Annotated in this window: 208 protein-coding genes, 1 tRNA gene, 2 pseudogenes and 4 riboswitches (1 of these 215 only partly in view); of the genes and pseudogenes, 84 read left to right on the top strand and 127 right to left on the bottom strand. The window is 62.1% G+C overall.

The features are described 5' to 3' along the window. The 5 genes from P0D71_RS07035 to P0D71_RS07015 all read left to right on the top strand — a co-directional run. Positions 1-572, top strand: partial view of a TolC family protein gene (locus P0D71_RS07035; RefSeq protein WP_408181462.1) — the end only. It extends 865 nt beyond the left edge of the window; the window shows 572 of its 1437 coding nt (coding positions 866-1437); its start codon lies beyond the left edge, outside the window; its stop codon occupies positions 570-572. A gap of 1 nt (position 573) precedes the next feature. Further along, positions 574-1869, top strand: a complete 1296-nt coding sequence (locus P0D71_RS07030; protein ID WP_408181464.1) for a multicopper oxidase family protein — start codon at positions 574-576, stop codon at positions 1867-1869. A 63-nt stretch (positions 1870-1932) separates the two neighbouring features. Further along, positions 1933-2283 carry a copper-binding protein gene (locus P0D71_RS07025; protein ID WP_408181466.1) on the top strand — a complete coding sequence of 117 codons (351 nt, stop codon included), beginning with the start codon at positions 1933-1935 and terminating at the stop codon, positions 2281-2283. A 67-nt stretch (positions 2284-2350) separates the two neighbouring features. After that, positions 2351-2725: a copper homeostasis periplasmic binding protein CopC gene (gene copC, locus P0D71_RS07020; protein WP_408181468.1), complete on the top strand. Its 375-nt coding sequence runs from the start codon at positions 2351-2353 to the stop codon at positions 2723-2725. Beyond that, positions 2725-3666 carry a CopD family protein gene (locus P0D71_RS07015; RefSeq protein ID WP_408181470.1) on the top strand — a complete coding sequence of 314 codons (942 nt, stop codon included), beginning with the start codon at positions 2725-2727 and terminating at the stop codon, positions 3664-3666. The genes copC and P0D71_RS07015 overlap by 1 nt, the downstream gene beginning before the upstream one ends. A 257-nt stretch (positions 3667-3923) precedes the next feature. Here the strand turns inward: P0D71_RS07015 and P0D71_RS07010 are convergent, their stop codons facing one another. From P0D71_RS07010 to P0D71_RS06995, 4 genes are read right to left on the bottom strand one after another with little or no spacing between them, the layout of a single operon-like run. Then, the gene (locus tag P0D71_RS07010; RefSeq protein WP_408181472.1) at positions 3924-6161 is read right to left on the bottom strand and encodes a copper-transporting P-type ATPase; all 2238 of its coding nucleotides are present in this window, start codon (positions 6159-6161) and stop codon (positions 3924-3926) included. A gap of 20 nt (positions 6162-6181) precedes the next feature. Beyond that, positions 6182-6838, bottom strand: coding sequence for a methyltransferase family protein (locus P0D71_RS07005; RefSeq protein ID WP_095417087.1), 657 nt, complete (start codon positions 6836-6838; stop codon positions 6182-6184). Next, positions 6822-7070 (bottom strand): DUF2933 domain-containing protein, encoded by a 249-nt coding sequence (locus P0D71_RS07000; protein ID WP_408181825.1) that lies wholly within the window; start codon positions 7068-7070, stop codon positions 6822-6824. The genes P0D71_RS07005 and P0D71_RS07000 overlap by 17 nt, the downstream gene beginning before the upstream one ends. Positions 7071-7101: 31 nt before the next feature. Further along, complete coding sequence (locus P0D71_RS06995) at positions 7102-7554, bottom strand: hypothetical protein (protein WP_408181474.1); 453 nt, start codon at positions 7552-7554, stop codon at positions 7102-7104. A 390-nt stretch (positions 7555-7944) separates the two neighbouring features. Between P0D71_RS06995 and P0D71_RS06990 the strand changes: the two genes are divergently transcribed. From P0D71_RS06990 to P0D71_RS06980, 3 genes are read left to right on the top strand one after another with little or no spacing between them, the layout of a single operon-like run. After that, on the top strand, positions 7945-8565 hold the full coding sequence (locus tag P0D71_RS06990; protein ID WP_408181476.1) for a LemA family protein: 621 nt from the start codon (positions 7945-7947) through the stop codon (positions 8563-8565). Next, positions 8562-9410 carry a TPM domain-containing protein gene (locus tag P0D71_RS06985; protein ID WP_408181479.1) on the top strand — a complete coding sequence of 283 codons (849 nt, stop codon included), beginning with the start codon at positions 8562-8564 and terminating at the stop codon, positions 9408-9410. The genes P0D71_RS06990 and P0D71_RS06985 overlap by 4 nt, the downstream gene beginning before the upstream one ends. 2 nt (positions 9411-9412) lie before the next feature. Beyond that, on the top strand, positions 9413-9910 hold the full coding sequence (locus P0D71_RS06980; protein ID WP_408181481.1) for a TPM domain-containing protein: 498 nt from the start codon (positions 9413-9415) through the stop codon (positions 9908-9910). A 172-nt stretch (positions 9911-10082) separates the two neighbouring features. Here P0D71_RS06980 and P0D71_RS06975 read toward each other — a convergent pair whose 3' ends face one another. Beyond that, the gene (locus P0D71_RS06975) at positions 10083-10253 is read right to left on the bottom strand and encodes a hypothetical protein (protein ID WP_408479555.1); all 171 of its coding nucleotides are present in this window, start codon (positions 10251-10253) and stop codon (positions 10083-10085) included. A 335-nt stretch (positions 10254-10588) separates the two neighbouring features. Between P0D71_RS06975 and P0D71_RS06970 the strand changes: the two genes are divergently transcribed. Further along, positions 10589-11422 carry an H-NS family nucleoid-associated regulatory protein gene (locus tag P0D71_RS06970; protein ID WP_408181483.1) on the top strand — a complete coding sequence of 278 codons (834 nt, stop codon included), beginning with the start codon at positions 10589-10591 and terminating at the stop codon, positions 11420-11422. A 64-nt stretch (positions 11423-11486) separates the two neighbouring features. Here P0D71_RS06970 and P0D71_RS06965 read toward each other — a convergent pair whose 3' ends face one another. The 3 genes from P0D71_RS06965 to P0D71_RS06955 all read right to left on the bottom strand — a co-directional run bounded on the left by P0D71_RS06965 (position 11487) and on the right by P0D71_RS06955 (position 13502). After that, positions 11487-11747: a hypothetical protein gene (locus P0D71_RS06965; RefSeq protein WP_408181485.1), complete on the bottom strand. Its 261-nt coding sequence runs from the start codon at positions 11745-11747 to the stop codon at positions 11487-11489. A gap of 53 nt (positions 11748-11800) precedes the next feature. Further along, complete coding sequence (locus tag P0D71_RS06960; RefSeq protein WP_408479554.1) at positions 11801-12109, bottom strand: hypothetical protein; 309 nt, start codon at positions 12107-12109, stop codon at positions 11801-11803. 460 nt (positions 12110-12569) lie between these two features. After that, entirely contained in the window at positions 12570-13502 is a 933-nt protein-coding gene (locus P0D71_RS06955; protein ID WP_408479553.1) for a lysozyme inhibitor LprI family protein, read from the bottom strand. Between the two features lie 261 nt (positions 13503-13763). Between P0D71_RS06955 and P0D71_RS06950 the strand changes: the two genes are divergently transcribed. Then, entirely contained in the window at positions 13764-14150 is a 387-nt protein-coding gene (locus P0D71_RS06950; protein ID WP_408479552.1) for a hypothetical protein, read from the top strand. Continuing rightward, complete coding sequence (locus P0D71_RS06945; protein ID WP_408479551.1) at positions 14143-14619, top strand: DUF2846 domain-containing protein; 477 nt, start codon at positions 14143-14145, stop codon at positions 14617-14619. The genes P0D71_RS06950 and P0D71_RS06945 overlap by 8 nt, the downstream gene beginning before the upstream one ends. 90 nt (positions 14620-14709) lie before the next feature. Here P0D71_RS06945 and P0D71_RS06940 read toward each other — a convergent pair whose 3' ends face one another. Both P0D71_RS06940 and P0D71_RS06935 read right to left on the bottom strand, forming a co-directional pair. Next, on the bottom strand, positions 14710-15330 hold the full coding sequence (locus P0D71_RS06940) for a hypothetical protein (RefSeq protein WP_408479550.1): 621 nt from the start codon (positions 15328-15330) through the stop codon (positions 14710-14712). A 17-nt stretch (positions 15331-15347) separates the two neighbouring features. Further along, entirely contained in the window at positions 15348-15890 is a 543-nt protein-coding gene (locus tag P0D71_RS06935; RefSeq protein WP_408479549.1) for a hypothetical protein, read from the bottom strand. Positions 15891-16106: 216 nt separating this feature from the next. Between P0D71_RS06935 and P0D71_RS06930 the strand changes: the two genes are divergently transcribed. From P0D71_RS06930 to P0D71_RS06915, 4 genes are all read left to right on the top strand, one after another. Beyond that, on the top strand, positions 16107-16742 hold the full coding sequence (locus P0D71_RS06930) for an SEN1982 family lipoprotein (protein ID WP_408479548.1): 636 nt from the start codon (positions 16107-16109) through the stop codon (positions 16740-16742). 75 nt (positions 16743-16817) lie between these two features. Further along, positions 16818-16952, top strand: coding sequence for a GIY-YIG nuclease family protein (locus P0D71_RS06925; RefSeq protein ID WP_408479547.1), 135 nt, complete (start codon positions 16818-16820; stop codon positions 16950-16952). Between the two features lie 261 nt (positions 16953-17213). Then, positions 17214-18179 carry a DUF2971 domain-containing protein gene (locus P0D71_RS06920; protein WP_408479546.1) on the top strand — a complete coding sequence of 322 codons (966 nt, stop codon included), beginning with the start codon at positions 17214-17216 and terminating at the stop codon, positions 18177-18179. A 106-nt stretch (positions 18180-18285) separates the two neighbouring features. Further along, positions 18286-19734 carry a PIN-like domain-containing protein gene (locus P0D71_RS06915; protein WP_408479545.1) on the top strand — a complete coding sequence of 483 codons (1449 nt, stop codon included), beginning with the start codon at positions 18286-18288 and terminating at the stop codon, positions 19732-19734. Positions 19735-19804: 70 nt separating this feature from the next. Here the strand turns inward: P0D71_RS06915 and P0D71_RS06910 are convergent, their stop codons facing one another. The 10 genes from P0D71_RS06910 to P0D71_RS06865 all read right to left on the bottom strand — a co-directional run bounded on the left by P0D71_RS06910 (position 19805) and on the right by P0D71_RS06865 (position 35090). Then, positions 19805-21418: a hypothetical protein gene (locus tag P0D71_RS06910; RefSeq protein WP_408479544.1), complete on the bottom strand. Its 1614-nt coding sequence runs from the start codon at positions 21416-21418 to the stop codon at positions 19805-19807. 266 nt (positions 21419-21684) lie between these two features. Further along, positions 21685-22542, bottom strand: a complete 858-nt coding sequence (locus tag P0D71_RS06905) for an HNH endonuclease (RefSeq protein ID WP_408479543.1) — start codon at positions 22540-22542, stop codon at positions 21685-21687. Between the two features lie 6 nt (positions 22543-22548). Continuing rightward, positions 22549-24195 (bottom strand): AAA family ATPase, encoded by a 1647-nt coding sequence (locus tag P0D71_RS06900; protein ID WP_408479542.1) that lies wholly within the window; start codon positions 24193-24195, stop codon positions 22549-22551. Positions 24196-24269: 74 nt separating this feature from the next. After that, complete coding sequence (locus P0D71_RS06895; RefSeq protein ID WP_494478304.1) at positions 24270-26804, bottom strand: S8 family serine peptidase; 2535 nt, start codon at positions 26802-26804, stop codon at positions 24270-24272. Between the two features lie 79 nt (positions 26805-26883). Beyond that, entirely contained in the window at positions 26884-27894 is a 1011-nt protein-coding gene (locus P0D71_RS06890) for an AAA family ATPase (protein WP_408479540.1), read from the bottom strand. Between the two features lie 1506 nt (positions 27895-29400). Continuing rightward, the gene (gene glmS / locus P0D71_RS06885; RefSeq protein ID WP_408479539.1) at positions 29401-31218 is read right to left on the bottom strand and encodes a glutamine--fructose-6-phosphate transaminase (isomerizing); all 1818 of its coding nucleotides are present in this window, start codon (positions 31216-31218) and stop codon (positions 29401-29403) included. 66 nt (positions 31219-31284) lie between these two features. Beyond that, positions 31285-32646, bottom strand: coding sequence for a bifunctional UDP-N-acetylglucosamine diphosphorylase/glucosamine-1-phosphate N-acetyltransferase GlmU (glmU, locus tag P0D71_RS06880; protein WP_408344236.1), 1362 nt, complete (start codon positions 32644-32646; stop codon positions 31285-31287). Positions 32647-32771: 125 nt separating this feature from the next. Further along, positions 32772-33782, bottom strand: a complete 1011-nt coding sequence (gene ttcA, locus P0D71_RS06875) for a tRNA 2-thiocytidine(32) synthetase TtcA (protein ID WP_408479538.1) — start codon at positions 33780-33782, stop codon at positions 32772-32774. Positions 33783-33785: 3 nt separating this feature from the next. Then, positions 33786-34181 (bottom strand): dihydroneopterin aldolase, encoded by a 396-nt coding sequence (locus tag P0D71_RS06870; protein WP_091798215.1) that lies wholly within the window; start codon positions 34179-34181, stop codon positions 33786-33788. Between the two features lie 90 nt (positions 34182-34271). Next, positions 34272-35090, bottom strand: a complete 819-nt coding sequence (locus tag P0D71_RS06865; protein ID WP_408479537.1) for an SDR family oxidoreductase — start codon at positions 35088-35090, stop codon at positions 34272-34274. 13 nt (positions 35091-35103) lie between these two features. On the opposite strand from P0D71_RS06865, the gene P0D71_RS06860 reads away from it, so the two are divergent. The 3 genes from P0D71_RS06860 (at position 35104) to P0D71_RS06850 (ending at position 37637) form a co-directional block, all read left to right on the top strand. Then, positions 35104-36294 carry a class I SAM-dependent methyltransferase gene (locus tag P0D71_RS06860; RefSeq protein WP_408479536.1) on the top strand — a complete coding sequence of 397 codons (1191 nt, stop codon included), beginning with the start codon at positions 35104-35106 and terminating at the stop codon, positions 36292-36294. A gap of 22 nt (positions 36295-36316) precedes the next feature. Next, positions 36317-36511 carry a DUF2905 domain-containing protein gene (locus tag P0D71_RS06855; protein ID WP_091798205.1) on the top strand — a complete coding sequence of 65 codons (195 nt, stop codon included), beginning with the start codon at positions 36317-36319 and terminating at the stop codon, positions 36509-36511. Between the two features lie 673 nt (positions 36512-37184). Continuing rightward, positions 37185-37637, top strand: a complete 453-nt coding sequence (locus P0D71_RS06850; RefSeq protein WP_408479535.1) for a hypothetical protein — start codon at positions 37185-37187, stop codon at positions 37635-37637. A gap of 523 nt (positions 37638-38160) precedes the next feature. Here P0D71_RS06850 and P0D71_RS06845 read toward each other — a convergent pair. The 4 genes from P0D71_RS06845 to P0D71_RS06830 all read right to left on the bottom strand — a co-directional run bounded on the left by P0D71_RS06845 (position 38161) and on the right by P0D71_RS06830 (position 43074). Then, the gene (locus P0D71_RS06845; protein WP_408344224.1) at positions 38161-39393 is read right to left on the bottom strand and encodes a multifunctional CCA addition/repair protein; all 1233 of its coding nucleotides are present in this window, start codon (positions 39391-39393) and stop codon (positions 38161-38163) included. Further along, positions 39390-40043 (bottom strand): glutathione S-transferase family protein, encoded by a 654-nt coding sequence (locus P0D71_RS06840; RefSeq protein ID WP_408479534.1) that lies wholly within the window; start codon positions 40041-40043, stop codon positions 39390-39392. Before P0D71_RS06840 ends, P0D71_RS06845 begins: the two co-directional genes overlap by 4 nt. A gap of 29 nt (positions 40044-40072) precedes the next feature. After that, positions 40073-41026, bottom strand: coding sequence for a complex I NDUFA9 subunit family protein (locus tag P0D71_RS06835; protein WP_408344218.1), 954 nt, complete (start codon positions 41024-41026; stop codon positions 40073-40075). Positions 41027-41106: 80 nt separating this feature from the next. Beyond that, a complete protein-coding gene (locus P0D71_RS06830) occupies positions 41107-43074 on the bottom strand; it encodes a lytic transglycosylase domain-containing protein (RefSeq protein WP_408479533.1) in 1968 nt (655 codons plus the stop codon). 77 nt (positions 43075-43151) lie between these two features. Here P0D71_RS06830 and P0D71_RS06825 point away from each other — a divergent pair, with 77 nt between their 5' ends. Then, on the top strand, positions 43152-43694 hold the full coding sequence (locus tag P0D71_RS06825; RefSeq protein ID WP_286162012.1) for a 5-formyltetrahydrofolate cyclo-ligase: 543 nt from the start codon (positions 43152-43154) through the stop codon (positions 43692-43694). Between the two features lie 57 nt (positions 43695-43751). On the opposite strand, the gene P0D71_RS06820 is transcribed toward P0D71_RS06825, so the two are convergent. Continuing rightward, entirely contained in the window at positions 43752-44264 is a 513-nt protein-coding gene (locus tag P0D71_RS06820; RefSeq protein WP_007179899.1) for a winged helix DNA-binding protein, read from the bottom strand. Between the two features lie 207 nt (positions 44265-44471). Here P0D71_RS06820 and pxpB point away from each other — a divergent pair, with 207 nt between their 5' ends. The 8 genes from pxpB (at position 44472) to mazF (ending at position 51664) form a co-directional block, all read left to right on the top strand. Continuing rightward, positions 44472-45125: a 5-oxoprolinase subunit PxpB gene (pxpB, locus tag P0D71_RS06815; protein WP_408181516.1), complete on the top strand. Its 654-nt coding sequence runs from the start codon at positions 44472-44474 to the stop codon at positions 45123-45125. Continuing rightward, positions 45122-46174, top strand: a complete 1053-nt coding sequence (locus P0D71_RS06810) for a 5-oxoprolinase subunit C family protein (RefSeq protein ID WP_408181518.1) — start codon at positions 45122-45124, stop codon at positions 46172-46174. Before pxpB ends, P0D71_RS06810 begins: the two co-directional genes overlap by 4 nt. Positions 46175-46193: 19 nt before the next feature. Then, entirely contained in the window at positions 46194-46946 is a 753-nt protein-coding gene (gene pxpA / locus P0D71_RS06805; protein WP_408479532.1) for a 5-oxoprolinase subunit PxpA, read from the top strand. Positions 46947-47198: 252 nt separating this feature from the next. Then, entirely contained in the window at positions 47199-47948 is a 750-nt protein-coding gene (locus P0D71_RS06800) for a DUF969 domain-containing protein (RefSeq protein WP_408181522.1), read from the top strand. Beyond that, a complete protein-coding gene (locus P0D71_RS06795) occupies positions 47945-48901 on the top strand; it encodes a DUF979 domain-containing protein (RefSeq protein WP_408479531.1) in 957 nt (318 codons plus the stop codon). The genes P0D71_RS06800 and P0D71_RS06795 overlap by 4 nt, the downstream gene beginning before the upstream one ends. 215 nt (positions 48902-49116) lie before the next feature. Beyond that, entirely contained in the window at positions 49117-50922 is a 1806-nt protein-coding gene (locus P0D71_RS06790) for a tetratricopeptide repeat protein (RefSeq protein ID WP_408479530.1), read from the top strand. Next, positions 50919-51302 carry an AbrB/MazE/SpoVT family DNA-binding domain-containing protein gene (locus P0D71_RS06785; RefSeq protein WP_408479529.1) on the top strand — a complete coding sequence of 128 codons (384 nt, stop codon included), beginning with the start codon at positions 50919-50921 and terminating at the stop codon, positions 51300-51302. The genes P0D71_RS06790 and P0D71_RS06785 overlap by 4 nt, the downstream gene beginning before the upstream one ends. After that, a complete protein-coding gene (gene mazF / locus P0D71_RS06780; protein WP_408479528.1) occupies positions 51302-51664 on the top strand; it encodes a type II toxin-antitoxin system toxin MazF in 363 nt (120 codons plus the stop codon). The genes P0D71_RS06785 and mazF overlap by 1 nt, the downstream gene beginning before the upstream one ends. A 17-nt stretch (positions 51665-51681) precedes the next feature. Here the strand turns inward: mazF and P0D71_RS06775 are convergent, their stop codons facing one another. From P0D71_RS06775 to P0D71_RS06725, 11 genes are all read right to left on the bottom strand, one after another. Continuing rightward, positions 51682-52833 carry a TraB/GumN family protein gene (locus P0D71_RS06775; protein WP_408299882.1) on the bottom strand — a complete coding sequence of 384 codons (1152 nt, stop codon included), beginning with the start codon at positions 52831-52833 and terminating at the stop codon, positions 51682-51684. Next, entirely contained in the window at positions 52826-53845 is a 1020-nt protein-coding gene (locus P0D71_RS06770) for a peptide ABC transporter ATP-binding protein (protein ID WP_091798162.1), read from the bottom strand. The genes P0D71_RS06775 and P0D71_RS06770 overlap by 8 nt, the downstream gene beginning before the upstream one ends. Further along, complete coding sequence (locus P0D71_RS06765) at positions 53842-54846, bottom strand: ABC transporter ATP-binding protein (RefSeq protein WP_091798159.1); 1005 nt, start codon at positions 54844-54846, stop codon at positions 53842-53844. Before P0D71_RS06765 ends, P0D71_RS06770 begins: the two co-directional genes overlap by 4 nt. 83 nt (positions 54847-54929) lie before the next feature. Next, positions 54930-55847, bottom strand: a complete 918-nt coding sequence (locus P0D71_RS06760) for an ABC transporter permease subunit (RefSeq protein WP_408479527.1) — start codon at positions 55845-55847, stop codon at positions 54930-54932. A gap of 8 nt (positions 55848-55855) precedes the next feature. Next, on the bottom strand, positions 55856-56866 hold the full coding sequence (locus P0D71_RS06755) for an ABC transporter permease subunit (RefSeq protein WP_408479526.1): 1011 nt from the start codon (positions 56864-56866) through the stop codon (positions 55856-55858). Positions 56867-57005: 139 nt separating this feature from the next. After that, positions 57006-58634 carry an ABC transporter substrate-binding protein gene (locus P0D71_RS06750; RefSeq protein ID WP_408181541.1) on the bottom strand — a complete coding sequence of 543 codons (1629 nt, stop codon included), beginning with the start codon at positions 58632-58634 and terminating at the stop codon, positions 57006-57008. Between the two features lie 195 nt (positions 58635-58829). Then, complete coding sequence (locus P0D71_RS06745) at positions 58830-60473, bottom strand: ABC transporter substrate-binding protein (RefSeq protein ID WP_408479525.1); 1644 nt, start codon at positions 60471-60473, stop codon at positions 58830-58832. A gap of 289 nt (positions 60474-60762) precedes the next feature. Then, positions 60763-61593: a methylenetetrahydrofolate reductase [NAD(P)H] gene (gene metF, locus P0D71_RS06740; RefSeq protein ID WP_408181544.1), complete on the bottom strand. Its 831-nt coding sequence runs from the start codon at positions 61591-61593 to the stop codon at positions 60763-60765. An 11-nt stretch (positions 61594-61604) separates the two neighbouring features. Continuing rightward, on the bottom strand, positions 61605-61958 hold the full coding sequence (locus P0D71_RS06735; protein WP_091798141.1) for a phage holin family protein: 354 nt from the start codon (positions 61956-61958) through the stop codon (positions 61605-61607). Positions 61959-62089: 131 nt separating this feature from the next. Beyond that, entirely contained in the window at positions 62090-63511 is a 1422-nt protein-coding gene (ahcY, locus tag P0D71_RS06730) for an adenosylhomocysteinase (protein WP_091798138.1), read from the bottom strand. Between the two features lie 77 nt (positions 63512-63588). Next, a riboswitch (S-adenosyl-L-homocysteine riboswitch) is annotated at positions 63589-63679 on the bottom strand. 116 nt (positions 63680-63795) lie between these two features. Beyond that, positions 63796-64611, bottom strand: a complete 816-nt coding sequence (locus P0D71_RS06725) for a glycosyltransferase family 2 protein (protein WP_408479524.1) — start codon at positions 64609-64611, stop codon at positions 63796-63798. A gap of 248 nt (positions 64612-64859) precedes the next feature. On the opposite strand from P0D71_RS06725, the gene P0D71_RS06720 reads away from it, so the two are divergent. Both P0D71_RS06720 and P0D71_RS06715 read left to right on the top strand, forming a co-directional pair. After that, a complete protein-coding gene (locus P0D71_RS06720; protein WP_408181551.1) occupies positions 64860-65822 on the top strand; it encodes a LysR family transcriptional regulator in 963 nt (320 codons plus the stop codon). A 31-nt stretch (positions 65823-65853) separates the two neighbouring features. Then, positions 65854-66069 (top strand): hypothetical protein, encoded by a 216-nt coding sequence (locus P0D71_RS06715; RefSeq protein ID WP_408479523.1) that lies wholly within the window; start codon positions 65854-65856, stop codon positions 66067-66069. A 2-nt stretch (positions 66070-66071) separates the two neighbouring features. Here P0D71_RS06715 and P0D71_RS06710 read toward each other — a convergent pair whose 3' ends face one another. Beyond that, entirely contained in the window at positions 66072-67730 is a 1659-nt protein-coding gene (locus P0D71_RS06710; protein ID WP_408479522.1) for a GMC family oxidoreductase, read from the bottom strand. A gap of 410 nt (positions 67731-68140) precedes the next feature. Between P0D71_RS06710 and P0D71_RS06705 the strand changes: the two genes are divergently transcribed. Together P0D71_RS06705 and P0D71_RS06700 are read left to right on the top strand one after the other, a co-directional pair. Beyond that, the gene (locus P0D71_RS06705) at positions 68141-69826 is read left to right on the top strand and encodes an isovaleryl-CoA dehydrogenase (protein WP_408479521.1); all 1686 of its coding nucleotides are present in this window, start codon (positions 68141-68143) and stop codon (positions 69824-69826) included. 97 nt (positions 69827-69923) lie between these two features. Continuing rightward, entirely contained in the window at positions 69924-71342 is a 1419-nt protein-coding gene (locus tag P0D71_RS06700) for a coniferyl aldehyde dehydrogenase (protein ID WP_408479520.1), read from the top strand. An 11-nt stretch (positions 71343-71353) separates the two neighbouring features. Here the strand turns inward: P0D71_RS06700 and P0D71_RS06695 are convergent, their stop codons facing one another. From P0D71_RS06695 to fliE, 5 genes are all read right to left on the bottom strand, one after another. After that, positions 71354-71713, bottom strand: a complete 360-nt coding sequence (locus tag P0D71_RS06695; protein ID WP_091798117.1) for an EscU/YscU/HrcU family type III secretion system export apparatus switch protein — start codon at positions 71711-71713, stop codon at positions 71354-71356. After that, positions 71710-73188, bottom strand: coding sequence for a flagellar hook-length control protein FliK (gene fliK, locus P0D71_RS06690; RefSeq protein ID WP_408479519.1), 1479 nt, complete (start codon positions 73186-73188; stop codon positions 71710-71712). Before fliK ends, P0D71_RS06695 begins: the two co-directional genes overlap by 4 nt. Positions 73189-73278: 90 nt before the next feature. Beyond that, on the bottom strand, positions 73279-73605 hold the full coding sequence (locus P0D71_RS06685) for a flagellar protein FliT (protein WP_408181562.1): 327 nt from the start codon (positions 73603-73605) through the stop codon (positions 73279-73281). Then, a complete protein-coding gene (gene fliS / locus P0D71_RS06680) occupies positions 73602-74036 on the bottom strand; it encodes a flagellar export chaperone FliS (RefSeq protein ID WP_091798108.1) in 435 nt (144 codons plus the stop codon). Before fliS ends, P0D71_RS06685 begins: the two co-directional genes overlap by 4 nt. Before the next feature lie 218 nt (positions 74037-74254). Next, positions 74255-74590, bottom strand: a complete 336-nt coding sequence (gene fliE / locus P0D71_RS06675; protein ID WP_091798105.1) for a flagellar hook-basal body complex protein FliE — start codon at positions 74588-74590, stop codon at positions 74255-74257. A gap of 236 nt (positions 74591-74826) precedes the next feature. Here fliE and fliF point away from each other — a divergent pair, with 236 nt between their 5' ends. The 15 genes from fliF (at position 74827) to P0D71_RS06600 (ending at position 88746) form a co-directional block, all read left to right on the top strand. Further along, positions 74827-76632 (top strand): flagellar basal-body MS-ring/collar protein FliF, encoded by a 1806-nt coding sequence (gene fliF, locus P0D71_RS06670; RefSeq protein WP_408181566.1) that lies wholly within the window; start codon positions 74827-74829, stop codon positions 76630-76632. Next, positions 76622-77617 carry a flagellar motor switch protein FliG gene (gene fliG / locus P0D71_RS06665; protein WP_007179928.1) on the top strand — a complete coding sequence of 332 codons (996 nt, stop codon included), beginning with the start codon at positions 76622-76624 and terminating at the stop codon, positions 77615-77617. The genes fliF and fliG overlap by 11 nt, the downstream gene beginning before the upstream one ends. Continuing rightward, positions 77604-78287: a flagellar assembly protein FliH gene (gene fliH / locus P0D71_RS06660; protein WP_177205053.1), complete on the top strand. Its 684-nt coding sequence runs from the start codon at positions 77604-77606 to the stop codon at positions 78285-78287. Before fliG ends, fliH begins: the two co-directional genes overlap by 14 nt. Then, the gene (fliI, locus tag P0D71_RS06655; protein ID WP_408479518.1) at positions 78281-79930 is read left to right on the top strand and encodes a flagellar protein export ATPase FliI; all 1650 of its coding nucleotides are present in this window, start codon (positions 78281-78283) and stop codon (positions 79928-79930) included. The genes fliH and fliI overlap by 7 nt, the downstream gene beginning before the upstream one ends. A gap of 2 nt (positions 79931-79932) precedes the next feature. Beyond that, positions 79933-80382, top strand: a complete 450-nt coding sequence (gene fliJ, locus P0D71_RS06650) for a flagellar export protein FliJ (RefSeq protein ID WP_091798096.1) — start codon at positions 79933-79935, stop codon at positions 80380-80382. 52 nt (positions 80383-80434) lie between these two features. Next, positions 80435-81952 carry a flagellar hook-length control protein FliK gene (locus P0D71_RS06645; protein WP_408479517.1) on the top strand — a complete coding sequence of 506 codons (1518 nt, stop codon included), beginning with the start codon at positions 80435-80437 and terminating at the stop codon, positions 81950-81952. 484 nt (positions 81953-82436) lie between these two features. Then, entirely contained in the window at positions 82437-82937 is a 501-nt protein-coding gene (gene fliL, locus P0D71_RS06640) for a flagellar basal body-associated protein FliL (protein ID WP_091798091.1), read from the top strand. Positions 82938-83002: 65 nt separating this feature from the next. Beyond that, positions 83003-84001 carry a flagellar motor switch protein FliM gene (fliM, locus tag P0D71_RS06635; RefSeq protein WP_091798088.1) on the top strand — a complete coding sequence of 333 codons (999 nt, stop codon included), beginning with the start codon at positions 83003-83005 and terminating at the stop codon, positions 83999-84001. After that, entirely contained in the window at positions 83994-84458 is a 465-nt protein-coding gene (fliN, locus tag P0D71_RS06630) for a flagellar motor switch protein FliN (RefSeq protein ID WP_091798085.1), read from the top strand. Before fliM ends, fliN begins: the two co-directional genes overlap by 8 nt. Further along, positions 84455-85066, top strand: coding sequence for a flagellar biosynthetic protein FliO (gene fliO / locus P0D71_RS06625; protein ID WP_408181579.1), 612 nt, complete (start codon positions 84455-84457; stop codon positions 85064-85066). Before fliN ends, fliO begins: the two co-directional genes overlap by 4 nt. After that, positions 85066-85911, top strand: a complete 846-nt coding sequence (gene fliP / locus P0D71_RS06620; RefSeq protein WP_408181582.1) for a flagellar type III secretion system pore protein FliP — start codon at positions 85066-85068, stop codon at positions 85909-85911. The genes fliO and fliP overlap by 1 nt, the downstream gene beginning before the upstream one ends. Before the next feature lie 77 nt (positions 85912-85988). After that, positions 85989-86258, top strand: a complete 270-nt coding sequence (fliQ, locus tag P0D71_RS06615) for a flagellar biosynthesis protein FliQ (protein ID WP_011490196.1) — start codon at positions 85989-85991, stop codon at positions 86256-86258. 37 nt (positions 86259-86295) lie between these two features. After that, positions 86296-87078 (top strand): flagellar biosynthetic protein FliR, encoded by a 783-nt coding sequence (fliR, locus tag P0D71_RS06610; RefSeq protein ID WP_091798075.1) that lies wholly within the window; start codon positions 86296-86298, stop codon positions 87076-87078. A gap of 489 nt (positions 87079-87567) precedes the next feature. After that, positions 87568-88113, top strand: a complete 546-nt coding sequence (locus tag P0D71_RS06605) for a PAAR domain-containing protein (protein ID WP_408479516.1) — start codon at positions 87568-87570, stop codon at positions 88111-88113. 3 nt (positions 88114-88116) lie between these two features. Further along, positions 88117-88746 carry a type VI secretion system amidase effector protein Tae4 gene (locus P0D71_RS06600; RefSeq protein WP_408479515.1) on the top strand — a complete coding sequence of 210 codons (630 nt, stop codon included), beginning with the start codon at positions 88117-88119 and terminating at the stop codon, positions 88744-88746. A gap of 445 nt (positions 88747-89191) precedes the next feature. On the opposite strand, the gene flgL is transcribed toward P0D71_RS06600, so the two are convergent. The 12 genes from flgL to flgB all read right to left on the bottom strand — a co-directional run bounded on the left by flgL (position 89192) and on the right by flgB (position 101608). After that, positions 89192-90415: a flagellar hook-associated protein FlgL gene (flgL, locus tag P0D71_RS06595; protein ID WP_091798066.1), complete on the bottom strand. Its 1224-nt coding sequence runs from the start codon at positions 90413-90415 to the stop codon at positions 89192-89194. Between the two features lie 10 nt (positions 90416-90425). Then, on the bottom strand, positions 90426-92399 hold the full coding sequence (gene flgK, locus P0D71_RS06590) for a flagellar hook-associated protein FlgK (RefSeq protein ID WP_091798063.1): 1974 nt from the start codon (positions 92397-92399) through the stop codon (positions 90426-90428). Between the two features lie 268 nt (positions 92400-92667). After that, a complete protein-coding gene (locus tag P0D71_RS06585) occupies positions 92668-93441 on the bottom strand; it encodes a flagellar brake protein (protein WP_091800956.1) in 774 nt (257 codons plus the stop codon). Positions 93442-93776: 335 nt separating this feature from the next. Continuing rightward, positions 93777-94775, bottom strand: a complete 999-nt coding sequence (gene flgJ / locus P0D71_RS06580; protein ID WP_408299847.1) for a flagellar assembly peptidoglycan hydrolase FlgJ — start codon at positions 94773-94775, stop codon at positions 93777-93779. 12 nt (positions 94776-94787) lie between these two features. Next, on the bottom strand, positions 94788-95972 hold the full coding sequence (locus tag P0D71_RS06575) for a flagellar basal body P-ring protein FlgI (RefSeq protein ID WP_408479514.1): 1185 nt from the start codon (positions 95970-95972) through the stop codon (positions 94788-94790). Between the two features lie 2 nt (positions 95973-95974). Beyond that, positions 95975-96673: a flagellar basal body L-ring protein FlgH gene (gene flgH, locus P0D71_RS06570; RefSeq protein ID WP_091800954.1), complete on the bottom strand. Its 699-nt coding sequence runs from the start codon at positions 96671-96673 to the stop codon at positions 95975-95977. Between the two features lie 36 nt (positions 96674-96709). Next, positions 96710-97498 (bottom strand): flagellar basal-body rod protein FlgG, encoded by a 789-nt coding sequence (gene flgG, locus P0D71_RS06565; RefSeq protein ID WP_011490205.1) that lies wholly within the window; start codon positions 97496-97498, stop codon positions 96710-96712. A 29-nt stretch (positions 97499-97527) separates the two neighbouring features. Beyond that, positions 97528-98286, bottom strand: coding sequence for a flagellar basal-body rod protein FlgF (gene flgF / locus P0D71_RS06560; protein WP_408344146.1), 759 nt, complete (start codon positions 98284-98286; stop codon positions 97528-97530). Between the two features lie 20 nt (positions 98287-98306). Then, a complete protein-coding gene (locus P0D71_RS06555; protein WP_091798054.1) occupies positions 98307-99818 on the bottom strand; it encodes a flagellar hook protein FlgE in 1512 nt (503 codons plus the stop codon). 43 nt (positions 99819-99861) lie between these two features. Beyond that, the gene (locus P0D71_RS06550) at positions 99862-100581 is read right to left on the bottom strand and encodes a flagellar hook assembly protein FlgD (RefSeq protein WP_091798051.1); all 720 of its coding nucleotides are present in this window, start codon (positions 100579-100581) and stop codon (positions 99862-99864) included. Positions 100582-100591: 10 nt separating this feature from the next. Beyond that, positions 100592-101017, bottom strand: a complete 426-nt coding sequence (flgC, locus tag P0D71_RS06545; RefSeq protein ID WP_012434707.1) for a flagellar basal body rod protein FlgC — start codon at positions 101015-101017, stop codon at positions 100592-100594. Positions 101018-101113: 96 nt separating this feature from the next. Continuing rightward, complete coding sequence (gene flgB, locus P0D71_RS06540; RefSeq protein WP_091798048.1) at positions 101114-101608, bottom strand: flagellar basal body rod protein FlgB; 495 nt, start codon at positions 101606-101608, stop codon at positions 101114-101116. 217 nt (positions 101609-101825) lie between these two features. Between flgB and flgA the strand changes: the two genes are divergently transcribed. From flgA to P0D71_RS06515, 5 genes and pseudogenes are all read left to right on the top strand, one after another. After that, complete coding sequence (gene flgA / locus P0D71_RS06535; RefSeq protein ID WP_408479513.1) at positions 101826-103340, top strand: flagellar basal body P-ring formation chaperone FlgA; 1515 nt, start codon at positions 101826-101828, stop codon at positions 103338-103340. A gap of 201 nt (positions 103341-103541) precedes the next feature. Then, positions 103542-103895: a flagellar biosynthesis anti-sigma factor FlgM gene (flgM, locus tag P0D71_RS06530; protein WP_091798042.1), complete on the top strand. Its 354-nt coding sequence runs from the start codon at positions 103542-103544 to the stop codon at positions 103893-103895. A 94-nt stretch (positions 103896-103989) separates the two neighbouring features. Beyond that, positions 103990-104436, top strand: a complete 447-nt coding sequence (locus P0D71_RS06525) for a flagella synthesis protein FlgN (RefSeq protein WP_091798039.1) — start codon at positions 103990-103992, stop codon at positions 104434-104436. A 325-nt stretch (positions 104437-104761) separates the two neighbouring features. Next, positions 104762-104938: pseudogene (locus tag P0D71_RS06520) on the top strand (type II toxin-antitoxin system HicA family toxin); the annotation flags it as partial. Continuing rightward, positions 104935-105339, top strand: a complete 405-nt coding sequence (locus P0D71_RS06515; RefSeq protein WP_091798033.1) for a type II toxin-antitoxin system HicB family antitoxin — start codon at positions 104935-104937, stop codon at positions 105337-105339. The pseudogene P0D71_RS06520 and the gene P0D71_RS06515, both read left to right, overlap by 4 nt. Positions 105340-105414: 75 nt before the next feature. On the opposite strand, the gene P0D71_RS06510 is transcribed toward P0D71_RS06515, so the two are convergent. The 20 genes from P0D71_RS06510 to flhD all read right to left on the bottom strand — a co-directional run bounded on the left by P0D71_RS06510 (position 105415) and on the right by flhD (position 127699). Beyond that, complete coding sequence (locus tag P0D71_RS06510; protein ID WP_091798030.1) at positions 105415-106149, bottom strand: RNA polymerase sigma factor FliA; 735 nt, start codon at positions 106147-106149, stop codon at positions 105415-105417. Between the two features lie 28 nt (positions 106150-106177). Further along, positions 106178-107047: a nucleotide-binding protein gene (locus tag P0D71_RS06505; protein ID WP_091798026.1), complete on the bottom strand. Its 870-nt coding sequence runs from the start codon at positions 107045-107047 to the stop codon at positions 106178-106180. Further along, the gene (gene flhF, locus P0D71_RS06500) at positions 107040-108995 is read right to left on the bottom strand and encodes a flagellar biosynthesis GTPase FlhF (protein ID WP_408479512.1); all 1956 of its coding nucleotides are present in this window, start codon (positions 108993-108995) and stop codon (positions 107040-107042) included. Before flhF ends, P0D71_RS06505 begins: the two co-directional genes overlap by 8 nt. A 328-nt stretch (positions 108996-109323) precedes the next feature. Continuing rightward, entirely contained in the window at positions 109324-111426 is a 2103-nt protein-coding gene (gene flhA, locus P0D71_RS06495; RefSeq protein ID WP_091798019.1) for a flagellar biosynthesis protein FlhA, read from the bottom strand. Continuing rightward, positions 111423-112643: a flagellar biosynthesis protein FlhB gene (gene flhB / locus P0D71_RS06490; RefSeq protein WP_408479511.1), complete on the bottom strand. Its 1221-nt coding sequence runs from the start codon at positions 112641-112643 to the stop codon at positions 111423-111425. Before flhB ends, flhA begins: the two co-directional genes overlap by 4 nt. Positions 112644-112952: 309 nt before the next feature. After that, complete coding sequence (locus P0D71_RS06485) at positions 112953-114248, bottom strand: DUF3443 domain-containing protein (protein WP_408479510.1); 1296 nt, start codon at positions 114246-114248, stop codon at positions 112953-112955. A gap of 15 nt (positions 114249-114263) precedes the next feature. Beyond that, a complete protein-coding gene (locus P0D71_RS06480) occupies positions 114264-114818 on the bottom strand; it encodes a DUF2844 domain-containing protein (protein ID WP_408479509.1) in 555 nt (184 codons plus the stop codon). A gap of 296 nt (positions 114819-115114) precedes the next feature. Then, positions 115115-115825, bottom strand: coding sequence for a protein phosphatase CheZ (gene cheZ, locus P0D71_RS06475; protein WP_408181612.1), 711 nt, complete (start codon positions 115823-115825; stop codon positions 115115-115117). Between the two features lies 1 nt (position 115826). Continuing rightward, entirely contained in the window at positions 115827-116222 is a 396-nt protein-coding gene (gene cheY, locus P0D71_RS06470; RefSeq protein WP_007179968.1) for a chemotaxis response regulator CheY, read from the bottom strand. Between the two features lie 74 nt (positions 116223-116296). Further along, on the bottom strand, positions 116297-117385 hold the full coding sequence (locus P0D71_RS06465) for a protein-glutamate methylesterase/protein-glutamine glutaminase (protein WP_408181615.1): 1089 nt from the start codon (positions 117383-117385) through the stop codon (positions 116297-116299). A 5-nt stretch (positions 117386-117390) separates the two neighbouring features. Beyond that, positions 117391-118143, bottom strand: coding sequence for a chemoreceptor glutamine deamidase CheD (cheD, locus tag P0D71_RS06460; RefSeq protein WP_091798001.1), 753 nt, complete (start codon positions 118141-118143; stop codon positions 117391-117393). Further along, the gene (locus P0D71_RS06455) at positions 118140-119090 is read right to left on the bottom strand and encodes a CheR family methyltransferase (protein WP_091797998.1); all 951 of its coding nucleotides are present in this window, start codon (positions 119088-119090) and stop codon (positions 118140-118142) included. Before P0D71_RS06455 ends, cheD begins: the two co-directional genes overlap by 4 nt. 204 nt (positions 119091-119294) lie before the next feature. Further along, complete coding sequence (locus P0D71_RS06450; protein WP_408479508.1) at positions 119295-121154, bottom strand: methyl-accepting chemotaxis protein; 1860 nt, start codon at positions 121152-121154, stop codon at positions 119295-119297. A gap of 42 nt (positions 121155-121196) precedes the next feature. Further along, entirely contained in the window at positions 121197-121733 is a 537-nt protein-coding gene (locus P0D71_RS06445; RefSeq protein ID WP_091797992.1) for a chemotaxis protein CheW, read from the bottom strand. A 63-nt stretch (positions 121734-121796) separates the two neighbouring features. Continuing rightward, the gene (gene cheA, locus P0D71_RS06440) at positions 121797-124112 is read right to left on the bottom strand and encodes a chemotaxis protein CheA (protein WP_408479507.1); all 2316 of its coding nucleotides are present in this window, start codon (positions 124110-124112) and stop codon (positions 121797-121799) included. 88 nt (positions 124113-124200) lie between these two features. Continuing rightward, positions 124201-124578: a response regulator gene (locus P0D71_RS06435; RefSeq protein WP_408181625.1), complete on the bottom strand. Its 378-nt coding sequence runs from the start codon at positions 124576-124578 to the stop codon at positions 124201-124203. 84 nt (positions 124579-124662) lie between these two features. Then, positions 124663-125670: a flagellar motor protein MotB gene (motB, locus tag P0D71_RS06430; protein WP_091797984.1), complete on the bottom strand. Its 1008-nt coding sequence runs from the start codon at positions 125668-125670 to the stop codon at positions 124663-124665. 21 nt (positions 125671-125691) lie between these two features. Then, a complete protein-coding gene (motA, locus tag P0D71_RS06425; protein WP_006050895.1) occupies positions 125692-126552 on the bottom strand; it encodes a flagellar motor stator protein MotA in 861 nt (286 codons plus the stop codon). 214 nt (positions 126553-126766) lie between these two features. Then, the gene (gene flhC / locus P0D71_RS06420) at positions 126767-127327 is read right to left on the bottom strand and encodes a flagellar transcriptional regulator FlhC (RefSeq protein WP_091797981.1); all 561 of its coding nucleotides are present in this window, start codon (positions 127325-127327) and stop codon (positions 126767-126769) included. Between the two features lie 51 nt (positions 127328-127378). Next, positions 127379-127699 (bottom strand): flagellar transcriptional regulator FlhD, encoded by a 321-nt coding sequence (gene flhD / locus P0D71_RS06415; protein WP_006050893.1) that lies wholly within the window; start codon positions 127697-127699, stop codon positions 127379-127381. Between the two features lie 712 nt (positions 127700-128411). Between flhD and P0D71_RS06410 the strand changes: the two genes are divergently transcribed. After that, positions 128412-129476 carry a glycosyltransferase family 4 protein gene (locus tag P0D71_RS06410; protein ID WP_091797975.1) on the top strand — a complete coding sequence of 355 codons (1065 nt, stop codon included), beginning with the start codon at positions 128412-128414 and terminating at the stop codon, positions 129474-129476. Positions 129477-129766: 290 nt separating this feature from the next. Here the strand turns inward: P0D71_RS06410 and P0D71_RS06405 are convergent, their stop codons facing one another. Next, entirely contained in the window at positions 129767-130069 is a 303-nt protein-coding gene (locus tag P0D71_RS06405) for an H-NS histone family protein (protein WP_007179981.1), read from the bottom strand. A gap of 288 nt (positions 130070-130357) precedes the next feature. Here P0D71_RS06405 and aqpZ point away from each other — a divergent pair, with 288 nt between their 5' ends. The 3 genes from aqpZ (at position 130358) to P0D71_RS06390 (ending at position 132539) form a co-directional block, all read left to right on the top strand. Continuing rightward, positions 130358-131098 carry an aquaporin Z gene (aqpZ, locus tag P0D71_RS06400; RefSeq protein WP_091797972.1) on the top strand — a complete coding sequence of 247 codons (741 nt, stop codon included), beginning with the start codon at positions 130358-130360 and terminating at the stop codon, positions 131096-131098. Between the two features lie 147 nt (positions 131099-131245). After that, entirely contained in the window at positions 131246-131941 is a 696-nt protein-coding gene (locus P0D71_RS06395; protein WP_408479506.1) for a histidine phosphatase family protein, read from the top strand. Positions 131942-132227: 286 nt separating this feature from the next. Then, positions 132228-132539: a PXPV repeat protein gene (locus P0D71_RS06390; protein WP_408299817.1), complete on the top strand. Its 312-nt coding sequence runs from the start codon at positions 132228-132230 to the stop codon at positions 132537-132539. 178 nt (positions 132540-132717) lie between these two features. On the opposite strand, the gene P0D71_RS06385 is transcribed toward P0D71_RS06390, so the two are convergent. Both P0D71_RS06385 and P0D71_RS06380 read right to left on the bottom strand, forming a co-directional pair. Continuing rightward, the gene (locus P0D71_RS06385) at positions 132718-133539 is read right to left on the bottom strand and encodes a Cof-type HAD-IIB family hydrolase (RefSeq protein ID WP_408479505.1); all 822 of its coding nucleotides are present in this window, start codon (positions 133537-133539) and stop codon (positions 132718-132720) included. A gap of 133 nt (positions 133540-133672) precedes the next feature. Continuing rightward, entirely contained in the window at positions 133673-134554 is an 882-nt protein-coding gene (locus tag P0D71_RS06380; RefSeq protein WP_408344113.1) for a glucosamine kinase nucleotide-binding domain-containing protein, read from the bottom strand. Positions 134555-134694: 140 nt separating this feature from the next. On the opposite strand from P0D71_RS06380, the gene P0D71_RS06375 reads away from it, so the two are divergent. Beyond that, positions 134695-135291, top strand: a complete 597-nt coding sequence (locus P0D71_RS06375; protein ID WP_408299813.1) for a DNA-3-methyladenine glycosylase I — start codon at positions 134695-134697, stop codon at positions 135289-135291. Positions 135292-135530: 239 nt separating this feature from the next. Here P0D71_RS06375 and rpsU read toward each other — a convergent pair whose 3' ends face one another. Together rpsU and P0D71_RS06365 are read right to left on the bottom strand one after the other, a co-directional pair. Further along, entirely contained in the window at positions 135531-135743 is a 213-nt protein-coding gene (gene rpsU, locus P0D71_RS06370; RefSeq protein ID WP_006050883.1) for a 30S ribosomal protein S21, read from the bottom strand. Between the two features lie 358 nt (positions 135744-136101). Next, complete coding sequence (locus P0D71_RS06365; RefSeq protein ID WP_408479504.1) at positions 136102-137043, bottom strand: aldo/keto reductase; 942 nt, start codon at positions 137041-137043, stop codon at positions 136102-136104. 268 nt (positions 137044-137311) lie between these two features. Between P0D71_RS06365 and P0D71_RS06360 the strand changes: the two genes are divergently transcribed. The 10 genes from P0D71_RS06360 to P0D71_RS06315 all read left to right on the top strand — a co-directional run bounded on the left by P0D71_RS06360 (position 137312) and on the right by P0D71_RS06315 (position 148005). Next, on the top strand, positions 137312-138460 hold the full coding sequence (locus P0D71_RS06360) for a flagellin (RefSeq protein ID WP_091797949.1): 1149 nt from the start codon (positions 137312-137314) through the stop codon (positions 138458-138460). Positions 138461-138616: 156 nt separating this feature from the next. Further along, positions 138617-140122 carry a flagellar filament capping protein FliD gene (fliD, locus tag P0D71_RS06355; protein ID WP_408299808.1) on the top strand — a complete coding sequence of 502 codons (1506 nt, stop codon included), beginning with the start codon at positions 138617-138619 and terminating at the stop codon, positions 140120-140122. Positions 140123-140125: 3 nt separating this feature from the next. Then, positions 140126-140440 carry a flagellar protein FliT gene (gene fliT / locus P0D71_RS06350; RefSeq protein WP_091797944.1) on the top strand — a complete coding sequence of 105 codons (315 nt, stop codon included), beginning with the start codon at positions 140126-140128 and terminating at the stop codon, positions 140438-140440. A 275-nt stretch (positions 140441-140715) separates the two neighbouring features. Then, positions 140716-143103, top strand: coding sequence for an O-linked N-acetylglucosamine transferase family protein (locus tag P0D71_RS06345; RefSeq protein ID WP_408299806.1), 2388 nt, complete (start codon positions 140716-140718; stop codon positions 143101-143103). Beyond that, the gene (gene vioA / locus P0D71_RS06340) at positions 143100-144245 is read left to right on the top strand and encodes a dTDP-4-amino-4,6-dideoxy-D-glucose aminotransferase VioA (protein WP_408299804.1); all 1146 of its coding nucleotides are present in this window, start codon (positions 143100-143102) and stop codon (positions 144243-144245) included. The genes P0D71_RS06345 and vioA overlap by 4 nt, the downstream gene beginning before the upstream one ends. A 5-nt stretch (positions 144246-144250) precedes the next feature. Further along, complete coding sequence (locus P0D71_RS06335; RefSeq protein WP_408479503.1) at positions 144251-144949, top strand: WbqC family protein; 699 nt, start codon at positions 144251-144253, stop codon at positions 144947-144949. Further along, the gene (locus P0D71_RS06330; protein WP_408479502.1) at positions 144946-145923 is read left to right on the top strand and encodes a hypothetical protein; all 978 of its coding nucleotides are present in this window, start codon (positions 144946-144948) and stop codon (positions 145921-145923) included. The genes P0D71_RS06335 and P0D71_RS06330 overlap by 4 nt, the downstream gene beginning before the upstream one ends. Then, complete coding sequence (locus P0D71_RS06325) at positions 145920-146444, top strand: GNAT family N-acetyltransferase (protein WP_408479501.1); 525 nt, start codon at positions 145920-145922, stop codon at positions 146442-146444. The genes P0D71_RS06330 and P0D71_RS06325 overlap by 4 nt, the downstream gene beginning before the upstream one ends. A 33-nt stretch (positions 146445-146477) precedes the next feature. Continuing rightward, a complete protein-coding gene (locus tag P0D71_RS06320; RefSeq protein WP_408344083.1) occupies positions 146478-147263 on the top strand; it encodes a phytanoyl-CoA dioxygenase family protein in 786 nt (261 codons plus the stop codon). 4 nt (positions 147264-147267) lie between these two features. Further along, positions 147268-148005, top strand: coding sequence for a class I SAM-dependent methyltransferase (locus tag P0D71_RS06315; protein WP_408479500.1), 738 nt, complete (start codon positions 147268-147270; stop codon positions 148003-148005). A gap of 231 nt (positions 148006-148236) precedes the next feature. On the opposite strand, the gene P0D71_RS06310 is transcribed toward P0D71_RS06315, so the two are convergent. Then, positions 148237-149211, bottom strand: a complete 975-nt coding sequence (locus P0D71_RS06310; RefSeq protein WP_408479499.1) for a SphA family protein — start codon at positions 149209-149211, stop codon at positions 148237-148239. After that, positions 149198-149893 (bottom strand): DUF1254 domain-containing protein, encoded by a 696-nt coding sequence (locus tag P0D71_RS06305; RefSeq protein WP_408479498.1) that lies wholly within the window; start codon positions 149891-149893, stop codon positions 149198-149200. Before P0D71_RS06305 ends, P0D71_RS06310 begins: the two co-directional genes overlap by 14 nt. A 585-nt stretch (positions 149894-150478) precedes the next feature. On the opposite strand from P0D71_RS06305, the gene P0D71_RS06300 reads away from it, so the two are divergent. Next, positions 150479-151546, top strand: a complete 1068-nt coding sequence (locus P0D71_RS06300; protein WP_408479497.1) for an HAD family hydrolase — start codon at positions 150479-150481, stop codon at positions 151544-151546. 81 nt (positions 151547-151627) lie between these two features. Here the strand turns inward: P0D71_RS06300 and P0D71_RS06295 are convergent, their stop codons facing one another. The 3 genes from P0D71_RS06295 to P0D71_RS06285 form a co-directional block, all read right to left on the bottom strand. Continuing rightward, positions 151628-152638 (bottom strand): sodium:calcium antiporter, encoded by a 1011-nt coding sequence (locus P0D71_RS06295; RefSeq protein ID WP_091797913.1) that lies wholly within the window; start codon positions 152636-152638, stop codon positions 151628-151630. A 96-nt stretch (positions 152639-152734) separates the two neighbouring features. Continuing rightward, positions 152735-152910: riboswitch (yybP-ykoY riboswitch) on the bottom strand. 161 nt (positions 152911-153071) lie between these two features. Continuing rightward, positions 153072-153593, bottom strand: coding sequence for an outer membrane protein (locus tag P0D71_RS06290; RefSeq protein ID WP_091797910.1), 522 nt, complete (start codon positions 153591-153593; stop codon positions 153072-153074). Between the two features lie 397 nt (positions 153594-153990). Then, positions 153991-154066, bottom strand: a tRNA-Arg gene (locus P0D71_RS06285). Positions 154067-154341: 275 nt separating this feature from the next. Here P0D71_RS06285 and P0D71_RS06280 point away from each other — a divergent pair. Further along, on the top strand, positions 154342-155241 hold the full coding sequence (locus P0D71_RS06280) for a c-type cytochrome (RefSeq protein ID WP_091797907.1): 900 nt from the start codon (positions 154342-154344) through the stop codon (positions 155239-155241). Between the two features lie 168 nt (positions 155242-155409). On the opposite strand, the gene P0D71_RS06275 is transcribed toward P0D71_RS06280, so the two are convergent. Continuing rightward, entirely contained in the window at positions 155410-157500 is a 2091-nt protein-coding gene (locus tag P0D71_RS06275) for a UvrD-helicase domain-containing protein (protein WP_091800949.1), read from the bottom strand. A 320-nt stretch (positions 157501-157820) separates the two neighbouring features. Between P0D71_RS06275 and P0D71_RS06270 the strand changes: the two genes are divergently transcribed. The 8 genes from P0D71_RS06270 to P0D71_RS06235 all read left to right on the top strand — a co-directional run bounded on the left by P0D71_RS06270 (position 157821) and on the right by P0D71_RS06235 (position 169206). Beyond that, positions 157821-158870: an oxidoreductase gene (locus P0D71_RS06270; protein WP_408181674.1), complete on the top strand. Its 1050-nt coding sequence runs from the start codon at positions 157821-157823 to the stop codon at positions 158868-158870. A gap of 195 nt (positions 158871-159065) precedes the next feature. Then, positions 159066-159416: a YdgH/BhsA/McbA family protein gene (locus tag P0D71_RS06265; RefSeq protein WP_091797901.1), complete on the top strand. Its 351-nt coding sequence runs from the start codon at positions 159066-159068 to the stop codon at positions 159414-159416. 147 nt (positions 159417-159563) lie between these two features. Next, positions 159564-159646: riboswitch (glycine riboswitch) on the top strand. A gap of 43 nt (positions 159647-159689) precedes the next feature. Beyond that, a riboswitch (glycine riboswitch) is annotated at positions 159690-159844 on the top strand. 80 nt (positions 159845-159924) lie between these two features. Next, positions 159925-161043: a glycine cleavage system aminomethyltransferase GcvT gene (gene gcvT, locus P0D71_RS06260; RefSeq protein WP_091797898.1), complete on the top strand. Its 1119-nt coding sequence runs from the start codon at positions 159925-159927 to the stop codon at positions 161041-161043. A 145-nt stretch (positions 161044-161188) separates the two neighbouring features. Then, complete coding sequence (gene gcvH / locus P0D71_RS06255; protein ID WP_408299788.1) at positions 161189-161569, top strand: glycine cleavage system protein GcvH; 381 nt, start codon at positions 161189-161191, stop codon at positions 161567-161569. 73 nt (positions 161570-161642) lie between these two features. Then, on the top strand, positions 161643-164579 hold the full coding sequence (gene gcvP / locus P0D71_RS06250) for an aminomethyl-transferring glycine dehydrogenase (RefSeq protein WP_408479496.1): 2937 nt from the start codon (positions 161643-161645) through the stop codon (positions 164577-164579). Positions 164580-164738: 159 nt separating this feature from the next. Continuing rightward, positions 164739-165848 carry an alginate lyase family protein gene (locus P0D71_RS06245; protein WP_408479495.1) on the top strand — a complete coding sequence of 370 codons (1110 nt, stop codon included), beginning with the start codon at positions 164739-164741 and terminating at the stop codon, positions 165846-165848. Positions 165849-165877: 29 nt separating this feature from the next. Beyond that, positions 165878-167266: an L-serine ammonia-lyase gene (locus P0D71_RS06240; protein ID WP_408479494.1), complete on the top strand. Its 1389-nt coding sequence runs from the start codon at positions 165878-165880 to the stop codon at positions 167264-167266. Between the two features lie 215 nt (positions 167267-167481). Continuing rightward, positions 167482-169206 carry a thiamine pyrophosphate-binding protein gene (locus tag P0D71_RS06235; protein WP_091797883.1) on the top strand — a complete coding sequence of 575 codons (1725 nt, stop codon included), beginning with the start codon at positions 167482-167484 and terminating at the stop codon, positions 169204-169206. Positions 169207-169345: 139 nt separating this feature from the next. Here P0D71_RS06235 and P0D71_RS06230 read toward each other — a convergent pair whose 3' ends face one another. From P0D71_RS06230 to hemE, 5 genes are all read right to left on the bottom strand, one after another. Beyond that, positions 169346-170494, bottom strand: coding sequence for a branched-chain amino acid ABC transporter substrate-binding protein (locus P0D71_RS06230; RefSeq protein ID WP_091797879.1), 1149 nt, complete (start codon positions 170492-170494; stop codon positions 169346-169348). Between the two features lie 86 nt (positions 170495-170580). Further along, positions 170581-174510, bottom strand: a complete 3930-nt coding sequence (putA, locus tag P0D71_RS06225) for a trifunctional transcriptional regulator/proline dehydrogenase/L-glutamate gamma-semialdehyde dehydrogenase (protein ID WP_408479493.1) — start codon at positions 174508-174510, stop codon at positions 170581-170583. An 846-nt stretch (positions 174511-175356) separates the two neighbouring features. Beyond that, complete coding sequence (locus tag P0D71_RS06220; protein WP_408299777.1) at positions 175357-176778, bottom strand: YeiH family protein; 1422 nt, start codon at positions 176776-176778, stop codon at positions 175357-175359. A gap of 170 nt (positions 176779-176948) precedes the next feature. After that, entirely contained in the window at positions 176949-179195 is a 2247-nt protein-coding gene (locus P0D71_RS06215; protein ID WP_408479569.1) for a primosomal protein N', read from the bottom strand. A gap of 464 nt (positions 179196-179659) precedes the next feature. After that, on the bottom strand, positions 179660-180760 hold the full coding sequence (gene hemE / locus P0D71_RS06210; protein WP_091797873.1) for a uroporphyrinogen decarboxylase: 1101 nt from the start codon (positions 180758-180760) through the stop codon (positions 179660-179662). Between the two features lie 217 nt (positions 180761-180977). Here hemE and P0D71_RS06205 point away from each other — a divergent pair, with 217 nt between their 5' ends. Next, positions 180978-181775 carry a transporter substrate-binding domain-containing protein gene (locus P0D71_RS06205; protein WP_091797871.1) on the top strand — a complete coding sequence of 266 codons (798 nt, stop codon included), beginning with the start codon at positions 180978-180980 and terminating at the stop codon, positions 181773-181775. 167 nt (positions 181776-181942) lie between these two features. On the opposite strand, the gene P0D71_RS06200 is transcribed toward P0D71_RS06205, so the two are convergent. The 27 genes from P0D71_RS06200 to P0D71_RS06070 form a co-directional block, all read right to left on the bottom strand. Further along, positions 181943-182083 carry a hypothetical protein gene (locus P0D71_RS06200; RefSeq protein WP_408479492.1) on the bottom strand — a complete coding sequence of 47 codons (141 nt, stop codon included), beginning with the start codon at positions 182081-182083 and terminating at the stop codon, positions 181943-181945. Positions 182084-182653: 570 nt separating this feature from the next. Further along, positions 182654-184384, bottom strand: coding sequence for an AMP-binding protein (locus P0D71_RS06195; protein WP_408299771.1), 1731 nt, complete (start codon positions 184382-184384; stop codon positions 182654-182656). A 233-nt stretch (positions 184385-184617) separates the two neighbouring features. Next, entirely contained in the window at positions 184618-185043 is a 426-nt protein-coding gene (locus tag P0D71_RS06190; RefSeq protein WP_007180027.1) for a F0F1 ATP synthase subunit epsilon, read from the bottom strand. 211 nt (positions 185044-185254) lie between these two features. After that, positions 185255-186649, bottom strand: coding sequence for a F0F1 ATP synthase subunit beta (gene atpD / locus P0D71_RS06185; protein WP_091797865.1), 1395 nt, complete (start codon positions 186647-186649; stop codon positions 185255-185257). Between the two features lie 115 nt (positions 186650-186764). Beyond that, on the bottom strand, positions 186765-187649 hold the full coding sequence (gene atpG / locus P0D71_RS06180; protein WP_011490290.1) for a F0F1 ATP synthase subunit gamma: 885 nt from the start codon (positions 187647-187649) through the stop codon (positions 186765-186767). Between the two features lie 139 nt (positions 187650-187788). Next, complete coding sequence (gene atpA / locus P0D71_RS06175) at positions 187789-189330, bottom strand: F0F1 ATP synthase subunit alpha (protein ID WP_091797860.1); 1542 nt, start codon at positions 189328-189330, stop codon at positions 187789-187791. Positions 189331-189388: 58 nt separating this feature from the next. Next, positions 189389-189928, bottom strand: coding sequence for a F0F1 ATP synthase subunit delta (locus P0D71_RS06170; RefSeq protein WP_091797857.1), 540 nt, complete (start codon positions 189926-189928; stop codon positions 189389-189391). 2 nt (positions 189929-189930) lie between these two features. Next, entirely contained in the window at positions 189931-190401 is a 471-nt protein-coding gene (locus tag P0D71_RS06165; protein ID WP_006050845.1) for a F0F1 ATP synthase subunit B, read from the bottom strand. A gap of 138 nt (positions 190402-190539) precedes the next feature. Beyond that, positions 190540-190809, bottom strand: a complete 270-nt coding sequence (gene atpE / locus P0D71_RS06160; protein ID WP_007180033.1) for a F0F1 ATP synthase subunit C — start codon at positions 190807-190809, stop codon at positions 190540-190542. 81 nt (positions 190810-190890) lie between these two features. After that, a complete protein-coding gene (gene atpB / locus P0D71_RS06155) occupies positions 190891-191742 on the bottom strand; it encodes a F0F1 ATP synthase subunit A (RefSeq protein WP_091797855.1) in 852 nt (283 codons plus the stop codon). 177 nt (positions 191743-191919) lie between these two features. Continuing rightward, positions 191920-192465: an ATP synthase subunit I gene (locus P0D71_RS06150; protein ID WP_091797852.1), complete on the bottom strand. Its 546-nt coding sequence runs from the start codon at positions 192463-192465 to the stop codon at positions 191920-191922. Between the two features lie 818 nt (positions 192466-193283). Further along, positions 193284-194174 (bottom strand): ParB/RepB/Spo0J family partition protein, encoded by an 891-nt coding sequence (locus P0D71_RS06145; RefSeq protein WP_408479491.1) that lies wholly within the window; start codon positions 194172-194174, stop codon positions 193284-193286. Between the two features lie 18 nt (positions 194175-194192). Beyond that, positions 194193-194984: a ParA family protein gene (locus tag P0D71_RS06140; RefSeq protein ID WP_091797847.1), complete on the bottom strand. Its 792-nt coding sequence runs from the start codon at positions 194982-194984 to the stop codon at positions 194193-194195. Between the two features lie 86 nt (positions 194985-195070). Continuing rightward, positions 195071-195754, bottom strand: a complete 684-nt coding sequence (gene rsmG / locus P0D71_RS06135) for a 16S rRNA (guanine(527)-N(7))-methyltransferase RsmG (protein WP_408479490.1) — start codon at positions 195752-195754, stop codon at positions 195071-195073. After that, entirely contained in the window at positions 195751-197709 is a 1959-nt protein-coding gene (gene mnmG / locus P0D71_RS06130) for a tRNA uridine-5-carboxymethylaminomethyl(34) synthesis enzyme MnmG (protein WP_408479489.1), read from the bottom strand. The genes rsmG and mnmG overlap by 4 nt, the downstream gene beginning before the upstream one ends. Positions 197710-197884: 175 nt before the next feature. Further along, positions 197885-198637: an ABC transporter ATP-binding protein gene (locus P0D71_RS06125; protein WP_177205050.1), complete on the bottom strand. Its 753-nt coding sequence runs from the start codon at positions 198635-198637 to the stop codon at positions 197885-197887. Between the two features lie 11 nt (positions 198638-198648). After that, positions 198649-200433 (bottom strand): branched-chain amino acid ABC transporter ATP-binding protein/permease, encoded by a 1785-nt coding sequence (locus P0D71_RS06120; protein WP_408479488.1) that lies wholly within the window; start codon positions 200431-200433, stop codon positions 198649-198651. Positions 200434-200437: 4 nt separating this feature from the next. Next, the gene (locus P0D71_RS06115) at positions 200438-201493 is read right to left on the bottom strand and encodes a branched-chain amino acid ABC transporter permease (RefSeq protein WP_091797831.1); all 1056 of its coding nucleotides are present in this window, start codon (positions 201491-201493) and stop codon (positions 200438-200440) included. Positions 201494-201698: 205 nt separating this feature from the next. Next, positions 201699-202859, bottom strand: a complete 1161-nt coding sequence (locus P0D71_RS06110; protein WP_408479487.1) for an ABC transporter substrate-binding protein — start codon at positions 202857-202859, stop codon at positions 201699-201701. Positions 202860-203227: 368 nt separating this feature from the next. After that, entirely contained in the window at positions 203228-204394 is a 1167-nt protein-coding gene (locus P0D71_RS06105; RefSeq protein ID WP_091797826.1) for an ABC transporter substrate-binding protein, read from the bottom strand. A gap of 515 nt (positions 204395-204909) precedes the next feature. Then, positions 204910-205881, bottom strand: coding sequence for a branched-chain amino acid ABC transporter permease (locus P0D71_RS06100; RefSeq protein ID WP_177205092.1), 972 nt, complete (start codon positions 205879-205881; stop codon positions 204910-204912). Then, the gene (locus P0D71_RS06095) at positions 205881-206765 is read right to left on the bottom strand and encodes a branched-chain amino acid ABC transporter permease (protein WP_091797820.1); all 885 of its coding nucleotides are present in this window, start codon (positions 206763-206765) and stop codon (positions 205881-205883) included. Before P0D71_RS06095 ends, P0D71_RS06100 begins: the two co-directional genes overlap by 1 nt. Positions 206766-206960: 195 nt before the next feature. Further along, positions 206961-208175: an ABC transporter substrate-binding protein gene (locus P0D71_RS06090; protein ID WP_091797817.1), complete on the bottom strand. Its 1215-nt coding sequence runs from the start codon at positions 208173-208175 to the stop codon at positions 206961-206963. A 54-nt stretch (positions 208176-208229) separates the two neighbouring features. Next, the gene (locus P0D71_RS06085) at positions 208230-208988 is read right to left on the bottom strand and encodes an ABC transporter ATP-binding protein (RefSeq protein ID WP_408479486.1); all 759 of its coding nucleotides are present in this window, start codon (positions 208986-208988) and stop codon (positions 208230-208232) included. After that, positions 208985-209764: an ABC transporter ATP-binding protein gene (locus P0D71_RS06080; protein WP_408479485.1), complete on the bottom strand. Its 780-nt coding sequence runs from the start codon at positions 209762-209764 to the stop codon at positions 208985-208987. Before P0D71_RS06080 ends, P0D71_RS06085 begins: the two co-directional genes overlap by 4 nt. A gap of 286 nt (positions 209765-210050) precedes the next feature. Continuing rightward, positions 210051-211766: a GMC family oxidoreductase gene (locus tag P0D71_RS06075; RefSeq protein ID WP_408479484.1), complete on the bottom strand. Its 1716-nt coding sequence runs from the start codon at positions 211764-211766 to the stop codon at positions 210051-210053. A gap of 164 nt (positions 211767-211930) precedes the next feature. Further along, positions 211931-213469: a CoA-acylating methylmalonate-semialdehyde dehydrogenase gene (locus tag P0D71_RS06070; protein ID WP_408479483.1), complete on the bottom strand. Its 1539-nt coding sequence runs from the start codon at positions 213467-213469 to the stop codon at positions 211931-211933. A 143-nt stretch (positions 213470-213612) separates the two neighbouring features. Here P0D71_RS06070 and P0D71_RS06065 point away from each other — a divergent pair, with 143 nt between their 5' ends. Together P0D71_RS06065 and P0D71_RS06060 are read left to right on the top strand one after the other, a co-directional pair. Next, positions 213613-214512: a LysR family transcriptional regulator gene (locus tag P0D71_RS06065; protein ID WP_408479482.1), complete on the top strand. Its 900-nt coding sequence runs from the start codon at positions 213613-213615 to the stop codon at positions 214510-214512. Between the two features lie 370 nt (positions 214513-214882). Further along, on the top strand, positions 214883-215419 hold the full coding sequence (locus tag P0D71_RS06060; RefSeq protein WP_091797800.1) for a class IV adenylate cyclase: 537 nt from the start codon (positions 214883-214885) through the stop codon (positions 215417-215419). A 66-nt stretch (positions 215420-215485) separates the two neighbouring features. On the opposite strand, the gene P0D71_RS06055 is transcribed toward P0D71_RS06060, so the two are convergent. Beyond that, positions 215486-215977 carry an Lrp/AsnC family transcriptional regulator gene (locus tag P0D71_RS06055; protein ID WP_408181741.1) on the bottom strand — a complete coding sequence of 164 codons (492 nt, stop codon included), beginning with the start codon at positions 215975-215977 and terminating at the stop codon, positions 215486-215488. Between the two features lie 146 nt (positions 215978-216123). Here P0D71_RS06055 and phhA point away from each other — a divergent pair, with 146 nt between their 5' ends. After that, on the top strand, positions 216124-217014 hold the full coding sequence (gene phhA / locus P0D71_RS06050; RefSeq protein WP_408479481.1) for a phenylalanine 4-monooxygenase: 891 nt from the start codon (positions 216124-216126) through the stop codon (positions 217012-217014). 104 nt (positions 217015-217118) lie between these two features. Beyond that, positions 217119-217409 (top strand): 4a-hydroxytetrahydrobiopterin dehydratase, encoded by a 291-nt coding sequence (locus P0D71_RS06045; RefSeq protein WP_408181748.1) that lies wholly within the window; start codon positions 217119-217121, stop codon positions 217407-217409. 105 nt (positions 217410-217514) lie between these two features. Here P0D71_RS06045 and P0D71_RS06040 read toward each other — a convergent pair whose 3' ends face one another. Further along, complete coding sequence (locus P0D71_RS06040) at positions 217515-217739, bottom strand: DUF3717 domain-containing protein (protein ID WP_091797788.1); 225 nt, start codon at positions 217737-217739, stop codon at positions 217515-217517. A gap of 240 nt (positions 217740-217979) precedes the next feature. On the opposite strand from P0D71_RS06040, the gene P0D71_RS06035 reads away from it, so the two are divergent. Together P0D71_RS06035 and P0D71_RS06030 are read left to right on the top strand one after the other, a co-directional pair. Next, the gene (locus P0D71_RS06035) at positions 217980-218666 is read left to right on the top strand and encodes a response regulator transcription factor (protein WP_091797785.1); all 687 of its coding nucleotides are present in this window, start codon (positions 217980-217982) and stop codon (positions 218664-218666) included. A gap of 134 nt (positions 218667-218800) precedes the next feature. Beyond that, entirely contained in the window at positions 218801-220303 is a 1503-nt protein-coding gene (locus tag P0D71_RS06030; RefSeq protein WP_091800936.1) for a sensor histidine kinase, read from the top strand. Between the two features lie 66 nt (positions 220304-220369). On the opposite strand, the gene P0D71_RS06025 is transcribed toward P0D71_RS06030, so the two are convergent. The 7 genes from P0D71_RS06025 to mnmC form a co-directional block, all read right to left on the bottom strand. Next, complete coding sequence (locus P0D71_RS06025) at positions 220370-220894, bottom strand: SET domain-containing protein (protein ID WP_408181754.1); 525 nt, start codon at positions 220892-220894, stop codon at positions 220370-220372. Between the two features lie 219 nt (positions 220895-221113). Then, entirely contained in the window at positions 221114-222226 is a 1113-nt protein-coding gene (locus tag P0D71_RS06020; RefSeq protein ID WP_091797780.1) for an NADH:flavin oxidoreductase/NADH oxidase, read from the bottom strand. Positions 222227-222299: 73 nt separating this feature from the next. Further along, positions 222300-223013, bottom strand: a complete 714-nt coding sequence (locus P0D71_RS06015) for a glutamine amidotransferase (RefSeq protein ID WP_408299739.1) — start codon at positions 223011-223013, stop codon at positions 222300-222302. A 126-nt stretch (positions 223014-223139) separates the two neighbouring features. Further along, positions 223140-223778 (bottom strand): MarR family winged helix-turn-helix transcriptional regulator, encoded by a 639-nt coding sequence (locus P0D71_RS06010; protein WP_408479480.1) that lies wholly within the window; start codon positions 223776-223778, stop codon positions 223140-223142. 537 nt (positions 223779-224315) lie between these two features. Continuing rightward, positions 224316-225431 (bottom strand): YbdK family carboxylate-amine ligase, encoded by a 1116-nt coding sequence (locus P0D71_RS06005; RefSeq protein WP_091797771.1) that lies wholly within the window; start codon positions 225429-225431, stop codon positions 224316-224318. Between the two features lie 125 nt (positions 225432-225556). Beyond that, positions 225557-226762 (bottom strand): cation:proton antiporter, encoded by a 1206-nt coding sequence (locus tag P0D71_RS06000; protein ID WP_091797768.1) that lies wholly within the window; start codon positions 226760-226762, stop codon positions 225557-225559. 851 nt (positions 226763-227613) lie between these two features. Continuing rightward, entirely contained in the window at positions 227614-229584 is a 1971-nt protein-coding gene (gene mnmC, locus P0D71_RS05995; RefSeq protein WP_408479479.1) for a bifunctional tRNA (5-methylaminomethyl-2-thiouridine)(34)-methyltransferase MnmC2/FAD-dependent 5-carboxymethylaminomethyl-2-thiouridine(34) oxidoreductase MnmC1, read from the bottom strand. A gap of 493 nt (positions 229585-230077) precedes the next feature. On the opposite strand from mnmC, the gene P0D71_RS05990 reads away from it, so the two are divergent. Continuing rightward, entirely contained in the window at positions 230078-230356 is a 279-nt protein-coding gene (locus P0D71_RS05990) for an HU family DNA-binding protein (RefSeq protein WP_006050811.1), read from the top strand. 199 nt (positions 230357-230555) lie between these two features. On the opposite strand, the pseudogene P0D71_RS05985 reads toward P0D71_RS05990, so the two are convergent. Then, positions 230556-230621 (bottom strand): annotated as a pseudogene (locus P0D71_RS05985) (hypothetical protein); the annotation flags it as partial. Positions 230622-230686: the final 65 nt, after the last annotated feature.

Here is a 230686-nt window from a genome sequence, read left to right as displayed (position 1 = left end):
AGGTGCAGACGCAAAGCGTCGCTTCGTCGCTAGGTCTGAGCAAAGCGACACGGTTCATCAACGCGCTCGACGTTGGCTACCAGAATAATTTCACCACCGCAGATGGCCACGAACAGGGCTACGAAATCAGCGTGGAGATTCCAATTTTTAATTGGGGAGGCTCGAAGGTTGCGCGCGCCGAAGCGATTTACATGCAATCGGCCAACCGAGTCGCCGAGACCGCGATTAACGCACGGTCTGAAGTACGGGAGTCGTATTCGGCCTATGTGACCAATTACGACGTCGCGAAGCACTACCGCGATGAAGTCGTGCCAATCCGGAAGACCATCTCGGACGAACTGCTGCTTCGCTACAACGGAATGCTCGCGAGCGTATTCGAACTCCTGTCCGATTCGCGTGACCAGGTCGGCGCGGTGAACAGCTATATCGACGCGCTGAAGGACTACTGGCTCGCGGAGACCGACCTGCAGCAGGCAGTGGGTGGTCGTCTCCCACCGCTCGCGATGGCGACCTCCGCGCCGTCAGCACCCGCGATGCCACCGGCATCCTCTACAGATTCAGAAGGTAAATGACATGGTGTCACGTCGAAAATTTCTCGGCAGCTCGGGGGCTGCGCTGCTCGGAGCAGCATTGGTGAGCAAGGCAGGTGCTGCGTCGCTGCCGGAGGCGCCCACGATGGCCAAGGCCACCATGCAACCGCCGCTCACACCTCCTAACGGCCGTCCGTATACGCCTGTTGCCACGCTGAACGGCTGGTCGCTGCCGTGGCGCATGAAAAACGGCTGGAAGGAATTTCACCTGACTGCTGAGCCGGTTGTGCGCGAGATGGCACCGGGCATGAACGCAAATCTTTGGGGTTACAACGGACAGGCCCCAGGTCCAACCATCGAAGCAGTAGAGGGCGACAAGGTCCGTATCTTTGTGACCAACAAGCTGCCGGAGCACACCACCGTCCACTGGCACGGGATGCTGTTGCCTTCGGGCATGGATGGTGTTGGAGGGCTCACGCAACCTCATATTCCCCCAGGCAAGACTTTCGTCTACGAGTTTCAGCTCGAGAAGCACGGAACCTTCATGTATCACCCGCACGCCGACGAAATGGTGCAAATGGCGATGGGCATGATGGGGACCTTCATCGTTCATCCGAAGGACCCCGGCGTCATGGCGGTTGACCGCGACTTCGTGTTCATTATGTCCGCGTACGACATCGACCCGGGCAGCTTCACGCCACGTGTGAACGAAATGACGAACTTCAACATGTGGACGTGGAATTCGCGGGTCTTTCCCGGTATTGACCCATTGCCGGTGCGCGCCGGCGACCGAGTGCGTATCCGGTTCGGCAATCTGACGATGACCAACCACCCCATCCACCTGCATGGCTATCACTTCGAGGTTGCGGGCACGGATGGCGGATGGATTCCGCCGGCCGCACGCTGGCCTGAGGTGACCGCCGATGTCGCGGTCGGCCAGATGCGTGCCATCGAATTCACGGCGAACCGGCCCGGAGACTGGGCGTTTCACTGCCACAAGTCTCACCACACGATGAACGCGATGGGCCACTCCGTACCGAACCTGATTGGCGTGCCGCAGAAAGACCTCGCGAAGCGCATCAACAAGCTCGTGCCGGACTACATGGCGATGGGCAGCACAGGCGGTGCCATGGGCGAGATGGAGATGCCACTGCCCGACAACACACTGCCGATGATGACCGGTACTGGCCCGTTCGGCCCGCTCGAAATGGGCGGAATGTTCACCGTCGTGAAGGTACGTGACGGATTGGGGCGCAAAGACTATCGCGACCCGGGCTGGTTCAAGCATCCCAAGGGGACGGTTGCCTACGAATACACCGGCGAGTTGCCGGATAGCTGATTTTCTGTCTCGCCGGACTTTGCGGTCCAGCTCAACTTTTTATTTCAACGCAGGAGAAGAGTCATGAAGAACGTATTTGCATCGATTGCAGTTAGCTGCGCCCTGGCGATTTCGGGCTCGGCCTATGCGGCTGGCGAAATGGGCAACATGGACATGGGCAGTAGCGGAGCAAAGCAGGCTGGCGAAGCAAAGGCTGGCATGTCACATGGGGAAATCAAGAAAGTCGACGCCGCAGCCGGAAAGCTGACTATCAAGCATGGCCCGCTGGAAAATCTCGGCATGGACGCCATGACGATGGTGTTCAAGGTCAAAGACCCCGCCATGATTTCGCAGGTCAAGGTCGGCGACAAGATTGATTTTGTGGCCGAGGAAGTGGACGGAGCACTGACGGTAACGAAGCTGCAGAAGCAGTAACGAATCGCGGGGTGTTGCCATGAAATACCGGCAACACCCGCCTGGACCATCGAGGATGCGCAAGCACATGAAGACTTTTACTCGCAAGCAACTCTCAGGACTTGCTACGGCTACCGCCATCGCCTTAGCACCGGCTGCAGCGTTCGCACACGGGAGGCTCGAGGCTGCCGTCCCGGCCGCCGGCAGCACACTCGAAACCACGCCGGACTCGCTACGATTGACCTTTAACGAAGACCTTGAGTCGACCTTTAGCATGGTTAAAGTGTCCGACTCAACCGGCCAGGCCGTAACAAAGGAAAAGGCAAAGGTCGACGCCGCCAACCCTCGCGTGCTGACCATTGCTCTTCCGAAGTTAGCGTCCGGGACCTACTCAGTCCAGTGGGCCGTGATGACGCATGACGCCCACAAGACCAAGGGTACGTACGGCTTTCAGGTGAAGTGATGAACGATGGTCTCCTTGGCGTCTCGAGGCTTGCCTTCGTCGCCCTGCAAAACCTCGGCTTTGCAATTGTCGTCGGCGTGTTGATTAGCGACCGATGGCTCGCGCGCCAAACATCCTCGTGGCAGGTGAGCGTTAGACTGCGGCTTGTCAGCGTCCTGCGTGTCGCATCTGTCGGCGCGCTGCTGTCTAGCACGTTCGCCTTCTGGATTCATTGTGCGTTGATGAGCGAGTCTGCACTTCCTGAGGCGGGACCCGCTGTCCGCTCGATGCTAGTTGAGACCGGGTTCGGTCACGCATGGCTGGTCGGCGCTGGACTGATGCTGTGCGTGGTTATTCTTTCGTTTATCGAGACAGGGAAATCAATCTGGTTGTCTCCGGTCATCTGGTTGGCCCTGGCCGGCGTCGCGCTGGCGCGCAGCAATGGAGGACACCCAGTCGATGCTGGCCTGTTCAGCCTGCCGGTGTGGGTGGACTGGCTGCATTTGCTCGCAATCAGTGTCTGGGTAGGGCTCGTGCTGGTAACCACTTACGTTGTTACGCCGCGCGTTTTCAATGCATTGAGTACCGAGCGTCTAAACAGCGCAGCATATATCCAGTCATTGTCGGACGCGGCGACGCTGGCGCTCGTTATTCTCTTCGTTACGGGCGCCTACAACGGCTGGCGTGGAGTCAGGTCGCCTGGAGACCTGCTGCAATCGGTCTATGGCCAGGTGCTGTTGATGAAACTCGCTCTGGTGTTCGTCGCTGCAGCGCTCGGTGGGCATAACCGCTTTTTCGAGATGCCTAGACTGCTTGAATCGCTGCGGAGCGCTTCGCCAGCGTCAGCGGTAGGACCTCTCAAACGGTTTGCCGTCGTCTTGCACATTGAATCGGTAGTACTGACCGGGGCACTCGTCACTGCTGCGGTTCTTGTTTCCAGCCCACTGCCGGGTACGACGTAGCTGGTGGCAGTGCACTGTTCCCTGCGTCCACGCAGATGGCCATCGCCTTAGCTCAAAAAAGGCTGCCTAACGCCCCGATTGACTTCGGCTAACGGCCATCTTTTACGGGACCCGGCAACACGTCCGGGTCTTCCTTTTATGTTCTCGCGCAATCCGTTCCTCGTCCGATAAGTCTTGCGCAGCGCATGCGGCGCTTGGTCGAACGAAGCTGTTCAGACGAGAGCCCCGTCCCTACGCTTCGCGGCTGCATGCCTATGCTACGTACGGGCGCCCCGCAAACGGAGCGCATTTCCAATCACGGATACCGAGCTCAATGCCATCGCCGCGCTCGCGATAATGGGGCTTAGGAGGATGCCCAGCCACGGATACAGGACACCCGCTGCGACGGGAATTCCAATCACGTTATACGCGAACGCAAAGAAGAGGTTCTGCCGGATATTCTTCATTGTGGCGATGCTCAAGGTCCTGGCCCGCGCGATGCCCCGCAGGTCGCCCTTGACGAGTACCACGCGTGCGCTGTTCATTGCCACATCTGTACCAGTGCCCATTGCAATTCCGACATTAGCCTGAGCGAGAGCGGGCGCATCGTTGACACCGTCGCCCGCCATGGCGACAACATGACCTTGCTGCTGCAACTCCTGGACGTGCTTGTATTTGTCCTGAGGCAGTACGCCGGCCTTGACGCCGTCGAGCGCCAGGGATTTTGCCACCGCGTTGGCTGTGATGGGATTATCGCCGGTCAGCATGATGATTTTGATGCCGGACGCCCGCAGCAACTGAACTGCCTCCCGTGTTGTGGCCTTGACCGGGTCAGCCACGCCGATATAACCCGCGAGCCTTCCGTCGATGGCGAGATACATGATTGTCTGACCGGCTTGACGCAGCCGGTCCACGTCTGCTCCTACCGCAGTGCAATCGACTTGCGCATCGTCCATGAGCACTGTATTGCCCAACAATGCGACCCGGCCGTCAATCCGGCCGCTCACGCCTTTGCCCACGACTGCTTCGAATGCATCAACGGGCTTTGTCGGCACCTTGTTCTCCTGCGCCTGCGTGACAATAGCCTGTGCCAATGGATGTTCACTCGGCCCTTCAAGACTGGCCGCATAACTCAGTACGGACAACTCTGACTGGTCCGCCAGCGCCACAACGGTTTGCACGCGCGGCTTTCCTTCAGTGAGGGTACCGGTCTTGTCGACCACCAACGTATCCACTTTCTCCATCAATTCGAGAGCCTCTGCGTCCTTGATGAGAACGCCCTCTTTAGCACCGCGCCCAACCCCTACGATGATGGAGACAGGCGTTGCCAGGCCGAGTGCACACGGGCACGCGATGATTAGAACGCTGATAGCGACGACCAACGCATTCGCGAGCGCCGGCGCTGGCCCTATGACAGCCCAGACGACGAACGAGACCGCCGCGCAAGCCATAACGCCTAGCACGAACCATCCTGACACCTGGTCGGCCAGTTTCTGGATGGGAGCACGGGAGCGGCCAGCGTCGGCAACCATCTGCACGATTCTCGCGAGCAACGTATCCGAGCCGACTTTTTCTGCTCGCATCAGAAAAGTTCCGGTCTGATTGACCGTCGCGCCGGTCACCGTGCTTCCAGCCGCCTTTTCTGATGGGATGGACTCCCCCGTAATCATGGATTCGTCGACGCTGGAACCGCCGGTTGTGACGACGCCATCTACCGGTACCTTCGAGCCAGGTTTTACGCGGAGTATGTCGCCGACAGCGACCGCCTCGAGAGGGACGGCTTCTTCGGTTCCGTCAGGCCTCACCCGAATCGCGGTATGTGGCGCGAGGTTAAGCAAATCCTTGATGGCACTCGAGGTGCGTGACCGCGCGCGGAGTTCAAGCACTTGCCCGAGAAGAATGAGCGTGACGATAACGGAGGCGGCTTCGAAATACAGCGGCAACTCGTGCCCGCGTCGGAATGCATGCGGCAGCGTGTCGGGAAAGAACAGCGCGAACAGGCTGAAGCCGTACGCGGTGGCCACGCCGAGTCCAATCAGGCTGAACATATTCAGCTGCCACGTCCTGAATGAATTCCAGCCGCGCTCGAGGAAAGGCCACCCGGCCCACAGGACGACCGGCGTGGCGAGTACCGCCTGGACGCACTGTGCCCACGATGCGGGCATCCAGTGTGGCAGAGCCAGGCTGTCTCCAATATGGTTCACGAGCGCGCCAAGGTCGTAAGACGAAACCATCGGACCCATGGTCATTACCAGTAGCGGTATTGACAGCGCAAGCGCGACCCAGAAGCGGTGCGTCATCGACTCGAGTTCGACGTTCCGCTCCTCTCCCGCGAGCGGAGTCACAGGCTCGAGTGTCATACCGCAAATCGGGCAATTGCCCGGTGCCGACGCTCGTATCTGAGGGTGCATCGGGCACGTGTAGACGACGCCCGTCTCGCCTTTGCGTTGGACTTCAGACACTTGATTGGAGCCGATGGGGACTGGGCCAGCGGCGTGGGCGTGCGATTCAGACATTAAAAGGCCTCCGCGACGCGCTATTGGGCGTGTGCAGTATCGCTGCTGGATAGCTTTGGGACGTACCGAGGTGTATGTGCTGCGTAATCCCGCCACGCCTCACCGAAACGTAACTCCGAATCACGCTCTTCTTGCCGCGCAAGGTGCATGTACATCGCAACCAGAATCGGGAACATGACAAGCGTCACGAGTGTCGGCCACTGGAGCAAGAATCCGGTCATGACGATGACGAAAGCGACATACTGAGGGTGTCGGACTTTGGCGTACGGACCCGTTGTCGCCAATTGGCCTTTGCGCTGCGCTTCGTAGAGAACATGCCAGGACGTTGAGAGCAGGTAGAAGCCGCCGAAGATGAGGGCGAAACTGGCGAGATGCGGAAACGCAAGGTGTGGGTTGCCATGCTGACCGGTCATCGTCCACCAGAGATGTCCTGAGTCGTGGTTCAACAGGTTCACTTTCGGAAAGCGGTTCTGCAACCACCCGGACAAAAGGTAGATGGTGAGCGGAAAGCCGTACATCTCTGCGAACAGCGCAACCACGAAGGCCGAGAATCCGCCGAACGTCCGCCAGTCGCGTGCGGTATTGGGCTTGAAGAAGCTGAACGCGAAAATGATGAAGATGAGGGAGTTGATGGCAACCAGTCCCCACAATCCATATCCACTAGCTGGGTCGTTCATCATGACCTCCCTGCGGGTCTGAATGTTGCGCCTCGACCTGCGTTCCATGGTGATGTCCGTGATGCATAAAGAGGTGCATCAGTGGGCACGCGAGGAAGATGAGATATGGCAATACGCCAAGAAAATGCGCGCGGTGTTCGGAGAACATGAAAAAGGTGGCCACGGCCGCAAATCCCATCAATGCGATGGCGCCACGCGACTTCCAGAACGGCGGTGTTTCCTGAGCAGACATTTTCACATTGAATTCGTCGGCACCTGCACCGTCATTTGGCGGCTGGCGCGTTTTCGATGGACTGCCTGTCCATCATCATGGTCATCATCATCTGCATCATGTCCATGCGCTTCTCCATCATGTCGTGACGCATGCCGTTCGGGCCCATGCTGCCGTGAGGATTCTTCATGCCGTTCATCATGGCCATGCCCTGCTGCATGGCCTGCATTTGTTCATCCATCAGCTTTGCCCTTTCTTCAGGGGTCTTTGCCGCCATCATTCGCTCGTGTATTTCCTGCATCTTCTTCATTTGAGCGTCGGCGTCGCTAAGCGATTTTGGCTGCGCCTTCGACGCCTTTGCGCCTTGTGAAGCGCCCGCGCCGTGGCCGTGAGCGTCAACATCCGGTGATGCGCCTTGTGAGAGAGGCGAGCCGAATGCGAGTAACAGGGCAACGACTGCCCCAGCAATGGATGCGAGAGTCGATGTTTTTTGTTGGCTGTTCATGATTTTTCCCCGAACTATTGGTTGCATACCATTTACTCTATCGACGCGCATGCGGACCCGATTGACCTAGCTCAAGGAACATACGTCGCGGCTGGGAGGCATGTTTGTCTGAAGGTTGATACAGGGTCGTTGCACCGCGCGACGGTGCTTGGCCTCTCTGCGGAGGTCAGGATGCATGCGGCTTTCGTCCTGGCCCGGCCCATCACCTCGGCAACGCAGATTCTGGTAACCGGGGAGGATTCCGGAACGAACTTGACCTGCGTCAATCGCGGTCGAACGGTCAGGCGTAGGTTGAAAGTGCCGTCGCTGACAGGTTGGAGGCCGTACGTCTGTGGGGACGGGCCGCTAGAAGAATTAAAGCGAACGCAGACTGACGACAGGAACACTCCAATGCGCGCAATGTTGACGTGGTTGATGACGGTAGTCGTGCTGGGAATCTCCGGCTGCGGCTACAACGCTATCCAAACTCAGGACGAACAGGTGAAGGCCAGCTGGTCTGAGGTATTGAATCAGTATCAGCGTCGCGCCGACCTAATTCCCAACCTCGTGAATACAGTCAAAGGCTATGCGAGCCAGGAAAAAGAAGTGCTTATGCGTGTGACGGAAGCCCGCGCGAGAGTGGGTTCGGTGCAGGCAAGCCCGGAGCTTATCAACGACCCGCAAGCATTTGCGAAGTTTGAAGCGGCGCAAGCCCAGTTGACAAGTTCGCTATCAAGGCTGCTGGTCGTGTCAGAGAACTATCCGCAATTAAAGTCCGACGCAAATTTCCGCGACCTGCAGGCGCAACTCGAAGGTACCGAGAATCGCATTACAGTTGCCAGAAACCGGTACATCAAGGCTGTTCAGGACTACAACACTACGGTGCGGTCGTTTCCGTCCAACCTGACGGCGAGTGTCTTCGGCTATAAGGAAAAGCCCAACTTCTCTGTGTCAAATGAAGCCGAGATTGCCCGGCCTCCGCAGGTCAATTTCGATACAGCGCCGAAGCCGGCGAGTGGAGTGACCAATTGAACATCCTGAAAGCAGCGAGGGTTCTGCTGCTCGCGCTCATCCCATTCTGCTCGTCTGTCGCCAGCGCGGACGTCGCGATTCCGGCGCTGACCGCGCGCGTCACCGACGAGACGGGCACGCTCACCAGCGAGCAACGGTCCGGGCTGGAGCAAACCTTGCAGGCGTTCGAGAACAAAAAGGGGAGCCAAATCTCGGTGCTCATCGTCCCCACCACTCAGCCGGAAACCATCGAGCAATATTCGATACGCGTCGTTGAACAATGGAAGCTTGGGCGCAAGCGTATCGACGACGGCGTGCTGCTTATCGTCGCAAAGAACGACCGGACGCTGCGTATCGAAGTGGGCTATGGCCTCGAGGGCGTGCTTACCGACGCCACCAGCAATCGCATCATCAACGAAGTGATTGTCCCAAGATTCAGACAGGGCGATTTTTACGGCGGCATTGAGGCGGGTGTTGACAGCATCATGAATGTCATCAACGGCGAGCCTTTGCCGCCGCCAGATAAAAATGCGAACGGTACCGCCGGGAAATTCGGAGGTTACTTGCCTATCCTCTTCGTGCTTACCATGGTAGTTGGTGGTGTACTTCGCTCTCTGCTGGGACGCCTGCCTGGCTCAGTCGTGACCGGCGGCGCCGTTGCGGGCATCGCATGGCTGTTGTCCGGAACGCTCTTTGTCGCTGTCGTCGCCGGCGCGATTGCACTCGCGTTTACCTTACTCGGTAGCGGGCTCGGTGCCTACGTCGGAGGGCGTGCTATCGGTGGACTCGGGGGCGGGTCGGGCCGGACCACCTTCCGGGGTGGTGGCGGCGGGTTTGGTGGTGGCGGCGCTTCGGGAAGATGGTAGCCATGGACATCAAACGCGTCGTGAGACACCTGTTCATGAGCCGCTGGCACGTGAACCTTGCCTTTCCTCCCAAGACTCTGCGCGCAATCGAAAAAGCGGTTCGGGAAAGCCACAGAGCACATATAGGCCAGGTCCGATTTGCGGTCGAGGGTGCGCTTCACATCGGTGTGCTGCTGAAGGGGATGTCGGCAAGAGAGCGCGCGATTGATGTCTTCTCGGAGCTTCGGGTCTGGGACACTGAGCACAATAACGGCGTACTCATCTACCTGCTGCTCGCGGACCGCGATGTGGAGATAGTCGCGGACCGTGGTGTGCACAGCAAGGTGCACGCTGCAGAGTGGGAAGCCATCTGCCAGAACATGGAGGCAGAGTTTCGGAGCGGGAGGTATGAGACAGGCGTGCTGCGCGGTGTGGAGCAGGTAACAGAGTTGCTGAGGAGGCACTTTCCGGCTCAACGGGATACGCACAGTGAATTGCCGAGTAAGCCAACTGTGTTGTGAGCGTCCACCAGCATCCGCACGGCCGCATCTATGGCAATTTGAATTGCCTGGAGAATCATCGAAGACGACTTCGACCGCAAAGATGCTTACCTTCCGAAATACTTGACCGGCTGTCGCGATGCACGGTGCCGCGGCGGTGAGTGCGCGGGCATCGGGTCGAAACCGCCAAAGGTTAAAGAGAAGCTTGCAACGCAACGACACTTCCATCAGAACCGTAAATCTCACCATCGTCGCCCTGCACCCGAGCGCCTAGTTTCTGAGCGATTTTCCACATCTTACTAAGAATGGCGACATCGGGATTCTTGACGACAACATTACCGGACCGGAAATCGAACCACGCCATGTTTCCGTTAGCCGTGCTGCCGCTATATAAGGTCCAGACGGCTAGCCGCTCGCTGTCCACACGCCGCGCATTTCCATCGGGCAGCTTTGCCTCAGCATAGCCATCGAGCCGTATTTCGTCATCCGTATCTATAAAAGACTTCCACTCGTCAAGACCGATTTCAGGCTCGTCGACGAACCAGTTCTCTTTGCGCGTGATGTGAAGGTCGTATCCCGTTTCGGAGGTGGCTCCGGCTTTGATTTATTTAGTAACCTGACGGCACCGATGCACTCATAGCTTCGAGCGCGCGACCGTGGCATAGTGCGGTCAATTTATCAACGACAAAGGGAGCTTATATGGCGACACTCGAACAAATCCAGGCTCGGTTAAAGAAGCTGCACGCTCAAGCCGAGGCATTGCTTGCAAAGAAAGCGCAGGACGCCATCGACCAAATCCGCGACATCATGCTGAAGCATGGTTTAACGACGGCAGACATTGAAGCCAAGGCGTCGGCAAAGCGAGTGGCGAAAGGGCTGAAGGTCAGCACCGCTGCTGGCAAGACGAAAATTGCCGATGTCACCAAGACTAAAGCTGCGCCGAAGTATCAGCACCCCAAAACCGGAGCGACATGGACTGGTCACGGCCGCGCGCCGGCCTGGCTTGCTAACGTTAAGGACCGCAGCAAATTTCTGATTGCAGCCGACGCTGACGCGACCGTTACGACGACCGCAGGTGTTGTGAGCAAAGCGAAGGTGGTCGGCAAGAAGACGGAGGCGAAGACAGTCGGTGCGACTTCTACCCAGGGTCAGCCGAAAGGTCCGCAGCCGGCTAAGTATCGCGACCCGAAGTCCGGCGCGACCTGGAGCGGACGTGGTCCGGCTCCGACATGGCTTGCCGGTGCGAAAGACCGGACGAAGTTTTTGATTGCTGGCGCTAATGCAGCGGCCGATGTGAGTGCTTCGACGGAGACGAAACTTTCGGCCAAAAAGGCAGTTGCCAAAAAAGACATCGTCAAGAAGGTCGCAGCGACAAAGACCGCACCGACGAAGAAGGTTGCGGCCAGGAAAGTGGTTGCCAAGAAGGCCGTGAGCGCGAGGGTACCTGCGAAAAATGGGCCGCGCCAGAGCGTGGCCCTGCCAGCTCCGGTGACCTCAGTCGAGTCTGGCGCCGAGATTACGTCCTCAACGTAATTGGCGGGTGCCCGGTGGAACCAGAGAGTTGCCGGTCCACCGGGCACCCCGCGGCGTCGAAGTCCTATTGTGGCTGTGTTGCCTGACGTTGAGCGGTTTGCCGTTGTGCCTGCTGCTCGGCTTGCTGTTGAGCGTGCTGCTTCGCCAGATGCCTGCCGACCACGCAGCCACCGACCGCGCCAACTACAGCGTGGTGCCCCGCGTAATGTCCCGCGACTCCGCCCACCACGGCTCCCTTGAGACAGCCTGCAGCGTTTGCCGTGCCTGCAGTCGCGAAGGCGAGCGTCGTTGCAATCAAGGCGCCTCTTATCAAGCTGGCTTTCATTCAAAGATACTCTGAGGTCGGATTTTTCGGATGTGGCGCCTTCAGGCGTCGTTTCAATATCCCCGCCATTCACGTTCGCGCCACTCATGTTCACGCCATTCCTGGCGGCGCCATTCACGCTCGCGCCATTCTCTTGCCCTCCAGTCGTCGTCACCGCCGTACACCACCGCGACTGGCGGCTGGCCGTATATGACCGGTGGTGGTGGCGGAGCATAGACCACCGGTGGTGGCGGTGCGTACACTGGCTCTGCCGGCGCATAGATTCCGACCGGGATGCCGACGCCTACGCCTATGTCCACGTGCGCCGACGCCGCGGCGGACGCAGCAAGACCGAGTGCAGCCCCAACGAGTTTGCTATTCATTTTTCCTACTCCCCGCACGCATAGCGTGTCGCATCAGTGAACATGGCTCGAAGTCTAGGAGGGGTTGTTGCGCATAGGTGAAACGGCGCTGCGAAATTGGTAACACCGAGTTACCAATGTTTGAGCCAGTTCGGGGTGGGCCGTCAAGGGCTCAGTGGCGTCGCGTGTTGTCTGAGCCTATACCGCAGCAACGCTCACTTTGCATATGCTTAGCGCTTCGCCCTCTTCTGCTTTTCCGCTAGACCATCGTTGCCGTCGTCCAACTCATCATTGAGTTCACTAACACAAGTCTGGAGCGCCTCCGTCTCCATGGCCAGATTTCCAAAAGTGGCAGCCACACTCGCTTTATTCCGCGATAGGCACCCATCCATCAGCGCGTCGGGCCGGCCGACTGCGCTGATGCGGGACAAAAAAAGACCAGCACAGCGCGGGTCTCGTTGTCGACGCTAAACGCTGCTCTTCATTGGAACTGTGAAGGTTTCGACAGGTGGCTGCTGACAGCCTCGAGGTCGTCGATACGGCTGCGGTATGCCTGTGCCAGGCAATCGGCCGTGGAGCAGGCATCACGTTCCTTTTTGCGCCAGTCAATCTGGTCGGCCTTCAACTGCTTCTTGTCCCCAGTCAGGTCCATTTGCCGCTTGTACGCCTGACTCAGTTCAACATCGAGCGCAGAGAGCTGCGGCGAGCCGCAAATCAAACGTTCCGGACCGGTGGAGACCTTCGAGCAGTCGAAGCTGGGTGCAAATGCTGTCGGCTGCACAGCGGATGAGTTGTCGGTCGCGGCTACAGGGACCGTCGGCGCAGGTGGTGCTTCCAGAGTGGCGACCGGCGCGGAGACTTTCGTCGGCTGAGCCGCTTGCTCGTCACGTTGAGCCGCCTGATTTTCGGCTTGGGTTGCTTGCCGTGCGGCAGGCGCTTGCTGCGTAGCGGCGGCCGTCGCCGTTTGAGCCGTGTTTTCGGCCTGCGGGGGCGTCTCCAGACTTGCAATGTGATTCAGGTCGTCGGTCGAAACCTTTCGAACGAAGCTGAAGTCGTCCTGCGTGCCGTCGTGCAGGGTCAACATCAGGTGGAACGCCGACTTATCGGTATTCCAGATTTGGCGAATAGTCCACACGGCCGGCTTGCCCGTGGTCGCAACAACGATGTTGAAATTGACCGTGTTGTTTTCATTGTCGATTGCACCGACGGTGACGGGGACGAACGTGTCGTCCATCAACATTCTGACCTTCTTGTCTGCATACTGCAGCGTCATCAACCCGTTTCCGGTTTTCTCTTTCCATACGCCCGAGATATCTTCGAGCAGAGAAGGTTCTGCCTGCCTTTTCTGTTCTCCGCATCCGAGAATGCACAGCATCGCAATAGCAAATACAGCGGCCACTATCCGTTTAAACATAATCGTTTTCCTTTTTCTCTATGGTCTCTTCGCAGCGGTCTCTCAAGCCCGCCAGCGCACGGGACGATAGCATGAATGCGAGCAAAGTCTTGCTCCGGCAGCTCGCCCTCAAGGCGCAGCGGCACCCTTGAACGGCAAAGCAACCACGAGATGGCTTGAGAACCGCAGCTCTGCTCTTGTCCCTCACAGAGTCGATGTGCCTTAAGTTTTTCCCAGTGGTGCCGATATCAAGTCGCCGGACACTATAGGGAAACGTCAACTGTGGTCACCAAAGCCGTTTTCGTCAGCATTGCTGCGCTGATGCTTTGCGCATGCGCTCCCTCGATACCGGTACAGGGCACCGAGCTCGTACCGGCAATCGCAACCCAGCAACGCGTTCGGGTGACCAGCTCCGTCAACGTCAGGCTCACGTCGGGCTATTCGCGCACGGTGCGTAGCGGCTCGTTATGGCAGCCAGTGGGGACGATTGCTCAGGGAGTCGTTCTTAGGCCGGTAGGCGATGTGTTCACCATCGAAGGTCGTCAGGTTCACGAGGCGTATCTGGTGATGAAGACAGACGTCATAGTCGGCTTTTTCCTGCCCGGTGAGTCGCACTTTTCACCCCTTGAACCACCACAACCCATAACAATCGAGAGAACCGATGAATAAGTTGCTAAAAGCGTTAGTAACCAGCGCCTTCGCGACGCTTGTCGCATCCGGGTGCGCAAGCGGTCCTCAGTACAAGGAAGTCGCTTCGTCTATTCCGACGTTGAAAGAGGCCCAAGGCCGAATCTACTTCTATCGTTCGAACTCTATGTTTGGCGCCGCCTTGCAGCCGAGCATCAACCTGAACGGCACACAGGTCGGCAAATCGCAACCGGGCGGATTCTTCTATGTCGATGAGCCCGCCGGCCAATACGTCGTTTCGACCGCCACTGAGACCGAGAAGACTGTGTCGTTCAAGCTTGATGCGGGCGAAACGAAATACGTTAAGACCAGCGTTGGATTTGGATTGCTTGTCGGTAGGATAATTCCGTCGCTCGAGTCACCTGACGAAGCCGTGAAGAATCTTGAGGACTTGCATTACGTCGCGGCTCAAACCACGGCAGCGGTGCAGCAAGCCGGCGCGAGCAAATAAAAGGAGGGAGTCCGCGGTCACGTTCTAACATTGGCTGCGTGCCCCCCGCGGCATTGCAGCTAAGCAGAGGACGGGCGCGGACCTAAGAGCTTAGAACGGCCCTCCCATTCGCGGCGTTCCGCTCTGGGCGGGGGCTTGAGACAACTCCATCGTGTACTCGTATTTGAGTACACGTTGTAGATACTCACTCATGGACACAGTCTTCACGCCTCGGGATTTGGATACTCCGATTACTGAGGCGTAAGCTGACGGGCTAATAGTGCCACTACTTCTACCGTCGGACCGTTTGAATTCCAATAGTTCACGCAGATAGTTGTCGAAGTTTTCCTTCGACGAGCCTGCATCAAAGACCGCGCTGAGAGGCTCCAACTCCTTCCCTGAGAAGTATGTTCGTGCGACGAGACGCAGCGATGGTTTTCCAGTGTTTTCTTCGCTGACCTCGTCCCCATAGACGATGAAGTGATGTGCGTCATAATCGCCCAGCTTCTCTGCAGCCTGCTCGAAGTTCACAAATTTCTTTTGCTCTGACGAGAGTGCGTCAAAGCTTCGCTTGAACTCAATAAGGAGCAGCTTTGAGTCGCTCGCGAAGATGCCGTCGCCAGCGCGTTCTTCGACGCCGGCAAGCGGCGCAGCAAAGTCGACAAAAGTTGCGGTCTGCAGGACGAATGCGTACTCAACCGTCTTCTCCCACCACGTGATTGATGTGGTCATTGCGGTAAGCGCTCCGGTCAGTAGTACGCGTTATTCAGCAGCCACGAACCATCCTGATTGATGAACTCATAGAAGAGAGCCTGGCTCTCGCCGCTCTCCGGGCTGTAGTAGACGGTCCGATACTGGAAAGCGTTGAGCGACTTCTGCGTCCACGAGTCCGTGCGCAAAATGCTGAGGCAGCGGTTCTTTGGAGCGTATTTCATCGATACCCATGGGCTTGGGATATATCCGTTGCCAATGCGGGCTGAGGTATACATGCTCAGGACACGGGAATCATTCGAGTCCTGATAGCACGCGGCCTTGGACATGACTGAGAGCATCACCGGTTGCGCCGAGCCGACCGCGTTGCGGAATGCAGCATCGCGCGACGACAGCGAAGCCGTCAGCGCGCTGCGCAGCTGTCCTTGCTGCTCGGCGGAGAGCGATGGTCCAAACATGGCGGGCGCGCCGCTGCCGTTCGGCGCCATTGCCTGATTAACCTGAGCAAGCCCGCTGTTAAGGCTCTGCAAAGCAGCGCCCGTCTCGGCGCAACCGGCGCATGCGACCGCCACTGCGGCCAAAGCAAGATGCAACTTCACGCGATAATCCTGTTAATGGGTTGTGACCTCTGGTTATCGGCTTCCGAGCTTAAGGTCTTTAGTCCTTTAGAAAAGATTCACCAGATTGAGGCGAAATAATCACACTCGGCTTGGAGCAGGAACATAAGGCGGAGATAATTGTTGCCGCGCGTTCTTGCAACGCAACTAAATATATTCAAAGCGCATAGGGGTGATTCAATGTTGAAGGCGAGTGTTATTGCGGCCGCTACTTGTGGTCTTTTGGCTTTGGCCGGCTGCGGCAGCAAGCAGGATGCGAATAAGAGCAACTTCCAGTCTGCTATCCAGGACTATCTTGATACCAAGAAAGGCGTGTGCGTCATGGTGCCCGCCAAAGAATTGCCTTTCACGCTTCAGAAGTCGGGGGGCATGGACTTCATTAACGCGCCAGAGAAAGCCGCAGCATTGGTAAGCGCCGGCTTGCTATCGACGAAAGACGCTCAGGTTAAGGCTGCCTTCGGCAATCAAATGGTGGCGGGCGTTGAATATTCGCTTACCGATGAAGGGAGGAAGTATCTCGTCAAAGGCGCAGCCGGCAACTTAGGCAACTGGGATGCCTTCTGCGGAGGCAAGTACAAGGTGAAGGATGTCGAGAACTTCACTCAGCCGGCGGATATGTTCGGCACCAAGATTTCGCAGGTCAACTACCTCTACGAGGTCGATGATGCACCGGCTTGGGCGAAGCAGCCTGCAATCCAGGCCGCTTACCCGTCAGTCCAGCATGATGTGACTGGGTCCCCTGGAGACAAGGCAGTGCTGGTTGCAACCAATGAGGGGTGGATGCACGAGCGCCTGTTCAAGAGCAAGGGCGGCTGATTGAGCTCTTCGCATGTGGACCGAGTTCGGGAAACGGGCGACGCTACCATTCCATTTGCATCCGATGTACAAGCGATGACTTGGTTGAAGAACGCGCCGGTCCTAGAGAAAACGCTTCATCGCAAGTTCGTGGAGGTCCAAGTGAACAAGGTGACTCCTCGTAAAGAGTTCTTCCGCGTGGGTCTCGCCGACCTCCGGGAGACAGCCTAAGACATGGACCTCCAAGTCTCCTGGACCAGCACGGAAGCTGCGACCCAGTATCGGGAAAGTTTCGCGATAGTGCGTCGAACTGAGGCCGACCCAGCTATGCTGAATAAATGGTTTTCGGCAGCACACTGCATACGAGGCAGCGATAGGTGAAGACGAAGGCGCATCCGTCGAGAGCCAGGACGTCGCTCTTTGACAATGATTGATGCATTCTTTAACAAAATCGCAGCCGGAGGGCGGCCTGCAAATTTAGGAAGGTTGGCCATGAGTGAAGTCACATTGCGGGAGATTCGTTCGCTCTTGTCAGAACGGACCGTGCGAGGAGAGAATTTTCCGGCGACCAAGCCGCTCATCTCTCACTACTGCTCCACATCAACACTCGAATCGATACTCAAGTATCGCCAAATCTGGCTCTCCAATCCGTTGCTCATGAACGACCTTGAGGAGCTTCGGTTCGGCATGCTGACTGGCCGTGAAAGGTTCCGTAGCAACGAGCAGTTGAAAGTCGCCTTGGGTTCGCAGTCCCGTTACAACGACTTCAAGAACCCCTTGGAGAATCTTTTTGATGGCTTTGCGAAGGAGGGCGCGTTTGACGTCTATATCGCCTGCTTCGCTCAACACCGGCGTAACGACGATGATGGTCTACTGTCAATGTGGCGTGGCTACGGGGCCAACGGAAACGGTGCATGCATCGTCTTCGATACCAGCGAGCTAAATGAGGTGGATGAGTCGCCTCTAATCATTGGCAAAGTCGAATACGCGAGCCGCAACGAGCGCATTGAGTGGATAGACGGCATCATCGCAACATTTGCTGAGATTCTGCAAGCGCACAGCGTCCCCGACGAGGAATTACGGTTCGCCTCGTGGATACTGTTCGAGAGACTGCTGATTTTCACGCTGTACACAAAACATTCCGGATTTCACGAGGAGCAAGAATGGCGGATTGTGTATATGCAGCATCGAGACCAAGAGGGATTGTTGGCGAAGATGCTCGACTATCATATCGGTCCGCGTGGTGCTGAGCCGAAGTTGAAATTTGACATCGCACCCCTTAAGGGCGTGGCGGATGAAGCGGTGTTAATAGACAAAATAGTCCACAAAATTATTTTGGGGCCGACGTCCGCCGCGGATATTCATCGACTGTCTGTGGCACGCATGCTGGAACGCATCGGACGAGGAGCGCTTGTGCCGAAACTGCTGTCGTCCACGATTCCATACAGGGCCGCCTAGGCCGTGCTCAACCTAAGAAATTTACGCATATCGCTGTAGCGACGAGACTACTCCGGCTACCCGCTCGCTGTTAATATCGGCGCCCAAATCACCCCAGAGTATAAAAATGCGCTTGAGCTTTTCAGGCTATTACCCGCCTACTGCAGATGAGCTTTCGCAGCTTTGGCTGGAAGGTACAATTGTTCTTGACACCAATGTCCTGCTTGACCTTTATCGCCTCCCCCAATTGGGTCGCGAAGCACTATTGTCGGCCTTGGGGCGACTCAAGGGTCGGCTGTGGATTCCGCATCACGTCGCTCTTGAATACCAACGGCGTCGCCTTTCAGCAATTTGGAATGAACGGTCAGAAACGGAAAAAGTTTTGGCCAGCTTTAGTGCTACGGTAGACGACGCCCGGAAGAAACTTCAACGGCTAGAATTGGAGAAGCGGGGCATCGATGTCGACGTGGACGGGATGCTGTTGGAACTCGAGACAGCGAATGCCAAAATCGTCGAAGCAGTGAGGAAGGCGCACAACGAGCAGATGGATATCTCATCTCATGACCCGGTACGAACAGCGCTGGACGACCTGTTGGGTGATGGGTGCGTAGGCACGGCGCCGGAGAATCAAGACGGGCTGGATGCGCTCGTGCGAGACGGAGAACAACGCTACGCCGATAAGATTCCTCCCGGGTATCGAGACGCTGGAAAGGCCAAGAACCCGGCCGACGCACACTTTCTTTTCGATGGATTAAAGTATGAGCGCCAATACGGCGACCTCATCATCTGGCGTCAGCTTCTCGACCATACAAAAGCGAGCAAGACGAAGTTAGTTCTTTTCATCACATCCGATAGAAAGGAGGACTGGTGGTGGGAGGAGCATGGCCGAACTCTTGGTCCTCGTCCCGAGCTAATTCGCGAGATTAAGGCCGTCGCAGAAGTGGAACATTTCTGGATGTACACCGCAGACCAGTTGCTTAAGCACGCAGCCAGTTACCTCGGCGCAGAGGTCTCGGAGCAAGCAGTCACTCAGGTCGAGGGCATATCCCACACACGGGAACTGATTCAGCGGGGGGCTAGACAAAGAGAAGGCATATCCGCCCCCAACTCGCCGGTCGAGCAAGCCGGCGAGTGGGCAAAGTTCGCTTTTTTGGAGTGGTTGGAGAAAGAAAAAGAGGGTGAATACTCTGCGCAAGCAATAGGTTTCCCCGACATACTAGGAGTGGATACAGAAGACGGCGCACACGGGTATGAAGTTAGATTCATCAAGGCACTTGAGCGAACGCCGTTCCGGCGGTCAGTTGAATTTGCCTTGGCACAGGGCTACGCTGAGGTTAGTCAGGGGAAACTCGACGCCTTTACGGTGGTGGTGGTTCTGGAATTCAATGAGCAGTGGATGGTCGTTGAGTCCGAGGAGGCTCGAAGAATACGTAAGGTTCTGTTCAGCCTTGTTCGCAAATATCCACTCTGTTCTGCTCTCGTGGGTTTTGTAGGACGCGAAGGATTTTCCGCAGTGTCACAAATCGATAGCAGCGTCATAGGCAGCGACTACGACGCCGACGGGTCGGCTCGCTGAAAAAAAATTGATGACTTCAGCGTCCATCGCACATCCGAGCAGCCTGACGGGCTGCCCGGGCGTGTGGGTGCTAGTCAATAGACGTCCACATTGTGGACGTTGCACCATCAGCCCGCTCCGCGCAGATAGTCAGGACGTTCATTGCCATAAAGCCCGCGTCCCCCAATGTCCTGTCGCGTGACTGAACAAACTCCACTTCCCGGCTGAAAATCAGCTTGATACCGCAACTGTTTGCGTCTTCCAACAGCTCTTGTGCCATCGTTTCGAAGCGTGGAGCCAGTTCGTCGAATGAGTTAGAACTGTTCGCATATTCTCCGGTTTCGAACGCCGCGATTTCTGCAATGTCTTTTGCTGTTTCGAGTAGCCTTCGTGCGTCACCGAAACCATCGTTGCGCAGTGAGTTACCTTCGAGACATCGGTACGCCATGGCTCCAGATACCATTTTCATGAACTGGTCGCCGGTATCAGCAGCGAACCCAAGACCATTTTCGTGTTGCGTGAGCAAATCGCCGGGCGCGACATCTAGGGTCAACGCCAGTTTGATAATCAGCGCCGGCGCGGCGAGTTCGAAATCCTGCAGCCGCTTCACGTCGCGGAAGGCGACTTCTGCTTTGCTCGCTAGCGCGGCGATAGTCATGGCCTGCCCTGTGGCAAGCGCCTCGATGCGTTGGTAACTTGCGCGTGCATGCCAGGTCGAATTGCCGGTACCACCAACAGCGAGCAGAGCTTCCGATACGTTACCAGGTAGGGCCTGACGGTAGCGCAGATAGCGCTGGAACACTGACTTCAGTGTCGGAGCGGCATCGGCTTTCTTTGCCTCGGCATCCTTGCCAGTCATGTCGACCCACGCTACCTCGACGCGGAAACTTTCATCGCGTCCCTCGAAATAGAAGCTGCCATGTTCGGCGCGGAAACTGTCGCATCCGGTTGCGTCAAGCATGAGAAACAACTCGCGCTCATCAGAGACGATGCGCGCGATGCGGCTCCGTAGTGCTGTGAGATTAAATGCTGCGCAATACCAAGGTGACAGGCTTTCGGGCACAGCACCGTTCAATACAAGCGCGGTTGAGCGAGCCTGCTCAATGTTTGCAATGGCCCTTCGAAGCGCAACTCGCAATACATCGTCGCCTATCGGTTGCAGGACGAGGTTTTCCGAAGCGAGACTGTCTTCCCGGACCTTGACCAACTGCACCATGAACCAGGGCGCATCTACTTGGCTGACCTCTAGTTGGAGTCCGCACGGATGCCGCGAGACCTTACAGAACGCGGGTCGCGTGCGAGAAGGCATGAGACCGAGAGCGGTCGTGAGAAGGCTGGTAACGGCTTCTCCAATGGACGCTACTGCTCGTGGTTCATGCATCTCGCCGTCAACTGCACACAGAATGACGTGAGTAGCTATAGGTTCTGCAGAGGCTTGCTTTGCCCGCATGTAGCAACTGTGCCCGGTAATACGAGCTAGGACTTCAAGTGCGTGCGTCTGCTTCAGCCTTATGGCATGTTCGGAAAGGGCGTCACGCCGCGGTCGAGCCATGGACTTGATGTCGACCATGGTCGTGAGTTCCAATGCCTGGCAGATGTCAACGGCGATTTCTAGCCTAAGCGCGTGGCCTTGGTCAGAAAGATATGAGCAGAGGATGTTTGCAGCAGATTGCGCGTCAGCGCGCGAAAGGTCAGCAGATGTCATGGCACAACTCCGTTCGTTGCGCTCACTCCGGGCGAAATCGAAAGGCGTCGCGCGTTGCCGTTTGCCTGAAGTGGGCGGGACGGGTTGTAAAGCCATGGCCACCAAAGGTGGTCTAGACCGGATTTGCCGTATCCGCTTTCGCGGTGCGCAACTGACAGGCTCCGGGCTGCACGGGAAGAATAAAAACATAATCCGGGCCGATAAGCAAGCAGCGAGCGCGAGAAGTGCCGCCGAGACCCTCGTTTTTCACCAACCGCACGTTATGGCTAGGCGCCGAGACTTATTTGACCCAGCCTGAAGCCACCATCACAGAATTCGATGCATCCGGCCAATCCGTGAAGGAGTGCGGTCTTCCAGTGATTGAGCCCGTTCGCACGCTCTTGCGAGGCCGCGGACCTAGCGAGAAAGTGCGACACTGCGAGCGCGGCCTCGGGGGTTTCGTAAGCACTTTCTAAGCCGGTCTCCAGAGAAACGAGGAAGTCCGTGACCTCGCCCTTCAGACGAGTGTTGAGTTCAAGTCTCTGGAACTGGTAGGTTAGCCTTCGGAAAACATGCTCTGACAGTGCCGGCGTCTGTACGACTTCGAACTGTGTGACAAGTGCTCCATCCACCATGACGCATCTTGCAACGAAAAATCGCTCGGCGGGCAGGTCGGCAAAGTAAGCATTGATAAAGCGCTGATGTTCATCCTGACCGCCAACAGTCGCCCCTTTCTTCTGGTTGCACGTACTGCACGCCGGAATAAGATTGCGCGCATACACGGCCAGAGCCCGATATGTCGAACGCGGAAGATGATGGTCAAGAGACGTGATTGGCGCAAAGCCGCAGAAGGGGCACCGTAGTATGCCGGCTTGCAATCGCGTCCGGAGGTGCGCAAGACGGCTGCCGATTTGCGTAGCGTCGTATCCGTCATATACCGCTTGGGCGGTAACACCGGAAATATCGCTGGCCTCCAGTCCGGCGCCGGGTTCTCCCCGGAGGGCGTCATAGAGCTGATATAGAGCGAGGAAAGCGGCTCTCTCGTCTTCTGTCAGTTCGACGACGGGCGCCCCTCGCGTGGGGGTGAGTGCGATAACCAGTTCATCGATAGCTGAACTATTGTCTGGCAAAGGGAGTCGCCACATGTCTCGTTACCGCGCAGATGCCAGTACGGACATTACGTATGCGCGCGCCTGAAGGCTCAGGCCGCCCGTTTCAAAGAGTTCCTCTATCTGGTCTAGGTTCTGCATCTGCCTTGCTAGTTTCCTTAAGGTTTCGTTGAAGTCGGTGATTTCCGATGTGAGGTTGAACACGCTTGATGTGAGAATCCCGATATTCTCGCCAAAAGTTTCTGCGCCAGGCGGCTGAACAACGGTCTCTGAGCCTTCTCTTGAAATGATGTGCACATGCTTCGCCATGGTCTCCTGCAACACCACAGGCGAATGCGTTGCTACCACGGCATATGCGTCTTTAGCCGCGAGCACTTTACGTAATGAATGCATCAATGAGGCGAGCAATGGTGGATGCAGGTGTGTTTCCGGTTCGTCAAAGAGTACGAGTGAACGAGGCTCAACGTAGGCCACAAGACTGCAAATCACATGCAAAACGATTTTATGGCCTGTACTCCATCCCAAAAACATCTGCTCGCAGTTGCCGGACATTAGCTGCGAGTAGAGCGTAGACCGAAGGTCATTGAACGACGGGTCTGCGAGAATTGGCAGTAACGCCGTGGCTAGAAGCGAGCCGCGTTCGAGTGACCTGATGCGGTCGACAATTCGAGAAAATTCCGCACTCAGCGTCTGAGCCGATTTGAGCACGGTTGTCTGTTGGCGGTCCTCCAATGGAACATACTGCTCATCGGGTCCCCGCGATTGGTCAAGCTCCGACGCCAACTCGGTTCCTATGTCGCGCAGCCCGCAGAAGATAAACCGGCCGGTCCCTCGAGCTAGCTCTTCGGAAATCGTCCTTCGCTCCCGTCGCGTAACGCCTGGCACCTGAAAGTTGTCAAATCCGCTATAGGAAATGGTGAGGACGCGAGAAAATCCCATGCCGACTGGCGTCAACTCGCCGAGTTCTGCTAGGCTGTTCCGCTGTCTGTCGCCGCGTGATGCGTGCGCAAATCTTGCGAGCCGCGACAGTAAAGTGCTTTTCCCGGAACCGTTCCTCCCGATGACAACAGAGATTCGACGCGGTAGCTCCGCCGGCGGATAGTCGGCAGAACGTTCCTGATATGGTCGTAAATCCGGGACGTTCGGCGCATCGAAGGAGAAGTCAACCGGGCTGGACCAGCCAGACATCCGGAATTGGAAGTGGGAATCGAGACTCGGTAGTTCACTATAGTTTTGCTCGAGAATCGTCGACGCCAGCGGGACGAACTCGTCAAACGAGCCGACTTCCCGGAGCAGTGACTTCGTCCAACCGACCTCGGATTCGAAACGAGTTACCCGACTGCGGTCGCGAACAACATCCTTCAGCGCAGACAGAATGTAGTTTCTGTCTTCCTCTGGCATTTCCGCTATTCGTTGGTAGTAGTCGAGCGATTGACCCAAGGAGCAAAATTCGTCCTCAAGTGAATTAAACCCCCCGCGAAGCAGGGATGAATCTGTCTCCGGCTGGTCGTTGCACAGTATCTTTACGTTCCCAATGTGGCCGAGATTCCCATTTTCGTCGGCATAACTCAAGTGGTACTGAGTCTTGTAGCCATAATCATCCCAGGCATCCTGCGTCAAGATGAACGAACGAGGGTACGCCGTGCGGAGTGATGTTCTGGGTGGAACAACGCGAATTCTTGGGTCCATGCAGGTGTTCTATCGTCGGTGTTCGAGAGTCAATTGGACGGTTCTCCCATGTCAAACGGTGAACAAATGTTCGCCTAACCTTGGCCGCTTGGCACGTCAATATCGATTGCGACGTCCTGTTCAATGATATTTGCTATCGGAGTGTAGATGTCTGTGTCAACACCGTCGCTGACTTTCAGCGAGACTACCAGTGCATACCTTGCTTTCGCGCTGAATTGTTGAAGCTCCGTCCAGTCCTTCCACCATCCGCCCACCGGGAACACAGCAATTTGCGATTTGGACGCGAGCTGTGCCGCGGTCCCAGTCCAGACGTCCGAATGCAGCGACCCCCGTGCCCGCAATTGCGGGCCGTATCTCCAGTCCTTCAGGTCAGGGTCTTTGAATTCCTCGGAGTCGGCGCCGGCACGCTCAAGTTTGTTGATGCGTTGCATGAACGCGGCATCGTCCTCCGACGCTCCCTTTACGGCATATTTGAGTGCGAAAGACTGATAGCGATATTTGCTTTGCCATCCGCGCGCGCTCGGATTGGGTTCGATGAAGTACGAAAGGGTTATTCGAACTTCGACCTGAATTTCACCCAATTTCGTTAGTTCGTCTGCGGGCCACGGGAGGTCATGAAGTTGCATGGCCCCGAGCACGACGTTGCGCTTCTCATTGACGCGATAGGGATTAAATGCCCGTTGTATGACCATCGTCGGCCGATGAGCCGTTGAGAACTGGGAATGGTCATGGCTTACGAGGCCGAATCCGAAGGTCCGGAGCAACTTCTCTTTGTCCAGACGCTTTCGATTTGCTGGCAAGGGCGCAGTCATGGCGTCCGTATGTTCCGCCCCGTGGGCAACAAGCGCGCGGATGGTTTCTGGCCAATAGTCGGGGTACTGCGCACGCAAGTGCGCGCAGATGCGGGCAACCTCTGCAGCCGCTCCACTGGTGTCCCCGGTCGATGCCAGCAGGTTCTTGGCCGGTGTATTTGAAGTGGTCAAAACACGGAGCGATTCAGGCCCAACCGTCGGGTGAATGCCTGCATCGAGCGAACCGTTACCACCTTCGGCTACCACGTCCGGCTTAAATGGCCATGACGACTCGGCCCAAACCCATGATGTCGTTGACGATGGAGACAGATGGCCCTTTTGGGCAATGACGCTGTAAGACGGATACTTCTTGCGGTCAATCTGTACGAGTGATGTTGCTGCACCGACTGTCAGTGCATTCCATGCTTGTGCTGGATTTTGGACCGGGCTGTTCCAGTTCGTTTCAGGATATTCGTTCCAGTAATTCCAGTGAACGTTCCCGGCGGATTGCACAAAGAGCCTTGGCACACGCGGGGCCTGCTCGCCAAGTTCTATGCTTGTGACATCGACGGGCGGACGTCCGAACGCAAGTTGGTCGATAGTTGCCGACCACTCCGACGGCGCTCCAAACAGGTGCCCAACCGAAGTCGTCATCGTGGCAAAAACACGTGGGCGCTTCGGCGCACCGGCTTCGACGCGGGCGACGGACTCGATTGCAACCGCACCCCACAGGTGGGGGGCAGTTTCTCCTTCCGGTGGAAGAATCTTCACTGACTCCAGTCGGTGCGGGAGGTCGATTTCGTGCTCTACGTTGAGTGCGTGGGTTAAGTCGCCGAAGAGGGCAACACCCGCCATTTCACTTCCGTGCCCGTCATGGTCGTGACGCTTCCACTCCAGCTTGTGCGTGTGAGTGTCATCGGGGCTTAGGGCATTCGCCAGCAACGGATGACCGTTGTTCACGCCGGTGTCAAGGATGCAAACATAAGGCGCAGCGTCCTCATCAGCGTATGAAGTTCGCGCAAGGAGTTCGTTTACCCACTCGGCCTGCTCGGCTGGGGTTATGTCATCCAAGAAGAATTCCGCGTTCGGCTCCACGAATCGGATTTCTGCGACCCGGTCCAGCAATTCTGCGGTCCGTTCGAGATTGGCTCGAGTGCCGTAAGCGGCAACTACGACACGTCCCGGAAACCGCACATAGCCGTCCTCGACTCTTATCCCGAGTGTTAGTGTATGTTGCTGAAACTGCTTTATAAGGTCCGGGATGGAGCCGGTAGTGTGCCGCAGCCAGAGTTGAAACCAGTGACATTGCTCGTCCTCGGGAGCGTCTGCAGTGTCCGACCATAGCTCCGAAAATGCGGCGCGTTTGATGTTTTCTATTGCGTTGACTAACGCCGCATTCTTCCGCGCATCGGGATTCTCGGACTCAATGTAGGCTTTAATGCGCCGTACGAAGCCAGAGAGCCCACCGTCCGGCACCAGCAGAACTGCGACGTCCGAATTCTTATGCACTTGGACTGCCAATAACTCAATCCCGTTAAGTTTCCACTCGATTTTGCTGTAGTCAATGAGACCGCTGGGCGAAAACTCGACGGCAATGGTCATGCCTCGGCGCTCAGGCAGTCCTAGCTGTTTTCTGGTCTGCTCTAGGTCCTCGATTGTGCCTGTGAGTTCCTCAAGTTGAGCTAGTAGCCGTCTGCCATGCGCGCCGCCGTCGCCTCTTTGGGGAGCAACCTTTTGGCGCGCAGATAACGGTGACTGGAAAGCGAGGGCGGAGACGCGCCCATCCACGGACAGATGACGCAGAAGTTTATCTGCCATTCTCTCAGCTCTATGTTTGTTTTATTCGTCTGAGAGTCTACCGCAAGATTTCCCGACTAATTCATAGGAGATGTTATTTTTACGGATGCAGGTTGCGGCCCTGTGCGCGCTCTTCCAAATGGAGCATTACGCTGGCTTCACTTACGGTTTTTTGACCTTCCATAATCGCGTCTTTTAATGCGTCAAGACATGCTTTGACGATGTCCGCGTGTGACTCACCGTTGCCAGCTAGCGCCAGACGGTGGTAGTCGATGTCGGATGTTCCAAACGCCCCTAAGCTGTTTTTCAAGAGCGCTTCAATCTGGCGTTGGTCGGGCGCCTCGTACTTGATGACATCATCGAATCGACGGAAGAGAGCGGTATCCAAGTCCTTGCCGTGATTTGTTGCCGCTATTAGAAGGCTGTCGGATGCGTCCTGCTCGATAAGCTGCAAGAACATATTCAGCGTACGACGCATCTCAGCTACGTCATGTTGGCTACCGCGCTGGAGCCCCAGCGAATCAAACTCGTCAAAAAAATAAACGCCGCGGGTCGACTTTAGCGCTTCAAAAACTAGCCGCAGCTTTGACGCGCTTTCTCCCATGAATTTGGTGATAAGGCTATCAAACCGCGCGGTGAACAGCGGCAGACGCAACTCGCCGGCCAAGGCTGCAGCCGTCATGGTCTTGCCCGTGCCCGGCGGCCCAACGAGAAGCAATTTCCTGCGCGGGCTTAAGCCGTGGCCACGTAACTGTTCGTGATGCCGCTGCTCCCGAAGCACTCGGTTCAACTTTGTACGCACAGAGTCCGACAGAACCATTTGCTGCAAATGCTCGTCCGGATACTGCACCGACAACAGCTCGGAGAGCTCGCCTTTCGGCTGGGCGAGCGGAATCGCCGCGCCTCCGGGCCCTTTGCTGCGGACAGACGAAAGCTCTGGTTTCTTCCCAGACTTCGCTGCATCAACGAGGTCGCGGAGTTCGGCCGCCAGTTTGGTATGACCTCGATGAGCCTCGTCCGCCGCCATTTGCATGGCGACCGCGTAGAAATGCTCGTGGTTATCACCAGCATATGCGCGAAGTAATGCCTTCACTTGGTCGGAACGTGCCATCAGGAACCTCGAATAGTCTCGAAACGAAGTATAGACTTCATGCCGGAATGATGATGCTATTATAGCAATTCGATGCCATTACAGCACTTACGTAAGAATGTTTCCTCCACGCACACAGGGCGAGCTGATTAAGTGGGCGCGCGGCAGCAGCACTCAAGCTGAGTTCGCAATCGCTCACAGAGTCGACAAGTCGGCCCTGTCCCGGTACGAATCCGAAAAGCTCGGGGCTCCAACGCGGCTGATTAACGACTGCCTGTCGCAACTCGCCGACTTTTTGCTGGCCAACCCGGGCGCAACAGACGGAATCAAAAATGCCCTAGACAACGCAAGGAAGACGGTTGCACTGCTTGAGTCCCTCGCCGGCGTCGAGGCATAGCAACCGGCGAATACTGTATTTTTATACAGTATTCGCCGGTTGCGCCAGATAATGTCGTAGACGTTGGTTGGCGGGTTGAGTTGAGCCGTCGTCCGACACGTCGTAGAAGACACCAAATTGGGAGCCGCGCCTCAGCCACGATGGATGCACTGAGGTTCGGTTACTTCTTGCCTCCAGCGGGTGTTGCACTTCCCGGATTGCCACCAGACTTTGCACCGACGGTGGTGCTTGGCCAGTTGCCGCCTAGAAACCCATTGGGACCACGACGTCCACGAGGACTTCCGGACTTCGAACCGCTTCCGGTGGGTTGGCCACCACCCGTCCGCTCGCCTTTCCTATCTGACCAGACCGAGGATTATTGGTCGACTGATGGCTTGCCAGCAGATGGGCACGAGCCGCCCAAGGGCTGATAACCCCCTCACTCCTTCGCTAAGTCGGATAAAGCGTTCGGCTACACAGCGGATGGGCTCGCTACCTATCGACACTATCGCGGCAGACCTGCCCAGTTCGCTCCGGGCGCTACGCCAGCGGCAACTACTAGACCTTTTGATATCAGACGCTGGGAACGACGTCGAGGTCGTCTCGCGAGAACTCGGCCTGCGAGGAGAGATGCGTGAGCGCCTGCGGCGTGCGCTCGACCGGATGGCCTGCGCACAAAGCGTCTTGGAATCAATGAGGACAGATGGCGCAGCGGCAGGAATCGAGGGCTCAGCGGCCGGGTTGCGGATGAGGGAAGCGGTGGGATTGCTGGCAAGGGGGTGGCCGGATGACTATCCGGCTGGGGCGGTCGAGTGGTCGTTGCTGCAGTCGCCACCGCGTTTGGTGGGCGCTTTAGCATTTCGACCACGCCACGTAACGGCGAAAGCCGATTGGGCCGTTGCTGACCAAGACGGAAGGCGCGCGGAAACCAGCTCTTAGCACCGCCAGCAGTCTCCGCTCGTGCATCATTCCGAGTGACTTTTCGCGAAACTTGCCCGCTAAAGCCACCGAATTTCGACCTCGCAATTAGAAGCATTTACGCTTTGCAAACAAAGGCCTGGCGACAAAAAACTTGTCGAGAACAGCTAGAAGCGTTTACCTGTAAACGCTTCTATTTCAGCTTCGCAGTCGCGACGCAAGCACCCGCTCCCTCACTCCACCGTGACCGACTTCGCGAGATTCCGTGGCTTATCCACGTCCGTACCCCGAGCACATGCCGTGTGATACGCCAGCAACTGCAGCGGCACCACATGCAGGATCGGCGACAGCAGACCATAATGTTCTGGCATCCGGATCACATGCAAGCCTTCGTCGTTGACGATCTTCGTATCCGCGTCGGCGAACACATACAACTGACCGCCGCGCGCTCGCACTTCCTGAATATTCGACTTCAGCTTTTCCAGCAGCGCGTCGTTCGGCGCCACCGTGACCACCGGCATGGCTTCGGTCACGAGTGCAAGCGGCCCATGCTTCAGTTCGCCGGCCGGATAAGCCTCGGCGTGAATATACGAGATCTCCTTGAGCTTCAGCGCGCCTTCCAGTGCGATCGGGTAGTGCAGACCGCGCCCAAGGAACAGCGCATGTTCCTTGCGCGAAAACTCTTCCGACCACGCGATGATCTGCGGCTCCAGCGCCAGCACACTATTCAACGCAGCCGGCAAGTGGCGCAGTTGCTTCAGATATTCAGCTTCCTGCTCTTCGCTCACACGACCGCGCAGTTTGCCCAACGTCGCCGCCAGCACGAACAGCGCGACCAGTTGCGTTGTAAACGCCTTGGTCGATGCCACGCCGATCTCGCGGCCCGCGTGCGTCAGGAATGACAACCCGGTCTGCCGCACCATGGCGCTCGTACCGACGTTGCAGATCGCCAGCGTGTGTTGATGACCGAGTTCCTGCGCATGCTTGAGCGCCGCCAGCGTGTCCGCCGTCTCACCCGATTGGGATATCACCACGACCAGCGACTTCGGATTCGGCACCGACTCGCGGTAGCGATATTCGCTGGCAATTTCCACCTGAGTGGGAATCTTTGCGATCGATTCGAGCCAGTACTTCGCCGTCAGCCCCGAGTAGTAGCTCGTGCCGCACGCCAGAATCAGCAGGCTGTCGATTTCCGCGAATACCTTGCCCGCGCCCTCGCCGAATAGCGACGGATCGAACGAATCCGATTGCGGGATCGTGTCGGTGATCGCGCGCGGCTGCTCAAAAATTTCCTTCTGCATGAAGTGGCGATACGGGCCGAGTTCGACCGCGCCGCCATATGCCGCAACTTGACGCACTTCGCGCTGCGCTTCGTAGCCGTCGCGATCGGCGATACGCACGCCCTCGAGCGACAGTTCGCAAACGTCGCCTTCTTCGAGGAAGATGAACCGTTCGGTGCTGCCCGCGAGCGCCAGCGCGTCCGAAGCGAGGAAGTTCTCGCCCTGGCCGAGCCCGACCACCAGCGGCGAGCCCTGCCGCGCGCCGACCACCGTATGCGGCTGGTCCTTATGCAACACGGCAATCGCATACGCGCCGTGCAATTGCCCGACGGCTTCACGCACAGCCGCGAACAGATCGCCGCGATACAGGCTGTGAATCAGATGCGCGATAACCTCTGTGTCGGTCTGCGAGACAAACGTGTAACCCTTGCCGCGCAGCATTTCGCGCAGCGTTTCGTAATTCTCGATGATGCCGTTGTGTACCAACGCGAGTGCATCTTTCGAGAAGATCGGGTGCGCGTTGTCCGTGACCGGCGCGCCGTGCGTCGCCCAGCGCGTATGCGCGATACCCGTGATGCCTTCGAGATGGCTCTCGCGCACCTGCTCGTCGAGATCGGCTACGCGCGCCACGCTGCGCGCACGGCGCGGACCGTCGGCGCCGAGCACGGCCACGCCGCACGAATCGTAGCCGCGATATTCGAGACGACGCAGTCCTTCGATCAGGACCGGAACGATATTACGTTGCGCTACCGCGCCGACAATGCCACACATGGCTCATTCCTTTTCAGTGCTAGTGCCGGGTTTCAAGGAGCGCGCCTTGTGCGCGCGTCACGCCGATCAACTCTTTTTCTTGGTCGGGCGCACGTAGCCCGTTTTGCTCGTTTGCGTCTTGTCGTTCAGGACCAGCGCGTCAGCTTCGACGTCCTTCCAGACCGTGGTGCCCGCCGCGATCGTCACGCCGCGCTTCACACGCACCGGGGCGACCAGTTGTGTATCCGACCCGACGAAAACGTCGTCTTCGATAATCGTGCGGAATTTGTTCGCGCCGTCGTAATTGCAGGTGATGGTGCCCGCGCCGATGTTCACACGCGCACCGATATCCGCGTCGCCGATATACGTGAGGTGATTCGCTTTCGAGCCGTGACCGAGCACCGCGTTCTTCACTTCGACGAAGTTGCCGACATGCGACTCGTCGTGCAGCGACGCGCCGGGGCGCAGGCGCGCGTACGGTCCGAGCACGACATTCGCGCCGACTTCGGCGCCTTCGATATGCGTGAACGCGTCGACGCGCGTGCCGGCGCCAATGTTCGCATTGCGGATCACGCAGTTCGGCCCGACGGTGACGTTGTCGGCCAGCGTAACGCGGCCTTCGAACACGCAGTTCACGTCGATCGAAACATCGCGGCCACATTCGAGCGTGCCGCGCACGTCCAGACGCGCCGGATCGGCAAGGGTCACACCCGCGACCAGCAACGCATCCGCCACGTTGTGCTGATGAATCCGCTCGAGTTCGGCAAGCTGCTGCTTGCTGTTCACGCCGAGCGTTTCCCATTCGTCGTCCGGTTGCGTGGTGACGACTTCAAGGCCGGCTTCGATCGCCATCTCGACCGCGTCGGTCAGATAGAACTCGCCTTGCGCATTGTCGTTCTTCAACGCGGCAAGCCAGCCGCCCAGACGCTCGGTCGGCGCGACGATGATGCCGGTGTTGATCTCGGCGATCTTAAGCTGCTCGGGCGTAGCGTCTTTCTGTTCGACGATGCGCGCCACCTTGCCTTGTGCATCACGCACGATGCGGCCGTAGCCGCTCGGGTCCGCGAGCGTGACGGTGAGCACGCCGTAGCCGCCCTGCCCCGCGCGCTCGGTCAATGCCTGCAGCGTGCTGGCGCGCGTGAGCGGCACGTCGCCATACAGCACCAGCGTGGGCGCGGACGGATCGAGCAGCGGCAACGCCTGCTGCACCGCGTGGCCCGTGCCGAGCTGCTGTTCCTGCACGGCGAACTGCACGTCCGGCGCGGCGACGGCTTTGCGCACCGCTTCGGCACCGTGGCCGATCACCACCACGAGATGCGTGGGCTTGAGCGTGCGAGCCGTTTCGATGACGTGAGCGAGGAGCGGCCGACCGGCCAGGGGATGCAGCACCTTGGGAAGCGCGGACCGCATGCGCTTGCCGGTGCCTGCCGCCAAAATCACAATGTTCATGGCACGGCAAATAGACGAGTTTGGAGCCGACGATTCTAACACGCACCCTCTAACGAAAAAGGCCGCTGTCGCGGCCTCGTTGCAAGCTGAAATGGGCGGAGACGCCCATTCCACGGGCGTTTTGGTCAAAGATCGTCAAACTGGACGATCGCAATCGATTGCGCTCCACCGAGCGTCGCGCTATTACCGGCATCGGTCGAACACGGCTCTTCGTCGAACGCGATATCGCCTTGCGGATCGGCCTCGCCGGTTGCCCGCAGGCCAGCGAACGGGAACAGCTTGTGGTCCATCAAATGCGAAGGCACGACGTTCGACAACGCATTGAACATATTTTCAATGCGGCCCGGGAAGCGCTTCTCCCAGTCGCGGACCAGCGCCTTCATTTCCGCGCGCTTGAGATTCGGCTGGCTGCCGCAGAGATTGCACGGAATGATCGGGAATTCGCGCAACTCGGCGTACTTCTCCAGATCGGTTTCTTTCACGTAGGCGAGCGGGCGGATCACGATATTCTTGCCGTCGTCCGATTGCAGCTTGGGCGGCATGCCCTTCAGCTTGCCGCCGTAGAACATGTTCAGCAGCAGCGTTTGCAGAATGTCGTCGCGATGATGGCCGAGCGCGATCTTGGTCGCGCCGAGTTCGCCCGCCACGCGGTACAGAATGCCGCGCCGCAGCCGCGAGCACAGCGAGCAGGTGGTCTTGCCTTCCGGCACCAGCCGCTTGACGATGCTGTACGTGTCCTGGTTCTCGATGTGAAACGGAATGTCGAGTTGCTTCAGGTACTCGGGCAGCACGTGCTCGGGGAAGCCCGGCTGCTTCTGGTCGAGATTCACCGCGACGATGTCGAAGTTGATCGGCGCGCGCTCGCGCAGCCGCATCAGGATTTCGAGCATCGCATAGCTGTCCTTGCCGCCGGACAGACACACCATGACCTTGTCGCCGTCCTCGATCATGTTGAAGTCGACGATCGCCTCGCCAACCTGGCGCGCAAGCCGCTTGAACAGCTTGTTGTTCTCGTACGCTTCTTTCTGTTCGCGGCGCGTGAGCGGCGACTTCTTACGCGCGGCGGCCGGCGTGGCGCCGGTTGCGTCAGCGGCTGCGTCGGCCGTGGCGCCGTTCAGGATTTGCGGAGCATTCATGGCTCAATCCTCTTTGATACGGAAGACTTCGACGCCTACCGCGTCGCAGTCGGGATACACATCCGGCTTTTCCGTCGACACGCGCGCGGCCCGCACTTGCGGATGTTCGAGCATGGTCTTCACGAGATCGTCGCAAAGCGTTTCCTGCAAGTGGATATGGCCTTGCTCGACGCGGCGCGAGATGGTGGAGCGCATGAAGTCGTAATCGACCACTTCGTCCAGCTTGTCCTGAACCGGTGTGGACAGCGCGAGCGGCACGTACAGTTCGACGTTGATCACGACGCGCTGTTCGCCGCGCTTTTCGAAGTCGTGCACGCCGATGTTGATGTGCACTTCGTAATTGCGCAGAAAGAGCCGGCGGCAATCGGCGAGCCGGGGATGCGAAAGAGCGGCAAACATGTTCGTTCCAGTCGAAAAAAGCGTGCGGAGCACGCAAAGGGGCGCTTCACAGCGCGGCGGCCGCCCATCTGGCGAATGGCCGCGCGCGCTTCAGGCGCCCGTCAAAAACATTACGTCGCGCGGCAGCGGCACGAGGTGCTGCCCGCCGTCGACCACCAGCGTCGTTCCGGTCACGCCCGCTGCATCCGCGAGATACAGTGCGGCGGCGACAATATCCTCGGCCCGCGACGCGCGGCCCAAAGGCGTAGTACGGTGAGCGGCTTCAAAACCGTCCGGCGTCTGATCGCCGGATTGCATCGTCAGGCCGGGCGCGAGCCCGACCACGCGCACTTTTGGCGCCAACGCCTGAGCCAGCGCGACCGTGGCTGTCTGCAACGCCGCCTTGGTCAGCGTGTAGGACAGGTAGTCCGGATTCATGTTGTACAGCTTCTGATCCAGCACGTTGATGACGACGCTGCGCAGGCTTTCGTCCGTGCGCGCCGCCTCCGGCGTCAATTCGTACAACCCGCGCGCCAGCACCAGCGGCGCGCCGACGTTCATTGCGGTCAGCTTCAGCAGCAGCTCGTAACCGACGGTTTCCGCCGTGTCTTCCTCGAAGCGCGACGCATTGTTGACAATACACGAGGGCCGGCCCAAGGCGTCGATACAAGCCGGCAAAAGCCGTTCGACTTGCGCCTCGTCGCCCAATTCGGCGTGCAACGCGACCGCCCGGCGGCCCAGGGCGGCGATTTCAGCGACCAGTTCTTCGGCTTGCGCCCGGGAGGCGCCGTAATGGACGGCCACGTCCCAGCCGCGCGCGGCAAAGCCCAGCGCGAGCGAGCGCCCGATACGGCGGGCGGCGCCGGTAATCAGCACGACGCGCGGCGTGTCAGGCGCGCGGGCGGAGACGGTGTCCAAAGAGGCGGTCATTTACAATGCGGGGATGAATCCGAAAGCTCACCAACCCGATAGTTTACCTGCTCCCGGCCCGAGCGCGCTTGCGCAGTCCGAAGCGCTGGTCGCGCAGATCCGTGCGGAGCTCGAAGCCGCCGGCGGCTGGCTGCCGTTCGACCGCTACATGGAACGCGCGCTGTACGCGCCGGGACTGGGCTATTACAGCGGCGGCGCCCGCAAATTCGGTCTGCGCGGCGACGACGGCAGCGACTTCGTCACCGCACCGGAACTGTCGCCGCTGTTCGCCGCGACGCTGGCGCGCCCGGTCGCGGAAGCCTTGCAGGCGAGCGGCACGCGCGACGTGATGGAATTCGGCGCCGGCACGGGCAAGCTCGCCGCCGGCCTGCTCGAAGCGCTCGACGCTTTGGGTGCGCAATTCGACAGCTACTCGATCGTGGATCTTTCGGGTGAGCTTCGCGAGCGCCAACGCGAGACGATCGAAGCCGCCGCGCCCGCGCTCGCCGCCAAAGTGCGCTGGCTGGACGCTTTGCCGGAGCGGTTCGACGGTGTGGTGATCGGCAACGAGGTGCTGGACGCGATGCCTGTGCGGCTGTTCGCCTTTACCGGCGGCGCCTGGCACGAGCGCGGCGTGGCATGGCGCGGCGAAGCGTTCACCTTCGACGACCGGCCTGTGTCCGCCGCGGCGGACCTCGCGCTGCTGTCGGAGATCAACCCAGCCGGCGAAGACTACGTGACGGAAACGCACGAAGCCGCCAGCGCATTCACGCGCACCATCTGCACGATGCTCACGCGCGGCGCGGCCTTCTTCATCGACTACGGTTTTCCGCGTCACGAGTACTACCATGCGCAGCGCGCGCAAGGCACGTTGATGTGCCACTACCGGCACCGGGCGCACGGCGATCCTTTCCTCTATCCGGGTTTGCAGGACATCACGGCGCACGTGGAATTCACCGGTATCGCCGAAGCAGGCGTCGAAACCGGCGCGGACTTGCTGGGGTTCACGTCGCAGGCGCGGTTTCTGCTCAATGCGGGGATTACCGAGGCGTTATCGGAGATCGATCCCACGGACACCAAACAATATTTGCCCGCGGCGAATGCGGTGCAGAAGCTGTTGTCTGAGGCGGAGATGGGCGAACTGTTCAAGGTGATCGCATTCTCGCGTGGGCTGGACGACACGCTGCAAGCGTTCTCCAGCGGCGACCGGTCGCACACGCTGTGAACTCCGCCTTCAGGAGCTGACCATGATCCGCTGGCTATTGACTACGTTTATCGCCGTGGCGGTGTTGTCGTCCTGCTGGCCCTGGCTCAGGAAAATTGGCATTGGACGCATGCCAGGCGACGTGACCTTGCGGCTCTTTGGGCGGGAGTACCCGTTTCCGTTTATGTCGACGTTGGTGCTTTCTATGGTGTTGTCGATTGTTGCCAGGCTTTTGTAGGTTAGGGTTTTTGCGTTTTGGCCAGGGTGTGGGTTCCTTGGCTGGTCGCCTAGGGTGTTGGCCTTTCCTTGCTAACTTCGTGGTCTATTTGCGTTGCCCCTGTGCGGGGCGGCACCTACTTTCTTTGCCGCGGCAAAGAAAGTAGGCAAAGAAAGCCGCTTTGAACCGCTAATTTTTAAGCGGGTCCCTCGCACAGTCCCGGTAGTGGTTCATCTGGAATCTGTGTTCTCGCACATTCCGCGTCGGTGACAAGGCGCTCATTCTTCCGGCGGCGCTGCGCGCGCCGTGGCGGTCTGGCTTCAACCGATCGCTTCGTCCTTTCCTGACGTTTCTGCTGCCTCGTAGTATTTCGTGCGTGGGCGTGCTTGGGAAATTTCGGAAATCGTGCTGGTGCGCAGCTTTTAGCTCGCATGGGTGATCACTCGCGAAGCAAGACGTTTAAACTCAATTCGCCGTCAAGACAGCGACGGCCAGGCTTGGCGGCCTGCTACCAAACACGCGCCCGCTTTGGCGGGGGCGTGTGTCTATCTCAGCGCGTCTTATGGGCGGGCCTTGATGGGGATGCCTTCGGGCCTGCCGGTTTGGTAACGGCCGCCAACCTTGTCACTGTGCCCGCTCACCACCTTGCAAGCGCGTGTCGGGCGATCCAAGTAAGTTTCAGGGAGATCGCGCCATGATTAAATCCGTCAAGAATTCACGCACTACGCCGCGCCCACCCGTTGATGCGCTTCAATACGAAAAACTGGCCTTATCTGCTTTCGGAATGATTGACCGGCAGCTAAGTCAACTGGACAAGCTGGCCACATTTGTGGCTTCGATAGTTAGGAGTCCGGCGGTGACGCGAGAAGAAAGACATCGGCAGCGGAGGTTACTGGAACTGCTGCTGGACACCGTGGAGGACTACCGACGCGAAGTCGAGAATGATTGTGAGTTCTATCAGTTCATTGCACTCGACGCGAAGGGAATTCCACGGAGCCGCATCACGGCGCGTCATGCAGCGGACCTACTGGCAAAAGCGACGCGGACGGCGGCGAATAGCCGTGCACGAATCGGAGCAACGAGGGGGACGCATAACAGGCCAATGCAATTCAAAACGGTTTCACGTCGCACAGTGACTGCACACTGACGAAGATCCGCGGCACCGCACTGCGGCCATGAAGAAAGGCGCATGTGTCGTTCGCATTCCGAGGGTACTACGGCGCGACGCAAAGCGCGCGCCGCGGCGACCGCGAATGTACTGGTCACCGCTAACGTTTCCCCGACGCAACCACGCTAAAAAACCAGAATTCTTGAACAGTACATCGCCGAGGCGGAGCCGACGGCTCCCCGTGCGCACAGAGAAACCAACGCATTTCAAGCAGCCCCTTCCGGCGAGCGCATTGCGCGAGGCGGGAAGAATGAGTGCTTTGTCACTGAGGCGTAATGTGCGAGAACACTGATTCCAGATGCACCACAACCGCGACTGCGCGAGGGACCCGCTTAAGAGTTAGCGGTGTGAGCCGCTTTCTTTTGCCTACTTTTCTTTGCGGCCGGCAAAGAAAAGTAGGTGCCGCCCCGCACAGGGGCAACGCTAATACACCACAAACAAAACAAGGAAAGGCCAAAGCCCGAAGAACCCCCAAAAACCCGCCCGGCAGGCCAAAAACCCCTCACCCGACAGCCCCCTCCACAGCCCGAACCCTCTCCAAATGCACCGCATCCTTAATCCCAGCAGGCGCATCGGCGAGCCGCTTAGCCACAGCACCAGCATCCACACCACGCGCAGCAATAAGCGCCACTCTCAACCTCTCGGCCTGCGGATAATCCCGCATTTCAAACCCAAGCCGCCCACGCGCATCGGCTTCACAAGCCTGCAAGGCTTCCGCAAACCGCGCGGGCTTGCGAATCGCATCGCACCGCTCGATCAACCTCACCAGCGCGGCCGCGCCCATCTCCATGACGCGATGAATATTGCCATGCTCGCGCGCAACCAGAATCGCCAGGTCGCGGCAATCATTCGGCACGCGCAGCCGCTCGCATAAAGGCTTCAGCAGATCCACGCTGCGCCCCTCATGGCCGATATGCCGCGGCAGCACATCTTCGGGCGTGGTCGCCTTGCCAAGGTCGTGCGCGAGAGCGGCGAATCGCACCGGCAGCGTATAGCCTTGCTGCGCCGCATGGTCGACCACCATCATCACATGCACGCCCGTATCCACTTCGGGGTGATAGTCGGCGCGCTGCGGCACGCCGAACAGCGCGTCGATTTCCGGCAGAATCCGCGCCAACGCCCCGCATTCGCGCAGCACCTGGAACATGCGCGACGGCTTCTTTTCCATCAAACCGCGCGACACTTCCTGCCACACGCGTTCGGCCACCAACGCGTCCACTTCGCCGTCGGCGACCATCTTGCGCATGAGCGCCAGTGTCTCCGGCGCGACCGTGAAATCGACAAAGCGCGCTGCAAACCGCGCGATCCGCAAAATTCGCACGGGGTCTTCGAGAAACGCGTCGCTGACGTGGCGAAACAGGCGCGCCTGCAAGTCACCCTGGCCGTTGAACGGGTCGATCACCGGGCCGGTCAACTCGCCGTCCGGGCGTACCTCGCGCGCCATCGCGTTAATGGTCAGGTCGCGGCGCGCCAGGTCCTCCTCGAGCGTGACGTCCGGCGCATAGAAGAACTGGAAGCCGTGATAGCCGGCCGCCGTCTTGCGCTCGGTGCGGGCGAGCGCGTACTCCTCATGTGTCTCGGGATGCAGGAACACAGGAAAATCCTTGCCCACCGGACGGTAGCCTTGCGCCACCATCTGCTCCGGCGTCGCGCCGACCACCACATAATCGCGGTCCTGCACCGGTACGCCCAGCAGCTCGTCGCGGATCGCGCCGCCTACTGCATAGATGTTCATGGGCATACGTCTTGATAAGCGATCGCATGCGTTTCGCTCAGCGCGGCGTCGATCCACGCTTTCACCGCCGGCAATTCGCTCACGCGCTGCACGTAAGCTTTGGACACTTCCGACAACGCCGGCTGCCAGGTCCTGAAGCGCATCACGACCGGCGCATACATCGCATCGGCAATGCCGAACTCGCCAAATAGAAACGGGCCGCCATAGGTGTCGAAGCAGTTGCGCCAGATCGCCTCGATCCGCGCGATATCGGCCAGCGCGCCCGGCGTGGCGTTCTTGCCGGGGAAGGACGCGCGAATGTTCATCCACATGTTCGAGCGCAATTCGCCGAAACCCGAGTGCATCTCCGCGCTCACGCTGCGCGCATGACTGCGCGCGACCGCGTCGCGCGGCCATAGCGCATGCTGAGGAAAGCGTTCGGCCAGCGTTTCGGCGATCGCCAGCGAATCCCACGTGGCGGACCCGTCGTCGTTGACCAGGCACGGAATCTTGCCCGGACCCGACGGCGCGAGCGCAAGCACTTTCGCGTTAGTGTCGGGCTGATTCAGATGAATCAGCACTTCCTCGAACGCAATGCCGAAGTGTTTGAACAGCAGCCACGGACGCATCGACCATGACGAATAATTCTTGTCACCAATAATCAGCTTCATGCTTTGTATCTGGAATGAGTGAAGGTAATTCAGCGTCCCGCGCTGGCGCGAAACGCGTCGAAGCGCGAGCGCGTCGACGCGCCGGTCAGATAGATCGGCGCGATCGTTTCGATACTGGCCGGCTCGATGCCAAGTTCAGGCGCGAGCGGTCCGCTCAACACGTTGTCGACTTTCATCGAATCGAGATTGTCGCGCGAGATCACCGGCTCGCCGGGTGCCATTTCGAAAGTCAGCGCCTGCAGGCGCGCGAACGCTTCCGGCAAGCGGATGATGCGTGCATGCTTGCCGAGCACGTCACCGCAATATTTGACGAGATCTTCGAGCGTATAGACGGTCGGGCCGCCGAGTTCGTAGGTGCGGCCGCTGGCGGCATCCAGATCGAGCACGTTGACGATTGCCTTTGCCACATCTCCGACATACACCGGCTGGAATTTGGCGTCCGGCATCGCGAGTGGAATCACTGGAAACATGCGCTGCAGGAACGCGAATTTGTTGAGGAATTGATCTTCGGGGCCGAATACCACCGACGGCCGGAAAATCGTCCACGCCAGATTGGCCGCATGCACGGCCTTCTCACCGTCGCCCTTCGAGCGCGCGTACATGCTCGGGCCATTCGAGTCGGCGCCGAGCGCGCTGATATGAATCAGGCGGTGCACGCCCTTGCCTTCGCATGCCGCCACGATTTTGGTCGGCAAGTCCACGTGCATGCGTGCGAATTCCGGGCCGTACGGCGTGCCGCGTTTGCCGTGCAGCGTGGCTACGAGGTTGATCACGCAATCGGCGCCCTCGACAAAGCGCGCGAGTTGAACCGGATCGAACACGTCCGCTTCGATCACGTCGATGGGCAACAGGGTGAGATGGCGGGCGTTGTAGCGCCGCCGGGTGGCGATCCGCACGTCTTTGCCCGCTTCGACGAGGGCGTTGACGAGATGGCTGCCGATAAAACCGGAACCGCCGATGATCGCAATGGCTTTGTGTCGCATTTTCGACTCCCTGGTGGAAGCCGCGGCAACGGCTGGCGTGGCGCGCCGCCGCTCGAAACGAGGCGGCGGCGGCACGGCGCTTACGGTGCGATATAACCCAGACGCGCCTTCAGCGATTGCGGACGGCCTTCGAACAATGCCGCGTAATAGACCGTGTTGGACAACACATTCTTAACGTAGTCGCGCGTTTCCTGGAACGGAATCGCCTCGGCGAAGATCGCGCCTTCCACCGGATGCTGCAAGGATTGCCGCCAGCTGCGCGGACGGCCCGGGCCTGCGTTATAGCCCGCGGTGGCCAGCACGGCGGACCCGTCGAACTGATTGTAGATCATCGACAGATAGTTCGTGCCGAGCAGGATGTTGGTGTTGATGTCGTTCATCTGCTCACGCGAGATCGGACCCAGGCCGATCTTCTTCGCGACCAGTTGCGCGGTGCCCGGCATCAACTGCATCAACCCGCTCGCGCCGACTTCCGAGCGCGCGTTCATGATGAAGCGCGACTCCTGGCGAATCAGCCCGTATGCCCATTCCACGTCCAGCCCATTCGACTGCGAATCACGCTCGACGATATCCTTGAACGGCGACAGATAGCGCAGCGAGAAATCGTGCTCGCTCTTCGTGCGGTCCGCCGTGTTGACGGTGCGGTCATACAGCTGGATACGGCGTGCGTATTCGGCGGTGGCGAGCAGTTGCCGGTCGCTCATGTTGCGCAGCGGCCAGTTCCATTCGCGATTGCCTTCGAGCCGCAGATTCAGCGCATAGAACCGTTGCGCCAGATCGAAGCCGGGCGTGTTGCCGGCTTGCTGGACCTCGGCGTCGCTCACCGTGGTTTTTGGCGGGACCGTGATCTTCTGGCCCAGTTCTTCCGCCGCCAGTTGGCCGTAGAAGTTGTAGCCCTGCGAAATCGACTCGAACTCCTGATTGGCCGTGGTCGTGTCGCCCGCCTGCTTGAGCGCTCGCGCATGCCAATACACCCACGACGGCTGGTTGCGCAGCGCCGCCGGCATCTGTTCGATCGACCAGCGCACCATCGTCCAGTCGCCTGCGAGCAATGCGGTGCGGGTGCGCCATTCATACGCGGGGTTCGAAAGCGGCGCATTCACCGACAGGCGATACCAGTCCACCGCGCCCGGCATCTGCTTGGCGGCAGCCTGATAAGCAATCGTGCCCCAGCCGATCGCGCGTTCGGGCGAACTCAGCGACGGCGCCACCGAGGCGAACGTGGCCGCGGCCATGGCCGGATCATTGCGCGCCATGCGTGTGATAGCCAGCAACGCCAGTTGATGCGACTGCGTATCCGGCCCGACGCCGCGCGCCAGCAGCAACGGCGGCGTGTTGGCGGCCTGATTGAACAGCACCGGGTCGGGCGGCTGGTTGCTGAGCGCGTCGACGAGCTTCGCGCCGGTGTTGGTGTAGTTCTGTTCGTAGGCGAGGCGGATCTGTTGCCACACGTCGGCGGAACTGAACTGCTGGTTGATGGCCAGCGCGTTGATCAGATCCACGCAGCCGTCGCCGTACCATTTCGGATCGACCAGCAGCGCGCGGGCCGCGTCGGCGACATTTTCGCCGCGCGAGGCGCGCGATTCGAGCGCGTAGCACTTCACCTGCGTGTCGTCGTTCAGGACGAAGCGGGCGTATTGCTGATCGAAGTTGCGCCAGTCGTGACGCGCGCCGAGCACCGTGAGGTAGTCGTTGCGCAGGCGGTCCGCGATCGCCTGGCCGTCGTACTTCTGCAGGAAGCTCAGCACCGGCGCGTCAGGCGCGTCGATGCGCGCGTGCCCGCTCGAATCGAACAACTGCGGCTTGATCTGGAAGTACTCCAGATACGCAGGCGCCGGATAGTCCGGAATCATGCTGGCAAGCTGCGCTGCACGCGCCGCGTCGTTACTACGGGCGGCCTCGCGTAGCTGAACGAAGATCTGGTCGTCGTTCGTGAGTTGCGAAAGGGGAAGGGGCTTGACGGCGGAGGCCGTGCTGCACGCGACGAGTGCCGCAGCGGCAAGCGCCAGACCGGCCGCGCGATATACTCGGTAAAGGCGTTTTGACATCGTTGTTTCTGGAGCGCGAATTGAACTCAAGCATAGCATGCAACCCTGCCGCCGAATCGAAAAAGGCGCTGCGTAAAATGCTATTGGAAGCAAGGCTGCAAGCGGCTTCCGAGCCGGCGCGCAATACCGCGCTCGCACGGCGCCTGCTCGATGCGTTGAAGCAGTACGGCGTGAATAGCGTGGGATTCTACTGGCCGCTCGCCGGCGAGTTCGACGCGCGCGCGGCGATCTCGATCTGGCTTGCGGCAGGCGCGCAACGCGAGGCCAGTTTGCCGGTGATCAAGGCGCGCGGCGAGCCGCTGGAATTTCACGCATGGACGCCGGACATGCCGATGAAGATCGGCCATCACAAGATCGCCGAGCCGTCTTCGGGGCGTATCGTGACACCCGAACTGCTGTTCGTGCCGTGCGTGGGTTTCGACGCCCACGGCTACCGGCTCGGTTATGGCGGCGGCTATTACGATCGCACGCTGGCGGCGTGGCCGGGCGCGAAGAAGCCGATCACCGTGGGCATCGCCTACGAAGCATGCCGCACGCCCGCATTGCAGCGCGAAACCCACGACATTCCGCTCGATCTGATCGTCACCGAGGCAGCGCTCTACCCGCACCCGGCGGGTTAGGCGCTCGGCGGGTGCCGCGCCGGGCGGCTGCGCCAACCCGACGCACACGGGGCCGCGTTATAAAGACGCGGCCGCCCGCGCCGCCGTGTCGTAGAGACCGGACGCGTTGCGCATCAGTTGCGCCGCCTCGCCGATCTGCTCGTTGGTCAGGCCGCTTTCCTTCAGCGTGGAGATCAGGCAACTCTCACGCACCTCGCGATATTTCAGACAGAGCTCACGGCCGGCTTCGGTTGCCGAGAAGAACACTTCCTTGCCGGTCTTTTCGCTTTTTACATACCCTCTAGCTACGAGCTTCTTCAATGCGTAAGTGGCGACGTGCGTGTCTTCGATGTTCAGCACGAAGCAGATGTCCGCCAGCTTCTTGCGGCGCTCGCGATGGCTGACGTGATGCAGCAGCGAGACCTCGATAGCGGTCATGTCCTTGTCTCCCGCCGCCGACATGCAGCGCACCATCCATCGATTGAAGGCGTTGCCTGCCATGATGAGCGCGTACTCGAGTTCCGACAGCTCCGCGCTGGTCTCAGACACGAGATGTTCCGAGGAAACGATCTTGGTGGGATGGCGCGACATGGCAAAGATTCTCGAGAGGCAGATTGGGAAGGTGTCGGGAGTGTACGACGAGCGCTCGATCCCAGGGAGCCTGGCAAAAACGCTTATTGAGAAATTGTTGATATTTTATTGATAATGTACGCTTCAATCGTCGCCTGCCCGATGCCGATAACCGGTCAAAGGGTGTGCTGTGCCCGAATCCACCGACTCGACCTGGGCCGTTAACTCATGAGCCAACCAAGAATCTTTCCGCTCGGCGATACCGCGCTAGTCTGCGAGGCGCCGCCGCCTGCCACGCTGGAATGCCAGCGTCGCGTGTGGGCGGCGGCCGCTGCCGCGCGCGAATGGCCGCATGTGCTGGAGGTGGTGCCCGGCATGAACAATCTCACGCTGGTTTTCGATCCGCTCGAGGCCGACCGCGACGCGCTGGTAAGCCACCTGCAGACGGCCTGGAATGCGGTGAGCGACGCGCCCGCGCCGGGCCGTGAAGTCGAGATTCCGGTGCAGTACGGCGGCGAGTTCGGTCCTGATCTGAAAGCGGTCGCCGATCACACGGGTTTGAGCGTGCGCGAGGTCGTCGAACGTCATTCGAATGGCGACTACGTGGTGTTCTTCCTCGGCTTCCAACCGGGCTTCGCCTATATGGGCGGGCTCGAAGCCGCGCTGCACACGCCGCGCCGCGCGTCGCCGCGGCTCGAAGTACCGGCTGGGTCGGTTGGTATCGGCGGCGAACAGACCGGCATCTATCCGGCCACGTCGCCCGGCGGCTGGCAGTTGATCGGCCGCACCGAGCTGCCGCTGTTCGACCCGGCGCGCCGGCCGCCCACGCTGCTGCAACCGGGCGACCGGGTGCGCTTCACCATCGCGGGGATACAGGCATGATCGATGTGATTCGCGCGGGTCTGTTGACCACGATTCAGGATCTCGGCCGTCACGGCTACCGGCATCTGGGCGTCGCGATGGGCGGAGCGCTCGACCGTCTGTCGCTCGAAGTCGGCAACCGGCTGGTCGGCAACCGGCCCGATGCGGCCGGTCTGGAAATCACCTTCGGGCCGACCGTGCTGCGCTTTCTGCGCGCCACGCGGGTCGCGATCACCGGCACCGAGTTCGGCGCGACGCTCGACGGAAAACCGGTCTACTCGTGGTGGAGCCTGCCGGTGCAGGCCGGCCAGGAACTGGTGTTGAACGCGGCGAAGCGCGGCATGCGCGGCTATGTGTGCGTGGCGGGCGGCGTCGACGTGTTGCCCATGCTCGGCTCGCGCAGCACCGATCTCGCGGGCCATTTCGGCGGACTCGGCGGCCGGGCGTTACGCGACGGCGATCGCCTGCCGGTGGGTGCGCCGCCTCAGCGCGGCCATCTCGGCTTCACGCCCGAGGCGCCGGAGTTCGGCGTGAAAGCGCCCGCGTGGTGCAAGTTCGTGCTGGTTCACGAACCGCTGCGGCGTGGGCGTCACCCGTCCGGCGTGCCGTGGGCCGTGCCGATCCGCGTGCTGCGCGGACCGGAGTACGAGCACTTCACCGAGGAAGCCCACGAATCCTTCTGGTCCGATGAATGGCTCGTCACGCCGAACAGCAACCGCATGGGCTACCGCCTTGCCGGCGCCGAGCTCAAACGCACGCAGAAAACCGATCTGCTTTCGCACGCCGTGCTGCCGGGCACGATTCAGGTGCCGCCGAACGGCCAGCCGATCGTGCTGTTGAGCGATGCACAAACCACGGGCGGCTATCCGAAGATCGGCGCCGTGATTCAGGCCGACCTCTGGAAGCTCGCGCAGGTTCGCCTGAACGCATCCGTACGCTTCATTCCGACGACGCCTTACGAGGCGCGTCAGGCTTTGCTGGAAGAGCGCACGTACTTGCGGCAGATCGACGCGGCGATCGCCATGCATGAAGAACGCTGCGCGCGCCAGTCGGCCGTCGCGGCGCTGTAATACTGAGTAGGGGAACTCCATGGAAATCGATTTGAACGCCGACCTCGGCGAAGGCAGCGGGTCCGACGAGGCGCTGCTGGACCTCGTCAGCTCGGCGAATATCGCGTGCGGCTGGCACGCGGGCGGCGCCAATGCGATGCACGACTGCGTGCGCTGGGCGGTGCAGAAAGGCGTGTCGATCGGCGCGCATCCAAGCTTCAACGATCCGGAAAATTTCGGCCGCAAGGAAATGGATCTGCCGGCCAACGAGATTTACGCGGGCGTGTTGTACCAGCTCGGCGCACTCTCGGCGATCGCCCAGGCGGAGGGCGGGCGCATTGCGCACGTCAAGCCGCACGGCGCGCTGTACAACCAGGCCGCGCGCGATGACAGGATCGCCGACGCGATCGTCTCGGCGGTGCACGATTTCGATCCGTCGGTGGCGGTGTTCGCGCTGGCCAACAGCGGACTCGTGACGGCCGCGCGCAACGCGGGCCTCACCGCGATCGAGGAAGTCTTCGCCGATCGCGGCTATCGCGCTGACGGTTCGCTGGTGCCGCGCAAAGAACCCGGCGCGCTGCTCGACGACGAAGACGAAGTGCTGGCGCGCACGCTCACCATGATTCGCGAGCAACGCGTGCAGGCCGTGGAGGGCCAATGGGTGCCGCTGAACGCGCAGACCATTTGCCTGCACGGGGACGGTCCGCATGCGCTGGCGTTCGCGCGGCGCATTCGTGGCGCGCTGCGGGACGCCGGCATCGAAGTCCATGCGGCAGTCGCCGCCCGCGCCTGAGCGTCGGCCGAAACGCGAGCCGGACAGCGCGATTCAAACCTTCTGCACCTTTCCCACGCCCCGCTTCATGCGGGGCGTTTGCCAGGTACAGGGCGCATAGCAGTACCCGCAGTCGATCAGCAGGTGCAGGTGTAGTTCGAAGCAGAGGCGGCCATCAAGAGCCGTCGCAACAAGACGGCGCCCGGACCACCGGACGCCGGCCCACGTTAGCCGTCACAAGCGGCAAGGTTGAAACCCTGTTTGGAGATCCAGATGCAGACAACAGTCAGTCTATGGCCGCTCATTGGCGTGGCCGTCATCATCGTCGGCTTTTTATTGCGGTTCAATCCGATGCTGATCGTGGCGGTCGCCGCGATTATCACGGGCCTCGCCGCGCACTTCCCGCCTGAAAAGATTCTTGCCGAGATCGGCACCGGTTTTATCAAGACCCGCAATATCCCGTTGATCATTCTGCTGCCGCTGGCCGTGATCGGTCTGCTCGAACGGCACGGACTGCGTGAACGCGCGCAAGCGTGGATCGGCGGCATCAAGGCCGCGACCGCCGGGCGTCTTCTGATCGTCTATCTGCTGGTGCGCGAACTGACCGCGGCGGTCGGCCTGACCGGACTCGGCGGCCATCCGCAAATGGTGCGTCCGCTGATCGCGCCGATGGCCGAAGGCGCGACCGAAACCCGCTTCGGCAAGATCAGCGACGCCGTGCGTTTCAAATTGCGCGCGTTCTCCGCGGCGACCGACAACGTGGGGCTCTTCTTCGGCGAGGACATTTTCGTGGCGTTCGGCGCGATCGTGCTGATGACCACCTTCCTGAAGGAAGCGGGAATCATCGTCGAGCCGATTCACGTGGCCGTGTGGGGCATTCCGACCGCTATCTGCGCATTCATCATTCACGGCTTCCGCCTGTATCTGCTCGACCGCAAACTCGAACGCGAACTGCGCGGCAACGCCACGGCCAGCCAGGCTGCCGTTTCGCCGAAACAATCCGCCGCAGGAGACCAGGCATGACGCTCTCGATCACCTATCTGTTCTGGCTGTTGGGCGTGGTGCTGCTCGTTGTCGGCGGCATGATCGTCACGGACAAGGATCACCCACGCCGTTTCACGGCCGGCGGTTTCTGGATTCTCTATGCGCTGATCTTCCTGATCGGCGACAAGCTGCCGCCGTCCGTGGTCGGTGTGCTCGTCATCGTGATGGCGCTGATTGCCGGCTTCGGCGGCGTGACCGCGGCCAAGCCGAAAGTGCTGTCGCTCGAAGCGCGTATGGCAAGCGCCGCGCGTCTTCGCAACAAGCTGTTCGTGCCCGCGCTGACGATTCCGGTCGTCACCGTGATCATCACGCTCTCGGCGAGCCATCTGGTGTTCGGCGGCGTACCGCTGATCGAGAAGGCCAACGTCACGCTGATCGGCTTCGGGATCGGCTGCGTGATCGCGCTCGCGATTGCCTGCGTAATGACGCGCGACACCGTGGGCCAGTCGATGAAGGAAACGCGCCGGCTGGTCGATGCGTTGTCGTGGGCAGCAGTGCTGCCGCAGATGCTCGGCATGCTCGGCCTCGTGTTCTCGGACGCCGGGGTCGGCAAGGCCGTCGCGCACGTGACCACGGCCTACATCAGCCTCGACTATCGTTTCATTGCGGTGGCCGTGTACTGCATCGGCATGGCGCTCTTCACCATGGTGATGGGCAACGGCTTCGCCGCGTTCCCGGTGATGACGGGCGGCGTCGGCGTGCCGATTCTGGTGGGCGTGTTCCACGGCAATCCGGCGGTGATGGTCGCGATCGGCATGTTCTCGGGCTACTGCGGCACGCTGATGACGCCGATGGCCGCGAACTTCAACATGGTGCCGGCCGCGCTGCTGGAATTGCCCGATAAGAACGCAGTGATCAAAGTGCAGATCCCGACCGCGCTGACCTTGCTGATCGTGAATATCTTCCTGCTGAATTTCCTGATGTTCTTGTAGGACTTTTTCTTCAGCAATCAATAAACACTGACGCCTCGCAGGATTTTTCTGCGATGTGTCAGTGAAATGGTCACACTGCACGACATGGATGCAACCGAATTAGGAAGCGTCCGATCGTCGGGAAACGAGCGGCAACTCTACGATGCTGGATGGTCTCCCATCCACATGCGCCGGCTCACACAGCACGCACTGCCGTCGCTCTCCCGCAGGTTTCCATGGAACATCAATCGCAGCCTGAGCGCACGCACGCAGCTCTGCCGCCCACCGCCTATCTCACCGCATTGATCGACTCCGCGCTCGAAGCGCACCAGGCCGGCCGGCTCGACACGGCCGAATCGTTTTATCGCGAGGCGCTCACGCTCGATGGCGCCCATACGGGAGCCTTGCACTACTTCGGCGTGCTGCACTATCAACGCGGCAACCACGACACCGCCGCCGGCCTGATGAGCCGCGCGCTCAAACTCGACCGGCACGATGCCGCCTGCTGGAGCAACCGCGGACTCGTGGCCGCCGCGCTCGGCCATCTCGACGAAGCGATGATCTGCTACGACCAGGCACTGCAACTCCAGCCAGATTTCGCCGACGCGCACAACAACTTCGGCGTCGCGCTGCAAGCGCAAGGCGCCTTCCTCGAAGCGATCGAGCACTACCGGTTGGCGCTGGCATCGAACCCCGCGCTGCTCGACGCGCATCTGAACCTCGGCACGGCGCTGAACAAGCTCGCCCGTTTCGACGAAGCGCTCGCGTGCTATCGGCACGTCCTGTCGCTCGATCCGACATCCGCGGAGGCGCACTTCAGCGCGGGAAACACGTACCAGGCGCAAGGCGACCACGGCGCGGCGATCGCCAGCTTCGAGCAAGCCTTGGCGCTGCGTGCGAATTACGCGGAGGCGTACGTGAATCTGGGCAGCCTGATCGGCAAGCTCGGCGACTATGCCGGCGCCGAATCGCATTACCGGCGCGCGGTCGCACTCAAACCGATTCCGACTCACCTGGTGTGTCTGGGCGGCTCGATCGGCGCTCAAGGGCGCCTCGACGAAGAGGAAGGTTTCTATCGGCGAGCACTCGCCCACGATCCGCATTACGCTGACGCGCATCAGAATCTCGCGTGGCTGTTGCTCAAGCGCGGCGACTACAAGGAAGGCTGGGCTGAATTCGCGCTGCGCTGGCGCAAGAACGACTACGACGCGATCGCGGTGCCGGGCGTGACCGAATGGCGGGGCGAGCCGCTCGAAGGGCGTCGCCTGCTGCTGGTCGGCGAGCAAGGTTTCGGCGACCACTTCCAGTTCCTGCGCTTTGCAAGCGTGCTCGCGCAGCGCGGCGCAATCGTCGACCTCTGCGTGCGCGAGGCTCTGCTGCCTTTGGTCGGGCGTATGGCGGGCATACACCGCGCGTACAGCGGCAAGCCCGACGGTGAGTACGATTTCTGGGTGCCGATGATGAGCGTGCCGTCCTGTCTTGACCTGGATCTCTCAACCCTTCCCGCGGACGTGCCCTACCTGTTCGCTGACAAAGCGAAGACGAAAGCGTGGCGCAAACGGCTCGGCGCAGCCAATGAATCGAAGCGAAAGGTGGGCCTTGTCTGGGCCGGCAGTCCCACATTCGGCAACGACCGCTATCGGTCGACGACGCTCGCCGACCTGAGCCCGTTCAGCGAGGCGGAGAACGTCGCCTGGTACGCGCTGCAAAAGGGCCCGGCGCATGCGCAGTTGGCCGACGCACCGCCGGCTTTCCGTGCCAACGACTTCACCGCCGCGCTGAACAGCTTCGAAGACACGGCCGCGCTGATCATGAATCTCGATCTGGTGATTGCCGTGGACACCGGCGTCGCGCATCTGGCCGGCGCGTTGGGCAAACCGGTGTGGTTATTGCTGCCCGCCAATTCCGACTGGCGCTGGTTGGAAGCGCGCAGCGACTCGCCCTGGTATCCGGGGATGAGGTTGTTCCGGCAAGCGGTATTGGGGGATTGGATGCCGGTGGTTGAAGAAGTGACGCAAGCTCTAAAGAAGGAGGCTCAGTGAGCAAATTACAAAGTTGGACAGATTTTGGCGCGGTGACGCACGGTCCGGTAAGCCACGAAAATGTGCCACATTTGTTGCACATCGACAGCTCATCGCCGACAGGAAACGAGACCATGGCTGTCATATCGAAAATTCGCCGCCAGGGGGGCGCCCTGGTGATGACGATTCCACCAGCGCTTCTCAAGCTTCTTCACGTCGATGCGGGCGACCAGATGACTCTCGACGTCGCAGACGGACAATTAATTGCGCGGCCGCTTGCTTCAGCGCGTAGGCGCTACTCGCTAGCCGAAATACTCGAGGGCTCTGAAAGCATTGCCGAATTGAATGCGGACACAGCGTGGGCGCGCGATGGAGGGTCGGTCGGACGCGAGCTTGGCTAATGGCAAAACGCAATGCACCACGACGCGGCGACGTGTACTGGATCGATCCCAAACCGGTAGCAGGCCGCGAAAGGAAAGACAGGCACCGTTTCGTCGTCATCACACCTGGCGAGATCAATGCGTTGGGCGTTTGCATGACCGTGCCCATCACAAGCGCGGGGAGTTTCACCCGCAACGTCGGACTTGCGGTTCCGATCTCTGGGCACGACACGAGCGGCGTCGCAGTCTGCAATCAGGTTCGCACTTTCGACATCGATGCACGTGTGAGCGCAGGCTCAGCCCGCTACATCGAGACGCTCGACAAGGTCACCGCTGACGAAATGGTCGCGCGGGTCATTAGCGCCATCGACCCCGCGCCATAACAACGTCTGGCGACGCCTCACCCCGCCTCCACCACGAACCCGCGCTGCCGCAAAAGCTCCAGCACGCCTTTGCGGCCACCCAGATGCAGCGCGCCGATCGCCACGAACACCGGCTTGTTCGGCGCGGCGATCAGCAGCATTCGCGACACGAAACGCCGGTTGCGGTCATAGACGATCTTGTTGTCGATCGAATCGGAGATGCGCTTGTCGCGCGCCAGCTTTTCGGACTTCGCTGCCTGCCAGGCGGCGATTGCATCCGCATCGCCCACACGCCATAGGCGATGCAAGGTCCGCACGTCCTCGACGTTTTCCGCCGGTGTCTGCACCAGATCCTGCGCCAGCATCTCGCGCTGCTGCGCGAGCGTCAGCCCCGTGAATGCGCGCATCTGCTGCGGCAACGTCTCGAGACCGACGATCTTGCCGCGCGTGCGGATATACACGTTCTGTAACTGCGCTTCCGAACCGTACTCGGTCTGCAGACCGGCGCTCAAAGAATCGTAGGTTTCAACCAGCAACGAAGCGAGCCAGGGCCGCATTTTCTTGATGGCATCCAGTGCCGCCGGGTTAGCGCGCAGTCGAAGCGCCAGCTTGTGCCACAAAGGCTCGGGCAGCAGACCGGGCAGACAGTCGCGCCGGCAGACGCCGTACTTCGCAACGTCATCTTGCGAAACAAGCAGTTCGTCGGGTGAGAGTTCGAGCGCCAGCGTCGGCGAGGCAGCCAGTGCGCCGAGGATCGGTGCGCGGAAGGGCTGATTGGCGGGGTAGTCAGCCGGGTCGCCGACGTGCAGCGTGCCCAGCACGTAGAGGGTGATCGTGCCGCGAGTCGCGACATAGAACGGCATGCGCGCCGGCTGCGCGCGCACCGGGCCGCTCGCCGTAGTGCCCGGCGAGGCGGGCGGCGGATTGAAACCCGGCAAGCTGGCGCGTGGCGGCGCCGGCATGTTGGGCACCGGCAGTGCCGGGCGCCCCGCCTGCGCGGGCGTATTGGCGGCGGCACCGGCGGCATGCGCGACGCCGATCGCTGTCGTGCCCGGATGAAAGACAGAACAAACGCCGATGAGCGCGGCACCGGTCAGTGCACGCGCCCTCCAGCGCCGCGAGAAAGCAGCACCAAGGTCGCCATCACGCAAGCGGCGCGTAAGACGACGCGCCGCCACCCCATCAGGCATCCATGTCCCCCACCTCCTCGGCGCGGTGACACGACACCTGGCGGCCATCCACTTCACGCAGCTTCGGTTCTTCACTGCGGCAGCGGTCGATCGCGTACGGGCAGCGTTGATGGAACGTGCAGCCCGACGGCGGATTCAGCGGCGACGGCATTTCACCTTGCAGCTTGATCTTGATCGAGCGATCCGCTTCGAAGATCGAAGGCGTGGCCGACATCAACGCGCGCGTGTACGGATGACGCGGCTTCGAGAAAATGCGCTTCTTGTCGCCGAGCTCCGCCACGCCGCCGAAGTACATCACCATCACATCGTCGGCGATATGCTCCACCACCGAGAGGTTGTGCGAGATGAACACGTAGCTGGTCTTGAACTGCTGCTGCAGGTCCATGAACAGATTCAGAATCTGCGCCTGGATCGAGACGTCGAGCGCCGACACGGGTTCGTCGGCAACGACGATCTGCGGGTCGAGAATCATCGCGCGCGCAATCGCCACACGCTGCCGCTGGCCGCCGGAGAACATATGCGGATAGCGCTTCGCATGTTCCGGACGCAGGCCGACGGTGCGCATCATCTGCGCGATGCGCTCGGCGCGCTCGGTCGGGCTCAGTTGCGTGTTGATCGCGAGCGGCTCGCCCAACGTCTGCTCGACGGTCTTGCGCGGATTCAACGAGGCAAACGGGTTCTGGAAAACCATCTGCACGCGCCGCCGCAGCGCGGCGATCTTCGCGTGATCGGCGCCGGCCACGTCTTCACCGTCGATCAGCAAGCGGCCCGCGCTGGGCGCTTCGATCATGGTGAGTTGACGCGCGAGCGTCGATTTGCCGCAGCCGGATTCACCGACCACGGCCAAGGTCTTGCCGCGCTCCAGCGCAAACGAGACGCCGTTGAGCGCCTTCACCGTGCCGGTGGCGAACAGACCGCGCTTAACCGTGTAATAACGCGCCAATTGCTCCGCGACCAGTACGTGGTCGCCCGCATGGTCCGACTGGCGCCGCGTTTCGAGTACTGCGTTCATCGTGCGCCTCCATGGGTGTGAACGTTGGCGTCGCCGCTCAGGTTCAGGGGTTTGATGCAGCGCACGCGCGCCACTTCAGCGTGACCTTCCATCGGCGCGAGCGCGGGCCGCGCCTTGGTGCAGTCGTCGACCACGTACTTGCAGCGTGGTGCGAACAGACAGCCCTTCGGACGGTCGTCGCGACCCGGCACCATGCCCGGCAGGGCCGCCAGCCGCACGGCGCCAACATTGTGCTCGGGAATCGCCGCCAGCAACGCTTCCGTATACGGATGATGCGGCGCGGCGAAGATGTCCGGCACCCGGTTGGTCTCGATCACTTCGCCAGCGTACATGACCGCGACGCGTTGCGCGACCTCGGACACCACCGCCAGATCGTGCGAGATCAGCACGAGCGCCATGCCGCGTTCCTTCTGCAGCTTGATCAGCAGTTCCATGATCTGCGCCTGGATCGTCACGTCGAGCGCGGTGGTCGGCTCGTCGGCGATCAGCAGCTTCGGGTTGCAGGCAATCGCCATCGCGATCATCACGCGCTGGTTCATGCCGCCCGACATCTGATGCGGGAACGAACTGATACGGCTTTTCGCATCCGGAATGCCGACCTGGTCGAGCAGTTCCAGCGCGCGCTTGTCCAGCGCGCTGCCGCGCAAGCCTTCGTGCAGCTTCAGCACTTCCTTGATCTGATAGCCGACCGTGTAGCTCGGATTCAGACTGGTGAGCGCGTCCTGGAACACCATCGCGATATCTTTGCCGATGATCTTGCGGCGTTCCTTCGCGGATGCCTTCAGCAGGTTCTTGCCGTTGAAGGTGATTTCGTCGGCCGTCACTTTGCCGGGCGCGTCGATCAGGCCCATCAGCGCCATCATCGTCACGCTCTTGCCCGAGCCCGATTCGCCGACCACGCCGACCACTTCGCCCGGCGCGACATCGAGGTTGATCCGGTCGACGGCGGGCAGTCCGTTGAAGTCCACCGCCAGATTGCGGATGGTCAATAGGCTAGACATGTCAGCGCGCGCACGGCCGCCCGAAGCGTGCTGACTTGCCCCCTCGGGGGGCAGCGAATGAAGTGAGTGGGGGGGCTGTTTCATTACGCCATCCTTTTCAGTTTGGGATCGAGTGCGTCGCGCAGCCCGTCGCCGAGCAGATTGATCGCGAGCACCGAGATCAGGATGGACAGACCCGGCATCGTGACGATCCACCATGCGCTGTCGATGTAGTCACGCGCCGAGGCCAGCATCGCGCCCCACTCCGCCGAAGGCGGTTGCACCCCGAGGCCGAGAAAGCCGAGCGCCGCGGCGTCGAGAATCGCCGACGAAAAGCCCAACGTAGCCTGCACGATCAGCGGTGCGGTGCAGTTGGGCAGCACTTGCGAGAACATCAGACGCAAGGTGCTGGCGCCCGCCACGCGCGAAGCCGTCACGTACTCTTTCTGCAACTCGCCCTGCGCCGACGCGCGCGTCAAACGCACGTAGCCTGGCAGCGCGACGATCGCGATAGCGAGCATCGTGTTGACGAGGCCCGGACCGATGATCGCGACCACCGCGACCGCGAGGAGCAGCGACGGCAGCGCGAGCAGCACGTCCATGATGCGCATGATCGGCGTGTCGGCCCACTTTTCGAAGAATGCCGCGATCAAACCGAGCACGACGCCCGGAATCAGCGCGAGCACCACCGAAACGAAGCCGATCCAGAACGACAGCCGCGCGCCGTACATCAGGCGCGAAAGGATGTCGCGGCCCGCTTCGTCAGTGCCGAGAATGAACTTCCAGTTGCCGCCGTCGAGCCATGCGGGCGGAATCTTCACGAAGTCGCGGTATTGCTCGATCGGGCTGTGCGGCGCGATCAACGGCGCGAAGATCGCAACGAAGATCAACAGCAGCACGACGATGCCGGCGCCGACCGCGCCACGGTTACGCGAGAAATTCGCCCAGAATTCACGGGCGGCGATAGCGCGGCCACTCGGGGGAGTGACCGACTGGGGGACTGTGTTTTGAATGTCTGCCATGGTCGTGATTACCTCGTATGGCGAATGCGTGGGTTGAGCACGCCGTACAACAGATCGACGACCAGGTTCACGACAATGACCAGCGTGGCGATCATCAGAATACCGCCCTGCACCACCGGATAGTCGCGCCGGCCGATCGCGTCGATCAGCCACTTGCCGATACCCGGCCACGAAAACAGCGTCTCAGTGAGCACCGCGCCCGCGAGCAGCGTGCCGACCTGCAGACCGATCACGGTCACGACCGGAATCAGCGCGTTGCGCAACGCATGCACGACGATCACGCGCCCCGGCGACAAGCCCTTCGCGCGCGCGGTGCGGATGTAGTCCTCGCGCAGCACTTCGAGCATCGACGAACGCGTCATACGCGCGACCACCGCCAGCGGAATCGTGCCTAGCACGATGGCCGGCAGGATCAGATGGCTCAGTGCGGATTTGAACGCGCCTTCGTCGGTGGACATCATCGCGTCGATCAGCATGAAGCCGGTCACGTGCGGAATGTCGTATTCGACCGCGATGCGGCCGGACACCGGCGTCCAGCCGAGCTTGACGGAGAACACCATGATGAGGATCAAGCCCCACCAGAAGATCGGCATCGAGTAGCCGGTGAGCGCCGTGCCCATCACGCCGTGATCGACCACGGTGCCGCGCCGCAAGGCCGCGAACACACCCGCCGGCAAGCCGACGATCAAGGCGAACAGCATCGCGCAGATCGACAGTTCGACGGTAGCGGGAAAGCGTGCGAGGAATTCGCCCATCACGCTGGTGTTGGTGATGATCGAGGTGCCGAGGTCGCCGCGCAGCGCGCGCCCGATGTAGTGGACGTACTGCATGGGCAGGGATTCGTCGAGCCCGAGCCGGTGCATCGCGGCAGCGTGCATGGCGGGATCGACGCCGCGCTCGCCCATCATCACTTCGATGGGGTCGCCCGGTATCAGGTGAATCAGCGCGAACGCGAGGATCGTGATGCCGATGAAGGTCGGAATCACCATGCCGATGCGGCGCAAAACAAAGCGGAACATGGTTTTGTCCCTATGGTCTTGATGAAGAAAAAACGCAACCGGCGACGAGGGCTTGTGACCCCGGTCGCCGGACCATTTCGACCAGTTTTCTAACCGTGCGAAAAGCGTACTGCGTGAGCTTTACGAATGACTTGCCGACTTACTTGACGCTGACGCCATCGAAACGCGCGTAGCCGAGCGGTTCGATGCGCATGTCCACGACCTTCTTGCTGACAGGCTGGTACACCGTGGAGTGAGCGATCGGCGAGAACGGCAGTTGCTGCGCGAAGATCTGCTGCGCCTGCATATAAGCCGTGGTGCGCGCGCCCTGATCGGACGTGACGCGGCCCTTCTGGATCAGGTCGTCGAACGGCTTGTAGCACCACTTCGAGAAGTTGTTGCCGTTCACCGCTTCGCAGCCGAGCAGCGTGCCGAGCCAGTTGTCCGGATCGCCGTTGTCGCCGGTCCAGCCGATCAGCATCGTGTCGTCCTCACCTGCGTGAGCGCGCTTGATGTACTCGCCCCACTCATACGTGACGATCTTCGCCTTCACGCCGATCTTGGCCCAGTCCGCCTGGATCATTTCCGCCATCAGACGGGCGTTCGGGTTGTACGCGCGCTGCACCGGCATCGCCCACAGGGTGATGTCGAAGCCGTTCGGGTAGCCGGCCTTCGCCAGCAACGCCTTGGCCTTGTCCGCATCGTAGGCTGCGCCCTTCAGGTTCTTGTCGTACGACCATTGGGTCGGCGGCATCGGGTTCGTGGCCGCCTGGCCCGCGCCCTGGTACACCGACTCGATGATCGCCTTCTTGTTGATCGCCATGTCGAGCGCCTGACGCACTTCGACCTTGTCGACCGGCTTGTGCGACACGTTGTACGCGAGGTAGCCGAGGTTGAAGCCCGGTTGCGACGGCATCGCGATGTTCGCTTCAGCCTTTAGCGGCGCGATGTCGGCCGGACGCGGATAGCTCATCACCTGGCATTCGTCGCGCTTGATCTTCTGCACGCGCACGCCGGCGTCCGGCGTGATCGAGAAGATCAGCTTCGAGATTTTCACCGTGTTCGGCTTCCAGTAATCCGGATTGCCGTCGAAGCGGATCGTCGCGTCTTTCGTGTAGCTGCGGAAAATGAACGGGCCCGTGCCGACCGGGAACTGGTTGATGTCGGCAGCCTTGCCGGCCTTCAACAACTGGTCGCCGTATTCGCTAGACAGGATCGACGCGTATTCCATCGCCAGATTCTGGATGAACGGTGCGTTGACTTCCTTCAGCGTGAACTTGACCGTGTACGGATCGACCTTTTCGACGCCGGTGATCAGCTTGTCGAGGCCCATGTCCGTGAAGTACGGGAACTGAACCGGGTAAGCCTTATGAAAGGCCGAGTTCGGGTCCAGCATGCGCTGGAACGTGAACACGACGTCGTCCGCATTGAATTCGCGCGTCGGCTTGAAGAACGACGTGGTCTGGAACTTCACGCCATGACGCAGGTGGAACGTGTACGTCTTGCCGTCCGCCGACACTTCCCACTTTTCGGCGAGGCCGGGTTCGACCTTGGTGCCGCCGCGTTCGAATTCGACGAGACGGTTGTAAACGGTGAATGTATTAGCCGTGAAATCGGTGCCCGTGGTGTATTGGGCCGGATCGAAACCCGCAGGACTGCCTTCTGAGCAGTAAACCAGGGTTTTATTCGGAATCTCGGCGCGCGCGACACTTGCGCCCACCATCGATGCCGCTGCAGCTGCGACGAGCGTCGTAACACGCGCGGCGCGCAACAGATTGTTTTGCTTCATGTTTCCTCCAGGTTCGTGGCCGGCTCCCGCCGGCGTAGCGCGATATTACTTGAGCTTGGCTCACAGCAACAAGCGGAGGAAATTCCCTCTGTTGACGATCGGAAACCAATCGGGCATAAGCATGGCCGCACGCCGGCATTACCGGGAACGTGCGGCCGCAGAGGGGTGCCGAAGCAAAAAAACGGCCCGCCGGCGTTATTTCAGGCCGACATTCATGAATTGCGTCGGGCCGAACGGGTCGATCTTGAAGCCGGTGACGTTCTTGCTGATCGGCTGATAGACCGTGGAGTGGGCGATCGGCGTAAATGGGACCTGATCTTTGAATATCTCCTGCGCTTCCGTATAAGCCTTGGTGCGCTCGGGCAGGTCGGTGGTGCCGCGGCCTTTCCTGATCAGATCGTCGTAAGGCTTGTAGCACCATTTGGAAAAGTTACTGCCGTTCACCGCGTCGCAACCCAGCAGTACGCCGAGCCAGTTATCCGGGTCGCCATAATCGCCGGTCCAGCCGATCAGCATCGCTTCATGTTCGCCGGCATGGCCGCGGCGAATGTATTCGCCCCATTCATAAGTGGCGATCTTCACCTTGACGCCGATCTTCGCCCAATCGGATTGCAGCATTTCCGCCATGAGCCGCGCGTTCGGGTTATACGGCCGTTGAACCGGCATGGCCCATAACGTCAGGTCGAAGCCGTCTGGATAACCCGCCTGTTTCAACAGCGCTTTGGCTTTTTCCGTGTCGAACGGGGCGTCCTTCAGATTCTTGTCGTAGCCCCACTGGGTCGGCGGCATGGGGTTCGTCGCCGCCTGGCCCGCGCCCTGATAGACCGATTCGATAATCGCTTTCTTATTGATCGACATATCGAGCGCACGGCGCACCAGCACATTGTCGAGCGGTTTCTTGGTGGTGTTGTAGGCGATATAACCGAGGTTGAAACCCACCTGGTTCGGCATGGCCAGCGACGCATCGGCTTTTACCGCCGGAATATCAGCGGGACGCGGATACGCCATCACCTGACATTCCCCGCGCTTGAGTTTTTGCAGACGCACGGCCGGATCGACGGTAATCGCGAATATCAGTTTGCTGACTTTGACGATACCCGGCTTCCAGTAATCCGGATTACCGTCGAAGCGAATCGTATCGTCTTTCGTATAGCTGCGGAAAATGAATGGGCCGGTGCCGACCGGATATTGATTGATATCCGACGCTTTACCCGCTTTCAATAACTGATCGCCGTATTCCGCCGAGAGGATCGAAGCGAACGGCATCGCAATCTGTTGTAAAAACGGCGCATCGACTTCTTTCAGCGTGAACTTGACCGTGTACGGATCGACCTTTTCGATCTTCGCAATGTTCTTGGCGAGGCCGAGATCGGTGAAATACGGGAACGGCACCGAATACGCCTTGCGGAACGGCTGCTCCGGATCGAGCATCCGTTGATAAGTGAAGACGACGTCGTCCGCGTTGAATTCGCGCGTCGGCTTGAAAAACGAGGTGGTCTGGAATTTCACACCGTGGCGCAAATGAAACGTATACGTCAGTCCGTCGGGCGACACATCCCACTTTTCGGCCAGACTCGGTTCGATATCCGTGCTGCCGTGCGCGAACTCGATCAGCCGGTTGTAGACCGTGTACGAGCCCGCGCTGAATTCGACGCTGGTGGTGTACTGCGCACTGTCGAAGCCCGCCGGACTGCCTTCGGAGCAGAACACGAGGGTCTTGTCGGGCAGCGTGGCCGCATTGGCGGCGGCGGGGGACAGGCCCGCAGTCAGCACCGCGCAGGCGCTCAGCGCTGGAAGACAGGTTTGGCGAACTGCAAACAGCAACTTGGATACCGTCATTACGTTCTCCGCACAGCAGCCACGTCAGCTGCGCTTTGATCATAGACAGCACAAAATTCGGGTTCAATGCGGGCTTACGCGCCGCAAGGTTGGAACGGAACCCTGGGTTTGTTGCGACGCAGCGACTCTCGCAACGGGCGTGCGAGCGACGGTTTGCGTCATCACAGCCGCGGTTGCACGGCGGAGCCCCGCATTCGCATGAACGCCCGGGCCGCCATTCGCAGCGCGAAAAAAAACCGCGTGGCAAAAAACAGCCGCACGGTTTCGTCTCAACGACGTGATGCGAATCTTACGTGTTCAACCGTTCGCAGATCGCTTTGGTCGCAGCGGCGCCATTCAACGTGTAGAAGTGCAGGCCCGGCACCTTGGCATCGATCAGACGCCCGCACAGGTCCGTCACCACATCCAGCCCGAATGCGCGAATCGACTCGCGGTCGTCGCCGAAGCTTTCGAGCCGGCGCGCGATCCAGCGCGGCACTTCAGCGCCGCACATCTCCGAGAAACGCATCAGCTGCGAGAAGTTCGTGATCGGCATGATGCCCGGCACGATCGGCACGTCCACGCCGAGCTTGCGCGCGTCGTCGACGAAACGGAAGTACGCGTCCGCGTTGAAGAAATACTGCGTGATCGCCGAATTGGCGCCGGCCTTCACCTTGCGAGCGAAGTTGTCCAGATCCTGACGCGGCGAGCGCGACTGCGGGTGGTATTCCGGGTAGCCGGCCACTTCGATCCAGAACCAGTCGCCAAACTCGGCGCGGATAAAGCTCACCAGTTCCGACGCGTAACGCAGTTCGCCGACTTCGCCCATGCCGGACGGCAGATCGCCGCGCAGCGCGACGATATGGCGGATGCCATGCGCGCGGTACTCGTCGAGAATAGCGCGCAGGCTCTCTTTCGACGAGCCGATGCACGACACGTGCGGCGCCGCTTCGAGCCCTTCCTTCGCCATATCGACGACGGTATCGAGCGTGCCCTGTTGCGTCGAGCCGCCGGCGCCGAACGTGACGGACACGAACTTGGGCTTGAGCGTGGCGAGCTGGGCGCGCGTGGCACGCAGCTTGTCGACGCCTTCCTGCGTTTTCGGCGGGAAGAATTCGAATGAAAGTTCGATCGGGTTCATGATTCAGTGGGTCAACCGAGACTGCGGTTGCCGAAAATGAGCGCGGACAGCAGCCACGAAACGATGCTGTACAGAATCGAGCCGAAGAACGCCGACCAGAATCCCGACACTTCAAAGCCCTTCAGCAGCGAAGCGCACAGCCAGAAGCACAGCGCGTTGACCACCAGAATGAAGAGCCCGAGCGTGAGAATCGTCACGGGCAGCGTCAGCAGGATCAGCACCGGCCGCAAAATCGTATTGATCAACCCGAGCACCACCGCGACGATCAGTGCGGTGCCGAAACTGCGGATATGAATCGACGGAACGAGGTAGGTGATGATCAGGAGCGCAAGCGCGTTGATCAGCCAGGTCAGCAGCAAGGTCATGTAGAGCTCCTTTGGCAGGATGTCCGATAACGGGGAAAACGCGCGAAAAAAGGCGGCTTGGCGAACAAAGCGGCGCATGATGCGCCGCCCTGTCTTCCAACTGTCATGCTGTCAAACCGCCTGCGGCGTGCTTAATAGCGATAGTGGTTCGGCTTGAACGGACCGTTCTTGTCGACGCCGATGTAGCCGGCCTGCTCGTCCGACAGCACGGTCAGGTTCGCGCCGATGCGCGCCAGATGCAGGCGTGCGACCTTCTCGTCCAGATGCTTCGGCAACACGTACACCTTGTTTTCGTACTTCTTGCCTTGCGTGAACAGTTCGATCTGCGCGAGCGTCTGGTTCGTGAACGAGTTCGACATCACGAACGACGGGTGGCCCGTCGCGCAACCCAGGTTCACGAGGCGGCCTTCAGCCAGCAGAATGACGCGCTTGCCGTCCGGGAAAATGATGTGGTCGACTTGCGGCTTGATGTTGTCCCACTGGTACTGACGGGTCGACGCAACGTCGATTTCCGAGTCGAAGTGACCAATGTTGCAGACGATCGCGTTGTGGCGCATCGCCTTCATGTGGTCGTGGCCGATCACGTGGTAGTTGCCGGTCGCCGTCACGAAGATGTCGGCCTTGTCCGCCGCGTATTCCATCGTCACGACGCGGTAGCCTTCCATCGCGGCCTGCAGCGCGCAGATTGGATCGATTTCGGTGACCCACACGGTCGCGCCCAGACCACGCAGCGATTGCGCGCAGCCCTTGCCCACGTCGCCATAACCGGCCACCACGGCGATCTTGCCCGCGATCATCACGTCGGTCGCGCGCTTGATGCCGTCGACCAGCGACTCACGGCAACCGTACAGGTTGTCGAACTTCGACTTGGTGACCGAGTCGTTGACGTTGATCGCCGGGAACGGCAGGCGGCCTTCTTTTTCCATCTGATACAGACGGTGCACGCCGGTCGTGGTTTCTTCGGTCACGCCCTGAATGTGCGCGAGGCGCGTGGAGTACCACGTCGGGTCGGCGTCCAGATGACGTTCGATCGACTTGTACAGCGCGACTTCTTCCTCGTTGGTCGGCTTCGAGATCACCGAGCGGTCTTTCTCGGCCTTCGAGCCGAGGATCAGCAGCAACGTGGCGTCGCCGCCGTCGTCGAGGATCATGTTGGCGAATTCGCCGTTCGGCCATTCGAAAATGCGGTGCGAGAATTCCCAGTATTCGTCGAGCGATTCGCCCTTGAATGCGAACACCGGCGTGCCGGCCTTGGCGATTGCCGCGGCGGCGTGGTCCTGCGTCGAGAAAATGTTGCACGAGGCCCAGCGCACGTCCGCGCCGAGCGCCGTCAGCGTCTCGATCAGCACGCCGGTCTGGATCGTCATGTGCAGCGAACCTGCGACGCGCGCGCCCTTCAGCGGCTGCTGCGCCTTGTACTCTTCACGCGTCTGCACGAGGCCGGGCATTTCCGTCTCGGCAATGTTCAGTTCCTTGCGGCCCCAGTCGGCAAGCGACATGTCGGCAACAACGAAATCCTGGGAAGTTTGGGAATCGATAACTGCGGCGTTCATCACGCCCTCCTTTCTAAGAAATTGACTAGAAATTTGACGTGAGCGCGGTTCGATGCGGTGGACGGGAAAGCGCTCTGCGCAACCGACCTCCGATTGAAGCCTTCGAGCCTGGCGGGCGGCCGGCGAATATGCTGATTCGCGGTACCCGTCGCAACGCTCCTCGAAGACGAACGGCGATTGTAGCAAATCGAGATGGCTTCGGGGCGCGGATCGGGTTTCGACTTTGCCGCTGCGCGCGCGGGGAGAACGGGCGCGGCGCGCTTGGGTTCGGCCGCCGCCATGGCTTATAGCGCGCTCCCCGGCGCGATCGGTGCGGCCTGTGCGGCCTGTGCGGGAGCGTGAAGCATCACTTTTGCCGCGCGCAATTGCGCGACGCCGGCACGCGCCGTGTCGAGAAACTGGCGGGAGAGATGAAAGGCATCGGCGGTATCGTCGGGATTGGCGGTTTGCAGACCCAGCGCAATGCGAAAGTAGCGCTCCGCGTGAATGCCGGCGTGGTAATGCATGCGCACGCGCTTGGCATCATCCAGACGCGGGTTGCCGAAAATATCGCGCAGCGCCCAGGAAAACGCGCCATCTTCGCCGCCAATGCGGCGAAACCCTTCGTCCATCGGAAAGCCACCGAGCGCGAGGTACGCCGAGCGGCGAATGAACAGGCTGCTCGGCACCGTATTGCTGAGCGTTGCCGCATGTGCGGCGAAGTCGGGGTGAGCGGTAAGCACACGCGGAAAATCCGTGTACTCCACGTCAAGACGCACGGACATTTCGTTGGGGTGTTGCGCGAGGAACGTGCTCGCGGCGCCGACAGCGCCGGGCAGGTATTCGTCGTCGGCGTCGAGGAAAGCGAGCAGATCGTGCGACGCATGCATCGCGCCCCAGTTGCGCGCTCGCGCCGCGCCGCCGTTGTAGGGCATCTGCAGCAGGCACACCCGCGCGTCGAGGCTGCCGCATTGGGCGACGAGGTCCACGGAGGCATCGGTCGAGCCGTCGTCCACCACGATGATCTGTGCGGCCTCGGGCTGAATCCGGCAACTGTGCAAAGCGCGAACAAGCGTCGCCGCGCCGTTGTAGCAGGGAATGATGATCGAAACGGGAGTCATGAATGAACGGGCGCGATGAGCGTGTCTACGGTGAAGAACCGTCGATGTTATTCCGCTTACCGCCGTGCGCATCTTGAAATGGCTGAGGTGCCTTGCGCCCCGTCAGAAGCGCAACTCCAGCACCGGCTATGTCATGAGCGCGCGGCCAGGAAAGTCGGTGATGACTGCGCTAAGGCTTGCCGCGACATAAATACGATGACTTACAATCACTCCGATCATTCCAATTTGGAATTCTGGAGTTTGAGATCGTGGAACTACGAGCGCTGCGGTATTTCGTCGAAGTGGTTCGCCAGCAGAGTTTCACCGTCGCCGCCGAGCAGATGTTCGTCACGCAGCCGACCATCAGCAAAATGGTCAAGTCGCTGGAGGACGAAATCGGCTCCCCGCTACTGTTGCGCGACGGGCGGCAGATGGTGCTGACCGATGCCGGCCGGATCGTCTACCAGCGCGGTCAGGACGTGCTGGCGGCGCACGCGCAGTTGCAGGCTGAACTGAACGACCTCGACACGCTCGGCCGCGGCCAACTCACCATCGGCATTCCGCCGATGGGCGGCTCGCTTTTCACGCCGGCGATCGCCGCATTTCGCCAGCGTTACCCAAAAATCGAGCTCAAGCTGTTCGAGCAAGGTTCGCGCGCCATCGAAGCGGCGCTGATCAACGGCGAACTGGAGTTGGGCGGCGTGCTGCAACCCGTCGACCCGGAAAATATCGACGTGCTGCCAGTGACGCGCCAGCTCCTGTGGCTCGTCGCGCGCGCGGGTTCACGCTGGGACGACCTGCACGAGGTGCCGCTCGCCCAACTCGCCGACGATCCGTTCGTGTTCTACGGCGAAAGTCTCGCGCTCAATGACGTGGTGTTGAACGCGTGCCGTTCGGCTGGCTTTGCGCCGACCATTGTCGGGCGCAGCGGACATTGGGATTTCATGGCGGCGCTCGTGCTGGCCGGTGTCGGCATCGCCCTGTTGCCGGCGCCGTATTGCCGGCGGCTCGACCCTGCGAAGTTCACCTGCCGGCCGGTGGTCGAGCCTGAGATTCCGTGGGAAATGGCGATCGGCTGGCGACGCAATGGCTACCTGTCGCACGCTGCGCGCGCATGGCTCGAAGTCGCCCGCGAGGCGTTGCCCGGCCAGGCAGGCGACGATTTCATGCTGGCACCGGGCATTGGCGTGGCCGGCATCACGACGCCGTTTCCCGTACCGCCCGCCGAATGAGGACATGCCGCCGCGGCACGGAGCCGGCGGCATGTCTTGCATCACTCGCCGCAATCGCGACTACTGCTGCGCGACAAACTCGATGCGGCGGTTGGCAAAGCGACCGCTCGCCGTGTCGTTGTTCGCGACCGGATGCGCCTCGCCGTGGCCTTGCGCGATCAGCGAATCAACCGGCCATGACCGTTGGTTTGCCGCAGCGTCGACGGTGAAGCTGAGCTGGCTCTCTTTGGTCGGCGCGGGCGACTAAACTCACGCGGCATTCGTCGCCATGCGAATTCCGTCCGCGGACGCCACCTTCAGCTCCGCCTGGAACTCGCGCCGAGCCGCCGCGATCAGCTCGGCCGCGCGCTCGCCGATCATCACCGTCGGCGAATTGGTGTTGCCGCCGATCAGCGTCGGCATCACCGAAGCATCGACGATCCGCAGCCCCGTCACGCCCCGCACCCGCAATTGCGGATCGACCACCGACCGGGCGTCGCCGCCCATCCGGCACGTCGCCACCGGATGATAGATCGTGTCGGCATGCTCGGCGATGACGCGGCGCAATTCCGCTTCCGACTGGCCAGGACGCGTATACAACTCAGTGCCGCCGTGCAGCGCGAGCGAGGGCGCATCGAGGATGCGCCGCGCCATCTGCGCGCCTTCCACCAGCAGGTCCAGGTCGCGCGAATCGCTGAAAAAGCGCGGATCGATCACGGGCGCAGTGCGCGCATCGGCACTCGCCAGCGTCACGGTGCCGCGGCTATGCGGCCGCAAGACGCAAACGTGCAGCGAATAACCATGGCCCCAGTGCATATGGCGGTTGTGGTCATCGACAATCGCCGCGCAGAAATGCAACTGCAGATCAGGCCGGTCGAGCGTCGGGCTGCTCTTCAGAAAACCACCCGCCTCGGCGACATTGCTCGACAGCATGCCGCGCCCGTGGCGCATGAAGGTCACGAACTGCGGCAGCATCCGCGCAATGCCGCGAATCGAAAATCCGGTCGGCTCGATCGACGCAACCCGTTTGTTGATCGTGAAATCGACGTGGTCGATCAGGTTCTGCCCAACCTCCGGCGCGTCGTGCAGCACGGCGATGCCGAGCGACTGCAAGTGCGCCGCCGGCCCGATGCCCGAGCACATCAGCAGTTGCGGCGAATTGAACGCGCCCGCCGCGAGCACCACCTCCGCGCGCGCCGCAAGCGTTTCGGTGCGGCCACCGCGCACGATCTCGACACCGCTCGCGCGCTTGCCGTCGAAGACCACGCGCAGCACCGTCGCGTCGGCGATCGTGTGCAGATTGGGGCGCGCGCGATCGTAGACGTAGGCTCGCGCCACGCTGCAACGGCGCCCGTCGCGCTGCGTCACCTGGTAGAAGCCAATGCCTTCCTGCTCGGCGCCGTTGAAGTCGCTATTCGGCTTGTAACCGGCTTCCATCGCCGCCTGCACGAAGCGCCGCGAAAACGGATTCTGGTAGCGCAGATCGGAGACGGTGAGCGGGCCGCTATCGCCGTGCCACGCATCGGCGCCGCGCTCATTGCCTTCGGCGCGGCGGAAATACGGCAGCACCTCTGCCCACGACCAGCCCTCGCAACCCAGCTTCGCCCATTCGTCGTAATCGAGCGGATGGCCGCGGGTGTAGATCATCGCGTTGATCGCACTCGATCCGCCGAAACCGCGCCCACGCGGCTGATACCCTTGCCGTCCGCCGAGCCCCGGCTGCGGCGTGGTCAGATAGCCGTAGTTGGTTTTGAGCTTGTGCGGCACCACGGCCGCAACGCCGACCGGCATATTGACGAACAGATTGCGGTCCGTGTGCGGGCCGGCTTCGATCAGGGCGATCGTCGCGTCCGGGCAGCTATCCGCGAGACGGCTCGCCAGCGAGCAACCGCCCGAGCCTGCACCGACGATGATGTAGTCGTATTGCATCCGCTCCTCCATGTGGGCCGCGTTGCTCGCGAACCCTGTCTCCGTCGATCGGAGTGAGCGCTGAACTGTCGACCCGATTTCACGCTTTTAGCGCGCTACACTGGTCCCAATCAAAGCGCTTTCTCCGATCCCCTGCAGGCAACTGCAGAACACTTGTCTACCTGTGTTTTACCGGCATTGTAGGGAGCGTTAGGATGCCGCGGCGGGTTCACGCCAGAGCGATTCCTCTAAACGGAAGGGCCGCCGCGACCCTATGATGAAAGACGCGCAGGCGCCCGCCAGGCGGCCGCGCAGGGCATTCAAACACGGCGCTGCACGCGCCGTCCTCGCAGTGCGCGGCACGACACGCAACGATTAAACAGCGTACCGTCGATCGACGCCGGCGAGCATGCGTTGAACGGAGACAGCAGATGCAACCGCACAGCTTCGGCCAGACCCACGAGGTGACCAATCAGGCTCCGCCGCTGGCGGACTACAACCTCTTTTCCAGCGACGCCGCGTTATCCGCCGCCCTCGAACGCGACGGCGCCGCGTGGCATCGCGGCGCGTTGCTGCGGCACGGCGCGGCGCTCACCACGCCCGAGACGCTGGCGCTCGCCGACCTCGCCAACCGCCATACGCCCGAATTGCTCACGCATAGCCCGCGCGGCGAGCGCATCGACGCGCTGGAGTTTCATCCGTCGTGGCATTCGCTTCTTGCGCTTCTGCGCCGCGAGGGTCTGCATGCCCTGCCCTTTTCCGATCCGCAACGCGGCGCGATGGTGGCGCGCTGCGCCGGCTACTTCCTGCACGCGCAAATCGAATCCGGCTCGCTCTGCCCGCTGACCATGACCTTCGCGAGCATCCCCGTGTTGCAACGCGAACCCGCGCTATTCGCCACGCTGCGCGACAAGCTCTATGCCCGCGAGCACGATCCGCGCGACGTGCCGCTCAAACACAAGAGTTCCGCGATGATCGGCATGGGCATGACCGAGAAGCAAGGCGGCTCGGACGTGCGCAGCAATCAGACGCGCGCCTATGCGAGCGCCGGCAGCGGCCGCGGCGCCGCCTACCGGCTGGTCGGGCACAAGTGGTTTTTTTCCGCGCCGCAGTGCGACGCTCATCTCGTGCTCGCCCGGACCGACGATCACGAAGGCATCTCGTGCTTCTTCGTGCCGCGCTTCGCGCCGAACGGCAGCAAGAACGGCGTGCAGATTCAGCGCCTGAAAGACAAGCTCGGCAATCGCTCAAACGCGAGCAGCGAAGTCGAATTTCTCGACGCGTTCGGCATCATGATCGGCGACGAAGGGCGCGGCGTGCCGACCATCATCGAAATGGCGAATTACACGCGGCTCGACTGCGTGATCGGCAGCGCGGCCCTGATGCGCGCGGCGCTCGTGCAGGCCATCCACCATGCGCGTCATCGCAGCGCGTTCGGCCGGCATCTCGCGGACCAGCCGTTAATGCGCAACGTGCTGGCCGATCTGGCCTTGGAATCGGAAGCGGCGACGGTGCTGTTCATGCGTCTCGCGCGCGCTTTCGAAGACTCCACCGACGCCGCCTCCACCTCGCTCGCCGAGCGCGCGTGGCGGCGCATCGTCACGCCCGCCGCGAAGTACTGGGTCTGCAAGCGCGCGCTGGAATTCACCGGCGAAGCGATGGAAGTCTGGGGCGGCAACGGCTACGTCGAAACCGGTCCGATGGCGCGCTTCTATCGTGAAGCGCCGGTGAACTCGATCTGGGAAGGCTCCGGCAACGTAATGTGCCTCGACGTGCTGCGCGCCATGGAGCGCGAACCGGAAGCGGCGCAGGCCTTGTTCGCCGCCTGGCAGGCACAAGCTCAGGCGCACCCGGCCTTGAGCGCCGCGCTCGGCAAGCTCGCCGCCGCGCTCAACGGACCGGCCGAACATCGCGAGGCGTCGGCGCGGCGGATCGCACAACAGGTCGTGCTGATCGCGCAGGCTACGTTGCTGCTCGAGCATGCGCCCGGCGAAGTCGCCGAGGCGTTCATTGCCACACGTCTTGCCGACGGCTGCGGCGAGAGCGGCCGTGTGTACGGCACGCTGCCGGCCACGTTCGATCACGCGGCGATCGTCGAACGCGCTTTTCCTGTCTGACATTCAGCACGCTTGAGTGACACCGCGCAGCAGCGCAAACGCATCCAATAAAAGCGCGATTCCACGCGCAACGCAATCCATCAGGGAGTGGACACACATGAAGAACGATCTGCCGGAAGTCGCCGCGCTCGAAGCGCTGCTTCGCGATCAGCGCCATGCTTATTTGCGCGCGCCTTACCCGTCGTGGGAAACCCGTGCGGCGCATCTGAAAGCGCTGCGCAAAGTCATGCTCGACCATCGCGACGCGCTCGCCGACGCCATGAACGTCGACTTCGGCAATCGCGCGAAGCAGGAAGTGCTGCTCGCCGAATTCCTGCTGGTGAAAGAAGAAATCGACGCCGCCCTTCGGCACGGCAAGCGCTGGATGAAAGCGCAGCGCCGCAGCACCAACAAATGGCTGCTGCCGGCGCGCGCGAAAGTGGTGCCGCAGCCGCTCGGCGTGGTAGGCATCATCGTGCCGTGGAATTATCCCGTGCTGCTCGCCGTCGGGCCGCTGATCAGCGCGTTGACCGCGGGCAATCGCGCGATCATCAAAATGTCCGAACTGACGCCGCGCACCTCGGCGCTGTTCGAGCAGTTGATCGCCCAGACCTTCGCACGCGATCACGTCGCGGTGGTGAACGGCGACGCCGCGCTCGCCGCCGCGTTCAGCGCGCAGCCTTTCGACCATCTGCTGTTCACCGGCTCGACCAAGGTCGGCCACGAGGTGATGCGCGCCGCCGCCGAGCATCTGACGCCGGTCACGCTCGAACTGGGCGGCAAGTCGCCGGCCATCATCGGTGCGCATGCGCGCTTCGACAACGCGGTGGACAACCTGATCGCCGGCAAGACGCTCAACGCGGGGCAAACCTGCGTCGCGCCGGACTACGTGCTGGTGCCGCGCGGCAAGGAGCAGGCCTTCGTCGAACGGGCGCGCGCGCGGATGGCTCGCATGTACCCGAACTTCGCCAACAACCCGGATTACACGACGATCATTTCGGCGCGTCACTTCGCGCGCCTCGAGCGTCTCGCCGACGAAGCCCAGGGTGCCGGCGCGCAACTGCATGCGCTCACCGACAGCTCGCCCGATGCGGCGAGCCGCCGCTATCCGCTGATCGCCGTCACGAATGCGCCGGACGCGTGCGCGCTGATGCAGGAGGAAATCTTCGGGCCGCTGTTGCCGATCGTCCCTTATGACACGCTCGACGACGCGATCGCATGGATCAACGCGCGTCCCCGTCCGCTCGCGCTGTATCTCTACGCCGACGACGCCGCCACCATCGACCGCGTGACGCACGAAACGATCGCCGGGGGCATGGCGATCAACGAGACGCTGATGCATCTGGCGTGCGAAAGCCTGCCGTTCGGCGGCGTCGGAGCGAGCGGGATGGGTGCGTATCACGGCTACGAGGGCTTCGTGACGTTCTCGAAGATGAAGCCGGTGCTGACGCAGGCGCGCCTGAACGCGCGCGGGTGGATTTCGCCGCCGTACGGCAAACGGGTGAACGCGCTGCTGAAACTGATGATGCGCTTCTGACGCTCGACGGCTCAACGCGCCGCGGTGCCGCCGTCCACTTCGGTGGCCACCACGTCGATGACATCGCGTGCATCGGCATTCGCGGCGTGCGCCGGTTCGTTCTCCGCACCGCTTTCCAGCCGATGCAGCCACGCGAGCAACTCCGCCACGGCCTGATAGAGCTGCGGCGGAATCCGTGCGTCGAGGTCCACCTGCATCAGCAGCGACACCATTTCGGGCGCCTCGTGCACATACAGGCCGGCTTCCTTGGCCCGCTGCACGATCATCTCGGCCAGCATCCCGTAGCCTTTGGCGATCACCCGCGGCGCGGGATCGCCCCCTTGCGAGTCGTAGACGAGCGCGGCCGCGCTGCGGCGGTGCTTGCGGCTCATGACAGGTCCCAATCGAAATCGTCGGGCGACGCGGCTTCGGTACGGGCGGAGCGTGCCGCGCGGCGTACAGTCGTGGCCCGGTCGGCGCTCGCCGCAGCCGGACTCGCCGCCGAAGCCGACTTCACATAGGCCGACGCCGCCGCCTGAGCGGCCGCGGCCGCACCGGCCGCGTTGGCGCCAGTGACCGGCGCACCGCCGCCGATCTCGCGAATCGTCAAGCCATTCAATTCGATGCCCGCCGCCGCGAGCCGCTGGCGGAAGCTCTCGCCCTGCGTGGCGAGGCGCGCCGCCCCGCCGGGGCTGGCCTGCACTCGCGCGATGAGCCGCGTGCCGGTCAGCGTCAGTTCCGCATCGACGGTGCCGAGCGTCGGCAGCGACAGCGTCAGGCGCGTGCGCCACGGCTGGTCCTCCTCGCTCGCCGCGCCACCGCCGCTGCGATCCCATTCGTCGCCGTCCTGTTCGATGGTCCAGTCGAGCCGCGCGCCCGGCCATGCTTCGCCGGTCCAGCGAAACTGGCCGGTCGCGAGCAGATCGAGCTGCTGACGCACCAGGGGCACGGTCGCGGGATGAACCGCGGCCGCCATCGACTGCGAATTCTGCGACGAGCTGCCGTCGGCCGGTTGCGCCGCCGCGCTATGCAGGCCGGCGTGCGCGGGCTGGCCGTTCAGGTCGGACAGGGAACTGGCCAGCACCTCGCCGGCCATGAATCGTGCGGCCTGCGCAGTCTGGATCGACGGCATCGCGCGGCCGGCGGCGCCGGCGTCCGGTGCGCCGTTCGATGGGCCGTTCGGTGGGCCGTTTAACGAGCCGTTCGGTGAGACATTCGGCGCCGCGCCCATGCCCTGCCGCGCGGAAGGATTGGCGGCGGACGCCTCGCCGGCGTCATTCGCCCAGTCGAGCGGCAATTGCGCGGCGGCGGCCACCAGCTTGTTTTGCGCCTCCCCGGCCAGCGAAGCCGGCGGACGCTGGCCAGCCAGCCATTGCGCGAGATGGGCTTCGTAGAAGAGACCGCTATCGCCGACCGTCTGTTCGAGCGCGGCTGCGAGCGCCGCGACAGGCACCTGGGTTGCCGCCACACTCGCGGTCGCCGCGGTGGCCGCGTTTGCAGCGCCATTCGGATTGGCGGTGGTCCCGGCGGAAGCCGTTGCCGCAGCGGGCGAGTTGAACAGCGGTAACGCGCCGACTTCGACATCGAGTGCAGGCGCAGCCGGCCAGATCGGCGCTTGCCCGAGCACGGCGGGCGTGGCCTCGCCGCCCGAGCGTAGGATCGCGTTGAGCGTCAGCGCGACGGCGGACAGCGCAGTTTGCGCGGAAGCCTGCGGTGCCGGCGTGGCAATAGGCGTCGAGGTGGTGGGCGCGGTATCGACGCCCGCCGCGCCGGTCTGCGACGCGGCCGCGCTGCCCGGAGCAATGTTGAGCAGGCTGTCGACGCGGTTCGCGAGCAGCGAAGCGACGGCCGTGTCGATTCCGTTCATGCCGATTCCTTGGTCACATTGGCGACGGCGCGCTCAAACAGAGTCAGTCAGCCAGATGAATAGAGACGGAGGCGGCGCGCGCGGCGAAACTCAGCGCGCCCCGTACAACTCCTTGAGCACGTGAGTCGGCCGTCCGGCGAACAGCGCCGACAGACTGGCCATGCGCGGATTCGCCAGATCGCGGATCGCAGCGTCGTCGGCGAGAATCTGGCGGATCAGCGCGTATTTGCGCAGGCGCTCCCCCTCGTCGAGCTTCACGCCGGTTTCGGCGTCTCGCAACGCCTCCACCAGATGGCGGTATTCCTCCTGCAAGTGGACCAGATCGTTCCACAGTGCGCGCCGGGCAGCCATCAACATGCGGCAGGAAATCGCTGCAATCGCCTCGTATCGGGCGAAGTATTCTGCGTTCGATGTCATCTCATGCTTTCCGCGGCCGGCTGAGCTGCCATCCGCGCGATCTCCGGGGCAATCCCGATCCATGCCTCTTCGAGTGTCGCCAAAAGGCCATCCACCTCGACCAGCATCGCCTCGCTTTGTTTTATGTTGGCTTCGAGCAGCCGGCGCGACATATAGCTATATAGCGCATTCAACCGCTCCGCAATCTCGCCGCCCGCCTCAAGGTTGAGCGACTGCTGCAGCCCGCTTTCGACGATCTGGATCGCCTTGCCGATCGCCTCTCCACGACCCGGCACATTGCCTTGCTGCAGATGCATGCGCGCCTGCGCGATGGCCTGCCGCGCGCCCTGATACAACATCACGATCAGACGATGCGGACTCGCGCCCATCACCCCTGTCTCGACGCCGACGCGTGCGTACGCATTGGCTCCAGAGTGTCCTGGGGAAAACATCGGCGCTCCTCCTGTCTTGCACTGCGGTTGGGTCGTGGCTCCCTATCCGGGCACGTTGCCGCACCCCGATCGCTGCCTGTATCTGGTTATCGGATAGGCAGCCGGAAAGCTTTAGGCCGGTGTAAGGAGGATTAAGGGGCCGAATGGCGCGGCCCGCGAGGGCCACACGGCATGCACGCATTCGGGCGGGCGGACGAACCTTGCCGCCCGAGGCGCGCTCATACCGACATCTGCATGATGTCGTTATAGGCGGACACCAGCTTGTTGCGCACCTGCAGGCCGAACTGGAAGCCCACGTTGGCCTTTTGCATATCGACCATCACGTCGTTGAGCGACACGTTGGACGCGCCGAGTTCGAACGCCTTCGATTCGCCGATCGCCTTGGTCTGATCGCCGCTGATCTTGTCCAGCGAGGCTTTCAGCGCCGAGGCAAAACCGGTGGGCGTCGCCGCGCCGGAGGTGTCGGCGACGGCATTGCTGCCGCCGGCCGCTTGCGCCGCCATCGACTGCATCTGTTGCAGCGCCGACGAGAGCGCGTTCACGGGGAAAGTCATGTTTTCTCCAGGGAATGACGACCGGCATGCCAGAACCGTACCGATCTGGACGAAAGCATAGCGCCGCAGCCATACGGGAAAGCCCCGAAACTAGGGGGGAAACCCGGCTCTATTCAAGCAATCGGGTTGAGCCGCGCCACGGATAATTTCAATGGTGAAAGTCTCTGTCCGCACGCCCGCCGACCCTCGGCGCGTAAGCGGCAGAACGCAAAAGGCATCCCGGAGAAACCCGACGCATGGATTCGTCAGCCAACTCTTTGATCAACCCCGACGCCCGCATGGGCCTCGCCGGCGCGCAGCCTGGCGCCGGTGCGGCCGGCGCCGGCCAGGCCGGCGGCGCCGCGGACCTGGGCGGCCTTTCGGGCAACCTCGGCGGCAACTTTGGTCAACGTCTGTCAGGCCTCGCGCAAATGCGCGGCAACCCGCGCGCGCCGTTGATTTTCGCCGTCGCGCTGCTGGTCGCCGTGGTGGCGGGCCTGTTCCTGTGGTCGCGGGCACCGGACTACAAGGTGCTCTACAGCAATCTGTCGGACCGCGACGGCGGCGCGATCATCACGGCGCTGCAAGCGGCCAACATTCCCTATAAGTTCTCCGACGCCGGCGGCGCGATCCTCGTGCCGGCCGAACAGGTGCATGAGATGCGTCTGCGGCTCGCGTCGCAAGGTCTGCCCAAGAGCGGTTCGGTCGGCTTCGAGCTGATGGACAACCAGAAATTCGGCATCAGCCAGTTTGCCGAGCAGATCAACTATCAGCGCGCCCTGGAAGGCGAGCTGGAGCGCACGATCGAATCGATTTCGTCGGTGAAGTCGGCTCGCGTGCATCTGGCGATCCCGAAACCCTCCGTCTTCGTGCGCGACAAGGAAGCGCCGTCCGCCTCCGTGCTGGTCAACCTCTACCCGGGCCGCGCGCTCGACGACGGCCAGGTGCTGGCGATCACCCATATGGTGTCCTCGGCGGTGCCGGATATGCCGGTCAAGGGCGTGACGATTCTCGACCAGGACGGCAACCTGCTGACGCAGCCTTCCACCGGCAGCGGACTCGACGCCTCGCAACTGAAGTACCGCCAGCAGATCGAGCGCAGCACCCAGCAACGTATCGACGCGATCCTCTCGCCGTTGTTCGGCTCGGGCAACGCGCATTCGCAGGTCAGCGCCGACATCGACTTCTCGCATAGCGAGCAGACCTCGGAAAACTACGGCCCGAACGGCAACCCGCAGCAGGCGGCGATCCGCAGCCAGCAGTCGAGCAGCGCCACCGAAATGTCGCAAGGCGCCGCCTCGGGCGTGCCGGGCGCGCTGTCGAACCAGCCGCCGCAGCCGGCGTCCGCGCCGATCAACGCGCCGAACGGCGCGAGCGGCGTGACGACCACGCCGGTCAGCGACCGCAAGGACTCGACTACCAACTACGAACTCGACAAGACAGTGCGGCACCTCGAGCGGCCGATGGGCGGCATCAAGCGTCTCTCGGTGGCGGTCGTGGTGAACTACATGCGGGTGGTCGACGCCAAGGGTCACGCCACGATGCAGCCGGTCACCGCCGACAAGCTCGCGCAGGTCAACCAGCTGGTCAAGGACGCAATGGGTTTCGACTCGGCGCGCGGTGACTCGGTGAACGTGGTCAACAGCCCGTTCAGCACCGACCTCGACCCGAACGCCGACCTGCCGTGGTGGCGCACGCCGGACATGATCGCGCTCGCCAAGCAGATCGCCACCTACCTCGGCATCGGCGCGGTCGCCCTGTTCCTTTACTTCGTGATGGTCAAGCCGGCGCTGCGCCGCGCTTTCCCGCCGCCGGAGCCGGTCGTCGCCGGGGCGCTGCCGTCGCCGGACGAGCCGGTCCTGCTGGATGGCATCCCCGCCGCCGAGCGCGCGGGCGCGAACGGAAGCTCGGTCGCCGAACTGGAAACCGACAGCGAACTGCTCGCGCTCGAAAGCTCCAAGCACAAATATGAGCGGAACCTGGAATTCGCGCGCAGCATCGCCCGCCAGGATCCGAAGATCGTTGCAACCGTCGTGAAAAATTGGGTGTCCGATGAGCGCTGAAGGCGTAATGAAGAGCGCGCTCCTGCTGATGTCGATCGGCGAGGAAGAAGCCGCGCAGGTGTTCAAGTTCCTCGGGCCGCGCGAAGTCCAGAAGATCGGCGTCGCGATGGCCGCACTGAAGAGCGTGACCCGCGAGCAGGTCGACGAAGTCCTGCAGGAGTTCGTACGCGAGGCCGAGCAGCACACCGGCATGTCGCTGGATTCGAACGAGTACATCCGTTCGGTGCTGACCAAGGCGCTCGGCGACGACAAGGCCGGCGCGATCATCGACCGGATTTTGCAGGGCAGCGATACCAGCGGTATCGAAGGCCTCAAGTGGATGGATTCCGCGGCGGTCGCCGAACTCATCAAGAACGAGCATCCGCAGATCATCGCGACCATCCTCGTTCACCTGGATCGCGATCAGGCGTCGGAAATCGTCGCCTGCTTCACGGAGCGGCTGCGCAACGACGTGCTGCTGCGGATCGCGACGCTCGACGGCATCCAGCCGGCCGCGCTGCGCGAACTCGACGACGTGCTGACGGGCCTGCTGTCCGGCAGCGACAACCTCAAGCGCAGCCCGATGGGCGGGATCCGCACGGCGGCCGAGATTCTCAACTTCATGTCGAGCAACCATGAAGAAGGCGTCATCGAGAACGTTCGCCAGTACGACGCGGAACTTGCGCAGAAGATCATTGATCAGATGTTTGTGTTCGAGAACCTGCTCGATCTGGAAGACCGCGCAATTCAGCTGCTGCTGAAGGAAGTCGAGTCCGAGGCGTTGATCATCTCGCTGAAGGGCGCGCCGCCCGCGCTGCGCCAGAAGTTCCTGTCGAACATGTCGCAGCGTGCTGCCGAACTGCTCGCCGAAGACCTCGACGCGCGCGGTCCGGTGCGCGTCTCCGAAGTCGAGACGCAGCAGCGCCGCATCCTGCAGATCGTGCGCAACCTGGCCGAAGGCGGCCAGATCGTTCTAGGCGGCAAGGCCGAAGATGCATATGTCTGATCAGAACTCCTCGGCGAAGGAAAGCCTCTCGGCCTACCAGCGCTGGGAGATGGCCTCGTTCGATCCGGTGCCGCCGGCACCGCCCGAACCCGAAGTCGACGACGGCGCGTTCGAGGCCGAACTCGAACGTCTGCGCGACGCCGCGCATGCACAGGGCATCGCCTCCGGCCACGTGGCCGGTCAGGCGCTCGGCTACCAGGCCGGCTACGAGCAAGGTCATGCGCAGGGCTTCGAGCAGGGCCAGAGCGAAGCGCGCGAAGAAGCGGCGCGGCTCGCCGCGCTGGCTGAAACTTTCAAGTCGGCTCTCGACGGCGCCCAAGGCGCGATCTCCGAAACGCTGGTCGCACTGGCGCTCGACATCGCGCAGCAGGTGGTGCGTCAGCACGTGCAGCACGACCCGACCGCGCTGATCGCCGCCGCGCGTGAAGTGCTGGCGAGCGAGCCCACGCTGGTCGGCGCGCCGGCCCTGATCGTGAGTCCCGCCGATCTGCCGGTGGTCGAAGCCTATCTGATGGAAGAACTGCAAACGCGCGGCTGGACCGTGCGCACCGATCCGGCCGTGGAACGTGGCGGCTGCCGCGCGCAGGCCGGAACCGGCGAAGTGGACGCCGGCATCGATACGCGCTGGGAGCGCGTGGCCGCCGCACTCGGCAAGGTGAGCACATGGTGAAGCCGACGCTCGAAGAGATTCGCGCCAGCGATCTGACGCCGCTCGAACGCGAACTGGCGCTGGCATCGTTCGGCGCCGAGGCGCTGGCAGACGTGCCGGCCGCGGTCACACCCGCCGCGGCGGCGGTCGCCGCCATTGAAGCCGCCCTGCGCGATCCGGCGCATGCCCATCCGGCGACGGGCGCCGCCGCGAGCCACGACGCCGCCCCATCGAGCCCCGCTCCCGCCGCTGTTCCCTTCCCCCCGTACGACCCCGCGCTCGACAGCAATCCGCACATGCAGGCCTGGCGCGGCCGCCTCGACGCGCTGCGCGCACGCAATGCGATCGCCAAGCCGATGCGCGCCTGCGGTCGTCTCACGCGCGCCGCCGGCCTCGTGCTGGAAGCCGTCGGCCTGCGCCTCTCGGTGGGCGCGGAAGTGATGATCGAACTGCCGCAAGGCAGTTCACTGCCGATGGCCGAAGCCGAAGTGGTCGGCTTCTCCGGCGACAAACTGTTTCTGATGCCGACCACCGAAGTGATCGGCCTGCTGCCCGGCGCGCGCGTCTATCCGCTGGAAAGCGCGCCGATCGCCGATCCGATGGCGGGCGCGAAACGTCTGCCGGTCGGCTGGGAATTGCTCGGCCGCGTGCTGGATGCGTCCGGCCGTCCGCTCGACGGACTCGGCCCGCTTGGCACGCATGCCGACGCGCCGTTGTCCGCACCGGTCATCAATCCATTGAATCGCGAACCGATCCACAAGGTGCTCGACGTCGGCGTGCGCGCGATCAACGCGCTGCTGACGGTCGGACGTGGTCAGCGCATGGGCCTGTTCGCCGGATCGGGCGTCGGTAAATCGGTGCTGCTCGGCACGATGGCGCGCTACACCAGCGCCGAAGTGATCGTGATCGGCCTGATCGGGGAACGCGGCCGCGAAGTGAAGGAATTCATCGAGCAGATTCTCGGCGAGGAAGGTTTGGCGCGCTCCGTGGTGATCGCCGCGCCCGCCGACGTCTCGCCGCTTCTGCGGATGCAGGCGGCGTCCTACTCGACCTCGCTCGCCGAGTATTTCCGCGACCAGGGCAAGCATGTGCTGCTGCTGATGGATTCGCTGACCCGCTACGCAATGGCACAGCGCGAGATCGCGCTGGCCGTGGGCGAGCCGCCCGCCACCAAGGGCTATCCGCCTTCGGTGTTCGCCAAGCTGCCGGCGCTCGTCGAGCGCACGGGCAACGGCCCGGCGGGCGGCGGTTCGATCACCGCGTTCTACACCGTGCTGACCGAGGGCGACGACCAGCAGGACCCGATCGCCGACTCCGCGAGAGCGATTCTGGACGGCCACATCGTGCTGTCGCGCTCGCTGGCTGAAGCCGGCCACTATCCGGCCATCGACATCGAAGCGTCGATTAGCCGGGCAATGACCGCGCTGATCGACGATAACCATCTGGACAAGACGCGTATGTTCAAGCAGATGCTGTCGCGCTATCAGCGCAACCGCGATCTGATCAACGTCGGCGCGTATTCGAGCGGGCGCGACGCGCTGCTCGACCGCGCCATCGCGCTGTATCCGCGGATGGAAGCATTTTTGCAGCAAGGTTTTCGCGAGTGCGCGAACTTTGAACCAAGTCTCGAGATGCTGGACGCGCTGTTTGCCCAAGGAGGCTGACGATGGCGAAACACTTTCCGATCAAAACCCTCATCGGCCTGGCCCAGGACGATGTCGACGCCGCCGCGCAACGTCTGGGCCGCGCGCAGCGCGAGCGCAACGATGTGCAGGCGCAACTCGACGCCCTTGTGCAGTATCGCGACGAATATCACGCGCGCTTCACGGCGACCGCCCAGACGGGCATGCCCGCGGGCAACATGCGCAACTTCCAGGCGTTCATCGACACGCTCGACGCCGCCATCGAACAGCAGCGCAATCTGCTGGCGACGGCCACCGCGCGCGTCGAGGCCGCGAAGCCCGACTGGCAGCGCCAGAAGCAGAAGCTCGGCTCATATGAAGTGCTGCAGGCGCGCGGCGAAGCAGCCGAAGCCAGAACCACGGCGCGGCGCGACCAGCGCGACGCCGACGAACACGCCGCCCGGATTCTGCGGATGCGCGCCGAAGGTGCATGAGCGCCGCCTTGACTGACTGAACACCCCGTTTGACGGATTGACAGGATTCCCTATGTCGCTTCTTTCACAGATCGGCTCGCTGCTCGGCTCCGCCAGCAGCACGTCCACCAGCGCGGCCATTGCCGCTGCGGCAAACGCCAAACCGTTCTCGCAAACCCTGCAGCAGAGCATCGACCAGCAAAACAGTGCTGCCGCGCAGAGCGCGAGCCAGCAGCAACAGCAGCAGGCTGCGGCTGCGGCGTCTTCTGGATCGTCGTCTTCGTCGAGCGTGCACGATGCTCCGCCGCCGGCTGATTCAAGCGCGCAGAGCACGGACGACACGAGCAGCAGCAAGGACGCCGGCAAGCCGGCGAACTCCGCATCGTCGTCGGCATCGGCGGGCAACACGCAACAGGCTTCGAGCGACAAGCCCGCCGCCACGCCGCCGAAGGCCGGCAACACGGCGACCCAGACCGACGCGGGCACCGCCGCAGCAGCCGCCGCAGCGCAGGCCCAGGCACAAGCGCAAGCGCAAGCTAACGCGGACAACGCCGCCACGCCGGCCACCGCCGACCCCGCCACGGCCTTGGCCGACGCCGCGACCGCGTTGCCCGGCACGACCACGGACGCCACGACGGGCGGCACCTCAGGCAAGAAAACTACCGCTACGGATCCAAAGTCGTTGCAAGACGCATTGCAGGCGGCGCTGGCGGCTTTGGCGAATGGCCAGGGCGTTCCCCCCCAAGCAATGGCGAGCGGCGCCGCCGCCAATGCCGCGACGTCGGCGAACGGCCTCGCGGCTGGCACGAACGCGGGACTTAACGGAACCTCGAACGGAACCTCGGACGGCAAGACCTTGGCCAGTGGCCTGTTCGGCGACGGCAAGGGATCGAGCGCGTCGAAGGCCGCTTTGACGACGGCGGCGACGACCGTGGCGGACCCGTCCGCAGCGGCAAAGGCGGCGAACGACGCGTTGACGGCAACGGCCGGCGGCACGCAGGGTGACGATCTCGCATCCTTCAAGAGCGCGGCGGACGCAGCGACAGCTGCGCTGGCCGCCACGCAGGCGGCGGCCAGCGCGGCGAGCGCGACCGCTGCCGTCCAGACCACCGGCAATGCCGGCGCGGCGCAAGCGGCAAACGCACTATCACCTCAGGTCGGCACGACCGACTGGGAGGACGCATTGAGTCAGAAGGTGGTGTTCCTGTCGAACGCGCATTCACAGAGCGCCGAACTGACGCTGAACCCGAAGGACCTTGGTCCCTTGCAGGTTGTCTTGCAGGTTGCCGACAACCACGCCCATGCGTTGTTTGTTTCGCAGCATCAATCCGTGCGTGAAGCGGTCGAAGCGGCGTTGCCGAAGCTACGCGAGGCGATGGAATCAAACGGGATCGGCTTGGGCAGCGCGAGCGTCAGCGACGGCTTTGCGCGCCAGGGCGGCCAACAGCAGAGCGCCGACTCTGGCCGCTCTGGCGGCCGCTCGAGCGGTGCGAGCGGATCATATGGCGGCAGCAGCGGCTCAGACACGATCGACATGGCGGTCAACGTACCGGCGCGACGCACAGTGGGTCTGGTAGACACATTCGCGTGATGCTGACGCCTTGACCCCGCCGCCACTGTGGGCCGAAGGCATTGAGGTCTCAAGGCAACGGGTTATCGGCGCCCTTCAAAGGGCGCCGATTCGCGTCGGGCATTGGATGAAGAACCGCGACGGCGCGCGCAGCGCCGCTGGAAGAATGACTGCCTTGTCACGAATGTTGAATGTGCGAGGAGACTGATTCCAGATGCACCACTACCGTGACTGCGCGAGGGCCGCGCTTAAGGATTAGCGGTGTGAAGCCGCTTTCTTTGCTTACTTTCTTTGCGGCGGCAAAGAAAGTAAGTGCCGCCCCGCACAGGGGCAACGCCAATAGACCACAGCGAATTCAAGGAAAGGCCAACGTCTCCGGCCGCGACAGCAAAAACCCCAAAAACCAGAGATAGCCCGCAATAACCCTTCTTTTCGACCCATCGCGCCGCAGGCAAATAAACAACAATCACCATCACCAGCACTAAAGGCAAGCAAAGCAAACCTCATGGCAACCACGACCGCACCCCAGCAAGCCGCGCCCGCCTCCCCGGGCCCCTTGAAGCGCATCATCCTGATCGTGCTCATCGCGATCATCGCCGCGGGCGCAGCCGGCGCGGGCGTATGGTTCTTCATGTCCAAGCGCGCTCCCGCCACAGCCTCGGCGGAAGCCGCGCCGGCCCCGGCACCCGCGCCGCTGTTTTTCCCGCTCGAATCGATGACCGTCAATCTGCAATCGGACGACGGCCAGCAGCACTTCCTGCGCATCGGCCTGACGCTGAAACTCACCGACGCGAAGACCCAGCAGGAACTGACCGAGCACATGCCCGAAGTGCGTAGCCGTATCCTGCTCGCGCTGTCGAACAAGCACCCTGACGAACTGGCGCCGCTCGAAGGCAAGCGCGCGCTCGCCACGGAACTCCGGACACTGATCGAACAGCCGACCGACAAGGGCGCCGTGCCGATCCATGTCCAGGACGTGCTGTTCACCGAATTCGTCGTGCAGTGACGTCGGTCGTGACGTTAATCAGCGCTGCCATCATCAACCGCCACGGGACGCACGAGGAATAAGGAATGGGCCACGAAGAGTTCATGTCCCAGGAGGAGGTCGATGCTCTCCTCAAGGGCGTAACCGGCGAGTCCGATTCGGAAGCCGAGCAGAGCGAGCGTGTGGGCGTACGGCCCTACAACATCGCGACGCAGGAACGCATCGTCCGCGGCCGGATGCCTGGCCTCGAAATCATCAACGACCGGTTTGCGCGGCTGTTGCGCGTCGGTATCTTCAACTTCATGCGGCGCTCGGCGGAAATCTCCGTCGGTCCGGTGAAGGTGCAGAAGTACAGCGAATTCACCCGCAATCTGCCGATCCCGACCAACCTGAATCTGGTCCACGTAAAGCCGTTGCGCGGCACGTCGCTGTTCGTGTTCGACCCGAACCTGGTGTTCTTCGTGGTCGACAACCTGTTCGGCGGCGACGGGCGTTTCCATACCCGCGTCGAAGGCCGCGATTTCACGCAGACCGAGCAGCGCATCATCATGAAGCTGCTCAACCTCACGTTCGAGCACTACACGGCGTCGTGGAAAAGCGTGCGTCCGCTGCAATTCGAATACGTGCGCTCGGAAATGCACACGCAGTTCGCCAACGTGGCGACGCCGAACGAAATCGTCATCGTCACGCAGTTCTCGATCGAGTTCGGCACGACGGGCGGCACGCTGCACATCTGCATGCCGTACTCGATGATCGAACCGATCCGCGACATTCTTTCGTCGCCGATCCAGGGCGAGGCGCTCGAAGTCGACCGCCGCTGGGTCCGCGTGCTGTCGCAGCAGGTGCAGGCCGCGGAAGTGGAACTGACCGCCGACCTCGCGCAGGTGCCGGTCACGTTCGAACAGATCCTGAACATGCGCAAAGGCGATGTTCTGCCGATCAACATCCCCGAACACATCACGGCGAAAGTCGATGGCGTGCCGGTGATGGAATGCGGCTACGGAATTTTCAATGGTCAGTACGCGTTGCGGGTCCAGAAAATGATCAGCGCAGCCGACACGATGAAGGAAGGTGGATATGAGTGACCTGAACGCAAAAACCGAGGCCGAGCTGGCCGCAGGCGAGCCGCAACTGGCCGCCGACGCAGCCGCAGCCGAAGACGAAGCGGCCATGGCGGACTGGGCCAGCGCGCTGGCCGAGCAGAACGACAATTCGGAAGTCAGTGCGACGACGGCCGGCGTGTTCCAGCCGTTGTCGAAAGTCGAGCCGACCTCGACGCGCAACGACATCGACATGATCCTGGACATTCCTGTTCAGATGACCGTCGAACTCGGCCGCACCAAGATCGCGATCCGCAACCTGCTGCAACTCGCACAGGGGTCGGTGGTGGAACTGGACGGCATGGCGGGCGAGCCGATGGACGTGCTGGTCAACGGCTGTCTGATCGCACAGGGTGAAGTGGTGGTGGTGAACGACAAGTTCGGTATCCGTCTGACCGACATCATCACGCCGTCCGAACGCATCCGGAAGTTGAATCGATGAAACGCGTAGCCGGTCGCGCCGCGTCGCGCACTGTTCCGATTCGCGCCGCACTGGCTGCCAACGTCGCGGTGGCGCTATCCGCCCCGGCGTCGATCTTCATGTTGCTCACACCGTCGGCCGCTGTCGCGGCGGACATGAATGCGGTCAACAATGCCGCGAAAATCGCCTCGGGTGTCGGTGCGGGTAGCGCGGTTCCGGCGCTCGGCGTCGGCGCGGTGTTGCAAACCATCGTCGGCCTGCTGGTCGTGATCGGTCTGGTGTTCGCTTGCGCATGGCTCGCACGCCGCTTCGGCTTGCAGCCGGCGAACCGCGGCGGCCTCGTGAAAACGATTGGCGGCGCCTCGCTCGGCGGCAAGGAGCGCGTCGCGGTGGTCGAGATCGGCGATACGTGGCTCGTACTCGGCACGGCGCCCGGCAACGTACGCCTGCTTCACACGATGCCGGCCGGTTCGGCCGCCGTCGATGCGCTCGGCGCGTCGCAAGCCGGTCCGGCAAGCACGCCGGCTACCGGTACGGCACTGCCCGGCACTTTCGGCCAACGCTTTCGCGATGCATTGAAAGGCGAAGTGGGCAAACGTTTCAACGGGCAAGGCGGCGAGGTTCGGTAATGCAGTTCAGTCTTTCTTCGGCGCGTCACGCGCAATCCGCTCGCATGTCCAGCACCGCTTCGAAAGTGATTCCCGTGGTTGTGCGCGCTCTACGCCGCGTCACCCCAGTTGCGCCCGTCGTACTGGCGGCGCTGATGCTCGCGCTGCCGACCCTGTCGTTCGCGCAAACGGCCGGCTTGCCGGCCTTCAACACGAGCCCCGGCCCGAACGGCGGCACGACGTACTCGCTGAGTGTGCAGACCATGTTGCTGCTCACGATGCTGTCGTTCCTGCCGGCCATGGTGCTGATGATGACGAGCTTCACGCGCATCATCATCGTGCTCTCGCTGCTGCGCCAGGCGCTCGGCACGACCACGACGCCGCCTAACCAGGTGCTCGTCGGGCTCGCGCTGTTCCTTACGTTGTTCGTTATGTCGCCGGTGCTCGACAAGGCCTACACCGACGGCTACAAGCCGTTCTCCGACGGCACGATGCCGATGGAAACCGCGGTGAACCGTGGCCTCGCGCCGTTCAAGACGTTCATGCTGCGCCAGACCCGCGAAAGCGACCTGGCGCTGTTCGCCCGCATTTCGCACGCCGCACCGATGCAGGGTCCGGAAGATGTACCGTTGTCGCTGCTGGTGCCTTCGTTCGTGACGAGCGAATTGAAAACCGGCTTCCAGATCGGCTTCACGATTTTCATCCCGTTCCTGATCATCGACATGGTGGTGGCGAGCGTGCTGATGTCGATGGGCATGATGATGGTGTCGCCCGCGACCATTTCGCTGCCGTTCAAGCTGATGCTGTTCGTGCTGGTCGACGGCTGGCAGTTGCTGCTCGGCTCGCTGGCACAGAGCTTCGTTTAACCGCGTTTTTTAACCGCGTTTTTTTACCGCGTTTTTTCACCGCCCCTCGCGCCCTTCACGCTTCCGGTCCTATCGCCATGAATCAAGAATCCGTCATGACGCTCGCGCACCAGGCCATGTATGTCGGCCTGCTGCTTGCCGCGCCGTTGCTGCTGGTCGCGCTGGTGGTCGGTCTGGTGGTGAGCCTGTTTCAGGCCGCCACGCAGATCAACGAAAGCACGCTGTCGTTCATTCCCAAGCTGCTCGCGATTGCCGTCACGATGGTGATCGCCGGACCGTGGATGCTGACGACCATGCTCGACTACCTGCGCCAGACGCTCACCAACATTCCGACGCTCGTCAACTGAGCGCGGCGCCGGTCTCGACCTCCCCTTTCCCACCACGATGTTTTCCGTCACCTACGCGCAACTGAACGCCTGGCTCACCGCGTTCCTGTGGCCGTTCGTGCGCATTCTCGCGCTGGTCGCCACCGCACCGGTGCTCGGCAACCGTTCGCTGCCAATGCGCGTGAAGATCGGCCTTGCGGCGTTCGTCACGATCATCGTCGCGCCGACACTCGGCGCGCTTCCGCAGGTCACGGTGTTTTCCGCCGAAGGCGTGTGGATCATCGTCAACCAGTTCCTGATCGGCATCGCACTCGGCGTCACCATGCAGATCGTGTTTCAGGCGATCAGCGCGACCGGCGACTTCGTCGGTCTCGGCATGGGCCTCGGCTTCGCGACGTTCTTCGACGCCCAAGCGGCCAGTTCGAGCCAGGTGCTGTCGAGCTACATGAACACCATCGCGATGCTGGTGTTTCTGGTGATCGACGGCCATTTGCAGATGATCAGCGCGCTGCTCACCACCTTCCAGTCGGTGCCGGTATCGGCGAACATTCTCGGCGCGCCCGGCTGGCGCACGCTGGCGAACTTCGGCAGCACGGTGTTTTCAGCGGGGCTGTTGCTGTCGCTGCCGGTGGTCGTCGCGCTCCTCATCACCAACCTCTCGCTCGGTATTCTGAATCGCGCCGCGCCGCAGATCGGCGTCTTTCAGATCGGCTTCCCGCTCACCATGCTGATCGGCATGCTGCTTCTGCAATTGATGACCCCGAACATGATTCCGTTCTTCATACGGCTCTTCGACGTCGGCCTCGATCAGATGGGGCGCGTGGCGGCGGGGTTCAGGTAGTGAAGTTTTGACTAAGGGTGCTACGTCGCCTTTGCGTCGACACGTTGTAGCGAGTCGCTAATCTTCATGCCCGCCCAGAGCGGGCGTTTTTTCGCGTGCAATCCGAACTGAAGCGATTCGCTTCGCGTGCGGTATTGCAACGGCGTCCGCGGTAGCAGGATAGGTTGCCGTCTTAGGTCGCGACTTCAACGCTTCCGAGAAGATCACCCTGTCTGCGTTGCTCAGTTGGCCCACATCAGGCATCCACAAATCGTTACAGAAATATCCATTTTTTCGGACTTGTCGGATACCTAATCCCTCTGTGATTCGCCGAAATGGATTGCGGGATAGGTGCGCTCAACGACCGCACGCGAATCCCATCCACGTTGGCTCATTTCATACGGGAGACATTGAGAATGCCGGGAAGCGAAAGGAACGAAACGACGTGTCGGATTACGACACTCGGTGGGACGGGGTACAGGCTCGCGTGCTTCGAGGGAGACGAGATCCATGCGTAAGGCGCTCGTGGTGCAAGGCAGCCCGACAACGACAGGCGGCGTCGTCATTGGCGGTTCGGCCACTCACATGATGGACCAAGGCAAGCCGTTCGCACTGGATGGCGACGAAGCAACATGCGGCAATTGCAAGGGCGTGTTCAGGATAGTCGGCACGGCTACGCGCCGGTGCTACAGGGGACAGCCCGGCGTTGTCGAAGGCGATCTGGTGTTGTGTCCATGCGGACTCAACCATGTGATGGCCAGCCTCAATCCTGGCTGTTTCTACTGGACTGACGACATCACTGTGGCCGCGAGCCGTGTCGTATCCCCTATCGACAATTCGGCTCTGGCAAAGGGCATCTATGACGAACAGGTGCGCGTCGCGACGACGGTGGCGAGCCTCGAAGGCTATCCGTACTTCATCGAATCGGCCAACGGCAGCACTATATCCGGGCGGCTTGACGAATACGGTTATCTGCCACGTGTCCACGCCGAAGCAGTCACCCATTACAAAGTGTATTGGGGCGATGCAGCGCTTGCGAGACAGGAAGGGTCCTGACCAATGCCGAATAAAACGACCGAGGTAGAAACCAATTCGACGCCGAATTCGATCAAGGAAGTGCAACTGAAGGCACTGACTTTTCAGGAGTTGTGGGATCACTATCCATCGGGCGATCCCTACGATAATCCAGCTTATCGCGACCAATGCGCTATTCGGACGAGTGTGACATTCCACCGGGTCGGCGTCGAAACGAAGTCATTTTCACAGAGATGGGTTAAACCGCTCTCGGGTCAATCGTCCATTGGGCGGATCATGCTTGATGGCAAAGCTACCGCGACGCGAGCCGACGAATTGGGCAAGTGGTTGCAGCTGCGTCCGTTTGCAGGGCTCCCGAAGGCGGAAGATATAACGGGCGCGGATTGGGAATCAAAGGTCAAGGGCCGCACCGGCATCATTCAGTTTTCGCGCTATTGGACGCGCGAAGGCGAAAGCGTAGGCACTGCAAGCGGTGGGCACATTGATCTTTGGAACGGTTCACGACTGACGATCAGCGGCTTCTTTGACGGCGTAGCGACTATTGGGCGTTACGTGGGTATCCAGTCATTTCGGCAGGGTGCAACCGTAGCTTCGGAGGTGAGTTACTCCGACCTGCGTGGCTCAAAATCGATCCTGTTCTGGGAGATCAAGTGAAGCGCATTGGTGTCTCGTTGGCCGGCTGTTTTTGCGGTCTATTCCTGACATGGGCATGTTTATATGCCTTCAGTCACAACCAATGGCCACATCATGCCGATAAATCCATGGCCAGGTGCCATGAGCTCGGCAAATGCGCTGTCTCGTCGTGGGATACGGCGCTTCTTCTCGCATACCTGTTGGGGCCGGCCGTGCTCCTGGGCCTCGTCAATTCGGTTGCATGGAAGCGCTGGTCCGCCTCGAAATGGGCTGGTTGGTTGTTTGGCCTATCAATCTTGACGGTCGCGTTCTACTCGACTGACTACATCTCAGCAGGTTTTTAGGTTTTCCATCGCTTGGGCCGGTGCAAGCACCGACTGCGCAATGCAGCGCACTCCAAAAAGAAGAAGGGCGGAACCGATTCACACCGGTTTGCGCCCTTCTCCGTCTCAGACCGCTCGTGTCATCAGCTCAGGTACTGGAACAGCGAGATGTTCTGAATCTTCGCGAACGCCTGTTGCGCCGCTTGCAGCGCAGCCTGCGTCATCGTGTATTTGCCGATCGTCTTGACCATGTCGGTCTGCGTCAGATCCGCCAGGTTGCTGGAGGTCTGCAGCGTGTTGGTCTGCGTGACCGTCTGCAACGCCTGCACTTCCTGCTCGCGACCACCCACCGCCGCTTGCGCCGTCACGACGTTGTTCATCGTGTTCTCGAGCTGGGCCATGCTGGTAGTCAGCGCGCTCTGGAAGCTGGCCGTCGAGGCGCCGCCCGACACCGGCGTTTGCAGCGTGGTGATCAACTGGCTCAGATTGGCGAACACGTCCATGCTGCCTTGCGTGGCCGGCGTCACCGTGAAGCTGTCGCCAGCGTTCGGCGCACCGGTAATCGACACCGACTGACCGCCGAGCGTAATGGCCGAACCGGCGGTGAACGCCTGCGGCGCACTCGTGGTCACCGCGCCGGTAGCCGGATCGGTCTGGCTCACGGTGTAGGTGGTGGCCGACGAAAAATTGATCGAGTACTTGTCCGCGTTGGTCGGATCGGTCGGGTTGTTCAGGCTCACGGAGCTGATCACGCCCGTACCGGTGTTACCCGTCGTCGCGGCCGGCACGGAATTGGTGCCGATCGGCGCCACGCTGCCGAAGATCGAAATGCCATTGTCGCCGGTCTGCACGACGTGCGAGTCGGTAATCTGCACGCCGGGCGTGCCCGTATCGCCGGAATAGGTCACGACGCCGGCCGAGTTCGTGGTGTACGGCTGCGCGCTGCTTTGATAACCGGCGAACAGGTAGTTGCCTTGCGGATCGGTCGAATTGGCGAGCGTCATCAGCTGGCTGCGCAAGCTTTGCAGCTGCGTCGCGATCGAGCCGCGGTCGCCGTCGTTCAGCGAACCGTCGCCGGCGCGCAGCACCAGCGTATGAATGGTTTGCAGCACGGTGTTGACGCTGCCGAGCGTGGTGTCTTCCTGCTGGAGCGACGCCAGCGCGGTGCCCTGATTGGTCGTGTATTGCGACAGGGTCGTCGCCGTCGAGCTCAACTGCACCGCCTGTGCCGCGCCGAGCGGATTGTCCGACGGCGTGGAGAGGCTCACACCGCTCGATATCTCGGCGTACAACTGCGACAGTTGAGCTTGCTGATCGCTCATCGTCGCGACGTTCATGTTGAAGTACTGCGTGCTGGAGATGCGCATTGTCAACGCCTCACTGGAAGATGCCGAGTATCGTCTGGAACAGGGTCTGCGCGGTCTGAATGACCTTGCTGTTCGCCTGATACAGCTGCTGATACTGAAGCAGGTTGGCTGCTTCTTCGTTGATGTTCACGCCTGAAACCGACTGCTGCGCGGTGGTGATCTGAGTCACCAGCGAGCTCTGCGCCGTGCTCGAGGTCTGGATCTGGTTGGTCTGATTGCCGATCTGGTTGACGTAGTTCGCATACGCGCCCGTCAGCGTGACCGTGCCGCCCGACATCGCTTTCGCGGTGGACAGGTTCGACAACGCCAGCGCATTGCGGCCGTCGTTGGTGGCGCCGGTGTTCGGGCCGATGGTGAACTTGTCGCCGGCAGCGGGTGCGCCGCTGATCGTCACCGACACGTTGTTCATCTGGCCGAGGGTCGCGTTGTTGATCGTGAGCGTGGCGCCGGTGGCCGACGAATACGGCACCACGGTCGCCGCGCTGGCGATCGTATACGTGGTGGCGGGCGAACCGGCCACCGTCACCGTCGAGCCGGCCGGGAAGCCGGACAGGCCCGTGCCGTCGTACGACAGCGTGGTGGTCGAATTCGGCATGGTGTAGCCGGCCGTCACCGTGCCCTGCGTAATCGTGCCGGTGCCGGTGTTGCTCGACGCGGCGTTGGCGAGCACCGGCGCCGCGGCGGCGATCGCCGATGCGTCGGTAGTGGCGGTCGCGAAACTGTTCAGCGCACCGCGGGTCGGCTCGACCGTGAACGAATCGCCGGCGTTCATCGTGCCGGTGGTCGAGAAATTCAGGCCGTTGATCGGTTGGCTCAGGTTGGTCGCCGAACCCACCACGCTGCCCGTCGAATTGTCGGTCAGCGTGTAAGTGGTGCCGTTGTAGGCCAGCGTGTAATCGCCGGTGGTCGGCTGAGCGGGGTTCGCGAACGACACGTTCAGCGACGCGTTGCCGGTGTTCTGCGTGTTCGCATAGACCGTCGGGCCGCTCACCGAGAACAACGCGCTACCCTTCGCGCCCGCGAGCGTAATACCCAGGCCGTTCTGCGCGTTGACCTGCGCGGAGAAGCTCACGGCAATCGCGCCGAGTTGCGCCTCGCCCGGGTCGAGCGTCTGGCTGCGGAACGCGAGCAGGCCGCCGAGCGTACCGCCGTCGATTTTGCTGTCGGGCAGGTTCTGCGGCGTCGCCGCCGGGTTTGCGCCGGCCTGGCCGAGATACTGCACGGACAGTTCACTGGTGTCGCCGGTCGAAGGCGCGGTGCCCAGGTTGTAACTGTTGTTGGACGACACGAGCGGCTGGCCGTTGCTCATGAACACGCTGTAGCTACCGTTGCTGTTGACGACGTTCACGCCGATCAGTTGCGACAGGTTGGACACGGCGAGATCGCGCTGGTCCAGCAACTGGTTGGGCGGCTGCCCCTGCGTGCTGGCCTGGGAGATCTGCCCGTTCAACTGCGCGATCTGCTGCGTATAGCTGTTGATCTGCGACACGGTATTGGTGAGCTGCGTGTTGACGCTCTGGCGCAGCGCGTCGTATTGCTGACCCGCGGCGTTGATCTGGTTCACCAGCGTCTGCGCGCCGCTCATCGCGGTCTGACGGGTAGCCAGACTCGACGCATTGTTCGAGACGTTCTGCAAGCCGGTGAAATAGCTGGTGATCGCACTCGCAATCCCCGCAGTCGGACTGCCGATCAGATTATTCAGCTGCGAAATCAGCGTGTTGTACGTCGACAGCGAGCTGCCCGAGCTCTGCGCGTTGTTCAGCTCGGTAGTCAGATACTGGCTGTACTGGCGCGTAACGGTCGTGGTCGAAACGCCTTGCGGCAAATAGCCCGAGCCCGTGTACTGGCCACCACTTTCCGCGTACACCGGCGTTTCGATGGTATAGCCTGGCGTCGACGCGTTGCTGATGTTCTGGCCGGTCGTCGTGAGTCCCCACTGGGCTGCGTTCAGTCCACTGAGGCCGAGATTGATGAGATTGGACATGCGTCATCCTGAAGGGCGACACCGTACACATGCCGCCGCGTTACTTGAACATTCTGTTTAACGGCCTCAACAGGGAAAAATTGAGGTCATTCCGATGTGTGTTCGACGTTTGTTTCAACGTTTGCGAGGCTAGCCTGCCGGGTTCGTCACTCGTCGCGCATGAGCATGCGGACGGCGCGAAAAACAGGGTGATGAAGCAAGGGTGATGAACGGCAAGCGAACGGTGCGCGAGCAGTCCCGCTCACGCACCGGTGATCCAGCATTTCAGTTAGCGCACCAGCGAACGGCGCTTCATTTCGAGTTGCGTAATCAGACGTTGCAGCGTGTTTTCCGCACTGCCCGGCAGCGCCAGAAAACGGAAGCCAAGTTGGTAACGCTGCGTGCCGTTCGGCAGCGCCGTGGAGCGATGCGACACGAGTTGCAGATCGAGCGAGAGCCGGCCGAGCGCGCCGAGCAACAATTCGCAATCCATGAGGCGCGTGCCCATCGGCAATTCGGCCACGCGTTCGTCGGCGGTGCGCATGCCGACGCCGCCGAGCGAGAGGTCGTGCACTTCGAAGCGGAACGTATCGCCTTCGGGCAAACGGCCGGTGCACATGTACGGATCGAGAATCGGCGCATCGACACGGAAATACTCGCGGCGCTGCACGTAGAACAGCACCTCGGGGAAGTCGGCCTCGAATGCCGGCAGTCCTTCGAAACGGGTTTCGCGCGGTGTGGTGGTGGCGAACTCTACGCGCACGCCATCCGGCTGCGCATGGAACTGGCAGCCGGGTGCGCCGAGCAGGCCGCGGTTCTGATCGGACAGTGCGCCCCAATCGAACGTGAAAGTGCGTCCGCGCACGTCGACTTCGAGCAGACGCGTTACGAGCTGTCCGCCTGCGTATTGAACGGTGAGGAAATCGCCGCGATTGACGAGATTGCGCAACTGAACGCCAATCTCCAGCGGATTGCGCCGGCCAAAATCGTTGACGCCTTCGTCGGTCGCTGCGTGCAGCTGGCCGGGTGTGTCGGTCTGGCCGTTCAACTGGGTAGTATCCATGGGCTTGCCGGTATGCTTGTTCTTGCGGGCGCGTGCCAAGGCTCCTGGCAGGGCTTTCACGCGGTCTTCCTCGAAGCCGCAGCACGCGCATCAAACCGGACATTACAACGTTTTCCGGTATTGGGTCTAACTCATTAGCGGCAGCGTCCGGCCAAAATTTAGGGGCGTGCCATGAATTATTTGCGCAAACGTTAAACACACCTCACGCCTTTCGCGGGTGGACCGGCCGCCTATGGGCAGCCGGCCGTCTCCGTCTTGTTATGCACCTGGCCCCGTCGCGTGCATGGCGTTTATTCGATTCGATGCCCGGCTGATTCAAACCGCATGGGCGTGGATCAGCCCATTTTCTGCATGATGGACATCAGTTTTTTCGCGTAATGCGGATCGGTGGCGTAACCGGCGCGTTGCATGCCATTGGCAAAACCGTTCACGTCGTGCGCCGAATTGATCACCTGCGCATAACGCGGATTGCCTTTGAGCAGGCTCGCGTAGTCGGTCATGGCTTCCTGATACGAATCGTACGCGCGGAATTTTTCGACAACACGCTGCGGCTTCCCGTTCACGTATTCGGTCGTGACCGTCGACACGGTCTTGCCAGTCCAGTCCTTGGTCGCCTTGATGCCGAACACGTTGTGGCTGGTCGAACCGTCCGCCTTTTTGATCTCGCTCTTGCCCCAGCCCGATTCGAGCGCGGCCTGACCGATGATGAAGCGCGCCGGAATGCCGGTCGCCGCGCTGGCCGCCTGGGCCGGCTCGGCGAGCTTGTCGACGAATGCGTCGACCTTCGGCGAAGTGCCGTCGCCCTTGAGCGGCGGTGTGAGCGCGCTGTTGGCCGAGTAGCCCTTGCCCATCGCCAACTGGCCATTGGCCTGAGCGTTGCCGTAGGCCTTGGCGAGCGCATTGAGCGCCGCGGTCTGGCCTTCGTCACCGCCGCTGCCGCCGCCCAGTGCGTTGGCCATGCCGGCGAGGCCGCCCGCGCCATTTGCGCCGCCGCCCACCTGCATGCCCTGATTGCGCATCATCTGCTTGAGCATGGCGTCGGCCACGCCAATGCCCTTTTGCGAAAGCTGCTGCGACAACTGCTGATCCATCATCGACGTGAAGGTGGCGCTGTCGTGCGAATCGAACGGACCGTCTTGCGGGGTCGCGTCGCGCATGCTCTTCAACATCATTTGCGTGAACACCGCGTCAAACTGCTGCGCGGCCATCTTCATGCCGGCTTGCGGCGAAGCCTTGGCCTGTGCGCTCAACTTCGCAAAGCCCTGCACGTCCAGCGCGAAGCGCTGGGTCAGGTCGTTCGCCGAAGCGGCGGAATTAGTCGTATCCGAATTCATCCTGTGTCTTCCTTAGATGATTTCCAGGTCGGCGCGCAGAGCGCCCGCCGCTTTCATCGCCTGCAGGATCGACATCAGATCCGCGGGCGTCGCACCCAATGCGTTGAGCGCCTTCACCACTTCGGCGAGATTCGCGCCGGCGGTCACGAGCTTCAGTGCGCCGTTGTCCTGCTTCATCTGGATCTGCGACTGCTTGGCGACCACCGTCTGGCCGTTCGAGAACGCGCCCGGCTGGCTCACCACCGGCTGCGTATTGATCACGACCGAGAGATTGCCGTGCGCCACCGCGCAGTTCTGCAGCGTGACCATCTGGTTCATCACGATCGAGCCGGTGCGCGCGTTCAGGATCACCTTCGCGGCCGCTTGCGCCGGCTTGACGTCGAGGTTCTGCAATTGCGCCATGAAGGCGACCTGCTGCTCCGGATCGCTCGGCGCGTGCAGTTGAATCGTGCGGCCGTCGAGCGCAGTCGCCGTGCCGCCGCCGAACGCGTTGTTCACCGCGGCCACCACGCGCTGCGTGGTGTCGTAGTCCATTTCGTTCAGGTCGAGCTGCATGGTGCCCGCTTGCGACACTGAAGTCGGCACCGCGCGTTCGACGATCGCGCCGCCGGCAATGCGGCCCGCAGCGAGCGTATTCACCTGCACCTTGCTGCCGTTCGCGCTGGCGCCCGCGCCGCCGACCGCGAGATTGCCCTGGCCGAGCGCATACACCTGGCCGTCGGCGCCCTTCAGCGGCGTGAGCAGCAACGTGCCGCCGCGCAGGCTCTTCGCATTGCCGAGCGAAGACACGGTGACATCGATCGCTTCGCCCGGACGCGCGAACGGCGGCAGCACCGCCGTCACCATCACCGCGGCGACGTTCTTCAACTGGATGTTCGACAGCGACGACTGCGAATTGCTGGAGCCGGCCGCCTGGTTGTTGATCGAGATGCCGAGGTTCGCCAGCATGTTGGCGAGTGTCTGCGTGGTGAACGGCGTCTGGGTGGTCTGGTCGCCCGTCCCGTCGAGGCCTACGACGAGGCCATAGCCGATCAGCGGATTGTCGCGCACGCCCTGGATCTGCACGAGGTCCTTCAGACGTTCGGCGTGGGCAGGCGTCACCGCCGGCAGCGCCGCGCAGGCAAGCGCGACGAAGGCGAGCATGCGGCCGAAACCGGCGAATCGCGCGAGGCGGGTGCGGGAAAAGACGGTACGCATGATCACCACGGCGACACGTTGAGGAAGAAGCGCTGCAGGAAGCCCATGTTCTGGGATTCGTCGATATAGCCCTTCGCGGAATATTCGATCTTCGCGTCGGCGACCTGGGTTGAGTACACGGCGTTCAGGTTGGAGATCGTGTTCGGGTTCACCACACCGGAAAAGCGCACGAACTCGTTACCCTGGTTGATCAGCATCTGCTTCTCGCCGCTCACCATCAGGTTGCCGTTCGGCAGCACGCCCGTCACGGTGACGGTGATCACGCCGCTGAACGTGTTCGACGCATTCGCACCGCCTGTCGCGGCAAACTTGTTGGCGCCGTTCGCGCTCAGGTTGACCTTGCCGAACAGGCCGCTGAGGAAGCCGGCAGTCGGTACGTCGAAGTTGGTGTTGCCGCTGCGGTTGACGCCCGCACCCGACGACTTCGTTGCGTTGACGTTTTCCTGGATCACGATCGTCAGGATGTCGCCGACATTGCGCGGCCGCTGGTCTTCGAACAGCGGCCGGCCCGCATAACCCGGGTTGTAGATCGAGCCCGGCGACTGCGCCGAAGGCGGCATCGGCGGCAGCGCTGTCATCGGTTGCTGCGTGATCGGCTGCTTCGGCACGAGGCCGCAGCCACCCAGGGCGGCGAGCAGCGTGAGCTGCACGAGCGCCTGAGCGGTGCGCGAATGAACCGGATTGCGAGTGAAGTGCGACATCATGATTACCGCCTGTTAATTCCAGTCCCTCGAGCCTTAAACCTGCATCTGGCTCAGGGTCTGCAGCATCTGGTCGGAGGTCGTCACGGCCTTGCTGTTGATTTCGTAAGCGCGTTGCGTCTGGATCATGTTCACCAGTTCCTGCACCACGTTCACGTTCGATGCTTCCACGTAGCCCTGATTCAGCGTGCCGGCGCCGTTCAGGCCCGGCTGCGCGACATTCGGCGCGCCCGACGAAGCGGTTTCCGCGAACAGGTTTTCACCCTTCGCATCGAGGCCCGCCGGGTTGATGAAAGTCGCGATCTGCATCGAGCCGAGCTGCTGGCTGTTGGTCGAGCCGGCAACCGTGATCGACACCACACCGTCGCTGCCAATGGTGAGCGACGTCGCGTTGTTCGGGATCGTGATCGCCGGAATGACCTGGTAGCCGCTCGAAGTCACGAGCTGGCCTTGCGCGTTGGTCTGGAACGAGCCGTCGCGGGTATAGGCGGTCGTGCCGTCGGGCATCTGCACCTGGAAAAAGCCCTGGCCGTTGATGGCGACGTCTTTCGAGTTGCCGGTCTGCTGCAGGTTGCCCTGGGTGTACAGACGCTCGGTGGCGACCTGCTGCACGCCCGTGCCGAGCTGGATGCCGGACGGCAGTTCGGTGTTCTGCGTCGAATTCGCGCCCGGCTGGCGGATGGTCTGATACAGCAGATCCTCGAACACCGCGCGCGAGCCCTTGAAGCCGTTGGTGCTGACGTTCGCGAGGTTGTTCGAGATCACGTCCATCTGCGCCTGTTGCGCATTCATGCCGGTGGCGGCGATGTAGAGTGAGCGATTCATGGTTCTTCTCCAAGGCGCCTAAGCGCCCATTAGCTAAAGCTGAGCAGCTGGTTGGCGGACTGGTCGTTCTTGTCGGCGCTTTCCAGCAGCTTGGTCTGCATCTGGAACTGACGCGCATTGGTGATCATCGAGACCATCGCGCTGACCGGATTCACGTTGCTGCCTTCGAGCGAAGCCGGCGCCAGCGTGACGGTCGGGTCGGCGTCGGCGGGGTTGCCGTCGCCGGTGCGAAAGAGACCATCGTCGCCGCGCGTCATGGTTTGCGGATCCGGATTCACCAGCTTCAGCTGATCGACCGTCACCACCGCGGTGGGCGGATCACCCGGCGTCAGCGCGGACACCGTGCCGTCCTTGCCGATAGTGATTTGCGCGCCCGGCGGCACCGACACCGGGCCGCCGTTGCCGAGCACCACCTGATTGGTGGCGTTCACCAGCTGGCCGTTTTCGTCGATATGCAGATTGCCGGCACGCGTGTAAGCCTCGCCGCCGTCGGTGGTTTGCACCGCCAGCCAGCCCGGGCCTTGAATCGCCACGTCGAGCGGGTTGCCCGTCTGCTGGATCGGCCCCGGCGTGTAGTCCGCGCCCGGCGTCGACGACAGCACGAAGGTGCGGGTGGTGTTGTCGTTGATCGAACTGCCGTCGCCGAACGACATCGGCACGGCACGGAAAGTCGCCAGTTGCGCGCGAAAACCGGTGGTCGATGCATTGGCCAGGTTGTTCGCGACGATAGCCTGCTGTTCGAGCGCTTGCGTGCTGCCCGACATCGCGGTGTAGATCAGCCGATCCATGATGGGTGGGTCCCGGTCGCTTACAGGTTGATCAGGGTCTGGTCGACGGTCTGCTGGGTCTTGATCGTCTGCGCGTTCGCTTGATAGTTGCGTTGCGCGGTGATCAGGTTCACCAGTTCGCTCGTCAGATCGACGTTCGAGTTTTCCACCGCGCCGCCTTGCAGCACGCCATGGTTGGTCGAGCCCGGCGCCGAAATCTGCGCGACGCCCGATTGCGAGGTCTGCTGGAACTCGTTATTGCCGAGGTTCACGAGACCGTTCTGGTTCGAGAAGTTCGCCAGCACGATCTGGCCGAGGGCCGCGGTTTGCTGGTTCGAATAGTTGCCGGTCAGCGTGCCGTCGGCGCCGATCGTGAAGCTCGTCAGCGTGCCCGCTGCGTAGCCGTCGGGCTGCAGCGAGTTCACGCCGTCCTTGCCGCCGTACTGCGTCGTGCCGGCGATGTTCAGCGTCAGGTTCTGCGGCGTCGACGAACCGTCGGTGGTCGGGATCGAGAAGTTGTAAGCGAACGGCGTGGTGGTTGCGACGCCGGCCGCGGTCGTCGTGCCGAGCAGCGTGCCCGACGAGTTGAAGTTCGCGTGGCCGATCAGACTCGCCGTGCCGGTAGAGGTGCCCGCGTACACGTTCCACGTACCGGCCGAGGTCTTGGCGAAGTACATGTTGACCGTCTGCGAGCCGCCGAGCGAGTCATAGACCGTGGTGCTGGTCGAGTAGTTGTACGTCGACGAGCTGTTCTGGTTGAACGCCACGGGTGTCGGCGCAATCGCGACGCTGTCGCCGGTCGCCGGCGTGCCGTTGAACGTGATGGTCTGGCCGTTGCCCAGCGAGATCGCGGAGCCCGCCGTGTACGTCGCGGCGGCGGACGTCGTGCCGAGCGTCGTGTCGGTCACCGTGTAGGTCGTCGGGCTCGTGAAGTTGACCGTGTAGTTGTCGTTGTTCGTACCCGACGCAGTGTTCGTGATGGTCGCGCCGGGCGTGGTAAGCGTGCTGCCCCCGGCGAGCGTCGGCGTGACGGTCGGCGTGCCGAGCATCAGCGGATCCTGCGCGTTCAGGTTCAGGCCGGCGACGATCTTGGTGGTCGCCTGCGGTGCGATGTTCGCGGTCGGCACGGTGAGCGGCACGGTCTGCGCGGTGTTGATGATGCCCGAGCTGTTCGCCGCGTAGCCCATCAGTTGCAGGCCCTGTGCGTTGGTGATGTAGCCATTCTTGTCGAGCTGGAACACGCCGTTGCGCGAGTACACCAGCGAGCCGTTGTTCGACAACTGGAAGAAGCCGTTGCCGTTGATCGCGACGTCGAGCGCCTGGTTGGTGCTCGTGATCGTCCCTTGCGAGAACTGCTGCTGAACTTCGGCGAGCTTCGTGCCGATGCCGACCTGGTTGCCCACCGCCGTCGCCACGGAATTGGCGTACATATCGGCGAATTGCGCGGCGCCGCTCTTGAAGCCAACCGTATTCGCGTTGGCAATGTTGTTGCCGATCACATCGAGATCGCTCGACGATGCCGACAAACCACTCAAACCTTGTTGGTAACCCATGACGGTCTCCGTATCTGGAAAGTCGTGACTGACTGAATCTGAATCAGAGGATGGCGGCGACGCTGGTCAGGCCGACCGTCGAGCCGTTCGAGAGCACGAGGCCCGGCGCACCGTTCTGCATGACGACGCTTTGCACCGTCGCACCCGTGAGCGTGGTGGCCGTGGCCTGCTGACCGTTGATCGTGCCGACCGCGCTGATCGTGTAAGTGCCGTCCGGCAGCGTATTGCCGGCCGTATCGGTCGGCGTCCAGCCCACCGGAATCGTGCCGGCCGACTGCTTGCCCAGGTCGATCGTGTTGACGATCGTGCCCGCCGAGTTCTTCACGACGACCTGCAGATCGCCCACCGAGTTGGCGAGCTGCACGCCGAACGCGCCGGCCTTGCCGCTCGCGACCGACACGGAGCTGCCCGGAGCGAGCACGGTCGAGCCGATCAGCAGCGCCGCTTGCGACTGCTGGCCTGCCGACATCTGCGTGGCGAGCGAGCTGAGCGTCGTGTTCAACTGGCTGATGCCCGAGACCGTGTTGATCTGCGCCAGCTGCGAGGTCATCTGCGAGCTGTCCATCGGATTGGTCGGGTCCTGGTTCTTCAACTGCGCGACGAGCAATTGCAGGAAGGTGTTCTGCAGATCCGTCGCCGACGTGCCCGAGGTGCTGCCCGTCGAGCTCGTGGAACTCGAGGCACTGTTCGTGCCGTTCATCGTATCGAGCAGCGTTTGCGACACGTTCGTGCCGCTGCTGCCGATGGTGGTGTTGGTGGTCAAGGAGCTCTCCTCAGGTTCCGATCGTGAGCGTTTTCAGCATCAGTGTCTTGGCGGTGTTCAGGGTCTCGACGTTGGCCTGGTACGAGCGCGAGGCCGAAATCATGTTGACCATTTCCTGCACCGGATCGACGTTCGGCAACGTGACGTAGCCGTCCGAATTCGCGGCCGGATTGCCGGGGTCGTAGGCGGTCTTCATCGGCGTCGGGTCGTCGACCACGCCGGTGACCTGCACGCCGCCGACCTGCTGGCCGGAAGCCGTGCGCGCGCCGCCGAGCGGGCTGACCGCGAACACGACCTGCTTGGCCTTATAGGGCTGGCCGTCCGGGCCGGTCGTGCTGTCCGCGTTGGCGAGATTCGACGCCGTCACGTTGAGCCGCTGCGACTGCGCGGACATCGCGGAGCCTGCAACACCAAAAATGTTCATCAGGGATGGCATGGTTTCCTGACCTCTCTCCCACCGGGTTGAGCCGGTTTCAAGTTAATTCCCGTAGCGATTGTTCTTGCGTACCGCTGAGTCTGTCGCCGTGGCTTCTTACGAGCCCGACTGGATCGCCGACAGCATCGTTTTGATCTGGCTGGACAACACCGTCATGCCCGATTCGAAGTGCAGCGTGTTATCCGCGAACTGCACCCGCTCCGTGTCGATGTCGACCGTGTTGCCGTCGAGCGCGGGTTGTGTCGGCACGCGGTATTGCAGATTGCCGTAGTCGTCGGACGTGCCGCCGGTTGGCGTCAGCGTCGACTTGCCGGCCATATGGCCCGGCGCGGTCGACGCCATCGACATACCGCTCGTCACGCCCGCGGGCTGCGTCATGGCCAGCGTCGAGTTGTTCGACGCGGCGGTGCCGGCGCTGCCGCCGGCCTTCTTCAGCGCGCCGGCGAGGGACGAGGCGAAGTCGACGTCGCGCGCCTTGTACCCGGGGGTATCGGCGTTGGCGATATTCGACGACAGCAGCTCCTGCCGGTAGGCGCGCACATCGAGCGCTTCACGGCCAAAGGCGAATTCGGCATCGAGTTTGTCCAGCATAAGAATCTCCGGAGAACGTTCCCGAGGCTTCCCATGCGTGCCTCGCGAGAGGACTGCGCCAGGCGGGAAGACCTTTTTGCATGAGGTGCATCTTATGGGCCGAACGCAAGCGGCAATCGGACGAATAACCGGGAAAGGGGGCTTCTATTCAACGTTTGCGCAAAGGGGGCGCTCACTAGAATGCAAGGCGTACCGATGCATTCGATGGAGAAACACGATGGACCAGCCCACCTTCAATCCGACGCACCGCGCAAACCGCGCGGCGGCGCATCGCGTCGGTGCGGGCGCTCACGCCGCACGGCGTGCCGCGCGGGCCGTCTCGCGTCTCCTGACCCGCCTCGCGGTGAGTCTGACGGTGTGGGTCGCCGGCGGCATCGTGCTGCTGCCGGCCAGCGGCCAGGCTCAGGAAGCGGGCGGCCCGATCGTGATTCCCGGCCCCGGAGAAAAGAATCCGGCCGCGCTCGCCGATCTGGCTGAGCATATGCAGGCCACGCCTGCGAAGCGCGCCGGCTCCGCCGCCACGCTGGCCGCCGCCACCGCGCAGTCCCTCACGCCGGGTCCAACGGCTCGCGACGCCGATTCATTCACGCGTGCCGCCAATGCGAGCGGCTCGATCGTCATTCCAGGCGCGGGCGAACCACCGGCCGCGCCGCAAATGATCCGCACCAACTTCAAGCCCGACGCCAACGGTGTCGTGACGATTCCCGCGCCGGGCAGCGCCAATAGGGCGGACGCTGTCGCAAGAGTCAACGTGGTGCCGGGGTCGCGTCAGGTGGTGCCCGTCGTGGTGACGCCCGCACCGCAGCTAAACAGCGCACGGCAAACCGCGGGCGTCCAGCCGGTGGCCGCCAACGCTCCGCTCGCCGCGGCCGCCGGCGCGTCGGCGTCGGCGTCAGCGGGCTTCGACAGCCTGGCTTCACGCGGTGAGCCGCCGCAGTTGGGCGCGAACGGCAAGCCGATCGTGACCAAAGCGGTCGCCGCTCCGGCAGCGGTTCCGACCGCTGTCCCGGCTGCGATTGCTCATGCGTCGGCGACGCGGACTATCGCACCTGCCGTCGCCCAACAGAATCTGCGTCCCGCGACGCTTGCACAGGCTCTGCCGCTGCCCGGCCAGCAGGATCCGGAAGCGATCCGCAGCGCCGCACTCGGTTTCCTGCAACAGCAATCCGCCGGCTTGCCCGGCAAGGTCGACATCACCGTGGCGCCGGCGTTTCCGCGCGGTCTCGCGCAATGTTCGACGCTCGAGCCGTTCATGCCGAGCGGCGCACGTCTGTGGGGCCGCATGACCGTTGGCGTGCGCTGCGCGGGCGAGCGTCCGTGGACCATTTATCTGCAGGCGCGCATCTCGCTGCACGCCACCTACTATCTGGCCGCCCGTGCCATGGCGCCAGGCGAAGTGCTCACTGCCGCCGATCTCGTCGCGCGCGACGGCGACCTGACCGGCTTGCCGCAAGCCATCGTCACGGACCCTTCGCAGGCGGTCGGCTCGGTCACGCTCACGCGGGTCGCCGGCGGCATGCCGCTGCGCCGTGACATGCTGAAAAGCGCGTCGGCGGTGTCGATCGGACAGACGGTGCGGGTTGTCGCGGCGGGCGAAGGTTTCGCGATTTCGGCGGAAGGCAGCGCGATGAACAATGCGTCGCCGGGCCAGCAGGTGCGGGTCAAGACGGCCAACGGCCAGATCATTTCCGGCATCGTGAAAGACGGCTCGACCGTGGAGATTCAGCTGTGAAACGCCGCGACGCGCACGCCGTGCCGGTTCATCGCTCAATGCCCGTTGCGGCTTGCGCGGGCGGCACGACGGACAGCACAGAAATCGGACCCACGAGGGGGTTGGTTCGAGATGTAAGGAAAGGTAACGCCTGGATCGACTGCGCTAAAGTTTTGATCAGCGGTAGCCGTTATAAGGATCAAATCGTTCAGGAAGCCAATCGTGAAAGTCGATTCCACAACCAATTCGAATCTGCCGACGTTGAAAGACGCCCTGTCCCGCTCGCAACAAAGCGATGCGACGACCGCGAACAGCAACGCGCAGAGTGCGGGCACGAGCTCGCCGGCCACCACCAGCGGTTCGGGCGACGCCAGCGTCAGCCTGTCGGGTCTGTCGCAGCATCTGCGCAGTCTCGCGGCGTCCGGCTCGGCCGACATCGACACGGCGCACGTCGAGTCGATCAAGCAGGCCATCAAGGACGGCTCGCTGAAGATCGATTCCGGCAAGATCGCCGACGGCGTGCTGAACACCGCGCGCGAATTGTTGCAAAGCAAAACCTCGTCGACCGGCAACTGATCGACGCATCGAAGTACGGTGAAGTGCCGGGCGGCGTTCGACAAACCCGGCTCGCGAAGCATGCGCGAGCCGCCGTGTTCAGCGAGTTGTTGAGATGAAAGACGCCCTGCTTGCCACCCTCGTCGAAGAATATTCGGCCGTCGAGGCGTTCGCCTCGATTCTGACGCTCGAGACCAAGGCGCTCACCGCCTTGTCGCCGCTGGAACTGCTGCCGCCGATCGTCGAGCAGAAAACCGAACTGATCGGCGTGCTCGCGAGGCTCGAAACCACGCGTGACGGATTGCTCGCCGAGATGGGCTTTCCCGCCGGCTGGCCCGGCATGGAACTCGCGGCCAGCGCCGACGCGCGCGTCGCCGAACAATGGTCACTGCTGCAAAAGGCCGCCGAACGCGCGCGACGGAACAACACCAGCAACGGTGAACTGATTCGCGTGCGGATGGACTACAACCAGCGGGCGCTGACGGCGCTGCAAGTGGCCGTGCCGCAGAAAGTCGGTTTTTATGGCCCGGATGGCCGCATTCCGGCGCGTCCCGCCGTTTAAAGATTGTCGCTCGACCCGCATGGCCTGACCCGCGGGTCCGGTCGAAACAGGTGGTTTGAAATCAGCAGTTCGAGGGCTCGTCTTTGACGAGCCCTTTTTGCTTTTCAGGCCTCTCCTCTGCGCGTGCCCGACTTCTTCAGCCACGCGTTAGCCATCCGGCCAGGTGGCGCGAATCTCCTGGCCGCGTTGAAATCACTACTTCCCCTTACTGATTCTCCCCGCCGTCCCAAGCTTTTTTAAGGCTGCCCGGACGCGTATCGGCGGAGAGCTACCCCCTAGCGAGGTTGTGTAATCGTGTGTATGATTCAAGGAGCGCAGTACGAAAAGTGCCGAGGTCGTCAAATTGATTCAAGCGGCTGGTTGGCGGCTGATCCGCATATCGGGCAGCCACCATCATTTCCGTCACGCGGCAAGATCCGGTCTCGTGACCATCCCGCACCCAAAGCAAGATCTTCCGCCCGGCACATTGAACAGCATCCTGAAACAGGCGGGCCTGAAATGAAAAACCTGATTTTCCCGATCGCGATTGAATCGGGCGACGAGGATCACGCGTTCGGCGTTGTCGTGCCCGACATTCCCGGCTGCTACGCCGCGGGCGATACGTTGGAAGAAGCCTACGCGAATGCGAAAGAAGCTATCGAGGCACATCTGGACGTACTGCTCGACGAGGGCTTGCCGATTCCCGCGCGACTCACGCTCCCTGAGCATCAGCGCAATCCCGAGTACACGGGTTTCGCGTGGGGATTCGTCGCCACCCGGAATATTCCCGCCTTGAAGAAGGCGGTGCGTATCAATATCTCACTGCCTGAGGTGCTCGTTCAGGAGATCGACACTTACGCCCAGACACGTGGCATGTCGCGCTCGGCCTTTCTGGCGCTCGCCGCGGAACATGAAATGGCTTAGGTGTGAAGCGGCCGGGGTTCAGTCCCGCCGCTCACCTGGCGAATTGCTCGCGCGTTGAAACACTGAACCCGCGCTTCAGGTTGCCTCGGCGTTCGCCCAAGCCATCTCGCGCAAGCGCGTGCGCAAACGGGCCACGGCCTGGCTGTGCAACTGGCACACTCGCGATTCGCTCACTTCCATCACCGCGCCAATTTCACGCAGGTTCATGCCGCGTTCGTAGTACAGCGACATCAGCAGCTTCTCGCGCTCCGGCAGGCGATCGATCGCCTCCACCAGCGCCGAGCGCAGGCTGTCGTCGAGCAGCGCCGACAGCGGGTCCGAATGATCGACGCAGTAGCGGTCGAGGAACGGCTCGTCGTCCGCCGAACGGTCGAAGTCTTCGTAATAGATTAGCTGGCTGCCATGCAGATCCTGCAGCATCGACTGATACTCATCGAGCGGCATTTGCAGGTGTTCGGCAATCTCCGTTTCACTCGCTGAGCGGCCCAGATTCTGCTCCACCTTGTGCACCGCCGTTTCCACTTCGCGCGAGGTGCGCCGCAAGCTGCGCGGCAACCAGTCGTTGCTGCGCAATTCGTCGAGCATCGCGCCGCGAATCCGCTGGCTGGCATACGTCTCGAACTGCGCGCCCTGGTCTTCCTTGTAGCGGCTCGCCGCGTCCAGAAGTCCAATCATGCCGGCCTGGATCAGGTCGTCGAGATCGACGCTCGCCGGCATCTTCGCGACGAGCTGCAAGCCGAGGCGACGCACGAGCGGTGCGTACTTGGTCAGAACTTCGGCTTGGGAAATCTTTCCCTGAGCGTTATACATCGTGCTCCCCTTGTCCTTGTGCCGCCTCTCAGGCGTGCTGCGCAGACGGTTGGTCGGCGTGTTGCGCCGCTGTAACTGTCGCAGGCGCCATCCAGGGCGTTTGCGACGACATCGCTGACCGCATCGGCCAGTACTGCAATTCGGCGGCGAGATGCCGGTAGTCGCGCGCAGCCGGTGTCGACGGGAACGCATCGACGACACAACGCGACAACTCCAGGGCTCGCGCCATCCGCGCATCGGCGGCAATACAACCGGCGTCTTCCAGCGCGACCGTCAGGTAGCGCCCGGCCACGCCGGCCAGGTTTGCAAAGGCGGTATGCGCGTCGTTCACGCTCTGCACGTAGTTCACCAGCACCCGGAACTGCGCGATCGCATGTCCGTAGTGCAGGCGCTTCATGCACGCGTACGCGTCGGTGATGGCCTGCGCGGCCATGCGCGTGACGATCATCACGTCGTGCGCCTGTTTCGCGAGCGCCGACAGGTGGCCTTGCGGATCGAGTTGCGCATCGATCAGCACGACGTCGGCGGAGCCGCGCAGCACCACACCTAATTCGGCGGCGGTGTGACCCTCACGGTTCAGCCGCGAGGCGGCCAGTACCGAGAAGCCGAGCGCGTTGCGCGCGGCAGCGTCGTCGAGCGTCATCTCGCCGCGCATCACGGCGGCGAAATTGCCTGCGCCGCGTACGCCGCCGAGCATCGCGCTCACCGACTTCTCGCCGAGGCATTCGTCGATCACCAGCACGTCCTTGCCCTGCTGCGCCAGCGCGGCGGCAAGGTTCACCACCGTCGTCGTAGAGCCGGCGCCGGCCGAACCGGCCGTCACCGCAATCACACGCGAGCCGCTGCGAGCCAGCATCCGCCGCAGTCCTTCAGCCTGATCGGAGATGAGCTTATCCAAAGCGGACCTCGTGCAATTCGGCCGTCGAGCGCGCGGACAACGCGGACAGCAATCCCGGAATGTCGTCGTCGTGCGGCACGAACGGCGAGTTGTCGCGCGGTATGCAGAAGGTGCTCTTGATCAGGAATTTGCGGGTCGCGACGTACAGGTTCTCCGGCACCTTCTGACCGGTCGACACGTAGTGCACCGGCAGCTTGTAGCGGATCACCGTATCGAGCACGCCGCCCAGGTTGGTGGCTTCGTCGAGCTTGGTCAGAATGCAGCCGGCGAGCGGCTGTTGGTCGGGCGCGCGCTGATAGGCCTGCACGACCTCGTTGAGCGTGTCGCCGTGGCTCGTTGCGTTGAGCAGCAACAGGCGCTGCACCGGCTGACCGGCGTGGCACAGCATGGCGATCTGATCGGAGACGAGGCGGTCGCGCTGGCTCATGCCGATCGTGTCGATCAGCACGATGTGCTTGTTGCGCAGTTCGGAGAGCGCGAGTTGCAGGTCGGCGCCGTCTTTCACCGCGTGCACCGACACGCCGAGAATCTTGCCGAAGATGCGCAGTTGTTCGTGGCCGCCGATCCGGTAGCTGTCGGTGGTGAGCAATGCGACCTTGCTGGCGCCGAAGCGCATCACGCAGCGCGCGGCGAGCTTGGCGGTCGTCGTGGTCTTGCCGACGCCCGTCGGGCCCATCAGCGCGAATACGCCGCCGCGCTCCATCAGCGCGTCCTCGTCTTCCATCACCGGCAGGTTCGATTCGAGTACCGAGCGCACCCAATCCATGCCGCCTTCCATGCTCTCGATGTCGTCCGGCAGGTTGTCGACCATCATCTGCACGAGCTGCGCGGAAAAACCCGCGGCGAACAGATGCTTGGTGAGCGCGGCGCGCGCCGGGTTGCGGCGCTGGCGCTCGCCCCACAGCAGACCGGCAAAGTGTTCTTCCATCATTCCGCGCATCGACGACAGTTCGCTCATCACGGTGTCATTGACGACCTGCTCCATGCGCGCCTTGATCGCTTCGGCAACCGAAGCGGGCGTGCGGGCGTCGTCGTGCGAGGACGGCGGCGGTGCGTTTTTCTGCGCGGCGCGGCGCGCGGCGGCTTGCGCGCCTTCGCGGGCCCAGTCGGGCGTATCGACGGCTTGCGGCGCGGCGGCGTTGCCCGGTTCGACGGCGGCGCCGAGGCCCTTGGCCATCGCGGCGGCCGGCGTCATCGCGGCGGGACGCGCGCTGTATTCGCCCTGCTGCTGTTGTTCGGCGGCAATGCGGCGAGCGTGGTCGATCAGCCAGGGATTCGATTCGGCCATCGTGCGCGGCGTCTGCGCGTCGCCAGTCGGCGCCACGGCTGCGGCCGGCACGCCGGCAGCTTTGAGCAGATCGGCGCGGATGTCTTCGGTGAGACGCGAAGCCGCGGCACGAGCGCTCGGCCGCTCGGGGCTGACCGGTTGCGACGGCGAGCTCGCCGCTGCCTTGACCGGGGCGGCAGGCGACGCTTTGGGCGTGCCCGGCAGCGCGGCCTTCGGCGCGCTCACAGCCGGCTTCATGGCGGTGGGCGGAGCGTCGTTCGCGTCATCGTCGGCGAAGCTGGAATGGGCGGTGGAAGCGCTGTTGCCCTGATTCTCCGCACCGGCTTCCGGGCTCGCGCCGAACACCGAGGAGAACACGTCAGGCATGCCGCTCGCATACGGATTCGTCTGCATCGTCGATGCGGCCGGCATGGCGCGCGGTGCGGCCAGCGCGGGTTGTCCAGCCATGGCATTCATCGGCCCAGCCTGCGGTGCGCCGGCGCTCACGCGCGGGACTTTCGGCGTGATGGCGGCGAGGTCGCTGTCGGCCAGCGCGACGATCTCGACGCTGCCGTCGTCCATCGTGCGATTGGACAGCACGACGGCATCCGCGCCCAACGCTTCGCGCACGAGACGCAGCGCATCACGACTGGTAGCACCGACAAATTTACGAATGTTCAAGCTGGACCCCCGATGAGGTAAACGGACTAACGGACCGGCAACATACCGCTTCCCATTGAGATCATTATTGCGAAACCCGTCGAGTCACGATCGATGGATAAAGACCGTTAAACGTGGGCAATTCGGGCGATGGAAACGTGCAGCAACTCACGCGCACGACGCTCGCAAGCGTGCCTTTGCCGCGCGCCCGGCGGTGCGTTCGCGGGCAGAGCATGGGCGCGGCCGTCCGCTTGCCGGATAGAGAATCGGGCGCCGAAATGAAAACCGGCGCTCATCGAGCGCCGGCAAAGAACATCGGCCAGAAGCGGCCTTCGGTGAACGATCCGTCTTACCCGTGCGCGCCGATCAGATTCACCACCTTGATATTGCGCGTGTCAGGCACTTCCGCATACGACAGCACCTTCAGCTGCGGCAGGCTGCGGCGCAGGAAACGCGCGAGCATCGGCCGCAATGCGTGCTGCACCAGCAGCACCGGCGCGAGCCCGAGGTTCTGCTGACGCGTCATTGCCTTCTGGGTTTCGTTCAGCAGCGTGTGTGCGAGCCCCGGTTCGAGACCGGGATTGGAACCGGTCGAGAGCGCCTGCGACAACACCCGTTCGAGATTCGAATCGAGGCCCATCACTTGCATGTCGCCGGTGCCCGGGAACCACTGCTGCGTGATCGCGCGACCGAGCGCGAGACGCACGGCGGCGGTGAGATCGTGCGCGTCGGTAATCTTCGGCGTGTGCTCGGAGAGCGCTTCGAGGATCGTGCGCATGTCGCGGATCGGCACACCCTCTTCCAGCAGGTTTTGCAGCACCTTTTGCAGCGTGGTGAGCGGCAGCGACTTCGGCACCAGATCGTCGACCAGCGACGGCGTGTCCTTCTGCATCCGCTCGAGCAGTGCCTGTACTTCCCGTCGGCCGAGCAGTTCGGATGCATGCGTGACCACGAGGTGATTCAGGTGCGTCGCCACCACCGTGCTCGAATCGACCACCGTGTAGCCGTACACCTGCGCCTGTTCGCGCAGGTTCGTGTCGATCCAGATGGCCGGCAAGCCGAACGCGGGGTCTTGCGTCGGTGTGCCCGGCAGCGCGGCGGACACTTGCCCCGGATTGATCGCCAGCCACTGGCCCGGATACGCTTCGCCAACGCCCACTTCGACGCCCTTCAGCGCGATGCGATAGCCGTTCGGCCGCAATTCCAGGTTGTCGCGAATATGAATGACCGGCGGCAGAAAGCCGATTTCCTGCGCGAACTTCTTGCGGATGCTCTTGATCCGCTTGAGCAGTTCGCCGTCCGAGTTCTTGTCGACGAGCGGAATCAGCCGGTAGCCGACTTCGAGGCCGAGCGTGTCGATCATCGTCACGTCGTCCCAGCTCGCTTCGGTGTTTTCGACCGGCGCCATCGCGGCCGGTGCGACATCCACGAGCGCCGTGGTGTTCTTGCGTTCCTCCGCGCGCTTTTTCATGGTGCGGCCAAGCTGGATCAGACCGCCGCCGAGAATCAGAAACGCGAAGTGCGGCATGCCCGGAATCAGGCCCATCAGCACGAGAATGCAGCCGGTAATCACCAGCACGCGCGGATTCGTGAACAACTGGCCAGTGAGCTGCGTGCCGATGTCCTCGTTGGTCGCGACGCGCGACACGATCACACCGGCCGCCGTCGAAATCACCAGCGAAGGGATCTGCGCGACAAGGCCGTCACCAATGGTCAGCAGCGTGTAGTTCTTGCCCGCGGACGCGAAGTCCATGCCGTGCTGAACCATCCCGACGATCAGGCCGCCGACGATGTTGATCACCATGATCAGCAAACCGGCGATCGCATCGCCGCGCACGAACTTGCTCGCGCCGTCCATCGAGCCGTAGAACTCGGCTTCCTGCGAGACCTCGGAGCGGCGCTTGCGGGCCTGTTCTTCGTTGATGAGGCCGGCGTTCAGGTCGGCGTCGATCGCCATCTGCTTGCCGGGCATCGCGTCGAGCGTGAAGCGCGCGGACACTTCCGCGATCCGCCCCGCGCCCTTGGTGATCACCATGAAGTTGATCACCATCAGGATGATGAAGACGACGATACCGACCGCGAAGTTGCCGCCCACGAGGAAGTGGCCGAACGATTCGATCACCTGACCCGCCGCATCGGGGCCGGTATGGCCTTCGAGCAGCACGACCCGCGTGGACGCCACGTTCAGCGACAGGCGCAGCAAGGTCGAGAACAGCAGCACGCTCGGGAACGCGGCGAAGTCGAGCGGCTTCATCGTGTACATGCTGACGAGCAGCACCATCACGGAAAGCGCGATGTTGAAGGTGAACAGCAGATCCAGCAGGAACGGCGGCAACGGCAGAATCATCATGCCGAGGATCATGCAGATCAGCACCGGCCCGGCGAGGGCGCGCAAATTGGTGCCGCTCAAGGCATCGGGCCGTCGAGCGAGGAAACCGGCGCGAGCGTTCATGCGGAGGCTCCTGAAGCGTCGTCGTTATCTGGGTTGGCGGGGTTGAGCGTGTCGGCGGCTTCCTGATCGGCTTCGTCGTCCGATACGCCGCCCTTGTCGAGTTCCGCGGGCACGTCGAGTTCGGTCGGCGCCATCGGCACGGCGCCGCCCTCGGTTTTGAAGCGGCGTAACTGATAAACCCACGCGAGCACTTCGGCGACCGCGCCATACAGCGGGCCCGGAATCTCGCGGTTCAGTTCCACGTTGTGATAGAGCGCCCGCGCGAGCGGCGGCGCTTCCAGCAACGGCACGTTGTTTTCGGCGGCGATCTCACGAATCCGCGCGGCCACCAGGTTCACGCCCTTGGCGACCACCTTCGGCGCACGCATCTCGCCATCGGTGTATTGCAGCGCCACGGCAAAGTGCGTCGGGTTGGTCACCACCACGTCGGCCTTCGGCACGTTGGTCATCATGCGGCGGCGAGCAATCGCGCGCTGCTGCTGGCGAATCCGGCCTTTGACGTGCGGATCGCCTTCGCTTTCGCGGTGTTCGCGCTTCACTTCTTCCTTCGTCATGCGCAGCTTTTTGTGGAACTGCCACAGTTGATACGGCACATCGAGCGCGGCGACGACGAACATGCCCGCTACCGTCATGCCACAGCACACGGCGATCAGATGCGTGCCGTTGGCCAGTGCGAGCTGCAACGGCTGGGTCGCCAGCGCGAGAATCTCTTCACGGCGATTCCAGATCGCCGTCCCGCCGATCACACCGACCACCAGCGTTTTGACGAGAGACAAGCCGAGCTGGATCGGCCCGTTGATCGAAAACATCTTGCCGAGGCCGGCGATCGGATTGAGGCGGTCGAACTTCGGCTCGAGGCCTTTGGCCGACAACTGCCAGCCGCCGAGCGCCATCGGCGCAAGCAACGCGGCCGCGCCGGTGAAGCCGAGAATCGGCAGCAGCGCGTAGAGCCCTTCGCGACTCGCCACGCCCGCGCCGATCATCATGCGGCGGGTTTCGAAAGCGCAGGCATGATCGAACGTGAAGGCCGCGCGCAGCATGCTCTGCAAATGGTCGCCAATGCTGCCCGACATCCCCCACACGCCGAAGAACCCCGCCGCGAGCAGCGCAAACGTGGACAGTTCCCGCGAGCGCACGATCTGCCCTTCCTCGCGCGCCTTCTGCAGGCGCCGGGGAGTGGCTGATTCGGTTTTCTCGAGGTCGCTATCCTCTGCCACAAAAGCTCTCCAGTCGGCTGAGGCACGGCGCCTCTTTCCAGTGAGAGCGATTATTCCCGCTCGACGCAAGCACCGATCGGCGGATAAGGGCGGAGAAAGGGGGGTATTTCGAGGGATGAAAGCGCAGGCACGCCAGTCGGTCCGCCTTGCTGGCAGCGCCGGGGCGGCGCAACGGGACGGCTTCGGGTGGCTCTGGGCGAGCAGTCAGCATGGGGCCGCCCGCAGCGCCCGCTCGCGTTCGGCGCCGACGCCCACGCGAACTCGCGCGGGCGTCGGATGAACCTTCAACCGTTCAGTGCGGAGCCTTGATCAGAAGGCCACGTAAGGCGTCTGGCCGCCATTCGCGGTCTGATCGAGGCCGTAATAGACGTGGCGGCCATAGAAGAACGGCAGACCGAGATCGAAGCTGCTGTTGCCGCCGATCTGTCCGGCGAGGTCGTTGAACGCATAGTTGTTGCCTTTGCCGAACAGCGTGGCTGCGCTCAGAATGCCGATGCTGGCGCTGGCCCGGCTATTGTTCAGTCCGACCAGCGTCACCGAGCGGGTTTGCGCGGACGACGGGCAATAGAAGCCCGCATAGTTGCTGCCGCACAGCGCGAGGGAGCTATCGGCAAAGAAGTAGCCGTTCGAGCCCGAATCGAGGAACGCCTGCACCGTCGTGCCATTGAACACGCTGTTGTTCAGATTGCCGTAGGTGTCGGTGGTGAAGACCTGGGCGCCGGTGAGCGCATTGTTCGACTGCGTACCGATGCCCAACACTAATGTGCCGGTAGCCGAGGGCGCGCCGGTGTCCGGCACCGGCGGCATCTGCACGATCACACCGTTGTTGTCGGTCGGGAAATAGGCGACCGGATTAGCCACCTGTTGGGCGAGCGGCACCGGCGTGCGGGTACAGGAGGCGCCGCCCGGACACGCGAAGTAGTTGCTGTAATTCGCCGCCGTCGACGCGTTCGCGCAGGTCGCGCCGCAATCCGTGGTCGAGTTGCCGATGCCGAGAATGCCGTTGGCGCCGAGATCGCCGACCGTGTTTTGCGGCGAGCCGCTGCCACAGCCAGCAGTAGGCACGGTGCTGGAGTCCTTGTCCCCGATGATCTGCAGCGGGATCGCCGCCGTGGTTCTCTCACTGCCGATCGCAATGGTCGCGGTGCGCACGGTGCCCCACGTGAAGCCGTCCGCGAAAGTCGCGCATTCGGCGAGCTGCGCGCCGCTGCCGCTGACGGTGCCGACGGGCAACGCATTGAGCACGGAAGCGTTCAGGGCCGAGCTGACCACGCGCAACCCGAACGAGCCGGTATCGACCTGGATATTGTTGATCGTCTGGCAATTCGAGCTCGAGCCAGGCGCGCAGATGGTCACGCTGACCGTCGGAATATTGACGACCCCACTTACGCCCGGGCCAACTGTGATCGGCACGGTGTTCGCCGCAGTCGCGGCGATCGGTTGCTGGATCGGGCTGGCCGGCAGCGAGCCGCCGTTCAGCGTGGTCGACGAATCGCCGGAACTGCCGCCACCGCCGCCGCACGCGACGAGCGCCGATACCAGCGCCAGGGCCGCGACAGCCTGCATCCAACCCTTGAACTTCACAGCAATATGCTTGGTTCGCATGTCTCGTCCTCGCTATTACTGGATGTCGGAACCGCTGACGCCGGCGGGCAACGCCGGGGGCAACCACGCCTGACCGCTGAACGCGCCCATATGTCCGCCGGAGCGCACCACGAGGCTGCTCTGGTCGACCGCGACAGGGCCACGGCCGCCGCCGCGCGACGCGCGTGCGGCCTTCACGCCGGCCACGTATTGCGGGAAATAGTTGCCTAGCAGGTCGTTCAGATCCGGCATTTGCGGGCCGTGCCATGCAATGCCGAAGACGGAGCCGTCCGCGGCGAGATATTCGCGAATCACGGTGCCGCTGCCGAGCGTGGTTTCACGCACGGTATAGGACGTGGAAGACGTAGAAGCCGAGGTGGAGGAAGCCGCGCTGGACGCGGAGCGCATCACGCTTTGCGCCGCATTGGCGGCGCCGCTACCGGGCTGAATGGTGCGGGACGAGACCGACGCGTCCGAAGGAGGCGTCATGGGGGTGCCGCCCAGTCCCGCATGAGCGGACTGCACGGCGATAAGCGAACAAGGCAAGGCAAGCGCCGTAACGATCCCGGCGCGGCGTACACGACTCCACATGACGAAGCTCCTCCCGATCTGCTGCTCGGCTCGCATCCGCGCGAACCGGCTGCATTTATGCAAATCATACGACACGGCTGCGGTGGCACCGCGAGGAGGTTCCCCACCGTGCCACCGGCCGGAGGCAGCCTCCTCCGGCACGCCGTGGCGCTGCTTGAGGTCGTAGTATGCCTGTGGTTTGTGTCCGCGGGCAGCAAGCACGCGCGAAGGCGTGGCTTGCTATGCGTCATCGTCCTGTCGCGCGACCCGGTGCGGCGGTCCGCGAAGTGCAGCAGTGGTGAGGCGGCTTCGGCAGGTCAGAAGCCGAGGCTGGCCAGCAGATCGTCGACTTGCGACTGGTCCTGCACCACATCCGTTTTGCCTTCCGGATTGATCTGCGGGCCGTTCAGCAGATGTTCGGGGCTGCCGGTCGGCGAGACTTCGGCCGCCAGCGCCGCCGCGTTCGCCGCGAACTGCTCGCGCCGTTCGAGCGCGATGTTCTCGACCAGCACGCCGAGCAGTTGCTGCTCGATCAGGTACACAACATCCGTGATCTTCTTGATGACCTGGCCGGTCAGATCCTGGAAGTCCTGCGCCAGCATGATCTCCATCAACTGCGCGTTGGTCGCGCTCGCCGCCTCGGGCACGCCGCGCAGGAAGGTTCGCGTGTCGTCCATCAGCGCGCGCACTTCCTCGCGCTCGATCGGCGCCGCGTACCACTGCTCCCAACGCGCATCGAGTTTGCCCGCGTCGTCCTTCAACTGTTCCTGGAGCGGCTTGGCGATGTCGATCGCGGACAGCACGCGCTCGGCGGCCTGCTCCGTCATATCCGCGATGTACTTCAGACGGTCGCGAGCATCGGGCACGGCTTCCGCCGCACGTTCGACATGCTTGTCGAGCCCAAGCTCACGCATCGAGTCGCGCAGCGTGCGCGTCAGTTGTCCGATACGGGCGAGGATACGGTCGGACGCGAAGTCGCCGCTCTCATTGACCGCTTCGGCGCCTTGCGCGTTGGTCGGCAGATTCACATCAGCTCCCGGCTTTGGCCATCTTCTCGAGAATCTTGTTGAGCTTCTCGTCGAGCGTCGCGGCCGTGAACGGCTTGACGACATAACCACTCGCGCCGGCCTGAGCCGCCGCGATGATGTTTTCCTTCTTCGACTCAGCCGTCACCATCAGCACCGGCAGGTGCGTCAGGTTGGCGTCGGCGCGGATTTCCTTGAGCATGGCCAGACCGTCCAGGTTCGGCATGTTCCAGTCGGAGATCACGAAGTCGTACGTGCCTCCGCGCAGACGCGCGAGACCGGCCTGGCCATCTTCGGCTTCGTCGACGTTCGAGTAGCCGAGCTCTTTGAGCAGGTTGCGGACGATCCGGCGCATCGTCGGAAAGTCGTCAACCACCAGAATCTTCATTCCCTTATCCATTTCATTCCCTTTGCTTTTTCCATGGTGCGGCGCCTGACTGCCTCAAACCGCGTCTCAAATCCTGCTGGCGCGCATCATACCCGCTGAACGCGATCGCCCATCGACGACAGACGCGCCATCACACGCCGGCTCATTTCCGGCAACGACGCGATCTCGTCGGCCGCGCCGAGCGCAATCGCTTCACGCGGCATGCCGAACACGATACAGCTCGCTTCGTCCTGCGCAAGGGTATACGCCCCTGCTTTTTTCATGTCCAGCAGTCCGGCGGCGCCGTCGCGCCCCATCCCGGTCAGAATCACCCCGACCGCGTTCTTGCCCGCGTGCTGCGCGGCCGAACGGAACAGCACATCCACTGACGGACGATGCCGGTTCACCGGCGGTTCGTCCGAAAGGTGAGCAATATAGTTCGCGCCACTGCGAGCAAGCAACAGGTGAGCGTGGCCAGGCGCGATATACGCATGTCCCGGCAGTACGCGTTCGCCGTGCTCTGCCTCTTTAACGGTAATCCGGCACAAACCATTGAGGCGTTGCGCAAAAGATTTTGTGAAGCCCGGCGGCATATGCTGCGCGATCAGCACGGCGGGCGCGTCCGGCGGCAGCGGCACGAGCACTTCGCGGATCGCTTCGGTGCCGCCCGTCGATGCGCCGACGATAATCAGCTTCTCGGTACTGAGCAGCGGATTGTTGAAGAGCGGCGCGGCGCCGACCGGCGCATGCGCGGCATGCGTGGCCGCGTGCTGCACCGGCGCGGCCTGGCGCACGCGCGCGCGGGCCGCCGCGCGAATCTTGTCGGCGAGCTTTTCGGAATAGTCGAGCATGCCGTCGCGAATGCCGACCTTCGGCTTGGTGACGAAGTCGACCGCGCCGAGTTCCAGCGCGCGCAGCGTGATTTCGTTGCCGCGCTCGGTCAGCGACGACACCATCACGACCGGCATCGGCCGCAGGCGCATCAGCTTCTCGAGGAAATCGAGGCCGTCCATGCGCGGCATTTCGACGTCGAGCGTCAGCACGTCCGGGTTGTGCTGCTTGATGAGCTCGCGCGCGACCAGCGGGTCGGGTGCGGTCGCCACCACCGTCATGTCCGGCTGGCCGTTGATGATTTCCGTCATCAGGCTGCGGATCAGTGCCGAATCGTCGACGCACAGTACTTTGATCTTTTGCACAGCGCTCACGCCTCCTCTGTAGTTCTGGCGTTGTTTGAGTTAATCGGGCGCGGCGTGGTCCCGAACAGCTCGACCTTCGGGCGGCCTGCTGCGGGCGTCGAAAACAGCTCGACCTTGGGTTTCGACGCGGCCGGCGTCGAGAACAATTCCACCCGCTTGCGCGCCGCGGCGAGCCGCTCGGCGCGCGCTTGCGCGCTTTGCCGCATCAGCGCCTGTTCGCGCTCGGCCACGCCCGCTTCCTGCTGCAGGCGCAACTTCTTCACCATCACCTGGCCGGTGCGCGGCATGAACGCCACCTTGCGCGGGTGCGAGCCCTGCAAGTCCTCGGCGACGATGCGGATCTTTTCGAGCGCCAGATAGCGGCGCACGAACTCCGAATTGCGATCGCCGATGTTCATCGTGGTCATGCCCGCGAGCACCGCGCCGCCGCCAAACACCTTGGCTTCGAAGCGCTCGCGCCGGCCGCCGGCCTTGATGAGTTCGTTGATCAGCACTTCCATCGCGTACGCACCGTAGCGCATCGAATCCGATGCGGGCTGGCCGACGTCCGCGCCGTCGTCGGGCAGCATGAAGTGATTCATGCCGCCGATACCCGCCGTGCGATCCTGAATGCAGGCCGCCACGCACGAGCCCAGCACGGTGACCAGCACCATGTCTTCGTGGGTGGTGTAGAACTCGTTGGGCAACAGCTTCACGCCGGGGCGCTGGAAGTGGTTGTCGTAGTACAGATTGGTCGCGATCGGCAGGGCGCTGCTCATACCGTCACCCCGCTCGTCGTGTGGCGCGCCGCGGTTGCGCTCGTGCGTGCCGCCGTCCGCTCGCCGGCGGCGTCGCGCGTCAATTCGTAGACGGTCTGGCCGCGCAGCTTGAACGCTTGCGTGACGTACGTGAAGTTTTCCGAATGACCGGCGAACAACAGCCCGCCCGGCTTCACCAGCGGCTCGAAGCGTGCGAGCACTTGCGCTTGAGTCGGCTTGTCGAAATAGATCATCACGTTGCGGCAGAAGATCGCGTCGAATTGCGAGCGCAACTGGTAATCGCGGTCGGTCAGGTTCAGTTGCTGGAAGCGCACCAGCGCGCGCACTTCCGGACGCACCTTGACCATGCCGGCATGCGCGCCGGTGCCCTTCAGGAAGAAGCGTTTGAGCCGCTCGGGCGACAGGTGCTTCACCTGGTCGAACTGGTACATGCCGGCTTCGGCCTTGGCCAGCACCTGCGTGTCGATATCGGTGGCGAGCACGGAGGCCTGGCGCGCGCCGCTCTCGCCGAGCGCTTCGATTAGCGTCATCGCGATCGAGTACGGCTCCTCGCCGGTCGAAGCCGCCGAGCACCATACCGAAACCGGCTGCGCGCGGCGCGGCACGAACTCGGCGAGGATCGGAAAGTGGTGCGCTTCGCGAAAGAAGGCCGTCAGATTGGTGGTCAACGCATTGGTGAACGCTTCCCACTCGGCCGGATCGTTCTCGGCTTCCAGCAGATCGAGATACTGCTTGAACGTGTCGAGGCCGCGGGTGCGCAGACGGCGCGCCAGCCGGCTATACGCCATATCGCGCTTGTGATCCGACAGCGAGATGCCCGCGCTGCTGTGGATCAGTTCGCGAATACGGGCGAAATCCGCCGACGTGAACTCGAAGTCTCTTCCCTGTTCGCCGGACCTAACCGGCTCCGCCCGTTCGGGACGGTGCTGTGCGCGCGTTGCCATCATGAAGATTCCTGCCTGCGATACGAGCCATCCCGCTTTCCGCCCAGGCCGTTTGCCTGAGAAGAAGGGATTGTGTTCGCGGGGTCGCGCCCGCCCGCGAGTTCTGGCAACACGCAGTCGGCCCGCGACACGCTGCTAAAGCGTGCTTCGATGATTCGCCCCTCATGGAGCGAGATGTCGAATGACTGCATGTCTTTGTGCCACTTCCTAGAATGTTTCCCAGTCCGCGTCCGAGCTTGCCGTGGCCGCGCTGACGGCGGCCGGACGTGCTGCGGATTCGGATGGCGCACGGGCCGGCTTCGGCTTGAGCGCCGGTTCGACGCGTGCCGAGCCTGCATCGTGATTGACCGACGCCTGCGCGGTGTTCGTTGCCGCCGTAGCCGCAACCGGATGCGCTGCGCCATGCGCGGACACCTGCGGCGCGGCTTTGGCGGCCGGCTTGCTCTTGCTGCCGGTGACGCGAGGCTGCGCCGTGTGCGGACGTACCGGTGCGCTGCTGCGCACCGCCGGGCCGCCGGCCACTTTCCAGCCGTTCACCACCGCCTGCAATTGGCGCGTCTGATCTTCGAGCGAAGCAGCCGCGGCCGCCGCCTGTTCGACCAGCGCCGCGTTCTGCTGCGTGACTTCGTCCATCTGCACGACGGCGCGATTCACCTGTTCGATGCCGCCCGACTGCTCCTCGGACGCCGCGCTGATTTCGCCCATGATGTCGGTCACACGGCGCACGGCCTGCACGATCTCATCCATCGTGGTGCCCGCGCGGCCGACCAGCGCCGAACCGCTTTGCACCTTGTCGACCGAGTCGCCGATCAGTTCCTTGATTTCCTTCGCGGCACTGGCGCTGCGCTGCGCGAGGCTGCGCACTTCGCCGGCCACCACGGCAAAGCCGCGGCCCTGTTCGCCGGCGCGCGCCGCTTCGACTGCCGCGTTCAACGCGAGAATATTGGTCTGGAAGGCAATGCCTTCGATCACGCCGATGATGTCGACGACCTTGTTCGAGCTGCTCGCGATATCCTGCATGGTCGTGACGACCTGGCTCACCACGTCGCCGCCGCGCGTGGCGATATCGGACGCATTGACCGCCAGCTGGCTCGCCTGACGCGCGTTCTCGGCGTTCTGCCGCACGGTGCCGGTCAGTTGCTCCATGCTCGACGCGGTTTCCTGCAACGAGGCAGCCTGCTGTTCGGTGCGCTGTGAGAGATCGGTGTTGCCCATCGCAATTTCGCGGGCGCCGGTGTCGATCGATTCCGTGCTGCTGTGAACCGCTTTCACCATCGTCGACATGCTGTCCTGCATGCGCTTGATGCCCGCGAACAACCGCCCGATTTCATTGCTGCTGAATACGTTGATCGCCTCGGACAGATCGCCCGAAGCAATGCGCTCGAAGCACGCCGTCGCGTCGGCGAGCGGCTGCACGATCAGGCCGCGCAGCGCGAAACGGATACCCACCACCATCAGCAGCGCGAGCGCGGTGATGGCGATGATCAGCGTGGTCATCAGCGAGATGTTCGATTGCGCGCTCGCCTGCTGATCCACGGCGTGTTGCTGCAAGCTCTTGATCACAGCGGCCGCGGCGTTGTCGTAAGCCACGAACCACGGACTGATCTTCGTGTCCGCGATGGCGTGGTAGGCCGCCAGATCGTTCGCGCGCAGCGCGGCGAACTCTGCCTCCATGCCGTCACGCATCAGCGCCGTACGGCGCGTCAGCAGTTCGTCGAGTTGCGCCTGCTCCACGCCGTTTTTGGGTGCGTCCAGATAAGCCTGCCAGCTCTGATTGCCCTTGCCGTACAACTCCTGCGCACGATCGAGCACCTTCTTCGCCTGCTCCGTGTCGCCCGCCGCGCTCAACGCATTGAAGCGGTCCAGCGACACGCGCGAGCGCAGTAGATACGACGAAGCTTCGTCGAGCGCATGAATGGCGACCAGATCGCCGCGCGCAATGCGGTCGAGCGATTGACTCGCGCGATTCAACGCGCTCAGCCCAAGTACGCCGACCGTCACGGTCAGCGCGACCAGAATGATCCCCACCATCGTCAACGACGTGCGAATCGACCACCTGCTCAACATTTCGATGCTCCCTATCCCAATCGTTCGTGAAGGCTGCCGCCGTTAGACGCCGAGCGTTTCGATCAGCGCCATTTCGCGGCTGGTCATGAGCTTCTCGATGTCCATCAGGATCAGCATGCGGCCGTCGACGGTGCCCAGCCCCGTGAGGTACTCGGTCGTCAGCGTGGCGCCGAATTCCGGCGCGGGCATGATCTGGTCGGTGGCGAGCGTCAGCACGTCCGACACGCCGTCCACCACCATCCCGACCACGCGGTGCGCGACGTTCAGGATGATCACCACCGTCTGGTGGTCGTACTCGACACGGCCCAGATGGAACTTGATGCGCATGTCGACGATCGGCACGATGATGCCGCGCAGATTGATCACGCCCTTGATGAACTCGGGCGCATTGGCGATACGCGTCACGTTGTCGTAGCCGCGGATTTCCTGCACCTTGAGAATGTCGATGCCGTACTCTTCGGCGCCGAGCGTGAAGACGAGGAACTCCTGACCGCCGGCGTCTGCCTGCTGCACGTCGCGCCGGCCAGTCGTACCGTTCGCGTTCGCGACGCTCGAATTGATGGATTGGACTTCTGCCACGTTAGCCCCCAAACGGTTGGGATGAAATGAGTTGATTAAGAGTCGAGACGAGTTTGACCGGCATCATGCGAGGCTCATCGCGCCATGCGCGTTGCGCGTTTCGCGGTTCAACGCGGCCACGTCGACGATCAGCGCGACGCTGCCGTCGCCGAGAATGGTCGCGGCGGAAATGCCGTGCACCTTGCGGTAGTTCGTTTCCAGATTCTTCACGACCACCTGTTGCTGGCCCACCAGTTCGTCGATCAGCATCGCAAAGCGGCGCCCCTCGGTTTGCATGATGGTGACGATGCCTTGCGTGGGTTCCTGCTTCGCGTCTTCGACGTTGAACACTTCGTGCAACGCCACGAGCGGCAGATATTCACCGCGCACCCGCACCACACGCTCGCCGTTGGCCACCGTGTAAATATCTTCGGCTTGGGGTTGCAGCGACTCCATCACGAAGTTCAGCGGCAGAATGAAGATCTCGTTGCCGACCTTGACCGACATGCCGTCGAGAATCGCCAGCGTGAGCGGCAACACGATGCGCGTGGTGCTGCCCTTGCCGGCGTGCGAGGTGATTTCCACGTGACCACCCATCGACTGGATGTTCCGCTTCACCACGTCCATGCCGACGCCGCGGCCCGACACATCCGTGACCTGTTCCGCCGTCGAGAAGCCCGGCAGGAAGATCAGGTTCCAGACTTCTTCGTCGGACATGGTCTCGCTGACCTGCATGCCCTGCTTGGCCGCCTTCGCGAGAATCTTGTCACGGCGCAGGCCCGCGCCGTCGTCGCTCACTTCGATGACGATGTTGCCGCCGTGATGCGCCGCCGACAGCACCAGCTGGCCGGTCGAATCCTTGCCCGCCGCGCGCCGCGCTTCCACGGTTTCGATGCCGTGGTCGAGACTGTTGCGCACGAGGTGAGTCAACGGATCGATGATCCGTTCAATGAGGCTCTTGTCGAGTTCGGTCGCCTGACCGAAGGTGACGAGTTCCACTTCCTTGCCGAGTTTCGCCGCCAGATCGCGCACCAGACGCGGGAAGCGGCTGAACACGTAATCCATCGGCATCATGCGGATCGACATCACTGCTTCCTGCAGATCGCGCGCATTGCGTTCGAGCTGCGCCATGCCGTTGAAGAGCCGGTCGTGCAACGCCGGGTCGAACGTGCTGGTGGTTTCCGCGAGCATGGCTTGCGTGATCACCAGTTCGCCGACCAGGTTGATCAGCTGATCGACCTTTTCCACGCCGACGCGAATCGAGCTGCCTTCCGCTCCGCCTGCCGCCGCAGCCGGACGTGCCGCCTTGCGGTCGTGCTCGGCGGGCGCGGCCGCGCTTGCTGCTTGTGTCGTTGCTGCTTGAGTTGCTGCTGCCTGAGCCGGCGCCGCTGCGCCAGCCGCCGCGGGTTGAGCCGCGCCAGACGCCGGCGCGGCCGGTGCGTCGAACAGGCCGTGCGTGGCCGCCGAAGCGGGTGCAGCGGTGCCGGCAGCCGGTGCCGGCGATGCTGCGTGTTCCGCCTGATGGGCCGGTACTGCTTGCGCCGGGGACGAATCGGCAGCGTCGGGCGTTCCAGGTTCGCCTTGCTGCGTCTCTTCCGCCGGTGCGGTGCCGCGGCCGATCACGATCTGACTTTCGTCGATCACGAAACAGCACACGGCGATGATGTCGTCGGAGGTCACATCGGTCGCGAGCCACAGCGTCAAATCGCCGCCGCTCTTGACCTGCCCGACAATGTTGCCCAGGTTGCCGAGCTCTTCGGCCAGCAGTTCCTGGTCCTTCTCACCAACGCCCCGTAGCGTAATTTTCAGATGGGGACCGGCGCTGTCATCCGCACCGCCGGCACCCGCGGCTTGCCCGGTCTGTGCCGGTTCGCCGTCAGTCCATCCACCCGCTGCCTGGACCGCCTGTTCGACGACGTGCTCCGGCGCGGACCCTCCCTGATTTGCCTCTGTTGCAATGGGTGCCGCGGCTGCGGCAACCGGCGCCGCAGCGGGCGCGCCGCCGCCGACGCTCTCCGCGTGCAGCCGTTCGAGCTTCGCGCAGATCGCACGAGCGGTGGCCGCATCCGGCTCGGCGCTCGCGCGGTAATCGGCCAACTGGCCCGACAGCACGTCCTTGGTTTCGAGGAACGTGTCGATCATGTCCTTGCGCAGCACGAGTTCGTTATTGCGCGCGCGATCGAGCAGCGATTCGAGAATGTGGGTCGTTTCCGTCAGCGCGGTAAAGCCGAAGGTCGCCGCGCCGCCCTTGATCGAATGCGCCGCGCGGAAAATGGCCGCGAGGTCTTCGGGGTCCGGATGCGCGATATCCAGATTGAGCAGCAACTGCTCCATCTGCGCGAGCAGTTCGTCCGCTTCGTCGAAAAACGTCTGATAGAACTGAGTGATGTCGAGTGTCATGCCTGGGTCACCGCGAGAGTTCCTGTCTAGGCGTGGGCTACCGTGCCGCCGCGTCGAGAGCTTCTATAACTGGGTCTATGAGTGGTGCTTATGCGTGATCTGGCTCGGCTAACGCCGCCACCAGTTCGGTCAGCATGTCCGGGTCGAGCGGCTTTTCGATCCAGCCGGTCGCGCCCGCGGCCCGCGCCGCTTCCTTGAACGGCTCGCCCGATTCCGTCGTGAGGACGAGGATGGGCGTGGCCTGGTAAGCCGGGTTGTTGCGTAGCGCGGCGATCAGATCGAGACCGGTCTTGCCCGGCATGTGCTGATCGGTGAGCACGAGATCGAACGACATGGCGAGCGCGTTTTCGAGCCCTTCGTTGCCGTCTGCCGCGAGCGTCACCTCATAGCCGGCCGTCGTCAACGTGGCGGCGAGAATCTGCCGCATCGATGCCGAATCGTCGATTGCCAGGATGTGCCTGATCATGAAAACCTCGCTGCACCTACGCTATGGATCGCCCCGCGCTCCGCGCCGGCAGGGCGCGTGAGCCAGCGGAACGATCGCTGTCTGTTACTGGGCCGCCGGCGCTACCGCCGGCAACTTCGGGGCAACCGTTACCGGTTGCGCAAGCTTTTGCAGCAGCGGCTTGGAGCCGGCTGCGTCGTCCGACAAGGTCGTCGTGGTGGAATCGTCGTGATTCAGCGCGTCCTCCGACTTCCTGTTCAACACGATGATGCTGATGCGGCGATTCTCCGGATCCATCGGGTCCGCCTTGTTCAGGTTTTGCGTCGACGCGAGGCCGAGCACGCGCATCACCTTCGCTTCATCCATGCCGCCGGCGATCAGTTCGCGGCGCGACGCATTGGCGCGGTCCGCGGACAATTCCCAGTTGCTGTAGCCCTTCTCGCCGCCCGCGTATTGCGCGGCGTCGGTGTGTCCCTGCACGATGATGCGGTTCGGCACGTCGTTCAGCGTGTGGCCGATTTCGCGCAGGATGTCGCGCATATACGGCTCGACCTGGTCTTTCGCGGTCGCGAACATGGGCCGCTTCTGCGAGTCGACGATTTCGATACGCAAGCCGGTCAGCGTCGAATCAATGCGGATCTGCTGCTTGAACTGGCGCAGCACCGGATTCGCTTCGATCGCGGCCATCAGCTTGACCTGCAGATCGTGCAGGCGAACCTGCTCGCGACGCTCCAACTCGCCCTGCAACTGCTTCATCGACTCTTCGCTGCCGTGCACTGCGGTGTGTTCGGAACGGTTGTTCGCTCCGTCGCTGGAGCGCGTCACGCCTTGCGCGTCGGTCGAAATGTCGCGGCCGCCGCCCTTCAGAATGCTCGAATCCTCCGCGCTGCGGTCACCGCCCCACAGCGTGATCTTCAGCGGCTGATTGAAGTAATCGGCAATGCCCTTCAACTGCACGGTGGACGCCGAACTCAGCAGCCACATCAGCAGGAAGAACGCCATCATCGCGGTCATGAAGTCCGCATACGCGAGCTTCCAGGCGCCGCCATGGTGGCCGGCTTTCTTCGGCGCGGCGCGCTTGACGACAATGGCGCGGTCTTTGTCCTTGCTCATGGGTTCGGTTTCCGGTGGCCTTTACTTGGCCTTGACGCGGCGCACGTGCTCTTCCAGCTCGGCGAACGACGGGCGTTCGGTCGAGAAGAGCACCTTGCGGCCGAACTCGACGGCGATCGCCGGCGCGTAACCGTTCAGGCTGGCCAGAATCGTCACCTTGATGCACTGGAACATCTTGGTCGACTCGGTCACGCGCTGTTCGGCGACGCTCGCGAGCGGCCCGATCAGCCCGTACGAAAGCAGAATCCCGAGGAAAGTGCCGACCAGCGCCTGGGCGATCATCTCGCCGAGCACCGCTGGCGGCTTGTCGGCGGAGGCCATGGTGTGCACCACGCCCATCACCGCGGCCACGATACCGAACGCCGGCATCGCGTCGCCGACCTTGTTCAGCGCATGCGCGGGCGCCTCGCCTTCCTGGTGGTGCGTCTCGATCTCCTCGTCCATCAGGCTTTCGATCTCGAACGCGTTCATGTTGCCGCCCACCATCAGACGCAGGTAGTCGGTGAGGAATTCGATGATGTGATGGTCGGCAAGAATCTTCGGGTATTGGGTGAAGATCGGACTCTTCGACGGATCGTCGATGTCCGCTTCCAGCGTCAGCGTGCCTTCCTTGCGCGCCTTGGCCAGCAGGACGTAGAGGAGCGCCATCAGCTCCATATAGACGTCCTTGTTGTACTTCGCGCCCTTGAACAGGGTCGGAATGACGCGCAGCGTCGCCTTGATCGTCTTCATTCCGTTACCGAGAATGAACGCGCCGACGCCAGCGCCCACGATCATCAGCACTTCAACGGGCTGCAGCAGCGCGCCGAGATGGCCGCCTTCCAGCGCGTAACCGCCGAAAACGGACAAAAGCGTCACGAGTGTTCCCACGAAAATCAGCACTGCCGAGCCCTCACAAAGAAGCGACGGTGACCGTCGTTATTCAGGTTTACGGCAAAGGAACAGAAAACTTTGGTGGAAATGTGGCTCGGCGATCCGGTGTAAACCAGAGGTCGAGGTCAGCGGCCCGGTTCAATCGGGCCTTGGGCGAGCGGGCTGGAAGGCCCGCCCCATGGGACGCGGGCGGCGGACCGCACTTGCGCGGCCGCCTTGCGGGTCAAGCTTCGAGGGCGGCGAGGCTCTCGCGGGCCCGGGCGTCGGCAGATTTCTTTGTCTTACCGGCGCGCGAGGGCGGCTGGCACAGTCCGCAGACGAACGCGTGCTGCGGATCGTGCGCGTGTGCGACAAAACGTCCCCCGCAGCGGCAGCAGGCGGTCATTTGCAGCATCCCGGAGTCGAAAAAGCGCACCAGCGTCCACGCGCGCGTGAGACTGAGCACGGGCTCGTCGTCGTGCAACCGGACGTGCTCCAGATACAGCCGGTAGCTCTTCACGATCGACTGGATCGTCAGGCAACCGCCGTGTCCGGCCATGAAACGGTAGATGTTGTAGAACAGCGATGAGTGAAAGTTCGGCTGCCAGGTCATGAACCAGTCGGTCGAAAACGGCAGCATGCCTTTGGGCGGCGAAACCCCTTTCAATTCCTTGTACAGCTTGATCAGGCGGTCGCGCGACAGACTGGTTTCGGCTTCCAGCAATTGCAAACGCGCGCCAAGCTCGATCAGTTCAATGGCCAGGGTGATCTCCCTGACTTCGAGCACAACACTTTTATAGGCCATCCGTTGGCGTTTCCCCGGTCCTGATTATTCGGCTTTGAATACAACGTGCCATCAGCCGAGCTGCTCGACCGGCTGGCTTGCCATCAGGATCGCGGAATGCGCCTGTGCCACGGCGCTGGATTTGCCTTTGTCCGCCAGAGCGGACAGCACGGCATGGTCGTCGAAACGGAAACGGCACAACACCTGATTGGACGCCGCCAGCTTGACGGTCTGCGCCAACGACAGATTGGCGAGCACATCGGCTAACTGGTCCGAAATCCCCATGCGAAACATGCCCATCGGCTTGTCTTCGCGCAGCAGTCGCTGTGCGAGCAGGAGATAAGACAGGTTGACTTCTCTGATCTCATTGAGCATTTCGCTTGTCGCGCTCATGATTCCCCCGGGGTGTATCTGGCTGGTCAGGCCGTTACGAAAACGTTTGCTCGGACGCGCGCGCTTAAACCGCACGAATCGGCTCGTTTCTGGTCTTGCGAGCATTGTGTCGAAAGGGGGAGCGGACGAAAATCGGATAGACACCCAGCCTTGTTGACGGATAAATCCGTCATTCATGTAGGAATTTTTCCTACAAAGTCGTGTAAGGAAGGGGCTGAGGAGGACTTATTGACGCGCAGTCTGGACGGCTATGCGCGTTGAATGACTGCCTGAGGTGATGCGGAATGAGGCCGAAGGGTGAGCCTGGCTAACTCACGCTCCGCACCGTTGCTGCGGTGAGGCCGAATTATAAGACGTTTTCACTTCCGCGTAATCCGCCCAGTGTAGGCGCCGCGCTCGGACGGTCGGGCCCGCGGATTGCTCATAGAAAGCGCTGCGTTCGAATAAAACGGCCGGGTTTCGCTCTCAATTATCGGGACTGCCTTCCAGACGACCTGTAACGACGCATGTTTCGCGCTGTAACAACATTAAGCGTTTGAAAAATAACTCGAATTCGCGCGGTCGATCCCGATAATGAAGCTAAGGGATTACCCGATGCAGGTTCGGAACACCCCCGGGCGGCGGCTTACCGCGCCCAACCGTCCGTCAGGCATTCACTCCTCGCTCTACTCGAGCGCCGCTGTGCGATGCCGATCTGATTAGGAGAAAACGCATGCGAATCGCACAAATTGCGCCGTTGTATGAAGCCGTCCCGCCGAAACTCTACGGTGGTACCGAACGCGTCGTATCGTATCTGACCGAAGCACTGGTCGGACTCGGCCACGACGTCACGCTGTTTGCGAGCGGCGACTCGGTCACCTCCGCGAACCTCGACGCCTGCTGGCCTCGTGCGCTGCGCCTCGATCCGACGATCCGCGACGCGCTGGCTCCGCACATCCTCATGATGGAAAAGGTGCGAAAGGTCGCGCACGAATTCGACGTGCTGCATTTCCACCTCGACTACATGCCGTTCCCGCTTTTTACCACGATGGACACGCCGTTCGTGACGACGCTGCACGGCCGCCTCGACTTGCCGGAACTGCAACCGGTATTCGACGCGTTCTCGGACGTGCCGGTGGTGTCCATTTCCGATTCGCAGCGTGCGCCGCTGCCGCAAGCGAACTGGCTCAATACGATTTATCACGGCTTGCCGGAACAGCTGTTGACGCCGCAAACGCACAAGAAGCCGGAATACCTGGCGTTCCTCGGCCGTATTTGCCCTGAGAAGCGCGTCGATACAGCCATCAAGATCGCTGCACAAAGCGGTTTGCCGCTGAAGATCGCCGCCAAGGTGGACAAGGCCGACCAGGAATATTTCAAACGGGAGATCGAGCCGCTGCTGTCGCAGGCGCACGTGGAATTCGTCGGCGAGATCAATGAGGCGCAGAAGCCCGAGTTTCTCTCCGGCGCGAAGGCGCTGCTGTTCCCTATCGACTGGTCGGAGCCGTTTGGCCTCGTGATGATCGAATCGATGGCGTGCGGCACGCCGGTGATCGCCTTCAACCGCGGCTCCGTGCCGGAAGTTATCGACCACGGCGTGACGGGTTATATCGTTGAGGACGTACAAGGAGCGGTCGCGGCGCTGCAACGCCTGGACGAACTGTCGCGCACCGAAATCCGCGCCCAGTTCGAACGCCGCTTCAGTTCGAAGACCATGGCGCAGAATTATGTGGACGGCTATTCGGCGCTGATCGAAGCCACGCGCCGCCCGGTGCTGCGTCAAGTCGCGGTGGGCTAACGTGGCATTCGAGCGGCCGTGGCAATTTATGCGCTCGGCCGCTCGAGTGTTCGAATCCGCCTGATGTGCCGATTCCGATTTGCTGATGAATAGCGGGGCATTTCGTCGTGTGAATCGTTTGCGCGAACGGTAAATCCCACTTATCCCGCTTCTTGTCCAAAAAAGCCGCCCCTCAAGGGCGGCTTTTTTAATACGGGTATGGATGCGCTTCCATCGCGGATTAGCGCTCAACCAATAAAGCCGGAGTGCCAATAACCTTCAGTTGGCTTTCGTCTCTAGCGGCAATCGACTCAAGCCGCGCCAATCAGAAAGCGCTCGCGATTCTTGCCGACGATCCACTTGGGCGGTTTGCCACGCCCGCTCCACGTATTTCCCGATTTTGGGTCCTGGTATTTCGCCGGCAGCGGCGCCTTCTTGGGCGGGCGACCGCGCTTGGCAGCGACGGCAAAGCCTAAATCTTGAGCCGTGAGACCGTATTCAGCGATCTTTTGGCGGATGTCGGCGACCACGTTGTCGATTTCGGTACGCCGCGCTTCTTCTGCCTGTGCCTGCAATTTGGCGATCTGCGCCTTGAGGTCTGCATATTGAGACATTCCGGTTCTCCCCTTTTTAGAACTCATTGGCTCGCAGACTAACTGCAATTATAAAAATTCGCAATGGACAACAATACCGATTTAGCGAGATATCCTCTGATAATTATTAACACGAATGAATTGTTAAACCCCCTCTTTATCTCGCAATAATAGGTAAGCACGATGCCACATTGACAATTCTTGACACCCGAATTGGCAACCTTTCCCTAGAATTGCGCGCTCAAGGCATGGCATCCGGACTTAGCCGTGCGTGCTAGCGGAAACGTCATTTTTTTAGGATTACCAATCATGCAGTTGTCAAAACGCCTCGCTGCCGAATTGTTCGGCACCTTCTGGCTCGTGCTGGGGGGCTGTGGCAGCGCTGTCCTCGCCGCCAATTTCGCCGGCCCGGTTCACGGGCTGGGCATCGGGTTCGTGGGCGTGTCGCTCGCCTTCGGCCTGACCGTACTGACAATGGCTTACGCAATCGGCCACATTTCCGGCTGTCACCTGAATCCCGCGGTGAGCGTCGGCCTGACCGTCGCCGGCCGCTTTCCGGCTCGCGATCTGCTGCCGTACATCGTCGCGCAGGTGATTGGCGCGGTGTTGGGTGCGCTGGTGCTGTCGTTGATTGCATCGGGCAAGCCTGGTTTCGACCTCGTTGCCAGCGGTTTTGCCAGCAATGGCTACGGCGAGCGCTCCCCGGGTCACTACTCGCTCGCCGCGGCATTCATTTGCGAAGTGGTGATGACCGGCTTCTTTCTCTTCGTCATTCTCGGCGCGACCGACAAGCGTGCGCCTGCCGGCTTCGCGCCGATCGCCATCGGTCTGTGCCTCACGCTGATTCACCTGATCTCGATCCCGGTGACCAATACGTCGGTCAACCCGGCGCGCTCCACCGGCCCGGCGCTGTTCGTCGGCGGTGCGGCGGTGGATCAGTTGTGGCTGTTCTGGCTTGCGCCGGTTCTCGGCGCGGTGGTCGCCGGCGTGTTGTATCCGGCCCTCGCCGAAAGCCGCGGCGGCAATTCTCAAAAGCTCGCGCTCGACTGACAACGCGCGGTAATTCAGGCATTCAAAGCGGGCGCTGCGGCGCCCGTTCTGTTTGGCTATCGCAGGCACCGTGACAGCGCGCCAATGGCGCACGCGAGCGCCGCTGCTAGAATCGTGCGACCTTCCAAGCTCGCACAGGTGTTACCTATGAAGCGTTTCCGCGGATTTCTGCATGGCGTCGCACTCTCCGTCGGCGGCCTGTGCGCGGGTCTGTCGGCGCTACCCGTCGCGCATGCGGCCGACAGCGACGTTGAAACGCTCGTGTTCGTACGGCACGGTGAGAAACCGGCTCAAGGCTACGGCCAGCTCAACTGCCAGGGACTCAACCGGGCGCTGGCCCTGCCGGCGGTGATCGCTGCCAAGTTCGGCAAGCCGGACGCAATCTACGCCCCCGATCCCGGGCAGCAAAAAGACGACAGCGGCAAGCCCTACTACTACATCCGGCCACTGGCGACGATCGAGCCAACCGCCATCCAGTTCCAGATGCCTGTGCAAACGCCATATGGTTTCGCGCAGATCGACCAGCTTGGCACCGCACTGGTCAATCCGGCCAATCGAAACAAGCTGATTGTCGTAGCGTGGGAACACAAACTGATCGTGAAGCTATTGCGCCAGATGCTGAGCGCGCACGGCGGTAACGCCGCTGATGTCCCGAACTGGAAGAGCGACGACTTCGACAGCATTTACATTGTTCGCCTCAATTGGCAGAACGGCAGCGCGCGGGCAAGCTTCAAACATGATCGGCAAGGGTTGGACGGACGCGCGACCGACTGCCCTTGCGCGTCGCTGCCGGGAGCGTCGTCGGCGGCTGCATCGGCGCCTTCCGCTAGTGCGGCAGATTAATCGGGTAATACAGATGTAAGCCGCGATTACCACTGCGGCCGCTTGATTTGGGCCGAACGTGGCGCCGACCGTTCGCTGAATCGGCTCAATGGAGCGCACGCCCTTATATGGCGGGGCTTTGACCAGGCAACGCGTGACACGTCCCGCACCCGAATCCCGCCGTGCGCACGTTTCAATCCCCGCGACGATGCTTGCAGTCCGTAACATCTCGTCGCAGTTCCTACCGGCCGGAATGCGTAGATTGGTCCTGTGCGACAAACATACGTCGCCTCACAGGAGAACAAACATGAAACGCATCGTCACTCACTTGCTGGTTGCCGCAGGACTCGCAGCGGGCGCATGCGGTGTCGCGCAAGCGCATACGGATCTGAACATCGGCCTGTCGCTCGGCGCACCGGTCTATGCCAGCCCGGCTCCCGTCTATGCCGCACCGCAGCCCGTGTATTACGGCAACGGCGGCTGGGACCACCGTTACGACCGCGGCGACTACTATCGGGGCGACCATCGATATGATCGCAACTGGAACCACAATGGTCGTGGCTGGGGCCACGACGACCGGGGCGACCATGGTGACCGTCGCGGCGGATGGCACGGCTGATCGCCTTGGGTCCGCGGGCGGCAGCTAACAAATTAGTTGACCGGCGCTGATCAACGGGAAGCACGCAGCGCTTCCCGTTGCCCGCCGCGCCGCTAGTCGCGGCCGCAAGCGCACAAAAGCTCGCGCGAAGAAACGGCCCGCATCCATCAAGACGGATGCGGGCCGTTTCCATTTCAGATCAGGACGTCAATTCGTCGTCGAGTGAGAAGAGCTTGCGCAGATGATGCGCGACGCCGGCTTCGAAGTTGTTGCCGATGCGCGGCACGTTCGGCAGGCGCGTCATAAGATCGGGATTGGCGTTGTTCATCATGAACGGATGGCCGGCCGTTTCCAGCAGATCGATATCGTTCATGTTGTCGCCAAACGCCACGCAGTGCGAGGCATCCACGCCCACGCGTTCGAGCACGATCTGCAACGCGCGTCCCTTCGACACGTTCGCCGTCATCACTTCCAGGCAGTCCGGCAGCGAATAGGTCACGTAAAGGGCGTCGCCGAATTCACGAGCGAGGTTCGCCGCGACCTGTGCAAGATCGGCGGGCTCGCCAATGTAGAGGGCCTTCGCGATGTCGGCGCCGTCGTGCTTCGGCAGATCGGTCACCTCATAGGTGAAGCCCGAGTCCTGATGAAACTTCAGCAGATGCGGTGCGTCGCGGTCGATCAGCCAGGCCTGATCGGCGAACAGATTGACGATCACGCGGCCATGAGCGCCGGCGATTTCCGGCTGCACCAACCGTTGCACGATGGCGGGAGGCAGGTCGCCGGCATGGATGACCGTGTTGTCCGGCGCGTGGACGCGCGCGCCATTCGACGTGATCAGATACGGGTTGATGCCGAGCACGTCGCGGATGCCGGCGACGTCGCAATAATGGCGGCCCGTTGCAATCACGAACCGCAGGCCGTCGCTCTCGAGCTTACGCACGGTGGCGACCGTGAACGGGTCCACCTGGTGATCGGCGTTGAGCAGCGTGCCGTCGAGATCCGTGGCGATAACTTTGTACATGGTGTGAGCAGCCGGGCAGCGTCGAAGTGCGTATTTTACCGTTGCCAGCCGCGCTCACCGGAAACGCGCCAGCCATGCCCGACGGGTCTCGCCCGCGAGCGCGCCGCGTGCCGCTGTTTCTAGCTGCCGTTCTTTAGCCGCCGACGCGCCCCGCTTCGCGCTGCGCCAGCTGCAATCCGCCGTGCGCCGAATCGGCCAGCGGCTCGCGCAAACGCGCCTGATGGATCTGCGGCACGTACTCACGCAACGGCGCGCCGAGGCCGCCGCACAACGCGACCGGCAGGCTCGCCGAGGGATCCAGCGCGGCGATCATCTTGCCCACTTCCGCGCCGGCCTCGCCGAGCAACCGCGCCGCGAACGGATGCGCGCGATTGGCGACGACGATCCGCGCGAGCCTCGCATAAGCTGTCTGATTGGCTTCGCAAAGCCACACGACGAGACTGTCGCGGTCATGCGCGCCGGTATGGCTGATCAGCGCCTGCGCGAAATCGTCGTTGGGGCCGCGACCGTCAAGTGCGTGTTGTGCATGCACGATGCCCCGCAGACCGAGCCATGCGCCGCTTGCTTCGTCGCCCGAGGGAAAACCGTAGCCGCTGACCGAACGGCATTCGCCATTGCTATCCAGCACGGCCGCCACGCTGCCGGTGCCAAGCGCAACGATTACACCAGGCGCGCCGGCGTGCGCGCCCAGCAGGGTGGTATAGGCGTCGCTTTCCACGGCGAGTCCGGCGACCGCGGGAGCCTGAGCGCGAAACGCGCTCAGCCAGTCGCGATTATTGACGCCCGCCAGTCCGCAGCCGAGCACGCAGCGCGACCAGTCCAGCGCCATGCCGACGCTTGCAAATGCTTCGCCGCAGCCGGCCGCAATGGCCTGCCAAGCACGTTCGACGCCGAGCCCCAAGCCAGACGGCCCGCTTGCCGCCTGCGCCAGCTCGCGGCCTTGTGCGTCGCCGAGCACGACGCGCGTGCCGCTGCCGCCGCCGTCGATGCCGATCAGAAAGAAGTCTTTGCTCATGAAGTCGAGTGAGTTCAGTGGGTGAATAACGCGTAGCGTGGCAGGTCAGTTTCAATCCCGCAATCGGCCGAACGGCCGACTTGCAGTGCGCACGGCTTCGGCTATGCTGGCGAGCGACATCACAATACAGGAGCGCGACAGTGACACAGCGATGCAACTGGGTATCGAGCGAGGCGCTCGCGCACTATCACGACACCGAATGGGGCGTGCCCTCGCGCGATGACCAGCATCTGTTCGAGATGCTGGTGCTGGAGGGCGCTCAGGCAGGGTTGTCGTGGTCGACGATTCTCAACAAGCGGGCCGGCTACCGCCGCGCTTTTGCCGACTTCGACATCGACAAGGTTGCGCGCTTTACGCCGAAGCATGTCGATGCCCTGGTCAAAGACGAAAGCATCGTGCGTCATCGCGGCAAGATCGAAGCTGCCATTAACAACGCTCGGGCGGTCCAACAGATACAGGCCGAGCACGGCTCGCTCGCCAATTTCGTTTGGTCCTTCGTCGATCAGACGCCGATCCAGAACGATTGGGCTTCGTACAAGCAGGCTCCCGCGTCGACCGACATTTCCGACGCGCTGAGCAAGGGGCTGAAGCGCTATGGCTGCAAGTTCGTCGGCTCGACGATCTGTTACGCGTTCATGCAGGCGGTCGGCATGGTCAATGACCACGAGGCGAGTTGCATGTGCCGGGCGCGATGCGCGGCACTCGGCAAGAAAGGACGGAATCGCAAAGCGGGGTAAGGCAGGGCAGGCGCCTCTGCGCTTCTGCGTTTGCGCGCCTGGCGCACACCGTCCGCCATTCACGACCGTGCCCCGCAACCGCGTTGCCCCGCCCGTGACTGAGTGCCCCAGCAACGAACGGGCATCAAAGGCCCAAGAAGAGACCACAAAAATGCCCGAAAGAGGCCCCAAAAAGCAAAACGGCGATGTGGCTTCTTTCGAAGCTCACACCGCCGTTCGGCCGTGCGGAAAAAGCGTGCTTAGTGCAGCTTTTTCGGCAGCATCTGGCTGCGCAGGCGCTTGTGCAGGCGCTTCACAGCAGCAGCCTTCTTGCGCTTACGTGCCGTGGTCGGCTTTTCGTACGATTGGCGCTCACGCAGTTCAGCGATCAGGCCATTCTTTTCGATTGCGCGACGAAAGCGGCGAATCGCCACTTCGAACGGCTCGTTTTCTTTCAGAAGAATCGTCGTCATGTAATTCCTAACTCAATCACTTGATAGGGGTAAATTGCGTGGCGGCATACCGCTCACGCGCCGGCCCTCCGGTCGTTCCAATTCATGGCCAGTAACAGGCAAACGCGGGCAGAACCCGGCCAAACCACGATTGAAACGAGAGGCAAAGCGGCCACGGAGGCCGGAAAAGAGAGGTGGGGAGTTCACCGCGGAACGCGGACAGACAACATGCAAAAGCCGCGTCTGCTGCCGTTTCGCCGACCTTTCATCAACAGAAAAGCATTGACGAAACAGGCAAAGATCTCAATTCACTCCCGATGATATCAGGAAACTCTCCATCCTACCAGGGGTTTAGCGATTGCGCCAGGTCACTTGCACCTCAGGCGCTCGCTTCGTCCAGTTCGCGGATATCTGCGCCCGTCAGCATCAGGTGGACGGCTGCCGAGAGGTTTTTGAGCTGGTCGACCGATGTTGCGCTGGCAATAGGGGCCGTAACACTGGGCCGCGCGATCAGCCATGCCAAAGCGACAGTGGCCGAAGTGCTGCCATGCGCCTCGGCGATCCGGTCCAGCGCGGCGAGAATGCGCAAACCGCGCTCGTTCAAGTATTTTTCGACCCGGCTGCCGCGCGCCTTGTTGGCCAGATCCGCCCGCGACCGGTATTTGCCCGACAGAAATCCGCTTGCAAGACTGTAGTACACCACCACGCCAAGCTGATTGGCGAGCGCCACCGGTTCGATGTCGCGCTCATAGTCCGCGCGGTCATACAGGTTGTATTCCGGCTGCAGCAGCTGATATTCGGGCAACCCGTGCTGGCGGGACACCGCGAGCGCCTCCTCGATACGCGCGCCAGTGTAGTTCGACGCGCCGATCACCCTCACCTTCCCCGCCTCGATCAGCTTCTGATACGCGCCCAGTGTTTCGGCGAGCGGCGTTTCGGAGTCGTCGTCGTGAGAAAAGTAGACATCGATGTAATCGGTTTGCAAGCGCCGCAGCGAATCCTCGACCGCCGCCTGGATGTTGGCCGCCGACAACCCCTTGCGCTGCGGATGCTTCGAGACCTTGGTGGCGAGCACTATTTTGTCGCGCTTGCCGCTCTGACGGAACCACTTGCCGATGATGGTTTCCGACTCCCCGCCCTGATTGCCAGGCACCCATGCGGAATAGACATCGGCGGTATCGATAAAGTCGAGACCGGCATCGACAAATGCATCAAGAATCGAAAACGAGGTGGCTTCATCGGCGGTCCAGCCGAAAACATTGCCGCCGAACATCAGCGGCGCGACCTGTAATTCCGAACGTCCGATTCTGCGCTTTTGCATGATTTTTCCAGGGTTTGTCACAAGAGAGAAAAGAGAATACGCCGACTTTTCAATACCTGCAGTGGGTCCGCAGAGCAAGGCTGCAAGCGGCTTTCAGCGACATTGCAATAAACCGGCATGGAAAACGTTTGGCACGCCATTGCACAAAGTTCCTCAAGTTTTTTTTAGGGACGCCGTCAACCTTCACTGAGGCGGCCAGCAATGAACGAGTGCTTCCGCCGATGCCAACGTGGCGTATTGGGCTCAAGGCTTATTTAGGAGATTTTCCATGCTCGGAATCAATAGCAACATCAACTCGCTGGTTGCACAGCAAAACCTTAATGGCTCGCAAAGCGCCCTTTCGCAAGCCATCACCCGCCTGTCGTCGGGCAAGCGCATCAACAGCGCGGCTGACGACGCAGCAGGTCTGGCAATCTCGACGCGTATGCAAACGCAGATCAACGGCCTGAACCAGGGCGTGTCGAATGCGAACGACGGCGTGTCGATGATTCAAACCGCATCGAGCGCACTGTCGTCGCTGACCTCGAGCCTGCAACGTATCCGCCAGCTGGCCGTGCAAGCATCGACCGGTTCGCTGTCGTCGAGCGACCAGGCAGCTCTGCAGAAGGAAGTCTCGGCGCAGATCGCTGAAGTGAACCGTATCGCTTCGCAAACGACCTACAACGGCACGAACATTCTGGACGGCTCGGCAGGCAGCGTGACGTTCCAGGTCGGCGCGAACGTCGGTCAGACGATCAGCCTGGACCTGAGCCAATCGATGTCGGCAGCGAAGATCGGTGGCGGCCTGGTGCAAACGGGTCAAACGGTTGGCACGATCGCCGTCAACACGGACGCGACCGGCACGTACACCAGCACCGGCGCGACGATCACGTCGGTCAACGTGCTGTCGGACGGCAAGGGTGGCTACACCTTCACCGACCAGAACAACCAGGCAATCTCGTCGGGCGCAGTGTCCAACATCTTCTCGGCCGGTACGGCATCGGGTACGGGCACGGCAATCACCAACCTGACGCTGAACGCCACGCTCGCCACGGCGATGGGCGCAACGGCTTCCGGCGTCGCGACCGCATCGATCGCACAGATCAATGCGATCAACAACCCGCCGACGGTTTCGGGCCTCGACATCAGCACGGTCACCGGCGCGAACGAAGCAATGGTCTCGATCGACAACGCACTGCAGACCGTGAACACGCTGCAAGCTGCACTGGGCGCCGCGCAAAACCGCTTCACGGCAATCTCGACGTCGCAGCAAGCTGAATCGACCGACCTGTCGTCGGCACAGTCGCAAATCACGGACGCCAACTTCGCACAAGAAACGGCGAACCTGAGCAAGGCGCAAGTGCTGCAGCAAGCTGGTATCTCGGTGTTGGCGCAAGCTAACTCGAACCCGCAGCAAGTTCTGAAGCTCCTGCAGTAAGAGCTGACGCAGTAACGGCGATGCGTCGCGCGCAAGCGGGGCGCATCGCCGGTTTCAAACGACGGGAGGCATGCCTCCCGCTGTGCATTTCCATCACGCAGTGATGTAGCATCGCGCACCACCCAATACAGATTTCCAGACGCCCGGAGCCTCTGCATGTCCTCGATCTCAACCTCGTCTTCTACAGCAAGCGCCAACGCCGCGCTGCAGTCGGCTGCTCAATCGATCATCAGCGGCTCGACGGGCAATTCGTCGATGGACGTGTCGACGCTCGTCACGGCGCTCGTGAACGCGAAGACCGCAGGACAAACCGCGGCTCTGGCGGCACGACAAACCACCGACAACACCACGCTGTCCGCCTACGGCGCACTAAGCTCGGCGCTGAGCGCACTGCAGTCGGGCATCACGAATCTCGCCAACGGCACCACGCTGTCGACGTTCGCGGCCACCGCGAGCGGCACCGGCTTGACCGCGACCGCCGGCGTCGGCGCCGTGGCCGGCAGCTACTCGGTCGCCGTGACGCAGATTGCCAGCTCGCAAGCCTTGTCGTCGGCGGCCTTCAGCTCCACGACACAACTGGGCACCGGCACGCTCTCCATTTCGCTGGGCGGCAAGTCGATGGATATCAACGTCGATAGCACCAACAACACGCTCTCGGGCATCGCTTCGGCGATCAACGCGAGCAGCAGCAACCCCGGCGTCACGGCGACCATCGTGACCGGCACGGACGGCGCCCACCTCGTGCTGCGCGCGGCGAACACGGGGGCAGCGAACGTCATCAACGTCACGACCAGCAACATCACGACCGACAACGGCCTGTCGAGCCTCGGCGTGACCTCGACCGCCAGCACCACCGGCGGCCAGTCGACGATCACCTCGGCCAACGCGGGGAGCGCCTGGACGCAGAGCGGTTTTGCCCAGGACGCGGAGTTCACCGTGGGCGGGATCGCGGCCAGCAGTTCGACCAATGCGGTGACGAGCGCCATTGCGGGCGTCACGATGAACCTGACGTCCGCATCCGCCGGCACCACGCAGACGCTGACCATTGCGGCCGACACCACCTCGCAGAACACCGCGATCAATAATTTCGTGAGCCTCTACAACACCGTCGTCACGACGATGTCCACGCTCACCTCGTTCAGCTCCGGCTCGTCCTCGCAAGGTCCGCTGCTCGGCGACTCCACGCTGCAGACGATCAAGAACACGCTGGCCACCATCATCGGCGGTTCGGTCGGCTCGGGTAGCACCGGCACCACGCTGGCGGCGATCGGTATCTCGCTGAAGGACGATCCGGCGGACGGCACGCTGGTGGTCGACAATACCGCGCTGAATACCGCGCTGACGAGCAGTCCGGCCACGGTCGCATCGCTCTTCAACTCGACCAACGGCATTGCCGAGCAGTTGAACTCCAGCATCACCACGTTCACGCAGACCGGCGGCATCATCGACACGCGTAATACCGCGCTCAATGCCGACCTGAAGAGCATCACCACGCAACAAACCGCGCTCGCCGACTACACGACACAGTTGACGAATCAGTATCAGGCGCAGTTCACCGCCCTGAATACGTTGATGGCGACCATGAACAACAATTCGCAGTACCTGACCGCGCTGTTCGGCGGCACCAACAGCGCGGGCGCGCTGGCCACGAACAAGGGCTAAGCAATGAACGCGCACACCATGAATCAGACGGAACTGGTCGAACGCGTGCTGTCGATCACGCGCGAAATCGAGCAGGCGGCGTCGCTCGCCGACTGGCCGGAAGCCGCCCGCCTGACCGAAGCACGCTCACCGCTGCTGATGTCGCTCACCGCGGAGCAGGAGCCGGCCGCGCTGGAAATGATCCGCCAGATCCAGGCGATCGACGCGGCCCTGGTCGCCGACGCGGCAGTCACCCAGAACGAACTGCATACCGAGTTTGAAGCGGCGATCGGGCGCACCAAGGCCGCCGGCGAATATCAGCGCATGGCCCGCCTTTAAAAATCACCCGAAGCGGCATGCCCCAATGCGGCATCCGCTCCGTAAGAGCCGGTTCGACCGGCCGACCGAATAATAAGAACTACGCGCCGAAGTGAGGCGCGCTCGTTCCCTCAGCCCGCCTCGTGCGGGCTTTTTTCTTTTTCCCCGCTGGTCTTCCGGCTTTCCGCCCCCCTCTCCATACGCTAAACAGGCGGCCTTTTTACCGTCATCTCCGAGCATCGGAAACGCCCTCTCCGTCGCACAATTTCCGTCATAGACCATTCTGCGCTGAGACCATGACTCTCCTGTACGAGCAGCCGACAGCTGACCCCTTGACGCCCGAACAACAGCTCGAGCACGACATCGCACTCGTTTTGCAAACGGCGCTGGAGCACCACCACAAGGGCGAATTCGACGACGCCGAAGCGCTCTATCTGGCGATCCTCGACGCCAAACCGCAGCACTCGGACGCGCTTTACGACCTTGGCGTGCTGCTCGTTCAAACGGACCGCCCCAAAGACGCATTGCCCCGCTTCGAACTGGCGCTAGGTCAGCAACCGCAAAACGGTCAGTATTGGACGGCTTATATCAGCGCGTTGATCGACGCCGGTGAAACCGCCGCCGCGTGGCTCGCGCTGGAAATGGCGCAGAAGCAAGGACTGAAGGGCCCGGCGGTGGACGGCCTGATCGTGCGGATGGCGAATCCCGGCAAGATCGTCCTGACGCAGCCCGTGGCAGCCCAGAACCCGCAGTCAGCCGGCAGCGCGGCCGCTCCAACAAATAGCGAAGGCGCAGAAGCAACCGCAGATGCCGGCAAGTCCACGATCGCAGCCGGACGGCGCGTAAGCCAGCAGGAAACCTCGCGATTCACGTCGCTCTACAACAAAGGCCAGATCGCCGACGCCGTCAAACTGGCTCGCACGCTCACCCAGCGCTTCCCCGCCGACGGCAACGCGTGGCGCTGGTTCGGGATTGCGTTGCATCGTCTGGGCCGCTACGACGACGCGCTCATCCCGCTGCGCAAGGCTGCCGAACTCCTGCCCGAAGAGCTGGAGAGTCGCGCCGTCCTCGCGGATACGCTGCGACTGAAAGGCTTGCACAAGGACGCCGAAGAAGTCTGCCGCGCGATCATCGCGATCAACCCGGCCTACGCCGAAGCGCAACGGATCTACGGCATGTCGCTGGTTCACCAGGGACGAGTGGCCGAAGGTCTGGCTGCGGCCCGGCGCGCGATCGAACTGGCGCCGGACACGTCCGGCATGTACAACACACTGGGCGTGTTGCAGCTCGATCTGGGCATGGTGAGCGAAGCGGAGAAAAGCTTTTACGTCGCGCTGGAGAAAGACCCGAAAGACCCGATCGCGGCGGACAACTATCTGTTTTCGCTCGCCCACAATCCTGAAGTCAAGCAGGACACGCTGTTCGCCGAACACATTAAATTTGCGCAACAGCACGAAGCGCCGGTGCGTTCGCAGTGGCCGCGTCATGTGAACAAGCGCACGCCGAATCGCAAGCTGAAGATCGGCCTCGTTTCCGGTGACCTGTTCCGTCACGCCGTCGCCTCGTATCTGTTGCCGATCATGGAGCGTCTCGCGACCGACGCCAGCGTCTCGCTTCATGTGTACAACAACCACATCCTGGAAGACGACTACACCCATTTGCTGCGCAAGTGCGCCCATGAATGGCACCAGGTCACCGGCATGCCGGACGCGCACCTGGCGAACCGGATCCGCGACGACAGAATTGACATTCTGTTCGACCTGTCCGGCCACACGGGCCGCAATCGTCTTCTCACGTTCGCGCGCAAGCCCGCGCCGATCCAGGTCAGCTGGCTCGGCTACCCGGCCACGACCGGCCTGAGCGCGATGGACTATTACCTCGTGGACCGGTTCGGTGTGCCGTTCGGCGAGCCGGAACGCATGTTCTCCGAGAAGATCGTCCATTTGCCCGCGAACGCGCCCTTCCTGCCGGAAAAAAGCGCGCCGCCGGTCAACATCCTGCCGGCCATGCACAACGGCTACGTGACGTTCGGCAGCTTCAACCGCCTCAACAAACTGCGCCCCGACGTGATCGCCCTCTGGGCGGAATTGCTGAACGCGCAACCGTCGTCGCGAATGTTGCTGGGCGCGATTGCAACCGACGAGGACGAACAATTGCTCCTCGACTGGTTCGACAAAGCAGGCATCTCGCGCGAGCGTCTGATGTTCCGCCGCCGCTCGAGCATTCCGGTCTATCTGCAACAGCATTTTCACGTCGATATCTGCCTCGACACATTCCCGTACACGGGTTCGACCACCGTGCTGAATTCCCTGTGGATGGGCGTGCCGACCTTGACGATTGCAGGCGACACGTTGCCGAGCCGCGCCGGCGCCACCTGGATGTCGCACGTCGGCCTGCAACAGTATCTCGCCACCGATAAGGCGGACTTCGTCGCCAAGGGCGTCGCGCTGTCGTCGGATATCGAGGCGCTCGCCGCACTGCGCACCGGTTTGCGCGAGCGCTGCATGGCCTCGGCGGCATTCCGGCCTGAAGTCGTCGCCGCGGGCTTGTCGCGCGCATTGCGAATCATGTGGCAACGCTGGTGCGACGACCAAGCGCCCGTCGCGTTCGAAGTAACGGCAGAAGAAGCCACCGCCGCCACCGACGACGCCACCGCGCCGTCCAAGACAGGGGACAACAAGTGAACGCAGCCTTACCGCTTGGGGCCATCGAGCCGCAGATCGACGAGCGCATTTACGTTACCCAGCCGCACCTTGCGCCGCTTGAAGAATTCATCCCCTATCTTCAACAGATCTGGGACAGCAAGATCCTCACCAATGCCGGCCCGTTTCATCAACAGTTCGAAGAGGCGCTGTGCAAGTACCTCGGCGTGCGTCATCTTGCGCTGTTCACCAACGGCACGCTGGCGCTGCTCACCGCGCTGCAGGCGCTGCGCGTGACCGGCGAGGTGATCACGACGCCCTATTCGTTCGTGGCAACCGCCCACTCGCTGGTCTGGAACGGCATCAAACCGGTATTCGCCGACGTCGATCCGCATACGCTCAATCTCGATCCCGCCAAGATCGAGGCCGCGATCACGCCGCAGACCACCGCGATCATGCCGGTGCATTGCTACGGCAAGCCGTGCGACGTCGAGGCGATCCAGAAGATCGCCGACAACTACAATCTGAAGGTGATTTACGACGCGGCCCATGCTTTCGGCGTGCAGACCGAAACCGGCAGTGTGCTCGAACACGGCGACCTCGCCGTGCTGAGCTTCCACGCGACGAAGGTCTTCAACACCTTCGAAGGTGGCGCGATCATTTGCCAGGACGCCAAGACCAAACAGCGCATCGACCATCTGAAGAACTTCGGATTCGTCGATGAGGTGACCGTGGTTGCGTCCGGCATCAACGGCAAGATGAGCGAAATCAACGCCGCGTTCGGGCTGCTGCAACTGCAGCATATCGACGAAGCGCTGGCGCGGCGCGCGCGGATCGACGCAATCTATCGCGAACGGCTGCGCGACGTGCACGGTATCCGCTGCCTGCCCAAAGAAGGCCAGAAAGTCGCGAACCACTCGTACTTTCCGATTCTCGTCGGCCCGGAGTATCCGATCAGCCGGGATGCGCTGTATCAGAAGTTTCGCGACCAGAATATCTACGCGCGCCGCTATTTCTATCCGCTGATCTCGGACTTTCCGATTTATCGCGGCCTGCCTTCGGCGCGTCAGGACAATCTGCCGGTCGCGCATGCCGCTGCACAACAGGTACTGTGTCTGCCGATTTTCCCGGCGCTGACCGACGACATGCTCGATCGCATCATCGGGATCATCGCGGATACCTGAACGCCATGAAGCTCGCGATCATGCAGCCCTACCTGCTGCCGTATATCGGGTATTTTCAGCTGGCAGCGGCCGTCGACAAGTTCGTCTTTTACGACGACGTGAACTTCATCAAGAACGGCTGGATCAACCGCAACCGGATGCTGCAGGGCGACCAGGTGCGTTATCTCACCGTGCCGCTCAGCGGCGCGAGTCCTATGCTGAAGATCAACGAGGTGCTCGTCGAGCCGCGCGAGCGCTGGCTACGCAAGCTGCTCGAATCGATTCGGCATGCTTATGCCAAAGCGCCTCACTACCCGCAGGTGAGCGCGCTGATCGGACGGATTCTGGCGGAGCCGCTCGCGCCGGTTTCGCTGCTCGCCTCGCACACCGTGATGGAAATCTGCAATTACCTCGAGATCGATACCGAGTTCGTCCCGTCGTCGACGAAATACGGCAATGCGCAACTCAAAGGTACTGAGCGGGTCCTGGACATCTGCGCGCGAGAGCAGGCGACTACCTATGTGAACCTGCCGGGCGGTCGAGCGCTTTACGATAGCAACGCATTTTCGGCACGCGGCGTGGAGCTTGCCTTCATCGAGCCGAACCTGAGCCCGTACGCACAGTTCGATGACGCGTTTCACCCGGCCTTATCCATTCTCGACGTCCTGATGTTCAATAGCAAAAACAGCGTGAGAGATATGCTGTGCGTCGAGGTGAACGCATGACGGCTCGCGAATCGCGTGCAATCGGCGGCTATTTCGAACTCGAACTGCCGCGAGTCGACGCGCCGCTTCACGGCAACGCGCTGCGCTTTCAGTCGTCGCGCGCCGCGTTTCTTGCGCTGCTTCGCGCGGGGCGACCGACTGCCGTCTGGATGCCCTGGTACGTCTGCGATGCGATGATCGAACCGCTGCGCATGACCGGCACGCCGGTCAAACGCTATCGGCTCGATGCCGACTTGCGCGTGCAGTCTGCCGACCTCGCGCACGGCGAGTGGCTCGTCTACGTCAACTACTTCGGACTGTGCGCTCGCCAGGTCGACGACGTGCTCAGCCGGTTTCCGCGCGAACGCGTGCTGATCGACAATGCGCAGGCGTTGTTCGCGCGGCCCGCCGATTGTCTCGCCACACTGTATTCACCGCGAAAATTTCTCGGCGTGCCGGACGGCGGCTATCTCGTCACGCAGCAGCCGGTCGACATACCGGCAGCGTTTGACGAAGGCTCGTTGCTGCGCTGTGGGCATCTGCTGACCCGGCTCGCGAAAGATGCGGAAGCAGGCTACGCCGACTACGCGTTGGCCGAAGAAAGTCTGAAGCAACAAGAGCCGTTGCGGATGTCGACATTGACCGAGCGGTTACTCGCCAGCATCGACTACGACAGTGTGAGAGCACGGCGAGTCGAAAATTTCGCCTTCCTGCACGAGAAGCTGCAGCGCTACAACCGCTTCACGTTTCGTTACGACGAACAGACGGTGCCGCTCTGCTATCCGTTGTTCGACGCGCCCACCGGCGCACGCGAAGCGCTTCGTGCGCAGCGCATCTATACACCCACCTACTGGCCGGACGTGGCGGACGCTGAAGGCGCGCCGGACTTCGAACGCGATCTCCCGGGTTCGACGCTTTGCGTGCCGTGCGATCAGCGCCTCACACGCGACGATCTCGAGCCGATCGTGCAACACTTACTGGACCGGCTCGCATGAGCGACAACACGATATTCCTGCGCGAAATCGAGCGCGGCGATCTGCCGACAATCAATGCATGGCGCGCCGACAAGGCATTGGTCAGCCTGCTGGGTGGCGCCTTCCGCTATGTGGGCGCCGAGATCGACAACAAATGGTTCGATAGTTACCTCGGTTCCCGCGCGGGCAACGTGCGTCTCGCCGTGTGTCTCGCCTCGACCCAGGCCGTGGTGGGCGTGACATACCTGCTGGGCATCGACTGGGTGAACCGCAGCGCGGAGTTCTCGATTCAGATCGGCGCGGAAACGGCACGCGGCCGGGGCATCGGCGAGGCCGCGACACGTCAGACGCTCGACCACGCGCTCGGCGACCTCAATCTCAACCGCATTTCGTTGACCGTGCTCGCATCCAATGCGCGCGCCATCGCGCTTTACGAGAAAGTGGGCTTTCGTGCCGAAGGTCTGCTGCGCCAGGCCGCCTTCAAAGGCGGCCGCTATCTCGACGTCATTCCGATGGCCATCCTGGCTGACGATCGGCGCTGAGCCCTTCCCTTTTGCCGTTGTCTTGCTCCACCCATGAACACGATTGACGCTCACCACCACACCGCACTTGCAACGGCAGGCTGGACCGTGCTTCCCCGCCTGATACGCAGCGAATTGCTCGATTCGCTGGTCCAGGCGCTGGGCCCTTCGCTCGCGCTGCGCGACGCAATCCGACGACGCAACGGCGTGCTGGAAAACAGCGCCGGCACCTTGCATCATCTGCTGATGGATGACCCGTGCTACGTCGAATTGCTCGCGGAACTCTCGGCGCTGGAGCCGGTATTCAAAGGATACTTTGAAGGCAACTTCATCCTGAATTCGTACGGCGGCGTGATCAACGAACGCGACTCGCGCTCGTATGTGCAGAACGTGCATCGCGACATTCGCTTCGGCTCCGACACGCGGCGCTTCATGGTGAACGCGTTGGTGATGCTCGACGATTTCACGCTCGAGAACGGCGCAACGCATGTTCTCTCGCACTCGCAAAACATCCAGCAGCAGCCTACCGACGAGCATTTCTACGCTCAGGCCGCACGTGCGACCGGCGAGCGCGGCTCGGTTCTGCTGTTCGATTCGCGCATGTGGCATGCCACCGGACGCAATACCACCGATGCGCCGCGACGTGCGCTGACACTGACTTTCACCAGCCCATTCTTCAAGCCACAGCTCGATTACGCGCGGCTGTTCGGCTACCGCAACCTCGACCGCTGCAATGCATGGATGCGCCAGGTGCTCGGCTTCAACGCCCGGGTGCCGGAGTCGCTCGATGAGTTTTACGTGCCGGTGGAGCAGCGGTTCTATCAACGCGGACAGGATTGACGACATGAGCAGAGACTACAACGCGGAAGCGAAAGATCATCCGGAACATCGCTACGCTTACGACTTCGACTACCTGATGCATGAGTACATGCTTCGGACCTTCGAGCCGTTCCTCGCCGGCGATAACGCGCTTGAACTGGGATGCTTCGAAGGCAACTTCACGCGCCTTCTGACGAAGCGCTTCGATTCAGTGGAAGTGGTCGAGGCATCGGCGGACTGTATCGCCGTTGCGTCGGATAAGACCCAAGGCGCCGCCAGCTTCCATCACTCGACGTTCGAGACTTTCGAACCGTCGCGACGCTATGACAATATTTTCCTCATCCATACGCTCGAACACCTCGATTATCCGGTTGAAGTGCTGAGGCGGATTGGTGGCTGGTTATCCGAGGGTGGCCGGCTGTTCGTGGCCGCGCCGAACGCGCGCGCCGGCTCCCGGCAGATCGCGGTCAACATGGGACTGATCGACCATCACGCCGCCGTGACGCCGGCGGAAGCCGCACATGGACACCGGGTAACCTATTCGATCGATACGCTGCGGGCCGATCTGCGTGCGGCGAACCTGCGCCCGGTTACCGAAGGCGGCGTGTTTTTCAAGGGTCTCGCCAACTTCCAGATTGATGCGGCATTGCAGGCCGGCATCATCTCCCGAGCGTATCTGGACGGCTGTTTCGAGTTGGGCCGCGTCTATCCTGATTTGTGCTCGAGCGTGTACGCGATATGCCAGCGCGAGATGGAGCGCTGACCAGGACGCTGAGTCCAGTTTGCGTCTGCCTGAGCCGGCGGCCCGATCTTCGGCGGTGCGCTGCCGCGCGGCCGCCGGCCGTCATAGCCGCGCTCTTGCCGATAGATGTTACGGCGGAAGCGGACGCATCGCGGCCCCCAAGCGACCACACAGTCTTTCCTTGCCATTCAAGCAAGCGACGGGCGCAACGCTTCCGGCAACTCACGTCTCACGCTCGACTCACCGCGCGCGTCACTGAAAAGTCGCGTTGACCGACAGTTGTACCGCATTGCCCTTCGGCCGGTTGCTCGTGTTGAACTCATTGACCCAACGCAGGGCCGCCGACACGGGGGTTTTCTGGATCTTGCCCGACCACGTGACCATCGGTCCGAGGCCGACGGAATGCCCCTGACTGCCGCCGACGAGGTCTGCGATACCGCCGCTGTCATTGCCGATCTGCTGAATGTAGCCGCCCACCACGCCGACGCCCCAGCCATTGCTGAAGCGCTTGAGCGCAAGTAGATCGAGCACGCTCACCGGCGCGTTGTGATAGTGGGTGTCGTTATTGGGTGTGTAGAACTCGAGACCATAGTTCAACGACAATTCGATATTCTCTTTCGGAAGCAACTTCGTATAGGCGATCGTCGGCGTGAAGGTCCACGTGTTCTGCCCGGCATTGGCCAGCCGGTTGGGGTTGTATGCGCCAGTCGGCGCATAGATCTGCACGCTCAGCGCGACATGGTCTGTCTTCGTTAAGTGATAACCGGCGATGACCGGCGTGAAGAAGAAATCGGCGAATTGCGTGCCGTGGTCGTTCGGCAAGCGGCCATGGAACGACGAGATGTCGGTGTACTGGACCGGCACGCCGAACGAGGACGCGAAGTTCCAGCCGCCCACGGTGATACCCCACGTCTTGACCGCAGCGAGGATGGTGTACTCGGCCGTCGCGTTGACGCCGGCCGTGACCTGCCCGGCGATCGGAATCGATTTGCTCGCGCCTAGCGACCCTTCGTAATAGATCGTGGCGGCGGACACGATCCAGTCGTTGGTGGGCGGCACGACACCGCCGTACGGCGTCACCTGCATGCCGGTAATGGGCCGGCCTATACCGCCTTCAGTCGCCCACGCCGTTTGGCAGAGACTCAGACCCGCAGTGGTGAGAAGCGCGCGTTTGCACAGCCGGGTGACAAGCCGTCTTGTCGCGAAGAAACGGTTAGGTTGACTCATGATCGTCCTCATCAAATAGAAGTTCGGCATTCTCACTCCAGCCGAACCGCATCCGCACCGTCTGCGTCGCCAAGCCGCACGCGCGCGAGTGCGACCTTGTGTCGGCCTTGTGTCGGCCTTCGCACGCGATTGACGGCGGCGTCCAGTTTTCATCGAGCATGGCTTGCAGCGACGCGTTGGCGCGCAAGTACAGGGAGAAATTTGCAACAGCCGGCACCGGCGACGCATTGGCGAAACTGTCTTCGCGGGCCTCGCGTCTCGCACGTGGAGCGAGAGCAGGCCGTTTGCGTTGAAATTCGAGTTTTTGATCGGCTTGCCGGGGCGCGTAGCGGTTATGTGCGTTGAGTGAAGAAAAGTAATGCCAGTTGTATAACGTCAGCGACCGGGCGCCTTTCTCAGACGGCTGCCGATCTCCATGGAAGCTCGCAGTGTAGCGCCCGCCGCCGTCGCGAAATGGGCCCGATGCGTCGGTGTCCGAATAAAAACAGTTTGTCTTGCTCACGCTGTTGACAAAGCTGTTCGACTTCTCTATCAGCGTTTGGGTACGCTGGTCGATGTCAAAGACAGCGCCGCTCCTGATCGTACGGCGGTTCCCCGGCAAGACATCGCTTAGACCGTCAAGGTTCGTCTTCTTACGTTCGCTCGAATCGGCCCGCATGCCGACCGGCGAGAACACGGACACGAACGCGCATACCGTATCCTCCCCAAACACGCACCTATAACCCATTATCGGGCCTCGTCTATGGGCGCTCTTATTGCCGAGCGCCTACCTTTGCCTACGCGAAATCGTTTCAGAGGCGTGGTGGCTTTCGCGTGTCCGATTTAAATCGAATTCATTATTTCGCGCGTGTTCATGCGGCCGAGAAATCGGCAAGCAGATGCCAATCCACGCGGATAAAGCATGCTATGTCACTCGAACAATTGGGAATGGCAGTGCGACGGAATACAGGGCTTGCATGAGCGCTCCTTGAAAACGAGAAACGCCGCATCAAACGAAGCATGCGGAAAGTGGACGAATCACCACGCTGGCATCGTTGGCAATACTAGCAACGTTTCCGGCAATTTCAGAGATAAATTTGTAACGCAGCCGAAGGGCTAGGCGAGGCGGGGAGTCGTCCGGCTTGCTGATTTATTCAATGGATATTCGTGCCGGAGGAGCGGGCTCCGCTGTCCCGCAAAAAAATCTCGCAAGGGCTGCAATAAGCGCCTTAGCCCATTAGACTGGCGCTCGCTCCAGATTCGATCCACCGTTTTCGATGAGGCTTTCATGATTCGCTCGCTGCACCGGTACTGCATCGCCTTCACCGTCGTACTTCTTTCCGCTTGCTCCGTCACGCCGCGCCAGGATGGCGGCGAATCGCAGGCCGGCGCAGCGACGGCCGCGACGTTGGCATCATGGAACGACACCAGGGCCAAGCGCTCGATCGTCGATTTCGTCACGCTCGTGACGACACCGGAGTCCAAGGACTTCATCCCGCGCGCCGACCGTATTGCGGTGTTCGATAACGACGGCACACTGTGGCCCGAGCAGCCGGCCTCCGTGCAACTGGTGTTCGCGCTACAACGTGTGAAGACGGTGGCCGGACGGCATCCGGAGTGGAAGCGCCAGGAACCGTTCCGCTCGATCCTCAAAGGCAACCTCAGGAATGTCGCGGCAAGCGGCGACGCCGGTTCGATGCGGCTACTGGCCACGGCGCACGCAGGCATGACGAGCGAGCAGTTCGCCGCGCTCGTGCACGAATGGTTCGATTCATCGAGCGACCCGCGCTTCAACCGTCCTTATGCCGATCTCGCGTATCAGCCCATGCTCGAATTGCTTGCCTATCTGCGCGCGAACGGCTTCAAAACTTATCTGGTGACGGGCGGCGACGTCGAGTTCGTCCGCGAGGTGGCTCAGCGCATGTATGGCATTCCGCCGGAGCAGGTGATCGGCAGCACCGTCAAATACCGGTACAGCCAGACCAACGGCGCAATTTCGCTGACGCGCCTCGCGCAAGTCGACACGCTGGTCGACGGCGCGGCCAAACCGCTTGCCATCGATCGCGTGATCGGCCGACGTCCGGTGATCGCGTTCGGTAACGCGGATGGCGACGCGCCGATGCTCGAATGGACTTCGGCAGGTGACGGCCCGCGCCTTGCCGCGCTCGTGCATCACACGGATGCGGAACGCGAATACCAGTATGACCGCGCGTCGAAGAGTGGCAAGCTCGACAAGGGTCTCGACGAGGCCGGCGCAAAGGGCTGGCTCGTCGTCGACATGAAAGACGACTGGAACACCGTGTTCAGGCCAGCCAGCGCAACGACATCAGCAGCAGCGGGCGCGCCGGCCCATTGAGCCTGAAGCGAGAAAAGCCGCCGGTGCGCGGCCTTTCCCGATTGCTTCACCTGCCGCTCGTTGACGCATTGAGCCGCGCGGCTAGCGCGTCAGCGTAATGGCCAGATAGGTGACGTACAGCACCCCGCAAACCAGCAACGCCCACACCGGCACGCCGCGCTCGCGCACATTGATGCGCAGCCATGCCGCCGCGGCGAGCGTGATCACGATGCCGGTCACCACTTCGATGCGCGGCGTCCATGGTGTCAGCAGAATGCCGATCGCGGGCAGCAAGGTGCCCTGGAACACCATTGCACCGGTGATATTGCCGAACGCCAGCGTGTCTTTGCCGCGGCGAATCCACAGAATGCTGTTGACCTTCTCCGGCAGTTCGGTGGCGATCGGAATGATCAGCAGCGAGAGCAGCAGCGGCGACACGCCGAGCGCCTGCGAGACGCCGCGCACCCCGTGGATGAAGCCCTCCGCGCCCCACACCAGCAACGCGACGGCCAGCGCCAGCTGCACCACGATCGTGGCCATGTTGGTCGGCACGCCGAGGCGCGAGATCAGCATCTTGCCCGGCGCTTCGGTGCCGTGACCGGCATCGACCAGATCATTCGACGCGCGGAAGGTCATCACCACATAGGTGACATACACGCCGACCAGCGCCACGCTGAAGAGTGCGCGCACGAGCATCCGTTCGTGCGGCACGTACATCGCCGCGGCGGCCAGCACGAACGCGCATAGGAAATAGTTGAGGTCGCGCGTGAAGCCCGAGCGCTCCGGCGCGACCCAGCCGCTAGCGCCGCGCGAGCCGAGGATAGCGAGCGTCATCAGAAAGGTGGAGAGGGTGGAAAGCATTAGCGGCGCGCCGAGAATTGCGCCGACGCCGATCTCCTGATTGACCGCACTATCGGTCGTGCCGCCGGCGATCGCCAGCAACGGCACGAGAGTCTCGGGCAGAGCGGTGCCGACGGCGGCGAACAGCGAACCTGTCACGCCTTCGGAAATCTTGAGACGTTCGCCCAGGTGCTCGAGCGCGTTAGTGAAGAGTTCGGCCGCCAGCAGAATGACGACCAGCATGACTGCGAGTTCGAGCAGGAGACTGGTCATGCGCGTTTCCCTTCAAGCATGGAGAGGCAGCGGCGCGGCGGACGGCCAAGCGGGAAGACTGGCAGGGCAAAACGAGGTATCACGGGACAACTCCGCGGTCGGACGTAGATGACAAACCAATGACGCACCGCCACCCGTCCGACCAGAACGAGGCAGTACGTCAATGGTCTCGCCAAACCGACCCGGTCGAACGCGCCATGACCGAAAGGCCAAGTATGTTGACGCGCTCTCCTTCAATGGATGAAGGAAGGCTACTCCCCAGTGACCGGGGGATTCTAACGGCAGGGGACGCTTTCAACAACCTTGTTGCAGCGAGAGGGGGGGTGGCGTGGCGCGGCACCTCGGAGCCTCGCTCGTTCGGCGCGGCTTTGCGGCAAGAGCGCAGGAAATGCGATGTTCGATGGATTTGCCGCCCGGCCACGAGCCGAACGGGTTAATTGAAGTGATACTGCAGTCCGATTGTGAAACTGTTATTCGTTCTTTTTGTGCCGTCGCAATTGCCGGTGTCGGTTGTCCATTCGCCTACCGCGCTTACGTGTTTGGCAAATTTATATTCGACACCCAAACCCCAATGGAAGCGCGTGTCCGGATCGTCGCCAGTAAACCCAATGCGGACATAAGGCAGAATCTGGTTGAACGGCATGCCGAATTTCGCATCGATTCCGGCGTCTTTATAGGTTGTCGAGCCGTGATGTAAATCAGCAAAAGCCTCGGCGCCCACTATGAACCGTTCGACGTCGAAGTTATATCCAGCCGTGAAACCCGGAAAAACCGTAGTGTGCGATGGCTTGTTGATGACGCCGGAAGCATCGGAATTATTCACACCCACCTTGAAGCCCAGATAGGGACCGGCAAATTGGCTTGCCACCGTGACAGGCGGAACCGATTGCGCGTGCACGAGATTGGATAGCATCGTGATCGATGCGATTAAAATCAACCGGGCTATTTTGTACATGACCTGCAAAATAAAACAATGGGCGCGCGGATGGCTTCGCAATGCCTTTATTAATTAGGGAAGCGATTGTTGAATTACCGCTTATGGAACATCCACGCGTTATACGATTTGGATGGTCAACGCATGCTAATTAAACGGATAGGCTGGGGCAATTGGAAATTTCAGAAGACGGACGTTTATATGTCTGAATCTGAATTGACGAACAGTAAGCTACAGAGATCTTGGGATAATTCTGTCGACGCGGATGAGATCGTGGACGGCCGGCAGTGAGCGTATCTGTGGCTTATGTGCGGCTTATCGGCGGGATTGCGGCGCCCGGAAGACATCGCAAGACGGTGGAAAAACAAAAAGGGCTTGGCGCACACAGCGCAAGCCCTTGATCGAGATCGACTCTTTATGGTGCGCCCGGCTGGGATCGAACCAGCAACCCCTGCCTTCGGAGGGCAGTACTCTATCCATTGAGCTACGGGCGCTTCACCACGAAAGCGCGGCAACCGGAATGGATGCGACGCCAAAGCGAGACCGAAAGGATACCCGGTTTCAGCCATACCGTCCACCGGACGGCCTGAATGGCGGCACCCGGCGCCTTCCGGCCGACCCTCGCGATGCGGGTAAACGCCTGCTGAACAGCTCGCCGCGCCCCTCGCCGCCGTCGAAATCTTGCGTCTATAATCGTCCGTGGCTGATTTGAGAACAAGAAGTTGCCGTCACGCTGTACCGCTCACATACCCACGGAGACGAGACAAGCATGAGCGAAGCACCACACGGAGCCCCGATCAAAACCCCCGGGCAGCTCGTCGCTGCGATCATTGCCAGTTTTGCGGTGCCGATCGTCATCATCGTTCTGCTGGCCGTCTACGTCGATAACTCGACGCGCACCGGCGCCGGCACCGACTCTCTCTCCGAAGCCGAGGTCACCGCCCGCATCAAGCCATTCGCCCAGGTCGACATTCGCGACGCCAATGCGCCGCGCGTCTACAAGACCGGCGAAGAAGTCTACAAAGCCGTTTGCTCCGCTTGCCACGCATCGGGTGCGGCTGGCGCGCCGAAATTCACCAATACCGCCGACTGGGCGCCGCGCATCGCGCAGGGCTTCGACACGCTGCTGCACACGGCGCTCGCCGGCAAAGGCGCAATGCCGCCGCGCGGCGGCACCAGCCCGGACGACTACAGCGACTTCGAAATCGCACGCGCAGTCACCTATATGGCGAACAATTCCGGCGCGAGCTTCCCTGAACCGGCCCAACCGGCGGCAGGCGCGGCGGCGGCATCCGGTGCAGCAGCAGCCGCGGCTCCGGCCGGCGCTTCTGACGCAGGCGCGGCCCAAGCCGCCGCGGCCATGGCCGCGATGGCCAGCGTGCCGCAAGCGGCCGCACCGGCGGCCGGCGGCACGCAAAGCGCGGATGCCTCGCAAGCCGGCAAGGCGCTGTATCAGCAAGTCTGTCAGGCCTGTCACGCGGCAGGCGTACTGAACGCACCGAAGTACGGCGACAAGGACGCCTGGGCGCCGCGTCTGAAAGAGCCCATGGACACGGTCTATAACTACGCGCTGCACGGCAAGGGCGCGATGCCCGCGAAGGGCGGCTCGAATGCCTCGGACGCGGACGTGAAGGCCGCCGTCGACTACATGGTCAGCGCGGTGAAGTAAGACGAACGACGGCGTCTGCCAGGTCGTAAAAAATCCCTGCCCACGGTGACGCGGTGCAGGGATTTTTTTATCGGCCATCGCTGAAGCGCGCTACCCAGGTGCCCGATTTCGACACTCACTCACGCGCGCTGAACGCGCGTCTTTTGCCTCGGTATTCGCGACACTCCCTCAAGGCTTCTGCAACAGCGCCTTCAAACTGGCAAGCCGGTCTTTCGGCGACATCGGCGCTTCTTCGGGCGTCGGCGGGGGAGCGTCGTCGAGCAACATTTCGGGAATGAAGCGCGACGGCTCGCACACCACCGTTTCTCGCGCGCGCTTGCGCTTCTTGCACCAGTTCAGATGCAAACTGCGCTGCGCACGCGTGATCGCGACGTACATCAGCCGGCGCTCTTCTTCGATGCGCGCGTCGTCGATCGGCTCGTCGTCGGGACCGCCGCGATGCGGCATGATGCCTTCTTCGACACCAACCAGAAACACGTGCGGATACTCCAGGCCCTTCGACGCATGCACCGTTGAGAGCCGCACCGCGTCGGGATCTTCCTCGCGGCCTTCGAGCATCGACATGAGCGCGACGGTCTGGATCAGACCGAGCAGATTCTTGCCAGTGTCGCCGAGACCGTCGGCGGTGTCGTAGCCGGTGGCTTCGTCGGCCGCGGCGCCCGTCGGCTCAGCCTTGGTGCCTTTGCGCTTCAGCCACTCCATGAACTCCAGCACGTTCTGCCACTTGGACTGCGCCTGACGTTCGTCGAACGCGTCGTACAGATAGGCTTCGTAGTGGATGGCGTCCATCAGTTCGTCGAGCAGCGTGCCGGCGGCGTCTTTCTCGGCGCGGTCGGTGAGGCGCTGCATGAAGTCGCAGAACACGCGCATCGGTTCGATCTGCCGCGGCGACAGACGCGCCTCGATGCCGCCCATGTACACCGCTTCGAACAGCGACACCTTGGCCTGTCCTGCGAACGAGCCGAGCGCCTCGAGCGTGGTATTGCCGACGCCGCGGCGCGGCGTGGTGATCGCGCGGATGAACGCGGGGTCGTCGTTCGCGTTGGCGATCAGACGCAGATAGGCGCAGATGTCCTTGATCTCCGCCTTGTCGAAGAACGATTGGCCGCCGGACAGCACATACGGAATCCGCTCACGCCGCAACACCTGTTCGAAGATGCGCGCCTGGAAATTGCCGCGATACAGGATCGCGTAGTCGCGGAAATTCGCGCGCCGCTCGAACTTGTGCGCCGACAAACGGAACACCACGGACTCGGCCTCGTGTTCTTCGTCGTTGCACGGCGTGACGGTGATCGTGTCGCCCATGCCGTGTTCGGACCACAGCTTCTTTTCGAACAGCTTTGGATTGTTCGCGATCACGTTGTTCGCGGCCGTCAGAATGCGCACCGTCGAGCGGTAGTTCTGCTCCAGCTTGATCAGATGCAGCTTCGGAAAATCCTTGCTGAGCTGCCCGAGATTTTCGAGCGTCGCGCCGCGCCAGCCGTAAATGGCCTGATCGTCGTCGCCGACCGCCGTGAACGCCGCGCGCTTGCCGGCCAGCAGTTTCACCAGTTCGTACTGACAGGCGTTGGTGTCCTGATATTCGTCGATCAGCAGATAGCGCAGCTTGTTCTGCCAGCGGTCGCGCACCTGTTCGTTCTTCTCGAACAGTTCGGCGGGCAGGCGGATCAGATCGTCGAAATCCACCGCCTGATAGGCATGCAGCGTCGCCACGTAGTTGCGATAGACAATCGCGGCCTGATGCTCGTCCTCGTTCGCGGCAATGGCGATCGCCTGCTCGGGCATGATCATGCCGTTCTTCCACAGCGAGATGATCGATTGGATCTTGCGGATGAAACCCTTGTCCGTCGAGCCGACCTGTTCCTGGATCATGCCGAAGCAGTCGTCCGAATCCATGATCGAGAACTGCGGCTTCAGGCCGACGTGTTCCGCTTCCTGCCGCAGAATCTGCACGCCGAGCGAGTGGAAGGTGCAGACCGTCAACTGATTGACGGGCACTTTGCGGCCTTCCTTGCCGGGCGTGGTGAGCGTCTTGCCTTCGAGCAGCTTGCCCACGCGCTCGCGCATTTCCAGCGCGGCCTTGTTCGTGAACGTGACGGCGGCGATGTGGCGCGGCTCGAAGCCCTTGGCCTCGATCAGATGCGCGATTTTCTGCGTGATCACGCGCGTCTTGCCGCTGCCTGCGCCGGCGAGCACGAGACACGGACCGTCGAGATAACGGACCGCTTCATTTTGAGCGGGGTTCAGGCCTGCGGACATCGTCTGTGGATGGGTGATGCGGTTAAAGCGGCGGTTGAGGGCGCGGTGGCGAAACGCCGGCCGAAGGCCCGGGGGCATGCTGCGCGGCGCCGTGCCGGAACAGGCGCCCCGCACGGTGCGGAGGGTGTTCTGGCCCGCTTCGCAAACGCGCGAGAGGAGCGATGTTAACACGGATGTACGCAACCAATGCCCGCGCCCCATGACGGCGACCAGTACCACCACGACGCCGACGATCCACCTTCAGGACATGCCACAATTGCGGTGTTGCGCGCCGCCGCCACGGTGGCAAAGCGGCGCGCCGTTTTTGCAGGAAGACACGCATGTCCGCATCGCTGAAGATTGGATTGATGGGTTACGGTTTCGCCGGCGCGACCTTTCACGCGCCGGTAATCGCGCACTGCGGCCGCGCGAGCGTTGCGGCCATCGCCACGAGCCAGCCCGAGCGCGCGCTCGCCGACTATCCGCACACGAAGGTGGTGGCCGACCTCGACGCGCTGCTCGCGCTCGACGACATCGACTGCGTCGTGATCGCCACGCCGAACGACACGCACTTCGAGCTGGCGCGCCGCACGCTGGAAGCGGGCAAACACGTGGTGGTCGACAAGCCGGTCACGCTGAATGCCGCCGACGCCCGCACGCTGGCCAACATCGCACTCGCCCGCTGCAAGCTCTTCATGCCGTTTCACAATCGTCGCTGGGACGGTGATTTTCTGACCGTGCGCGATCTGCTCGCGAGCGGCGAATTGGGACGGATCACGCAATACGAATCGCATTTTGACCGTTTCCGGCCGGAGGTGCGGCAGCGTTGGCGTGAGGAAGCGTCGCGAGGCGGCGGTCTGCTGCTGGACCTGGGGCCGCATCTGGTCGACCAGGCGTTGGCCCTGTTCGGCACGCCGCAGAGCGTGTCGGCCACCGTGCGCACGCATCGCGACAATGCCAGCGCACCGGACTACGTGCATATCCAGCTCGGCTACAGTGAGTTCGAAGTGGTGTTGCACGCCAGCGCGTTGACCGCGCTGGTCGCGCCGCGCTTCTCGATCCACGGCACGCGCGGCAGCTATGTGAAAACCGGGCTCGACACGCAGGAAGATCAATTGAAAGCCGGCCTGCGGCCCGGCGACGAAGGCTTCGGCGCGGGCAATGCGGCCGGGTTGCTGCGCGTACTGGAAGGCGATCAGGAAGTCGAGCGCGAGCTGCCGACGCGTAATGGAGATTACGTTGGCTTCTATATCGCCGTGGCCGACGCCATCCAGAACGGCGTGAAGTTCCCGGTCAGCGCTCAGGACGCTGTGGACGTAATGACAATTATCGAACTCGCCGCCCGGAGTTCGGAAGAAGGCGTCCGGCTGCCGTTCGAGCGCGTTCGCTGAACTGTTTGCCCGCGCGTCGAAACGCCTTGTGTACCTAAAATGGCACTTGCCGCCTCCCGCGCGGGCCACGATCCTGACAGGCCCGAAAGGAACATAACGTTACAAATAAGAACGCGCCGCCGGTCAGCGCGCTCCGGCAGTCAGCCGTTGCTACCCAAGTAGCAAGACAAAACGACTATGACTTCCGGAGAGTTCATGCCCCGTACTATCCGCGCGCTCGCCGCGTGCGCCCTGCTCAGTTCGCTCGCCGCCTGTGTGGTGACGCCTCAACCCGCGCCGGCACCGCGCCCCAACCCGCAGCAGATCGCGGATCAGCGCCTGCGCCAGGTCGACGGCCGCATCGAGAATCTCAGCCGCCGTATCGACAATCGCGTGAATCAGGGCTACTACCCGCCCCCGCAAGGCGGCGCGCTGCACCATCGCCTCGACGTGATCCGTCAGGAAGCGCATGACATGGCCGCGCAACACGGCGGTGGCCTGTCCAGCGACGAACAGCGCGTGCTGAATCAGGAACTGGACAACGCGGCACACGCCATCGGCGAATAATCGCGCGCTCAGGCGCCGAAGCAGTGCAAGCGCGGGCATCGCGTCCCGCGCTTTTTTGGCGAGGGCAAGACGCCGCGTCAACCGCCGTGCCGCTCGCGGGCCCAGATTTGACAAGCCCCCGGCCCTCGCGTACATTCGCCGCACGCGTCGGGAGAGCGCGCTGGCCGCAGGAAACCGCAGGCCGCGCCGCCGAAGGGGCACACCCGCAAACTCTCAGGCAAAAGGACCGACCGCGTCGAAGAACCCGCGTTGAACCAAGCTCAGCGCACAGGTTTTTCGCACTCTGGAGAGCGGCAGTAGCCGTCTGCGTCGTTATAAATCGAGCGGATCTGGCAGGCTGCCCACCGAAGGGGCGCGCGTTTCACCGTGACGAATTCACATTCTCACGGCAACGCAATCTCTCAGGTATCGAGGACAGAGGGGCCATGCAACGCATCGCTCGCAGCTAAAAGGCCGCGAGGCGTAGCGCCGCATGGCCTTTTTTGTTTCGCGAGATGCCCGAGGCCCCATGACCGAACTCAAACACACCCCGCTCAACGCCACCCATCGTGCGCTCAATGCCCGCATGGTCGATTTTGGCGGCTGGGACATGCCCGTCAACTACGGCTCGCAAATCGACGAACACCGCGCCGTGCGTACCGACGCCGGCATGTTCGACGTCTCGCACATGTGCGTCGTCGATTTCACCGGCGAGCGCGTGCGCGCCTTCTTCGAATATGCGCTGGCCAATAACGTCGCCAAGCTGCAAACGCCCGGCCGCGCGCTGTACTCCTGTCTGTTGAACCCGAACGGCGGCGTGATCGACGACCTGATCGTCTATTACTTCGGCGAAGATCACTTCCGCGTGGTCGTCAACGCCGGCACCGCCGACAAAGACATCGCCTGGTTCGGCCAGCTCAACGCCGAAGGCAGCTTCGGCCTGACCATCACGCCGCGCCGCGACTACGCGATCGTCGCCGTGCAAGGCCCGAATGCTCGCGAAAAAGTCTGGCAAACCGTGCCGGCCGCGCGCGCCGCCACCGAAGCGCTGAAGCCGTTCAACGCCGCCCGCATCGAAGACACGCCGTTCGGCGAATTGACCGTAGCCCGCACGGGGTATACCGGCGAAGACGGCTTCGAAATCATCGTCCCCGCAGATCACGTCGAAGCGCTGTGGAACGCGCTGCAAGCGCAAGGCGTGCGCCCGGCCGGACTCGGCGCGCGCGACACGCTGCGCCTCGAAGCCGGCATGAACCTGTACGGCCAGGACATGGACGACAACGTCTCGCCGCTCGACGCCGGCCTCGCCTGGACGGTCGACCTCACCTCGCCGCGCGACTTCGTCGGCAAGGGCAAGCTGGAAGCGGACGGTTCGCAGGCCGCGTTCGTCGGCCTGATCCTGCTGAAGGACAACGGCAAGGCAGCAGGCGTGCTGCGTGCTCATCAGAAAGTCGTCACGCCGCAAGGCGAAGGCGAAATCACCAGCGGCACGTTTTCCCCGACCATGCAGGAATCGATCGCCTTTGCGCGCGTGCCGAAAGGCGTGCAGCCGGGCGACACCGTTCACGTTCAAATTCGTGACAAGAACGTTCCCGCAAGCGTGGTAAAACTGCCGTTCGTGCGCAACGGCAAAGTGCTCGCGGTTTAAGCAAGCCGGCGCGTGCGCAAACCTTCACAAGAAAACGCCGGGCCGCCCCAAGTTTTCTTGTTCCCCCTCGGGGGAACCTGGCGCGAAGCGACAGGTTTGGGGGCCCTTTAAGTCATTACCGAATCACACCGCATAGGAGCATCCGATGAGCATCCCGGCCGATCTAAAATACACCGAATCGCACGAATGGGTCCGTACCGAAGCGGACGGCACGCTGACGGTCGGCATCACCGACCACGCGCAGGAAGCGCTCGGCGATATCGTCTTCTTCGAAGTCCAGGAACTGGGCAAAACCGTGACCGCTGGCGACACCGTCGCCGTGATCGAATCGGTGAAAGCCGCTTCCGATATCTATGCGCCGGTCTCGGGCGAAATCATCGAAGCGAACACGGCCGTGGCCGACACCCCGGACTCGGTCAACACCTCGCCGTACGAAAGCTGGCTCTTCAAGATCAAGCCGGCCGCGGACGCCACGCAAGACCGTCTGATCGACGCCGACGCGTACAGCAAGTCGATCGGCGCCTGATTCACCTTTACGTTTAACCCGATTGGTGCGGCGCGTCCCTCGCGCAGAGATAGCCGCACCGCCAGGAACACCCATGAAGCTCGAACACCCGGATCGTCTGATGAACCGCACTCCTCTCTCGCTCGCCGCGCTCGAAGTGCATGACGCCTTCGCCGAACGGCACATCGGCCCGGATGCGGCCGACCAGCACGCGATGCTCGAAGCCCTCGGCTTCGCGTCGCGCGCCGCGCTGATCGACGCCGTCATTCCGAAGACGATCCGCCGCACCGAAACGCTGCCGCTCGGCCCCTTCGCGCAACCGAAAAGCGAAGCCGAAGCGCTCGCCGCGCTGCGTGAACTCGCGGACAAGAACCAGGTGTTCCGCTCGTACATTGGGCAGGGCTATTACAACGCGCACACGCCGACGGTGATCCTGCGTAACGTGCTGGAAAATCCGGCGTGGTACACCGCGTACACGCCGTATCAGCCGGAAATCTCGCAAGGCCGTCTGGAAGCGCTGCTGAACTTCCAGCAGATGATCGTCGACTTGACGGGTCTGGCGATCTCGAATGCGTCGTTGCTCGACGAAGCAACCGCCGCCGCTGAAGCGATGACGCTGCTGCAGCGCATCGGCAAGCCGAAGTCGAACGTGTTCTTCGTGGCCGACGACGTGCTGCCGCAAACCATCGAAGTGGTGAAGACTCGTGCCACGCCGGTCGGCATCGAAGTGAAAGTGGGCCCGGCTGCGGAGGCGGCGAACGCGAATGCGTTCGGCGTGCTGCTGCAATACCCGGGCGTGAACGGCGACGTGCGCGACTATCGCGCGCTCGCCGAAGCGATCCATGCAGCGGGCGGCCACGTGGTGGTCGCCGCCGACCTGCTCGCGCTGACCGTGCTCACGCCGCCGGGCGAATGGGGCGCGGACGTGGCCGTGGGCAATACGCAGCGCTTTGGCGTGCCGGTCGGCTTCGGCGGCCCGCATGCGGCTTACCTCGCTGTGCGCGACGAATTCAAGCGCCAGATGCCGGGCCGCCTCGTCGGCGTGACCGTCGACGCACAAGGCAACCCCGCGCTGCGTCTCGCGCTGCAAACGCGCGAACAACATATCCGTCGCGAGAAAGCCACCTCGAACGTGTGTACCGCGCAAGCGCTGCTCGCGATCATGGCCAGCATGTACGCCGTCTATCACGGCCCGCACGGCCTGAAGACGATCGCGCTGCGCGTGAACCGGATCGCCGCGTTGCTGGCCGAAGGTGCGAAGCAACTCGGCTATACGCTCGTCAACGAAACGTTCTTCGACACGCTCACCTTCGAAACCGGCGTACGCACGCAAGCGCTGCACGACGCAGCGATTGCGAAGCGCATCAACCTGCGCCGCGTGAGCGACACGCAAGTCGGCCTGTCGATCGACGAAACCACGTCGCGCCGCGATCTGGCCGATCTGCTCGAAGTGTTCGCGCAAGCCGCGGGCGCGAAAGACATTCCGCAAGTCGACACGCTCGACGCAAAACTGGCCGCATCGAACACCGCATCCGTGCCGGCCGCGCTCGAACGCACCAGCGCGTACCTCACGCACCACGTGTTCAACCGTCATCATTCGGAAACGGAAATGCTGCGCTATCTGCGCAGCCTGTCCGACAAGGATCTCGCGCTCGACCGCTCGATGATCCCGCTCGGTTCGTGCACGATGAAGCTGAACGCGACTTCGGAAATGCTGCCGGTCACGTGGCCGGAATTCGGCCAGATCCATCCGTTCGCACCGGCTGAGCAAACCGTCGGCTACCGCGAAATGATCGATCAGCTCGAAGAAATGCTGGTCGCGGCCACCGGCTACGCGGCCGTATCGCTGCAACCGAACGCCGGCTCGCAAGGTGAGTACGCGGGCCTCCTGATCATCCACGCCTACCACGCCTCGCGCGGCGAAGCCCATCGCAATGTCTGCCTGATTCCCGCTTCGGCGCACGGCACCAACCCGGCGTCGGCACAGATGGCCGGCATGCAGGTAGTCGTGGTTGCCTGCGACGCGCAAGGCAACGTCGATATCGAAGACCTGAAGAAGAAGGCCGATCAGCACGCCGACAAACTCGCGGCGATCATGATCACGTACCCGTCCACGCACGGCGTGTTCGAGCAGAACGTGCGTGAAATCTGCGAGATCGTGCACGCGCACGGCGGCCAGGTCTATGTGGACGGCGCGAACATGAACGCCATGGTCGGCCTCACCGCGCCGGGCCAGTTCGGCGGCGACGTCTCGCACCTGAACCTGCACAAGACGTTCTGCATTCCGCACGGCGGCGGCGGACCGGGCGTCGGTCCGGTCGCAGTCGGCGCGCACCTCGCGCAGTTCCTGCCGAACCAGATCTCGTCGGGCTATGAACGCGCGCCGAACGGCATTGGCGCAGTGTCCGGCGCACCGTACGGCTCGGCGTCGATCCTGCCGATCTCGTGGATGTATATCGCGATGATGGGCGCGAAGAACCTCACCGCCGCGACCGAAACCGCGATCCTCAACGCGAACTACGTCGCGAAGAAACTCGCGCCGCACTATCCGGTGCTGTATTCGGGCCCGGGCGGACTGGTCGCGCACGAGTGCATTCTCGATCTGCGTCCGATCAAGGAAACCAGCGGCATCACCGTCGACGACGTCGCCAAGCGTCTCGCCGACTACGGCTTCCATGCGCCGACCATGAGCTTCCCGGTGCCGGGCACGCTGATGGTCGAGCCGACCGAATCGGAATCGAAGGAAGAACTCGACCGTTTCATCGAAGCGATGATCGCGATCCGCGAGGAAATCCGCGCGGTCGAAGATGGCCGCTCGGACCGCGAGGACAATCCGCTCAAGCACGCGCCACACACGGCGGCGGTGGTCATCGCGAATGACTGGAAGCACGCGTATGCGCGCGAAACCGCAGCGTATCCGCTGCCCACGCTGATCGCGAAGAAGTATTGGCCGCCGGTCGGCCGCGCGGACAACGTGTACGGCGACCGCAATCTGTTCTGCTCCTGCGTGCCGATCGCCGACTACGAGTAAGCGGACCGCTGCCGCGCAGCGCCCGCTGTCTCGAAAAGAGGCGGCAGGGCGCTGTGCGGTTCTCTCCTGAGTTCTCTGTCGCTCCTGGCCGCAAACGGCTAACATCACACACCGAATCAGCCTAACGAGGAGTTTCGCATGGCGCGAAAGGTGCGATCGATGCAAAGCCGGACCGAACCAGGGCGAGCCCCCACGTGGCGGCAAACCTGCACACTGTTGCTGGCAGGCGCGGCAGTGCTGCTGCCGCTGGCGCAAGCGCAGGCCGCGATGAATTTCTGTGCGGCGCCCGCGTTGCAAACCAGTGAACGCACGAACGCCGATCCGGGCGTGAAAGCGCTGGTGAGCAACGTGCAGGCTCATCTGAACGACCAGCCGCATGCGCTGGCGAAACTGCATACCGAAGGCACGCTGCCGCACGAAGGCATTTACGACCAGAGCGTCGAAGCGGAGCAGGATCTCGATCTGATGCGCGACGCCGCGCTCGCCTGGCGCGCCACCAGCGACGACCGGTATCTGAAGCTCGTCGACCGCCTGCTGTTCGCGTGGGTCACGACGTATCAACCAAGCTTCAATCCCATCGACGAAACCCGCTTCGAAGGGCTGATTCTCGCGTACGACATGACAGCGAGCGCGTTGCCGGTTAAGACGCGCAATGCGTCGATGGCGTTTCTCACGAAACTCGCGACCGGCTATATCGGGCAAATCGACGCGCAGCCGCGGCCGCTCAAAGGCACGTACAAAAACAACTGGCAGAGCCATCGGGTCAAACTGATCGCCATGGCCGCATTCACGCTCGATAACCGCAAGATGATCAATGCGGCCCAGCGGTTGTTCGTCGAGCATATCGGCGACAACATCGAACCGGATGGTTCGACGGTCGATTTCAGCGAGCGCGACGCGCTGCATTACGTCACCTACGATCTGCAGCCGCTCGTGACCGCGGCACTCGCCGCGCGCCGCCATAACCGCAACTGGCTGCCGGACAAGGGCACGGACGGCGCTTCGCTGGAAGCCGCGCTGAACTGGCTCGCGCCATACGCGGCCGGCAACAAGACCCACGAAGAATTCGTGCATTCGAGCGTTCCGTTCGATGCAAAACGTCGCGAAGCCGGCTTGCCCGGCTATTCGGGTCAGTGGGACCCGAAGAACGCGACCGAACTGTTTCACCTGGCGGCACGCCTCGACGGGCGCTATACGCCGATCGCGCTACAGCTCGCACCCACGCCGCCTGCCTGGCTCGCCGTGTGTTTGCCGCTGCCGGCGCGATGAACCAACCATCTATCAGCAGGGAGCAGTAAATGGCAGTCAGCGTGTTCGATCTCTTCAAAATCGGCATTGGTCCGTCCAGTTCGCATACGGTCGGGCCGATGCGCGCGGCGCTGATGTTCGCTCAAGGGCTTGAACGCGATGGGCTGCTTGCTGCGACCGCATCGGTGAAGGTGGAGCTGTATGGCTCGCTCGGCGCGACAGGCAAGGGGCACGGCACCGATCGCGGCGTGATGCTCGGCCTGATGGGCGATGCGCCCGACACCGTGAACCCGGACACGATCGCCGAGCGGCTCGAAAACGTGCGCGTGTCCCGCAAGCTGGCGCTGCTCGGCACGCACGAGGTGCCGTTCGTGCAGAAAGATCAGATTGCGTTTTATCGCCAGGCGCTGCCCGAGCATCCGAACGGTCTCAAGCTGCGCGCTTACGATGCGCAGGGTGAGACGTTGCGCGAGTCGACCTATCTGTCGGTGGGCGGCGGTTTCGTGGTGACGGCGGGTGCGCCGAACACGAAAGTGCTGAGCGCCGTCGATCAATTGCCGCACTCGTTTCGCAGCGGCAACGAGTTGCTTGCGCTGTGCGAATCGACTGGCAAAAGCATCGCTCAGTTAATGTGGGAAAACGAGCGCGTCTGGCATACGGAAGAAGAAACGCGCACCGGCCTGCTGAAGATCTGGGACGTAATGCAAGCGTGTGTCGCACGCGGTTGTGGCATCAACAACCCGGACGCCGACGGTAACTTGCCCGGCCCGTTCCAGGTGAAGCGCCGTGCGCCGCAGCTGTATCGCGCGCTGTCGGGCAATCCTGAACTGGCGCTGCGCGATCCGCTTTCCATGGTCGACTGGATCAATCTCTATGCGATCGCCGTCAACGAAGAAAACGCCGCCGGCGGACGTGTGGTCACCGCGCCGACCAACGGCGCGGCCGGCATCATCCCGGCAGTGCTGCATTACTACACGCGCTTCATGCCCGGCTCGAATCAGCAAGGCGTGATCGACTTCCTGATGACCGCGGCGGCGATCGGCATTCTGTACAAGCTGAACGCGTCGATTTCCGGCGCCGAAGTGGGTTGCCAGGGTGAAGTGGGCGTCGCCTGTTCGATGGCGGCGGGCGCACTCGCCGCGGTCATGGGCGGCACGCCCCGGCAGGTCGAGAACGCCGCGGAAATCGGCATGGAACACAACCTCGGCCTGACGTGCGATCCGGTCGGCGGCATGGTGCAGATTCCGTGTATCGAGCGCAATGCGATGGCATCGGTGAAAGCGGTCAATGCGGCGCGCATGGCGTTGCGCGGCGACGGCAGCCATTATGTGTCGCTCGATTCGGTGATCAAAACCATGCGTGAAACCGGCGCGGATATGAAGACCAAGTACAAGGAAACGTCGCGCGGCGGCCTGGCGGTGAATATCGTCGAGTGCTGAGTTCCGCGCTTCATGGCGCATGACGGCAATCACGCGGGCTCTCGGGCCCGCGTTTTCATTTGCGCGGCGCGCAATGCGCGAGCGCTACAGTTGCGCTGCGCCGTGACAGCGCAGGCGCTGGCGGCGTAAGCTGTCGAAGCGCCACATCGGCCAGCGTCCGGTCGATGCTTGCATTCTCACATCGCACTCATGCACTGCCTGGAGGCTTCATCGCAATGTCGCAGCCGAATGCTCCCGTTTCAGTTTCCGGTTCCTCCGCCGCTCAAACCACCGGCGCGCGTCTTGTCGTCGATGCTTTGCTGACGCACGGTGTCGAACGTGTTTTCTGTGTGCCCGGTGAAAGTTTTCTCGCCGTGCTGGATTCGCTGCACGACGAAACCGAACAGATCCAGACCATCGTGTGCCGTCACGAAGCGGCCGCGGCGAATATGGCCGAAGCCGTCGGCAAATTGACCGGCCGGCCCGGCGTCGCGCTGGTCACGCGCGGGCCGGGCGCCACGCACGCGTCGATCGGCGTGCACACCGCGTTTCAGGATTCCACGCCGATGATCCTGCTGATCGGCCAATGCGCACGCGAGCATCTCGACCGCGAGGCGTTTCAGGAGATCGACTATCGGCGCATGTTCGGTCAGATGGCGAAATGGGTCGCGCAAATCGACGATCCCAAACGCATTCCCGAGTATCTGAGCCATGCGTTTCACACAGCGACGTCCGGACGGCCTGGTCCCGTCGTATTGTCGCTGCCGGAAGACGTGTTGAGCGACGCATGCGACGCCGTAGCAGGGGCGCCGGCGTATCAACGCGTCGCGGCGTCACCTTCGGCGGCGCAGATCGAGAAATTGCGCGCGTTGCTCGAAGGCGCACAACGGCCGATGGTGATCGCGGGCGGCAGCGGCTGGACGCCTGCTGCGTGCGCGGACTTTCAACGCTTCGTCGAGAATTGGCAACTGCCGGTCGGCCTCGCGTTCCGCTATCAGGACACGCTCGACAACGAGCATCCCAACTATGCCGGCGATGTCGGCCTCGGCATCAATCCTGCGCTCGCGCAACGTATCCGCGACGCCGACGTATTGCTCGCGATCGGACCTCGTTTAGGCGAAGCGACGACCAACGGCTACACGCTGCTCGACATTCCAAAAACGAAGCAGACGCTCGTGCATGTGCATCAAGGCGCGGAGGAGTTGGGACGCGTGTATGCGGCGGATCTGCCGATCGTCTCCGGCATGCCGGAGCTGGCGGCAATGCTTGCGGAGTTGGAGCCTTCGTCCGAGCAACTTGCCTGGTCCGGCGCCGCGAGCGAGGCGCATCAGGCGTATCTCGACTGGCGCAAACCGCGCCAGATTCCCGGCGACGTGCAGATGGGCGAAGTGATCCAGCAGTTGCGCGCGCATCTACCGGACGACGCGATTCTCACCAATGGTGCGGGTAATTACGCGACGTGGCTGCATCGGCACTTCTCGTATCGTCATTTTCGTTCGCAACTCGCGCCGACGAGCGGCGCGATGGGTTATGGCGTGCCGGCGGCGATCGCGGCGAAGTCGATGTATCCGCAACGCGCTGTCGTCGCGCTGGCTGGCGACGGCTGCTTCATGATGTCCGCGCAAGAACTCGCGACGGCGATGCAATATGACCTGCACGTGCTTTTCATCGTGGTGAATAACAGCCAGTTCGGCACGATCCGGATGCATCAGGAGCGGCATTATCCGAATCGCGTGCACGGCACCGGACTCACCAATCCGGATTTCGCGGCGTTCGCTCGCTCGTTCGGCGCGCATGGCGAGACGGTGGAGCGGACTGAAGATTTTCTGCCTGCGCTGAAGCGTGCGATGGAGGCGAAGCGCGCGGCGGTGATCGAAATTCGTATGCCGCAGGAAGCGAGCACGCCGGGGGCGACGCTGGAGCAGATTCGCGAGCAGGGGAGGAAGTTGCGGGGGGAATAACTGCGTTGTCGTGCGATCCGCACGCGTAACGAAGCGGCAAACAAAAAGCCCTGCGGTTAAGAAACCACAGGGCTTTTTTTGCGCTGGCTGCTGCGTCATAGCATGACGCAGCAGCCAGATGCTCAAGCAAAAAAACGGCTTACTTCCCACCCACGCTTTGCAGCGTCGTCCACTTGCCGTCGACAACCTTGTACAGCGTGATGCCGCCGTTCTTCAGGTCGCCCTTGCTGTCGTAAGCGAGGTTCGACGACGTCACTGCCGGCATCGAGGTCTTCGCGAGCATCGGCAGATACTTGGCCGGATCGGTCGAGTTCGCCTTCTTCATTGCGTCGAACATGGCCATTGCGCCGTCGTAAGCGTACGGCGAGTACGTTTGCACGTCTTCGTTGAAACGCTTCTTGTACTTTGCGACATAGTCCTTGCCGCCCGGCATTTCTTCCAGCGGCAGGCCGGCGAGCGAAGCCACCGTTCCGTTCGCCGCGTCACCCGCGATCTGGATGAACGTCGGCGTGTGGACCATTTCGCCGCCCATCAGCGGCGCCTTGATGCCCAGTGCCTTCATCTGCTTGACCATCGGTGCCGCTTGCGAATCCGCGCCGCCGTAATAGATCAGGTCCGGTTGAACAGCCTTCAGCTTGGTCAGGATCGACTTGAAGTCGACTGCCTTGTCGTTCGTGTACTCACGATCGACGATCTGGCCGCCCGCTGCCTTCGCTGCCTTTTCGAACTGATCGGCCAGACCCTGGCCGTAGGCCGTGCGGTCGTCGACGATCACGATCTTCTTCATGCCCAAGGTCTTCACCGCGAACGTGCCGGCGACCGAACCTTGCTGCGTGTCGGACGTCATCATACGGAACGTGGTCTTGAAACCTTGTTGCGTATATTCAGGCGCCGTCGCCATTGCGATTTCGGGGATGCCCGCGTTCGCGTAAATGCGCGAAGCCGGGATCGTGGTACCCGAGTTGAAGTGGCCGAGCATGCCCTTGATGCCGTCATCCACCAGCTTTTGCGCAACGGTCGTACCCGTACGCGGGTCGGCCTGGTCGTCGGCCGAGTCCAGCACGAAGCGCACTTGCTTGCCGCCGATCACCGGCTTGGTCGCGTTCATGTCTTCCACTGCCAGCGTGATGCCGTTCTGGAAGTCCTTGCCGTAGTGCGCCTGCGCGCCAGTCATCGGGCCGGCAAAGCCGACCTTCACGTCTTCCGTCGATTGAGCGTTGGCCGTCCCCGCCAGCGACATCGCCGCAACCAGTGCAGCGCCTGCCAGCTGTTTCATCTTGTGTTGCATAGCTTCTCCTTGGTACCAGGTGTGGATGGAGCGGTTTCGGGGTCGCCGTACCGCTTCCGTTTTATTGAGTGATCAGAGAGGTTCGCTCAACCGATCGTCATCAAATTCGCATTACCGCCTGCAGCTGCCGTATTCACGCTGACCGAGCGTTCCGTCAACAGACGCTCGAGCGCGTAATCCTCGTCGCCGCTTTCCAGCGCGCGAGACGCGACGCCCTGCACCGACACGATCGGGCCCGCGCGCTTCGCGACTTCCTTCACCAGCGCCAGCAGTTCATCGCTATCGCCTTCGAACAGCACGGCGTCGAACGGCGTATCCGCGCTCTTCTTCACGCTTGCATGCGACTTCAGCGAGGCGGGCAATTGCGACACCAATTGTTCCCCAGCCGCGCCTTCGAACAACGCGCGATTTCCCGTAGCCAGCGCCGCGGCGAACTGCACGCGCGCACCGCTTGCCGTCGACGCGACACACAGCACCGTGCCGCGCGCGCCCAGCGTGTACGTATTGCGCTCGCCGGTCGGTCCCGACAATACCGCCGTGGCGCCCGCCGGCACATGCGACAGATAGCCGTCGCAGCGCGCGGCGAGTTGCGGCTCGCGTTCGGTAATCAGCCAGTCGCGGTAAGCCGTCAACGCAGCGGACGGATTGTCGCCGTTTTCGGCAGCGCGCGGTACATCCACGACCAACGCCTGCGCGAGCGACTTCGGCAAACCGGCCGGACGCGTGGCGAGGAGACGCTGCAGATACAGCGCGCCGCCCGCTTTAGGCCCCGTGCCCGACAGACCTTCGCCGCCGAACGGCTGCACGCCGACCACCGCGCCGATCACGTTGCGGTTCACGTAGATGTTGCCCACGTGCGCGCGGCTGATCACATGCGCGATCGTTTCGTCGATCCGCGTATGAATGCCGAGCGTCAGGCCGTAACCGGTCGCGCGGATCTGCTCGAGCAGTTTGTCCAGCTGGCTGCGGCGGTAACGCACCACGTGCAGCACCGGACCGAACACCTCACGCTTCAATTCGTCGATGCTGTCGAGTTCGATCAGCGTCGGCGGCACGAAGGTGCCTTGCGCGCAACCGTCCGGCATCGGCAGTTGCTCGACCTTGCGGCCCTTCTCGCGCATCGCCGCGACGTGCGCGTCGATACCGCGCTTCGCGTCGAGGTCGATCACCGGGCCGACGTCGATCGACAGGCGGTCCGGATTGCCCACAGCGAGTTCGCGCATCGCGCCCGTCAGCATCTCCAGCGTGCGGTCCGCAACATCGTCCTGCAGACAAAGAACGCGCAACGCGGAACACCGTTGACCTGCGGAGTCGAACGACGATTGCAGCACGTCCGCGACCACCTGTTCGGCGAGCGCCGACGAGTCGACGATCATCGCGTTCTGGCCGCCCGTTTCGGCGATCAGCGGAATCGGCTTGCCGTCCGGATCGAGGCGGCTCGACAGCGTCTTGTTGATCAGACGCGCGACTTCGGTCGAGCCGGTGAACATCACGGCGCGGGTTCGCGGATCGGCCACCAACGCGGCACCGACCGTTTCGCCGTTACCCGGCAGCAGTTGCACCGCGCCGGCCGGCACGCCGGCTTCGCGCAGAATGCGCACGGCTTGCGCGGCGATCAGCGGCGTCTGTTCAGCGGGCTTGGCGAGCACGGTGTTGCCGGCTGCAAGCGCAGCGGCCACCTGACCCATGAAAATCGCCAGCGGGAAATTCCACGGGCTGATACACACCACCGGGCCGAGCGGACGATGCGTGTCGTTGGAGAACTCGTCGCGAATCTGCGTGGAGTAGTAACGCAGGAAGTCGATCGCTTCGCGGATTTCCGCGACGGCGTTCGCCAGCGACTTGCCGGCTTCACGCACCACGAGGCCCATCAGCGTATGCATCTGCGCTTCGAGCAGATCGGCGGCACGTGCGAGGCAATCGGCGCGCGCATCGACCGGCGTGGCTTGCCAGATCGGCGCGGCGGCGACTGCGTGAGCCAAAGCAGCGCTCACGTGCTCCGCCGTTGCTTCGACGACCGTGCCGACGAGGTCGCGATGATCGGCCGGATTGCGCACGTCGCGCGCGAGACCCACGGCGATCTCGTTGTCTTCGAGCATCGGCGCGGCGCGCCACGGATGATGCGCGCTCGCCAGCAACGCCGACGACAGCGACGCCAGACGATGCTCGTTCGACAGGTCGAGGCCCATCGAGTTGAGGCGCTCCGAACCGTACAGATGGCGCGGCAGCGGAATCTTCGCGTGCGGCGCGCCGAGCGGGACGATCTTCGAGGCTTCGTCGACCGGGTCGGCGATCAGGTCCTTGATCGCGACGGTTTCGTCGGCAATACGATTCACAAACGACGTGTTCGCGCCGTTTTCCAGCAGACGGCGCACGAGATAAGCGAGCAGCGTTTCGTGCGTGCCGACCGGCGCGTACACACGGCACGGACGGTTCAGCTTGTCACGGCCGGTGACTTCTTCATACAGCGGTTCGCCCATGCCGTGCAGGCACTGGAACTCGTACTGGCCGGGATAGTAGTTGTTGCCCGCGAGGTGATAGATCGCCGACAGCGTGTGCGCGTTGTGCGTGGCGAACTGCGGATAGACCGCGTCGGGCGCGCTGAGCAGCTTCTTCGCGCAGGCGAGGTACGACACGTCCGTGTAGATCTTGCGCGTGTAGACCGGATAACCTTCGAGGCCGTCCACTTGCGCGCGCTTGATTTCGGTATCCCAGTACGCGCCCTTCACGAGGCGCACCATGATGCGGTGACGGCTGCGGCGCGCCAGATCGATCAGGTATTCGATCACGAACGGGCAGCGCTTCTGATACGCCTGCACCACGAAGCCGATGCCGTTCCAGCCGGCCAGCTCCGGATCGAAGCACAGCGCTTCGAGCAGATCGAGCGAGATTTCGAGGCGGTCCGCTTCTTCCGCGTCGATGTTCAGGCCGATGTCGTAGCGGCGCGCGAGGATCGCGAGCGAGCGCACGCGCGGCAGCAGTTCGCTCATCGTGCGTTCCTGCTGCGAACGCGAGTAGCGTGCGTGCAGCGCGGAGAGCTTGATCGAGATACCCGGGCCTTCGTAGATGCCACGTCCGCCGGCGGCCTTGCCGATCGCGTGGATCGCCTGTTCGTACGACGCGTAGTAGCGCTGCGCGTCGGCTTCGGTGGTGGCCGCTTCGCCGAGCATGTCGTACGAGTAGCGGAAGCCGCGTGCTTCGTATTTGCGGCTGTTGGCGAGGGCCTCGGAGATGTTCTCGCCGGTGACGAACTGCTCGCCCATCAGGCGCATCGCCATGTCCACGCCCTTGCGGATCAGCGGTTCGCCGCCCTTGCCGATCAAACGCGTGAGCGCCGACGAGAGGCTCGTCTCGCTATTGGTCGTCACCAGCTTGCCGGTGATCATCAAGCCCCAGGTCGCGGCGTTGACGAACATCGACGGCGCCTGGCCCATGTGCGATTTCCAGTCGCCCTTGCTGATCTTGTCGCGGATCAGCGCGTCGCGCGTGGCGCGATCGGGAATACGCAGCAGCGCTTCAGCGAGACACATCAGCGCCACGCCTTCCTGGCTCGACAGCGAGAACTCGTGGATCAGACCTTCGACGCCACCGCCCTTGCTCTTGCTGCGCAGCGTTTCGACGAGCTTGCCGGCCATGGCCTGCACGTCGCCCGCGAGGTTGGCCGGCAAACGCGCCTGACCGAGCAGGAACGGCAGGCATTCCGGCTCCGGACGACGGTACGCCGCCGTGATCGCGGCGCGCAGCACCGACTGCGGTTGGACGTTCTGCGCGAAATCGAGGAACGGGTGCGATGCACCGTCTTCCTCGTGCTCGACCGCAGCACCGTCGGTCAGATCGGCCGAGCCTGCCACGCCTGACAGTTCGGGCGGCAATTGACCATGCTCGATCTTTTCGAGGTACGCGAAGATGGCCTGCTTGATGAGCCAGTGCGGAGTGCGTTCGAGACGGGTAGCGGCATCTTTCAGCCGCGAACGCAGGAGGTCGTCGACCTTAACGCCAAGGGTGGTGCTAGCCATGTTTCCTTCTTCGGAGACCAGACGAATGCGCTGGCAAAAAGACTAAAAGTTGGGCGAATCGTACGCCTCCCAATAAAAAGGTGCAACCACCTCAGGCGCGCGGTTGCACCCTGCCGTGAGCCTTATGTGACGGGGGTTTGCGCGCAATGGCGCTGCGCGGGGCGACGGCGGTTGCGATCAGTACTTTCCCTGGCGTGATTCTTTTTGCATTTACCCTTATCAGAACGGGTCGGCGCGCCGTTATACGGAACATAGCGGCGCGCGGCCTCCTTGAGGCACGCACAAAAAAAACGGTACGGGGTTTTAGAGGACAGGCGAAATGGAAAAATGGCTGGTGGTACTGGGCATCTGGGCAATGTGCGCGACTTGCGCGGTGTTGTTCATCCGCGGTGCGACAAGTGGCCCGGGCAGGCGGGAACCCGCGCAGGAACGAACACCCGCGGCTTCGCGCGCATCGGCGGGCGATCCGCGGGCCGCGCTGAACGATTGAATAGGGATGTCCGGCGTGGCATGCCGGAGTGAGCGACGCTGGCTTCCGGCCTGCACGGCGGGAAGCCGCGGGTAACGTCCGGCCTGGTGCCGCGGCGAAGCGCAGGCGGTGTCAGTACCGCAAAATCGGTTCGAACCGCGGACAGGCGTCGGCGGGCGAAACGAGTTGGTCGTGCAGCCGGCAAAGCCGGCTGTCCGCCACGCTCGCGCCAAATGCCGAACCCAACACCGCGAGACCCGGCATGCCCTGCTCCAGCGAGTCCCGACTCTCAGCACGATACCGGCAGCCGGCGCAGCACGGCGCGCACGCATCGTCGCGCGCGTCCGCCGTGCTGGAGATGCGAAGCGCGCCGCTCGTCACGAGCCCTGCCCCAAGCTATTCCAGTACGGCGCGAACACGTGCGCGGACAGCGCGTAGCCGATGGCGATATTGACCACCACGCCTACCGTAAAGGCCAGGAACGGCTTCAGGCCAGTGGCGCTCAGCGAACGCAGGCGCGTGGTCAACCCAATGCTCAGGAAACAGAAGGTGAATGCCCATGTGCGCAACGCGGTGATCGGGGCGACGAATTCGGGCGTCACGACCTTGCGGTAATCGGCCAGCGAATAGTGGCTGGCGACCCACGTCACCAGTGCCGACGCAATCACGAAGCCGATCACGAACTTCGGAAAGCGCGCCCAGATCTCGCCGGCGTTGGGTTTGGCTTTGACGCCGCTATCTTGCGACTCCCAGCGCGTGCTCGCGACGATTGCGAGCACGAACGCCCAGATACCGATCCAGATATCGCGGCCGACCACTTTCATCAGCGTGAACGCCTGTAGCGACGCCTCCGGCGCACCCGCGATCGCTCCACCCGCGTGTTTGGCGAGGTCGCCATAAGCTTGCGCGGCCGCGATCCCGGCCGCGTCGGCGAATTCGGAGGTGCCGATCCATGCGCCAGCGACCGCGGTCGACAATCCGAGCGAGCGGGACGCGAACGGCAACACGAAGATCATCACGATCGCCCACAGCACCACCAACGTGATCGCCACCGAAGCCTGTTCGCGCTTGGCCCGCACCGCGCCGGCAATCGCGATCGCTGCCGAGACGCCGCACACCGCGCCGCCGACGCCGAGCACGGCCGCAAAACGCCGGTCGAGGCCAAACGCCGTCGCAGCAAAAAAGATCACGAAGAACGTGACGAGCGAGACGATGCTCGCCTGCCCGACCGCCACCGGTCCGGCCCACACCAACAGCGTGAACGGCAATGTCGCGCCGAGCAGCACGATACCGACCTTGATGTAAAACTCGACGCGCAAGCCCGCCGAAAACCACTCGGGCAGCGTGAATACGTTCGAGATCAAAAGGCCCAGCGCCAGCGCGACGAGCGGTGGTTCGAGGTTGTACTTCGACGCGTTGACCCACGCGCCCAGCGTAAAAATCAGCGCCGATGCGATGAACAGGATCAGGAATGAGCCGAGGAAAGCGCCGACCCGCTGCTTGAGCGCTGCGAGGCTCACGCCGAACAGGAGCGCGAACACGCCGAACAGCGCGGCATAGTTCGGCACATGCTTGCCGGCGTCCTGCACGGCCTGCGCGACGCTCGACCATTTAGCCGGCGCAACCGCGAGCCACTTGATGCTGCTGCCGGACGCGAACAGCGCCCACGCAATCACGACCACCAGCAGCCCGACCCAGACCGCCCACCAGTCTTCGGTCGAAAAAAGTCCACCGCCGTGCGTGCTTTGCCGGTTCGCCGGAGCGGCGCCGGTTGGCAGCGTTTGATTGGTATCGCTCATCGCCATGCCCCGAGAGAGTTGAGGTGCGTCGGCGCCGGAATGTTGGAGTTTTGCCTGAATGTGCGCCGATTCGGCGAAATATAGGCGAGCGGCGTCACAAAACGAAACGACCATTCGCTCTATGAATATGACCGAAAGGAGTAACGGCGCCGCCGCGCTGGCGACGTGCCTCAAATGTCGAGCGGATCGACTTCGAGATTCCAGCGCAGCACGCCCTTCATGCCGCGCAGCAGTGGCTGCCAGGCGCGCAAGGTGGCGTGCAACGCGCCACGCGACGCACTCTCGATCAGCAACTGTGCGCGATGCACGTGCATCACCTTGACGATAGTAAGCGGCACCGCGTCATAGATGGTCACGCGTTCTGCAGCGGGAATGTCGCCCAGTGCGGCCGCCGCCTGCTGCAGAAAGGCCAGCGCGGCCTCGAGCGTGCGGCCTTCGGCCCGCAGCAACGCCTGATAGACGAACGGCGGCAAGTGCGCGTCGCGCCGCTCGGCCAGCGTGGAGTTGGCAAAGCCGACATAGTCGTGGCGGCCGAGCGCGTGGTAGAGCGCGTGGCGCGGATAGCGCGTTTGCACCAGCACTTCGCCAGGCAAACCCGCGCGGCCCGCCCGGCCGCTCACTTGCATCAGTTGTGCGAAAAGCCGCTCGCTCGCGCGGAAGTCGTGGGAAAAGAGCGCGGTGTCGGCGTTCAGCACGCCGACCAGCGACACGCGCTGGAAGTCATGCCCCTTGGCGATCATCTGTGTGCCGACGAGGATGTCGACCTCGCCCGCGTGCACGTCGGAGAACAAAGCCTGTGCGCTGCCTTTGCGGCGTGTGCTGTCGGCATCGATACGCAACACCCGGGCGCCGGGCACCGCGCTCGCCAGTGTTTCTTCGACGCGCTGCGTGCCGCGGCCCATCGGTGCGATGTCGACGTTGCCGCACTCGGGGCACGAACGCGGAATGCGCGCTTCCCAGCCGCAGTGGTGGCAGCGTAGCGCGCGCTCGGGCTTATGCAACACGACATACGCGCTGCAACGTGGACAGCCGGCGACCCAGCCGCAGGCATCGCAGGCCAGTTGCGGCGCATAACCGCGGCGGTTCAGGAACACGAGGCTTTGCTCACCGCGTTCGAGCCGCGCTTTCAGCGCGGCAATCAATGGCCCCGACAACCCTTCCACAGAAGCCCGCCCGCGCCGCCGCTCTTCTTCCAGATCGATCAGCTTCACGGTAGGCAGCACGGCCTCGGCGACCGCGCGGCGCGATAACGTGAGCCGCTTGTAGCGCCCCTGATCGGCCTGCCACCAGCTTTCCAGCGACGGCGTGGCCGAGCCGAGCACGACCGGCAAGCCGAGTTGCTTGGCGCGATAGACGGCCAGATCGCGGGCTGAATAGCGCAAGCCTTCCTGCTGCTTGTACGCCGGGTCGTGCTCTTCATCGACGACGATGATCGCGAGCTTCGGCAGCGAGGCGAGCACCGCCAGCCGGGTGCCGAGTACGATGCGGGCGCGGCCCGTGTGAGCGGCGAACCAGTTGCGAGCACGCTCGCCTTCCGCGAGACCGCTGTGCAGCGTGACGATCGACGTGCCCTCGAGCGCGGCGAAGCGGGCGCGGAAGGCCGCCTCGAATTGTGGCGTCAGATTGATTTCGGGCACGAGAACCAGCGCCTGAGCGTCGGGCTTTGCCGCGAGGATCTCGGCCAACGCGCGCAAATAGACCTCGGTCTTGCCGCTCCCCGTCACGCCGTGCAGCAGGAACGGCGCGAAGCCGTCGGCGTCGCGAATCGCTTCGACTGCGGCGGCCTGCTCGTCGGTGAGCGTCGGCAGCGAGGGCGCGGGCGCGTCGGACGACGCTGGAATAGCGACCGCTGCGGCGGCTTCGATGATGTCGAGCGCCACCCAGCCTTCCGCCTGCCAGGCATCGAGCGTCGCGATCGCTTTGGGATGCAGCGCGCGAGCGTCGGCAGCCAGCAGGAAGTCGGTCCCGGCCAATGTCTGCGCGAGCTTGCGCAACGCGCTCGCCCGCGCAGGCAGTGCGTCAGGTAGCGACGCGTGGCCAGCGGGCGTGAGGCTGTAGCGCTCCTGCGGCGCAAACAGGCGCGACCACCGGGAAGCATCGCGCAACGCCTGCGGCAAAGCCGGCAACGCCACTTCGCCAAGACTGCGCTGGTAATAGTCCGCGGCAAACGCGGCCAACCTCAACCATTCGGACGAGACGGGCGGGCACGCCGTGCACACGCCATTGACTGCGCGCAGGCGGTCGGGCGAGACCTCACTGTGAGTGGTCACTTCGCAGACGAGTCCCACGACATCGCGCTTGCCAAACGGCACGCTCACCAGCATGCCCGGCGCGACCGGCTCGGGCGTGTCGCACCGGTAGTCGAACAGGGTCGGCAGTGGATGATCCAGCGCGACGCGAACGAACACGTCACTCACGCGTGGGCGGAAATCAGAAGCACGGGCGCGACACGACGCCGCATCGTGGTGCCCGTCGAGCATACGGCGCTCCCCCCGAAGTTAAAGTAAAACTTCAATTTCGGCGCTAAGTTTTGGATTCCGCTGAACAATTGCAATCGGCCCGCGTGCCTGTGGATAACTTTGTTGAGAACTTTGCCCGGAACGCCCCGAAAGCACGGCGCAGCGGCCTTCTGTGGGCTTCCACACATTCTGTATCGCCCCCGTCAAACCCTTGCCAGACAAGGCTTAGATCAAATGCGCCTGCAATGTGCAAGGGTTGTGATGCGACTAAAGCTTCTACCGCGCCGCAGCGTGATGAATGTGCATAAGTCAAGTCTTGACTTTCGCAGGACCGCCAACTGACGGCCCGCCAACCGCAAATTTTCCCTTAGACCGAGAGCCCAGTTCGCTGCGCTGCAGCAAAATTGGTAACGATTACGGCCTCATACCGGTGCATGAGCCCCGCTGCGAATAGCCCGGCTATGGCGATGCACCTCGTCGACCAGTTCGGCGACATTCTCCGGCGGCGTGAACTGCGAAATGCCGTGGCCGAGATTGAACACGTGGCCCGGATGGTTGCCGAAACTGTCGAGCACAGCGCGCGCTTCCATGCGGATCGTAGCCGGCGGGGCAAACAACACCGAGGGATCGATATTGCCTTGCAGCGCCACCTTCCCGCCCACGCGTTCGCGGGCCTTGCTCAGATTCACGGTCCAGTCCAGGCCGACCGCATCCACGCCGATCTCAGCGATCTCGTCGAGCCACAGGCCGCCGCCCTTCGTGAAGGTGATTACCGGCACCTTTTCGCCGTCGTGGTCGCGCTTCAACTGGCTGACCACCTGCTGGATGTAGTGCAATGAAAAGCGCTGATACACGCCGTCCGCCAGCGCCCCACCCCACGTGTCGAAAATCATCACGGCTTGCGCGCCAGCTTCGATCTGCGCGTTCAGGTAAGCCGCGACCGAGCGCGCGTTGACGTCGAGAATGCGATGCATCAGGTCCGGACGCGCATACAGCATCGATTTGACCGTGCGGAAATCGGCCGAACCGCCGCCTTCGACCATGTAGCACGCGAGCGTCCACGGACTGCCCGAAAAACCGATTAGCGGCACGCGCTGACGTCCCTGCGCGTCTGTGAGCGCGGTGCGGATTTCGCGCACCGCGTCGGTCACGTAGCGCAGCGTGGCGTCGATGTCCGGCACCGCGAGGCGCGCGACATCGTCTTCTGTTCGCACCGGGCGCGCAAACTGAGGGCCCTCGCCCGTCACGAACTCAAGGCCGAGCCCCATGGCGTCGGGCACGGTCAGGATGTCGGAGAACAGGATCGCGGCGTCGAGCGGATAGCGCTCGAGCGGTTGCAGTGTGACTTCCGTCGCGAATGCCGGGTTCTTCGCCAGACCGAGGAAACTGCCCGCGCGACCTCGCGTGGCGTTGTATTCCGGCAGATAGCGGCCGGCTTGCCGCATCAGCCAGATCGGCGTGTAGTCGGTCGGCTGGCGCAGCAGCGCGCGCAGGAAAGTGTCGTTCAGGAGTTTATGGGCCACGTTGCGTACGACTCAGGGCAAAAAGGCATTTTACCGGAGCGGGCTCGCCACATCTCGCTTGATGCGGGCAATAAGTGTTGTGCGCCCCGCCGGCGACGGGTTTTGCAGGGGGCGGCGGCAGCGCTGCACCTGGCTGAACGGCCAATGTTCAAGCCCGAATTGCCGCGCTATGATCGAACGGACTTACCACGCAATTACATACAAGCAAGGAGACTCGATGAACAAGGCGACACTCGCGCTGCTCGGCGCGCTAACCGGGGTTTTGATGCACGCGGGCGCGGCTCAGGCTCAGAGCACCGCCGCTGCCGCAGCCCCTTCGCGGCTCGACGAAATCATCGCCCGTGGCACACTGCGCGCCTGTACGACTGGCGACTACAAGCCCTACTCGTTCTACAAGGCAGACAGCCAGTTCGAAGGTATCGATATCGACATGACGGAGTCGCTCGCCAAATCACTCGGCGTCAAGGCGGAATACATCAAGACGTCGTGGTCGAACCTGATGAACGACTTCGTCGCCAAATGCGACGTAGGCGTAGGCGGTGTATCGCCAACACTTGAGCGCCAGAAGCGCGCGTTTTTTACGCAGGCGTACATGATCGACGGCAAAACGCCGATCGTTCGGTGCGATGACGTTGCCAAATATCAGACGGTCGCGCAGATCGACCAGCCTGCCACTCGCGTGATCGTCAACCCGGGCGGCACCAACGAGCGCTTCGCGAAGCAGTATTTCCCGCACGCCAACCTGACCGTCTATCCGGACAACGTGACGATCTTCAAGCAGATCCTCGCCGGCAAAGCCGATGTCATGGTGACCGACGCGTCTGAAACGCTGCTGCAGCAAAAGCTGAATCCGGGCCTTTGCTCAGTGCATCCGGATAAGCCTTTCCAATACGGAGAAAAGGCCTGGTTGCTGCCGCGTGGTGATGTGGCATTCCAGGAGTATGTCGACCAATGGCTACACCTCGCGCGGGCAACCGGCGAATATCAGGCCATTTCGGACAAGTGGCTGAAGTAGCAAGGCGCTTTGCCTCGGCCGCCCGCGTTTCGCTCCCACAGTGAACCTGGGGCGGTCGGAAAATGCTGACCGATTTCGCTCACACGTCGAATCATGTAACGGTGAAGGGCTGACGTTAAGTAAAAGCGGAACAATTACCCCGGTTCGCCAGCAGACGAACCAGCCCTTTACGCGCCAATCGCATATCCGACGATATGCTGCGACACAACAAAGCGACGCCGTTTGCGCTGCTGAGATTTTTCCAGCGGTGGCAGACCTGTAACACAGGCGATTTCTCGCCCCAAAAGATGACCATGCAACCATTTCATGCGGAATCGACTGAACGGAATACGCCGCAATATGCTTCGCGAATAGCATTAATCATGCGTATGAAATTGCGAACGAGTCATCGGTAAATATTACGTTTCAAACAATTCTTTTTGGCAATATGTCCCGCAGCGCCTTATCTGGCGGGCGTTACAACCTGAAACACTTTGTTACCGCGCTCATAGGGTAATTCGCCCACAATGCCCTCAACGGTTTCAACACGGATGTGGCTGGGTGCGTGGTGTGAGCGGATACGATGCACTTGCCGGTCGGCGCATGCCGAAGCCCTGTGAAGGGGCATCCCTGCTGGGGCCGTAGTCGACGCAGGGTCGTCGTCTCAGTCGGTTCCTTCTTTGGTCTCCTCGCGCTAACCCCGTAGCGTGTGGTTTTTAGCGGGCTCCAGGCCCGCTTTTTTTTCGCCTAGCCAAACGTTTGCGCAGTGCAGTAAGGCGCTTTTTAGAGTGCGTTAGCGGTTGTTTTGCAACTCTTGCGCCGGGCAAACGGTTGGTGTTCTGTTCTTCAATGACTGGTCCGTCGCGCCATTACGTCGCGCGCGGACCGGCCATTGACCGTCACGCCGTCTTGTCTTCCCGCAGCTTCAATTCGCTAATCATCCGTTCGCGCATGATGAACTTCTGCACCTTGCCGGTCACCGTCATGGGCAGCTCGTCGACGAAACGGATGTACTTCGGCACCTTGTAGTGCGCAATCTGACCTTGGCAGAACTGCTGGATCTCTTCCGCGGTAGCCTGCTCACCGGAGCGCAAGACAACCCACGCGCAAACCTCTTCGCCATACTTCGAGTCGGGCACACCGAACACCTGCACGCTCTGGATCTTCGGGTGACGGAACAGAAACTCCTCGATCTCGCGGGGATAGATGTTCTCGCCACCGCGAATCAGCATGTCCTTCAGGCGCCCGACGATATTGCAGTAGCCTTCAGCATCGAGCGTCGCCAGATCGCCGGTGTGCATCCAGCCGTCGACAATGCTTTCGCGTGTCTTGGTCTCGTCGTCCCAGTAGCCTTGCATCACCGAATAGCCGCGAGTGCACAGCTCGCCGGTTTCGCCCACCGGCACGATGTTCCCAAGGGGATCGACGATTTTCACCTCCAGATGCGGCTGGATGCGGCCCACCGTGGTCGTGCGCTTGTCGAGCGGGTCGGTGGTCGAACTCTGGAACGAGACCGGGCTGGTTTCCGTCATGCCGTAGGCGATGGTGATCTCCGCCAGATGCATCCTGGAGACCACCTTCTTCATGGTCTCGATCGGGCACGGCGAGCCCGCCATGATGCCGGTGCGCAGGCGCGACAGGTCGTAGGTGGCGAAGTCAGGGTGATCGAGTTCTGCGATGAACATGGTCGGCACGCCGTGCAGCGCTGTGCACTGCTCTTCCGCGACCGCGGCTAGCGTTGCCGCCGGGTCGAATCCCTCGCCGGGAAACACCATATTGGCGCCGACCGATACGCACGCCAGCACCGACAGCACCATGCCAAAGCAGTGATACAACGGCACCGGGATGCATAAGCCATCTTGTTCGGTCAGCCGCATCGCCATCGCGATGTAGCGCGCGTTGTTGACCACGTTGCGATGGGTCAGCGTCGCGCCCTTCGGATTGCCTGTCGTGCCGCTGGTGAACTGAATGTTGATCGGCTCGTGGCACGTAAGCGTGTCGCCGATGGCGTCCAGTTTTGGAACATCCAGCGCCGCTCGACCTTGTTCGATCACGTCGGAAAAGCTCAACATACCCGGCGTTTCGGTATCGCACATGCGAATCACGTAGCGCAGTTCGGGCAATCTCGACGCATGCAATTCTCCCGGCGCCTGCGTGGCCAGTTCGGGCGCGAGTTCCCGCAACATCTCCAGATACATGGAGGTCTTGAAACGCTCGGCCGCAATGATCGCCTTGCAACCGACCTTGTTCAGCGCGTATTCGAGCTCCGCGAGCCGGTATGCCGGATTGATATTGACCAGCACGGCGCCGATGCGCGCGGTCGCAAACTGGGTAAGCAACCATTCCACCCGATTCGGCGACCAGATGCCCACCCGGTCGCCTTTCACGATGCCGAGCGCGAGCAAACCGGCCGCCAACACGTCGACTTCTTCTGCGAACTCCTTCCATGTCCAGCGAATACGCTGCTCGCGAAACACCACGGCTGGACGATCCGGAAAGCGCTCCGCCGTATCGCGCAGAAACTGTCCAACTGTCGCGTCGCTCAACGGGATGTCGGTCTTACCGCGGACGTAAGACAGCCCGTCTTTGGGTTCGATGAGTGCACCTTCGCCTGACACGTGCGTTGCCATGGTGTTGTCTCCGTGAACTGAGCGGAAGCTCGCTTATTGAAATGAATTTGAAATCGATTGTGCCATCGGCATGTGTCCGTCAGGCATCAAGTCTTACCCGCAGCGCATCACCATCTATTAAAGCGTGGCATCCATCAATGCTCGACCACAATTTTGCTGACCTTTCCGTAAACGTCAATTAAAGGTCAAAAAAAAGCAGCCAAGAAGGCTGCTTTCTCTCTGATACGTGTTGCTTAGTGCTGACCGCGCAGCTTGCGCAGACGCTGAATCGCAGCGAGCTGAGCCGTCGCATACGCCAGTTCCGCTTGCGCGGTCGCGTATTCGAGGTTCGAACCCGTGTTCTGCAGCGCTTCTTCCGCACGCTTGCGTGCATCTTCAGCCTTGGCTTCGTCGAGATCCTTGCCGCGGATCGCCGTGTCGGCGAGAACCGTCACAGCGCCCGGCTGGATTTCGAGAATGCCGCCGGCGACGAAAACAAACTCTTCCTCGCCATTTTCAGCTTCGATTCGCACCGCACCCGGACGAATCCGCGTGATGAGCGGCGTGTGTCCCGGCAGAATGCCGAGTTCACCCGCTTCGCCCGGCAGCGCGACGAACTTCGCCTGACCCGAGAAGATCTGCTCTTCCGCGCTGACGACGTCTACCTTGATTGTTGCCATAAGTGTCGACTCCTGTGACGACCAGAGTTGGCGCTTTAGCGCTTACTCGGGTCCCCTGCAAAGCTCGACGAGAGCGAGCGCTTTAACGCTTACTGTCGTCCCATGCAAGGCTGGGTTGAGCGTATTAAGAGGCGCCGGCTTTGCGATCCCGATACCTTTAATAGTATCCGTTCCGCGCGAGAACCGACGCCCGCTTCGTTACACCCGACCTTTACTGGATCTTCTTGGCCTTTTCGAAGGCTTCGTCGATCGTGCCGACCATGTAGAACGCCTGTTCCGGCAGGTGGTCGCATTCGCCTTCAACGATCATCTTGAAGCCACGAATCGTTTCCTTCAGCGGCACGTACTTGCCCGGCGAGCCCGTGAACACTTCAGCGACGTGGAACGGCTGCGACAGGAAACGCTGGATCTTACGAGCGCGCGCCACGGCGAGCTTGTCTTCCGGCGCCAGTTCGTCCATGCCCAGAATCGCGATAATGTCGCGCAGTTCCTTGTAGCGCTGCAGCGTTTGCTGCACGCCGCGCGTGATCGAGTAGTGCTCTTCACCGATCACGTTCGGGTCGATCTGACGCGAGGTCGAATCGAGCGGGTCGACTGCCGGGTAGATACCCAACGAAGCGATGTCACGCGACAACACAACGGTTGCGTCCAAGTGGCCGAAAGTCGTAGCCGGCGACGGGTCGGTCAAGTCATCCGCAGGGACGTACACGGCCTGAACCGACGTGATCGAGCCGGTCTTGGTCGACGTAATACGCTCTTGCAGCTTACCCATTTCTTCAGCCAGCGTCGGCTGATAGCCCACTGCCGACGGCATACGGCCGAGCAGTGCCGACACTTCCGTGCCTGCCAGCGTGAAACGGTAGATGTTGTCCACGAAGAACAGCACGTCGAGACCTTCGTCACGGAAGTGCTCAGCCATCGTCAGACCGGTCAGCGCGACGCGCAGACGGTTGCCCGGCGGCTCGTTCATCTGGCCGTACACCAGCGCGACCTTGTCGAGAACGTTCGAGTCCTTCATTTCGTGATAGAAGTCGTTCCCTTCACGGGTACGTTCGCCAACACCGGCGAACACGGAGTAACCACCGTGTTCCTTCGCGATGTTGTTGATCAGTTCCATCATGTTCACGGTTTTGCCCACGCCGGCGCCACCGAACAGACCAACCTTACCGCCCTTGGCGAACGGGCAGATCAGGTCGATAACCTTGATGCCGGTTTCAAGCAGTTCCGTCGACGGCGACAGTTCGTCGAACGCCGGAGCCTTCTGGTGAATGCCGCGAACCACGTCCGAGTTGATCGGGCCGGCTTCGTCGATCGGGCGACCCAGAACGTCCATGATCCGGCCGAGGGTCGGCTTGCCGACCGGCACGCTGATCGGCTTGCCGGTATTCTTCACGACCGTGCCGCGGCGCAGACCGTCCGATGCACCCAGACAGATGGTACGGACGACGCCGTCGCCCAGCTGTTGCTGGACTTCGAGGGTCAGTTCCGAACCTTCGAGAATGAGCGCGTCGTAAATCTTCGGCATGTGGTCACGCGGGAATTCCACGTCGATCACCGCGCCGATGCACTGTACGATCTTGCCTTCTACCAAAGCAGTAGTACTCATCGCTTTTCCTTTAGATACTCAATTCTTCACTCGCGCAAAGGCGCAATTTCGATGGGGCCGCTCAGGTGGGTGCGCCACGAAGGCGCACACGAAGCGGCGTGTTTGACCGTTAAGGTCAGACTGCCGCCGCGCCACCGACGATTTCCGACAGTTCTTTCGTGATCGCGGCCTGACGGCTCTTGTTGTACACGAGCTGCAGTTCGTTGATGACCGTCTTCGCGTTGTCCGAAGCGGCCTTCATCGCAACCATCCGTGCCGACTGTTCCGATGCCATGTTTTCCGCGACGGCCTGATAGACCAGCGCTTCGACATAACGCACCAGCAGTTCGTCCACCACTGCCTGCGCGTCCGGCTCGTAGATGTAGTCCCACTGCGTGCTCGGCGTCGTGCCGTCTTCTTCCTTGCGCTCGAACTGATCTGCCGACAGCGGCAGCAGTTGCTCGATCACCGGCTCCTGCTTCATCGTATTGACGAAGCGCGTGTACGCCAGGTACACCGCCGAAACCTTGCCTTCCGAGTACAGGTCGAGTTGCACCTTCACCGCGCCGATCAGCTTTTCCAGATGCGGCGTGTCGCCCAGATGCACGACATTCGACACCACCTTGGCGCGCAGACGGTTCAGGAAACCCAGACCCTTGGTGCCGATCGCAGTTGCTTCGATCGTCTTGCCCTGGCCTTCCAGTTCCTTGAACTTCTGCAGCGACGCGCGCAGCACGTTGGTGTTCATGCCGCCGCACAAACCTTTATCGGTCGTGACGAGGATGATGCCGGCCGTCTTCGCGCCTTCGTTCGACACCATGAACGGGTGACGATACTCCGGGTTCGCACGGCTCATGTGTGCAGCGATATCGCGGACCTTGTCAGCATACGGGCGAGCAGCGCGCATACGCTCTTGAGCGCGGCGCATCTTCGATGCGGCCACCATCTCCATCGCTTTCGTGATCTTGCGCGTGTTTTGCACGCTCTTGATCTTGCCGCGAATTTCCTTCATTCCAGCCATTGCTTGCTCCTTGTCGGCCCGAGTTGCCGCTTTAGCGGTTACTCGGGTCCCATGCAAAGCGATCGAAGCAGCACGGGTTCAGTTTCCTGCGGCCCGCGCCGCTTCAAGGTCCGTTTATGCCTTGCGGGTCACTCGCGGATCAATAAGCGCCGGACTTCTTGAAGTCTTTGAGGGCCGTGTGCAGCAGGCCTTCGTCGTCCTTCGAGAGTTCCTTGGTGTCTTCGACGCGCTTGATCAGGTCAGCGTGCTTCGACTTCAGGTAGTCGCGCAGGCCCTTTTCGAACGGCAGCACTTGCGAAACTTCCAGATCGTCGAGGTAACCGTTGTTCGCTGCGAACAGCGCGACAGCCAGTTCCCACACTTGCAGCGGCTGATATTGCGGCTGCTTCAGCAGCTCCGTCACGCGGCGGCCGCGTTCCAGTTGCTTGCGGGTTGCTTCGTCGAGATCCGACGCGAACTGCGCGAACGCGGCCAGTTCACGGTACTGCGCGAGGTCGGTACGGATACCGCCCGAAAGCTTCTTCACGACCTTCGTTTGAGCCGCGCCACCGACGCGCGACACCGACACGCCGGCGTTAATTGCCGGGCGGATACCTGCGTTGAAGAGGTCGGTTTCCAGGAAGATCTGGCCGTCGGTAATCGAGATCACGTTCGTCGGAACGAATGCGGTCACGTCGCCTGCTTGCGTTTCAATGACCGGCAGTGCCGTCAGCGAACCGCTCTTGCCCTTCACTTCACCGTTCGTGAACTTCTCGACGTAGTCTTCCGACACGCGAGCCGCACGTTCCAGGAGACGCGAGTGCAGATAGAACACGTCACCCGGGTAAGCTTCACGGCCCGGCGGACGGCGCAGCAGCAGCGAGATCTGACGGTATGCCCAAGCTTGCTTGGTCAAGTCGTCATAAACGATCAGTGCGTCTTGACCGCGGTCGCGGAAGTATTCGCCCATCGTGCAGCCGGCGTACGGTGCCAGGTACTGCATGGCAGCCGATTCCGAAGCCGAAGCGGCCACGACGATCGTGTATTCGAGCGCGCCGGTTTCTTCCAGCTTGCGCACCACGTTCATGATCGACGAAGCCTTCTGGCCGATCGCGACGTAGATACAGAAGAGGTTCTTGCCCTTCTGGTTGATGATCGTGTCGACTGCGACTGCGGTCTTGCCGCACTGGCGGTCGCCGATGATCAGCTCACGCTGGCCACGGCCAACCGGCACCATCGCGTCGATCGACTTCAGACCGGTTTGGACCGGTTCCGAAACCGACTTACGCCAGATCACGCCCGGAGCAATCTTTTCGATTGCGTCGGTCTTCTTCGCGTTGATCGGGCCCTTGCCGTCGATCGGGTTGCCGAGCGCGTCGACCACGCGGCCGAGCAGTTCCGGACCCACCGGCACTTCCAGAATACGGCCCGTCGTCTTGACGACGTCGCCTTCCGAAATGTGTTCGTACTCACCCAGAATCACGGCGCCGACCGAGTCGCGCTCGAGGTTCAGTGCGAGACCGAAGGTGTTGCCCGGGAATTCGAGCATTTCGCCCTGCATCACTTCCGACAGGCCGTGGATGCGCACGATACCGTCGGTCACGGAGATCACAGTGCCCTGGTTGCGAACGTCTGCGCTCGCTTCAAGGCCCTGGATCCGGCTCTTGATCAGCTCGCTGATCTCAGAGGGATTGAGTTGCATTATTCGCTCCTGATAGTCAATTCTGTTGCGTGCCAGCCGCTTCAGCGCCTTGGGCGCTTCAGGCCGTCAGAGCCGTCTGCATGCTGGCAAGCCGCGCGCGGACCGAGGTATCGAGCACTTCGTCGCCGACCGTCACGCGCACGCCGCCGATCAACGACGAGTCGACTTCGATCGTCGGCTTCAGCTTGCGTTTGAACTTGCGTTCGAGACTTGCGACGAGGTCATTCAACTGCGCGCCTTCGAGCGGGAATGCGCTGACGATCAGCACATCGGCCGCCCCTTCGCGGGCGTTCTTCAACTCTTCGAACTGCACGGCGATTTCCGGCAGCAATTGCAGGCGATGGTTGTCCACCAGCATTTGCACCAGATTCTTCGCTTGTGCGTTGTCCTTGAGCGGCGACTTGACCGCGGTGAGCAGCAGTTCGCTGACCTGGGCGCGGCTTACTTTCGGGCTCGAGGCGATCGACAGCACTTCGGGCAGACGCGCAACCTGTGCCAGCTCCTGCACGAGCGTGGACCAGGCGGCGATGTCACCAGCTTCGGCCACGCCAAACAGCGCTTCTGCGTACGGACGGGCGATGGTTGCAAGTTCGGCCATGATCAGAGCTCGGCTTTCAGTTGATTCAGCAGGTCAGCGTGAGCTGCCTGGTCGACTTCGCGCTTCAGGATCTGTTCAGCGCCCTTCACGGCGAGTGCAGCAACTTCGCCGCGCAGCGTTTCGCGCGCTTTCACGACTTGCTGTTCCGCGTCGGCCTTCGCTTGCGCGATGATGCGAGCGGCTTCAGCTTGTGCTTGAGCCTTGATTTCGTCAGCGACTGCCACAGCGCGCTTTTCCGCGTCAGCAATACGTTGCTGACCGTCGTTGCGTGCCTGAGCGAGTTCCTGGTCGACGCGCTTGTGAGCGGCTTCGAGTTCTGCCTTGCCCTTTTCAGCAGCCGACAAACCGTCAGCAATCTTCTTCGAGCGCTCGTCGAGGGCGTTGATCAGCGGCGGCCACACGAACTTCATCGTGAACCACGCGAGGATCAGGAACACGACCATTTGCGCAAACAGGGTTGCGTTGAGATTCACGGTGTTTCCTTAAACGTTGCTAGTTCGGAAAGTGAAACGGCAAGGCGCTCATCGATTCTGTGTTCGATCAGCGCCCGAGTGCCCGTTCCGCCCTGCGCCCTCACTAGTTATAGCTCAGGCGCAAACTTCCGAGGAACCTCAGCCTGCCAGCTTCGACAGCAGCGGGTTCGCGAACGCAAACAGCATTGCCACACCAACGCCAATCAGGAACGCCGCATCGATCAGACCAGCCAGCAGGAACATCTTGGTTTGCAGCGGGTTCATCAGTTCAGGCTGACGTGCACATGCTTCGATGTACTTGCCGCCCATCAGGCCGATACCGATACAGGCGCCGATTGCACCCAGGCCGATGATGATGCCGATACCGATGGCGGTCAGACCCTGGATGTTGGCGATGAAAGCTTGCATGATCACTCCTTTGTGAAAAGTCTTTTAGAACTGGTTGGAACTGGGATTTAAAAAACGATGATTCTTTGTCGACGGCGCAGGTTAGTGCGTGTCGTGTGCCTGGCCGATGTACACCAGCGTCAGCATCATGAAAATGAACGCCTGCAGCAGAACGATCAGGATGTGGAAAATTGCCCACACGCTGCCGGCGATCACGTGGCCGATGAAGCCAAGCACCGTCGTGTCCGCGCCGAAGCTCCAGATGCTGCCGAGCAGGGCAATCAGCAGGAACAACAGTTCGCCCGCGTACATGTTGCCGAACAGCCGCATGCCGAGCGAGACCGTCTTCGCGACGAACTCGATGATGTTCAGTGCAAGGTTCGGGATCCACAGCAACGGATGTGCGCCGAACGGAGCGGACAGCAGTTCATGCACGAAACCGCCGGCGCCCTTGATCTTGAAGTTGTAGTAAATCATCAGCGCGAACACACCGAGTGCGATGCCGAGCGTGCCGTTCAGGTCGGCGGTCGGCACGATGCGGTGGTGCGGGATGACTTCGGAAAGACCCAGCCAGCCAATCACGTGGCCCGGCAGGTCGACAGGGATAAAGTCGAGCGAGTTCATCAGCGCGACCCAGACGAACACGGTCAGGGCCAACGGTGCGATGAAGGTGCGCGTGCCGTGGATCATCGACTTCGATTGATCCTCGACCATCTCCACCAGCATTTCGATCGCGCACTGGAAACGGCCCGGCACGCCGGACGTTGCCTTGCGGGCAGCGAGATGCAGGATGAAGATCGTGGCCAGACCGCAAACGATCGACCAGAAAAGGGTGTCCAGATTCCACACGTGAATGTCGAAAATCGACGTCTGGTGCGCGGTGGAAAAGTTCTGCAAGTGGTGCGCGATGTACTCGGACGGATCCATTGCGCGCGTGCCTTCGCTAGCTGCCATATCGTTAAAGCCACCCAAATTGTCGAAAATCGTCTTAGGCCGTTCCCGCTGCAATTCTGTATTGCGGGAACACGCCGGGTGCGGACCGTGTCATATCCGCACACCTGTTGCCGGCGCTGCGCGCCGGCCTGAATTTTTTGCTGCTACTTTTTTGCTGCCACTTTTGTTGCTGCTACCTTAGCGCCAGGCCAAGGCAATCCAGTACGTCTTGAGCGCGATGAGGTAGGTCACGAGCAGCGGAACCCAGCGTACGTCGTGATACCAGAAGGCGATGGCTACGAACATCGCGATCGTTGTCCCCATTTTGAGCGCTTCGCCGATCATCCAGCTCATGACTGTTTCGGCGCCGCTCAGCGTTCTAAGCCGTGCCGCGAACAACGCGCCCGGCACCCAGCAGATCGCTCCTCCCAGGAACGCGGACAGCGCAGCAGCGCCCGGCGGCTTGTAGAACAGCCACCACACCAGCGTAGCACCCAGGGACAAAGCCATTTGCGCTGCCACGACCTTGAAAGGCGTAACGCGCGATGGACGGCTCACGTTGGGACCAAACAGCTTTTCAGCTTCAGCCCGCGTGAGCGGAACGATATTGTTATCTTGCTGCTCGACATCCCACGCTTCATCAGGTGTCGCTTGCTGACCGGTGGACGCAACGGAATCTTTGCGTTCAGCGCGGTGTTCGTCGTGCCCATTCTTCGGCGCTTGATTCGACGTTTTGACCGCCATCGCAGTGTTCCGAAAGTCTTGTTCCAGCCCGCGAGCTTACGCTGCCATTACGGGGTTGCCGTGCAATTAAATCCGGGCGATTGTAAGCGATAGTTGCAGGCAATTCAAGACTTTAGGCCGTTCAATAACCGGCGTGAAAAGCCTCCTCACGATGCGGGAACAGCTGCCTGGCGGTACGAAACACGTCAAATGTAAGGCTGTCGGGGGGCGTCAAATCATGCGGTTTGGATCAAGCGACTTTGCACTCGCCGACAGGTCGTTTAAACGCAGTAGCAGACGTCTCGAAAATGCAACAAACGCCGATTTTTGCCTCCGCAGGTGGACATACGGGTTGGCACCAGTTAGGCGGCGACTCGGCGCGAGCGTATTCGGAAACTCGTGTGTGTCGATGACAAGAGGGATCGCCGTAATCACACCGCCGCGCCGAATGAATGGGCGACCGAGAACGGCATGCGCTTTCGCCTTTCGTTTCGGGCACGCCCTACTTCGTGAATTCATCAGCGCGGAGTTGGTGACGCGACCGCTCTCGGGATGCTTGACGCGAATCAGGCGGCATTGCAAACGCATCGGCGCTCGGCATCGCCCCAACGGCGCGATCAGACCAATATATCAGCGATCCTGATTATTTATCGCCGCATTTATTTAGGAATCCATTAAATATAGGCCGTTTGACATGCATCAAGTCGGGCCCAATCTCTATGTGTTTGCAACTCGCCAGGAAAGCTGCGGCGCCAGAGGCGCACAGCGCACCAAATAGCTTGCGATCGGCATTAAGCCTGATCGCAAGCCTTCGGTGCCGCTTACGTTCAACGCGCCGATCAGGCGGCGGTGGCGTTGCCGCGCAACCTCACCAAGATGCCTTCCAGCGCGTCCAGATCGCCGAAGTCCACCAGTACCTGCCCTCGCCCGCGTCGGCCGAGTTTGATCTTGACCGTCGCCGCCAGCAAATCCGACAACTCTTCTTCGAGTCGTCGCGTATCACGACCACCGTCCGGATTCGCACGCGCCTTCACTGCTGGCGCGGCTTTGGTCGTCGTCGTTACCAGCTTTTCGGTTTCGCGCACCGACATGCGCTTGTTGATAACCTGGTTGGCCAGCGTAATCTGCGTTGCAGCGTCGACGGCCAACAGCGCGCGGGCGTGCCCCATGTCGAGATCGCCGGCCAGCAGCATCGTCTGTACGGGCGACGCCAGATTGAGCAAGCGCAGCAGATTCGACACGGCACTACGCGATCGGCCGACCGACTCCGCCGCCTGTTCGTGCGTGAAATTGAACTCGTCGAGCAAGCGCTGGATGCCCTGCGCTTCTTCCAGCGGATTCAGATCTTCGCGCTGAATATTCTCGATCAGCGCCATCGCGGCAGCGGCCTGGTCCGGCACGTTCTTCACCAGCACCGGCACTTCGTCGAGACCTGCGAGACGCGCCGCGCGGAAACGCCGCTCGCCGGCAATGATCTCGTACTTGTCCGCGGAGACGGGCCGCACGAGAATCGGCTGCATCAAGCCCTGCGCCCGGATGCTGGCCGCCAGTTCCTGCAATGCGCCTTCATCCATACGCGTACGCGGCTGGTATTTGCCCGCCTGCAACTTGCTGAGTGGCAGCACGTTCGGAGCACCCTCTATCGTCACCGCCTCGGTGATGTCCGCAGTGCCGCCAAGCAATGCTTCCAGGCCTCGTCCCAACCCCTTCTTTCTCGCTACTGCGTTCATCGTGCTTTCCCGATCCACTTAGGATGCCTGGGGCGCGTCATTCAATGCGCGCACCCGCTCAATCATTTCCGCGCCGAACTGCACGTACGCTTGCGCGCCGCGCGATGCCCTGTCGAACACCACGCCCGGCAAACCATAGCTGGGCGCCTCGGCGAGGCGCACGTTGCGCGGGATCACGGCGTCGAACACCTTGTCACCAAAATGCTCTTTCAACTGATCTGAGACTTGCTGTTGCAACGTGATACGCGGATCGAACATGACGCGCAGCAGGCCGATCACTTTCAGGTCACGGTTGAGGTTCGCGTGCACCTGCTTGATCGTGTTGACCAGGTCTGACAAGCCTTCGAGAGCGAAGTACTCGCACTGCATCGGAATCACCACGCCGTGTGCGGCGCACAGGCCGTTGAGCGTGAGCAGCGACAAAGCCGGCGGACAGTCGATCAGCACAAAATCGTATTCGTTTTCGACTGCCGCGAGCGCGACCTTCAATTGACGTTCGCGATTCTGCACGCTGACCAACTCGACCTCGGCGCCGGCGAGTTCACGGTTCGCCGGGAGCACGTCGTAACCAACGGCTTCGGGCCGCACTCGCGCATCGGCCACCGCGACGCCATCCACCAGCACTTCGTAGACCGTGTTCGCGCACGCGGCTTTGTCGATGCCGCTACCCATCGTGGCGTTGCCTTGCGGGTCCAGGTCGATGAGAAGGACTCGCTGTCCCTGCGCTGCCAAGCTCGCGGCCAGATTGACTGTGGTCGTCGTTTTACCGACGCCGCCCTTCTGGTTCGCAACGCAGAAGATTTTTGCCATCGTTGGTGTGTCCCTTTTGCTGCTTGGATAAAGTGAAAATCATGGGTGATACAGGGTGCGGATGCATGACAAGCCTGAGCGCGCCGCTAGCTGCCGGCATCCACCAAAACCTTGATCAGGTGTCGCTCGGCGTCGAGCGACGGCACGTTCAGCCGAATAACCTGTTCCACGTGGGCGCCAGCCGGCAAACGTTCGATCTCGCCGTCCGGGCGTACGCCCTTCATTGCCCAGATCGCACCCTGCTCCGCAACGAGATGACGGGCCAGTGTAACGAAATCCGCGAGTTCTGCGAATGCGCGCGAGACAATTACGTCGAACTTTGCCGGTACTTCGGCGCCCGGCTGCAAAGTCTCGACTCGGCCGGTCACCACCGAGAGATTCGCAAGGCCGAGCTCCGCCTTGGCCTGAGCCTGGAACGCCGTTTTTTTATGAACGATGTCGTTCACCGTCACCATCCACTCCGGCAAAACAATCGACAGCACAATGCCCGGCAAACCGCCACCGGAGCCGACATCGAGTACCGAGGACGGCCCGAGCGGAGCCAGATGCGGCACGATCGAAAGCGAGTCCAGAATGTGCTGAATCAGCATCTGCCGCGGATCGCGGATCGCCGTGAGGTTATAGACGGCGTTCCACTTCGACAGCAACGCGACGTAGTCGAGCAGCTTGCCGAGTTGCGTGTCGCTCAGATCGAGGCCGAGCTCGCGCACGCCCTCTGTGAGCAGCGGCGCCAACGCCTCCCTACCGCTTCCCTTCTGGCCTACCGTCATTGCGTCACCGGCGTGCTGTCGGTGCCCGGCTCAGTGGGTTTCGCCGGACGACGACCCAAACCACGCTTCAAATGGACCATAAGCAGCGAGATGGCCGCCGGCGTAATGCCGGAGATGCGCGAGGCCTGACCAATGGTTTCAGGGCGGAACTGCGTCAGCTTCTGGCGCGCTTCGAAGGAAAGGCCCCGGACTTCCGCGTAATCCAATCCTTCAGGTAGACGCGTGCTTTCGTGCGCCTCGTTCCGCTCAATCTCTCCCGCCTGACGGTCAATGTAGCCCTGATATTTGATCCCGATCTCGATCTGCTCCTTGATCTGGGCAAGCAGAACGTCGTCTTCCGCCAACGTTTCAGGCGCAGCGCAAGCACCGGCACGCAACCCGCAAACACCGTCGTAAGACACACCCGGGCGGCGCAGCAGATCCGCCAGGCTGTACTCGTGATCGATTGGCTTGCCGAGCAAAGCCGTCGCCTCGTCAGCCGATAACGTCTTAGGATTGACCCACGTGGCGCGAAGGCGCTCTGTTTCACGTGAAACAGCGTCGCGTTTGCGGCTGAAGGCATCCCACCGAACGTCATCCACCACGCCCAGCTCGCGGCCGATCTCAGTCAAACGCATATCCGCATTGTCTTCACGGAGGCTCAGGCGATATTCGGCACGGCTCGTAAACATGCGATACGGCTCCGACACGCCACGCGTAACCAGATCGTCGACCAACACGCCAAGGTAAGCCTGATCGCGCCGAGGGCACCATGCTTCCTTACCTTGCACGTACAGACCCGCGTTGATCCCAGCCAGCAAACCCTGCGCGGCGGCTTCTTCATAGCCAGTCGTGCCGTTGATCTGACCGGCGAAGAACAACCCGTTAATGACTTTCGTTTCCAGCGAAGCCTTCAGTCCACGTGGATCGAAGTAGTCGTACTCGATCGCATAGCCCGGCCGGAGGATATGCGCATGCTCCAACCCGCGCATCGAACGCACCAACTCCAGCTGGACATCGAACGGCAGGCTCGTGGAGATCCCATTCGGGTAAAACTCGTTGGTGGTCAGCCCTTCAGGCTCAAGGAAGATCTGATGCGATTCCTTCGATGCGAATCGGTGAATCTTGTCTTCGATCGATGGGCAATACCGCGGCCCCACCCCTTCGATCACGCCGGTGTACATGGGCGAACGATCGAGGCCGCCGCGAATGATGTCGTGCGTCCGCTCGTTGGTGTGCGTAACCCAACACGGCACCTGCCGCGGATGCTGCTCAACACGCCCCAGAAACGAGAACACTGGCACCGGATCCAGATCGCCCGGCTGCTCTTCGAGTTGGGAAAAGTCGATGGTGCGGCCGTCGATACGAGGAGGCGTCCCGGTCTTCAACCGACCTTGCGGCAGCTTCAATTCCTTGAGACGCGCCGACAACGACACGGACGCCGGATCACCAGCACGGCCCCCCGTATAGTTGTTCAAACCCACGTGAATCTTGCCGTCGAGGAAGGTCCCAGCCGTCAGCACCACCGCGCGCGAACGGAAACGGATCCCCACCTGCGTGACAGCGCCAACCACTCGGTCACCTTCCACCATCAGGTCATCAACCGCTTGCTGGAACAACCAGAGATTCGGCTGATTCTCCAGCCGATGCCGGATAGCCTGCTTGTACAGTAAACGGTCGGCCTGAGCGCGCGTCGCACGGACGGCCGGGCCCTTCGACGAATTCAGGATGCGGAATTGAATGCCGCCCTCGTCCGTCGCGGCCGCCATTGCACCGCCGAGCGCGTCGACTTCCTTAACCAGATGGCCCTTGCCAATACCGCCAATCGACGGGTTGCAGCTCATCTGGCCGAGCGTTTCGATGTTGTGGGTCAGCAGGAGCGTCGTATTGCCCATGCGTGCTGAAGCCAACGCGGCTTCCGTGCCGGCATGACCGCCGCCGACGACGATTACGTCAAATTCTGTGGGAAAGAGCATCGCGGATCTCACGCCAGATCATCGCGTGAGCCTTTCAAAGGAAATGTATGGGCGAATTATAACGGGTTCGGTTTAGGCCCGAATTTCGTCCGAACGGCCAACCCATAAAAAAAGCGGTGTGTTTCACGTGAAACACACCGCTTTAATCGTCGGCGATCAGCGTAGAGCGGGAGCGTTACGCCACTTTTTTGGCCAGCCCAAGGTACGTTTCGATCACGCGCGGATTCTGCGCCAGGTCTGCCGCCGGCCCTTCCAGCGCCAGTTCGCCCGTCTCCAACACATAACCGTAGTCGGAGATTTGCAACGCGGCTCGGGCGTTCTGCTCGATCAGCAGCGTGGCTACGCCGGTCTGCCGTAGCGCGCTGATGATGTGGAAGATTTCTTTTACGATCAGCGGCGCAAGGCCAAGACTCGGCTCGTCCAGCATGAGCAGATCGGGCTTGCCCATCAATGCCCGGCCCACCGCAAGCATTTGCCGTTCACCACCCGATAAGGTGCCGGCCGCCTGCTTGCGGCGCTCCTTCAGTCGTGGAAACAGCGTGAAGACCGGCTCAAGTTGGTCGAGAAAGTTGCGCTCCCCTGCCCGCTTGCGACGGTAAGCGCCGAGCACGAGGTTGTCCTCGACCGTCATCGAAGCAAACAGCTCGCGCTTTTCCGGCACAAGGCACATGCCGCGCGCGACACGTTTCTCGACCGGCACGGCGCTGACATCTTCGCCTCGATACACCACGGCGCCCTTGGCATGACCCGTGGTCGGCAGTGCACCCATGATCGCGTTCAGCAGCGTGGACTTGCCCGCGCCATTCGGGCCGATCACCGAGACGATCTGCCCAGCCCGCACCTTGATCGCCGCGCCGTGCAGCGCCTCGACCTTGCCATAGCGGACCGACAATCCGTCTACGTCGAGAATGGGATCAGCAGCATTCATCGTGTTCTCCATCACTCCACCCCACCGAGATACGCTTCCAGCACAGCCGGATCCTGTTGTACGTCTTGCGGCAAACCTTCCGCGATCCGGGTCCCGAACTCCATGACCACCAGCCGGTCGGTGAGATTCATCACGAAATCCATGTCGTGCTCAACCAGCAGCACGCTCATGCCTTCCGCCTTGAGGCGACGCAGCAGATCGGCCAGCTGGAGTTTTTCCTGATAACGAAGACCGGCGGCCGGCTCATCCAGCAACAACAGCGTCGGGTCGCAGCACAATGCGCGTGCGATTTCGAGAATCCGCTGCTGTCCCAAGGCAAGACTGCCCGCCTCGTCATACATGTGCTGTTCCAGGCCGACGCGGCGAATCTGGCGCGCGGCTTCGGCCATCAAGCGCGCTTCTTCCGCGCTGTTCAGGCGCACGACGCTACGCCATACGCCCGCCTGCCCCCGCAGATGTGCGCCGATCGCGACGTTCTCGAGCACCGTCATTCCCGGCAGCAGCTTGACGTGCTGGAAGGTGCGGCCAATCCCGCGCTTGACGATTTCACGTGAACTCAACGAATCGATTCGCTCGCCACGGAACTTGATCTCGCCGCTGGTCGCTTGCAGCACGCCGGTGACAAGATTAAACGTCGTCGACTTGCCGGCGCCGTTCGGCCCGATCAAGCCGATGATCTGCCCTGCTTTCACCTCAAAGCTGACGTCGTTCACCGCGACCAGACCGCCAAATTGCTTGCGCGCCTTGTTCACCGTCAGCAGATCTTCACCGGCCTCCGGCTTGCTGCGCTGCGGCAACGGTTCGGCATGGTCGGCCAAATGGGCACGCGGACCTTTCGGGAAAAAGCGCGCGACAAACGGCCATACGCCTTGGCGCGCGTACTGCAGCAGCAGCACCATCAAGATGCCGAATACGATCACTTCGAAGTTGCCGTTCTCACCCAGCAGCTTGGGTAGCAGCGTTTGCAGATAATCCTGCAGCACTGTCAGGATCGCCGCACCGAGCACGGCGCCCCAGACATGCGACACCCCGCCCACCACCGCCATGAACAGGAACTCGATACCGTGATTCAGTCCAAACGGCGTCGGGTTCACCGCGCGTTGCAGGTGGGCGTAGAGAAAGCCCGACACCGAAGCCAGCACCGCCGCGTAGACAAAGATCACCACGCGCATCCATCCGGTGTTCACGCCCATCGCTTCGGCCATCATGCCGCCGCCGCGCAGCGCGCGGATTGCTCGTCCCGGCCGACTATTAAGCAGATTCTGAACGGAAATCACCGCACCCAGCACGACCACCCAGATCAGGTAATAGATATGGCGCCCGGACTCCAGGTTGATGCCGAAAACATTCAGCACAGGAATTCCGTTGATGCCGTCGTACTTGCCCAGCATTTCAAGATTGCCGAACAGGTAGAACAGCGCGAGCCCCCACGCGATCGTCCCGAGCGGCAAAAAGTGCCCGGACAGACGCATCGTCACCAACCCGAGCATCAACGCGATCAGGGCCGTCACCACCACGCCCGCGATCAGCGCGAGCCACGGCGAGACGCCGTATCGCGTCGTCAGATACGCGGTCGCGTAGGCGCCGATGCCGACAAACGCGGCCTGGCCAAAGCTCGTCATTCCGCCGATACCGGTCAGCAGCACCAAGCCGATCGCCACGATCGAATACAGGCCGATGTAGTTGAGCAGCGTCACCCAATATTCCGGCACGTGAATCGGTTGCGGCAATACGGGTAGCGCGAACAGCACCACGAGGAACAACCAGAAGAACTTGTTTTGCATGATCCGTTTCATCGCGTCACTCCTCGTCCTCTTCGGTGTGCGGGCTGGCAAGACTTCGCCAGAGCAGCACCGGAATGATCAGCGTGAACACGATCACTTCTTTATAAGCACTCGCCCAGAACGACGAATACGACTCCAGCAGACCGACCAGGATCGAGCCCGCAGCCGCCAGCGGATAACTGACGAGGCCGCCGATAATCGCCCCCACGAAGCCCTTCAAGCCGATCAGGAAGCCCGAGTCGTAGTAGATGGTGGTGAGGGGTGCGACGAGGATGCCGCACAGCGCACCGAGGCCCGCCGCCAGCGTGAAGGCGAGACGCCCCGCTTGCGTCGTGCCGATGCCGACAAGCCGTGCGCCGAGCCGGTTCACCGACGTTGCGCGCAACGCCTTGCCAGAGATCGAGCGGTCGAAGTACAGATACAGCGCACCGATCAACACGACCGCCGTGCCGACGACCCACAAGCTCTGCCCGGAGATCGACAGGCTGCCCACGTTGAAGGTCGCGTCGGAAAACGCCGTGGTGCGCGAACCCTCCGCACCGAACATCACGAGACCCAGGCCGACCATCGCGAAGTGCACCGCCACCGCCACGATCAGCAGCAGCAGCGTGGACGCCTCCGCGATCGGCTCATACGCAAGCCGGTAAACATACGGTCCCATCGGAATCACGATCAGCAGCGTCAACGCGATCTGCGCGATCATCGGCAGCGTATGCATGAAAACGCCCTGCGTGAGCGCGTAGACCGCGATCGGAAACAGCAGGTATTTGCCGACCAGCATGACCAGCGTGCGCGCCGCATGCCGGCGCCGCTCGGGATGGCGTACCAGCCCCGCTACCTCGACGACGAAGCAGGCCGCGCCCATCGCCATCAGCAGCCAGCAGGTGGCCGGAAATTTCTGTGTCTGTAGCGCGGCGAGCGTCAGCGCGCCGTACGAAACAAACTCCCCCTGCGGGATGAAGATCACCCGCGTCACGGAGAACACCAACACCAGCGCGAGCGCGAGCAGCGCGTAGATCGCGCCGGTGGTGATACCGTCCTGCGCGAGGATCGCCGCAATTGATAGATCCATACTTCCTCGTCCTGAAGCGTCGTAATCGAAACTGGGAAACCGTCGTGGCGGCAGAACTCGCGGCCGTCCGCGGACCCGCAATGCCTGAAAAGGCGACCGCCGCGCCGGAACACGGCGCGGCGGTCGATGCCATTGTCATCGAACAGAATGGCAATGCGGCGTCACATGCCGCACGTTGCGCGAGAGGCGCGTACCGCTTTTATGCTTAGTCGTTCTGCAGCTTCCACTTGCCGTCGACGATCTGCACGATCACGCGTGCGCGCTTGTCGAGGCCGTTGTGGTCGGTCGTGGTGGTGTTCATGATGCCGTGCGAAACCGGCAGCTCCTTGATGTTCTCAAGTGCACCGCGCAGTGCCACGCGGAACGCTTCCGTGCCCGGCTGCGCCGTCTTCAGCGCGACGGGAATCGCTGCTTGCAACATCTGGCCGGCGTCCCATGCGTGACCGCCAAACGTCGCCACCGAGCCCGCGCCATACGCTTTCTCGTACGCCGCTTTGTAGGCCAGCGACGACTTCTTCACCGGGTTCGAGTCAGGCAGTTGATCCGCCACGAGAATCGGGCCAGCCGGCAGGAATTCGCCTTCGCAATCCTTGCCGCACACGCGCAGGAAGTCGTTATTGGCAACGCCGTGCGTCTGGTAGACCTTGCCCTTGTAGCCGCGCTCCTTGAGCGTCTTGGCTGGCAATGCCGACGGCGTGCCCGCACCCGCGATCAGGACCGCGTCGGGGTTCGCGCCAATCGTCTTCAGCACCTGGCCCGTGACCGATGCGTCGGTGCGGTTGAAGCGCTCGTTGGAGACGATCTTCAGATTGTGCGCGGCGGCCGCAGCGGTAAAGACGTTATTCCAGCCGTCGCCGTACGCATCCGCGAAGCCGATGAAGCCCACGGTTTTCACGCCGTGATGCTCCATATAGTCGGCGATGGCGTCAGCCATCAGGCTGTCGTTTTGCGGCGGTTTGAAGGCCCATGCGCGCTTCGCGTCCATCGGCGAAATGATCGCCGCCGATGCCGCCAGCGAGATCACCGGCGTCTTGCCTTCGGAAGCGGCGTCGAGCATGGCCAGCGAATTCGGCGTGACGGTCGAGCCGATGATCGCGTCGACGTGGTCTTCGTCGATCAGCTTGCGCGTGTTCTGCACGGCCTTGCCCGTGTCCGATGCGTCGTCGAGAACGATGTACTGCACGGTCTTGCCGCCGATCTCTTTCGGCAACAGCGCAATCGTGTTCTTTTCAGGAATCCCGAGCGATGCGGCCGGCCCCGTCGTAGAAAGTGTCACGCCGATTTTCACCTGGGCGAACGCCACGCCCGCGCCACACATCAACGCCATGGCGATGCCGGTGCGTACCCATTGCTTTGTCTTTTTCATTGCAAGTCTCCAAACGCTTTGAAGCGCGTATCTGTAATCCGACTCACGGGCCGGGTGTCTGAATCTAGTTATCGGGTGGAGGCGTGCCAAGCATGGTTTTCCCTGCTCAGCGCGGATGCCTTCGCCGCTTTGGTGCCACTCCTTTGCTACGTACGACGGCTGCAAACTGCTGCGAAATCCTGCGAACAAAACACTAACATGTTAGTAGTATTGCGTTCTGCATGAACGACGGTCAATAGACCGCAACCCAAATACGGGTTTGTCCTGAAGCCGCGCAACCACACTTTTTCACGTGAAGCGGACAATAAAAAAGACGCGTCAACTGCACGCGTCTTTTTCTATGAGGTTCCGTATCGCTTCGCCCTCGCTCAGTCGCCGGACAACTTCCACTTGCCGCCGACAATCTCCACCATCACGCGCGCCCGCTGGTCGAGGCCAGAGTGGTCATTCGCGCTCATGTTGAAGATGCCGTGCGACGCGGGCATGTCTTTGGTGCTTTCCAGCGCTGCGCGCAACGCCTCGCGGAACGCAGGCGTGCCCGGCTGCCCCTTCTTCAGCGCCAGCGGAATCGCGCGTTGCAGCAGCAAGCCGGCGTCCCATGCGTGCCCGCCGAAAGTCGACACCGAGCCGGCGCCGTAAGCGGTTTCGTACGCGCGCTTATAGGCGAGCGCGCTCTTCTTCACCGGATTTGAATCGGGCAATTGATCCGCGACCAGCAACGGGCCGGCGGGCAGATACGTACCTTCGCAATCCTTGCCGCACACGCGCAGGAAGTCGTTGTTGGCGACGCCGTGCGTCTGATAGTACTTGCCCTTGTAGCCACGCTCCTTGAGCGTTTTCTGCGGCAGCGCAGCCGGTGTGCCCGCGCCTGCGATCAGCACCGCATCGGGATTCTGCGACATGACCTTCAGCACCTGGCCGGTCACCGAAGCATCATTGCGCGCGAAGCGTTCGTTCGCGACGATCTTGATCTTCGCGAGGTCCGCTGCCTTGCCGAATTCCTTGAACCAGCTCTCGCCGTAAGCGTCCGAGAAGCCGATAAACGCGACCGTCTTCACGCCGTGATTCGACATGTGCTGCGCGATCGCGGTTGCCATCAGAATGTCGTTTTGCGGCGTTTTGAAGACCCACGCGCGCTTCGCATCCATCGGCTCGACAATGCTTGCCGCGGCGGCCATGGAGATCATGGGCGTAGTGGTTTCTGCAGCGACGTCGATCATGGCCAGCGAGTTCGGCACGACGGTCGAGCCGATCAGCGCATCCACGTGATCTTCGCTGGTGAGCTTGCGGGTGTTCTTGACGGCCTGAGTCGAATCAGTGGCGTCGTCGAGCACGATGTATTCGATCTTCTGGCCCGCCACTTCTTTAGGCAGGAGCGCAATCGTGTTCTTTTCCGGGATACCGAGCGACGCGGCAGGACCCGTTGCCGACACGGTCACGCCGATTTTCACGTCTGCGAACGCATGGCCGCTCCATGCCGCAGTGATTCCAGTGGCGACCAATGCCGCGCTGATCCAACGCAATGCCGACTTCATCCCGCTCCTCTGTCTACCCCGTTATTCATTCGAATCTAAATCCGTGGATTTAAATCCCGACCCAGCGGTCGGTGAATAGCGAGTTTAGCGGCGGAAGCCACGCGCTGCAAGCGTTTTGCAGGGTTGTGCGCTGCGAAATAGAGACAAGTCCGGTGAATAAAAAGGGTCACCGAATTAGCGGGGAATTCGAATAGCGAATAATCGAAAACACAAATAAAAAGCGCTGTTGGATATCAATCCAACAGCGCTTTCGTCTGGGCACTGAGTGCCTCATTGTCTCCTCGTTCTCCACCTGCAAATTTCGTGGTGCATCAGAACTGCATGAAGATTAAAGGAGCACCTGCTCTACTACAACTAGCAATTACCCTAGTGGTGCACTGCGGCACTAAATTGGGGCGCGCTTGCCAGGACCTGTTCAACCCCGCCGGGAGTCTTGGCAACCCGCGCTCCCGCTTCATTACATCAAGAGCGGCAAACTAGATCGGATACCGAAACGATGACGAATTTCGCTGCGTTCAGGCCCGCAGCGGCCGCACCCGCGCGATGATCTCACCGACAATGCCACGCCGGAACGCCAGCACGCACGCAATGAAAATCACGCCGGTCACAATGGTTACCGATTCGCCCAGCGAACGGAACCACTCAACGCCGGTGGATGACGCCAGCGCCCCGCCGAAATCGCCGAGCCGGTCTTCGAGCGCGACAATCAATGCAGCGCCGAGCAGCGGTCCAAACAAGGTGCCCATGCCGCCGACCAGCGTCATCAGGATCACGAGGCCCGACATGGTCCAATACGCGTCGCTCAATGTCTCGAAGCCTTGCACGAGCACTTTGAGCGAACCCGCGAGACCGGCAATTCCCGCCGACAGAATAAACGCCAGCAGTTTGAAGCGATCCGTATCGTAACCGAGCGACACCGCGCGCGGCTCGTTTTCCTTGATCGCCACCAGCACCTGTCCAAACGGCGAATGCACGATCCGCACAATCAGCAGGAAAGCGAGCACCATCACGGCGAGCACGACGAAGTACAACGCCGTATCGGACGAGAGATCCAGCACGCCGAACAGCTTGCCGCGCGGCACGCCTTGCAGACCGTCCTCACCATGCGTGAACGGCGCCTGCAGGAACACGAAGTAGACCATCTGCGCGAGCGCCAGCGTCACCATCGCGAAGTAGATGCCCTGGCGGCGAATCGCGAAGATGCCCACGATCAACCCGAGCAAGGTCGCCGCCGCGGTGCCGGCGAGCACGCCCAGCTCCGGCGAGAAGCCGAGCGTCTGCATCGCATAGCCGGTGATGTAGCCGGCCGACGCGAGAAACATGGCGTGGCCGAACGACAGCAATCCGGTGTAGCCAATCAGCAGATTGAACGCCGCCGCGAACAGCGCGAAGCACAGCACTTTCATCACGAAGAGCGGATAGATGCCGAGCACGGGCACCGCGAGAAGCACGATCAGCAGCAGACCGTAGAGCACTTTTCTCTGCATCATTTTTCCTTGCCGAAGAGACCCGCCGGGCGCACCAGCAACACGAGCGCCATGATCACGAAGACGACGGTCGCCGACGCTTCCGGGTAGAACACGCGTGTGAGCCCTTCGATCACGCCCAGCAGCAAGCCGGTGAGAATCGAGCCCATGATCGAACCCATGCCGCCGATCACCACCACCGCGAACACGGTGATGATCATCGGCTGGCCCATCAGCGGCGAGACCTGGATCACCGGTGCGGCGAGCACGCCGGCAAATGCGGCCAGTGCGACGCCGAAGCCATAGGTCAGCGTGATCATCAACGGCACGTTGATGCCGAACGCTTCGACCAGTTTCGGATTTTCAGTGCCCGCGCGCAGATAGGCGCCGAGGCGCGTCTTCTCGATCACGAACCACGTCGCGAAGCAAACCACCAGCGAGGCCACTACGACCCACGCGCGATAGTTCGGCAGGAACATGAAGCCGAGATTGGTCGCACCGGAAAGCGCCGACGGCACGTCGTACGGCTGGCCGGACGAACCGTAGATGGAACGGAACACGCCTTCCACGACCAGCGTGAGTCCGAAGGTCAGCAAGAGACCGTACAGATGGTCGAGCTTGTAGAGCCAGCGCAGCATCGAGCGTTCGATCGCCATGCCAAACAGCCCGACGAGCAGCGGCGCCAGTACGAGCATCACCCAGTAAGGCAAGCCGAAATACGACAGACCCATCCACGCGAGCATCGCGCCGAGCATGAATAACGCGCCGTGCGCAAAGTTGATCACATTGAGCAGGCCGAAGATCACCGCCAGCCCAAGACTCAGAATTGCGTAGAACGAGCCGTTCACGAGCCCCAGCAGCAGCTGGCTCAGCATCGCCGGTAGCGGAACGCCAAAGATTTCCATTGAAGCCTTAACCCCTTAAGCCATCGCCAAGGTGAGATCGGTCACGCACGATCCAGCCGGCGCACGGTGAGCGTCAGCGACGCCGATCGTGCGCGGCATGTGAAACGGTTCGCCGTCAGCCTGTGTGCCAACACAGCACTGTGTATTGCCCGCCAGTACGAGCAGACAGACGGCTATCTGGTTACCAATCCACGTTTATTTCCACAGCGCGCAGCGCGTTTCCGTCTTGGTCGTGAACGCCTGCTCGCCGGGGATCGTCGCCGTAATCTTGTAGTAGTCCCACGGCTCCTTGGACTCGGCCGGCGTCTTCACCTGCATCAGGTACATGTCGTGGATCATGCTGCCGTCCTGACGGATGTAACCCTTCGCGTAGAAGTCGTTGATCTTGGTCTTCTTCAGTTGCGCCATCACCTTGTCGGAGTCGGTCGAGCCCACCGCCTTCACCGCGTTCAGATAGGTCATGGTCGCCGAGTAGTCGGCGGCCTGCAGGCTCGACGGCATCTTCTTCATCTTGTCGAAGTAGCGTTCCGCCCACTTGCGAGTGGTGGCGTCCTTGTTCCAGTACCAGCTGTCCGTCAGAACGAGGCCTTGGGTGGTTTCGAGACCCAGGCTGTGGATATCGTCAATGAACACCAGCAGCGCGGCGAGCTTCATCGTTTTGGTGATGCCGAACTCCTTGGCTGCCTTGATCGAATTGATCGTGTCGCCGCCCGCGTTGGCGAGGCCCAGAATCTGTGCCTTCGACGCCTGCGCCTGCAACAGGAACGACGAGAAGTCCGATGCCGACAGCGGATGACGCACCGCGCCCAGCACCTGGCCGCCATTAGCCTTCACCACGTCCGAGGTGTTTTTCTCGAGCGCCTTGCCGAACGCGTAGTCAGCCGTGAGGAAGTACCAGGTCTTGCCGCCCTGCTTCGTCACCGCCGAGCCCGTGCCCTTGGCCAGCGCCGTGGTGTCGTACGCATAGTGGATCGTGTACGGCGTGCATTGCTCGTTGGTCAGCGTGTCGGCGCCCGCGCCGATGCTGATGTACACCTTCTTCTTTTCACCGGCCACGGTGTTCATCGACAAACCCGTTGCCGAGTTCGTGCCGCCGATCAGCAGGTCGACGCCGTCGCGGTCGAACCACTCGCGTGCGCGTGAGGCCGCAATGTCCGCCTTGTTCTGGTGGTCCGCATACACCACCGTGATCGGCTTGCCGTTGACCTTGCCGCCGAAGTCCGCCACTGCCATGCGGATCGCTTCGAGGCCCCCCTGGCCGTCGATATCCGCATACAGACCCGACATGTCGGTGATGAAGCCGATCTTCACCGCGTCGTCAGCCGCTTGCGCGCTGCCCATCGTCAGAGCGGCGCCGGCGGCGACCGCGAAACAAAGGGAGGCTAGCCGCGCGAGTGGGTTCTTTTTCATTCCTGTCTCCTGGTTTCTTCGCTTGTGGTTATCAGAGGCAAATCGGGCGGTTTTTTAAACGCCCAAAAGATCGTGCAGGACCGGCATCTTGGTTTCGAGTTCACTTGCCCCGAAGTGCTCGACAATCGCGCCGTGCTCCATCACGTAGAAGCGATCGGCAAGCGGCGCGGCAAAGCGGAAATTCTGCTCGACCATCACCACGGTGTAGCCGCGCGCCTTGAGCGTCATGATCATGCGTGCCAGCGCCTGAACGATGACAGGCGCAAGCCCTTCCGAGATTTCGTCGAGCAGCAGCAAGCTCGCGCCGGTGCGCAGAATGCGCGCTACCGCGAGCATCTGCTGTTCGCCGCCTGAGAGCCGCGTGCCCTGGCTCATGCGGCGTTCGTGCAGATTCGGAAACATCGAATAGATTTCTTCGAGCGACATCATGTGCGCCTTGTCCCCGACAGGCGGCGGCAACAGCAGATTCTCCTCGCAGGAGAGGCTCGAAAAAATACCGCGCTCTTCCGGGCAATAACCAATGCCGCAATGCGCGATGCGATGCGTGGGGAGATTGATCGTTTCACGACCGGCAATGCGGATCGAACCGGTGCGCCGACCGGTCAGGCCCATGATGGCGCGCAGCGTCGTGGTCCGTCCCGCGCCATTGCGGCCCAGAAGCGTGACGACTTCGCCGCGGTTCACCGTCAGATCGACGCCATGCAGAATGTGGGATTCCCCGTACCACGCCTGCAAACCCTTAATGTCCAGCGCGGGCACGGCATTATCCGTCCCGCTAACGTCGAGACTTTCGCGCTCGGCAATCGTATTCATGCGTGGGCTCCGGCAAGCGCCGCGTCGGCGCTACCCATATAGGCTTGCATCACGAGCGGATTCTTCGACACTTCGGCGTAGCTGCCTTCGGCAAGCACTTCGCCACGTTGCAGCACAGTAATCGTGTCGGAAATGCCGGCGATCACATTCATGTTGTGCTCGACCATCAGGATGGTGCGGCCGCTCGATACCTTCTTGATTAGCGCCGTCACGCGATCGACGTCTTCGTGGCCCATGCCTTGCGTGGGCTCGTCGAGCAGCATGAGCTCCGGCTCCATGGCGAGCGTGGTGGCAATTTCCAGCGCGCGTTTGCGGCCGTAGGAAAGTTCGACCGTCAACACGTCGGCGAAATCGGTCAATCCGACCTGCGTGAGCAAATCCATTGCGCGATCATCGAGTTGGCGAAGCGTGCGTTCGCTCTTCCAAAAATGAAATGCCGTGCCGAGCTGACACTGCAAGCCAATGCGCACATTCTGCAATGCTGTCAGATGCGGAAATACAGCGGAAATCTGGAATGACCGGATAATGCCGCGCCGTGCGATTTGCGCCGGGCGTTCGCTCGTAATGTCGATACCGTTGAAAACGATTTGACCCGCAGTCGGTTCGAGAAATTTGGTGAGCAGATTGAAGCAGGTGGTCTTGCCTGCCCCATTCGGGCCGATCAGCGCATGGATCGAGCCACGGCGCACGCGCAGGTTCACACCGTTCACGGCGATAAAGCCTTTGAACTCACGGGTGAGGCCGCGCGTTTCGAGAATCGTATCGCCGAGAATCATGTTCCCTTCCATACGGAGTAAGGCGAAGCATTACGATCTTCCGCGCGAACCGCTGCGCGACTTTTTATGACGGCGGCACCCCGTGCCGCTCGTTGGCGTGCTGCACCAATCCGGACGGTAATCCATGGGGCCACACGCAGCATGGCTGCCATTGTCGCGCCAATGATGCAGCGCATTCATTGGGATTTGCACTTAGTGGATGATGCCGGTCTGCAACATGACCCTAAGCACGTGATGCCCGCCGTGCACGTCGGACGGGCATCTCATGCCAGCCATATGACACTTGTCACACGGCGAACACGGAGGGCGTCGAGCTTGTATGTGCCACGGAACTGCCGGCAACGCGCGCACGGCGATCCTCGCGGATCATCTCGCTGGCGCGCTCCGCGATCATCAGCGTGGGCGAATTGGTGTTGCCCGAGGTGATGGTCGGCATGACAGATGCATCGACCACTCGCAATCCGTCAACACCGATAACTCGTAACCGGTTGTCGACCACCGCGCCGGGGTCGTCGGTCGTGCCCATGCGGCAGGTGCCGACCGGATGGAAGATGGTCGTGCCGACGGCGCCGGCAGCCTGCTGCAACTCTTCCTCGGTCTGGTACTGGACGCCCGGCAAAATCTCTTGCGGCCGGTAGCGCGAGAGCGCGGGCGCCGCGGCAATGCGTCGCGTGAGACGCAGCGCATTGGCGGCAACGTGCCGGTCGTAATCGGTAGAGAGATAGTTGGGGGCGATCAACGGCGGCGCTGACGCATCGGCTGATTCAATGTGAATGCTGCCGCGCGAAGTGGGCCGCAACTGGCACACGGACGCAGTGAACGCGTTGAATCGGTGCAGCGGTTCGCCGAATCGATCGAGCGAAAGCGGCTGGACGTGATACTCGAGATCGGGCCGCGTCAGCGAGCGATCATTCGGGTCCGATTTGGCAAACGCGCCGAGTTGCGACGGCGACATCGACATCGGCCCGCTTTGAAACAGCGCGTACTGCATGCCGATCATCAGCTTGCCCCACCAATGCGCGGACGCTGTGTTGAGTGTGCGCACGCCATCGACTTTATAGGCCATTCGCAATTGCAGATGGTCCTGCAAATTTTCTCCCACGCCGCGCAGATCGTTGACGACTTCAATACCCAGGTTCTGCAGACGTGCACCGTTGCCGATACCGGAGAGTTCGAGCAATTGCGGCGAATTGACAGCACCAGAGCTGAGGATCACTTCGCAGCGTGCTTTGGCCAGATAGTCCGTGTTGTCGCCGCGATATTCGACGCCTGTGCAACGGCGACCTTCGAATACGACGCGTTGCGTGTGCGCGCCGGTAATGACCATGAGATTCGGCCGCTTGAGTGCGGGACGCAGAAATGCCTTCGACGCATTCCAGCGAATGCCGCGCTTCTGATTGACGTCGAAGTAGCCGACACCGGTGTTATCGCCGCGATTGAAGTCGTCCGTGGCGGGGATGCCGGTCTCCTGCGCAGCGCGTGAAAACTCTTCGAGTATTTTCCATTTCAACCGCTGTTTCTCCACGCGCCAAGGACCGCCCGCGCCATGCGACTCGGTCGCGCCGGCATAGTGATCTTCGCTGCGCCTGAAGACGGGCAACACCGAGTTCCACGACCAGGACGAGTCGTTCGTGACGCGAGCCCATTCGTCGTAGTCTTCGCGCTGCCCACGCATGTAGATCATGCCGTTGATTGAGGAGCTTCCGCCCAGGACGCGTCCGCGCGGGTACGAAAGCGCGCGGCCATTCAGCCGCGGCTCAGATTGTGTTTTGTAGAGCCAGTCCGTGCGCGGGTTGCCGATGCAATAGAGGTAGCCGACCGGCACATGAATCCAGTGGTAGTCGTCTTTGCCGCCGGCTTCGAGCAGCAGTACCCGCACGTCTGGATCTTCGCTCAGGCGATTGGCCAGCACACAGCCCGCCGTCCCCGCGCCCACGATGATGTAATCGAACTCGCCTTCGAGCCGCCGCGGGGTCTCGGGCCTGGTGTCGGAATCGCTCATTGTTCAGTCTCCTAAGCTTTTTTGCAGACCGGTCGTATGATTGGCATGCGACCGCGGCGTTGGGCTCTAATCGTGTTTCCAGCTTTTCTTCTGCATGTGCGGCGGCCGTTTCGCTACTGCCTTCGGCCGCCACGAGCAGCGCTGCCGAAGGCCAATGCCTCAATCTACTTAGCCACCGGCATCGTAAACTCAGCGCCTTTGGCGATGCTGTCCGGCCAGCGCTGCATGATGCTCTTGTAGCGGGTGTAAAACCGCACGCCTTCTTCACCATACGCGTGATGGTCGCCGAAGAGAGACTTCTTCCAGCCACCAAACGAGTGCCACGCCATCGGCACTGGAATCGGCACGTTGATGCCAACCATGCCGATCTGGATCTGGCGCGAGAACGCGCGAGCGACACCGCCATCGGACGTAAACAGCGACACGCCGTTGGCAAACTCATTGGCGTTGATGAGTTCCACCGCGGACGCAAAATCCGGCACGCGCACCACACAAAGCACGGGTCCGAAAATCTCTTCCTGGTAAATCTTCATGTCGGTCGAAACATCGTCGAACAAGGTGCCGCCAAGAAAGAATCCCTTCTCGTGTCCACTGACCTGATGGCCTCGCCCATCGACAACCAGTTTCGCGCCCGCCGCGACGCCAGAGTCGATATAGCCCACCACTTTCTCGCGATGCACCGCCGTGACCAACGGTCCCATCTCGGCATCCGACTCCATGCCGTTGAGAATCTTCAGGCTCTTCACGCGCGGCGTGAGCCGCTCGACCAGTTCATCGGCGATATGCCCGACGGCGACGGCCACCGAAATGGCCATGCATCGCTCGCCCGCCGAGCCGTACGCCGCGCCGATCAAGGCGTCGACTGCCTGGTCGAGATCCGCGTCCGGCATCACTACCAGATGATTCTTCGCTCCGCCCAAAGCCTGCACACGCTTGCCGTGCTTCGTGCCCTCCGTGTAGATGTATTCGGCGATCGGCGTCGAACCGACGAACGACAACGCGCTGACTTCCGGATGCACGAGCAATGCGTCGACCGCCACCTCGTCGCCGTGCACGACGTTGAAAACGCCATCCGGCAAGCCGGCCTCCCTCAACAATTCGGCAAGCCGGTTCGAACAGGAAGGATCCCGCTCGGACGGCTTCAACACGAACGTGTTGCCGCACGCAATCGCGACGGGAAACATCCAGCACGGCACCATCATTGGGAAATTGAACGGCGTAATGCCGGCGACCACACCGAGCGGTTGACGCAGGTTCCAGTTGTCGATGCCGCCGCCGATCTGATCGGTAAAGTCGGACTTCAGCAGATTCGGAATGCCGCAGGCGAACTCGACGATTTCGATGCCGCGCATCACTTCACCCTTCGCGTCCGAAAACACCTTGCCGTGCTCACGCGTGATCAGTTCCGCCAGTTCGTCGTGATGACGGTCGAGCAGCTCCTTGAACTTGAACAGAACACGCGCCCGCTTGATCGGCGCGGTTTCGCTCCATGCCGGGAACGCGTCTTTGGCGGCGGCGACGGCCGCGTCCACTTCGGCGACGCTCGCGAGCGGCACGCGTGCGCTGACGCTGCCTTGAGCAGGATTGAAGACGTCGCCGAAGCGCCCGCTCGTGCCTTCGACGGTTTTGCCGTTGATGAAATGCGTCAGCGCGGTCGCGCTCTTCGCGCTGCGCACGGCTTCGTCCTGATATGTCTCGCTCATGGTGTCCTCTTTCCTGTGAAGTCTTCCGCCCCGGCGCCTGCGGCTCGATCAAGGCGTGCTGAAGCTGAAGCGTACGGCGCTTCGGGCCGGCAAATCCAATGAGTAATGCTCAACTGCGTTATAAGGCGGGTTAATATCAGGATATGGATCTGACTCTGCTCCGGGCCTTCGTCACCGTGGCGCGCGAGGGCAACCTCACGCGCGCCGCGGTGCAGCTTCACCTGACCCAACCCGCCGTCAGCCTGCAAATCAAGCATTTGCAGGAGACGCTCGGCGTGACGCTGTTCACGCGGACCTCGCACGGGCTTTCGCTGACGCGCGACGGCCAGGCGCTGCTGCCGCACGCCGAACGCGCGCTTGGCGCGGCGAACGACGTGCAGCGGGCGGCGCAATCGCTGCGCCACGAAGTACGCGGGCGCTTGCGGATCGGCACGATCCTCGACCCGGCGTTTCTGCGCCTCGGCGGCTTCCTGAAGCAACTCGTGGAAACCTGGCCGCGCATCGAGACAGCCTTGCGCCACGGCATGTCGGGATGGGTGCTGGAGCAGGTTCGCGCGGGTGAGCTCGATGTCGGCTACTACATCGGCCTGCCGTCCGAAGACGAACCGCGCGACGGGCCAGCTTTTCACGCCGTCACGCTGACTCACTTCCAGTACCGTGTGCTGGCGCCCGCCGGCTGGAAAGACCGCGTCAAAGGCGCGCGCGACTGGCGCTCGCTTGCGGCGCTGCCGTGGATCTGGACGCCGCCCGCGTCGGCGCATAACCGCTTGTTGTCGCGCTGCTTCGACGAGGCCGGCGTGAATCCCATCAAGGTGGCGGAAGTGGATCAGGAGCCATCCATGCTCGACCTGGTCAAATCAGGCGTGGGCCTCACGCTCGCACGCGACGCCACCGCGATCGCCGAAGCGCATGCGCACGCGCTGACCATTGTCGAAGGTGTGACCGTGCCGACTCAGCTCAGCTTCATCACGCTCGCGCAGCGCAAGGAGGAGCCGGCCATTGCGGCAGCGCTGAAGTTGATCGAGCAACAATGGGCGACCTGATGAGCACGCGAACGACGATTGCGTGAAGCATGATCGGCCGTCAGCCAGAGTGCGAGAGGCAAGCGATATGAGCCGCTCTCATGATGTCCGTGTACCGCGCAGTCCTCGCGGCGATCCTCACGGCGGTCCTCTCGCGCGGCGCTTTCCGCGGACCACCGCGATGATCGCCCGGTGAGTTCCATCACCCGCCGCGTCCATCCGCCCCACATCTGAAACCACACCGTCACGCAGTTTTTGTTAGATTGAGGCTTCGCGCTCACGCGCTGTCCCCGCATTGTTTCCCGTTCCGCCTGACTTTGTCCTTCCCGGCAGCTTCGCCCCGGCAACACCGGAAGTCGCCGACCACTCCATCCTTCGACAGGAGCCTGACATGGCACGCAACATTGAAATCAAAGCCCGCGCCCAGCATTTCGAGCAACTCCGCGAACGCGCGGCGCAGCTCGCGCCGGACGCGCCGCTGATCTTCCGCCAGCAGGACTTTTTCTACGACGTGCCGCGCGGCCGCCTGAAGCTGCGCCAGTTCGACGACGGCACGCCGGCCGAGTTGATCTTCTACCAGCGCGACGACCGCGACGGCCCGAAAGCGTCTTATTACACGCGCAGCCCGGTGACCAACCCGGAAGCCATGCACGCGCTGCTCGCCACCGCGCTGACCACACGCGGCATCGTCACCAAGGAACGGCATGTGTATCTGACCGGGCGCACGCGTATCCATCTGGACCGGGTGGACGGTCTGGGTGACTTCGTCGAACTCGAAGTCCTGCTCGCCCAGGACGACGACGAAGAAGGCGGCCATGCAGAAGCGCACGCGATGTTCGCCACGCTCGGCGTGCCGGAATCGGATCTGGTGGCGGTGGCCTACGTCGATTTGCTGAGCCCGGACAGCGCCCCAAAGCAAGCCGCGTAAGACCAAGGCGCTACAAGCCGCGGCCTGAATCCGCGCGACCGGCGCCGCATGCGTAACGCCGCCGCTTCAAGCGGCGGCTGCGCCCGGCGACAGATGGCCGAGCGGCAACGGCCCGTTGCGTTTGAAGGTGGTGAGCACGATATTCGAACGTACGCTATCGACGCCCGGCACGCGCATCAGCTTTTTCATCACGAACGTCGACAGATAGTTCAGATCGGGCGCGACGATGCGCAAAAGATAGTCGGCGTCGCCCACCACGGCATGGCACTCCAGCACTTCAGGCAGCACGTCGATCTGTTGCTGGAATTGCTCGATGATCGAATCGCCGTGGTGCTTCAACTTCAAGCTCGTAAAAGCGGTGACGCCGAGCCCGAGTTTTTCCGGCCGCAGCACGACGCGATAGCCGTCCACCACGCCCGCCTGCTCCAGACGCTGCAAGCGCCGGCCAATCTGTGACGGTGACAGCGGCACCTGCTCAGCCAGTTGCTGATGCGTTGCCCGGCCGAAGCGCTGAAGCACCTCCAGCAGCGCGAGATCGAAGTGATCCAGTTCTAACATGACGACTTCCTGCATTAAATGGTGATTTCATGCATGATTATTGCATATCACATCTATAAAACGCCAACGTTGCGCCCTTTCCGCATACTTGCCGCTCTACACTTGCATCACCGATTTTTACTGCCGCTACCGCAGAGCGTTGCACCATGTCGACCGCCAATACCGCCAAACTGAAAGAGCAATTCGACGCCGGGCTCGAAACCCGTGCCGATTTCACCATCGATCAACCAACCGAAAGCTACGGCGCGGTCGACCACGCAGTATGGCAACAGCTCTACGCGCGCCAGACGGCGTTGCTCAAAGGGCGCGTATGTCACGAGTTTCTGGCGGGCGTCGAACGCATCGGCATGCCGGCCGACCGCGTGCCCTCCTTCGACGAGATCAACGCGAAGCTCATGCCCGCCACTGGTTGGCAGATTGTCGCCGTGCCGGGCCTCGTGCCGGACCAGGTGTTCTTCGAGCATCTGGCGAACCGCCGGTTTCCCGTGACCTGGTGGATGCGCCGGCCCGACCAGCTCGATTACCTGCAGGAACCGGATTGTTTTCATGATCTTTTCGGCCACGTGCCGCTGTTGGTCAACCCGGTATTCGCCGACTACATGCACGCATACGGCCGCGCCGCGCTTGCCGCCCATGACGCCGGCGCCCTGCCGCTGCTCGCGCGCCTCTATTGGTACACCGTGGAGTTCGGCCTGATCCGCGACGCGGCAAGTCCGAACGGCGTGAAGATTTATGGCGCGGGAATTGTGTCGAGCAAGGGCGAGACGCTCTACAGCCAGCAAAGTGCCGCGCCGAACCGGCTCAGCTTCGACCTCGAACGCGTGATGCGCACCCGCTACCGCATCGACACGTTCCAGAAGACCTACTTCGTAATCGATGATTTCGCGCAGTTGTTCAACGTGACGCAAACCGACTTCGCGCCGCTGCTGGCAAAGCTTGCCGCCCAACCGGCGTTCGCGGCCGGCGACGTGCTCGAACACGATCGCGTCATCACGCGCGGCTCACGGGAGGGCTGGCTGGCAGACGGCGATATCTGACAGGTAACGCCGGGCAGGCCGGCAACGGGCAGGCTTTATCCATGAAAAAATAGCGGATGTGCACGCCCACCGGCGTGCCCGTCCAGACTCAATGAGGTAGCACCATGATTCACAAACTCACTTCAGAAGAACGCGCCACCCAGATCGCCGCGCTGAATGGCTGGCAAGCCGCGACGGGCCGCGACGCAATCCAGCGCCAGTTCACATTCGCCGACTTCAACGAAGCATTCGGTTTCATGACCCGCGTCGCAATCAAGGCGCAGGAAATGGATCACCATCCGGAATGGTTCAACGTGTATAACAAGGTGGAAATCACGCTTTCGACGCACGAGGCCAACGGCTTGACCGAACGCGACATCGAATTGGCCGCGTTTATCGACAGTATTACGGCGTAATACAAACAAACAGGTCGGCTTCAGGCGTGATTACGCGCCGCATACGGAACAATTCGGCGGCAATGAAAGGGCATTGCAGGTAATCCCTTGTCCAAACCTTCAGTTCTACAGGCTATTCTTAAGGTGCACGTAAGAATCCCACGCAAGCCTCGCAGTCGCGTCCAAACGATCCGGCGATAGCGTGTTCTGACGCTGTACAATCATCAACGCATACGGCTTGGAGAGCGCGCTTGCCTCCTTGCACAGAACGAGTTCGTCGCCGCTCGAAGGTGAGCGGGCGCGCCAGAAGTTGATCGCGGCTTCCAGTTCGTGAATGCTTATCTCGGACATGACTTCGTGATCGCTCTCAAGAAAACGCCGGCCCGTCCCAAGTTTTCTTGCCCCTCGGGGGACTCGCGCGAAGCGACAGGTCCGGGGCGCCGAACAGGTGCTTCGAGGCTGCTCGATGCCTGCTTCGTGGCCGCTTCTTCGTGTCAGTCCGGTATAGCCACGCCGCACGCTGCCTGTGCAGCAGGCGCCCCGGCGAACCGCTTGCCCAAACGCCTAACCCATTGTACTTGAGCGAAATCCATGCGACTCCTTCTGATCGAAGATGACCGCCCCATCGCACGCGGCATCCAAAGCAGTCTCGAACAAGCCGGCTTCACCGTCGACATGGTTCACGACGGCATTTTCGCCGAACAGGCCCTAACGCAAAATCGCCACGAACTGGTGATCCTCGATCTGGGCTTGCCCGGCATCGACGGCATGTCGCTGCTCTCGCGCTTCCGTCAGAGCAATCGTCACACGCCGGTGATCATCCTCACCGCGCGCGACGAATTGAACGACCGCGTGCAAGGTCTGAATTCCGGCGCCGACGACTACATGCTGAAGCCGTTCGAACCCACCGAACTCGAAGCGCGCATTCGCGCGGTGATGCGCCGCAGCGGTCCGCACGGCGACATGCCGCGTCCGGAAGTGTCGCTGGGTGGTGTACGCCTGTCGGGCGTCGACCGCCGCATTTTCAACGACGACAAGCCGCTCGAGCTCTCGCCGCGTGAATTCGCCGTGCTCGAAATGCTGCTGTTGCGTCATGGCCGGGTGGTCAGCAAGGCGCAACTGCAAGACCATCTGACGCATTTCGGCGGCGATCTCGGCGACACCGCGATCGAAGTCTACGTGCACCGGGTCCGTAAAAAGCTCGAAAGCTGCCGTGTCGAGATCGTCACGGTGCGTGGCTTCGGTTACCTGTTGCAGGAAATCCGCCAGGCCGCATAATCGTCATGAAGGCCGCAATGCCCATTGCGGCCTGACGGCGCCGGGCCGGCGCCGCGCACTGGTTGCGCAACACGCCGGCCGTCGGCGAAATTTCACGGTGCTTGCGCCGTTGCCTCTTTCCCGCGCGTTCGATCATGCCCCAGCCGGCCGCCAATAGTCTGCGCCGCACGCTGCTGCGGCGCCTCGCTGCTCCCCTTTCGCTGCTCGCGCTCATGAGCGGCCTGATCGCATACTGGCTGGCGTGGCAGTACACGCAGCACGTGGTCGACCGTTCGCTCGCCGATCTCGCCACCGCGATCTCCAAACAGATCCAGATTGCCGGCCCGGACGCCAAAGTCACCGTGCCGCCTCTTGCCCAAGCCATGTTCTCGGACCCGGTGGAACACCTCGTCTACCGGATCAGCACTGGCGAAACCGAAATCGCCGGCGACCATAATCTTCCGCTGCAGGGCACGAGCGTGCGGCGCATGCATTACGCGTACGTATTCGAAACGCAGCATCAGGGTGTGACGGTGCGCGTGGCACAGGTGCGGGTCGATCAACCAACGGGCAATCCGATCGTCGTCGAGGTCGGCCAACCGGTGCACCACCGGTTTCGAATCGCCGCCGAGTTTCTCGTCGCGATCATGATGCCGCTGCTATTGCTGCTGCTGGCGGGCTGGGTGATCGTGTGGCGCGTGGTCAATCAACAGCTCAATCCGCTGACCGATCTTGCGGATTCACTGAACCGGCAAACCCACACGTCGCTCGAACCGGTCGACGAGACCTATGTGCCGGTCGAAATCCGGCCGCTGACCGGTGCGCTGAACGCGTTGCTCGGTCGCCTGAAAACCGCGCTCGACGGCCAGCGCAAGTTTATCGCCGACGCCGCGCATCAACTGCGCACGCCGCTCACCGCGGTCAAGCTGCATGCCGAGCAGGCGGCCGTTGCGCGCGACCCGCAGCAAACGCTGGCCGCGGTGCGTGAGCTGCGCGCCGCAGCCGACCGAGCGGTGCGGCTGTCGAATCAGCTGCTTTCGCTCGCGCGCGCCGAGCCGGGCGAACAGGCGGCTCGCTTCGTCAACGTCGACATGGCCGCGCTCGCGTTCGATACCGGCGCGGAATGGGTGCCGCGTGCGTTGACGTTCCACGTCGACCTCGGTTTCCAGCGTCTGGACGACCCGAGTAACGGCCATCCGTTGATGGCGCGCGGCAATCCCGTATTGCTGCACGAAGTGATCGCCAATCTGCTGGATAACGCGCTGAAGTACATGCCACCGTCGCGATTCGATGGCGGTCGCATTACGGTAACGGTGTCGCAAACGGTGATCGACGACCTGCGCATGGCGGAGATTGCCGTTGAAGACAACGGGCCTGGCGTGCCGCGCAATCAGCAAGCCGATCTCTTCAAGCGGTTTTTCCGCGGCGACGGTCAGAGCGATGCCGGCGTGGACAGCGGCGCCGGTCTCGGCCTCGCCATCGTTCACGACATCATGGTGTTGCATCACGGCAGCGTGCATTACGAAGACGCGCCGGAAGGCGGCGCACGTTTCATTGTGCGCATACCGCTCGTGCCGATCAGCGTACACATTGAAGCCGCGCCCGATACAAGGCGGCCGGCAAAAAAATCGGCGCACTCGGCGCCGGTGGATAGCTAACGGATCAGCTGTGCGACGGACTGCCTGGCGCGTTCACCAATGTGAACGACTCAGGCAGCGCGCATGTCATTTCTTCTTCGCTTTCTTTGCAGTCGTCTTAGCCTTTTTGGCCGACTTCTCGGACTTGCCCGCGCCCTTCTCCTTCTCCGGCGGGGCCAGCATCGTGCCGCGGCACTTGCGCGCGCCGCAACGGCATTCGTATTCCTTCTTGAGCTTCTTGGTCTGCCGCGCGTCGATCACGAGGCCATAGTCGTAAAAGACTTCCTCGCCTTCGGCGATATCGCGCAACGCGTGCACATACACGTGACCGTCGATTTCTTCGGCTTCGCAGTTCGGCGCGCAGGAATGGTTGATCCAGCGCGCGCTATTGCCATTCACTTTGCCGTCGATCACCTTGCCGCTGTCGAGTGCGAAATAGAACGTGTGATTCGGCTCCGCCGGATTGTGCGGATGACGGCGCAGCGCTTCTTTCCAGGAGATCCGTTCGCCCTTGTATTCGATCAGCCGCTCGCCGGCCGCAATCGGTTCGACGGCAAACACGCCTTTGCCGTGCACACCCGAACGGCGCACGGCGATCCTGCGTGAACTCATTGAATGAATCCTTGTGAAGAACTTGGGGGTGAAGATCGGCAGCCGTCAGGAATGCCCGCGTCTAATGCGCTGCTCTTTTCCGACGCGCATAGCAAACGCGGCGCCTTGCGAGCGCCGCGTCGATCTGCGACGCTCATGCGCCACAACCGGCATCGTACACGCTCACGACGGCTTCGTTCAACCGTCAAAAAGACGCGCGCGCGAGACGTGCCACCAATTTCACCGTTGTCCGAACGAAATGTCGCCGAACAGCGCCTTTTGCTCGCGCGGTTGCGAGCGCCAGTACTGCGGCGGCGCTTCGACCGTCGCACCGAGTTGCGCCGCGGCGTGCCATGGCCAACGCGGGTTGTACAGCAATGCGCGAGCCAGCGCGATCAGATCGGCGTCGCCGGCTTCGATCAGTTGCTCGGCGTGCAATGGGTCGGTGATCAAACCGACCCCGATGGTGGTGAGGCCCGTGGCCTCCTTGACGGCCTTCGCAAAGGGGATCTGATAACCCGGTTCAAGCGGAATCTTCTGTAGCGGCGAGACGCCGCCGGACGACACGTCGATCCAGTCGCAGCCGCGCTTTTTCAGCTCCTGCGCGAACGCAATCGTATCCTCGAGCGTCCAGCCGCCTTCGACCCAGTCGGTTGCCGAGACGCGTACGCCAACGGGTTTGTCGGCGGGAAATGCAGCGCGCACGATATCGAAGATTTCAAGCGGAAAGCGCATACGGTTCTCAAGCGAGCCACCATATTCGTCGTCGCGTTGATTGGCGATCGGCGAGAGGAATTGATGCAGCAGATAGCCGTGTGCCGCATGCACTTCCAGTCCGTCGATGCCGAGCCGCGCGGCGCGCCGCGCCGAGGCCGCGAATGCCTCGCGGATCCGGTTCAACGCAGGTATGTCGAGCGCCAATGGCGGCTCTTCACCTGCCTTGTGTGGCAACGCGGACGGCGCGTGCGGCAACCATCCGCCTTGCGACACCGGAATCAGCTGGCCACCTTCCCAAGGCGCGTGGCTCGACGCCTTGCGCCCGGCGTGCGACAACTGCATCGTGACCTTGATGTGCGAATGCTTGCGGATCGCGGCGAGCACGGGAACGAGCGCGGCTTCGGTGACGTCGTCCCACAAGCCGAGATCGCCCGGTGTGATGCGTCCGTCCGGCTCGACTGAAGTCGCCTCGATGCACAGCATGCCGGCACCCGACAATGCCATGCTGCCGAGATGGATCATGTGCCACGCCGTTGCCTCGCCACGCTCGGCGGAATACTGGCACATCGGGGACACGACGATACGATTGGGAAGCGTCACGCTGCGCAGCGTGAGCGGAGAAAAAAGCGCGCTCATGGATTACGCCCAGTAAAAACCCAAGAGCGAACGAGCATAGCACCGCAATGGATTTACTGCTGGCACGGGCCTATCAGGGTTTCGCCTCGACCTGATCGAGCCATTCGCTGAACATCCGGCGCGCGGCGACTTCGAGCGCGGGACCGAACTGCGCGGTCTCGGCCCGCAACTGGCGGGCGTCGATACCGTGGCCCGCAAGCTCACCGGCGTTACCAATCAGCCAGGGCTCGAAGCGATCGGTCCGAATCTCCGGATGACACTGCAGACCCAGCACATGGCTGCCCCAGGAGAACGCCTGGTTCTCGCACGCAGGAGTCGACGCGAGACGTGTCGCGTTGTCAGGCAAATCGAAGGTGTCGCCGTGCCAATGCAGCATGGAAGTCTGCGCGCCATCCAGATGACGAACCGGCGAAGCGCGGCCGGCATCGGTCAACGTAAGCGGTGTCCAACCGAGTTCGGTGCGGCCCGCGGGATAGACGCGAGCACCGAGCGCGCGGGCAATCAGTTGCGCGCCAAGGCAGATGCCGAGTGTCGGCAAACCCGCCGCTATGCGTTTCTCGATCTTGGACAGCAGCGGCACGAGTGTCGGGTAATGCGCGTCGTCGGTTGCGCTGATCGGGCCGCCGAGCACCACCATCAATGACGCGGAGACGGGATTCGGCGCCTCGATGCGGGCCACCCCGACATCGAGATAGCGAACCGGACGCCCGCGCTCGCCGAGCACCAGCTCAAGACTGCCCAGATCCTCGAAGTGCACGTGGCGAATGGCCAGAACTTCGTGATTCATCGGCCTGCCCCACCTTCAGGTTGACTAAAGACTTGCCGCCACGCGGCACCGGATGGCTGACAGGCGGCATGCGCCGCCCGCCAAAGCCGGCTGGCAGTGTAGCGGATTGTCCCGGAAGAAGCCGCCTTATTGGGCGAAGATCTTCCAGGTCTTCTTCTGGGTGGCGACGTCGGCAATCTCATACACCGAGCAATCGAGGCGCAGATCCGTATCCGTCATGTTCAGATCGAGCAACGCGCAATGATGCGGCGTCTTCTTCGGATTCTTGCTCGGCTCGAAGTGCGTGCAGGTCAGGCACATGCGGTGCGGCGGAATCGTGCCTTGCGCTTCCAGCTGATGCACGGTCTTGAGCAGCGTGCGATAGAACACAGCCTGCTCGTCGTCGCGCAGCGTGCCGACCGCCTTGGCCAGAAAGTCCGGCCATTGCGCGGCGCGCTTCGCGGCCGTGCGGCCACGCGCCGTCAGGCGAACTGCGAGGGCGCGGCCGTCGTCGAGGGCACGGCGTTTTTCGACCAGGCCTTTGGTCTCGAGCGTGCTGACTGCATCGCTGGTTGTCGCGGCGGTGAGGGCCGTTTCACGGGCAATTTCGCCGAGACGCATCGGGCCTTTGCGCTGCATCAGCAAAACCAGAATTTCGCCTTGAGTCGGCGTCAGGCCAGCGCCTTCCGCCCATTCCCAAGCCTGGCTCCGCATTGCCGTGCTCAATCGCAATAGGCTGTGGGTCACCCGCCCGGTCGCCTGTTCTCCGTATACGCCTTCGCTCATAATCTTCGATTGGTTTATTTACAGCTTTCGTGCGCCGCTGGCGAACCATTCGCCGACCGCACCCGTAGCCTGTGTGGGGTAGCCTCGCCCAACTGCGGACAAGACGGTTTTCTACTATCTCAAAAATTTACCGCCCTGCAAGGCAAGGCAGCGAAAACGACATTCTATGCGAGAGCGGCGAATCGTACAGCTAACTTATCCAACGCAAGCTGTGGATAACCGCGGGAAAACGCAAGGACAGGTTGTGCGCCAATTCTTGATAAGCCGCGAGGCCTGCCTGGCCGCACCGAAGTTGTCCTCGTATACCGGCCTCCATGCAGCCTCGATCAGCTCACTTATGGTTTACGCAGCGCATTGACTTTGCAGGGAATTATTCAGTTGTCCACAGGCCGGCGCAATGCTTGTTAACTACTACTACGTCTGTATACGTTAACTTTATAAAACCTAAGATACGCCGAGCTGGAAATTTAATTTATTGAAAAAAACCCGCTCGAGGCGGGTTTCCTTACGATTTACCGCGAGCCGTTCAGTCTCCGGCTACGCGCGCCACTGCAAACACTGTTGCCTGACGGCTTCGTGCAGGGACTTCTCCCGTTCGACGACGCCACGCAGCCAGGTCGCATCATTGACCTGACTGCGAGCGATCGAGCCGATTTCAGCCAGCGCATTACCCGAACCCAACGCTTCGGCGTGCGGAGCGATCCGATCCAGCGTTTCGAGAATGTCTTCGGAAATCGTCTTGCGTTCGCCCGTTTGCGGATTGATACAGGTGCCGGCCAGACCAAACCGGCATGCTTCGAAACGATTGAAGGTGTAGACGAGGTAGTCGTCTTCCTTCGGTGTGATCGGTTTGTCGAGCAGCAGATGCCGCGCGAGCGTCTGGATGTAGCAGGCAATCGCCGCCGCGCGATCCACCGACAACGGCGTGTCCATCACGCGCACTTCGATCGTGCCGAAACCGGGCTTCGGCCGGATGTCCCAGTAAAAATCTTTCATGCTGTTGACGACCCCCGTGTGGACCATCTTCGAGAAATATTCCTCGAAACTGTCCCACGTCAACACGAACGGCGCCCGGCCCGAGAGCGGGAACGCGAACACGGAATTCAGTCGTGCCGAATGAAAACCGGTATCGACACCCTGCACGAAGGGCGACGATGCGGACAAGGCAATGAAGTGCGGAATGAAGCGCGACATGGAATGCAGCAGGTAGAGCGCGCTGTTCGGATCCGGGCAGCCGATATGCACGTGCTGGCCGAACACCGTGAACTGCTTGGCGAGGTAGCCGTACAACTCGGACAGGTATTGAAAGCGCGGCGTATCGACGATCTGCCGTTCGCTCCATTGCTGGAATGCGTGCGTGCCGCCGCCGCACAAGCCGACGTTCAGATGATCGGCCGCCGAAACGAGCGTGTCGCGAATCTTGCGCAAGTCGGCAACGGCTTGCTCATGCGACGTGCAAATGCCGGTGGACAGCTCGATCATGCTTTCGGTGATTTCCGGCGTGATGTTGCCGGGGATCTTTTCGTCCTTGATGAGGCGCAGCAGATCCGAGCCGGCTTTGGTCAGATCATAGTCATGCGTGTTGACGATCTGCATCTCGAGTTCGACACCGAAGGTGAACGGTTTCGAGTCGATGAAGGGTTCGAGTGACATGGCGTCCCCTGAGTCAGGTCGGCCGGGTGTGGGTCACGTGCCCGGCCGTTTTTGAATCGAATATAAGTTGGATGGAGCGTAGCAGGCACCGAGCTTCGAGCAACGAAGTGCGCCCACTGGCGCACTTACTCTTCGCGCCGTTCGCTCACCAGCGCGAGGCTGCGATAGACGAGCCACGGCCCGAGAATCTGCAGCACGAAAATGGAACACATGACGATCGCCCGCAGTTGCGGATCGAAATTCGGATACAGGTTGTACGTATCGTCGACCAGCAGATAGGCGAGCGCCGACATGGGCGATAACGACAGACCAAGCGCCATGCCCTGCTTCCAGTTCAAACCGCTCGGCTTGGCAAACGCCAGCACGCCGACCAGTTTCGCCACGAGGCGCGCAACAATCAGACCCAGCGCCGCGACGCCGCCGAGCGCAATGTCTTTCCATTCGAACGAAGTCAGCGTCAGCACGAACAGAATCACGGTCAACAACCAGCCGGCCGTGCCGAAGTGCTCCGGCCACAACTGCGGACGCGCTTCATGATTCTTTACGATGATGCCGGCGGCCAGCAACGCAAGAATGGTCGACAGCTTGAACAGATGCGCGACCGCAATGGCCAGCAGCACGAGGCCGAACAGCGCGACGAACGAATGTTCGTCCTGCATGTTCAAACGTCGATAAAAGAATGTGCAGGTGCGCGCGAGCAGATACGCGAGCACGAGCGAGCCGACCAGCAGATAAAGCGGTTGCAGGATGGTCGCGAATACGTTGCCGTACATTTCCTGATGCAGCCAGCTCGACACGAGCTTCTCGATCACCACCGCATACATGCTGTTCAGCGCGGTCAAGGTCAGCAGACGCTGGGTGACCTGGCCTTCCGCGCGCAATTCCGTTTTCAGCTGGATCACCATGGCCGGCGAAGTTGCCATGGCAATCGCGGCGAGCACGGTGGCCACCATGAGCGGCACGTTCAGAAACAGCAAGACCGGGAGCACGAGCGCGAAAGTCAGCGTGGCTTCGGCGACGCTCGACAGAATCAGCCACGGATTGCGACGGATCCAGCGCAAATCGAGGCGGCTGCCGAGTTCGAACAACAACAAGCCTAGCGCGACATCGAGCAACGGCCGCGCGGCGCTCGCGGAATCCGCGTCGATCACGCCCGAACCGGCGGCGCCGGCAATCAGACCAATCACCGCATACCCGGAAATGCGCGGCAAACGCCACGCGCGATAGCACAGCTCTCCGCACAGACCGGCGGCAAGCAATGCGAGACCAGCCCAAAAAATGGCGTCGGGTGAAAGCGGCCAGGCTGGAAAAAATGAAAACGCCGAATTCATCGTGATGGGTTCTCCTTTGCAGCAACGGCAGACGACACGAACCGGCGCAGACGCCGGCGAGCGGGTGGGCGCATGGAGCGCTCACTGTCGCGATCGCTTCGCATGGCCAGCGTTGCGAGTGTTCAACGATCGGATGATCTGAATGCGCCGCAGCCGCGGGGAGCCTGACGCATTCGGGGTGCGGCCGTAGCAACCGGCACGGTGAAAGAACGCCGTCGACTTTGAATCAGATTCTGATTGAGCGGCACCGTTCCGTTTGCCGCGTGTGCCGCTGTAGAAGCAAGGCACGACGCGGAAAAGAACGGCGATTGTGCCATAGCTTTTTCAGCCTCGACCGAAAAGACACGAACATGCTGGCAAAACGGTAAAAACGTACGTTATCTCGCCGACATGAGGAAAAAGCGACCGTTTTTACGTCCAAACTCAGCCGCGGATGCGGCCAGTTTGAATTCGGCAGATGTGTTTTTCGGGACACTGCCGAGGCAGTTTTGTCTTGGGTCATGGGACGGAGCTACGTCGATAGGCTTCACTCCAGCCACGGCCTTGCTGTTTACTGGTTTACCGTATGTATACGTAGTAACAGTTAACAAGGTGCCTCGTTTTCTGTGGATAACTCCTGTTTACCGAAATGAATCATTGGTTTGCCGACCGCATAACCGGATGCACAGCATGTGCGGCAGCGGCGGGTATACAAGAGCAACTTTTTGCGATTTTCGGCGGCGGCAAAGTTACCCCGTTTACGTCCACAACGGCTCCACATGAGTTGCGCGGGTAAACGGCGCAGTTATCCACAAGTTTCAGTGGATAACTCATCGGGTAAGCATGCGGGGACGCCAGCGGTTAACTCACCGTTAACGGACCGTTCCCTGACGCAATGCGCGCAACAGAAAGCGCGCGGGATCGAGGTCTTCGGCCAGATCCCGTTCAAGTGGCCAAGGTTCGCCTTCCAGTTGCGAGGCGATCAGCTCTGCGCCGAGCGCTGCCCACACGAGCCCACGCGAACCATAGGCGAATGCGCCGTACAGCCCGTCCGTACGTGGCAGATCGAGTGGCCATGCGCCGCGCAGACGCTGGGCGTCGCGCGCTGCGAGCGCTTCGTCGGCGAGCTGGCCGATCATCGGCATGCGATCGCTGGTGACGCAACGGAACGCGACACGCCCTGCCAACGCCGCTGACTTAGCGTGATCGGCGATGCCCGCGAAGGCCGGCAGCATCTGCGCGACGCGCTGCAGGTTTTCCAGATGGCCAGCCGCGCGCAGCGTGGTGTCGGGGTCGTCGAGTTCGTAGGTGGCGCCGGTTAGCGTCATGCCGTCGGCGAGCGGTACAGCGTAGCCTTCGCCGATCACCGGCATGCCGAGCGGCGGCAGCACCGTGCCTGCCGGCAGCAATGTGAGTTGGCCGCGAATGCTGCGAGTCGGCGCGTGCTGCAAACGGGCGATGCGCGCGGCGTCGTGAGCGCTCGCGACGATTACCACCGGCGCTCGCGCGAGCGCCTCGCCCGCTGAGTTGAACACGATCCACTCATCGCCCGACCGCTCGATTCGAGCGACATCCACACCGAAGCGTCGTTCGAGCAACTGACCCGCCGCGGCGCACTGTGCTGCGCAGAGCGACGCCGGGTCGATCCAGCCGCCGTGCGCAAAGAACCAGCCGCCGCGGGCGAGCGGCATGCCGGCCAGTTGCTGAGCTTCATCCGGCAAGACGGGCCTCACGTAGTCGGATGGATAGCCTGACGCGGCAATCGCGTTGCTGATCGAGCGGGCTTCTTCGTCGTCCGCTGCAATCTGCAACAGGCCTTGGCCGCCGCGCGTTGATCCGTAACCAAGCCGTTCGAGGGCGGCCCAGCGCTTGAGCGAATACAGAAAGCCCGCACGCGTGACGCGTGAGGCGACGCTATCGTCACGCGAAATCATGGGATGAAAAACGCCGGCCGGATTGCCCGACGCGTCCTGCGCCACCGAAGCATGCCGTTCGAGCGATGTGACGCGCCAGCCGCGCGCCGCGAGCCGTTCGATCACCGCACAGCCCGCCAGGCCGGCGCCGATCACCACGGCATGGCGCTCGCCGAGCGCGAGCGGCGCGGGCGGCTCGTAACGCCGCACGCGCCAGCGGGGGGCGAAGTGGCCGACCAGCATCGCGCGTTTCCAGCCGAAGCCGTCCACCTTGCGGTATTCGAAGCCGCATTGCGTCAACGCACGTTTGATCTCGCCGGCGCTGCTGTAGGTGGCGAAGGTGGCGCCCTCGCCCGCCAGGCGCGCGAGCGCCTTGAAGATCGCGGGATTCCAGAGTTCGGGGTTTTTGGCCGGCGCGAATCCGTCGAGGTAAAAAGCATCGGCACGCAGTCTCAAGGCCGGCAGGCTGTCCTGCGCGTCGGCGAAAACGAGCGTGAGCACGACGCGCCCTTCTTCGAACTCGAGCCGATGCGTGCCTGGAACGAGCATCGGCCAGGCGTTCGCGAGGGCTTGTGCGAGGCCCGCAATCTCCGGATCGGAAATGGTCGCGGCTACTACTTTGCGTAAATCGTCGACGGTAAACGGATGTTTCTCGGTCGACACGAAATGCAGCCGCTCACAGCGCGACGAGTCGGCACGCCAGGCGGCCCAGGTCACCAGAAAGTTGATGCCCATGCCGAAGCCGGTTTCGACCACAGTGAAGACGCGGCGGCCCTGCCACCGCTCGGGTAGCGCGTTGCCGCGCAGGAAAACATATTGGGCCTGTTCGAGACCGCCCACGGCGCTGTGATAGATATCGTCGTAAAGCGGCGAAAAAGGCGTGCCGTTGTCGCGAAAAGCGAGGACGGCGGGGATCAGCGGATCAGTCATGCGCGACGGAAAATGACGCTCGGAAAAAGGCCCCCAGAACCTGTCGCTTCGCGCCAGGGCGCCCGTGGGGGATAAGAAAACTCGGGCCGCCCGGCGGTTTTTCGCACGCGGGTTGAACGTTACCGCCCGCGCGCAGCTCGCCGAACGGCGAAAAAGACGCGCTGAACGTTGGCAAATACCAACGCCAAGCCCCGTCCGGACTGGGTTTCAGCCCTCGGTTGAAGGTCGCCGGGAGCAAAAATGGCAGTTTCGTTGCTTTATCCGCTCCGCAACCGTGCAATTCTTCGAAACCCTTATCCTGATTGGGTTTGCGCTGCGCTATCATAGCAAGCGCCGCGAAGGGAGTGGCAGCACGGCCGACGGACAGTCATCTGTCCGGCGCTATTGGTCCGGAGGGGATCCGGAGCCGGAGCTGCTCGACGGCGCGGCCCGCGCACGTATAATCGGCGCGTTCGCGCTGTTCGTGTCAACCTAAACTCAGAAAGGAACCTTAATGAACAAACAGGAACTGATCGACGCCGTCGCAGGACAGACGGGCGCCAGCAAGGCTCAAACCGGTGAAACGCTGGACACGTTGCTTGAAGTGATCAAGAAGTCTGTGTCGAAGGGCGATGCGGTCCAGTTGATCGGCTTCGGCAGCTTCGGTTCGGGCAAGCGCGCAGCACGTACGGGTCGTAACCCCAAGACCGGCGAAACTATCAAGATCCCGGCCGCCAAGACCGTCAAGTTTACGGCTGGTAAGGCGTTCAAGGACGCAGTCAACAAGCGCTAAGCAGATTACTGCCAGGCAGTTGACACCCGCCAATGGCGGGTTTTTTTTCGCCTGCGCGTTTTCGTCCGCACACTGCGCAAGGGATAGCGGCGACGAGCGTCGCGGCTATCCCGCCGGGGGGCAAAGGGCGCTCAGTCGTGGCGATGCACGATTTCGCCGTGACCATGGCCGTGATCGTGGTCGTGATGGTCGTGACCATGGTCGTGATCGTGATCGTGATCGTGGTCGTGGTCGTGGTCGTGGTCGTGATCGTCTTCGTCGAAATCCCAGGCCGGGAACGGATCGGCGAGCTTCTCCCATGCTTGCGGTCCCTGCGCGTATTCCTCGTCG

The sequence above is a fragment of the Paraburkholderia sp. RL17-383-BIF-A genome (assembly GCF_046028015.1).
Taxonomy (GTDB): domain Bacteria; phylum Pseudomonadota; class Gammaproteobacteria; order Burkholderiales; family Burkholderiaceae; genus Paraburkholderia.
Note: the sequence above shows the minus strand (reverse complement) of the source record. Positions and strands in the feature narration are given on the sequence as shown.

Bases quoted from the DNA above. Each gene is read 5' to 3' on its own strand.
- P0D71_RS07030 (WP_408181464.1), top strand. From the start codon at position 574: ATGGTGTCACGTCGAAAATTTCTCGGCAGCTCGGGGGCTGCGCTGCTC.
- P0D71_RS07025 (WP_408181466.1), top strand. From the start codon at position 1,933: ATGAAGAACGTATTTGCATCGATTGCAGTTAGCTGCGCCCTGGCGATT.
- copC (WP_408181468.1), top strand. From the start codon at position 2,351: ATGAAGACTTTTACTCGCAAGCAACTCTCAGGACTTGCTACGGCTACC.
- P0D71_RS07015 (WP_408181470.1), top strand. From the start codon at position 2,725: ATGAACGATGGTCTCCTTGGCGTCTCGAGGCTTGCCTTCGTCGCCCTG.
- P0D71_RS07010 (WP_408181472.1), bottom strand. From the start codon at position 6,161: ATGTCTGAATCGCACGCCCACGCCGCTGGCCCAGTCCCCATCGGCTCC.
- P0D71_RS07005 (WP_095417087.1), bottom strand. From the start codon at position 6,838: ATGAACGACCCAGCTAGTGGATATGGATTGTGGGGACTGGTTGCCATC.
- P0D71_RS07000 (WP_408181825.1), bottom strand. From the start codon at position 7,070: ATGTCTGCTCAGGAAACACCGCCGTTCTGGAAGTCGCGTGGCGCCATC.
- P0D71_RS06995 (WP_408181474.1), bottom strand. From the start codon at position 7,554: ATGAACAGCCAACAAAAAACATCGACTCTCGCATCCATTGCTGGGGCA.
- P0D71_RS06990 (WP_408181476.1), top strand. From the start codon at position 7,945: ATGCGCGCAATGTTGACGTGGTTGATGACGGTAGTCGTGCTGGGAATC.
- P0D71_RS06980 (WP_408181481.1), top strand. From the start codon at position 9,413: ATGGACATCAAACGCGTCGTGAGACACCTGTTCATGAGCCGCTGGCAC.
- P0D71_RS06975 (WP_408479555.1), bottom strand. From the start codon at position 10,253: ATGGCGTGGTTCGATTTCCGGTCCGGTAATGTTGTCGTCAAGAATCCC.
- P0D71_RS06970 (WP_408181483.1), top strand. From the start codon at position 10,589: ATGGCGACACTCGAACAAATCCAGGCTCGGTTAAAGAAGCTGCACGCT.
- P0D71_RS06965 (WP_408181485.1), bottom strand. From the start codon at position 11,747: ATGAAAGCCAGCTTGATAAGAGGCGCCTTGATTGCAACGACGCTCGCC.
- P0D71_RS06960 (WP_408479554.1), bottom strand. From the start codon at position 12,109: ATGAATAGCAAACTCGTTGGGGCTGCACTCGGTCTTGCTGCGTCCGCC.
- P0D71_RS06955 (WP_408479553.1), bottom strand. From the start codon at position 13,502: ATGTTTAAACGGATAGTGGCCGCTGTATTTGCTATTGCGATGCTGTGC.
- P0D71_RS06945 (WP_408479551.1), top strand. From the start codon at position 14,143: ATGAATAAGTTGCTAAAAGCGTTAGTAACCAGCGCCTTCGCGACGCTT.
- P0D71_RS06940 (WP_408479550.1), bottom strand. From the start codon at position 15,330: ATGACCACATCAATCACGTGGTGGGAGAAGACGGTTGAGTACGCATTC.
- P0D71_RS06930 (WP_408479548.1), top strand. From the start codon at position 16,107: ATGTTGAAGGCGAGTGTTATTGCGGCCGCTACTTGTGGTCTTTTGGCT.
- P0D71_RS06925 (WP_408479547.1), top strand. From the start codon at position 16,818: ATGACTTGGTTGAAGAACGCGCCGGTCCTAGAGAAAACGCTTCATCGC.
- P0D71_RS06920 (WP_408479546.1), top strand. From the start codon at position 17,214: ATGAGTGAAGTCACATTGCGGGAGATTCGTTCGCTCTTGTCAGAACGG.
- P0D71_RS06915 (WP_408479545.1), top strand. From the start codon at position 18,286: ATGCGCTTGAGCTTTTCAGGCTATTACCCGCCTACTGCAGATGAGCTT.
- P0D71_RS06910 (WP_408479544.1), bottom strand. From the start codon at position 21,418: ATGACATCTGCTGACCTTTCGCGCGCTGACGCGCAATCTGCTGCAAAC.
- P0D71_RS06905 (WP_408479543.1), bottom strand. From the start codon at position 22,542: ATGTGGCGACTCCCTTTGCCAGACAATAGTTCAGCTATCGATGAACTG.
- P0D71_RS06900 (WP_408479542.1), bottom strand. From the start codon at position 24,195: ATGGACCCAAGAATTCGCGTTGTTCCACCCAGAACATCACTCCGCACG.
- P0D71_RS06895 (WP_494478304.1), bottom strand. From the start codon at position 26,804: ATGGCAGATAAACTTCTGCGTCATCTGTCCGTGGATGGGCGCGTCTCC.
- P0D71_RS06890 (WP_408479540.1), bottom strand. From the start codon at position 27,894: ATGGCACGTTCCGACCAAGTGAAGGCATTACTTCGCGCATATGCTGGT.
- glmS (WP_408479539.1), bottom strand. From the start codon at position 31,218: ATGTGTGGCATTGTCGGCGCGGTAGCGCAACGTAATATCGTTCCGGTC.
- glmU (WP_408344236.1), bottom strand. From the start codon at position 32,646: ATGAACATTGTGATTTTGGCGGCAGGCACCGGCAAGCGCATGCGGTCC.
- ttcA (WP_408479538.1), bottom strand. From the start codon at position 33,782: ATGAATGCTCCGCAAATCCTGAACGGCGCCACGGCCGACGCAGCCGCT.
- P0D71_RS06870 (WP_091798215.1), bottom strand. From the start codon at position 34,181: ATGTTTGCCGCTCTTTCGCATCCCCGGCTCGCCGATTGCCGCCGGCTC.
- P0D71_RS06865 (WP_408479537.1), bottom strand. From the start codon at position 35,090: ATGACCGCCTCTTTGGACACCGTCTCCGCCCGCGCGCCTGACACGCCG.
- P0D71_RS06860 (WP_408479536.1), top strand. From the start codon at position 35,104: ATGAATCCGAAAGCTCACCAACCCGATAGTTTACCTGCTCCCGGCCCG.
- P0D71_RS06855 (WP_091798205.1), top strand. From the start codon at position 36,317: ATGATCCGCTGGCTATTGACTACGTTTATCGCCGTGGCGGTGTTGTCG.
- P0D71_RS06850 (WP_408479535.1), top strand. From the start codon at position 37,185: ATGATTAAATCCGTCAAGAATTCACGCACTACGCCGCGCCCACCCGTT.
- P0D71_RS06845 (WP_408344224.1), bottom strand. From the start codon at position 39,393: ATGAACATCTATGCAGTAGGCGGCGCGATCCGCGACGAGCTGCTGGGC.
- P0D71_RS06840 (WP_408479534.1), bottom strand. From the start codon at position 40,043: ATGAAGCTGATTATTGGTGACAAGAATTATTCGTCATGGTCGATGCGT.
- P0D71_RS06835 (WP_408344218.1), bottom strand. From the start codon at position 41,026: ATGCGACACAAAGCCATTGCGATCATCGGCGGTTCCGGTTTTATCGGC.
- P0D71_RS06830 (WP_408479533.1), bottom strand. From the start codon at position 43,074: ATGTCAAAACGCCTTTACCGAGTATATCGCGCGGCCGGTCTGGCGCTT.
- P0D71_RS06825 (WP_286162012.1), top strand. From the start codon at position 43,152: ATGCTATTGGAAGCAAGGCTGCAAGCGGCTTCCGAGCCGGCGCGCAAT.
- P0D71_RS06820 (WP_007179899.1), bottom strand. From the start codon at position 44,264: ATGTCGCGCCATCCCACCAAGATCGTTTCCTCGGAACATCTCGTGTCT.
- pxpB (WP_408181516.1), top strand. From the start codon at position 44,472: ATGAGCCAACCAAGAATCTTTCCGCTCGGCGATACCGCGCTAGTCTGC.
- P0D71_RS06810 (WP_408181518.1), top strand. From the start codon at position 45,122: ATGATCGATGTGATTCGCGCGGGTCTGTTGACCACGATTCAGGATCTC.
- pxpA (WP_408479532.1), top strand. From the start codon at position 46,194: ATGGAAATCGATTTGAACGCCGACCTCGGCGAAGGCAGCGGGTCCGAC.
- P0D71_RS06800 (WP_408181522.1), top strand. From the start codon at position 47,199: ATGCAGACAACAGTCAGTCTATGGCCGCTCATTGGCGTGGCCGTCATC.
- P0D71_RS06795 (WP_408479531.1), top strand. From the start codon at position 47,945: ATGACGCTCTCGATCACCTATCTGTTCTGGCTGTTGGGCGTGGTGCTG.
- P0D71_RS06790 (WP_408479530.1), top strand. From the start codon at position 49,117: ATGGAACATCAATCGCAGCCTGAGCGCACGCACGCAGCTCTGCCGCCC.
- mazF (WP_408479528.1), top strand. From the start codon at position 51,302: ATGGCAAAACGCAATGCACCACGACGCGGCGACGTGTACTGGATCGAT.
- P0D71_RS06775 (WP_408299882.1), bottom strand. From the start codon at position 52,833: ATGCCTGATGGGGTGGCGGCGCGTCGTCTTACGCGCCGCTTGCGTGAT.
- P0D71_RS06770 (WP_091798162.1), bottom strand. From the start codon at position 53,845: ATGAACGCAGTACTCGAAACGCGGCGCCAGTCGGACCATGCGGGCGAC.
- P0D71_RS06765 (WP_091798159.1), bottom strand. From the start codon at position 54,846: ATGTCTAGCCTATTGACCATCCGCAATCTGGCGGTGGACTTCAACGGA.
- P0D71_RS06760 (WP_408479527.1), bottom strand. From the start codon at position 55,847: ATGGCAGACATTCAAAACACAGTCCCCCAGTCGGTCACTCCCCCGAGT.
- P0D71_RS06755 (WP_408479526.1), bottom strand. From the start codon at position 56,866: ATGTTCCGCTTTGTTTTGCGCCGCATCGGCATGGTGATTCCGACCTTC.
- P0D71_RS06750 (WP_408181541.1), bottom strand. From the start codon at position 58,634: ATGAAGCAAAACAATCTGTTGCGCGCCGCGCGTGTTACGACGCTCGTC.
- P0D71_RS06745 (WP_408479525.1), bottom strand. From the start codon at position 60,473: ATGACGGTATCCAAGTTGCTGTTTGCAGTTCGCCAAACCTGTCTTCCA.
- metF (WP_408181544.1), bottom strand. From the start codon at position 61,593: ATGAACCCGATCGAACTTTCATTCGAATTCTTCCCGCCGAAAACGCAG.
- P0D71_RS06735 (WP_091798141.1), bottom strand. From the start codon at position 61,958: ATGACCTTGCTGCTGACCTGGCTGATCAACGCGCTTGCGCTCCTGATC.
- ahcY (WP_091798138.1), bottom strand. From the start codon at position 63,511: ATGAACGCCGCAGTTATCGATTCCCAAACTTCCCAGGATTTCGTTGTT.
- P0D71_RS06725 (WP_408479524.1), bottom strand. From the start codon at position 64,611: ATGACTCCCGTTTCGATCATCATTCCCTGCTACAACGGCGCGGCGACG.
- P0D71_RS06715 (WP_408479523.1), top strand. From the start codon at position 65,854: ATGTCTTGCATCACTCGCCGCAATCGCGACTACTGCTGCGCGACAAAC.
- P0D71_RS06710 (WP_408479522.1), bottom strand. From the start codon at position 67,730: ATGCAATACGACTACATCATCGTCGGTGCAGGCTCGGGCGGTTGCTCG.
- P0D71_RS06705 (WP_408479521.1), top strand. From the start codon at position 68,141: ATGCAACCGCACAGCTTCGGCCAGACCCACGAGGTGACCAATCAGGCT.
- P0D71_RS06700 (WP_408479520.1), top strand. From the start codon at position 69,924: ATGAAGAACGATCTGCCGGAAGTCGCCGCGCTCGAAGCGCTGCTTCGC.
- P0D71_RS06695 (WP_091798117.1), bottom strand. From the start codon at position 71,713: ATGAGCCGCAAGCACCGCCGCAGCGCGGCCGCGCTCGTCTACGACTCG.
- fliK (WP_408479519.1), bottom strand. From the start codon at position 73,188: ATGAACGGAATCGACACGGCCGTCGCTTCGCTGCTCGCGAACCGCGTC.
- P0D71_RS06685 (WP_408181562.1), bottom strand. From the start codon at position 73,605: ATGACATCGAACGCAGAATACTTCGCCCGATACGAGGCGATTGCAGCG.
- fliS (WP_091798108.1), bottom strand. From the start codon at position 74,036: ATGTTTTCCCCAGGACACTCTGGAGCCAATGCGTACGCACGCGTCGGC.
- fliE (WP_091798105.1), bottom strand. From the start codon at position 74,590: ATGACTTTCCCCGTGAACGCGCTCTCGTCGGCGCTGCAACAGATGCAG.
- fliF (WP_408181566.1), top strand. From the start codon at position 74,827: ATGGATTCGTCAGCCAACTCTTTGATCAACCCCGACGCCCGCATGGGC.
- fliG (WP_007179928.1), top strand. From the start codon at position 76,622: ATGAGCGCTGAAGGCGTAATGAAGAGCGCGCTCCTGCTGATGTCGATC.
- fliH (WP_177205053.1), top strand. From the start codon at position 77,604: ATGCATATGTCTGATCAGAACTCCTCGGCGAAGGAAAGCCTCTCGGCC.
- fliI (WP_408479518.1), top strand. From the start codon at position 78,281: ATGGTGAAGCCGACGCTCGAAGAGATTCGCGCCAGCGATCTGACGCCG.
- fliJ (WP_091798096.1), top strand. From the start codon at position 79,933: ATGGCGAAACACTTTCCGATCAAAACCCTCATCGGCCTGGCCCAGGAC.
- P0D71_RS06645 (WP_408479517.1), top strand. From the start codon at position 80,435: ATGTCGCTTCTTTCACAGATCGGCTCGCTGCTCGGCTCCGCCAGCAGC.
- fliL (WP_091798091.1), top strand. From the start codon at position 82,437: ATGGCAACCACGACCGCACCCCAGCAAGCCGCGCCCGCCTCCCCGGGC.
- fliM (WP_091798088.1), top strand. From the start codon at position 83,003: ATGGGCCACGAAGAGTTCATGTCCCAGGAGGAGGTCGATGCTCTCCTC.
- fliN (WP_091798085.1), top strand. From the start codon at position 83,994: ATGAGTGACCTGAACGCAAAAACCGAGGCCGAGCTGGCCGCAGGCGAG.
- fliO (WP_408181579.1), top strand. From the start codon at position 84,455: ATGAAACGCGTAGCCGGTCGCGCCGCGTCGCGCACTGTTCCGATTCGC.
- fliP (WP_408181582.1), top strand. From the start codon at position 85,066: ATGCAGTTCAGTCTTTCTTCGGCGCGTCACGCGCAATCCGCTCGCATG.
- fliQ (WP_011490196.1), top strand. From the start codon at position 85,989: ATGAATCAAGAATCCGTCATGACGCTCGCGCACCAGGCCATGTATGTC.
- fliR (WP_091798075.1), top strand. From the start codon at position 86,296: ATGTTTTCCGTCACCTACGCGCAACTGAACGCCTGGCTCACCGCGTTC.
- P0D71_RS06605 (WP_408479516.1), top strand. From the start codon at position 87,568: ATGCGTAAGGCGCTCGTGGTGCAAGGCAGCCCGACAACGACAGGCGGC.
- P0D71_RS06600 (WP_408479515.1), top strand. From the start codon at position 88,117: ATGCCGAATAAAACGACCGAGGTAGAAACCAATTCGACGCCGAATTCG.
- flgL (WP_091798066.1), bottom strand. From the start codon at position 90,415: ATGCGCATCTCCAGCACGCAGTACTTCAACATGAACGTCGCGACGATG.
- flgK (WP_091798063.1), bottom strand. From the start codon at position 92,399: ATGTCCAATCTCATCAATCTCGGCCTCAGTGGACTGAACGCAGCCCAG.
- P0D71_RS06585 (WP_091800956.1), bottom strand. From the start codon at position 93,441: ATGGATACTACCCAGTTGAACGGCCAGACCGACACACCCGGCCAGCTG.
- flgJ (WP_408299847.1), bottom strand. From the start codon at position 94,775: ATGAATTCGGATACGACTAATTCCGCCGCTTCGGCGAACGACCTGACC.
- P0D71_RS06575 (WP_408479514.1), bottom strand. From the start codon at position 95,972: ATGCGTACCGTCTTTTCCCGCACCCGCCTCGCGCGATTCGCCGGTTTC.
- flgH (WP_091800954.1), bottom strand. From the start codon at position 96,673: ATGTCGCACTTCACTCGCAATCCGGTTCATTCGCGCACCGCTCAGGCG.
- flgG (WP_011490205.1), bottom strand. From the start codon at position 97,498: ATGAATCGCTCACTCTACATCGCCGCCACCGGCATGAATGCGCAACAG.
- flgF (WP_408344146.1), bottom strand. From the start codon at position 98,286: ATGGATCGGCTGATCTACACCGCGATGTCGGGCAGCACGCAAGCGCTC.
- P0D71_RS06555 (WP_091798054.1), bottom strand. From the start codon at position 99,818: ATGGGTTACCAACAAGGTTTGAGTGGTTTGTCGGCATCGTCGAGCGAT.
- flgC (WP_012434707.1), bottom strand. From the start codon at position 101,017: ATGCCATCCCTGATGAACATTTTTGGTGTTGCAGGCTCCGCGATGTCC.
- flgB (WP_091798048.1), bottom strand. From the start codon at position 101,608: ATGCTGGACAAACTCGATGCCGAATTCGCCTTTGGCCGTGAAGCGCTC.
- flgA (WP_408479513.1), top strand. From the start codon at position 101,826: ATGGACCAGCCCACCTTCAATCCGACGCACCGCGCAAACCGCGCGGCG.
- P0D71_RS06525 (WP_091798039.1), top strand. From the start codon at position 103,990: ATGAAAGACGCCCTGCTTGCCACCCTCGTCGAAGAATATTCGGCCGTC.
- P0D71_RS06515 (WP_091798033.1), top strand. From the start codon at position 104,935: ATGAAAAACCTGATTTTCCCGATCGCGATTGAATCGGGCGACGAGGAT.
- P0D71_RS06510 (WP_091798030.1), bottom strand. From the start codon at position 106,149: ATGTATAACGCTCAGGGAAAGATTTCCCAAGCCGAAGTTCTGACCAAG.
- flhA (WP_091798019.1), bottom strand. From the start codon at position 111,426: ATGAACGCTCGCGCCGGTTTCCTCGCTCGACGGCCCGATGCCTTGAGC.
- P0D71_RS06485 (WP_408479510.1), bottom strand. From the start codon at position 114,248: ATGCGAACCAAGCATATTGCTGTGAAGTTCAAGGGTTGGATGCAGGCT.
- P0D71_RS06480 (WP_408479509.1), bottom strand. From the start codon at position 114,818: ATGTGGAGTCGTGTACGCCGCGCCGGGATCGTTACGGCGCTTGCCTTG.
- cheY (WP_007179968.1), bottom strand. From the start codon at position 116,222: ATGGATAAGGGAATGAAGATTCTGGTGGTTGACGACTTTCCGACGATG.
- cheD (WP_091798001.1), bottom strand. From the start codon at position 118,143: ATGAGCAGCGCCCTGCCGATCGCGACCAATCTGTACTACGACAACCAC.
- P0D71_RS06455 (WP_091797998.1), bottom strand. From the start codon at position 119,090: ATGATGGCAACGCGCGCACAGCACCGTCCCGAACGGGCGGAGCCGGTT.
- P0D71_RS06450 (WP_408479508.1), bottom strand. From the start codon at position 121,154: ATGTTGAGCAGGTGGTCGATTCGCACGTCGTTGACGATGGTGGGGATC.
- cheA (WP_408479507.1), bottom strand. From the start codon at position 124,112: ATGACACTCGACATCACTCAGTTCTATCAGACGTTTTTCGACGAAGCG.
- P0D71_RS06435 (WP_408181625.1), bottom strand. From the start codon at position 124,578: ATGATCAGGCACATCCTGGCAATCGACGATTCGGCATCGATGCGGCAG.
- motB (WP_091797984.1), bottom strand. From the start codon at position 125,670: ATGAGCAAGGACAAAGACCGCGCCATTGTCGTCAAGCGCGCCGCGCCG.
- flhC (WP_091797981.1), bottom strand. From the start codon at position 127,327: ATGGCCTATAAAAGTGTTGTGCTCGAAGTCAGGGAGATCACCCTGGCC.
- flhD (WP_006050893.1), bottom strand. From the start codon at position 127,699: ATGAGCGCGACAAGCGAAATGCTCAATGAGATCAGAGAAGTCAACCTG.
- P0D71_RS06410 (WP_091797975.1), top strand. From the start codon at position 128,412: ATGCGAATCGCACAAATTGCGCCGTTGTATGAAGCCGTCCCGCCGAAA.
- P0D71_RS06405 (WP_007179981.1), bottom strand. From the start codon at position 130,069: ATGTCTCAATATGCAGACCTCAAGGCGCAGATCGCCAAATTGCAGGCA.
- aqpZ (WP_091797972.1), top strand. From the start codon at position 130,358: ATGCAGTTGTCAAAACGCCTCGCTGCCGAATTGTTCGGCACCTTCTGG.
- P0D71_RS06395 (WP_408479506.1), top strand. From the start codon at position 131,246: ATGAAGCGTTTCCGCGGATTTCTGCATGGCGTCGCACTCTCCGTCGGC.
- P0D71_RS06390 (WP_408299817.1), top strand. From the start codon at position 132,228: ATGAAACGCATCGTCACTCACTTGCTGGTTGCCGCAGGACTCGCAGCG.
- P0D71_RS06385 (WP_408479505.1), bottom strand. From the start codon at position 133,539: ATGTACAAAGTTATCGCCACGGATCTCGACGGCACGCTGCTCAACGCC.
- P0D71_RS06380 (WP_408344113.1), bottom strand. From the start codon at position 134,554: ATGAGCAAAGACTTCTTTCTGATCGGCATCGACGGCGGCGGCAGCGGC.
- rpsU (WP_006050883.1), bottom strand. From the start codon at position 135,743: ATGACGACGATTCTTCTGAAAGAAAACGAGCCGTTCGAAGTGGCGATT.
- P0D71_RS06365 (WP_408479504.1), bottom strand. From the start codon at position 137,043: ATGCAAAAGCGCAGAATCGGACGTTCGGAATTACAGGTCGCGCCGCTG.
- P0D71_RS06360 (WP_091797949.1), top strand. From the start codon at position 137,312: ATGCTCGGAATCAATAGCAACATCAACTCGCTGGTTGCACAGCAAAAC.
- fliD (WP_408299808.1), top strand. From the start codon at position 138,617: ATGTCCTCGATCTCAACCTCGTCTTCTACAGCAAGCGCCAACGCCGCG.
- fliT (WP_091797944.1), top strand. From the start codon at position 140,126: ATGAACGCGCACACCATGAATCAGACGGAACTGGTCGAACGCGTGCTG.
- P0D71_RS06345 (WP_408299806.1), top strand. From the start codon at position 140,716: ATGACTCTCCTGTACGAGCAGCCGACAGCTGACCCCTTGACGCCCGAA.
- P0D71_RS06335 (WP_408479503.1), top strand. From the start codon at position 144,251: ATGAAGCTCGCGATCATGCAGCCCTACCTGCTGCCGTATATCGGGTAT.
- P0D71_RS06330 (WP_408479502.1), top strand. From the start codon at position 144,946: ATGACGGCTCGCGAATCGCGTGCAATCGGCGGCTATTTCGAACTCGAA.
- P0D71_RS06325 (WP_408479501.1), top strand. From the start codon at position 145,920: ATGAGCGACAACACGATATTCCTGCGCGAAATCGAGCGCGGCGATCTG.
- P0D71_RS06320 (WP_408344083.1), top strand. From the start codon at position 146,478: ATGAACACGATTGACGCTCACCACCACACCGCACTTGCAACGGCAGGC.
- P0D71_RS06315 (WP_408479500.1), top strand. From the start codon at position 147,268: ATGAGCAGAGACTACAACGCGGAAGCGAAAGATCATCCGGAACATCGC.
- P0D71_RS06310 (WP_408479499.1), bottom strand. From the start codon at position 149,211: ATGAGTCAACCTAACCGTTTCTTCGCGACAAGACGGCTTGTCACCCGG.
- P0D71_RS06300 (WP_408479497.1), top strand. From the start codon at position 150,479: ATGATTCGCTCGCTGCACCGGTACTGCATCGCCTTCACCGTCGTACTT.
- P0D71_RS06295 (WP_091797913.1), bottom strand. From the start codon at position 152,638: ATGACCAGTCTCCTGCTCGAACTCGCAGTCATGCTGGTCGTCATTCTG.
- P0D71_RS06290 (WP_091797910.1), bottom strand. From the start codon at position 153,593: ATGTACAAAATAGCCCGGTTGATTTTAATCGCATCGATCACGATGCTA.
- P0D71_RS06280 (WP_091797907.1), top strand. From the start codon at position 154,342: ATGAGCGAAGCACCACACGGAGCCCCGATCAAAACCCCCGGGCAGCTC.
- P0D71_RS06275 (WP_091800949.1), bottom strand. From the start codon at position 157,500: ATGTCCGCAGGCCTGAACCCCGCTCAAAATGAAGCGGTCCGTTATCTC.
- P0D71_RS06270 (WP_408181674.1), top strand. From the start codon at position 157,821: ATGTCCGCATCGCTGAAGATTGGATTGATGGGTTACGGTTTCGCCGGC.
- P0D71_RS06265 (WP_091797901.1), top strand. From the start codon at position 159,066: ATGCCCCGTACTATCCGCGCGCTCGCCGCGTGCGCCCTGCTCAGTTCG.
- gcvT (WP_091797898.1), top strand. From the start codon at position 159,925: ATGACCGAACTCAAACACACCCCGCTCAACGCCACCCATCGTGCGCTC.
- gcvH (WP_408299788.1), top strand. From the start codon at position 161,189: ATGAGCATCCCGGCCGATCTAAAATACACCGAATCGCACGAATGGGTC.
- gcvP (WP_408479496.1), top strand. From the start codon at position 161,643: ATGAAGCTCGAACACCCGGATCGTCTGATGAACCGCACTCCTCTCTCG.
- P0D71_RS06245 (WP_408479495.1), top strand. From the start codon at position 164,739: ATGCAAAGCCGGACCGAACCAGGGCGAGCCCCCACGTGGCGGCAAACC.
- P0D71_RS06240 (WP_408479494.1), top strand. From the start codon at position 165,878: ATGGCAGTCAGCGTGTTCGATCTCTTCAAAATCGGCATTGGTCCGTCC.
- P0D71_RS06235 (WP_091797883.1), top strand. From the start codon at position 167,482: ATGTCGCAGCCGAATGCTCCCGTTTCAGTTTCCGGTTCCTCCGCCGCT.
- P0D71_RS06230 (WP_091797879.1), bottom strand. From the start codon at position 170,494: ATGCAACACAAGATGAAACAGCTGGCAGGCGCTGCACTGGTTGCGGCG.
- putA (WP_408479493.1), bottom strand. From the start codon at position 174,510: ATGGCTAGCACCACCCTTGGCGTTAAGGTCGACGACCTCCTGCGTTCG.
- P0D71_RS06220 (WP_408299777.1), bottom strand. From the start codon at position 176,778: ATGAGCGATACCAATCAAACGCTGCCAACCGGCGCCGCTCCGGCGAAC.
- P0D71_RS06205 (WP_091797871.1), top strand. From the start codon at position 180,978: ATGAACAAGGCGACACTCGCGCTGCTCGGCGCGCTAACCGGGGTTTTG.
- P0D71_RS06200 (WP_408479492.1), bottom strand. From the start codon at position 182,083: ATGAAATGGTTGCATGGTCATCTTTTGGGGCGAGAAATCGCCTGTGTT.
- P0D71_RS06195 (WP_408299771.1), bottom strand. From the start codon at position 184,384: ATGGCAACGCACGTGTCAGGCGAAGGTGCACTCATCGAACCCAAAGAC.
- P0D71_RS06190 (WP_007180027.1), bottom strand. From the start codon at position 185,043: ATGGCAACAATCAAGGTAGACGTCGTCAGCGCGGAAGAGCAGATCTTC.
- atpD (WP_091797865.1), bottom strand. From the start codon at position 186,649: ATGAGTACTACTGCTTTGGTAGAAGGCAAGATCGTACAGTGCATCGGC.
- atpG (WP_011490290.1), bottom strand. From the start codon at position 187,649: ATGGCTGGAATGAAGGAAATTCGCGGCAAGATCAAGAGCGTGCAAAAC.
- atpA (WP_091797860.1), bottom strand. From the start codon at position 189,330: ATGCAACTCAATCCCTCTGAGATCAGCGAGCTGATCAAGAGCCGGATC.
- P0D71_RS06170 (WP_091797857.1), bottom strand. From the start codon at position 189,928: ATGGCCGAACTTGCAACCATCGCCCGTCCGTACGCAGAAGCGCTGTTT.
- atpE (WP_007180033.1), bottom strand. From the start codon at position 190,809: ATGCAAGCTTTCATCGCCAACATCCAGGGTCTGACCGCCATCGGTATC.
- atpB (WP_091797855.1), bottom strand. From the start codon at position 191,742: ATGGCAGCTAGCGAAGGCACGCGCGCAATGGATCCGTCCGAGTACATC.
- P0D71_RS06150 (WP_091797852.1), bottom strand. From the start codon at position 192,465: ATGGCGGTCAAAACGTCGAATCAAGCGCCGAAGAATGGGCACGACGAA.
- P0D71_RS06145 (WP_408479491.1), bottom strand. From the start codon at position 194,174: ATGAACGCAGTAGCGAGAAAGAAGGGGTTGGGACGAGGCCTGGAAGCA.
- P0D71_RS06140 (WP_091797847.1), bottom strand. From the start codon at position 194,984: ATGGCAAAAATCTTCTGCGTTGCGAACCAGAAGGGCGGCGTCGGTAAA.
- rsmG (WP_408479490.1), bottom strand. From the start codon at position 195,754: ATGACGGTAGGCCAGAAGGGAAGCGGTAGGGAGGCGTTGGCGCCGCTG.
- mnmG (WP_408479489.1), bottom strand. From the start codon at position 197,709: ATGCTCTTTCCCACAGAATTTGACGTAATCGTCGTCGGCGGCGGTCAT.
- P0D71_RS06125 (WP_177205050.1), bottom strand. From the start codon at position 198,637: ATGAATGCTGCTGATCCCATTCTCGACGTAGACGGATTGTCGGTCCGC.
- P0D71_RS06120 (WP_408479488.1), bottom strand. From the start codon at position 200,433: ATGAAACGGATCATGCAAAACAAGTTCTTCTGGTTGTTCCTCGTGGTG.
- P0D71_RS06115 (WP_091797831.1), bottom strand. From the start codon at position 201,493: ATGGATCTATCAATTGCGGCGATCCTCGCGCAGGACGGTATCACCACC.
- P0D71_RS06110 (WP_408479487.1), bottom strand. From the start codon at position 202,859: ATGAAAAAGACAAAGCAATGGGTACGCACCGGCATCGCCATGGCGTTG.
- P0D71_RS06105 (WP_091797826.1), bottom strand. From the start codon at position 204,394: ATGAAGTCGGCATTGCGTTGGATCAGCGCGGCATTGGTCGCCACTGGA.
- P0D71_RS06100 (WP_177205092.1), bottom strand. From the start codon at position 205,881: ATGCAGAGAAAAGTGCTCTACGGTCTGCTGCTGATCGTGCTTCTCGCG.
- P0D71_RS06095 (WP_091797820.1), bottom strand. From the start codon at position 206,765: ATGGAAATCTTTGGCGTTCCGCTACCGGCGATGCTGAGCCAGCTGCTG.
- P0D71_RS06090 (WP_091797817.1), bottom strand. From the start codon at position 208,175: ATGAAAAAGAACCCACTCGCGCGGCTAGCCTCCCTTTGTTTCGCGGTC.
- P0D71_RS06085 (WP_408479486.1), bottom strand. From the start codon at position 208,988: ATGAATACGATTGCCGAGCGCGAAAGTCTCGACGTTAGCGGGACGGAT.
- P0D71_RS06080 (WP_408479485.1), bottom strand. From the start codon at position 209,764: ATGATTCTCGGCGATACGATTCTCGAAACGCGCGGCCTCACCCGTGAG.
- P0D71_RS06075 (WP_408479484.1), bottom strand. From the start codon at position 211,766: ATGAGCGATTCCGACACCAGGCCCGAGACCCCGCGGCGGCTCGAAGGC.
- P0D71_RS06070 (WP_408479483.1), bottom strand. From the start codon at position 213,469: ATGAGCGAGACATATCAGGACGAAGCCGTGCGCAGCGCGAAGAGCGCG.
- P0D71_RS06065 (WP_408479482.1), top strand. From the start codon at position 213,613: ATGGATCTGACTCTGCTCCGGGCCTTCGTCACCGTGGCGCGCGAGGGC.
- P0D71_RS06060 (WP_091797800.1), top strand. From the start codon at position 214,883: ATGGCACGCAACATTGAAATCAAAGCCCGCGCCCAGCATTTCGAGCAA.
- P0D71_RS06055 (WP_408181741.1), bottom strand. From the start codon at position 215,977: ATGTTAGAACTGGATCACTTCGATCTCGCGCTGCTGGAGGTGCTTCAG.
- phhA (WP_408479481.1), top strand. From the start codon at position 216,124: ATGTCGACCGCCAATACCGCCAAACTGAAAGAGCAATTCGACGCCGGG.
- P0D71_RS06045 (WP_408181748.1), top strand. From the start codon at position 217,119: ATGATTCACAAACTCACTTCAGAAGAACGCGCCACCCAGATCGCCGCG.
- P0D71_RS06040 (WP_091797788.1), bottom strand. From the start codon at position 217,739: ATGTCCGAGATAAGCATTCACGAACTGGAAGCCGCGATCAACTTCTGG.
- P0D71_RS06035 (WP_091797785.1), top strand. From the start codon at position 217,980: ATGCGACTCCTTCTGATCGAAGATGACCGCCCCATCGCACGCGGCATC.
- P0D71_RS06030 (WP_091800936.1), top strand. From the start codon at position 218,801: ATGCCCCAGCCGGCCGCCAATAGTCTGCGCCGCACGCTGCTGCGGCGC.
- P0D71_RS06025 (WP_408181754.1), bottom strand. From the start codon at position 220,894: ATGAGTTCACGCAGGATCGCCGTGCGCCGTTCGGGTGTGCACGGCAAA.
- P0D71_RS06020 (WP_091797780.1), bottom strand. From the start codon at position 222,226: ATGAGCGCGCTTTTTTCTCCGCTCACGCTGCGCAGCGTGACGCTTCCC.
- P0D71_RS06015 (WP_408299739.1), bottom strand. From the start codon at position 223,013: ATGAATCACGAAGTTCTGGCCATTCGCCACGTGCACTTCGAGGATCTG.
- P0D71_RS06010 (WP_408479480.1), bottom strand. From the start codon at position 223,778: ATGAGCGAAGGCGTATACGGAGAACAGGCGACCGGGCGGGTGACCCAC.
- P0D71_RS06005 (WP_091797771.1), bottom strand. From the start codon at position 225,431: ATGTCACTCGAACCCTTCATCGACTCGAAACCGTTCACCTTCGGTGTC.
- P0D71_RS06000 (WP_091797768.1), bottom strand. From the start codon at position 226,762: ATGAATTCGGCGTTTTCATTTTTTCCAGCCTGGCCGCTTTCACCCGAC.
- mnmC (WP_408479479.1), bottom strand. From the start codon at position 229,584: ATGACTGATCCGCTGATCCCCGCCGTCCTCGCTTTTCGCGACAACGGC.
- P0D71_RS05990 (WP_006050811.1), top strand. From the start codon at position 230,078: ATGAACAAACAGGAACTGATCGACGCCGTCGCAGGACAGACGGGCGCC.